Annotated in this window: 233 protein-coding genes, 2 tRNA genes and 3 pseudogenes (2 of these 238 only partly in view); 112 read left to right on the forward strand and 126 right to left on the reverse strand. The window is 64.2% G+C overall.

Features of this window, described 5'->3' with window-relative positions:
• The 3 genes from AC1RUK_RS16715 to AC1RUK_RS16725 all read left to right on the forward strand — a co-directional run.
• A protein-coding gene (locus tag AC1RUK_RS16715) for an IS110 family RNA-guided transposase (RefSeq protein WP_481834735.1) crosses the window boundary here: on the forward strand, positions 1 to 516 show its 3' portion. The gene continues 507 nt to the left of window position 1, outside the view; 516 of the gene's 1023 nt are visible here — the last part of the coding sequence; its start codon lies off the left edge, out of view; its stop codon occupies positions 514 to 516.
• Between the two features lie 595 nt (positions 517 to 1111).
• Positions 1112 to 3244 carry an adenylate/guanylate cyclase domain-containing protein gene (locus AC1RUK_RS16720; protein WP_481839479.1) on the forward strand — a complete coding sequence of 711 codons (2133 nt, stop codon included), beginning with the start codon at positions 1112 to 1114 and terminating at the stop codon, positions 3242 to 3244.
• A 558-nt stretch (positions 3245 to 3802) separates the two neighbouring features.
• Positions 3803 to 4453, forward strand: coding sequence for a glutathione S-transferase family protein (locus AC1RUK_RS16725; protein ID WP_481840313.1), 651 nt, complete (start codon positions 3803 to 3805; stop codon positions 4451 to 4453).
• Positions 4454 to 4552: 99 nt separating this feature from the next.
• Here AC1RUK_RS16725 and AC1RUK_RS16730 read toward each other — a convergent pair whose 3' ends face one another.
• The 6 genes from AC1RUK_RS16730 to AC1RUK_RS16755 all read right to left on the reverse strand — a co-directional run bounded on the left by AC1RUK_RS16730 (position 4553) and on the right by AC1RUK_RS16755 (position 10729).
• The gene (locus tag AC1RUK_RS16730; RefSeq protein ID WP_481839477.1) at positions 4553 to 6439 is read right to left on the reverse strand and encodes a bifunctional sugar phosphate isomerase/epimerase/4-hydroxyphenylpyruvate dioxygenase family protein; all 1887 of its coding nucleotides are present in this window, start codon (positions 6437 to 6439) and stop codon (positions 4553 to 4555) included.
• Between the two features lie 2 nt (positions 6440 to 6441).
• Complete coding sequence (locus AC1RUK_RS16735; protein ID WP_481834734.1) at positions 6442 to 6891, reverse strand: type II 3-dehydroquinate dehydratase; 450 nt, start codon at positions 6889 to 6891, stop codon at positions 6442 to 6444.
• A 20-nt stretch (positions 6892 to 6911) separates the two neighbouring features.
• Entirely contained in the window at positions 6912 to 8213 is a 1302-nt protein-coding gene (locus AC1RUK_RS16740; protein WP_481834733.1) for a TRAP transporter large permease, read from the reverse strand.
• Entirely contained in the window at positions 8210 to 8728 is a 519-nt protein-coding gene (locus AC1RUK_RS16745; RefSeq protein WP_481834732.1) for a TRAP transporter small permease, read from the reverse strand. Before AC1RUK_RS16745 ends, AC1RUK_RS16740 begins: the two co-directional genes overlap by 4 nt.
• A 78-nt stretch (positions 8729 to 8806) precedes the next feature.
• Positions 8807 to 9793, reverse strand: coding sequence for a TRAP transporter substrate-binding protein DctP (gene dctP / locus AC1RUK_RS16750; RefSeq protein WP_436174064.1), 987 nt, complete (start codon positions 9791 to 9793; stop codon positions 8807 to 8809).
• A gap of 12 nt (positions 9794 to 9805) precedes the next feature.
• Positions 9806 to 10729 carry a shikimate dehydrogenase gene (locus tag AC1RUK_RS16755; RefSeq protein ID WP_481834731.1) on the reverse strand — a complete coding sequence of 308 codons (924 nt, stop codon included), beginning with the start codon at positions 10727 to 10729 and terminating at the stop codon, positions 9806 to 9808.
• A gap of 133 nt (positions 10730 to 10862) precedes the next feature.
• Here AC1RUK_RS16755 and AC1RUK_RS16760 point away from each other — a divergent pair, with 133 nt between their 5' ends.
• Positions 10863 to 11567 (forward strand): TetR/AcrR family transcriptional regulator, encoded by a 705-nt coding sequence (locus tag AC1RUK_RS16760; protein WP_436174062.1) that lies wholly within the window; start codon positions 10863 to 10865, stop codon positions 11565 to 11567.
• Between the two features lie 46 nt (positions 11568 to 11613).
• Here AC1RUK_RS16760 and AC1RUK_RS16765 read toward each other — a convergent pair whose 3' ends face one another.
• The 4 genes from AC1RUK_RS16765 to AC1RUK_RS16780 form a co-directional block, all read right to left on the reverse strand.
• Positions 11614 to 13236 carry an ABC-F family ATP-binding cassette domain-containing protein gene (locus AC1RUK_RS16765; RefSeq protein WP_481834730.1) on the reverse strand — a complete coding sequence of 541 codons (1623 nt, stop codon included), beginning with the start codon at positions 13234 to 13236 and terminating at the stop codon, positions 11614 to 11616.
• A 163-nt stretch (positions 13237 to 13399) separates the two neighbouring features.
• A complete protein-coding gene (locus AC1RUK_RS16770; protein ID WP_481834729.1) occupies positions 13400 to 14143 on the reverse strand; it encodes a 2OG-Fe(II) oxygenase in 744 nt (247 codons plus the stop codon).
• 146 nt (positions 14144 to 14289) lie between these two features.
• The gene (locus AC1RUK_RS16775) at positions 14290 to 14814 is read right to left on the reverse strand and encodes a carboxymuconolactone decarboxylase family protein (protein ID WP_481834728.1); all 525 of its coding nucleotides are present in this window, start codon (positions 14812 to 14814) and stop codon (positions 14290 to 14292) included.
• 46 nt (positions 14815 to 14860) lie between these two features.
• Positions 14861 to 15292, reverse strand: coding sequence for an OsmC family protein (locus AC1RUK_RS16780; RefSeq protein ID WP_481834727.1), 432 nt, complete (start codon positions 15290 to 15292; stop codon positions 14861 to 14863).
• Between the two features lie 170 nt (positions 15293 to 15462).
• On the opposite strand from AC1RUK_RS16780, the gene AC1RUK_RS16785 reads away from it, so the two are divergent.
• Both AC1RUK_RS16785 and AC1RUK_RS16790 read left to right on the forward strand, forming a co-directional pair.
• On the forward strand, positions 15463 to 16131 hold the full coding sequence (locus AC1RUK_RS16785) for a phytochelatin synthase family protein (protein ID WP_481834726.1): 669 nt from the start codon (positions 15463 to 15465) through the stop codon (positions 16129 to 16131).
• Between the two features lie 153 nt (positions 16132 to 16284).
• The gene (locus tag AC1RUK_RS16790) at positions 16285 to 16623 is read left to right on the forward strand and encodes a hypothetical protein (RefSeq protein ID WP_481834725.1); all 339 of its coding nucleotides are present in this window, start codon (positions 16285 to 16287) and stop codon (positions 16621 to 16623) included.
• Positions 16624 to 16735: 112 nt separating this feature from the next.
• Here AC1RUK_RS16790 and AC1RUK_RS16795 read toward each other — a convergent pair whose 3' ends face one another.
• Both AC1RUK_RS16795 and AC1RUK_RS16800 read right to left on the reverse strand, forming a co-directional pair.
• Positions 16736 to 18229 (reverse strand): AMP-binding protein, encoded by a 1494-nt coding sequence (locus AC1RUK_RS16795; RefSeq protein WP_481834724.1) that lies wholly within the window; start codon positions 18227 to 18229, stop codon positions 16736 to 16738.
• 34 nt (positions 18230 to 18263) lie between these two features.
• Positions 18264 to 19079 (reverse strand): p-hydroxycinnamoyl CoA hydratase/lyase, encoded by an 816-nt coding sequence (locus tag AC1RUK_RS16800; protein WP_481834723.1) that lies wholly within the window; start codon positions 19077 to 19079, stop codon positions 18264 to 18266.
• 225 nt (positions 19080 to 19304) lie between these two features.
• On the opposite strand from AC1RUK_RS16800, the gene AC1RUK_RS16805 reads away from it, so the two are divergent.
• From AC1RUK_RS16805 to AC1RUK_RS16840, 8 genes are all read left to right on the forward strand, one after another.
• Positions 19305 to 19733: a MarR family winged helix-turn-helix transcriptional regulator gene (locus AC1RUK_RS16805; RefSeq protein ID WP_481840063.1), complete on the forward strand. Its 429-nt coding sequence runs from the start codon at positions 19305 to 19307 to the stop codon at positions 19731 to 19733.
• Between the two features lie 228 nt (positions 19734 to 19961).
• Positions 19962 to 20687 (forward strand): 3-keto-5-aminohexanoate cleavage protein, encoded by a 726-nt coding sequence (locus AC1RUK_RS16810; RefSeq protein WP_481834721.1) that lies wholly within the window; start codon positions 19962 to 19964, stop codon positions 20685 to 20687.
• Between the two features lie 191 nt (positions 20688 to 20878).
• Complete coding sequence (locus AC1RUK_RS16815; RefSeq protein WP_481834720.1) at positions 20879 to 21388, forward strand: Lrp/AsnC family transcriptional regulator; 510 nt, start codon at positions 20879 to 20881, stop codon at positions 21386 to 21388.
• Positions 21385 to 22548: a saccharopine dehydrogenase family protein gene (locus AC1RUK_RS16820; RefSeq protein WP_481834719.1), complete on the forward strand. Its 1164-nt coding sequence runs from the start codon at positions 21385 to 21387 to the stop codon at positions 22546 to 22548. The genes AC1RUK_RS16815 and AC1RUK_RS16820 overlap by 4 nt, the downstream gene beginning before the upstream one ends.
• Before the next feature lie 104 nt (positions 22549 to 22652).
• A complete protein-coding gene (locus tag AC1RUK_RS16825; RefSeq protein ID WP_481834718.1) occupies positions 22653 to 23441 on the forward strand; it encodes an ABC transporter substrate-binding protein in 789 nt (262 codons plus the stop codon).
• A 100-nt stretch (positions 23442 to 23541) separates the two neighbouring features.
• Positions 23542 to 24219 (forward strand): amino acid ABC transporter permease, encoded by a 678-nt coding sequence (locus AC1RUK_RS16830; protein WP_436174047.1) that lies wholly within the window; start codon positions 23542 to 23544, stop codon positions 24217 to 24219.
• Positions 24216 to 24890 (forward strand): amino acid ABC transporter permease, encoded by a 675-nt coding sequence (locus AC1RUK_RS16835; protein ID WP_481834717.1) that lies wholly within the window; start codon positions 24216 to 24218, stop codon positions 24888 to 24890. Before AC1RUK_RS16830 ends, AC1RUK_RS16835 begins: the two co-directional genes overlap by 4 nt.
• A gap of 29 nt (positions 24891 to 24919) precedes the next feature.
• Positions 24920 to 25648 carry an amino acid ABC transporter ATP-binding protein gene (locus AC1RUK_RS16840; protein ID WP_481834716.1) on the forward strand — a complete coding sequence of 243 codons (729 nt, stop codon included), beginning with the start codon at positions 24920 to 24922 and terminating at the stop codon, positions 25646 to 25648.
• 128 nt (positions 25649 to 25776) lie between these two features.
• On the opposite strand, the gene AC1RUK_RS16845 is transcribed toward AC1RUK_RS16840, so the two are convergent.
• Complete coding sequence (locus AC1RUK_RS16845; RefSeq protein WP_481834715.1) at positions 25777 to 26415, reverse strand: TetR/AcrR family transcriptional regulator; 639 nt, start codon at positions 26413 to 26415, stop codon at positions 25777 to 25779.
• Between the two features lie 170 nt (positions 26416 to 26585).
• Here AC1RUK_RS16845 and AC1RUK_RS16850 point away from each other — a divergent pair, with 170 nt between their 5' ends.
• A complete protein-coding gene (locus AC1RUK_RS16850) occupies positions 26586 to 27308 on the forward strand; it encodes a hypothetical protein (protein ID WP_481834714.1) in 723 nt (240 codons plus the stop codon).
• A 144-nt stretch (positions 27309 to 27452) separates the two neighbouring features.
• Here AC1RUK_RS16850 and AC1RUK_RS16855 read toward each other — a convergent pair whose 3' ends face one another.
• From AC1RUK_RS16855 to AC1RUK_RS16875, 5 genes are all read right to left on the reverse strand, one after another.
• The gene (locus AC1RUK_RS16855) at positions 27453 to 27854 is read right to left on the reverse strand and encodes a GFA family protein (protein ID WP_481834713.1); all 402 of its coding nucleotides are present in this window, start codon (positions 27852 to 27854) and stop codon (positions 27453 to 27455) included.
• Positions 27855 to 28043: 189 nt separating this feature from the next.
• Positions 28044 to 29036, reverse strand: a complete 993-nt coding sequence (gene add, locus AC1RUK_RS16860) for an adenosine deaminase (protein WP_481834712.1) — start codon at positions 29034 to 29036, stop codon at positions 28044 to 28046.
• Positions 29037 to 29063: 27 nt separating this feature from the next.
• Positions 29064 to 29186 (reverse strand): hypothetical protein, encoded by a 123-nt coding sequence (locus AC1RUK_RS16865; protein ID WP_481834711.1) that lies wholly within the window; start codon positions 29184 to 29186, stop codon positions 29064 to 29066.
• Between the two features lie 36 nt (positions 29187 to 29222).
• Positions 29223 to 30281 (reverse strand): Gfo/Idh/MocA family protein, encoded by a 1059-nt coding sequence (locus AC1RUK_RS16870; protein WP_481834710.1) that lies wholly within the window; start codon positions 30279 to 30281, stop codon positions 29223 to 29225.
• A gap of 65 nt (positions 30282 to 30346) precedes the next feature.
• A complete protein-coding gene (locus AC1RUK_RS16875; protein WP_481834709.1) occupies positions 30347 to 31132 on the reverse strand; it encodes a ThuA domain-containing protein in 786 nt (261 codons plus the stop codon).
• Positions 31133 to 31286: 154 nt separating this feature from the next.
• Between AC1RUK_RS16875 and AC1RUK_RS16880 the strand changes: the two genes are divergently transcribed.
• Complete coding sequence (locus AC1RUK_RS16880) at positions 31287 to 32042, forward strand: bestrophin-like domain (RefSeq protein ID WP_481834708.1); 756 nt, start codon at positions 31287 to 31289, stop codon at positions 32040 to 32042.
• A 7-nt stretch (positions 32043 to 32049) separates the two neighbouring features.
• Here the strand turns inward: AC1RUK_RS16880 and AC1RUK_RS16885 are convergent, their stop codons facing one another.
• Positions 32050 to 33618 (reverse strand): DUF2778 domain-containing protein, encoded by a 1569-nt coding sequence (locus AC1RUK_RS16885; RefSeq protein WP_481840064.1) that lies wholly within the window; start codon positions 33616 to 33618, stop codon positions 32050 to 32052.
• A gap of 503 nt (positions 33619 to 34121) precedes the next feature.
• Here AC1RUK_RS16885 and AC1RUK_RS16890 point away from each other — a divergent pair.
• The 4 genes from AC1RUK_RS16890 (at position 34122) to AC1RUK_RS16905 (ending at position 36737) form a co-directional block, all read left to right on the forward strand.
• Complete coding sequence (locus tag AC1RUK_RS16890) at positions 34122 to 35642, forward strand: multicopper oxidase family protein (protein ID WP_481834706.1); 1521 nt, start codon at positions 34122 to 34124, stop codon at positions 35640 to 35642.
• A 26-nt stretch (positions 35643 to 35668) separates the two neighbouring features.
• A complete protein-coding gene (locus AC1RUK_RS16895; protein WP_481834705.1) occupies positions 35669 to 36190 on the forward strand; it encodes a cytochrome c in 522 nt (173 codons plus the stop codon).
• Between the two features lie 90 nt (positions 36191 to 36280).
• Positions 36281 to 36427 carry a hypothetical protein gene (locus AC1RUK_RS16900; protein ID WP_481834704.1) on the forward strand — a complete coding sequence of 49 codons (147 nt, stop codon included), beginning with the start codon at positions 36281 to 36283 and terminating at the stop codon, positions 36425 to 36427.
• A gap of 88 nt (positions 36428 to 36515) precedes the next feature.
• Positions 36516 to 36737 carry a dihydrofolate reductase family protein gene (locus AC1RUK_RS16905; protein WP_481834703.1) on the forward strand — a complete coding sequence of 74 codons (222 nt, stop codon included), beginning with the start codon at positions 36516 to 36518 and terminating at the stop codon, positions 36735 to 36737.
• A gap of 13 nt (positions 36738 to 36750) precedes the next feature.
• Here AC1RUK_RS16905 and AC1RUK_RS16910 read toward each other — a convergent pair whose 3' ends face one another.
• The 5 genes from AC1RUK_RS16910 to AC1RUK_RS16930 form a co-directional block, all read right to left on the reverse strand.
• Positions 36751 to 37647, reverse strand: a complete 897-nt coding sequence (locus AC1RUK_RS16910) for a dihydrodipicolinate synthase family protein (protein WP_481834702.1) — start codon at positions 37645 to 37647, stop codon at positions 36751 to 36753.
• 131 nt (positions 37648 to 37778) lie between these two features.
• A complete protein-coding gene (locus tag AC1RUK_RS16915) occupies positions 37779 to 39848 on the reverse strand; it encodes an ABC transporter ATP-binding protein (RefSeq protein WP_481840065.1) in 2070 nt (689 codons plus the stop codon).
• Complete coding sequence (gene opp4C, locus AC1RUK_RS16920) at positions 39845 to 40750, reverse strand: oligopeptide ABC transporter permease (RefSeq protein ID WP_481834700.1); 906 nt, start codon at positions 40748 to 40750, stop codon at positions 39845 to 39847. The genes AC1RUK_RS16915 and opp4C overlap by 4 nt, the downstream gene beginning before the upstream one ends.
• A complete protein-coding gene (locus tag AC1RUK_RS16925; protein WP_481834699.1) occupies positions 40743 to 41699 on the reverse strand; it encodes an ABC transporter permease in 957 nt (318 codons plus the stop codon). The genes opp4C and AC1RUK_RS16925 overlap by 8 nt, the downstream gene beginning before the upstream one ends.
• Before the next feature lie 94 nt (positions 41700 to 41793).
• A complete protein-coding gene (locus AC1RUK_RS16930; protein WP_481834698.1) occupies positions 41794 to 43392 on the reverse strand; it encodes an ABC transporter substrate-binding protein in 1599 nt (532 codons plus the stop codon).
• 216 nt (positions 43393 to 43608) lie between these two features.
• On the opposite strand from AC1RUK_RS16930, the gene nanR reads away from it, so the two are divergent.
• Positions 43609 to 44292, forward strand: coding sequence for a transcriptional regulator NanR (gene nanR / locus AC1RUK_RS16935; RefSeq protein WP_481834697.1), 684 nt, complete (start codon positions 43609 to 43611; stop codon positions 44290 to 44292).
• A 192-nt stretch (positions 44293 to 44484) separates the two neighbouring features.
• Here nanR and AC1RUK_RS16940 read toward each other — a convergent pair whose 3' ends face one another.
• Complete coding sequence (locus AC1RUK_RS16940) at positions 44485 to 45375, reverse strand: ankyrin repeat domain-containing protein (RefSeq protein WP_481834696.1); 891 nt, start codon at positions 45373 to 45375, stop codon at positions 44485 to 44487.
• A gap of 537 nt (positions 45376 to 45912) precedes the next feature.
• Here AC1RUK_RS16940 and AC1RUK_RS16945 point away from each other — a divergent pair.
• Both AC1RUK_RS16945 and AC1RUK_RS16950 read left to right on the forward strand, forming a co-directional pair.
• Positions 45913 to 47166, forward strand: a complete 1254-nt coding sequence (locus tag AC1RUK_RS16945; RefSeq protein ID WP_481834695.1) for a GGDEF domain-containing protein — start codon at positions 45913 to 45915, stop codon at positions 47164 to 47166.
• 67 nt (positions 47167 to 47233) lie between these two features.
• Positions 47234 to 47938 carry an SOS response-associated peptidase gene (locus tag AC1RUK_RS16950; protein WP_481834694.1) on the forward strand — a complete coding sequence of 235 codons (705 nt, stop codon included), beginning with the start codon at positions 47234 to 47236 and terminating at the stop codon, positions 47936 to 47938.
• Positions 47939 to 47973: 35 nt separating this feature from the next.
• Here AC1RUK_RS16950 and AC1RUK_RS16955 read toward each other — a convergent pair whose 3' ends face one another.
• The 3 genes from AC1RUK_RS16955 to AC1RUK_RS16965 form a co-directional block, all read right to left on the reverse strand.
• Entirely contained in the window at positions 47974 to 48975 is a 1002-nt protein-coding gene (locus AC1RUK_RS16955; RefSeq protein ID WP_481834693.1) for an NADP-dependent oxidoreductase, read from the reverse strand.
• Between the two features lie 85 nt (positions 48976 to 49060).
• A complete protein-coding gene (locus tag AC1RUK_RS16960) occupies positions 49061 to 49927 on the reverse strand; it encodes an alpha/beta fold hydrolase (RefSeq protein ID WP_481834692.1) in 867 nt (288 codons plus the stop codon).
• 80 nt (positions 49928 to 50007) lie between these two features.
• The gene (locus AC1RUK_RS16965; protein WP_481834691.1) at positions 50008 to 50823 is read right to left on the reverse strand and encodes an oxidoreductase; all 816 of its coding nucleotides are present in this window, start codon (positions 50821 to 50823) and stop codon (positions 50008 to 50010) included.
• A 107-nt stretch (positions 50824 to 50930) separates the two neighbouring features.
• Here AC1RUK_RS16965 and AC1RUK_RS16970 point away from each other — a divergent pair, with 107 nt between their 5' ends.
• Both AC1RUK_RS16970 and AC1RUK_RS16975 read left to right on the forward strand, forming a co-directional pair.
• Complete coding sequence (locus AC1RUK_RS16970; protein WP_481834690.1) at positions 50931 to 51518, forward strand: TetR/AcrR family transcriptional regulator; 588 nt, start codon at positions 50931 to 50933, stop codon at positions 51516 to 51518.
• A gap of 100 nt (positions 51519 to 51618) precedes the next feature.
• Positions 51619 to 52494 carry an MBL fold metallo-hydrolase gene (locus AC1RUK_RS16975; RefSeq protein WP_481834689.1) on the forward strand — a complete coding sequence of 292 codons (876 nt, stop codon included), beginning with the start codon at positions 51619 to 51621 and terminating at the stop codon, positions 52492 to 52494.
• 78 nt (positions 52495 to 52572) lie between these two features.
• Here the strand turns inward: AC1RUK_RS16975 and AC1RUK_RS16980 are convergent, their stop codons facing one another.
• Positions 52573 to 52893, reverse strand: a complete 321-nt coding sequence (locus AC1RUK_RS16980; protein ID WP_436174019.1) for a hypothetical protein — start codon at positions 52891 to 52893, stop codon at positions 52573 to 52575.
• A gap of 101 nt (positions 52894 to 52994) precedes the next feature.
• Here AC1RUK_RS16980 and AC1RUK_RS16985 point away from each other — a divergent pair, with 101 nt between their 5' ends.
• Both AC1RUK_RS16985 and AC1RUK_RS16990 read left to right on the forward strand, forming a co-directional pair.
• On the forward strand, positions 52995 to 53171 hold the full coding sequence (locus AC1RUK_RS16985; RefSeq protein WP_481834688.1) for a hypothetical protein: 177 nt from the start codon (positions 52995 to 52997) through the stop codon (positions 53169 to 53171).
• Positions 53168 to 53377: a hypothetical protein gene (locus AC1RUK_RS16990; RefSeq protein WP_436174017.1), complete on the forward strand. Its 210-nt coding sequence runs from the start codon at positions 53168 to 53170 to the stop codon at positions 53375 to 53377. Before AC1RUK_RS16985 ends, AC1RUK_RS16990 begins: the two co-directional genes overlap by 4 nt.
• An 85-nt stretch (positions 53378 to 53462) precedes the next feature.
• Here AC1RUK_RS16990 and AC1RUK_RS16995 read toward each other — a convergent pair whose 3' ends face one another.
• From AC1RUK_RS16995 to AC1RUK_RS17005, 3 genes are all read right to left on the reverse strand, one after another.
• Positions 53463 to 54902, reverse strand: coding sequence for an FAD-binding oxidoreductase (locus AC1RUK_RS16995; RefSeq protein WP_481834687.1), 1440 nt, complete (start codon positions 54900 to 54902; stop codon positions 53463 to 53465).
• A gap of 93 nt (positions 54903 to 54995) precedes the next feature.
• A complete protein-coding gene (locus AC1RUK_RS17000; protein WP_192181417.1) occupies positions 54996 to 55928 on the reverse strand; it encodes a dimethylarginine dimethylaminohydrolase family protein in 933 nt (310 codons plus the stop codon).
• Between the two features lie 37 nt (positions 55929 to 55965).
• Complete coding sequence (locus AC1RUK_RS17005; protein ID WP_481834686.1) at positions 55966 to 57561, reverse strand: zinc-binding metallopeptidase family protein; 1596 nt, start codon at positions 57559 to 57561, stop codon at positions 55966 to 55968.
• An 82-nt stretch (positions 57562 to 57643) separates the two neighbouring features.
• On the opposite strand from AC1RUK_RS17005, the gene AC1RUK_RS17010 reads away from it, so the two are divergent.
• The 5 genes from AC1RUK_RS17010 (at position 57644) to AC1RUK_RS17030 (ending at position 62589) form a co-directional block, all read left to right on the forward strand.
• Complete coding sequence (locus AC1RUK_RS17010; RefSeq protein WP_481834685.1) at positions 57644 to 58531, forward strand: LysR substrate-binding domain-containing protein; 888 nt, start codon at positions 57644 to 57646, stop codon at positions 58529 to 58531.
• Between the two features lie 105 nt (positions 58532 to 58636).
• A complete protein-coding gene (locus AC1RUK_RS17015; protein WP_481834684.1) occupies positions 58637 to 59728 on the forward strand; it encodes an ABC transporter ATP-binding protein in 1092 nt (363 codons plus the stop codon).
• An 82-nt stretch (positions 59729 to 59810) separates the two neighbouring features.
• The gene (locus tag AC1RUK_RS17020; RefSeq protein WP_481840066.1) at positions 59811 to 60923 is read left to right on the forward strand and encodes an ABC transporter substrate-binding protein; all 1113 of its coding nucleotides are present in this window, start codon (positions 59811 to 59813) and stop codon (positions 60921 to 60923) included.
• A gap of 23 nt (positions 60924 to 60946) precedes the next feature.
• Complete coding sequence (locus tag AC1RUK_RS17025; RefSeq protein WP_481834683.1) at positions 60947 to 61780, forward strand: ABC transporter permease; 834 nt, start codon at positions 60947 to 60949, stop codon at positions 61778 to 61780.
• Between the two features lie 2 nt (positions 61781 to 61782).
• Entirely contained in the window at positions 61783 to 62589 is an 807-nt protein-coding gene (locus AC1RUK_RS17030; protein WP_481834682.1) for an ABC transporter permease, read from the forward strand.
• Between the two features lie 138 nt (positions 62590 to 62727).
• On the opposite strand, the gene AC1RUK_RS17035 is transcribed toward AC1RUK_RS17030, so the two are convergent.
• The gene (locus AC1RUK_RS17035) at positions 62728 to 63087 is read right to left on the reverse strand and encodes an ArsR/SmtB family transcription factor (RefSeq protein WP_481834681.1); all 360 of its coding nucleotides are present in this window, start codon (positions 63085 to 63087) and stop codon (positions 62728 to 62730) included.
• 436 nt (positions 63088 to 63523) lie between these two features.
• Between AC1RUK_RS17035 and AC1RUK_RS17040 the strand changes: the two genes are divergently transcribed.
• From AC1RUK_RS17040 to AC1RUK_RS17050, 3 genes are all read left to right on the forward strand, one after another.
• Complete coding sequence (locus AC1RUK_RS17040) at positions 63524 to 63769, forward strand: DUF982 domain-containing protein (RefSeq protein ID WP_192181410.1); 246 nt, start codon at positions 63524 to 63526, stop codon at positions 63767 to 63769.
• A gap of 170 nt (positions 63770 to 63939) precedes the next feature.
• Positions 63940 to 64068 (forward strand): hypothetical protein, encoded by a 129-nt coding sequence (locus AC1RUK_RS17045; RefSeq protein ID WP_481834680.1) that lies wholly within the window; start codon positions 63940 to 63942, stop codon positions 64066 to 64068.
• A gap of 8 nt (positions 64069 to 64076) precedes the next feature.
• Positions 64077 to 64352 carry a PilZ domain-containing protein gene (locus AC1RUK_RS17050; RefSeq protein ID WP_481840067.1) on the forward strand — a complete coding sequence of 92 codons (276 nt, stop codon included), beginning with the start codon at positions 64077 to 64079 and terminating at the stop codon, positions 64350 to 64352.
• A gap of 327 nt (positions 64353 to 64679) precedes the next feature.
• On the opposite strand, the gene AC1RUK_RS17055 is transcribed toward AC1RUK_RS17050, so the two are convergent.
• Positions 64680 to 64756 (reverse strand) — tRNA-Arg (locus tag AC1RUK_RS17055).
• Positions 64757 to 64813: 57 nt separating this feature from the next.
• Positions 64814 to 65119 (reverse strand): ETC complex I subunit, encoded by a 306-nt coding sequence (locus AC1RUK_RS17060; RefSeq protein WP_120016729.1) that lies wholly within the window; start codon positions 65117 to 65119, stop codon positions 64814 to 64816.
• Between the two features lie 319 nt (positions 65120 to 65438).
• Between AC1RUK_RS17060 and AC1RUK_RS17065 the strand changes: the two genes are divergently transcribed.
• The 4 genes from AC1RUK_RS17065 to AC1RUK_RS17080 all read left to right on the forward strand — a co-directional run bounded on the left by AC1RUK_RS17065 (position 65439) and on the right by AC1RUK_RS17080 (position 67880).
• The gene (locus AC1RUK_RS17065; protein WP_481839476.1) at positions 65439 to 66653 is read left to right on the forward strand and encodes a flavin-containing monooxygenase; all 1215 of its coding nucleotides are present in this window, start codon (positions 65439 to 65441) and stop codon (positions 66651 to 66653) included.
• A 218-nt stretch (positions 66654 to 66871) separates the two neighbouring features.
• Positions 66872 to 67171, forward strand: coding sequence for a hypothetical protein (locus AC1RUK_RS17070; RefSeq protein WP_481834678.1), 300 nt, complete (start codon positions 66872 to 66874; stop codon positions 67169 to 67171).
• Between the two features lie 202 nt (positions 67172 to 67373).
• A tRNA-Pro gene (locus AC1RUK_RS17075) sits at positions 67374 to 67450 on the forward strand.
• 232 nt (positions 67451 to 67682) lie between these two features.
• Positions 67683 to 67880 carry a hypothetical protein gene (locus AC1RUK_RS17080; RefSeq protein WP_436174003.1) on the forward strand — a complete coding sequence of 66 codons (198 nt, stop codon included), beginning with the start codon at positions 67683 to 67685 and terminating at the stop codon, positions 67878 to 67880.
• A gap of 125 nt (positions 67881 to 68005) precedes the next feature.
• On the opposite strand, the gene AC1RUK_RS17085 is transcribed toward AC1RUK_RS17080, so the two are convergent.
• Complete coding sequence (locus AC1RUK_RS17085) at positions 68006 to 68830, reverse strand: alpha/beta fold hydrolase (RefSeq protein ID WP_436174002.1); 825 nt, start codon at positions 68828 to 68830, stop codon at positions 68006 to 68008.
• A 121-nt stretch (positions 68831 to 68951) separates the two neighbouring features.
• Between AC1RUK_RS17085 and AC1RUK_RS17090 the strand changes: the two genes are divergently transcribed.
• The gene (locus AC1RUK_RS17090; protein ID WP_481834677.1) at positions 68952 to 69962 is read left to right on the forward strand and encodes a GlxA family transcriptional regulator; all 1011 of its coding nucleotides are present in this window, start codon (positions 68952 to 68954) and stop codon (positions 69960 to 69962) included.
• Positions 69963 to 70037: 75 nt separating this feature from the next.
• Positions 70038 to 70499: a hypothetical protein gene (locus AC1RUK_RS17095; protein ID WP_481834676.1), complete on the forward strand. Its 462-nt coding sequence runs from the start codon at positions 70038 to 70040 to the stop codon at positions 70497 to 70499.
• Positions 70500 to 70694: 195 nt separating this feature from the next.
• Here AC1RUK_RS17095 and hdaA read toward each other — a convergent pair whose 3' ends face one another.
• The 3 genes from hdaA to AC1RUK_RS17110 are packed head-to-tail and all read right to left on the reverse strand — an operon-like array spanning position 70695 to position 73130.
• Positions 70695 to 71399, reverse strand: a complete 705-nt coding sequence (hdaA, locus tag AC1RUK_RS17100) for a DnaA regulatory inactivator HdaA (protein WP_481834675.1) — start codon at positions 71397 to 71399, stop codon at positions 70695 to 70697.
• A 5-nt stretch (positions 71400 to 71404) separates the two neighbouring features.
• Positions 71405 to 72601 carry an AI-2E family transporter gene (locus AC1RUK_RS17105; protein WP_481834674.1) on the reverse strand — a complete coding sequence of 399 codons (1197 nt, stop codon included), beginning with the start codon at positions 72599 to 72601 and terminating at the stop codon, positions 71405 to 71407.
• The gene (locus AC1RUK_RS17110; RefSeq protein ID WP_481839475.1) at positions 72573 to 73130 is read right to left on the reverse strand and encodes a CDP-alcohol phosphatidyltransferase family protein; all 558 of its coding nucleotides are present in this window, start codon (positions 73128 to 73130) and stop codon (positions 72573 to 72575) included. Before AC1RUK_RS17110 ends, AC1RUK_RS17105 begins: the two co-directional genes overlap by 29 nt.
• Before the next feature lie 201 nt (positions 73131 to 73331).
• On the opposite strand from AC1RUK_RS17110, the gene AC1RUK_RS17115 reads away from it, so the two are divergent.
• From AC1RUK_RS17115 to AC1RUK_RS17130, 4 genes are all read left to right on the forward strand, one after another.
• The gene (locus AC1RUK_RS17115; RefSeq protein ID WP_481834673.1) at positions 73332 to 73964 is read left to right on the forward strand and encodes a hypothetical protein; all 633 of its coding nucleotides are present in this window, start codon (positions 73332 to 73334) and stop codon (positions 73962 to 73964) included.
• Between the two features lie 157 nt (positions 73965 to 74121).
• Positions 74122 to 75186, forward strand: a complete 1065-nt coding sequence (purM, locus tag AC1RUK_RS17120; RefSeq protein ID WP_481834672.1) for a phosphoribosylformylglycinamidine cyclo-ligase — start codon at positions 74122 to 74124, stop codon at positions 75184 to 75186.
• Complete coding sequence (gene purN / locus AC1RUK_RS17125; RefSeq protein WP_481834671.1) at positions 75183 to 75890, forward strand: phosphoribosylglycinamide formyltransferase; 708 nt, start codon at positions 75183 to 75185, stop codon at positions 75888 to 75890. The genes purM and purN overlap by 4 nt, the downstream gene beginning before the upstream one ends.
• 11 nt (positions 75891 to 75901) lie before the next feature.
• Positions 75902 to 76438, forward strand: coding sequence for a SixA phosphatase family protein (locus tag AC1RUK_RS17130; RefSeq protein ID WP_481834670.1), 537 nt, complete (start codon positions 75902 to 75904; stop codon positions 76436 to 76438).
• Positions 76439 to 76517: 79 nt separating this feature from the next.
• Here the strand turns inward: AC1RUK_RS17130 and AC1RUK_RS17135 are convergent, their stop codons facing one another.
• Both AC1RUK_RS17135 and AC1RUK_RS17140 read right to left on the reverse strand, forming a co-directional pair.
• On the reverse strand, positions 76518 to 76697 hold the full coding sequence (locus AC1RUK_RS17135) for a DUF680 domain-containing protein (protein WP_481839474.1): 180 nt from the start codon (positions 76695 to 76697) through the stop codon (positions 76518 to 76520).
• Positions 76698 to 76716: 19 nt separating this feature from the next.
• The gene (locus tag AC1RUK_RS17140; RefSeq protein ID WP_481834669.1) at positions 76717 to 76950 is read right to left on the reverse strand and encodes a DUF680 domain-containing protein; all 234 of its coding nucleotides are present in this window, start codon (positions 76948 to 76950) and stop codon (positions 76717 to 76719) included.
• Between the two features lie 454 nt (positions 76951 to 77404).
• Between AC1RUK_RS17140 and AC1RUK_RS17145 the strand changes: the two genes are divergently transcribed.
• Entirely contained in the window at positions 77405 to 78073 is a 669-nt protein-coding gene (locus AC1RUK_RS17145) for a response regulator (protein WP_481834668.1), read from the forward strand.
• The gene (locus tag AC1RUK_RS17150; protein ID WP_481834667.1) at positions 78063 to 79415 is read left to right on the forward strand and encodes a sensor histidine kinase; all 1353 of its coding nucleotides are present in this window, start codon (positions 78063 to 78065) and stop codon (positions 79413 to 79415) included. Before AC1RUK_RS17145 ends, AC1RUK_RS17150 begins: the two co-directional genes overlap by 11 nt.
• A gap of 4 nt (positions 79416 to 79419) precedes the next feature.
• Here the strand turns inward: AC1RUK_RS17150 and AC1RUK_RS17155 are convergent, their stop codons facing one another.
• The 7 genes from AC1RUK_RS17155 to AC1RUK_RS17185 form a co-directional block, all read right to left on the reverse strand.
• A complete protein-coding gene (locus AC1RUK_RS17155; protein WP_481834666.1) occupies positions 79420 to 80298 on the reverse strand; it encodes an ABC transporter permease in 879 nt (292 codons plus the stop codon).
• Between the two features lie 14 nt (positions 80299 to 80312).
• The gene (locus tag AC1RUK_RS17160; RefSeq protein WP_481834665.1) at positions 80313 to 81167 is read right to left on the reverse strand and encodes an ABC transporter ATP-binding protein; all 855 of its coding nucleotides are present in this window, start codon (positions 81165 to 81167) and stop codon (positions 80313 to 80315) included.
• Between the two features lie 118 nt (positions 81168 to 81285).
• Positions 81286 to 82236, reverse strand: coding sequence for an ABC transporter substrate-binding protein (locus AC1RUK_RS17165; RefSeq protein WP_481839473.1), 951 nt, complete (start codon positions 82234 to 82236; stop codon positions 81286 to 81288).
• A gap of 238 nt (positions 82237 to 82474) precedes the next feature.
• Positions 82475 to 83248 (reverse strand): 4-hydroxy-tetrahydrodipicolinate reductase, encoded by a 774-nt coding sequence (dapB, locus tag AC1RUK_RS17170; RefSeq protein ID WP_481834664.1) that lies wholly within the window; start codon positions 83246 to 83248, stop codon positions 82475 to 82477.
• 62 nt (positions 83249 to 83310) lie between these two features.
• Positions 83311 to 84120, reverse strand: coding sequence for an agmatinase family protein (locus AC1RUK_RS17175; RefSeq protein ID WP_481834663.1), 810 nt, complete (start codon positions 84118 to 84120; stop codon positions 83311 to 83313).
• Positions 84121 to 84222: 102 nt separating this feature from the next.
• On the reverse strand, positions 84223 to 86343 hold the full coding sequence (locus AC1RUK_RS17180) for a molybdopterin-containing oxidoreductase family protein (protein ID WP_481834662.1): 2121 nt from the start codon (positions 86341 to 86343) through the stop codon (positions 84223 to 84225).
• Positions 86344 to 86405: 62 nt separating this feature from the next.
• On the reverse strand, positions 86406 to 88283 hold the full coding sequence (locus AC1RUK_RS17185) for an ABC-F family ATP-binding cassette domain-containing protein (RefSeq protein ID WP_481834661.1): 1878 nt from the start codon (positions 88281 to 88283) through the stop codon (positions 86406 to 86408).
• 345 nt (positions 88284 to 88628) lie between these two features.
• On the opposite strand from AC1RUK_RS17185, the gene AC1RUK_RS17190 reads away from it, so the two are divergent.
• Complete coding sequence (locus tag AC1RUK_RS17190) at positions 88629 to 88829, forward strand: hypothetical protein (protein WP_481834660.1); 201 nt, start codon at positions 88629 to 88631, stop codon at positions 88827 to 88829.
• Between the two features lie 130 nt (positions 88830 to 88959).
• Here the strand turns inward: AC1RUK_RS17190 and AC1RUK_RS17195 are convergent, their stop codons facing one another.
• From AC1RUK_RS17195 to AC1RUK_RS17210, 4 genes are all read right to left on the reverse strand, one after another.
• Positions 88960 to 89406 carry a Ros/MucR family transcriptional regulator gene (locus tag AC1RUK_RS17195; RefSeq protein WP_481834659.1) on the reverse strand — a complete coding sequence of 149 codons (447 nt, stop codon included), beginning with the start codon at positions 89404 to 89406 and terminating at the stop codon, positions 88960 to 88962.
• Positions 89407 to 89572: 166 nt separating this feature from the next.
• Positions 89573 to 89776 carry a hypothetical protein gene (locus AC1RUK_RS17200; RefSeq protein WP_006201563.1) on the reverse strand — a complete coding sequence of 68 codons (204 nt, stop codon included), beginning with the start codon at positions 89774 to 89776 and terminating at the stop codon, positions 89573 to 89575.
• On the reverse strand, positions 89769 to 90716 hold the full coding sequence (locus AC1RUK_RS17205) for a DMT family transporter (RefSeq protein WP_481834658.1): 948 nt from the start codon (positions 90714 to 90716) through the stop codon (positions 89769 to 89771). The genes AC1RUK_RS17200 and AC1RUK_RS17205 overlap by 8 nt, the downstream gene beginning before the upstream one ends.
• Positions 90717 to 90774: 58 nt before the next feature.
• Complete coding sequence (locus tag AC1RUK_RS17210; protein WP_481834657.1) at positions 90775 to 91608, reverse strand: hypothetical protein; 834 nt, start codon at positions 91606 to 91608, stop codon at positions 90775 to 90777.
• A 111-nt stretch (positions 91609 to 91719) separates the two neighbouring features.
• Here AC1RUK_RS17210 and AC1RUK_RS17215 point away from each other — a divergent pair, with 111 nt between their 5' ends.
• Positions 91720 to 92673: a LysR substrate-binding domain-containing protein gene (locus AC1RUK_RS17215; RefSeq protein WP_481834656.1), complete on the forward strand. Its 954-nt coding sequence runs from the start codon at positions 91720 to 91722 to the stop codon at positions 92671 to 92673.
• Positions 92674 to 93032: 359 nt separating this feature from the next.
• Here the strand turns inward: AC1RUK_RS17215 and AC1RUK_RS17220 are convergent, their stop codons facing one another.
• On the reverse strand, positions 93033 to 93206 hold the full coding sequence (locus AC1RUK_RS17220; RefSeq protein WP_481834655.1) for a hypothetical protein: 174 nt from the start codon (positions 93204 to 93206) through the stop codon (positions 93033 to 93035).
• Positions 93207 to 93344: 138 nt separating this feature from the next.
• On the opposite strand from AC1RUK_RS17220, the gene AC1RUK_RS17225 reads away from it, so the two are divergent.
• Positions 93345 to 93512, forward strand: a complete 168-nt coding sequence (locus tag AC1RUK_RS17225; RefSeq protein ID WP_481834654.1) for a hypothetical protein — start codon at positions 93345 to 93347, stop codon at positions 93510 to 93512.
• A 29-nt stretch (positions 93513 to 93541) separates the two neighbouring features.
• Here the strand turns inward: AC1RUK_RS17225 and AC1RUK_RS17230 are convergent, their stop codons facing one another.
• Positions 93542 to 93919 (reverse strand): hypothetical protein, encoded by a 378-nt coding sequence (locus AC1RUK_RS17230; RefSeq protein ID WP_481834653.1) that lies wholly within the window; start codon positions 93917 to 93919, stop codon positions 93542 to 93544.
• Positions 93920 to 94123: 204 nt separating this feature from the next.
• Between AC1RUK_RS17230 and AC1RUK_RS17235 the strand changes: the two genes are divergently transcribed.
• From AC1RUK_RS17235 to AC1RUK_RS17255, 5 genes are all read left to right on the forward strand, one after another.
• The gene (locus tag AC1RUK_RS17235; protein WP_481834652.1) at positions 94124 to 96202 is read left to right on the forward strand and encodes an ATP-dependent helicase; all 2079 of its coding nucleotides are present in this window, start codon (positions 94124 to 94126) and stop codon (positions 96200 to 96202) included.
• A 131-nt stretch (positions 96203 to 96333) separates the two neighbouring features.
• Positions 96334 to 96573 carry a hypothetical protein gene (locus AC1RUK_RS17240; protein ID WP_481834651.1) on the forward strand — a complete coding sequence of 80 codons (240 nt, stop codon included), beginning with the start codon at positions 96334 to 96336 and terminating at the stop codon, positions 96571 to 96573.
• Between the two features lie 144 nt (positions 96574 to 96717).
• Positions 96718 to 97059, forward strand: coding sequence for a hypothetical protein (locus AC1RUK_RS17245; RefSeq protein WP_481834650.1), 342 nt, complete (start codon positions 96718 to 96720; stop codon positions 97057 to 97059).
• A gap of 45 nt (positions 97060 to 97104) precedes the next feature.
• Positions 97105 to 97290 carry a hypothetical protein gene (locus tag AC1RUK_RS17250; RefSeq protein ID WP_436175884.1) on the forward strand — a complete coding sequence of 62 codons (186 nt, stop codon included), beginning with the start codon at positions 97105 to 97107 and terminating at the stop codon, positions 97288 to 97290.
• A 293-nt stretch (positions 97291 to 97583) separates the two neighbouring features.
• Positions 97584 to 97886 carry a DUF982 domain-containing protein gene (locus AC1RUK_RS17255; protein WP_006201573.1) on the forward strand — a complete coding sequence of 101 codons (303 nt, stop codon included), beginning with the start codon at positions 97584 to 97586 and terminating at the stop codon, positions 97884 to 97886.
• Positions 97887 to 97940: 54 nt separating this feature from the next.
• Here AC1RUK_RS17255 and AC1RUK_RS17260 read toward each other — a convergent pair whose 3' ends face one another.
• The 3 genes from AC1RUK_RS17260 to AC1RUK_RS17270 all read right to left on the reverse strand — a co-directional run bounded on the left by AC1RUK_RS17260 (position 97941) and on the right by AC1RUK_RS17270 (position 100265).
• Positions 97941 to 98729 carry a GGDEF domain-containing protein gene (locus tag AC1RUK_RS17260; RefSeq protein ID WP_481834649.1) on the reverse strand — a complete coding sequence of 263 codons (789 nt, stop codon included), beginning with the start codon at positions 98727 to 98729 and terminating at the stop codon, positions 97941 to 97943.
• Between the two features lie 201 nt (positions 98730 to 98930).
• Complete coding sequence (locus tag AC1RUK_RS17265; protein ID WP_481834648.1) at positions 98931 to 99524, reverse strand: hypothetical protein; 594 nt, start codon at positions 99522 to 99524, stop codon at positions 98931 to 98933.
• 228 nt (positions 99525 to 99752) lie between these two features.
• Positions 99753 to 100265 (reverse strand): DinB family protein, encoded by a 513-nt coding sequence (locus AC1RUK_RS17270; protein ID WP_481834647.1) that lies wholly within the window; start codon positions 100263 to 100265, stop codon positions 99753 to 99755.
• Positions 100266 to 100324: 59 nt separating this feature from the next.
• Here AC1RUK_RS17270 and AC1RUK_RS17275 point away from each other — a divergent pair, with 59 nt between their 5' ends.
• Positions 100325 to 101014: a glutathione S-transferase family protein gene (locus AC1RUK_RS17275; protein ID WP_481834646.1), complete on the forward strand. Its 690-nt coding sequence runs from the start codon at positions 100325 to 100327 to the stop codon at positions 101012 to 101014.
• Positions 101015 to 101141: 127 nt separating this feature from the next.
• Positions 101142 to 101777 (forward strand): 5,6-dimethylbenzimidazole synthase, encoded by a 636-nt coding sequence (gene bluB, locus AC1RUK_RS17280; protein WP_481834645.1) that lies wholly within the window; start codon positions 101142 to 101144, stop codon positions 101775 to 101777.
• Positions 101778 to 101783: 6 nt separating this feature from the next.
• On the opposite strand, the gene AC1RUK_RS17285 is transcribed toward bluB, so the two are convergent.
• A complete protein-coding gene (locus tag AC1RUK_RS17285) occupies positions 101784 to 101984 on the reverse strand; it encodes a hypothetical protein (RefSeq protein WP_436175878.1) in 201 nt (66 codons plus the stop codon).
• A 181-nt stretch (positions 101985 to 102165) separates the two neighbouring features.
• On the opposite strand from AC1RUK_RS17285, the gene ndk reads away from it, so the two are divergent.
• A complete protein-coding gene (gene ndk, locus AC1RUK_RS17290; protein ID WP_481834644.1) occupies positions 102166 to 102588 on the forward strand; it encodes a nucleoside-diphosphate kinase in 423 nt (140 codons plus the stop codon).
• Positions 102589 to 102703: 115 nt separating this feature from the next.
• Here the strand turns inward: ndk and AC1RUK_RS17295 are convergent, their stop codons facing one another.
• The 6 genes from AC1RUK_RS17295 to AC1RUK_RS17320 form a co-directional block, all read right to left on the reverse strand.
• Positions 102704 to 103462: a YbaY family lipoprotein gene (locus AC1RUK_RS17295; protein WP_481834643.1), complete on the reverse strand. Its 759-nt coding sequence runs from the start codon at positions 103460 to 103462 to the stop codon at positions 102704 to 102706.
• Between the two features lie 79 nt (positions 103463 to 103541).
• On the reverse strand, positions 103542 to 104021 hold the full coding sequence (locus tag AC1RUK_RS17300) for a molybdenum cofactor biosynthesis protein MoaE (protein ID WP_481834642.1): 480 nt from the start codon (positions 104019 to 104021) through the stop codon (positions 103542 to 103544).
• Between the two features lie 3 nt (positions 104022 to 104024).
• The gene (gene moaD, locus AC1RUK_RS17305; RefSeq protein ID WP_436175870.1) at positions 104025 to 104282 is read right to left on the reverse strand and encodes a molybdopterin converting factor subunit 1; all 258 of its coding nucleotides are present in this window, start codon (positions 104280 to 104282) and stop codon (positions 104025 to 104027) included.
• 1 nt (position 104283) lies between these two features.
• Complete coding sequence (gene pgsA / locus AC1RUK_RS17310) at positions 104284 to 104880, reverse strand: CDP-diacylglycerol--glycerol-3-phosphate 3-phosphatidyltransferase (protein WP_436175869.1); 597 nt, start codon at positions 104878 to 104880, stop codon at positions 104284 to 104286.
• Between the two features lie 147 nt (positions 104881 to 105027).
• A complete protein-coding gene (uvrC, locus tag AC1RUK_RS17315; protein WP_481834641.1) occupies positions 105028 to 107100 on the reverse strand; it encodes an excinuclease ABC subunit UvrC in 2073 nt (690 codons plus the stop codon).
• Positions 107097 to 107861: an SDR family oxidoreductase gene (locus tag AC1RUK_RS17320; protein WP_481834640.1), complete on the reverse strand. Its 765-nt coding sequence runs from the start codon at positions 107859 to 107861 to the stop codon at positions 107097 to 107099. Before AC1RUK_RS17320 ends, uvrC begins: the two co-directional genes overlap by 4 nt.
• Positions 107862 to 108272: 411 nt before the next feature.
• On the opposite strand from AC1RUK_RS17320, the gene AC1RUK_RS17325 reads away from it, so the two are divergent.
• The 6 genes from AC1RUK_RS17325 to AC1RUK_RS17350 all read left to right on the forward strand — a co-directional run bounded on the left by AC1RUK_RS17325 (position 108273) and on the right by AC1RUK_RS17350 (position 114658).
• Positions 108273 to 108932 (forward strand): outer membrane protein, encoded by a 660-nt coding sequence (locus AC1RUK_RS17325; RefSeq protein ID WP_481834639.1) that lies wholly within the window; start codon positions 108273 to 108275, stop codon positions 108930 to 108932.
• Between the two features lie 431 nt (positions 108933 to 109363).
• On the forward strand, positions 109364 to 110293 hold the full coding sequence (locus AC1RUK_RS17330; RefSeq protein WP_481834638.1) for a sugar ABC transporter substrate-binding protein: 930 nt from the start codon (positions 109364 to 109366) through the stop codon (positions 110291 to 110293).
• 48 nt (positions 110294 to 110341) lie between these two features.
• Positions 110342 to 111409, forward strand: coding sequence for an ABC transporter permease (locus AC1RUK_RS17335; protein ID WP_481834637.1), 1068 nt, complete (start codon positions 110342 to 110344; stop codon positions 111407 to 111409).
• A 5-nt stretch (positions 111410 to 111414) separates the two neighbouring features.
• Positions 111415 to 112209, forward strand: coding sequence for an ATP-binding cassette domain-containing protein (locus tag AC1RUK_RS17340; RefSeq protein WP_481834636.1), 795 nt, complete (start codon positions 111415 to 111417; stop codon positions 112207 to 112209).
• Positions 112206 to 113165, forward strand: a complete 960-nt coding sequence (locus tag AC1RUK_RS17345) for a cyclase family protein (protein ID WP_481834635.1) — start codon at positions 112206 to 112208, stop codon at positions 113163 to 113165. Before AC1RUK_RS17340 ends, AC1RUK_RS17345 begins: the two co-directional genes overlap by 4 nt.
• 14 nt (positions 113166 to 113179) lie before the next feature.
• Positions 113180 to 114658: an amidase gene (locus AC1RUK_RS17350; RefSeq protein WP_481834634.1), complete on the forward strand. Its 1479-nt coding sequence runs from the start codon at positions 113180 to 113182 to the stop codon at positions 114656 to 114658.
• A 76-nt stretch (positions 114659 to 114734) separates the two neighbouring features.
• Here AC1RUK_RS17350 and AC1RUK_RS17355 read toward each other — a convergent pair whose 3' ends face one another.
• The 4 genes from AC1RUK_RS17355 to AC1RUK_RS17370 all read right to left on the reverse strand — a co-directional run bounded on the left by AC1RUK_RS17355 (position 114735) and on the right by AC1RUK_RS17370 (position 117772).
• On the reverse strand, positions 114735 to 116006 hold the full coding sequence (locus AC1RUK_RS17355; RefSeq protein ID WP_481834633.1) for an ROK family protein: 1272 nt from the start codon (positions 116004 to 116006) through the stop codon (positions 114735 to 114737).
• A 122-nt stretch (positions 116007 to 116128) separates the two neighbouring features.
• Positions 116129 to 116551, reverse strand: coding sequence for a GFA family protein (locus AC1RUK_RS17360; RefSeq protein ID WP_481834632.1), 423 nt, complete (start codon positions 116549 to 116551; stop codon positions 116129 to 116131).
• Positions 116552 to 116628: 77 nt separating this feature from the next.
• Positions 116629 to 117006, reverse strand: a complete 378-nt coding sequence (locus AC1RUK_RS17365; protein ID WP_481834631.1) for a TfoX/Sxy family protein — start codon at positions 117004 to 117006, stop codon at positions 116629 to 116631.
• A 169-nt stretch (positions 117007 to 117175) separates the two neighbouring features.
• Positions 117176 to 117772 (reverse strand): glutathione S-transferase family protein, encoded by a 597-nt coding sequence (locus tag AC1RUK_RS17370; protein ID WP_436175857.1) that lies wholly within the window; start codon positions 117770 to 117772, stop codon positions 117176 to 117178.
• Between the two features lie 394 nt (positions 117773 to 118166).
• Here AC1RUK_RS17370 and AC1RUK_RS17375 point away from each other — a divergent pair, with 394 nt between their 5' ends.
• A complete protein-coding gene (locus AC1RUK_RS17375; RefSeq protein WP_481834630.1) occupies positions 118167 to 118670 on the forward strand; it encodes a hypothetical protein in 504 nt (167 codons plus the stop codon).
• A 453-nt stretch (positions 118671 to 119123) separates the two neighbouring features.
• On the opposite strand, the gene AC1RUK_RS17380 is transcribed toward AC1RUK_RS17375, so the two are convergent.
• Positions 119124 to 119405 carry a DinB family protein gene (locus AC1RUK_RS17380; RefSeq protein WP_481834629.1) on the reverse strand — a complete coding sequence of 94 codons (282 nt, stop codon included), beginning with the start codon at positions 119403 to 119405 and terminating at the stop codon, positions 119124 to 119126.
• Positions 119406 to 119734: 329 nt separating this feature from the next.
• On the opposite strand from AC1RUK_RS17380, the gene AC1RUK_RS17385 reads away from it, so the two are divergent.
• A complete protein-coding gene (locus tag AC1RUK_RS17385) occupies positions 119735 to 120334 on the forward strand; it encodes a TetR/AcrR family transcriptional regulator (RefSeq protein WP_481839472.1) in 600 nt (199 codons plus the stop codon).
• Between the two features lie 72 nt (positions 120335 to 120406).
• Here AC1RUK_RS17385 and AC1RUK_RS17390 read toward each other — a convergent pair whose 3' ends face one another.
• From AC1RUK_RS17390 to AC1RUK_RS17410, 5 genes are all read right to left on the reverse strand, one after another.
• The gene (locus AC1RUK_RS17390; protein WP_481834628.1) at positions 120407 to 121021 is read right to left on the reverse strand and encodes a LysE family translocator; all 615 of its coding nucleotides are present in this window, start codon (positions 121019 to 121021) and stop codon (positions 120407 to 120409) included.
• Positions 121022 to 121200: 179 nt separating this feature from the next.
• Positions 121201 to 121653, reverse strand: a complete 453-nt coding sequence (locus AC1RUK_RS17395) for a hypothetical protein (RefSeq protein ID WP_481834627.1) — start codon at positions 121651 to 121653, stop codon at positions 121201 to 121203.
• A gap of 138 nt (positions 121654 to 121791) precedes the next feature.
• Entirely contained in the window at positions 121792 to 122646 is an 855-nt protein-coding gene (locus AC1RUK_RS17400) for a 23S rRNA (adenine(2030)-N(6))-methyltransferase RlmJ (RefSeq protein WP_481834626.1), read from the reverse strand.
• Positions 122643 to 123260: a hypothetical protein gene (locus AC1RUK_RS17405; protein WP_481834625.1), complete on the reverse strand. Its 618-nt coding sequence runs from the start codon at positions 123258 to 123260 to the stop codon at positions 122643 to 122645. The genes AC1RUK_RS17400 and AC1RUK_RS17405 overlap by 4 nt, the downstream gene beginning before the upstream one ends.
• A gap of 8 nt (positions 123261 to 123268) precedes the next feature.
• Positions 123269 to 123928 carry a TetR/AcrR family transcriptional regulator gene (locus AC1RUK_RS17410; protein WP_481834624.1) on the reverse strand — a complete coding sequence of 220 codons (660 nt, stop codon included), beginning with the start codon at positions 123926 to 123928 and terminating at the stop codon, positions 123269 to 123271.
• An 85-nt stretch (positions 123929 to 124013) separates the two neighbouring features.
• On the opposite strand from AC1RUK_RS17410, the gene AC1RUK_RS17415 reads away from it, so the two are divergent.
• The 3 genes from AC1RUK_RS17415 (at position 124014) to galE (ending at position 127653) form a co-directional block, all read left to right on the forward strand.
• Complete coding sequence (locus AC1RUK_RS17415) at positions 124014 to 124484, forward strand: carboxymuconolactone decarboxylase family protein (RefSeq protein ID WP_481834623.1); 471 nt, start codon at positions 124014 to 124016, stop codon at positions 124482 to 124484.
• A 1145-nt stretch (positions 124485 to 125629) separates the two neighbouring features.
• Entirely contained in the window at positions 125630 to 126670 is a 1041-nt protein-coding gene (locus tag AC1RUK_RS17420) for a UDP-glucuronic acid decarboxylase family protein (RefSeq protein WP_481834622.1), read from the forward strand.
• Positions 126667 to 127653 carry a UDP-glucose 4-epimerase GalE gene (gene galE, locus AC1RUK_RS17425; RefSeq protein ID WP_481834621.1) on the forward strand — a complete coding sequence of 329 codons (987 nt, stop codon included), beginning with the start codon at positions 126667 to 126669 and terminating at the stop codon, positions 127651 to 127653. Before AC1RUK_RS17420 ends, galE begins: the two co-directional genes overlap by 4 nt.
• A 201-nt stretch (positions 127654 to 127854) precedes the next feature.
• Here the strand turns inward: galE and AC1RUK_RS17430 are convergent, their stop codons facing one another.
• Complete coding sequence (locus AC1RUK_RS17430) at positions 127855 to 128427, reverse strand: DUF995 domain-containing protein (protein ID WP_481834620.1); 573 nt, start codon at positions 128425 to 128427, stop codon at positions 127855 to 127857.
• Between the two features lie 442 nt (positions 128428 to 128869).
• Here AC1RUK_RS17430 and AC1RUK_RS17435 point away from each other — a divergent pair, with 442 nt between their 5' ends.
• From AC1RUK_RS17435 to AC1RUK_RS17445, 3 genes are read left to right on the forward strand one after another with little or no spacing between them, the layout of a single operon-like run.
• Positions 128870 to 129796, forward strand: coding sequence for a lysylphosphatidylglycerol synthase domain-containing protein (locus AC1RUK_RS17435; protein ID WP_481834619.1), 927 nt, complete (start codon positions 128870 to 128872; stop codon positions 129794 to 129796).
• Positions 129793 to 130842 (forward strand): glycosyltransferase family 2 protein, encoded by a 1050-nt coding sequence (locus AC1RUK_RS17440; RefSeq protein WP_481834618.1) that lies wholly within the window; start codon positions 129793 to 129795, stop codon positions 130840 to 130842. The genes AC1RUK_RS17435 and AC1RUK_RS17440 overlap by 4 nt, the downstream gene beginning before the upstream one ends.
• Positions 130843 to 130871: 29 nt before the next feature.
• The gene (locus AC1RUK_RS17445) at positions 130872 to 131894 is read left to right on the forward strand and encodes an NAD-dependent epimerase/dehydratase family protein (protein ID WP_481834617.1); all 1023 of its coding nucleotides are present in this window, start codon (positions 130872 to 130874) and stop codon (positions 131892 to 131894) included.
• A gap of 54 nt (positions 131895 to 131948) precedes the next feature.
• On the opposite strand, the gene AC1RUK_RS17450 is transcribed toward AC1RUK_RS17445, so the two are convergent.
• Positions 131949 to 132365, reverse strand: coding sequence for a hypothetical protein (locus AC1RUK_RS17450; RefSeq protein WP_481834616.1), 417 nt, complete (start codon positions 132363 to 132365; stop codon positions 131949 to 131951).
• A gap of 336 nt (positions 132366 to 132701) precedes the next feature.
• Positions 132702 to 134582 (reverse strand): glycosyltransferase family 2 protein, encoded by a 1881-nt coding sequence (locus AC1RUK_RS17455; RefSeq protein WP_481834615.1) that lies wholly within the window; start codon positions 134580 to 134582, stop codon positions 132702 to 132704.
• Positions 134583 to 135200: 618 nt separating this feature from the next.
• Between AC1RUK_RS17455 and AC1RUK_RS17460 the strand changes: the two genes are divergently transcribed.
• Together AC1RUK_RS17460 and AC1RUK_RS17465 are read left to right on the forward strand one after the other, a co-directional pair.
• The gene (locus AC1RUK_RS17460) at positions 135201 to 136130 is read left to right on the forward strand and encodes a glycoside hydrolase family 26 protein (protein WP_481834614.1); all 930 of its coding nucleotides are present in this window, start codon (positions 135201 to 135203) and stop codon (positions 136128 to 136130) included.
• Positions 136131 to 136260: 130 nt separating this feature from the next.
• The gene (locus tag AC1RUK_RS17465) at positions 136261 to 136764 is read left to right on the forward strand and encodes a DUF995 domain-containing protein (protein WP_481834613.1); all 504 of its coding nucleotides are present in this window, start codon (positions 136261 to 136263) and stop codon (positions 136762 to 136764) included.
• A 26-nt stretch (positions 136765 to 136790) separates the two neighbouring features.
• Here AC1RUK_RS17465 and AC1RUK_RS17470 read toward each other — a convergent pair.
• From AC1RUK_RS17470 to AC1RUK_RS17505, 8 genes and pseudogenes are all read right to left on the reverse strand, one after another.
• Positions 136791 to 138005: pseudogene (locus AC1RUK_RS17470) on the reverse strand (MFS transporter).
• On the reverse strand, positions 138002 to 139402 hold the full coding sequence (locus AC1RUK_RS17475; protein WP_481834612.1) for an NAD(P)-binding protein: 1401 nt from the start codon (positions 139400 to 139402) through the stop codon (positions 138002 to 138004). The pseudogene AC1RUK_RS17470 and the gene AC1RUK_RS17475 overlap by 4 nt, the downstream one beginning before the upstream one ends.
• 48 nt (positions 139403 to 139450) lie before the next feature.
• Positions 139451 to 139771: an ArsR/SmtB family transcription factor gene (locus AC1RUK_RS17480; protein ID WP_120016752.1), complete on the reverse strand. Its 321-nt coding sequence runs from the start codon at positions 139769 to 139771 to the stop codon at positions 139451 to 139453.
• A gap of 66 nt (positions 139772 to 139837) precedes the next feature.
• Complete coding sequence (arsC, locus tag AC1RUK_RS17485) at positions 139838 to 140260, reverse strand: arsenate reductase (glutaredoxin) (RefSeq protein ID WP_481834611.1); 423 nt, start codon at positions 140258 to 140260, stop codon at positions 139838 to 139840.
• Positions 140257 to 140946 carry an aquaporin gene (locus AC1RUK_RS17490; protein ID WP_436175834.1) on the reverse strand — a complete coding sequence of 230 codons (690 nt, stop codon included), beginning with the start codon at positions 140944 to 140946 and terminating at the stop codon, positions 140257 to 140259. Before AC1RUK_RS17490 ends, arsC begins: the two co-directional genes overlap by 4 nt.
• A 2-nt stretch (positions 140947 to 140948) precedes the next feature.
• Complete coding sequence (locus AC1RUK_RS17495; protein ID WP_436175833.1) at positions 140949 to 141458, reverse strand: arsenate reductase ArsC; 510 nt, start codon at positions 141456 to 141458, stop codon at positions 140949 to 140951.
• A gap of 93 nt (positions 141459 to 141551) precedes the next feature.
• Positions 141552 to 141884, reverse strand: coding sequence for an ArsR/SmtB family transcription factor (locus tag AC1RUK_RS17500; protein ID WP_481834610.1), 333 nt, complete (start codon positions 141882 to 141884; stop codon positions 141552 to 141554).
• Between the two features lie 106 nt (positions 141885 to 141990).
• The gene (locus tag AC1RUK_RS17505; protein WP_481834609.1) at positions 141991 to 142359 is read right to left on the reverse strand and encodes an antibiotic biosynthesis monooxygenase family protein; all 369 of its coding nucleotides are present in this window, start codon (positions 142357 to 142359) and stop codon (positions 141991 to 141993) included.
• A 97-nt stretch (positions 142360 to 142456) separates the two neighbouring features.
• Between AC1RUK_RS17505 and AC1RUK_RS17510 the strand changes: the two genes are divergently transcribed.
• Both AC1RUK_RS17510 and AC1RUK_RS17515 read left to right on the forward strand, forming a co-directional pair.
• Positions 142457 to 142933, forward strand: coding sequence for a MarR family winged helix-turn-helix transcriptional regulator (locus AC1RUK_RS17510; protein ID WP_481834608.1), 477 nt, complete (start codon positions 142457 to 142459; stop codon positions 142931 to 142933).
• On the forward strand, positions 142914 to 143438 hold the full coding sequence (locus AC1RUK_RS17515; protein ID WP_481834607.1) for a cytochrome b: 525 nt from the start codon (positions 142914 to 142916) through the stop codon (positions 143436 to 143438). Before AC1RUK_RS17510 ends, AC1RUK_RS17515 begins: the two co-directional genes overlap by 20 nt.
• A gap of 59 nt (positions 143439 to 143497) precedes the next feature.
• Here the strand turns inward: AC1RUK_RS17515 and AC1RUK_RS17520 are convergent, their stop codons facing one another.
• The 5 genes from AC1RUK_RS17520 to AC1RUK_RS17540 all read right to left on the reverse strand — a co-directional run bounded on the left by AC1RUK_RS17520 (position 143498) and on the right by AC1RUK_RS17540 (position 148475).
• Complete coding sequence (locus AC1RUK_RS17520; RefSeq protein ID WP_481834606.1) at positions 143498 to 144394, reverse strand: aminoglycoside phosphotransferase family protein; 897 nt, start codon at positions 144392 to 144394, stop codon at positions 143498 to 143500.
• A gap of 53 nt (positions 144395 to 144447) precedes the next feature.
• On the reverse strand, positions 144448 to 145275 hold the full coding sequence (locus AC1RUK_RS17525; RefSeq protein ID WP_481839471.1) for a carbohydrate ABC transporter permease: 828 nt from the start codon (positions 145273 to 145275) through the stop codon (positions 144448 to 144450).
• A gap of 8 nt (positions 145276 to 145283) precedes the next feature.
• Complete coding sequence (locus tag AC1RUK_RS17530; protein WP_481839470.1) at positions 145284 to 146219, reverse strand: carbohydrate ABC transporter permease; 936 nt, start codon at positions 146217 to 146219, stop codon at positions 145284 to 145286.
• Positions 146219 to 147487, reverse strand: a complete 1269-nt coding sequence (locus AC1RUK_RS17535) for an ABC transporter substrate-binding protein (RefSeq protein WP_481834605.1) — start codon at positions 147485 to 147487, stop codon at positions 146219 to 146221. Before AC1RUK_RS17535 ends, AC1RUK_RS17530 begins: the two co-directional genes overlap by 1 nt.
• 157 nt (positions 147488 to 147644) lie before the next feature.
• Complete coding sequence (locus AC1RUK_RS17540; RefSeq protein WP_481834604.1) at positions 147645 to 148475, reverse strand: AraC family transcriptional regulator; 831 nt, start codon at positions 148473 to 148475, stop codon at positions 147645 to 147647.
• 103 nt (positions 148476 to 148578) lie between these two features.
• Between AC1RUK_RS17540 and AC1RUK_RS17545 the strand changes: the two genes are divergently transcribed.
• The gene (locus AC1RUK_RS17545) at positions 148579 to 149754 is read left to right on the forward strand and encodes an amidohydrolase (RefSeq protein ID WP_481834603.1); all 1176 of its coding nucleotides are present in this window, start codon (positions 148579 to 148581) and stop codon (positions 149752 to 149754) included.
• 100 nt (positions 149755 to 149854) lie between these two features.
• Positions 149855 to 151012, forward strand: coding sequence for an ATP-grasp domain-containing protein (locus AC1RUK_RS17550; RefSeq protein ID WP_481834602.1), 1158 nt, complete (start codon positions 149855 to 149857; stop codon positions 151010 to 151012).
• A gap of 193 nt (positions 151013 to 151205) precedes the next feature.
• On the opposite strand, the gene AC1RUK_RS17555 is transcribed toward AC1RUK_RS17550, so the two are convergent.
• The 10 genes and pseudogenes from AC1RUK_RS17555 to AC1RUK_RS17600 all read right to left on the reverse strand — a co-directional run.
• Complete coding sequence (locus tag AC1RUK_RS17555) at positions 151206 to 151535, reverse strand: helix-turn-helix domain-containing protein (protein ID WP_481834601.1); 330 nt, start codon at positions 151533 to 151535, stop codon at positions 151206 to 151208.
• Positions 151532 to 151828 (reverse strand): type II toxin-antitoxin system RelE/ParE family toxin, encoded by a 297-nt coding sequence (locus AC1RUK_RS17560; RefSeq protein WP_481834600.1) that lies wholly within the window; start codon positions 151826 to 151828, stop codon positions 151532 to 151534. Before AC1RUK_RS17560 ends, AC1RUK_RS17555 begins: the two co-directional genes overlap by 4 nt.
• A gap of 168 nt (positions 151829 to 151996) precedes the next feature.
• Positions 151997 to 153001, reverse strand: coding sequence for a Rieske 2Fe-2S domain-containing protein (locus AC1RUK_RS17565; protein ID WP_481834599.1), 1005 nt, complete (start codon positions 152999 to 153001; stop codon positions 151997 to 151999).
• The gene (locus tag AC1RUK_RS17570; RefSeq protein ID WP_481834598.1) at positions 152998 to 154146 is read right to left on the reverse strand and encodes a GNAT family N-acetyltransferase; all 1149 of its coding nucleotides are present in this window, start codon (positions 154144 to 154146) and stop codon (positions 152998 to 153000) included. The genes AC1RUK_RS17565 and AC1RUK_RS17570 overlap by 4 nt, the downstream gene beginning before the upstream one ends.
• Complete coding sequence (locus AC1RUK_RS17575; protein WP_481834597.1) at positions 154143 to 155393, reverse strand: F390 synthetase-related protein; 1251 nt, start codon at positions 155391 to 155393, stop codon at positions 154143 to 154145. Before AC1RUK_RS17575 ends, AC1RUK_RS17570 begins: the two co-directional genes overlap by 4 nt.
• Positions 155390 to 156214, reverse strand: coding sequence for an MBL fold metallo-hydrolase (locus AC1RUK_RS17580; protein WP_481834596.1), 825 nt, complete (start codon positions 156212 to 156214; stop codon positions 155390 to 155392). The genes AC1RUK_RS17575 and AC1RUK_RS17580 overlap by 4 nt, the downstream gene beginning before the upstream one ends.
• A complete protein-coding gene (locus AC1RUK_RS17585; RefSeq protein WP_481834595.1) occupies positions 156211 to 157197 on the reverse strand; it encodes an NAD-dependent epimerase/dehydratase family protein in 987 nt (328 codons plus the stop codon). Before AC1RUK_RS17585 ends, AC1RUK_RS17580 begins: the two co-directional genes overlap by 4 nt.
• Before the next feature lie 2 nt (positions 157198 to 157199).
• Positions 157200 to 158189: a 3-oxoacyl-ACP synthase III family protein gene (locus AC1RUK_RS17590; protein ID WP_481840068.1), complete on the reverse strand. Its 990-nt coding sequence runs from the start codon at positions 158187 to 158189 to the stop codon at positions 157200 to 157202.
• 125 nt (positions 158190 to 158314) lie between these two features.
• The gene (locus AC1RUK_RS17595; RefSeq protein WP_481840069.1) at positions 158315 to 158707 is read right to left on the reverse strand and encodes a rhodanese-like domain-containing protein; all 393 of its coding nucleotides are present in this window, start codon (positions 158705 to 158707) and stop codon (positions 158315 to 158317) included.
• Between the two features lie 91 nt (positions 158708 to 158798).
• Positions 158799 to 158981, reverse strand: a pseudogene (locus AC1RUK_RS17600) (ArsR/SmtB family transcription factor); the annotation flags it as partial.
• A gap of 102 nt (positions 158982 to 159083) precedes the next feature.
• On the opposite strand from AC1RUK_RS17600, the gene AC1RUK_RS17605 reads away from it, so the two are divergent.
• Both AC1RUK_RS17605 and AC1RUK_RS17610 read left to right on the forward strand, forming a co-directional pair.
• Complete coding sequence (locus AC1RUK_RS17605) at positions 159084 to 159815, forward strand: MBL fold metallo-hydrolase (RefSeq protein WP_481834592.1); 732 nt, start codon at positions 159084 to 159086, stop codon at positions 159813 to 159815.
• 8 nt (positions 159816 to 159823) lie between these two features.
• Positions 159824 to 161062 (forward strand): MFS transporter, encoded by a 1239-nt coding sequence (locus AC1RUK_RS17610; RefSeq protein WP_481834591.1) that lies wholly within the window; start codon positions 159824 to 159826, stop codon positions 161060 to 161062.
• Between the two features lie 147 nt (positions 161063 to 161209).
• On the opposite strand, the gene AC1RUK_RS17615 is transcribed toward AC1RUK_RS17610, so the two are convergent.
• Complete coding sequence (locus AC1RUK_RS17615) at positions 161210 to 161659, reverse strand: DNA polymerase III subunit chi (protein WP_481834590.1); 450 nt, start codon at positions 161657 to 161659, stop codon at positions 161210 to 161212.
• Between the two features lie 19 nt (positions 161660 to 161678).
• The gene (locus AC1RUK_RS17620) at positions 161679 to 163184 is read right to left on the reverse strand and encodes a leucyl aminopeptidase (protein ID WP_481834589.1); all 1506 of its coding nucleotides are present in this window, start codon (positions 163182 to 163184) and stop codon (positions 161679 to 161681) included.
• 3 nt (positions 163185 to 163187) lie between these two features.
• Here AC1RUK_RS17620 and AC1RUK_RS17625 point away from each other — a divergent pair, with 3 nt between their 5' ends.
• The 7 genes from AC1RUK_RS17625 (at position 163188) to rsmA (ending at position 171407) form a co-directional block, all read left to right on the forward strand.
• Entirely contained in the window at positions 163188 to 163550 is a 363-nt protein-coding gene (locus AC1RUK_RS17625; RefSeq protein ID WP_481834588.1) for a hypothetical protein, read from the forward strand.
• Positions 163537 to 164739, forward strand: coding sequence for an LPS export ABC transporter permease LptF (gene lptF, locus AC1RUK_RS17630; RefSeq protein ID WP_481834587.1), 1203 nt, complete (start codon positions 163537 to 163539; stop codon positions 164737 to 164739). Before AC1RUK_RS17625 ends, lptF begins: the two co-directional genes overlap by 14 nt.
• Before the next feature lie 33 nt (positions 164740 to 164772).
• Complete coding sequence (gene lptG / locus AC1RUK_RS17635; protein ID WP_481840070.1) at positions 164773 to 165855, forward strand: LPS export ABC transporter permease LptG; 1083 nt, start codon at positions 164773 to 164775, stop codon at positions 165853 to 165855.
• On the forward strand, positions 165855 to 168275 hold the full coding sequence (locus AC1RUK_RS17640) for an LPS-assembly protein LptD (RefSeq protein WP_481840071.1): 2421 nt from the start codon (positions 165855 to 165857) through the stop codon (positions 168273 to 168275). The genes lptG and AC1RUK_RS17640 overlap by 1 nt, the downstream gene beginning before the upstream one ends.
• A 249-nt stretch (positions 168276 to 168524) precedes the next feature.
• Positions 168525 to 169457, forward strand: a complete 933-nt coding sequence (locus AC1RUK_RS17645) for a SurA N-terminal domain-containing protein (protein ID WP_436175807.1) — start codon at positions 168525 to 168527, stop codon at positions 169455 to 169457.
• A 74-nt stretch (positions 169458 to 169531) separates the two neighbouring features.
• Positions 169532 to 170560 (forward strand): 4-hydroxythreonine-4-phosphate dehydrogenase PdxA, encoded by a 1029-nt coding sequence (gene pdxA, locus AC1RUK_RS17650; RefSeq protein ID WP_481834584.1) that lies wholly within the window; start codon positions 169532 to 169534, stop codon positions 170558 to 170560.
• Between the two features lie 10 nt (positions 170561 to 170570).
• Positions 170571 to 171407 (forward strand): 16S rRNA (adenine(1518)-N(6)/adenine(1519)-N(6))-dimethyltransferase RsmA, encoded by an 837-nt coding sequence (rsmA, locus tag AC1RUK_RS17655; RefSeq protein WP_481834583.1) that lies wholly within the window; start codon positions 170571 to 170573, stop codon positions 171405 to 171407.
• Positions 171408 to 171455: 48 nt separating this feature from the next.
• Here the strand turns inward: rsmA and gmk are convergent, their stop codons facing one another.
• The 7 genes from gmk to fabD form a co-directional block, all read right to left on the reverse strand.
• Positions 171456 to 172112 (reverse strand): guanylate kinase, encoded by a 657-nt coding sequence (gene gmk, locus AC1RUK_RS17660; RefSeq protein WP_481840072.1) that lies wholly within the window; start codon positions 172110 to 172112, stop codon positions 171456 to 171458.
• 5 nt (positions 172113 to 172117) lie between these two features.
• Positions 172118 to 173008, reverse strand: coding sequence for a YicC/YloC family endoribonuclease (locus tag AC1RUK_RS17665; RefSeq protein ID WP_481834582.1), 891 nt, complete (start codon positions 173006 to 173008; stop codon positions 172118 to 172120).
• Between the two features lie 174 nt (positions 173009 to 173182).
• Positions 173183 to 174415: an endolytic transglycosylase MltG gene (mltG, locus tag AC1RUK_RS17670; RefSeq protein ID WP_481834581.1), complete on the reverse strand. Its 1233-nt coding sequence runs from the start codon at positions 174413 to 174415 to the stop codon at positions 173183 to 173185.
• A gap of 102 nt (positions 174416 to 174517) precedes the next feature.
• Positions 174518 to 175780, reverse strand: coding sequence for a beta-ketoacyl-ACP synthase II (gene fabF, locus AC1RUK_RS17675; protein ID WP_481834580.1), 1263 nt, complete (start codon positions 175778 to 175780; stop codon positions 174518 to 174520).
• Between the two features lie 34 nt (positions 175781 to 175814).
• The gene (locus AC1RUK_RS17680) at positions 175815 to 176051 is read right to left on the reverse strand and encodes an acyl carrier protein (protein WP_006203723.1); all 237 of its coding nucleotides are present in this window, start codon (positions 176049 to 176051) and stop codon (positions 175815 to 175817) included.
• A gap of 202 nt (positions 176052 to 176253) precedes the next feature.
• Positions 176254 to 176991 (reverse strand): 3-oxoacyl-[acyl-carrier-protein] reductase, encoded by a 738-nt coding sequence (fabG, locus tag AC1RUK_RS17685; RefSeq protein WP_481840073.1) that lies wholly within the window; start codon positions 176989 to 176991, stop codon positions 176254 to 176256.
• Between the two features lie 61 nt (positions 176992 to 177052).
• Positions 177053 to 177994 (reverse strand): ACP S-malonyltransferase, encoded by a 942-nt coding sequence (gene fabD, locus AC1RUK_RS17690; RefSeq protein WP_481834579.1) that lies wholly within the window; start codon positions 177992 to 177994, stop codon positions 177053 to 177055.
• A gap of 277 nt (positions 177995 to 178271) precedes the next feature.
• On the opposite strand from fabD, the gene AC1RUK_RS17695 reads away from it, so the two are divergent.
• The 15 genes from AC1RUK_RS17695 to AC1RUK_RS17765 all read left to right on the forward strand — a co-directional run bounded on the left by AC1RUK_RS17695 (position 178272) and on the right by AC1RUK_RS17765 (position 192928).
• Entirely contained in the window at positions 178272 to 180197 is a 1926-nt protein-coding gene (locus AC1RUK_RS17695) for an LTA synthase family protein (RefSeq protein WP_481834578.1), read from the forward strand.
• Positions 180198 to 180341: 144 nt separating this feature from the next.
• Positions 180342 to 180560 (forward strand): hypothetical protein, encoded by a 219-nt coding sequence (locus AC1RUK_RS17700; protein WP_436175797.1) that lies wholly within the window; start codon positions 180342 to 180344, stop codon positions 180558 to 180560.
• Positions 180561 to 180873: 313 nt separating this feature from the next.
• Positions 180874 to 181374, forward strand: coding sequence for a 30S ribosomal protein S6 (rpsF, locus tag AC1RUK_RS17705; protein ID WP_023672722.1), 501 nt, complete (start codon positions 180874 to 180876; stop codon positions 181372 to 181374).
• Entirely contained in the window at positions 181374 to 181622 is a 249-nt protein-coding gene (gene rpsR / locus AC1RUK_RS17710; RefSeq protein WP_006203718.1) for a 30S ribosomal protein S18, read from the forward strand. The genes rpsF and rpsR overlap by 1 nt, the downstream gene beginning before the upstream one ends.
• A 264-nt stretch (positions 181623 to 181886) precedes the next feature.
• Positions 181887 to 182471: a 50S ribosomal protein L9 gene (gene rplI / locus AC1RUK_RS17715; RefSeq protein ID WP_481834577.1), complete on the forward strand. Its 585-nt coding sequence runs from the start codon at positions 181887 to 181889 to the stop codon at positions 182469 to 182471.
• A 396-nt stretch (positions 182472 to 182867) separates the two neighbouring features.
• Positions 182868 to 184157: a cyclopropane fatty acid synthase gene (locus tag AC1RUK_RS17720; protein ID WP_481834576.1), complete on the forward strand. Its 1290-nt coding sequence runs from the start codon at positions 182868 to 182870 to the stop codon at positions 184155 to 184157.
• Positions 184158 to 184230: 73 nt separating this feature from the next.
• Positions 184231 to 184554 (forward strand): YnfA family protein, encoded by a 324-nt coding sequence (locus tag AC1RUK_RS17725; RefSeq protein ID WP_481834575.1) that lies wholly within the window; start codon positions 184231 to 184233, stop codon positions 184552 to 184554.
• A 3-nt stretch (positions 184555 to 184557) separates the two neighbouring features.
• Positions 184558 to 185520 carry a small ribosomal subunit Rsm22 family protein gene (locus tag AC1RUK_RS17730; RefSeq protein ID WP_481834574.1) on the forward strand — a complete coding sequence of 321 codons (963 nt, stop codon included), beginning with the start codon at positions 184558 to 184560 and terminating at the stop codon, positions 185518 to 185520.
• 235 nt (positions 185521 to 185755) lie between these two features.
• Positions 185756 to 187246, forward strand: coding sequence for a replicative DNA helicase (locus AC1RUK_RS17735; protein WP_436171796.1), 1491 nt, complete (start codon positions 185756 to 185758; stop codon positions 187244 to 187246).
• A gap of 116 nt (positions 187247 to 187362) precedes the next feature.
• Positions 187363 to 188781, forward strand: coding sequence for a DNA repair protein RadA (gene radA, locus AC1RUK_RS17740; RefSeq protein WP_436171795.1), 1419 nt, complete (start codon positions 187363 to 187365; stop codon positions 188779 to 188781).
• Between the two features lie 41 nt (positions 188782 to 188822).
• Positions 188823 to 189500, forward strand: coding sequence for a CvpA family protein (locus AC1RUK_RS17745; protein WP_436171794.1), 678 nt, complete (start codon positions 188823 to 188825; stop codon positions 189498 to 189500).
• 110 nt (positions 189501 to 189610) lie between these two features.
• Positions 189611 to 191080: an amidophosphoribosyltransferase gene (gene purF, locus AC1RUK_RS17750; protein WP_436171793.1), complete on the forward strand. Its 1470-nt coding sequence runs from the start codon at positions 189611 to 189613 to the stop codon at positions 191078 to 191080.
• A 21-nt stretch (positions 191081 to 191101) separates the two neighbouring features.
• Complete coding sequence (locus AC1RUK_RS17755) at positions 191102 to 191857, forward strand: SDR family NAD(P)-dependent oxidoreductase (protein WP_436171792.1); 756 nt, start codon at positions 191102 to 191104, stop codon at positions 191855 to 191857.
• 85 nt (positions 191858 to 191942) lie between these two features.
• Entirely contained in the window at positions 191943 to 192572 is a 630-nt protein-coding gene (locus AC1RUK_RS17760; RefSeq protein ID WP_436171791.1) for a hypothetical protein, read from the forward strand.
• A 134-nt stretch (positions 192573 to 192706) separates the two neighbouring features.
• A complete protein-coding gene (locus tag AC1RUK_RS17765; protein WP_006202291.1) occupies positions 192707 to 192928 on the forward strand; it encodes a hypothetical protein in 222 nt (73 codons plus the stop codon).
• Positions 192929 to 193180: 252 nt separating this feature from the next.
• On the opposite strand, the gene AC1RUK_RS17770 is transcribed toward AC1RUK_RS17765, so the two are convergent.
• Positions 193181 to 193687, reverse strand: a complete 507-nt coding sequence (locus AC1RUK_RS17770) for an OsmC family protein (RefSeq protein WP_436171790.1) — start codon at positions 193685 to 193687, stop codon at positions 193181 to 193183.
• 296 nt (positions 193688 to 193983) lie between these two features.
• Between AC1RUK_RS17770 and AC1RUK_RS17775 the strand changes: the two genes are divergently transcribed.
• The 3 genes from AC1RUK_RS17775 (at position 193984) to AC1RUK_RS17785 (ending at position 197513) form a co-directional block, all read left to right on the forward strand.
• Positions 193984 to 195495 carry a S10 family peptidase gene (locus AC1RUK_RS17775; protein ID WP_481840074.1) on the forward strand — a complete coding sequence of 504 codons (1512 nt, stop codon included), beginning with the start codon at positions 193984 to 193986 and terminating at the stop codon, positions 195493 to 195495.
• A 148-nt stretch (positions 195496 to 195643) separates the two neighbouring features.
• Complete coding sequence (locus tag AC1RUK_RS17780; protein ID WP_436171788.1) at positions 195644 to 196531, forward strand: DMT family transporter; 888 nt, start codon at positions 195644 to 195646, stop codon at positions 196529 to 196531.
• 94 nt (positions 196532 to 196625) lie between these two features.
• Positions 196626 to 197513, forward strand: coding sequence for a DMT family transporter (locus AC1RUK_RS17785; protein ID WP_481834572.1), 888 nt, complete (start codon positions 196626 to 196628; stop codon positions 197511 to 197513).
• Between the two features lie 130 nt (positions 197514 to 197643).
• Here AC1RUK_RS17785 and AC1RUK_RS17790 read toward each other — a convergent pair whose 3' ends face one another.
• A complete protein-coding gene (locus tag AC1RUK_RS17790; protein ID WP_481834571.1) occupies positions 197644 to 198522 on the reverse strand; it encodes a LysR substrate-binding domain-containing protein in 879 nt (292 codons plus the stop codon).
• A 113-nt stretch (positions 198523 to 198635) separates the two neighbouring features.
• Between AC1RUK_RS17790 and AC1RUK_RS17795 the strand changes: the two are divergent.
• Positions 198636 to 199042 (forward strand): annotated as a pseudogene (locus AC1RUK_RS17795) (tautomerase family protein).
• 143 nt (positions 199043 to 199185) lie between these two features.
• Complete coding sequence (locus AC1RUK_RS17800; protein ID WP_481834570.1) at positions 199186 to 201408, forward strand: AMP-binding protein; 2223 nt, start codon at positions 199186 to 199188, stop codon at positions 201406 to 201408.
• Positions 201409 to 201521: 113 nt separating this feature from the next.
• Here AC1RUK_RS17800 and pssA read toward each other — a convergent pair whose 3' ends face one another.
• Both pssA and AC1RUK_RS17810 read right to left on the reverse strand, forming a co-directional pair.
• Positions 201522 to 202337, reverse strand: a complete 816-nt coding sequence (gene pssA, locus AC1RUK_RS17805; protein ID WP_436171783.1) for a CDP-diacylglycerol--serine O-phosphatidyltransferase — start codon at positions 202335 to 202337, stop codon at positions 201522 to 201524.
• A 3-nt stretch (positions 202338 to 202340) separates the two neighbouring features.
• Complete coding sequence (locus AC1RUK_RS17810; protein WP_481834569.1) at positions 202341 to 203039, reverse strand: phosphatidylserine decarboxylase; 699 nt, start codon at positions 203037 to 203039, stop codon at positions 202341 to 202343.
• Between the two features lie 231 nt (positions 203040 to 203270).
• On the opposite strand from AC1RUK_RS17810, the gene AC1RUK_RS17815 reads away from it, so the two are divergent.
• Positions 203271 to 204146 (forward strand): SMP-30/gluconolactonase/LRE family protein, encoded by an 876-nt coding sequence (locus AC1RUK_RS17815; RefSeq protein WP_481840075.1) that lies wholly within the window; start codon positions 203271 to 203273, stop codon positions 204144 to 204146.
• An 85-nt stretch (positions 204147 to 204231) separates the two neighbouring features.
• Here AC1RUK_RS17815 and AC1RUK_RS17820 read toward each other — a convergent pair whose 3' ends face one another.
• Complete coding sequence (locus AC1RUK_RS17820; RefSeq protein ID WP_481834567.1) at positions 204232 to 204579, reverse strand: antibiotic biosynthesis monooxygenase family protein; 348 nt, start codon at positions 204577 to 204579, stop codon at positions 204232 to 204234.
• 279 nt (positions 204580 to 204858) lie between these two features.
• On the opposite strand from AC1RUK_RS17820, the gene AC1RUK_RS17825 reads away from it, so the two are divergent.
• Positions 204859 to 205581 carry a lysozyme inhibitor LprI family protein gene (locus AC1RUK_RS17825; protein ID WP_481834566.1) on the forward strand — a complete coding sequence of 241 codons (723 nt, stop codon included), beginning with the start codon at positions 204859 to 204861 and terminating at the stop codon, positions 205579 to 205581.
• Between the two features lie 3 nt (positions 205582 to 205584).
• Here AC1RUK_RS17825 and AC1RUK_RS17830 read toward each other — a convergent pair whose 3' ends face one another.
• The 3 genes from AC1RUK_RS17830 to AC1RUK_RS17840 form a co-directional block, all read right to left on the reverse strand.
• Positions 205585 to 207465: an ABCB family ABC transporter ATP-binding protein/permease gene (locus tag AC1RUK_RS17830; protein ID WP_481834565.1), complete on the reverse strand. Its 1881-nt coding sequence runs from the start codon at positions 207463 to 207465 to the stop codon at positions 205585 to 205587.
• A gap of 20 nt (positions 207466 to 207485) precedes the next feature.
• Positions 207486 to 207830, reverse strand: a complete 345-nt coding sequence (locus AC1RUK_RS17835) for an ArsR/SmtB family transcription factor (RefSeq protein WP_481834564.1) — start codon at positions 207828 to 207830, stop codon at positions 207486 to 207488.
• Positions 207831 to 207940: 110 nt separating this feature from the next.
• The gene (locus tag AC1RUK_RS17840; RefSeq protein WP_436171777.1) at positions 207941 to 209518 is read right to left on the reverse strand and encodes a LysM peptidoglycan-binding domain-containing protein; all 1578 of its coding nucleotides are present in this window, start codon (positions 209516 to 209518) and stop codon (positions 207941 to 207943) included.
• A 111-nt stretch (positions 209519 to 209629) separates the two neighbouring features.
• On the opposite strand from AC1RUK_RS17840, the gene AC1RUK_RS17845 reads away from it, so the two are divergent.
• A complete protein-coding gene (locus AC1RUK_RS17845; RefSeq protein WP_120016576.1) occupies positions 209630 to 210241 on the forward strand; it encodes an LOG family protein in 612 nt (203 codons plus the stop codon).
• Between the two features lie 65 nt (positions 210242 to 210306).
• Here AC1RUK_RS17845 and AC1RUK_RS17850 read toward each other — a convergent pair whose 3' ends face one another.
• The gene (locus tag AC1RUK_RS17850) at positions 210307 to 211191 is read right to left on the reverse strand and encodes a LysR substrate-binding domain-containing protein (RefSeq protein ID WP_481834563.1); all 885 of its coding nucleotides are present in this window, start codon (positions 211189 to 211191) and stop codon (positions 210307 to 210309) included.
• A gap of 117 nt (positions 211192 to 211308) precedes the next feature.
• Between AC1RUK_RS17850 and AC1RUK_RS17855 the strand changes: the two genes are divergently transcribed.
• Positions 211309 to 211599 (forward strand): muconolactone Delta-isomerase family protein, encoded by a 291-nt coding sequence (locus AC1RUK_RS17855; RefSeq protein ID WP_006202272.1) that lies wholly within the window; start codon positions 211309 to 211311, stop codon positions 211597 to 211599.
• A 148-nt stretch (positions 211600 to 211747) separates the two neighbouring features.
• Positions 211748 to 212746, forward strand: coding sequence for a transporter (locus AC1RUK_RS17860; RefSeq protein WP_481834562.1), 999 nt, complete (start codon positions 211748 to 211750; stop codon positions 212744 to 212746).
• Between the two features lie 12 nt (positions 212747 to 212758).
• Here the strand turns inward: AC1RUK_RS17860 and AC1RUK_RS17865 are convergent, their stop codons facing one another.
• From AC1RUK_RS17865 to cysS, 8 genes are all read right to left on the reverse strand, one after another.
• Positions 212759 to 213445 carry a glutathione S-transferase family protein gene (locus AC1RUK_RS17865; RefSeq protein WP_481834561.1) on the reverse strand — a complete coding sequence of 229 codons (687 nt, stop codon included), beginning with the start codon at positions 213443 to 213445 and terminating at the stop codon, positions 212759 to 212761.
• Positions 213446 to 213461: 16 nt separating this feature from the next.
• Entirely contained in the window at positions 213462 to 214391 is a 930-nt protein-coding gene (rarD, locus tag AC1RUK_RS17870) for an EamA family transporter RarD (protein WP_481834560.1), read from the reverse strand.
• Positions 214392 to 214538: 147 nt separating this feature from the next.
• Positions 214539 to 216161 carry a citramalate synthase gene (gene cimA, locus AC1RUK_RS17875; protein WP_481834559.1) on the reverse strand — a complete coding sequence of 541 codons (1623 nt, stop codon included), beginning with the start codon at positions 216159 to 216161 and terminating at the stop codon, positions 214539 to 214541.
• The gene (gene pip, locus AC1RUK_RS17880) at positions 216158 to 217108 is read right to left on the reverse strand and encodes a prolyl aminopeptidase (RefSeq protein WP_481834558.1); all 951 of its coding nucleotides are present in this window, start codon (positions 217106 to 217108) and stop codon (positions 216158 to 216160) included. Before pip ends, cimA begins: the two co-directional genes overlap by 4 nt.
• The gene (locus AC1RUK_RS17885; RefSeq protein ID WP_481834557.1) at positions 217105 to 217581 is read right to left on the reverse strand and encodes a GFA family protein; all 477 of its coding nucleotides are present in this window, start codon (positions 217579 to 217581) and stop codon (positions 217105 to 217107) included. The genes pip and AC1RUK_RS17885 overlap by 4 nt, the downstream gene beginning before the upstream one ends.
• Positions 217578 to 218069 (reverse strand): GFA family protein, encoded by a 492-nt coding sequence (locus AC1RUK_RS17890; RefSeq protein ID WP_481839469.1) that lies wholly within the window; start codon positions 218067 to 218069, stop codon positions 217578 to 217580. The genes AC1RUK_RS17885 and AC1RUK_RS17890 overlap by 4 nt, the downstream gene beginning before the upstream one ends.
• 9 nt (positions 218070 to 218078) lie before the next feature.
• Positions 218079 to 218465, reverse strand: coding sequence for a VOC family protein (locus AC1RUK_RS17895; RefSeq protein WP_436171768.1), 387 nt, complete (start codon positions 218463 to 218465; stop codon positions 218079 to 218081).
• Positions 218462 to 219557, reverse strand: partial view of a cysteine--tRNA ligase gene (gene cysS, locus AC1RUK_RS17900; protein WP_481834556.1) — the 3' portion only. 353 nt of this gene lie beyond the right edge of the window; 1096 of the gene's 1449 nt are visible here — the last part of the coding sequence; its start codon lies beyond the right edge, outside the window — the gene reads right to left on this strand; the stop codon is at positions 218462 to 218464. The genes AC1RUK_RS17895 and cysS overlap by 4 nt, the downstream gene beginning before the upstream one ends.

The following is a 219557-nucleotide window of genomic DNA, read 5'->3' on the forward strand; positions in this document are numbered from 1 at the left end:
GACCCGAGGGTGCCAGCTGACGCACGGCTCTGCCTGCAGATGCTTGAGGCGCAGCTCATGGTCGTGAAGGCGCAGATACTCGAGAATGATCGAAGGGTCCGGGCGAGTGCGAGAGAGACCGAGCTTGGTCGCAGGTTGATGGAGATACCAGGCGTGGGCCCGTTGCTGGCGAGTGCGTTCGTGGCGACCGTCGCCGATGCGCACGCTTTCAAGTCGGGGCGCTGCCTCTCGGCCTGGATCGGGCTCGTGCCGAAGCAAAACTCAAGCGGGGGCAAGGAGAAGCTCGGCAGCATCTCCAAAGCCGGCAATCGTTACTTGCGCCAGATGCTCGTGGTCGGCGCGATGGCGGTCATCCGTTATGCCGAGCGGAACGGGACTAGGCGGCCATGGCTCGTGCAGCTGATGACCCGGCGAACGGCCAAGGTTGCAGCGGTTGCGCTCGCCAACAAGACCGCCCGGATGGTCTGGGCGTTGATGACAAGTGGCGAGCGCTACAGGGAGCCAGTCATCGCATAGAACGAGACAAGGCGAGCGAACGCCGACGAGGTTGGAAAGGGCGGACAGGAGCTGATGCACAAAGCCGGTTGATACCGCCGGATCAGGAGAACCCAATTGGGCCGTGCACCTTCGAGTGCGAGCTTTCGATCGGGACCTGAGCCGCGCGAATGGCATTATGGCCAGCGGCATATGAAGAGCCGCACCTGCAGGTCGGATACATGGCCGCACCAACCAGCAACTGCAGAGCGCTCAAATAGAACCCTTGCCAACGGAGAGCCGTCCATACACGGCCCAAAGGCTGCCAGGCCGCAATGCGCCTCATGTCGGCCGCTGAGAGCAGTTTGGCCACTTCCTGAAAGCCGACGTTCCAAGCGACCACGCTGACAGCCGCGGTTGTGCCGTCTGCGGACACTGGCAAATCGCCGACTTGGAGATCAGCCTCACTATCATCGGACCGCTGCCATGATGAACTCGAACCAGAAATCAGCGTCGGCCTAACGCCACGCCACTCACCCTGTGCAATTGCGGTCGCCTTTACGCTTCGACGGATGCCGTCTACTATTCAGCCGAAGGCAGGGTCGTAGACATGGACCGCAAGCTTGCTGCCATTCTCATGTCTTCTCCAGGTGTGACCGGCTCATCCCGCCCCGCGGGCTGGGGCTTGGCCGCAAAGCTGTTTACAACCCTCGTCCTTCTTGGCGCGATCGCGGTCTTGGTGACCGGGGCGCTCGGTTACTTCCGCGCCCGCGACGCTCTCGAAAAAGCAGTCTTCGACCAACTCACGGCCGCCCGTCAGACCAAGACGCGCCAGGTTGAAAACTACTTCCGCACGATCCAGGCGGAGCTGCGCCTGCTTGCCACTTCCAAGATGGTAGTCGATGCGACACGCGAGTTCCGGATCGCGGTCGACCAGCTCGACCGGGCAGGCGCGCCGCCTGAACTGCGGCAGAAGGTCGGCGATTGGTACGCTGAGAACTTCATCCCCGGAATGACGCGCACCCTGGGCAGGGAACCAGCCCTGTCGGACTACCTGCCGGTCGGTGGTGCCCCCTACTATCTGCAGTATCACTACATTGTGGAAAATCCCAACCCGGCGGAGCGGCGCAAGCTTCTCGACGACGCCGGCGACCGAAGCGAATACTCCAGGCTGCATGCCATATATCATCCATTGATGCGCGCTGCGGCTACCACGGTCGGCTTTTTCGATTTCATGATTGCCGATCCCAAATCAGGTCGCCTGATCTATACGGTCGAGAAGGAGCTGGATTTCACCACGTCTCTTCAGTTCGGTCCGTACCGCCGCACCAACGTCGCGGCCGCCGTCGCCCGCTGTTCGCAGATCGCAGACCCGTCAGCCATCTGCCTCGAAGATTTCGCCTCCTATGCGCCATCAGGCGGCGCACCGATCGCCTTCATGGCAGCACCGGTGATCGCCCAGGGCGTCGTCATCGGCGTGCTGGTCGCGCAATTGTCGAATGATGAGATCGACAACGTTGTCACCGGCGATCGCCGCTGGCGGCAGGAAGGGTTCGGCGACACGGGTGAGGCCTATCTCGTCGGACCCGATTATCTGGTGCGCTCTGGCCCGCGGGCGTTCTACGAGAACCGGGAAAACTACTTCGCCGACCTCAAATCCGTCGGCGCTTCGGACGAGGAGATCGCCGCCATTCAGCGTTACCGGACACCAGTGCTGCATCAGCGCATCGACACCAAGGCCACCCGTGCCGCGCTCGCCGGTGTCGAGGGCACGGGCGAGATCATCGGATACCGTGGCGTCCCGACGCTCGCTTCATGGGGACCGCTCGCGATTTCCGATGTCAAGTGGGCTCTCGTCACCAAGATCGACAGCGCCGAGGCCTTCGCACCGATCGCCGAACTTCGCCGGGATCTGCTGCTCGTCGGGGGACTGGCGCTGCTCGTGGTGGCCGCCACCGCCGCCTGGCTTTCGCGCGCGCTGCTCGGACCGCTCCGCGATCTCACTGCCGGGGTGAAACGCTTCTCTGCTGGCGACTATGCGGTCAGCGTGCCGGTCCGCACGCGCGACGAGATTGGCGAGCTCTGCTCAGCCTTCAATGGCATGGTTGAGGATCTGCACCAAAAGAATGTCGTGATCGAGAACAAGAACCGCGAGAACGAGCAGCTGCTGCTCAACGTCCTGCCGGCACCGATCGCCAACCGGCTGCGCAGTGGCGAGGAGGGGATCGCCGACGGCTTCGCCGAGGTCACGGTCGCCTTCGCAGACCTGGTCGGGTTCACGGCGCTGACATCGGAGATGCCGCCGCACGATGTCGTGACGTTTCTCAACGGACTCTTCACGCGCTTTGACGTTGCCGCCAATGATCTCGGTATCGAGAAGATCAAGACGGTGGGCGACGCCTATATGGCGGTGTGCGGCCTACCCGTGCCGGTGGCCAACCACGCCGAGCGCATGGTCCGCATGGCCATCCGCATGGTCCACATTACCCGCGAGCACGCGATGGAACACAACGTCTCGATGAAGCTCAGGGTTGGCGTCAACAGCGGGCCAGTGGTCGCCGGCGTCATTGGGAAGAGCAAGTACATCTATGATTTATGGGGTGACACAGTGAACCTGGCGAGCCGCATGGAGTCTGGCGGAATTCCCGACTCTGTTCAGGTGACGCGCCCCGTCTACGAACAGCTCAAGGACCAATTCGTCTTCGAGCCGCGCGGCGCTATCGAAGTCAAAGGCAAGGGAAAAGTGGAAGCCTGGGTATTGAGATTTTAGTCGCGTGGTACCCCCGATGCCGGCTGGCCCCTCCACCTATCCGCCGTCAACGGCTTTCGCCGCGGGCGCGACTGGCCACCTTCACGCGGTTCGAAGGTCGCGACGAAGTGCATCGGGCCGAAGAGATCAACGCCCCCTATGTGCTCTTCTGATGTCCGCTTCTGCTCTGACACCGGCCATTGCTACCGTGGCGTCCAACGTCCCGGTATGGCGCAAAGCTGTCCATACTTGGCTGGACGCAAAGGTCGGCTTTCTAGCCCAATTTTCACGAAAGCGGATCTTCCGCTTCCGGCCCAAGTCCGGCCGTTCTAAATAGCCGCTTCGCGCCATTTTGAGACCTTCGCCGACGGAAGGGTTTCAGGTCGTTCTCCGGCAAGGCCACGCGCAGAAGATTCGGACTGCGAATCCCATGGCCAAAGAAAACGCGGTCAGTTGTCGGGAGACGCGCCGGTCGTTCGTCCTCTGGATGCAAAGCGCAAGAACCGGATACCCAACCATCAGAAAGATCGTCGCAATCACGCACATCGACAGCGTCATGCAATCACCCGGAGCTTTCCAATGACCCCCACCATCACAGCCTTTGAACGGTCGCCCGACCGCGGCAGGGGACAGGCACGTGACATGCGCGTTCGCTGGGCGCTCGAAGAAGTGGGGCAAGCTTACGATGTTCGTCTTGTTTCGTTCAGCGCGATGAAGGAACCCGCGCATCGTGCGCTTCAGCCTTTCGGGCAGATCCCGACCTATGAAGAAGGTGATCTTGCTCTGTTCAACTCGGGGGCGATCGTGTTCCATATCGCGGAGCGCAATGCGGGCCTGCTGCCGGACGATTCGAAGGCCCGGGCGCGCGCGATCACATGGATGTTTGCCGCTGTCAGCTCGCTGGAGCCGCCGATCGTTGATCGGGAAACCGCCATCCTCCAGGAGCGCGACGAGGCCTGGCACAGGCAGCGCCTGCCCATGGTCGAGGATCGCATCCGTGGCCGGCTGGGCGAACTCTCCGATCGCCTTGGCGATGCCGACTGGCTCGACGGTGCGTTCAGCGCCGGTGACCTTCTGATGGTGATGGTGCTGCGCAGGTTGAACCGATCGGCTCTTCTGGACGAATATCCCAACCTCTCCGCCTATGTCGCCCGCGGCGAAGCGCGGCCGGCCTTCAAGCGCGCTTTCGATGCGCAATTGGCGGTTTTCACCGCCGCATCGACCGGCTGATCGGGTCTGTCCTGGTCACTTGAGCCATCGACGCGAATGTGCGGCTCTAGCCAGCGTTGCCCAAAGTGGACATTTCGCGTTTCTGTCGCGTCGTGGCAGTCAGACCCTTGGCATACCTTTTGGCCGCAGTGTTCGCTTCTGGGCGGCAATGCGGAACGGAGCATTGGCTGCCCCGTAGCCTCGATAGCCGCGACGCTCGACGATCTCGAAGAAGAAACCTTCGCCATAGGTCTGGCTGTAGAGCTGGAAATAGTCGCCGCCCTCATCGCGATCGAAGAGGATGTTTCGATTCCGCAACCGGTTGGTGAATTCCGGGTCGAGGCCGTGGCGCGCTTCGAGATCGTCGTAGTAGTTCGGTGAAATTTCCAGCGCATTGAAGCCGAGGTCGGCCAGGCGGGCGGCGGTTTGGAAAATATCGCGGCTGGCGAAGGCCAGATGCTGCATGCCGGAGCCGAAGCTCTCGGCGACAAAATGGCCGGCCAGCGTCCTGCGGTTCTCCGCACCGTTCAAGGTAAGCCGAAGCCGGCCACCATCGTCGCTCTCCACGACCTGGCTGCGCACGACGCCGGCCGGATCGATCACATCCACCATGGGCAATTTTCTCGTCCTGAAGATCGATGTGTAAAAAAGCAGCCAGGTCAGCATCTCCTCATAGTTCATCGATTGAGCGAGGTGGTCGATTGCCATCAGCCCGGCATCGTCGCCTGCGTCGGCGACCGGCTCGAATTCAATCTCCCAGACTTTTGCCAACTCGCTCTTGCCGTCGATGAAGTAGATCACACCGCCTCCGACCCCGCGTATTGCCGGTATCGCCAGCTCATCAGGGCCATGGCGCTGTTCAAAGGGCTCGGCGCCCAATGCGCGAGCGCGGGCCACAGTTGCGGCCGCATCGTCGACTTTCAATCCGAACGCATAGGCAGAAGCGCCGTGAACGAGATACGAGGAGTGCGCCAGCCCTTCTTTTTCGGTGTTGACGACAATGTTGATATCGCCCTGGCGAAGCCGCACCACATCCTTGTTCTTATGGCGGCCGACCAGCGAGAACCCCATGGCGCGCAGCAACAGCACCAACTCTTCAGCCTCGGTCTCGTTTGCGGCGAACTCGACGAATTCGATGCCGCTGACCGCGACACGTTCCGGCAAGGCAGGCACGTCGATCGCGATGTCCGGCTCGGCGCGTGCAACCTGGTCCATTAGGTATATCAGGGACCTGTGGCCATCGACCGCGATAGACCTGGGCGATCCACCGCGGAACTGGTCGTTGAATATTTCGAGCGACAACGGCCCGTCGTAGCCGGTTGCCGCGACCGCTCGCATGAAGTCGACCACGGGCAGATCACCTTCACCCGGCATGTTCCGGAAATGGCGGCTCCAGTACAGCAGGTCCATATCAATCAGCGGAGCGTCGGCAAGCTGGACGATGAAGATGCGATCGCCTGGGATGGCGCGGATCGTCTCGACATCCACCCGCCGAGCCAGGGTGTGGAAGGAGTCAAGGATCAGTCCGATGTTGGGATGGTTCGCCCGCCTGACAATCTCCCATGCGTCGCGATGGTCGCTGATATGCCTCCCCCAGGCCAGCGCCTCGTAGCCGACGCGAAGGCCGCGCCGTCCTGCCCGTTCGCCGAGTTCGCGGAAATCGTCGGCGGCACGGTCGATCCCGCCTACCGCCAGCGGCGAGACGTTGGAACACACGAGCATCAGGTCCGTGCCGAGTTCTTGCATGAGGTCGAACTTGCGCTCCGCTCGATCGAAGGCGCGCGAACGTTGCTGTTCGGGCATTCCTTCGAAATCGCGGAAGGGCTGGAACAGTGTGATCTCCAGGCCATGATCCCTGATCATCCGCCCGACTTCGGCAGGGCTGCCGTCGAAGGCAAGAAAGTCATTCTCGAATATTTCCACCCCATCGAAGCCGGCCGCAGCGATGGCCGCGAGCTTCTCAAGCAAATTGCCGCTGATCGACACGGTGGCGATGGAGGTCTTCAAGGTCATGACACCTTCGATGCCGCCGCTTGCAGATCCAAGACCGCACGAACCGCGACAGGATAGCCGCGCGGGCCTAGCCCTGCGATGACCGCCGTCGCGACCTTCGACACGTAGGAATGGTGATAGTGAGCCTCACGTCTGTGAATGTTCGAGATGTGAAGCTCGACGATCGGGCCGGAGAACATTTTTAGAGCGTCGAGGATCGCAATCGACGTGAAGGAGAGACCGGCCGGGTTGATGACGATCCCGGCTCCCTCGTCGATCGCTTCGTGGATCCAGTCGATGATCTGACCTTCGCTGTTCGACTGATGGAAGCGAACGGGCGTGACGCCAGCCGCATCCCGGCAGAAGGCTTCGATTTCGGCCAGCGTTGTCGTGCCGTAGATTTCCGGTTCGCGCTTGCCGAGCCGGTTCAAGTTCGGGCCGTTGATCACGTAGATGGACTTCGCCATGACGGCTCCTTTGTCTTCGATCAGCCCTGGTAACCCAGCAGCCGGGGCAGCCAGAGCACGAGCTCCGGGAAAAAAGTGATGAGAGCCAGCGAAGCGATCATCGCCCACAGGAACGGAAGCACGTCGCGGACGATGTCCTTCAGCGGTACTTCGGCGATCCTCGTCATGATGAACAGCAGCAAACCGTATGGCGGCGTCACCAGGCCGAGCATGATGTTGACCACCACCATGACGCCGAAATGCACCATGTCGATGCCGAGGGCGCGCGCTGTCGGGATGAGGACGGGCACGATCACGAGGAGAATCGTGGTGCCTTCAAGTACGCAGCCGAGCAGCAGGAGCAGGATATTGACCAGGATCAAGAAGCCGATGGGCGAAAGATCCCAGCTAGTGAGAATGGCCTTGATCGATTCCGGGATGTTCTCGACGGTGACCACATAATTGAAGACCAGGGCGCCGGCGATCAGCATTCCGATCGAGGCCGAGGTGCGCGCGCTGGCCAGCACGGAACGGTAGAAATCGGCGAAACTCACACTGCGGTAGAGCACGACAGAGATGACCAGAGCATAGGCCGCGGCCACGGCCGCCGCTTCGGTCGGCGTGGTAGCGCCGGTGTAAATGCCGCCGAGCAGGACGACCGGCATCATGAGCGAGGGGAAGGCACGCCAGGTAATGCCCGGCAGTTCGCGCAGCGGTGTCGGCGCTTCGACCGGAAAGTTGTTGCGCTGCGCCTGGTATGCCACGATCCCCATCTGCGCCGCCGCCATCAGCAGGCCGGGGATGACGCCGCCGAGGAACAGGTAGCCGATCGAGGCATCGGACACGAGCGCATAGATGACCATGGGGATCGACGGCGGGATGATCGGCCCGATGACTGAGGTCACAGCCGTCAGCGCCGCTGCGTAGCTCGGCGTGTACTTGCCGTCCTTGGTCATCATCATCTGCATCATCTTGCCGGTGCCGGCAGCATCGGCGATGGCCGATCCCGACATGCCCGCAAAAATGATGCTCTGGACGACGTTGACGTAGGCAAGCCCGCCCCGGAACCGACCGACCACGGCATCGCAGAAGCGCAGCAGGCGCTCCGTCATCGAGCCGATGTTCATCAGCTCCGCAGCCAGGATGAACAGTGGCACGGCGAGGATGATGTAGTTGTTGTACATCCCGTTCAGCAACTGCTCGGCCGCCGTCCCCATATCGAGCCCTGTCAGCAGCAGATAGAGGATCGAGCCGGCGATCATGGAGTGCCCGATCGGCAGCCCGAGAAAGGCAAGCAAGGTGATCGCGACGACCGAGATCGAGAACGGGCTGGCGAAATTCATACGCCCGACCCCGCCTTGGTGGGATCGAACTCCTTTGGCGCCTTGCCGAACACGGCCTGCCAGGACAGCCAGAGGTAGCGGACAATGATAGCCAAGACGAAGATGACGTAGATCGAGAACAGCCAGTCGAAGCGGATCTTCAGGTAGGCGGTCTTTTCGACCTTCATGAACGTCACGTAGTCGAGCACGGCAGGAAACGAAATCGCATAAAGCGCAATCAGCGATGTAGCCGCGATGAGGAACATGATGCGGCGAACACGCGGTGGGGCCGATGCGTAAAAGAGATCGAAGCGGATTTCCTCCTCCTCGCGCACAACGAAGGCTGCACCCCACAGCACCAGCCAGATCCACAGGATCACGCTGATTTCGTTGGTCCAGCCGATCGGCATGTTGAGCAGGTAGCGAAAGACGATCTGCAGCAGGAATGCCGCGAACATGGCCGCCAGCATGACGGCCAGGACGTTTTCGGCGCGCCGGTACAGCCAGCGGCCGAGGTTTCGGAGCGAAGGGTTCACGAGGGCTTCTCCGCCTGTGAAAGCCATAAATGGAATGGAGGAGGTGCGATGGACAGCAATGCCCGCCGCACCTGCGGCCTAGAGCGCGTTGATCTTGTCGACCATGCCGGCCGGCCAGTCCTTGGCGAGGTCCGACGACAGGTATTTCTCCTGAGCGTATTTGCGGAACGCAGCGATGTCGGGCTCGTAGAGCTTGAGGCCCTTGCCCTTGAACAGCTCGACCAGCTCCTTCTCGCGCGCCAGGTGTTTTTGCGTGCTGAATTCGATGGCGGCGTCGGCGGCGGCCTGGAACTTCGCCTGCTTGTCGGCGCCCATGTCATCCCACACCTTCTTCGACACGGTCAGCAGATCGAAGCCGACCAGGTGCGATGTCAGCACGATCTGCGACATGACCTCATAGAATTTCATGTTCTCGACATTCGGCAGCGGATTGTCCTGGCCGTCGATCGCACCGGTCTGCAGCCCGGTGTAGACCTCGGCGTAAGCCATCGCGACGGGATTGGCTCCGAGAGCGGCGCCGAGGAACTGCCAGGCGTCGCCACCGGGCATGCGCAGCTTGATGCCTGCCATGTCGGCCGGCGTGGTTATCTTCTTGTCCGGCTTGAGGCCGATCTGCCGGGCGCCGAAATAAGTCGGCCCGAGCACGCGCACGCCAAGCTGGTCCTCGGTCATCTTCTTCATCTCTGCGCCGAGATCGCCGGCGAAGAAGGTTTTCAGATGCGCGGCGTCGCGAAACAAATAGGCGGCTGTGACAATCGACCATGCCGGGATCTGCTTGGAGATATCCTGCGGTGCGATGTTGCCCATCTCAAGATTGCCGCGCTGCAGGGCGACGAGCTCGGTACCCTGCTTGAACAGATTGCCGCCGTAGTAACCCTCAAAGACGAAGTCGTCCTTGATCGCGTCGGCGAACATTTTCATCATGTCGGCGCGGATGTCCTGCTCGGAGAAAACGGCCGAGAAGCGCAGTTTCGGCTTGTCCTGGGCGAGTGCCGGAAAGGCTGCGGTCGTGGCGAGCAGGCCGGCCCCGACCAGGAGTTCGCGGCGTGTTGCATTGAAAGTCATGTTCTTTCCTCCCTATTGGCTATTGTCCAAATCTGTGGCGGCTGGCCCACGGCCCCTCCCAAAGGCGGCAAACGCCGCCTTCATCCGTTCAACATCGGGCGCAAGCCCGGTGAAAAGCTCAAAAGCCCGCACCGCCTGGAACACGGCCATGCCCTCGCCACTGAGCGTGCGGCAGCCCTGTTGCCGTGCCGTCCTGAGCAGTTCCGTTTCGAGCGGCAGGTAGACGATGTCGGCCACCCAGCACTCCGGTCGCAATAGTTCTGCGGCGATCGGCATGCCGGGCAACTTTGCCATGCCGACCGGTGTCGCGTTGACGATGCCGTCTGCGCGACCCGAGGCCGCAGCGAGGTCGGTTACCACCTCCACCTTTTGGGTGCCGCCGGCCGACCTAAGCCGGGACGCCAGCGCTTCGGCCCGATCAGTCTGCACGTCGGTTACAAGCAGCGTCTCGACGCCGCTTTCCAACAAAGCCTGGGCCACCGCTGCGCCGGCGCCGCCGGCTCCCAGCAGCAGTACCTCGCGAAGCTTCTGTCCGGCCAGCCCGTGGCGGAAACTCTCCTTGAATCCCCACTTGTCGGTGTTGTGGCCGATGCGTCGGCCGCCCCGGAACACCACGGTGTTGACCGAGCCAAGCATCTCGGCCGCCTCGGAAAGTTCGTCGAGCAGCGGGATGATTTCCTGTTTGTAGGGGAACGTGACGTTGAAGCCAGTGAAGCCGAAGTGCTCGGCAAAGGTGATGAGATCGGCCAAAGGAGGCGCAGTCTCGCCCATCGTTTCTGTATCGAGCAGCGTATAAACGCAGGAGAGCCCCTGGGCGCGGCCTTCCGCCTCGTGCATCGCGGGCGTCCTGGAAAGCTGAATTCCACGCCCGAGCAAGCCGACCAATACGCGGCGCGAGCCGGGAGATGTTTCCCGGTTCTCGACAGTGGTGGCCAATAGGGCCAAACGATCCTCCCAATCGAACTGGGCACACTTTGTACCAGTTAGTTAATTGCGTCAACAGCTTTGTACCATTCGGTTAATTTGCTAGGCTATGCTATGTGCCGATCCACGGTTGCGAGAAGCGGACATGAATGACGACATGATGCTGAACGAGAAGGCGGCGGCAGGCGGCCGCAGCGGGTGGAAGCAGGATCCCGCCGGCGTTCAAAAGAACATACTGGCGGTGGCGATGACCGAGTTTGCCGCAAATGGTCTGTCCGGTGCGCGCATCGACGAGATCGCAGCTAAGACGCACACGTCAAAGCGGATGATTTACTACTATTTCGGCGACAAGGAACGGCTCTACGGCCGGGTCCTCGAGGAAGCCTACCGGCAGGTTCGAACCGGCGAGGAGGCGTTGGAGCTTGATCACCTGCCGCCGGTCGAGGCACTCAAGCGGCTCGCCGAGTTCACATTCGATCATCACAGCCGCCATCCGGATTTCATCAGGATCGTGATGATCGAAAACATCCATCATGGCCTGTATCTCGAACAGTCTAAGCTGATCGGACTGTTGAATGCAGGGGCTATTCAAAAGCTCGAGGCGATTTGCCAGCGCGGGCGCGCGGATGGTCTTTTCCGGGAAGACGTGTCGCCCCTCGAACTGCATTGGCACATCAGCGCGTCGAGCTTCTTCAACGTCTCCAACCGGGCCACCTTCTCGCGCATTTTTGGCAGCACACTCTACACCGTGGACGGGCAGCGCTCACTGCGAGATCATCTGGTGGAAATGGTCGTCGGCCTCGCGCTGAAACCCGAGCGCATGAAAGGGCGCGCTCATGCGCGTCCCTGACCGCTGTGCTTTCCCTGAGAGGCTGGTTGGGGCAATAGCCCTCCCCCTAGCTCCTCAGCCCCGGCGCTTCCTGCCCGGTGCGCTCGACATATTCCGTATAGCCGCCGCCATAGGTGTGGATGCCTTTGGGTGTCAGTTCGAGCACGCGGTTGGAAAGCGCCGCCAGGAAGTGGCGGTCGTGCGAGACGAACAGCATCGTGCCTTCATACTGCGACAGCGCGGTGATCAGCATCTCCTTGGTGGCGATGTCGAGGTGGTTGGTCGGCTCGTCCAGCACCAGCAGATTGGGCGGATCGAACAGCATCAGCGCCATCACCAGCCGGGCCTTTTCGCCGCCCGAAAGCACGCGGCATTTCTTCTCGATCTCGTCGCCGGAAAAGCCGAAGCAGCCGGCAAGCGCGCGCAGCGGCGCCTGGCCGGCTTGCGGGAACGCGTCCTCCAGCGTCTGGAAGACGGTGCGCTCGCCCTCCAGCACTTCCATGGCGTGCTGGGCGAAATATCCCATCTTGACGCTCGGCCCACGTGCCACCGTGCCCGCATCCGGATCGGACGCGCCGGCGACCAGCTTCAACAGCGTCGACTTGCCGGCGCCGTTGACGCCCATGATGCACCAGCGCTCGCGGCGGCGGACCTGGAAGTCCAGCCCCTCATAGATGGTGCGGCTGCCGTAGCCTTTGTGCACGTTCTTCAACGTCACCACGTCCTCGCCGCAGCGCGGTGCCGGCTGGAATTCGAAATTGACGATCTGGCGGCGCTTGGGCGGCTCGACGCGGTCGATCTTGTCCAGCTTCTTCACCCGGCTCTGCACCTGCGCGGCATGCGAAGCGCGCGCCTTGAAGCGTTCGATGAAAGCGATCTCCTTGGCCAGCATCGCCTGCTGGCGTTCGAACTGCGCCTGTTGCTGCTTGTCGGCGATCGCGCGCTGCTGCTGGTAGAATTCGTAGTTGCCGGAATAGGCGGTGAGCGAGCCGGCGTCGATCTCCACCACCTTGTTGACGATGCGGTTCATAAACTCGCGGTCGTGCGAGGTCATCAGCAGCGCGCCGTCATAACCCTTGAGGAACTGCTCCAGCCAGATCAGGCTTTCAAGGTCGAGATGGTTGCTCGGCTCGTCGAGCAGCATGACATCGGGGCGCATCAGAAGGATGCGGGCCAGCGCCACGCGCATCTTCCAGCCGCCCGACAGCTTGCCGACGTCGCCGTCCATCATCTCCTGGGAAAAGCCGAGGCCATCCAACACCTCGCGCGCGCGGCCGTCCAGCGCATAGCCGTCGAGTTCCTCGAAACGGTGCTGCGCCTCGCCATATTTTTCTATGATCTCATCCATCCGGTCGGCCTGGTCGGGATCGGCCATGGCCGCCTCGAGTTCCGCCATTTCGGCCGCCACGTCGCTGACCGGCCCGGCGCCGTTCATCACTTCGGCCACCGCGCTGTGGCCTGCCATGTCGCCAACATCCTGGCTGAAGTAACCAATAGTGACGCCGCGATCGACTTGCACCTGGCCCTCGTCGGGCTGTTCCTCGCCATTGATCATGCGGAACAAAGTCGTCTTGCCGGCGCCGTTGGGGCCGACAAGGCCAACCTTCTCGCCCTTCTGCAGCGCGGCCGAAGCCTCGATGAAGACGATCTGCCGGCCGTTCTGCTTGCCGATGCTTTCGAGACGAATCATGGGGTGTTCCGGGAGGCCGATGCGAGGTTGAGGGATTTGCCCGGGGCCATACGCGAATGAGGGGAGTAAGGGAATAGGGCAGTACGGCAGTAGGGGAACAAGGAAGGGGCGATCCCTACTGCCCTACTGCCCTACTGCCCTACTGCCCTACTGCCCTACTGCCCTACTTCGCGTCGTGGAAGATAATCCCCATCGTGTGCCGCATCCCCGAACGCAGGCGGCTGACGCCGTGCCTGAGATTGACGCGATAATGGCCCTTGGTGCCTTGCACCGGGCGGTTGTGGACGGTGAAGATCACCGCATCGCCTTGGGTAAGCGGCACCACTTCGGCGCGGCTCTGCATGCGTGGGCGCTGCGCGGTCAGCACGAACTCGCCACCGGTGAAATCCCTGCCCGGCTCCGATAGCAGGATCGCCACCTGCAGCGGAAAGGCGAGATCGCCATAGAGGTCCTGGTGCAGGCAGTTGAAGTCGCCGGGGACATATTGCAGCAAAAGCGGCGTCGGCCGCGTCTGACCGTTGTCGTGGCATTGCTTCAGGAAGGCTGCGTGGTCTGCGGGATAGCGCTGGGCCAGCCCCAAGCGCTCGTTCCAATCGTTGGCGACCTCGGCCAGGCGCGGATAGAGCGCGGTGCGCAAGGCGCCGATCAGGTCAGGTAAAGGGTAACTGAAATAGCGGTACTCACCCTTGCCGAAGCCGTGGCGTGCCATGTGCACATGACTGCGGAAGTGCCCTTCCTGCGGATAGAGCGCCGCGATCTCGGCGCATTCCTCGGGCGAGAGCAGCTTTTCCATGACGGCGCAGCCATGGTTGTTCAGCTCGCTGGCCAGTTCGTACCAATCCTGATCGCGGACGCGCGCCTCCGCCGAACGTGTCGCGCGTTTCGCGCTTATCGAATGGATGGTCATGGGTTTCGCTCACGATCGTCTGCCTGCCGCGAAGATGGGGCGGACGGCGGGTGCCAGCCACCCGTTTCCTGCGGAAGTGACGGTGGTGACGCTGCCAATCTCCCCGCTTGCGGGGGAGATTGGCTCTCCTTCGCCCTCGCCAACCTTCACCGCTTGCGATACCCCTCCAGCTCCGGATCGAGATCGACCCGTACTGCGTTGGTGAACACGCAGGTCGCCACCATGATGCCGGCGAAGGCGACGAGATTGACCAGCGTCGGCTCATCGTAGCGTGCCTTCAGCCCGGCCCAGATAGCATCGGAAACCGTGTTGGCTTCGGTGGCGATCGCCGTGCCGAAGTCGATCAGCAGTGCTTCGTCGGTCGTGGGTTCGATGCCCTCTGGGTCGAGCCCTGAGTCGATCAGCGCGCGGCGGAAGAAGGTGACGGGGATCTCGGCCCGGGAGGCCTCGGAAATCGCCAGCGACAGCAGCCAGATCGCGCGATCGCCGAGCGTGGGTCTGAGCAGGTCGCGCAAGGTGAACCATTCGGCATAGATACGGTGGGCGGCCGGCGAGTGCAGTTGGATGCGCTTCATGTTGGTCATGCGGCCGCGCAGGCGAAGCTCCTCGTCATGCGCGGCGCGGATTTCTTCAGATGCCGTGGCGTAGGCGATCGGCCGGATCATGGCCATGGGATTTGTCCTTGGGTTGGTGGCGGCCCTTTGAGGAACCGAGCCTTCAGAAGCTCCCGCCAAGCGTGGCATGCAGTTCCGGCGGCGTGCGCAGCGTGTTGCTCACCGTGCAGATCGTCTCGGCGTCCTCGACAATCCGCTGCCTCGTCGCTTCATCGAGGTCGCCCGAAATGTCGAGCGTGATCGAAATCCGGCCGACGCGGGAAGGGTCGCCCTCCGCCTTTTCGCCTGACACATCGGCGCGCACCTCGCCAAGGCTGGCGGCGACGCCGAGCCGCGTGGCGGCGATGCGAGCGCTCAGCACCATGCAGGTAGCCAAAGAGGCGTAGAGCAGGTCGAGCGGATTGAAGCCCGGCGCGCTGACCGCGGTCACGACATCGACCATGCCGCCGGTCGGCGTGGTGACGACCGGCAGGCCGCCTTGCGGCAGGACGGCCAGTGCGCCGGTGACGCGGGTCCTCACCTTGAGTTCACTCATTTCGGATCCTTTCACTGGCTGTCCGGGAACGGGGGCCGCCGCCGTGGCGCGCGCCCCGCGCTGTTGCCGCTATATGGTACGCCCAAGGACGACGCTGCAAATATCGACGGATGTCTCCGATTTCGCTACGCTGTGACATCTTCTGCATAGCCCTGTTTCGAGGTTCGGCAATGAAGCGCAGTCTCGCCTTTGGTTTGATTGCAATTGCCGGCCTTGGCCTGCTCGGCGGCAGCGCACTGTTGCTTGTCGGTCAGACCGCGGTTTCGCCGGACGCAATCCAGTCGTCGGTTATCCGTACCCCTGCGCTGATCGACAGCGCCTGGAAGTTGCCGGTGGCGGCCACGTTCAACGCCGGCCTTGACTGGCAATCGAACGGCTCGCGGTGCGGTCCGGCCAGCGTCGCAAACACATTCCGCTCCATCGGCGAGGAGGAGACAAGCGAGGCCGAAGTCCTCGAGGGCACGGGAAAGTGCTGGACAGGCTTTTGCATCATCGGGCTCACGCTGGACGAGGTTGCCGAGGTCGCCCGAACGAAGACCAGCCGGAAAGTCTCCGTGCTGCGGGACCTGAGCGCCGACGAATTCCGCGAGCACATGAAGCGGGCCAACGACCCCGGCCGCCGCTACATCATCAACTTCACCCGCGAGAAGATCTTCGGCGCCGGCAGCGGCCATTTTTCCCCGATCGGTGGCTATCTGGAGGCCGAGGACATGGTTTTCGTCCTCGATGTCAACGAGCGCTACAAGCCCTGGCTGGTCGAGCGTGAACGCCTGTTCTCGGCCATGGACACTATCGACAGCGATGGCGACAAGAAGCGCGGCTTGCTGCTGATCGAGTGACAACGAGAGCGACGCCTGGGGTATCCAGGGCATAAAAAATTGCCCGATTTCAAGCCGAATAAGCGCGAAGGTGCAGCTTCCCTATGTGGGCTCATTCACACGGCCGCAAGGCGCCGACTGCTATATTGGCCTCTTCGCACAATGGAGGCTCAGATGAGGTTCGTCGCAGTGCAGGAGCCGCCTGACACCTGGGCGGTGTTTGACACGACCGTCGACGAGCCCACCGACTACTCTGGTCGCGTCCTTTTTGGTTTGACGTTGAGTGAGGCGCAATGGTTCGCCGCTATAGCAAATGATGAAGTTTCATGGCGGGAAAGCAACCCATCGGGTGCGCACCAGCGCCTGGTCGGCTGCTCATCTGCCAGTTTGCTTGCCGGCGCTGGTTCAGGCTCTTACGGCCTTTGGCAAGACAGGCAGCGCGCCTGGCCGCTTCCCGCCTCCTGCTTGTGGGACAGGGAAGACGTCTCCCCGCAGCCACCGATTTGCAACTAGAGCAATTTCAGGAAAAGTGTGAAACGGTTTTCCGTTCGGAATTGCGTCAAAACAAAGAGATAGAGCGGTTCCGCGTTTCCGTGAAATGATGAACCGCTCCAGGGGATCGCGGTCAGCGCTTCCACTCGCGCAGGATGTGCTTCTGGATCTTGCCGGACGCGGTGCGCGGCAGGGTTTCGGTGAGCAGATATTCCTTCGGCACCTTGTAGCGGGCGATGCGGGCTGCGCAGTGGTCGGCCAGCGCGGCCGGGTCGGGAACGCAGCCAGGCTTTGCCACGACGAAGGCGCGCCCGACCTCGCCCCAGCGTTCGTCGGCGATGCCGATGACGGCCGCTTCGGCGATGTCGGGATGGTCGAGCAGCACGATCTCGACTTCGGCCGGGTAGACGTTCTCGCCGCCCGAGATGAACATGTCCTTGCGGCGGTCGACCAGGGTGACGAAGCCGTCTTCGTCGCGGCGCGCGATGTCGCCGGTGCGCAGCCAGCCGTCTGCGGTGAAGGCCTGCGCCGTCTCCTGCGGCCGGTTCCAGTAGCCCGGCGTGATGCTGGGGCCGCTGAGCCAGATCTCGCCAGCCTCGCCCACGGCAACGTCGCGCCCGCCATCGTCGACGACACGCAGCGAGACCGACTGCCCCGTCAGGCCGGACGAGCCAGCCTTGCGGGCGATCTGGTCCACCTCCGGAGGCATGCAGAGCACGGTGCCGGCCTCGGTCATGCCGTAGCCGTCTGCCATGCGGATGCCCTGCGCCAGCCACCAGCCGATCTCGGCGGCGGGGTTCGGCGCGCCGCCGGTGAAGATCGCGGTCAGCGATGTCCAGCGCGCCGGCTCGAAATCGGCGCCATCGCGCAGCATCTTTGCCATTTGCGGCACGCAGAAATAGTGGGTGACGCCGAGCGCGGGATCGGCAAGGCGCCGGTTGGTGAGGCCGGGATCGAAGCCCGGCGCAATCAGCACCGTGCCGCCCTGCAGCAGCGTAGGACGCAGGCAGGTGATGAGGCCGATGACATGGAACATCGGCGCGTCGCATAGGAAGACGCTGGCATGGCCGACGCGGCCGAGCACGCCGAAATTGACCGCGGTGGCGAAGGCATTGGCCTCGGTGAGGATGACGCCTTTCGGCCGGCCCGACGTGCCCGACGTGTAGAGGATGATCGATGGGCGGTCGGCGGCCGGCAAGGCGCGGCGTGGCGCCGGCGCCTGCTGCTCCACTGTGGCCTGGAAATGCTCGGCATCGAGTACAGCACAGCCGGGCGGCAGCGCAATGTCGAGTTCGATATCATGGAGCAGAATGGCAGGATCGCAGTCGGCCAGGATCGCCTGCCGCTCGGGCGCAGCGAGACGCCAGTTGACCGGCACGAAGATGGCGCCCAGCCGCATGGCAGCCTGCTGCAGGATGAGGAGATCGGCGCTGTTGCGGGCAAACGTGACGATCCGGTGGCCCGGCTCGATGCCGTAACCATCGAGAACGGAAATGGCGCGTTGAATGGCCTCGTCGAGCGCCGCATAGGTCCAGCGCCGACCGGAGGCCAGGTCGACGCAGGCGAGGCGCTCGGGCTGAGTTCTTGCATGCAAGGCTACGGGGTCAGATGTCGTCCAGGCCGGCATTCGCAACTCCTCCCAGATTGCGTCGTCTATCGGCTCATCTCGCCTTGTCGTAGGCGCCGAGGCCGGGCTTGTAGCTCTTTTCGTCGATGAACTGGCGGATGCCTTCCTTGCGGCCCTGACTGTCGAAGGAATTGGCCGCCTCCTGCGCGCGCACCAGATAGTCCTCGGCATTGTCGTAAGTCATCTCGGCAACGCGGCGGATGGCATCCTTGGTCGCCTTCAAGGCAACGGGGTTCTTCTTCAGCAAGGTGCGGGCGACCTCGGCGACGCGCGCCTTCAGGCCTTCCAGCGGCAGGCTTTCATTGACCAGCTTCCAGGCCGCCGCCTTCCGGCCGTCGATGAGCTCGCCGGTCAGCGCATGATACATGGCATCGCGCATCGAGAGCAGGTCGACCACCACCTTGGTGGCGCCGCCGCCGGGCAGGATGCCCCAGTTGATCTCCGAAAGCGCGAACTGCGCCTCGTCGGCGGCGAAGGCGAGGTCGCAAGCGAATAGCGGGCCGTAGCCGCCGCCAAAACACCAGCCATTGACCATGGCGATGGTCGGCACGCGGTACCAGCGCAGGCGCCGCCACCAGCCATACGCCTCCGCCTGCGCCTTGCGCACGGCACCGAGGCCCCTGGCTTCGGTCTCGCGAAAATATTCCTTCAGGTCCATGCCCGCCGACCAGGCATTGCCTTTGCCGGACAGCACGAGCACGCCGACATCGTCGCGGAATTCGAGCTGATCGAGAACCTCCATCATGCGCCGGTTGAGCGCCGGGTTCATGCAGTTGCGCTTTTCGGGGCGGTTGAAGCGCACCCAGGCGATGCCGTCCTCGATGTCGAATGCAACGGTTTCTTCGCTCATGGCAACTCCCCTTCTGCTGCTTTCCGGGAGGCAGGCGCTGCATGGCGCTTCTCCCCTACCCTGCGTCCTGTCGGTCAGTTGACCTCAATCCGTCGACGGACATCGCTATGTAACATAGCAACTATATTCGCTATGTCGCATAGTCTTTTTCGCTTGACAAGGTCCTCATCCGCGACGATCGATGAAAGCATGGCAGAGACAAAGCTTCGCGCCGGCGATCCCGATTTGGCCGAGACCGCGCTCGACGCGCAGATCGGTTACAATCTGCGGCGCGCCTCAGCCCTGGCGCTCAACGATTTCACGGTCGAGATGGCGAGTGATGCGCTACGCCCGGTGACCTACGGCATGCTGGCGCTGATCGACGAAAGGTCCGGCATCAGCGCCGCCGAGCTCTGCCGCCGGCTCGGCATGAAAAGCGCCAACATGGCACCGCTGCTGGCCGAACTCGAAGAGCGCGGCCTGGTCGAGCGCGACGACCACGCGCAGGACAAACGCGTGCGCATGCTGGCCCTGACCAAGGCCGCGAAAAAAGCCATGCCGGCGTGGCGGCTCAAGGTGCTTCGCCATGAGGACCGGTTTCTGCACAAGCTGACAGCCAAGGAACGGGCGACGCTGCTGCGGCTGTTGCGGCTCATCTGGACGGATGAGGACTAAGCCTGCGTCAGCGATCGGCCGATACCTTCATCTATGGCCAAGGATGATTCCTCGCCCATAGTCCCTCCTGGCGCCAGGAAAGCCGTGATGGAACAACGGTATAGCGGCGTGTCCTGCGCGACTGATTCAGCCACGGCGCCTCCCCTGTCAGGAATGATTAGCCGCCCGATTCCGGTTTTCGCCGGCCTCGGCTAGACTGGCGGCAACCGCAACCGGGTTGCTTTTCCGATGATCGTCCAGACCTGCATCAATGGCGCGCGTGGCGCCGATTTTCATCCGCAGCTGCCGCTCGACGCGCGCGCCATGGCGCGCGACGGTGCTGCTTCGGTGGCGGCCGGTGCGGCTGAGTTGCATGTGCACGCGCGCGGACCGGACGGACGGGAAAGCCTGGCGCCGGCGGCGATGGACGCGACGGTGCTCGCGCTTCGCAACGCCTGCCCGGGAACGCTGATCGGCGTCTCCACCGGCGCCTGGATCGAGAACGACGACCTGCGCACGCTGGTGGCCATCGCCGGCTGGCGCGAATTGCCGGACTATGCCTCGGTCAATCTCAGCGAGACGGCGGCGCCGCTGGTGATGGAGAGCCTGCGCCAGCGCGGCATCGGCATTGAGGCCGGGCTGGCGTCGATCGCCGACGCCGAACGCCTCGTCAGCCTCGACCATGGCGGGCGGGTGCTGCGCATCCTGATCGAGATTTCCGAGCAGACGCTGGACGAGGCGTTTGCGGTCGCCGATGGCATCGAGGCGGTGCTGGAGCGCGCCGGCATTCGCCGCAGCATCCTGCTGCATGGCGAGAACACGACCGTCTGGCCCTTCGTCGAGCGGGCCGCGGCGCGCAACTGGTCGACGCGTGTCGGGCTGGAAGACGGCAAGGAACTGCCGGACGGAACGGTGGCCTCCGGCAATGCCGCGCTGACGGCTGCGGCAGTGGCGATCTTTCGCGGCGACCGGTAGTCGCTGATCCATCCAGCCTGCTCCGAAACGATGCTTCGCGCGGCGATGCGGCCTGGTCGGGCGTCGGGTGTATCCGGCCTTGTTGACAACCGCCAGAACCGCTATTGCTGTTTTAAAACATTATCCCTATGATATTTTCATATTAGAAAGAAAACGTGCCATCATTCTTCTCTTTTATGAAAGTCTGAACATTGCGGGAACACCTCGACCAGACCGACCGCCGACTGGTCAAATTGCTGTCGCAGGATGCCCAGCCCGGCATCAATCGGCTCGCTGAAACGATGGCGGTCTCGGTGCCGACGGTGCGCACGCGGCTGCGCAACCTGCTCGACCGCAACCTGCTCAAGATCGTCGGGCTGCTCAACCTGACCGAGCGCCCCGAATTGATCTCGGCTATTGTCGGCATCAATGCGCAGGGGCGCGGCCGCGCCCGCGAATTGGCGCAGCGCATCTCGGAACTGCCTTTCGTCAACTCGGCCTCCGTCGTCACCGGGCGCTTCGACATCATCGTCGACGTGACCGTGGCCGGCGATGTCGCCGACCTCTACCGCATCACCAGCGAGCTGATCCCCGGCGCGGGCATTCCGGGCGAAGTCGTGCGCAGCGAGACTTTCGTCGTCATGGCTTCCTGCAACAAATGGGTCAGCCTGCCGGAAGGCTGCTGGTCGGAAGAAACGCCGGTGCGCAAGGAGCCGGCATGAAGATCGCGGTTCTCGGCGGCCTCGGCCTGCAAGGCCGGGCGGCTATCGCCGATCTCGTCGCCAGCGACGATGTCGAAGGAGTCGTCTGCGTCGACACCGCCTCTGACGGCCCTGCCCGGCTTGAGGGCCTGACCGACCTTTCGCGCGTGCGTTTCGTCGTGCCCGAGGGTGCGATCGGCCCGGCACTCGTCAATGTGCTTGCCGATGTCGATGCGGTCATCGATCTGTTGCCACAGCCGCTGATGCGCGAGGCGGTGCTGGCGGCGATCGCGACGCGCACGCCGCTGGTCACCACCAATTACGGCAAGGCCATCGCCGATCTCGCACCGGCGGCGGAAAAAGCCGGCGTTTCGATCATGACCGAATGCGGGCTCGACCCCGGTATCGACCTTGTGCTTTACGCGCGCGCCGCCCGACAATTCGACAGCATCACGTCGATCGATTCCTATTGCGGCGGCATCCCCGAGCCAAAGGCGATGGCCAAGCCGCTTTGCTACAAGGTGAGCTGGAACTTCGACATGGTTCTGGTCAGCCAAAACCGCGACAGCGTGATGATCGAGGACGGCGAGCGGGTCGCGGTGCCGGCCGGTCGGCAGCACGACAATCGCTTCATCCACGAGATCGAGGTCGCGGGCCTGGGCCGGCTGGAAGCCTTCCCCAATGGCGACGCCCTGCATTACGTCGAGATGCTGGCCGCGGCCAAGGGGCTGCAGCGCTCAGGCCGCTACACGCTGCGATGGCCGGGATGGTCGGCGTTCTGGGCGCCGCTGAAGGAGCTCGGCTTCCTCTCCGAAGACAAGGTGCCTGGTACCGGCGCCAGCCCGCGCGAATTTCTCGGCCGGCTGCTCGGCCCGCAACTGCAGTACGGCATCGACGAGAAGGATTTGTGCGTGATGCGCAACGTCTTTTCCGGCAGCGAAGGCGGCCGCCGCAAGACGGTGACATCGGAGCTGATCATCGAACGCGACCTCGCCTCCGGCCTGTTCGGCATGAGCCTCGGCGTCGGCTACCCCGCAAGCATCGTGGCGCAGATGCTGGCGCGGGGCGAAATCGCCACGCCCGGCCTGCTCAACCCGCTGCTGCATGTGCCGGAGGGCCGCTTCTTCGACGAATTGGCCAAGCGCGGCATCCGGGTGACCGAAACGGTCAACTGGGACTGAGGAGACAGATTTTCGGACGGTGGTCGCCGCCGGCAAACGGCGCTGCCGCTCAAAAAGCACCCCGAAGGGTGAAAATAACAAACGACAACAAGGAGGAATGCCACATGAAGATTGCCAGGCTTTTCATCGCCGGACTTGCGCTCGCCGGCCTCACCGCCGCTGCAAATGCTGGAACGCTCGACGACATCACCAAGCGCGGCGAACTGCGCGTCGCGGTGCAGACGCAGGGACCGCCCTTCTCACTGGTCGGCGCCAATGGCGAACGCACCGGCAGTTCGGTCGAACTTGCCGAACTGATGGCCAAGGAAATGGGCGTGAAGATCACCTTCCTCGATTTCGACTGGGACGGGCTGATCCCGGCGCTGCTCTCGGGCAAGGCCGATCTTCTGGTCGCCGACATGACGCCAACCTTGGCGCGGGGCATGAAGGTCGCCTTCACCAAACCTTATATGTATACGGGCAGCACCGTCTTCACCAAGGCCGACAGCAAGTTCAAGACCACCGAGGACTGCAAGGCCAAAGGCACCAAGATCGCCGTGCTGCTTGGCGCCACCGGCGAGAAGGAGGCCAAGACCGCCTTCCCCGACGCCGACATCAAGAGCTACAAGGGCGGCGGCCCGCTGCTGCTCGACGCCGTCAACAATGGCCAGGCCGATTGCGGCGTCAACGACGTCTCGGCGGTCAAGGGTCAGTCGACAGCCTATCCGGCCGGCAGCTTCACCATCATGCCGGACCTCCTGTCGAAGGAGCCGCTTGCGTTCGCCACACGCTATGACGAGCCGGACCTGCTGGTCTGGATGAACCTGTTCCTCGATCAGGTCAGCGTCGACGGTCGCCTGCAGAAGAACCTCGACTACTGGGTCAATTCCGACGCCTGGAAGAAAGACCACTAAGCAGCGATAGATCCGAGCGGCTTCGCGCGCCCCGGCGGCGCGAACCGCTCGGAGTTCGCTTTGTCCGCCGCTTCGTTCGTCTCGGGGACTCCGTTCAGCGATGCTCGAAAATTTCAGCTTCCGCACCATCGTCGAATATCTGCCTCTGTTCGGGCAGGGCCTCGTCACGACCGTGTGGCTGTCGGCGCTGTCCTTTGCCGGGGCGCTTGCCATCGGCATCGTGCTCGCTGCCATGAACCTGCAGCGCGGCTGGCTGTTTCGCGTTCCGGCCAAGGCCTATATCGACGCGGTGCGCGCCACGCCTTTGCTGGCGCAGCTCTATTTCCTCTATTTCGGCCTGCCTCGCCTTGGCTTCGTGCTGCCCGAGCTTGTTGTCGGCATCCTCGCGCTGTCGTTGAACAGTGGCGCCTATGTCGCCGAGATCATCCGCGCTGGCATCCTGTCGATCCCGCGCGGCCAGGTGGAAGCCGGCGTCGCCTCGGGGATGACCTATGTCCAGCGCATGCGCCTGGTCATCCTGCCGCAAGCGTTCAAGGTGACAATCCCGCCGCTGCTCGGCCAGGCGATCGTGCTGGTCAAGGATTCGGCGCTGCTGTCGCTGATCTCGGTTTCCGAACTGACGCGCGCCGGCCAGTTGCTCGCTTCCGACCGTTTCATGCCGGCGGAAGGTTTTATCACCATCGCCGCCTTCTACCTGCTGCTCTATTACGGCCTCAAGGGACTGGCGACGCTCTCCGGTCGCTGGCTCGGCTTGCAGCCGGCAAGGAGCAGCACATGATCTGGCAGCAGCTGCAAAGCCTCGTCGGAAGCTACCCCCTCGCGCTGCGCGGCCTCGGCATGACCGTGGTGCTATCGCTGATCAGCCTGGTGCTGGGCACGCTGCTCGGCTTTGGACTCGGCATCTTGCGAACCGGCGGCAACCGGCTGATCAGTGCGGCGATCGGCGCCTGGGTCGACCTGATCCGCGGTACGCCGTTCCTGGTGCAGATCTTCCTGATCTTCTTCATCCTGCCGGAATTCGGCATCGAGCTCGACGCCTTTACCGCCGGCATCATCGCGCTGACCAATCTGGCGGCCTGCTTCATCTGTGAGATCGTCGCCGCCGGCATCCGCTCGGTGCCGACCGGCCAGGTTGAGGCCGCACTGGCATCCGGCCTGTCGCGCTGGCAGCGGATGCGCCAGGTGGTGCTGCCGCAGGCGATGCGCATCGTGCTGCCGCCGCTGGTCGGGCAATATGTGCTGCTTATCAAGGATTCCTCTGTTGTTTCGGCCATCGGGCTGACCGACCTGACCCGCGTCGGCTGGCTGGTGGTGCAGCGCGTGCCGAACGGCCTCCTGGTGTTCTTCCTCGTCGGCCTCGGCTATTTCATGGTCTGCTACCCGCTGATCATGCTGGCCCGCCGGCTGGAACGCCGCATGGGTGCGGCACATGGCGAGGTGCAGTTGTGACGTCGAGCCCCAGAAAAAATGGTACCGGCATGATCGAGTTTCGCGGCGTCAACAAATGGTTCGGCGCGCTCAACGTGCTTCGGGATATCACGCTCAGCGTCGAGCCGCGCGAGGTCGTCGTCGTCTGCGGCCCGAGCGGCTCGGGCAAGAGCACCTTGATCCGCTGCATCAACGGGCTGGAGACGATCAAGGACGGCGATCTCGTGGTCGACGGCCAGCGCCTCGGCGACCCCGCCACCAACATGACGCGGCTGCGCACCGAGATCGGTTTCGTCTTCCAGTCGTTCAACCTCTATCCACACAAGACAGCGCTGGAGAACGTGACGCTTGCGCCGATTCATGTGCGCAAGATTCCTCGCACTGAAGCCGAGCAGGCCGGGCGCGAGCTGCTGGCCAAGGTCGGCCTTGCCGACAAGGTCGATGCCTATCCGGCGCAACTCTCCGGCGGCCAGCAGCAGCGCGTGGCGATCGCCCGCTGCCTCGGCATGCGCCCCAAGATCATGCTGTTCGACGAGCCGACATCGGCGCTTGATCCCGAGATGATCTCGGAAGTGCTCGAAGTCATGGTCGCGGTGGCCGAGGAAGGCATGACCATGATGGTGGTGACACACGAGATGGGCTTTGCCCGCAAGGTCGCGCAGCGCGTGGTGTTCATGGATGCCGGCGCCATCGTCGAAAGCGGCACGCCGGAGGCGTTTTTCTCGCAGCCCAAGACCGACCGCAGCCGCGCCTTCCTCAGCAAGATCCTGCGGCATTAGGGTCCGGACTCAAACAGCTGGCTGCTGCCGCCATGGCCGAGATGGATAGGGAATGTTGCCGATCGGCTCTTCGATGGGAACGAGCAAGTAGCGCCCTTCCGGGCATTGCCAGCGGCGCTTGATCCCCATTAGGGCCTGTCGTTTCCAATGAGTGTCACGAAGTGCTTTAATACGTTCTGCGCAGTTCGCTCCGCAGAATGTCCAGCCACTGCCCACTGCGCAAAGTGTCCGTCAATGCACATGCGTGCGAGCCCGTAGACGAGCGCCCTCGCGGCTATCTGGGTCTCTGCTATGTCGTTTGACCCGAGCATGTTTCGTCGCTGCGCTTCTGCCATCGACCCTTCCATCAGCGAACGCACCGCTTCGTTATCGTGACGCAGCGACTCCGAACTGTCCCAATCAATAAGACTCCGTGTCGAGATGATCTGGAAATGGGTGGGATTTCGAATTGCCCAGCGCAAATAGGCGATTCCAACAGCGGCAAAGCGCTCGATCGGGTCGTCCGTCGCAACGTTCTCGACTGCATTCGTAATCTCCGATCGGAATCGGCTCATCGCCTGCTCTGCGACAGCCGTCATCAATGCGGTCTTATTGCTGAAATGACGGAAGGGTGCGCCAGGGGAAACGCCGGCCCGCTTTGCAGCTTCGCGCACGCTCACATTGTCGGGGCCACCCTCCTCCACAAGTTGAACGGCGGCATCGATCAGCGCGTCCCGCAAATTGCCATGGTGGTAACTAGCGCGGCGAGGCGTCTTGGCTTTTGGCATCTCGTTCCCTTCGTTCCGTAGAGCTGCATCCCGCCTCTATACCATGCTGCCGCGAATTATGTAATCACTGTTTACAATCGCGACAAGAGGATGTAAGCAGTGATTACAGATGGGACGGAATAGGCCTGCGGTCTTCGCGGCTGCCAAATTCCCAGATGGAGGAAACGAACATGCTCGCCAGAAACGCCGAACCCCGCCGTCAGCAATTCACGTCGTCCCAGGGTGCAGCCGAAGAACCTCTGCACAAGGAGAGTTTCGCGACTGTTCCGTCGAGCGCAGCTGTGCCCGGCGTCACGCTCTATCGGCTTGCCGCCGTCGCCGGGGTGGGAAGCGCGCTTATTCTTCTGGTCAACGCGGCTAAACGCAGCTCGCTCATCGCGACCACCGATCTGACGCAACTTCTCGCGCCCGTCGCCGAGATATTGGCGCTTGGTCTTGTCGTAGGCTTGTTTCTTGCGTTTGGTCGGCGCGTGGGCCTGCTCGGCACTATCGCGTTTGTCATCAACTTCGTTGCACTGGCAAGTCTGGTAGGTGTGGAAGTGGTGATCAATCTCGTATTTTCGAAACTTCCGCTGACAACCATCATCGACCTGCGAGCCGGGCCGCTCGGACTGGCTCTGGTCGTCAGTTCGGTTCTTTTTCTGCTTGGGACGCTCGCGTTTGTAATCTCTCTTGTCGTTGCAAGAGGTGTACCGCGCATTCCACTCGCGCTCTATTTCATTGGCGTGGTGCCTATCGCGCTCCGTGCGTTCGTGCCGGAGTGGGCTCTTGACCTTGGCCTGATGACGCTTGCGGCAGCGATCGCCTGGCTGGCCGGATGGCTGTGGATACGCGCGAGCACTATCGAAGAATTCAGGCCGGAAAGCGTGACGACCTCAACCGCTCAGAATTGATGCACCTATCGCCCCACAGTTGCTGTCGCGGCGGCATCGGGTCAGGGCTTCTCGTTCATGTTCACAGAGGTAGCGTCCGCAACGGATCGAACTCGGTCGTTCAGAGTGATTGGGTTTGACCATAAGCGGACCCGGCCGGCGGCTTCATCCGAACGTCGCCAGAGGCTCCGTGCGGATCTCGACCCACTCGCAGCGCCGGCTGTCGTGATAGAAGGACTGGAAGGGCGGCGGGAAGGATGGGTCGGCGAAGGCGCCGACGGGGATGGCGATCACGCCGGGCTGGACATCGATCCGGTAGTGCACCGTGGTTCCGCAATCCGGGCAGAAATTATAGGTGACGCGGCCGCCGGCTTCGCCGATGCGCGTGAACTCGGCCGAGCGTCCCTGGACCGATACGCCATCCTCGGCAAAGCGGACATTGAAGCTGAAGGCGCTGCCGCTGCGCCGCTTGCAGTCGAGGCAATGGCAGACCGAGATGCGCACCGGTTCGCCCACGCAAGTGGCTGACAGCTGGCCACAAGAACATTCCGCGCGACGCGTGACCATGGCTGGCTCCTTTCTGCTCCGCTCGTCTCTCACCCGAGAGCAACGCGAGATCAAGGACCTTATGGGGTTCGTCGGCGTGGCGGAAGGGACGCCTCGCCGTTCAGCTTCGCCTCATCAAGGAGCTTCGGCGCCTGGCGCATCCGGCGCAACGAGACACGGATCGACACTGGTCCCTCTCAGGCAGACTTGTCAGGCCTGCCAGGCATCCAAATCCGCCAGGATTCGCGCCTTCACCGCAGGATCGGCATAGCTTGCGCGTACCGATGTCGCGGCAAGCTGCCGGATGGTTTCGCTGTCCCAGGCGAAGGCCTCGGCGCAGGCGGCATAGGATGCTTCGAGAGTCGTGTCGAGCAGCGTCGGATCATCGGTGTTGATCGAGACCGGAACACCGGCCTTGCGCAGGGCGTCGATCGGATGTTCGGCAAGCGACGGATACATGCCGAGCGCCACGTTGGAGATCGGACAGATGCCCAACGGAATTTGCTTCTGCGCCAGCAAGTCGACAAGCTCCGGATCCTCGATCGCCCGCACCCCGTGGTCGATGCGGTCGGCGCCAAGCAGTTCGATTGCGTCGCGGACACCTTCCGGGCCGCTCGACTCACCCGCATGAACGGTTCGCCGCAGGCCCACTGCCGCAGCACGGCGAAACGCCTCGGCAAAGCGCGGGCCGGTGCGGCCGGCAGCCGCCTCGTTGCCGTCGATCGACAGCGCGACGACGCGCGGATGCCTGATCCCGCTCAGCAGCTCCACCAACCCGATCGCTTCCGCCGCCGACTGGGTGCGAAGCAGGCTGACGCAAAGCCCAACCGGCGGGTGTCCGTCCTGCTCGGCGGCCGCGAAACCCGCATCGAACGCGTCGATCATCCCGGGGATGTCTTTGTGCCAATGCGGCCAGTGCGTCGGGTTGACGATGACGTCGGCATAACGCACGCCGCTTCTGCCCATGCGCTGCGCAAACTTGTAGGCCGTGGTGGCCAGTTGTTCGCGCGTCCGGAACGTCCCGCACAACCAGTCGAGCATTTCGAGGAAGCTCTTCAGATCGTGCGCCTCGAAGAGCCTGTCGCGTGGCGCGCGCAGCGGAATGCCGGCCTCCTCGCAATTCCTGATCACATCGCCGGCCTCGAAGCAGCCCTCGACGTGGATGTGCACTTCGGCTTTCGGCAGTCCGATGTAGTCGGTCAATGACGCCTCCCATGTTCGCAGGCGCCATCAAATCATGAAACGGCCGGTCCCCATTTCAAGAAATGATTGAAAGAATTGCGTCCGGCGCCCGGCAATGCGGCGCTGGCTGGATTCGTTGGGAAAGTGCGGGCAGCCCTCGATGACATCCAATCTCCCCCCTAGCGGGGGAGATCGGCGGTTTCGGCCTCACTGCGTGTCCGCGTGGGCCCTGAGCTCCGCCCTTTTTTCGTCCGACACCACCGCAAGGTCCAGCACCTTCTGCAATTCGGCGGCGTGGTGGAAGGACGGCTCGGGCTGGACGCCGCTCAGCACCGCGTCGACGAAGCGCTGGTAGTTGGTCGGCACCGTGCCGGCATCGAGCACCTGCCATTTGGCAGCCTCGATGTTGGCGCCGACGCATGCCTTGAGCTCCGAGCCTTCGAGATTGTGCACGACTTCGAGGCCGCCCTTGTCGCCATAGATGCGCAGCCTCAGTTCGTTGAAGTGGCCGGTCGCCCAGCGGCTGGCATGCACGACGCCGAAGGCGCCATTGGCGAAATCCAGCGTCATGGCGAAGCTGTCATTTGCGTCGAGCCCGTATTCGCCGATGCGGTTGCCGGGCGCCTTGTCGAAGGCCCTGAGGCGGCAGAAAACATGGTCGATGTCGAGGGCGGCACCGTAACTGGCGAAATCGAGGATGTGGATGCCGACATCGCCGAGCACGCCGTTGGAGCCGTGGTCGCGGGACAGGCGCCACAGCCATTTCGGGTCGGTGCGCCAGTCGCCCCAATGCTTCGACACCAGCCAACTCTGCAGATAGGACGCCTCGACATGCCTGACCGTACCGATCTCGCCTGCAAGCACCATTGCGCGTGCCTTCTGCAGTGCTGCGACATTGCGATAGGTCAGGTTGACCATGTTGACGATGCCGGCGGCTTCGGCGGCGTCCGCCATCTCGTTCGCCTTGCCGAAATTCTCGGCCAGCGGCTTTTCGCACAGCACCGGCTTGCCGGCGGCGATCAGCGCCATGGTGGTCGGATGATGGATGCGGTCCGGCGTGACATTGGCGACCGCGTCGAAGGCGCCCCATTTCAGCGCTTCCTCCAGCGACGCGAAGCGGTTGGGGATGCCGAAGCTGTCGGCGAATTCGCCGACGCGGGCCGCGTCGACATCGACGGCGGCGACGATTTCGACGCCCTTTATCTTGCCGAACTGCCGGGCATGCTCCTGCGCCATCCAGCCGGTGCCGAGTATCAGAAGTCGCATTTTTGCTCCTCCGAGCGAATTGCCTAAGGGTGAAATTGAGGGATGCAAGCCGGCGGGAGAACCGCTCAGCGGAAGCCGGCCTCGCCTGCCGCGTGCAGCTTGCCGCCGCGCTCGACGATCGGCTCCAGCGCCTTGTCGACCGGCACGTTCGGCGCATCGAGGATGGCCGGCTTCGCACCTTGCGGGTTGTGCGCCCATTTCACGGCGTTGCGCAGCACCTTCTGGACGGTGGCATCGTGATAGGTCGGATAGGTCTCGTGGCCCGGCCGGAAATAGAAGATGTTGCCGGCGCCGCGCCTGTAGGTCAGCCCCGAGCGGAACACCTCGCCACCTTGGAACCAGGAGATGAACACTGTCTCCAGCGGCTCCGGCACGGCGAACTGCTCGCCATACATCTCTTCGTTCTCGAGCTCGAAATATTCGCCGGCGCCCGCGGCGATCGGGTGGCTCGGGCTGGTGACCCAGAGCCGCTCGCGCTCGCCGGCCTCGCGCCATTTCAGCGTGCAGGGCGTGCCCATCAGCCGCTTGAAGATCTTGGAGAAATGGCCGGAATGCAGAATGATCAGCCCCATGCCTTCGAAGACCCGGCGCGCCACGCGCTCGACCACCTCGTCGGCGACCGCGCCATGATCCTTGTGGCCCCACCAGACCAGCACGTCGGTCTCGGCCAGGCGCGCTGCCGGCAGGCCGTGCTCGGGCTGCTCCAGCGTCGCGGTCGAGGCGGAAATGCCTGTGTCCGTGTTCAGCGCCTTGGCGATGGTGGCGTGCATGCCTTCGGGATAGATCGAGGCGACCACCTCATTGGTGCGCTCATGGATATTCTCGCCCCAGACGACAGCGCGTATTGTCATGACATCCTCTTGATGGTGTGAAGCCGGAGCCGCCCCGGTCATACATAGTGCCTTCGGCTGGCATTGAAAGCGCTTTTCGCGCAACGCCGTAACCGCCAGTCCTGCCAAAATGATTCAGCGCGACATTTGCCTAATGTCGTGCACAATATCAGCCATGAGGGAGGGTCTGATTGGATTGGGGATATTCATCTGCCTGGCCGGTGCTTCGCTGACCAGCCTGATGATCTATGAGAGATTTCCGAGCCACCATCGCCAGGACGACACGAGCGCCGTTGTCCGGCATGCCGCCAATCTGTTCGTGGTGATGTCGTCGCTGGTGCTCGGCCTGATGATCAACTCGGCCAAGAACACGTTCGAATCCATCGACCACAACGTCCACGCCTTCGCAACGGAACTGATCCTGCTCGACCGCTCGCTCAGGCAATACGGACCCGAGACCGATGCGGCGCGCCAGTCGCTCGCCGCCTATGCGCAGCGGGTAGTCGATGCCACCTCCCCCAGCCAGCAGACTCCGGCCGTCGCCAACCGGCTGTCCGAGCTGCTGCTCAACCAGGTCGGCGACATGCTGGCGGCACTGACACCGCCGGAGGCCAGGCATGCGGCCCTGCTGCAGAATGCGACCCAGCAGCTGCAGAAAGTAATCGAGCAACGCTGGGTGCTTATCGAACAGTCGGAAGGTGCGATCCCCGCGCCGCTGATCGCGCTGCTCGTCGCGTGGCTGACGCTGATCTTCGCGAGCTTCGGCTTCCGGTCGCCGCGCAACGCCACCGTCGTCGGCACCTTCATCGTGTCGGCAGCACTTGTCGCCTCGGCACTCTATCTGATCCTGGACATGGACCTGCCGTTTTCGGGCCCGATCCAAATTTCGCCGGCGCCGCTGCAGCGGGCACTGGCGGAAATGACGCAATGATGTCCAGCTAGCCCTGGCGGCCTTCCTGGGCGACCTGCGTCAAGGGCTTGGACATGCGCGGCACCACGACAAGGCGCTTGATCTTGCCCTTCTTGAAGGCAGCGAGGAAGCGGCCATAGTCCTTGAAGGCCACGCAGCCGCTGGATTGGGCTGGGGCGTTGCGCAGCAGATAGGTATGGGCGAGCAGGCCGTTGCGGTTATATTTGTTCCTGCCGCTGGTCGGCGTCAGCCGGATGGCCTCGACGCCGTGGAAGCGCGATTCGCGCATCGACAGATTGTAGGTGTCGGGCGGCGTCGGGCCGGAATTCTTGCGGCTGGAGAAGCGCGGTTGGTCGACCATGGCGCCCTTCCCCGAATGCGCCTCGAGCTTGGAGCCATCGGGCATGTAGACCGTCGCCGCCGAGATGTCGTAGACGGCAACGCCATTGCCCATGCTGGGCCGGCTGGTGAACAAATTGCCGAACACGCCGCCTGCGCCGCGCTCGGGCATGTCAGGCTTGGCATAGGCCAGCATTTCGCCGTCCTGAGCCTTCGACCGCTTGGCTGGCTTGGCCGGCTTGCCCTGGCTGGCTTGCACGACCTGGTTGGCTTGCACGCCCGGCAGGACCCCGTGCTCGGCGCTGCGTGGCGACATGGCCGGCGCGCGGGGTGCCTCGGCCGCCGGCACATCCGCGGCCTTGGCCGACTGGGTCCTGGTGGGCTTTGTAGCCTGCGCCTTTGGGACTTGAGCCTTTGGCGCCTCGGTCTCTGTCTTGGAGGCACGAGCCTTGGGGGACTCGATCCTGGGAGATTGGGCCGGTTGGTCGATCTCCGCCTGCGGCCGGCCAGTCGGCAACGGAATTGCGTCCGGCATCTCGTCCTGTGGCGGCAGCGAGGCTACCTGAACCTCGGCCTGCTGCGTGTCAGGCGCTGCCAGCGCAACGGACGGCGGCGGCGACAACATATCGGCGGCCTCCGGCATGGCATTGGCCAGCGCAAGGGCCAGGCGCGACGAGCGTTCTATCTCCGCCACTTGCGGCCCGAAGCGCGCTGACACCGGGCCGTTCTGGTCAGGCAGGCGAACAACGGGCTCGGCGAAGCGGGCATCGGATGGCAGGCTCGCCAGCATAAACGGCCCGTTTTGCGCGCGGGCAAAGGCGGCAGCGAGCTTTTGCGGCGACAGTTTTGCCCTCGCCACCACGCCGTCGAAGCGGTCGCCGGGCAGAGTGGCAAGCGCGACGGCATTCGGTGTCTTCGGCGCGCTCCTGTCCGGCTTTGCCGCCGGCTGCAGCCGCGCCATCTTACCGTCATGGGCGAAGCTGGAAGCCGCGCGTAGGCAGCCGGCATCGCACTGGCCGAGCAGGGAAGCCGGCCGGCCGTTGGCGGAAAACTGCGGTGCCCAGGCGAGCGTCCGGCGCGGATCGGCAAGCGCAATGGTTCTTGGCGCAAGCAGGCTTTGCGGCAGTCCGTTGGAAGCGGCGGTGAGCGAGGTGCCGACGGAATCGAGGCCGGCCATGGTCGCCACCGACCACAGAGCGATCACCGCGCCGACGGCGGGAACCGCGACCCAGCGCAGGCCGGGCTTCTTCGAAGTCAATCCACGATCAGGATTGTCACCCCGGTCTTTCAAACGCACAAACGCCATACAACCACTCTCAATCGGCTTGCCGGCTTGCGAGCCTGGCATCCGTCTCGATTACAGTTCGCCTGGTGCCCCCTGCACCTTCCTGCGTCTGTTGCCGATTGAATCAAAAGATGGACAAAGTTGGTTAACCAATCCCTCCATCGGTCGCCGATTGCACGGCGGTCGATACGAAAAAAGAGCCCTCCACAGTCTCCGCTATGGTAAAAATGCTCTCCCTCACCTGCCTTGCTGCCCGTTTTTGCTGATCGAGTCAAGAAACCCCGGCATGAGCGGCCGCGCGGAACAGCCATTCGGATCGATCATATTAGATTTCACTAATGAAATATTGGGTGTGATGCCTTGCCGGTGCGTCCTGGCGCGCGCGGCCCGCGCTTGACCTTCCAGCCACTGGAACCCTTAGCGTGATGAAACGGTGTCAGGCGACGTCCCTTCCCATCGAGATCCAGGAGCGAAAAATGCATCGACGAGGTTTTTTGGCGGCAGGCCTGGCGACGGTTCTGGCGAGCCCGCGCGCGCTGGCGCAGATGAAGTTAGACGACATGTCGAGCATGGACTCGATGCCCGGCATGAGTGGTCACGCCGGCCATGACATGGGCGCCATGTCGCAAGGTGCGACCATGCTGCCCGAGGGCAAGGCGCTGCGCGAATTGCCGCTGTTGGCCAACGAGAGCGGACGTCCCGGGCTGTTCAAGGCGAGGCTGACGGCCGAGCCCGCTGTCACGCGTTTTGCCGAGGGACAGGACACGCCGATCCTTGCCTATAACGGCCAGAGCCCGGGCCCGCTGATCGAGGCATTCGAGGGCGACCGTGTCGAGATCACCTTCGCCAACCGCATCGGGGAGGAATCCAGCACCATCCACTGGCACGGCATGCCGGTGCCTGCCGACCAGGACGGCAACCCGATGGACCCGGTAGCAGCGGGCACTGACCGCATCTACGCCTTCGACCTGCCGGAAGGCAGCGCCGGCTCCTACTGGTACCACCCGCACCCGCATGGCAAGACGGCCGAGCAGGTCTATCGCGGCCTCGCTGGCGCCTTCGTGGTCAAGTCCAAGGGCGATCCCGTTCCGGCCGATTATGGCGATACGGTTCTGGTGCTGACCGACCTTCGCCTCGCCGCCGACGGCTCGATGCCCGACAACACCATGAGCGACCTGATGAACGGCCGCGTCGGCGACCATGTGCTGGTCAACGGCCAGAAGAACCCGCGGCTTTCGGTGGCGAAGGGCGCCAGGCGGCGCTTGCGGCTCTACAACGCCACCAATGCGCGCTTCCTCAAGCTCGCCTTCGATGGCGCGCCGATGACGATCATCGGAACGGATGGCGGCCTCCTGGAGAGGCCGGCGGCGGCCGACGAGATCCTGCTCAGCCCGGCCGAGCGCATCGAGTTGGTCGTCTCCTTCGACAAGCCCGGTCCCACCACCTTGTACACGCTGGGCTACGATCGCGGCTGGATGGGCCCCGGCCGCCCGGCCGATGCGGGACTGACGCTGCTCACGGTCGATGTCTCCGAGACGCCGGCGCAAGCGGTCCCGCCGCTGCCCGAGAGGCTGCGGCCGATCGCGCCGCTCCCAGCCCCTGCCCTCAGCCGGCGCCTGGTCTTGACAGAGACCATGGCGATGAACGCCACCGGCATGGAGATGGGCTTCCTGATCAACGGCAGGGCCTTCGACATGGCCCGCGTCGACATTGTCGCCAAGGCCGGTGAGACCGAGCTCTGGGAGATCGTCAACCAGGCCGACATGGACCACCCGTTCCATGTCCACGGCACGCAGTTCCAGGTGTTCGAGCGCGAGCGCGACGGCATCACCTCCAAGCCGTCCTATCTTGCCTGGAAGGACACTGTGAATGTGGCGCGCGGCGAGACGGTGCGGCTCCTGCTGCGCCAGGAGCGGCGGGGACTGCGTATGTATCACTGCCACATCCTCGAGCATGAGCAGCTCGGCATGATGGGCGTACTCGACGTGCAGGCATGAGGTCCAGCGCGGCGTCTGGAGTGGCCGTGTTGGCGCTCGCGCTCGCCTCACCGGTTGCCGGGGCGGAAAGTGCCATCGTCGCCGCGCGTCAAGCCTCGATGAAGGAGATGGCGGCGGCGGCGAAAACCGTTGCCGAGATGTTCGACGGCAAGCGCGCCTATGACGCCGCCGGCTTCCGGGCGGCGGCCGCAGCGCTCAGCGCCCGCACCGGCCCTGCCCTGCTTGCCGAATTTCCCGAGGGCACTCTGGGGGCGCCATCGGGCGCCAAGCTGGAGATCGAGCAGGCGCGGCCGGAATTCGAGGCGCTCGCCCGCCATATCGGCCGACTTGCCGCAGCACTCGCCGCCAAGGCCGACAAGGCGCCGGCCGAAATCAGCGGCGAGATGCGGATGGGGGCAGGCTTGCCGATGGATGGCGGCAGCCTGCTCGGCAAGCGGCCGAATGCGGCGGAAGCCGATCCGGCCAAGCTGCCGGCGGAGCATCTGTTGCATCTCATCCTGCAGGATTGTTCGGGCTGCCATTCGAAATTCCGGCGAAAGATCGAGTAAGGGCAAGTGGGTTGGTCGGCCGACGGCCGTTTGCCAAAAATTAAGCTGTTGAGCAGAAGCTAATATGCTTCACCTGTCGACCACGAGCCAATGACCAAGAACCTCAACAACCCCGAGCCCAATACTCCCGCGAACGGGACAAGGTCGTCGACCGTCGGCAAGGTGGCACCGGCGCTGTTCCCGCTGGCGGTCGTGGCGCTCTGCTATCTCGTGGGCAAGCAGTTCTTCGGGTTCTGAGGGACGCACTATAGCCCCAGGATGAATGCCGTAACACCGGCCGGAGTTCGTAGCGCCGAAGAATCATACCGCTCCGCAGCGATCCTTCGTGCTCCCCTCTCTGTCCCGCCAGATCGGCGTCGGCGGCGCCGAACTTGCCGCACATCTGGCACGATCGAGCCTCATCGACGAGTACCGGCTCTACATGCATCCGGTCGTGCTCGGCGGCGGCAAGCCGTACTTCCACGCCGGCCTGTCGCTTAAGCTGACGCCGCTTGGCACCGAAAGCCTTTCCCAGGGCGTGACTCTGCTGCGTTACGCACCAGGCTGACCGCAGACCCCCTTCAAGCCAGCCATTCGCGGATCGCCGGGCGGGCGAGGACCTCGCGCATGTGGCCTTCGGCGTCGGCGACAGCAGGTGCCATCGGGGGGCGGGTCGGGCCGCAATCGACGCCGATGACGCGGAAGGCGGCCTTCATGCCGGGCAGCACGCCGGTTTCCATCAGCGCCTCGACGAAATCCTGCGACACCATCTGCAGGGTTCGCGCACGGGTGAGGTCGCCGGCGCGCACCGCCTGGTCCACCGCGACGTAGAGCCGCCCGAGCAGATTGTAGGTGGTGCCGATGCCGCCCTCCGTGCCCAGCATGCCGGCGGCGGCGTAGATTTCGTCGAAGCCGTAGTAGAACAGCTTTTGCGGCTGCCGCTTGCGCAGCAGCGAATATTTGAACAGGTCGGTGGAAGTGTATTTGATGCCGATAACATTGCCGAGATCGAGCAGCCGCACCAACAGCGCCAGCGGCAGCGGCCGGCCGGTGCGCAAGGGGATCTCGTAGACGATCAGCGGCAAGCCGGTCGCCGCCGCCAGCGCCTTGTAGTAGCCAAACACCTCCTCGTCGGAGAACGGGTAGGAATGCGGCGGCAGCGCCGACAGCGCTTGGTAGCCCAGCTTCTCGGCCTGCCGCGCCAGGCGAATGGAATCGCGCAGATTGGGCATGCCGACATGGGCTATCAGCGTGGCGCCGCTTGGCTTGGCGTTCTCGGCGACCAGCTCCTGCTGGGCCAACAATTCGTCCACCGTCAGCAGGCCCGATTCACCGCTGCTGCCGCCGACATAGAGCCCGGCCAGCCCTTGGCGCAGCACATAGTCGTTGATGTTGCGCTGGCGCTGCGGGTCGAACTCGCCCGCGTCGCTGAGGCCGGTCATCAAGGCGGCATACATGCCCGCCAACTCTCTGGTCATTCTGGGATCCTCGGTGCTTTCAGGACTGTGTCGGGGAGATCGGAGCCTGATCCAGTGATTCCGGATCTGGCTCTATCGTCTTGTTTCGGCGTGGTCCTTTCCGGCAGCCGGCTTCGGTTCGCAGACATCGCCTAGGCCTCCCCGGCATGGTGGCAGGTGACGATGTGCTGCGCGGCGCCGGATGAGTCGAAATCGCGCGGCTCGGGCGCCACCCGGGCGCAGCTCTCGCTCGCCTTCGGGCAGCGCGGATGGAAATGGCAGCCGGACGGCGGCTTCGACGGATCGGGCACGCCGCCGCCAAGCACGATGCGACGGCGCGTGCCGCCGGCCTTCGGATCGGGCACCGGGATCGCCGACAAAAGCGCGCGCGTATAGGGATGCAGCGGGTTGCCGAACACCGCCGCCGTTGAGCCGGTCTCGACGATGCGGCCGAGATACATGACCGCGACGCGGTCGCTGAGATAGCGGATCATCGACAGATCGTGACCGATGAACAGGTAGGTCAGGCCAAGCCGCGCCTTCAAATCGTCGAGCAGGTTGACGATCTGCGCTTGAATGGAGACGTCGAGCGCCGAGATCGGCTCGTCGGCGATGATGAATTTAGGGCTTCCGGCGAGCGCGCGGGCGATGCCGACGCGCTGGCGCTGGCCGCCGGAGAGCTCGAACGGGTAGCGGTCGCGCAGCGCCTCGCGCAGACCGACCAGCGCCAGCAGCTCGCTGACGCGCGCCTCGCGCGAGGCGCGGGTGCCGATCTTCTGGGCGCGCAGGCCTTCGCCGATGATGCGCCCGACGGTCATGCGCGGATTGAGCGAGCCGAATGGATTCTGGAACACCATCTGCATATCGCGGCGGCGTTCTTTCGCCCGCTCGCCCGACGCATCGGCATAGTCCTTGCCCTCGAACCGGATTTCGCCCTCGCTCGGACGTTCGAGTCCGAGCACGGCACGACCGGTCGTCGACTTGCCGCAGCCGCTTTCGCCGACCAGCGCCAGCGTCTCGCCGCGCATCACCTCGAAGCTGACGCCATCGACGGCGCGCACCGCGCCGACCTGGCGGCGGAGCACGCCGCGGCGGATCGGGAAATGCACTTTGAGGCCAGAGACGGCGAGCAGCGGCTCATTTGGCGCGGCGCCGGATTCCCGTGCGGTCGCCATGACTGCTTCCGGCGCGCGCGGCAAGCCTTGCAGCTCGCGCCAACGCCAGCAGGCGGCGGCGTGAGCTTGTACGACCGGCTCCAACACCGGCTTTGCCTCGCGGCAGCGGGCGACGGCATGGTCGCAGCGCGGCGCGAAGGCGCAGAAGGTCGGTGGTAGCGTAACGTTGGGCGGCGCGCCCTTGATCGGCACCAGCCGGGTGTTTGCCGCCGTCAGCGACGGGATCGAGTTGAGCAGGCCAATCGTATAGGGATGGGTGGGTGCTGAAAACAGCCGCTCCACCGGTGCCGTCTCGACGAGGCTGCCGGCATACATCACCGCCACACGCTCGACGAGGCCGGCGACCAGGCTGAGGTCATGGCTGATCCAGATGATCGCCATGCCGAGCTCTTTCTGCAGGCGGGCGACCAGCTCGACGATCTGCGCCTGGATGGTGACGTCGAGCGCCGTCGTCGGCTCGTCGGCGATCAGGATCGAGGGCTTGCAGACCAGCGCCATGGCAATGCCGATGCGCTGCAATTGCCCGCCCGAGAACTGGTGTGGAAAGGCCTGCATGCGCTGCGCCGCGTTGGCGATGCCGACGAGGTCCAGCATGTCGAGTGCCTGGCGCTCGGCTTGCTTTTCGCTAAGCCCCTGGTGCTCGCGTAGCGCCTCGGTCAGTTGCAGGCCGATGGTCAGCACCGGGTTCAGCGACGACATCGGGTCCTGGAAGATCATGGCGATGTCGCGGCCGCGTATCTGGCGCAGCTCGCTGTCTGGCATGGCGAGAAGATCGCGGCCACGGAAAAGCGCGCGTCCCGAGGTGACGCGGCCCGGCGGCTTGCGGATCAGCCCCATCAGCGTCTGCACGGTGACCGACTTGCCGGAGCCGCTCTCGCCGACGATCGCCAGCAACTCGCCCTCGGCGAGCTGGAAGGAGACGTCGTTGACGGCATAGACCGCGCGGCCCTCGGGGCCGAAGGCGACGCTCAGCCCTTGCACGTCGAGCAATGGCCCCTGCCCGGTCGCTTCCACCTTGTCACGCGCAAGCGTATCGGCGTGCATCATTTGCCGCCTCCGCCGATGATGTGCTGCGGGTCGAGCGCATCGCGCAGGCCGTCGCCGACGAAGTTGATGCTGAGCACGGCAATGGCGATCATGGCGCCGGGCGGGATCCACATCCAGGGCTGGCTCTCCAGGATCGACAGCGTGCGCGCATCGCGCAGCATGTTGCCCCAGCTGGCGGCCGGCGCCTGCGCGCCGAGGCCGAGGAAGGAGAGCGAGGCTTCGAGCAGGATGACGGTCGCGACGTCTAGCGTGATCGCGACCAGGATCGGGCTCAGCACATTGGGCAGGATGTGTTCGAGGATGATGACCTGGGGCGAGGTGCCGAGCGAGCGCGCGGCGAGGATGAATTCCTGGTTGCGCAGCGAAAGAATCTCGCCGCGCGTCAGCCGGGCGATGGAGGGCCAACTGAGCAGGCCGATGACCAGCATGGTGTTGACGATGCTGGGGCCGACCACGGCGACGAAGGCAATGATGATGACCAGGCGCGGAAAGGTCAGCACCATGTCGATCAGCCCCATCAGGAAGAGATCGACCTTGCCGCCGAAATAGCCGGCGACGGCGCCGACGAAGATGCCGATTGCCGCCGAGATCGCCACCGCGATAAAGCCCACCGACAGCGAGATGCGGCCGCCATGGAGGATGCGGGCGAAGATGTCGCGCCCGGTGCCGTCGGTGCCGAGCCAATGCACGCCGGCGGGCGGCTGGTTGCGACCCCTGAGGTCGATGTCGTTCGGCCCGTAGTGGGCGATCAGCGGCGCAAAAATGCAGGCGAGCACGATGATGGCGAGCACCACCAGCCCGACCGTCGCCAGCCGGTGGTGCAGGAAGCGGCGCGCCGCCTCGCCCCACAGGCCGCGCGAGGCGCCGGCGGCAATGCCGGTATCAAGGGCGGCCTCAGTCATAGCTCACCCTCGGGTCGAGCACGCTGTAGGCAAGGTCGGTCGCAAGGTTGGCCAGCATGACGATGATAGCGGTGATCAGCACGTAGCCCATGATCACCGGACTGTCCCGGTTGACCACCGCGTCGATGAACATCAGGCCGATGCCCGGCCACTGGAAGATGGTTTCGATCACCACAGAACCGCCAAAGAGCGTCGGCAGAGCGAGGCCGACGACCGTGACCAGCGGGATCAGCGCGTTGCGCAGGCCGTGGCGCAGCACGATGGTGCTGGGCCGCAGCCCCTTGGCCCTGGCGGTGCGCATATAGCTCTGGTTCAGCACTTCGAGCATGCCGGCGCGGGCATAGCGCATGAAGATCGCGGCGCGGAACAGGGCGAGTGCCGCCGCCGGCAGGATCAGGTGCCTGAGGTTGTCGGCCAGCGAGAAACTGTCGCCCGCGGTCGAGATGCCCGACGAGGGCAGCCAGCGCAATTCCAGCGCAAAGACATAGACCAAGAGCAGGCCCATGAAGAAGTCCGGAATCGACACGCCGACGAAGCCGCCCAGCGTCAGCGAATAGTCGGTCAGCCGGTATTGCCGGAGCGCCGAGATGACGCCGAGCGTGGTGCCGATGACGAAGGCCGCAAGCAGCGCCACGCCCATCAGTTCCAGCGTCATCGGCAGGCGTTCGCTGATGATCGCGGCGACGCTGCGGCCATTGACGAAGGAGCGGCCGAGATTGCCGTGCAGGATCTGGCCGATCCAGTCGAGGTATTGGATGTAGAGCGGTTGGTCGAGGCCGAGCTCGCCGCGCCGCATGGCGATCAGCTCCTCGCTCGACGGCGCCTCGGCGGTGATCATCGCCAGCACCGCATCGCCTGGCATGGCATGGGCGATGGCGAAGACGATGATCGTGACGCCGAACAGCACCGGCACGCCGAGCAGGAGCTTGCGCAAGAGGTAGCTGAGCACGGCCTCTCCTATGCCAAGGGCGAGTTTTGAAAGCGGGGAATCATGGGGCTCCGCTGGGCCGGAGCCCCATGGCAGTCGAGCATGCTCGGTGGTGCTACTTGGCCACTTCCCACTTCTCGACTTCGTTGTAGACGGCGTGGTTGAAGATCACGAGCGGCTGCTCCTTGAAGTGCTGGGCAAGGCCGACGATGCGGTTGTTGAAGGCGAGCGGGCGCACCTCGTTCCACAGCCAGGCCTTGGGCAATTCCTTGTTGAGAATGCGCGAGGCTTCCTGGTACGCCTCGGCGCGTACCTCATGATCCGCCGATTCCAGACCCTTGTTGAACAATTCGTCGAGCTTCTGATTGCAGTAGCCGAAGCCCAGCGGCTTGGCGCCGCAGACGACCAGCGGCGAGCCGAGCGAGGGATCGAGCCCCATGCCGTTGGCGAAAAAGCCCATCTGGAAAGTGCCGTCGGCATAGACCTGGTTGATGGCCGCCGGATCGAGCAGGCGCGGCTGGATGTTGACGCCGACGGCGGCCAGATAGCTCTGGATGGCGGTGACGGTATCGACGTTCATCTGGTCGGAATAGTAGTAGATGAAATCGACCGGCTGGCTGCCGTCCCAGCCGGCTTCGGCAAGCAGTTGCTTGGCCTTGTCGGGATTGTAGTCATAGGGCTCGAGGTCCTTGGCGCGGGCCCAGTCCTGTGGGAACAGCGTGTTCGACAATTCGCCGGCGCCCTGCTTGACCGTCTCGATGATCGCCTTGCGGTCGATGGCGTAGAGCATCGCCTGGCGCACCCTGACATCGGCGAAGCGCTTGTCGGCGAGGTTGAACTGCAGATAGGTCGGCAGGCCGGCGGAAAATTTCGGCAGCACCGTCAGATAGTCGAGCTTCTGCAGCCGCGCGAGTTCGGAGATCGGCACGCCGCCGCCCTCATAGGACATGGCGTCGACCTCCTTCGTCTCCAGCGCGGCGATGATCGGCGGCACGTCCTTGTAGATCTGGTAGATGATGCGGTCGAGCTTGGGCGCACCGAGGAAATAGTCGGGGTTGCGGTCGACCTCGACATACTGGTCGCTCTCGTATTTCTTCCAGATGAACGGGCCGGTGCCGACGCGGTTGACCCAGAAGGCATTGCCCTTGATGTCCTGCGGCGCGACCTTGCCCAGAATGTGTTCGGGAAAGATGCTGATGGCGATAAGCTGCAACTGGACCCAGAGCGGCTTGGCGCTGTCGAGCTCGACCTGGACGGTCATGTCGTCGAGTGCTTTCACCCCGGCAACCGAGGAGGCGGAGCCATCCTGAAACGCCTTGTATCCGGCCACCGCGCCAAGCTTTTGCGACCAGGGCGAGCCGACCTTCGGATTGGCGTAGAGGTTGAGGCTGAACACCACGTCCTTGGCGGTGAAGGGCGTGCCGTCATGCCATTTGACGCCGTGGCGCAGGTTGAAGATGTAGGTCTTGCCGCCATCCGGCGACTTCCAGCTTTCGGCCAGCATCGGCTGCACGTCGTCGCCGGTCCATTTGATGTGGACGAGGCCCTGCAGCACCGTCTCGTCGAGCCTGTGGCCGCAGGTGGTGTGCAACGTGCCCATCTCGATGCAGCCGGTGCGCATGGCCGAACGGAACGTGCCGCCATCCGCCTTGGCGAAGCCGGCGGCAAACATCATGGCCAGCGCCGGCACAAGCCTCATCAACATTCGTCTCATGGAATTCTCCTCCCGTTGTTTTCCGGCGGCCGAAATTGGGGGCATGCCCCTGCTCCGGGCCTGCTCCCGCGCCAGGCTTCGCCTGTCGCACCGGCCACCGCGCCATCAGCCAGCGGCGACCTTCTCCAACCCTTCGGTCGTGCAAGTCCTCACTTGCGACGACTGGTATAATAGCTTAAAAGGTAGACCATGCACAATATGCCGGTACGAAAAAAATTGTCGGACGAGGTTCGCCTGCGCCTGGAGGAGATGATCCGCGACGAGGTCTATCCGGTCGGCGGCTCGCTGCCGTCCGAGCGCGAGCTGATGACGATGTTCGATGTCGGCCGCCCCTCGGTGCGCGAGGCGCTGTTTGCGCTGGAGAAGATGGGGCTGGTGCGCATCAACAGCGGCGAGAAGCCCAAGGTGACGCGGCCGACGCCGCGCAGCATGCTGGAGCAGCTGACCGGGACGGCGCATCTGTTGATGGACCAGCCCGACGGTATCGGCCATTTCGAGCAGTTGCGCCTGTTCCTCGAAGTCTCGATCGCGCGCCATGCCGCTGAGGTGGCGACGCCGGAGCAGATTGCTGCGCTGGCCGCGGCGCTGGCCGACAACGAGCGTGCCATTCCCCGCGCCCGCGCCTTCGCCGTCACCGACGTCGCCTTCCACCGCGTGCTGACCGAGATCCCCGGCAATCCGATCTTCCTCGCCGCGCATGAGGCGCTGGTCGAATGGCTGATCAACCAGCGCATCCACATGGCCAACACCGAGGTCGAGAACCGCAGGAGTTTCGCCGGCCACAAGGCGGTGTTCGAGGCGATCGAGCGCCACGACCCGGAAGCCGCGGGCCGCGCCATGCGCGAGCATCTGGAAAACGCCCGGCGCAAGTTCAATGCCGGCGCGTCGAAACAGGACTAGAGCGGTTCGCCGTTTCACGGAAACGCAGAACCGCTCTATCTCATTGTTTTGACGCAATTCCGGACGGAAAACCGCTACGCACTTTTCCTGGAATTGCTCTTGGGCGTGTACTCATAAACGACGGCCAGTCGATGAACGTTCTCGGCATAAGACGCCGGCCCGTAGCAGTAGTTGCGCCAAGAGATCATCGATTCAGGGCAGCGGGATCGGCTTGTCACTGAGCGTGCGCAAGTACGCGATCAGGTTGACCCGTTCGGTCTCGTCCGGAACACCAGGCGTCTCCATCTTAACGCCCGGCGTGGTGAGCATGGGCCCGAAGAGATATCTGTTCAGGTCCTCGTACGTCCACACGCCTTCCCAGCCGAGCAAAGCGTCGGAGTAACGCATCTTTGCCATGGATGCCTTGTCGCGGCCGACGACGCTCCACAAGTTCGGTCCCGCTTTGATCCCTCCCTGTGGCCCGGCAGTGTGGCAACGGTCACACGCGCGGGTAAAGTAGGTTCGGCCTTTCTCGACATCGGCAGAAGCCAACTTCATTGAGATCGGGGCTGGTGTTGGCAAGACGACGCCGTGCGACAAGAGATAGTCGGCAACGTCGCGTTGCCCCCTGCTTTTTGCCAGATGGAGCGGTGTCTTGCCGTCCATTGTCTTCGCATTCACGTCCGCGCCGGCCTCGACCAGTGCCTTCACGCAGTCGAAACAATCGAGAGTGACGGCGACATGAAGGGCGAATTCGCCGCCACGGTCGGAATTTGGATCTGCACCCCGCTCCAGCAACAGCTTTAACAGACCGATCTTGCCTGTCCCCACAGCCGCCATCAGCGGGGGCCCCCCAGTTGTCTGGGCGTTGACGTCCGCACCACGTTCTATGAGCAGTTTTGCCGCTTCGATGTGGCCCATCCAGACCGCAAAATAGAGCGGCGTTGCGGTTCCATCACTTTCGTCTATGCCGGCGCCTGCGTCGAGCGCCGCCGTGATCGCCGCGACATCGCCGTTCATGGCTGCATCGTGAATGGCGGCGGCATGCGATACAATCGGGATGTGTGCAAGCAGTAGTGGAATGAAAAGCAAGGACACGCGCATTTGGCATCTCCAAGGCAAATCGGAGGACGCGGCACGATTTCAAGGCGGCAAAGTTTACCTTAAATCCTTGCTTGTGACCACGCCCGTCGATGGCTCAATGAATGGTGGCAGCCCTTGAAAGAATGAAAGGAAGACCGGCCATGTCCCTACTGGCCGTCTGGCAACGGCCCGTAGGGTCCCATCCGGGTGAGCGCATGTTGCTTCGGGTTTATGAGTCCACGACCTGATGGTGCATTGGTCCTAGGCTACCAGGGCCATTGGTCGATATTGCCCTTATATTAGCTTCAGCGCATGTTCATGTCAGCCGGCGAGGTCGCAGAAGCCGGTCAGGCCCGGCGGCCAACCCATACATCCCCCCGGCAGCCGGGCCACCGACCTCGCCCGTGCGGGTCTCCCGTAAACGCCGGCCGACAACCAGCCAAGCCATTCCAAGACGGTCTGCGCGGCATGCAGCGGCTTCGACAGCCTCCTTTACCGAATGTTCAGCAACGTTTCGCATGTTCGCGCCGGGGGCGATGACGTGCGAGGCAGACGCCAATGCATCGAAACCTTGTCGACGCGCCGCCCTTGGCAATGGACGAAGACAGCATCGAGGCCGGACGGCTCGGCGCGCTCGAGCGCTTCGACGTCATGGACACGCCTCGCGAGGAGGCCTTCGACCGCATCACCCGGCTGATCCGCAACATCTTCGACCTGCCGATCGCCATCGTTTCGATGATCGACGGGCACAGGCAGTGGTACAAGGCCTATGAAGGTCTTGAAAACCGCGAGGTCGGCCGCGACGAGACGTTCTGCAAATACACCTTGCAGGAGCTGACGCCGTTGGTCGTCCCCGACGCGCGGCAGGATCAGCGCTTCGCACAAAACCCGCTTGTCACCGGCAATCCGCATATCCGTTTCTATGCCGGCGTTCCGCTGCGCACCGGCGACGGCCACGCCATCGGAACGGTGTGCGCCATCGGCTACGAGCCGCGCCAGTTCAATGCCCGGGAAACGGCGATCCTTTGCGATCTGTCGCAGCTGGCCATGGATACGCTCGAACTGCGCCAGCTTGCCGCCGTAGACGGCCTGACGGGCACGCTGTCGCGCCGCGCGTTCAAGGAACAGGCGGCACATGCCGTGGGTCTGGCCCGGCGCCACAAGCACGAGCTGGCATGCATCACCCTCGATCTCGACCACTTCAAGACGATCAACGACCGCTACGGCCATGCCGCCGGCGACAAGGTTTTGACCGCCATGGCGAAGGCTTGCCGGCAGCATCTTCGCGGCAGCGACCTGTTCGGCCGCCTGGGCGGGGAGGAATTCGCGCTTCTGCTGCCGCATACCAATCGCAAAGGCATGGCCGAGGTGGCGGAAAAACTGCGCGGGGCCATCGGCCAGGCCGACATCAGGCACGGCGCATCGAAAATCCCCGTCACCGCCAGCTTCGGCATGGCGGCGCTGGATGCGCGAACCCAGGACATCGACCAGTTGCTGGCCAATGCCGACACCGCGCTCTATGAAGCCAAGGCAGCCGGTCGCAACAGATGCATTGCCTTTCGCGCGCCGGACGATTTGGCCAAGGGACCGCGCCGGCGGGTGCTGAAGGCCGGCCGCATCCTGTTCAACAACCGGATGTCGTCCATCGACTGCACGGTAAAGACCTTTGCCGACGACGCCGCGGGGCTGGATGTGATCAGTTCGATCGGCGTGCCGGAGACGTTCAACCTGGTCATCCGCTCGGATGCCTTCGAGACGCGCTGCCGCATCGTCGCGCAGACCGAGCGGCACATCGAAGTCGAGTTCTGCTGAGGCGGCGCCATCGAGCAAGTCGCGGAGCCTGGTTGCGAAGCCGGGGCAATTCCGCAATTCTGCCTATATGTGCAACCTCTACAATATCACCACCTCGCAAGAGGCCATCCGCCAGTGGACCCGCGCACTACGTGACATCGCAGGCAACCTCGAGCCCTCGATCGACATCTATCCCAACCAGTTTGCGCCGGTGGTGCGCAACGCGGCCGACGGATCGCGCGAGCTTGCCAATCTGCGCTGGGGCATGCCGACGCCGCCGGAGCGCATGCGCGGCAATGCCGATTCCGGCACCACCAATATCCGCAACCCGCAATATGGCCACTGGCAACCCTTTCTCGGCGTCGAGAACCGCTGCGTCGTGCCGGTGACCAGCTTTGCCGAACCGAGCCCGACGCCCGGTCAAAAAGACCCGGAGACAGGCGTCCAGAAGAACTACTGGTTCGCGCTCGGCGAAGAGCGCCCGCTGTTCTTCTTCGCCGGCCTGTGGACGCCCTGGCAGGGCGTGCGCAAGGTCAAGGAAGGCCCCGGCGAGCACGAACTCTACGGCTTCCTGACCACGAAGCCGAACGCGCTGATCGCGCCGATCCACGAGAAGGCGATGCCGGTGGTCCTGACCTCGCCGGATGAGACGGAGATTTGGCTCAGCGCGCCGTGGTCCGAAGCGAGAAAGCTGCAGCGCACCGCGCCTGACGATGCACTGGTGATCGTCGAGAAGCCGGCGACGCAGGTCAAATTTCCGGCGCAGCCACCGGCGCAAGGTTCGCTGTTCTAGGGCCAACCAGAAGCAGGAACCGAGCAAGCAAGTTGCTACCTGACTTTGACCACGACCTTGCCCTTGGCACGTCCTGTCTCGACGTATGCCAGAGCCTCATTGGTCGCCTCAAATGGAAAGACCCGATCCACAATCGGGCGGATCACTCCGGCTTCGATGAGGGACGTGATCTTGCTCAGCTGATCGCCCTGCGCCCACATGAAAAGGAACGAAAACTGCACGCCGCGACGCTTGGCTTTGGTCCGAATGCCGCGGCTGAGGAGACGCAGCAATAGCCTCAGCACTCCGTTCAGACCCTGCTTCCTGGCAAATTCCGGATCAGGGGGACCGGAGATGGAGATGAGCTTCCCGCCGGATTTCAGCACACTCAGGGATTTCTCAAGCGTTTTGGCGTCCTGACTGTTCAAGACGACGTCGTAGCCCGACAGAATTTTCTCGAAGTCATCTTTTCTGTAGTCGACGACGACATCGGCGCCGAGACCTTTGACCAGATCGGCGCTTGCCGAGCTCGCGGTTGTCGCAACGATCGCGCCGAGGTGCTTTGCCAGCTGGATGGCGAATGTTCCCACGCCACCAGAGCCCGCCTGGATGAAGACTTTCTGGCCCTTCTTCAGATTGGCTTTGTCGACCAGAACCTGCCAGGCAGTCAGCCCGACCAGGGGAATCGAGGCCGCCTCTTCCATGCTGAGGTTCTTGGGCTTCAGGGCCACGTCGGCTTCATTGATGGCGATGGATTCGGCGAATGTCCCTATCCGGCCATCGCGCGGCCGCGCGTAGACCTCGTCACCGGGCTTGAATTTGCGGACTTTTGATCCAACCCGAACCACCATTCCGGCCACATCGTGGCCCAGGATGAAGGGGCGGCGATAGGGTAGGATGAGTTTGAATTCGCCGGTTCTGATCTTGGAGTCCAGCAGGTTCACCGCTGCAGCATGGACCTCGACCAGGACATCGTGGTCTTGAATCTCCGGCGCCGGCATGTCGGCCAACCGCAGAATGCCCTTCTTGTTATACTTATCGACAACGAATGCCTTCATGGCAGTTACTTTCTAAAAATGTCTTTTGATGTACAGGCACGAAGCCCAGCGTTCTCAGCTGAAAAGCCGCCCGGTGGGAAAGGCGTCAGGCCTCGAGGAAAGACAGGGCTTTGGGGACGAAATCGGCGTGATTCTGGAAGACCCCGCCATGCCCGGCATCCGGGTAGATCACCAGCTGCGCCCCGGGGATGCGCCGGGCGAGATCGTGGGTATTGCTGCTCGGCACCATCTTGTCCTGATCCCCATTCGCAACCAAAGTGGGAATGCGGATGGCGCTCAGGTCTTGCGGCGCCTGCAGTCCATAGGCCTTGATCGCCTTGAGTTGCGCGCCGAACGCGCGCAGCGAGATCGCCTTGTCCCGGTTATTCTGGCGCTCTTTCAACCGCTCCAGAAATGCGTTTGCGGCACGGCGGCCATTCGGCGTCATTGTGAAGAAGAGATAGTATTTCGGATCCCGAAAAGTCAGCCAGCCCTTGATCATGTCCACAATCGTCAGCGGCGTCACCTTGTCGATGCCTTCGCCACCGGCCGGCCCCGTGCCGGCAAGGATGAGTTTGCGCACAAGCTTGGGCTCCGTCAGCACAATCTCCTGCGCCACGAAGCCGCCGAGCGAAAAGCCGAAGAGATCGACTTCCTCGAACCCAAGCGCCCGGACAAAGGCGACCGCGTCCCGCGCCATCCCGGAAATGGTCGACGGCGTTTTGCCGCCCGAGGCACCGACGCCGCGATTGTCGAAGGCAATCACCCGCCGGGTCGCAGCGAGGCCGTCGACGATGCGTGGATCAAAGTTGTCCAGCTGAGCGCCCAGATGGTTGAGCAGGATCACCGGTACGCCCGTCCGGGGCCCGAGTTCCCGGTAAACAAATGCCGTGCCGCCGACATCGACAGAGCGCGTTGGCGCGTCCTGGAACAATGCCCGTGAACGGGGCGGCCGATTGAATGAATGTGTCATGCCTGGCACTTCCGTCCTGTAGGGCGTGACCAATTGTGTTGTGGTTGCGTGTCGCATGTGCGTGGAATCCTTCGTGCTGTTCAGACCGGCAAGCGGAACTGCTTGCGCAAGCTCTTGTCGAATATCTCTGCGGGGGCGAAGCGGCGCAGCATGCTGACCAGCCGTGCTGCCTTGCCGGCGGTATAGCGTCGTCGCGGACGGGCATCGGTCGCCGCCTTGACGACCACTTCCGCCACCACTTCCGGCCGATCGGCTTTGGGCATCACATCGCGAAGCAAGGCGTCGACCCCAGCGCGAGCCCGATCGTATTCCTTCAACACGGAATCCGGCTCAATGCCGTTCTGGTCGAAGACGGTACGGACGAATGCCGGCTCGATGACGGAGACGCGGACGTTGAAGGCACGAACCTCGTGATCGAGCGATTCCGAATAACCTTCGAGCGCGTGCTTGGCCGCCGAGTAATGAGCTGAGTATGGCGCGGGTACCAATCCCAGAATCGAGCCGATGTTGATGATGCGCCCTTGGCCGCGCCGCCGCATCGACGGCAACACCGCATTGGTCATGCGGATGACGCCGAACAGATTGACGTCGAACAGGGCCTGTACCTGGGCGACCGAGGATTCCTCGGCGCCTCCAAGCATGCCTACACCGGCGTTGTTGACCAGCAGGTCGATCCGGCCGGTCCGCAAGAGCACGGCCGAGACAAGCGCGTTGATGGAGCCATCATCAGTCACGTCGCACACCAGCATGGTCACGCCATCCGGGCCAATGTTGGCCTTGCGGCGGCTTGTCCCGAAGACGGTGAACCCTGCTCGCGCCAAGGCCTCGGCGCTGGCGCGGCCGATGCCCGATGAGGCTCCGGTCACGATCGCGGTTTTTCCAGAATTCGCATTCATTTTCGATGCTCCAAGCTCACGGGCTCTAGCTTATTTCTGTTGATTGGATTATGGTTATAATATCAGATTATGATAATAATGCAATAGCAAATCTGGAAGGTGAGACCATGCGCTACGAAAAGGGTCGAAAGGACGCGTCACGCGGGCGGATCATGGAGGTCGCCACTGAGCGTTTCCGGTGTGACGGCATCGCGGCGTCCGGGCTCGCAAAAATCATGAGCGACGCCGGGATGACGAACGGGGCCTTCTATCCCCACTTTCCGTCCAAGGCGGCGCTTGTCCGTGAAACGGTGGCGGCGGCTCTGGAGGATCAATCCGACCAGATACGGGAAGCATTGGCCTCCGGCGGTCTGACAATGGCGATAGACGCGTATCTGTCGGCGGCACACCGGGACAATCCCGGCAAGGGCTGCGCCTCTGCCGCGTTGCTGCCGGAAATCGCGCGTGAGCCACCCGAAACGCGTCAGCTCTATACCGAGCGTTTGCTGACCCTGGTGCGCCAGGTGTCGGCGGATTTGCCGCCGCAAACCCCTGATCCGGACAGCGTTGCGTTCGGCATCTTTGCCACCCTCATTGGCGCCCTTCAGTTGGCCCGCGCCGTGGAGGGGACGGAATTGTCGGATCGTATCCTTGCGGCAGGAGCGGATGCCGCTCGGACGCTGATGCAGCACCGGGGGGATGAAAAGGCATCCTAGAGCTTCCGTGGGTGCACCGCATCCAGCGCGATGTCTGACGCCAGATGGCCGCAAATGTTATACTATCGATCCGTTCCTTGATCGAAGAAGGATCGCACCGATGGATGCTTGGAGAATCGGGAATATCTGGGTAACCAGAATTCTGGAGATGTGCGACCCTCTGGGGACGCCGTCGGAATGGTTCCCCGACTGCACCGACAAAGCACTCGAGCCGCACCTTCATTGGCTCGCGCCCCGATTGATATCGCCGGCAACAGGCCGGCTTATTCTTCCCATCCAGAGTTTTCTGGTTCGTACCGAGCACCACACCATTCTGGTCGACGGTTGCGTCGGCAACGACAAGACGTGCGCATACTTCCCGCATTGGCATCGCCGCAATGACGGCACCTTTTTGGAGCGCCTGGCGAATGCAGGTGTTGCTCCCGAGCAGATCGACTATGTGCTGTGCACTCATCTTCATATCGACCATTGCGGCTGGAACACACGATTGGTGGACGGGCGTTGGATACCGACATTCCCCAACGCCCGCTACATCATGGCGCGGCGCGAGTTCGAGGCCGCACAGGCGGCATCCGGCGACGCCGACGAACGGACCTATGAGGACAATGTGCTGCCAATCGTCGAGGCTGGTCGGGCTGTGTTTGTCGATATGGACTATGAACTCGACCGCGAAGTGTGGCTGGAGCCAACTCCGGGCCACACCCCGGGGCACGTAGCCATCGGCCTGAGATCTCAGGGCGTAGGAGCAGTGTTTTCCGGCGATCTCATGCATTGGCCGATGCAGTGCATTTACCCCGACTGGAACTTTCGGTACGACACGGACCCTGATCAGGCACGTCGGACGCGGTGGGCATTCCTGGAAGCTTGCTCGGACAATGGCCGCATCGTCATGACGTCGCATTTTCCCTTGCCGTCGGTGGGAACCATCTCGCGACGCCGCTCATCATTCTGGTTCGACGATTATCAGCCGCGGTAATCGCCGAGGCCCACGCCAACCCGAGCGGCGCGGGCGATGTGTTATTGACGAGGGAAACGGGGGCGTTGTCCGCCTTTCTCATTCCTCATCCTTCCACACCACACGCCGCACCACCCTTATCTCGGCCAGCCGCCGCACGCGGATGCCGACGCGCTCCCGCGCGGTGAGGTGCCGGGCTTCGGCACGAACGAATTGCTTGTTGCGGCATTTTTCGCAAAGCATGTGGCCGTCGATCAGGTCGATGTCGACATCGCCGAACAGCCTGATCAGATCGGACGGCTCGTACCAGCGCTTGATGTTGCAGTGACCGCAGCGGATGAGGATGAGATCGCCTCTCTCGTGCGATTTGCCGAGCGTCCAGGCATTGCCGCGCTTTCGTCTTCCGTCTGTATCAGGCATTGCTAAAAATAGGAACTCATTCCTGACAAAGTCAATTCGACCTTGACATTTTTGTTCTCTTTTTGTTCACTGTGAATACCGGGTTCAAGGAGGTGTTTGACATGGACCAGATCGTGACATTGGACAGCCGCCAGGAGGCGGCATTGCAGGCAACCGCTGACAATTTCATTGCGCATTACAAGGGCGATGCGGTGAAGGCCCTGAAGGAAATGATCGTGCTCAACGGACATTTGCAGCAGCGCCTCGATGCGCTCTCAGCGCCGAGGCGGCGGCAATGAGCATCCTGCATCTCGACCCCGACGCCGAGGCCGAGCTTCACGCCGAAGCGGAAAGGCTGATCGCCCGCTACGACAGCCCGCTCGAAACGGTGAAAGCGCTGATGATCTACAATTGCGAGTTGGAGACACAAATCCTCGCGCTTGCCCACCGTCATCCGGAACTGGTGACGTTGAGCTACGACGACACGCCGGCGATGATCGGCTGACGGCTGCCGCACCGCCACGCCACCATGCAATCGCGTTGGCGGGACGGCGCGGCTGCTCGCGCCGTCCGCGGACGGATGCCTGGCCTCAGGCGGCGCGCAGACCTTCCTTCGGACGCAGGTTCTGGTTCATGCGGAACAGGTTCTGCGGGTCGTAGCGCTGCTTGATCTCCAGCAGCCGGCGATAGTTGCCGCCATAGGCCGCTTCGACCCGGTCGATCTCGTCCTCCGGCATGAAGTTCACATAGGCCGTGCCGGCGGCATAGGGCCTTGCTGCTTCATAGATACCGCGGGCCCAGTCGATGCAGGCCTTGTCCATTGCCGGTTCGCGCCAGCGGGCGTGAACGTTCATGACGAAATGCGAGCTGCGCTGCGGGAACGCCGTTTCATCTGCCCTGACGCGGCCCGCCGCTCCGCCGACATGGCCGAAGAATATTTCGCATTCGGGACCCGGAAGCCGGGATATGGCCGCCGTGGTGACCTCGATCGCGCTGTCGGAAAGCTCGGTGAAGTCATGGCTCTTCCAGTAGTTGCGGGCGCCGGGCGTAAGCAGCGGGTCGAAGGCCTGCTGCCAGCCGATGAACGGATTGGGGCCGACGACGTCGGCGATCGGCGTGCCGATGGCGCGAAGCGTCTGCGTCGCCTTTTCGCCGGCCTGGATGTCGCCGCAATAGCACATGGCCAGCACCAGTACCTCCTTGCCGTGCCATTCCTCCGGCAGGAAGGGCAGCGGCGGCGCCTGCCGCATGACCACCCAGCAGGTCAGTTCGTCGGGCGCGGTTTCGAGCGCCTTGCGATATTCGCGCAGCACCTTGTCGGCATCGGCGAACGGATGGACGACAAGCCCCGACAGCACTTGCGGCCCGAACTGGTGGAGCTGGAACTCGAACGCCGTGACGACGCCGAAATTGCCGCCGCCACCGCGCAGCGCCCAGAACAGGTCGGGATTTTCGCTGTGATTGGCGCGCAGCAGCTTGCCGTCGGCGGTGACCACGTCGGCGGAGACGAGATTGTCGATGGTCAGCCCGAATTTGCGGGTGATCCAGCCGAAGCCGCCGCCCAGCGTCAGGCCCGCAATGCCGGTGGTCGAGTTGATGCCGGTCGGCACCGCCAGTCCGAAGGCCTGTGTTTCCCGGTCGACATCGGCAAGCGTGGCACCGGGTCCGACCCAGGCCCGCCGTGCCGCGACATCAACTCGCACCGACTTCATCATAGACAGATCAATCATCAGGCCGCCATCGCAGACGGCGCTGCCGGCGATGTTGTGGCCGCCGCCGCGCACGGAGACCAGAAGTCCGTTTTCCCTGGCGAAATTTACGGCAGCGACGACGTCGGAGGCGCCGACGCAACAGACGATCAGGCCTGGCCGCCGGTCGACCATCGCATTCCAGATGCTGCGGGCGTCGTCGTAGGCGGCGTCGCCTTCCCGCAGCACCGTGCCGCGTATCTGTGCCGAAAGTGCTTCGAGGGCCGCGGTATCGATTGTCGTCTTGCCGCGTTCAAGCGTGGTGAGGCTCATGCCCGTCATGGTTTCCTCCCGTTTTTTGCTGGTGAGCGCCCCTCCCTGATTTTTTAGTGTGCTCTTATGTTAGCCGTCGCGCAAGTTATGGCGGACCACCCGTCAGGCCGGCTCACGCTTCAGCGCCTGCGCCATGCAGTGGATGCCGCCGCCGGTCTTGGAGATTTCGCTCATGTCGATCGCCGCCACCTCGAAGCCGCGCGCCCTGAGTTGGCCGATCAGCGTCTGGCTGGAGGTCGGCGCGATCACCCTGTCCTTGCCGAGCGACATGAAGTTGCAGCCGAGTGCCATCGTGTCCTGGAAGGGCACGTCGATGATCTCGTGGCCCTTGCCCTTCAGCCAGTCGACGATGCCGGGCTCGGTGCAGGCGAGGCAGACCGCCGTCAGCTTCTCGGCGATCGGCACCACCATCAGGTCGATATGGACGTAGTATTCGTCGATAAAGGCGATGCGGGTTTCCCAGCCTTCCTTGTCGAACCAGGCCTGCACCTGGCGGGCGCCCTCTTCCTGCGTGCGGGCGCCGCCGCAGCCGATCAGCACGACGCCCTCCTCGATGACGTTGAAGTCGCCGCCCTCGAAGGTGCCGGCGGTGACCATGTCATAGATCGGGATGCCGAGCTTTTCATAGGTGCGGATCGCGGCATAATTCTCGCCGCGCCGCCACCAGTTGGCCATGGCAGTGATGAAGGCGCCGTAAGGCGTCATGACGCTGGAATCGCGCGAATAGACCTGCATCGGCAGTTCCGGCGTCGGCTCGTGCCAGTGGATGTTGACGCCGAAATGCTCATAGGCGGCGACCAGGTCCTTGTGCTGCGCCTGCGCGATCTGGACGTTGCAGGGCGCCTCACGCAGATGCTTGCGCGACAACGAGCTGGTCGAGAGATGGCGCAGGAAATTCGGCGAGCCGAGCAGCACGTCGGTCAGGACGTCGGTCTCGTTGGCGAAGCCCCAGGCAGTCAGCGGCTTGGTGCCGCCGGCCGGGTTGCGGCGCTGCAGCGAGAACGGTTCGGCAACGATGCGGTCATGGACGGTCATGGGGTTCTCCTCGTGAGATTGATTTTGCGTTGGTTGGTCATGGAGTGCCTGCGGCCGGTATCCACCAGTCGCGCCCGCGCGGCGTGGTGACATATTCCGGCCAGCGGAAGTTGACCGGCGGATCGTAGTCGCAGAGCGGCGCGAGCCAGTTCGCGCCGCCGATGCCGCCGCCGGTGCGGCTGATGAATTCGTCCATCGCCGCGTCGCGGGCGGCCTTGTCTTCGAGCAGGCGAAGGGCCGATAGTGCGATGGTCTTCGCCGCACAAATGACCATCGGGTCGATGGTGGCCGAAATGCCGCCCAGCGCATTCATCACCCAGGACGGATAGGGGTAGCCGGTCTCCGAGCGCAGCGCCGGCCGGGCAACATAGAAACGCGCCGTCGGCGCATGCCAGCTCATGTCAGTGTAATCATCGGAGGTCGAGTTCACCTGCGAGGGCGGCAGGTCGCGTCGCAGGATGGCTTCCGCCACCTGCGGCTCGATCAGCCGCTCCAGCTCGTCGATGAACGGCTTATCGCTCGCCATGCGCCCGGCATTGACCTGTATCTCGCGCGCGACCGCCTTGGCGTCCTCGTCCCAGCGCGGCGGACCGACCGCCGACAGCGCCTCATAGGCAATGCCAGCCATGGCGTGGTTGGCGAGCCCCGGCCGTGACTTCGACACAAAATGCCGCTCGTAGCGGCAGCCGCTCATCGTGGCTGCCGCCTCGGCGTTGCGGTCGAGCACGGCGGTGACCTGCTCGGCCATCTCGATCGTCGGGACGCGGATCATGTACTGGATCTCGGCCAACCCCGCCGGCAGGTTGTCGGCGGTCGCCTGCCCGGCGGTCAGGATCGCTTCGCTGATCGACCAGCCGCCCTGGTGCGGCAGCATGGAATCGCGCAGCGCCTTCGAGGCCATGTACATCATCATCAGCGCGTCGTTGGCGCCGGGCGCCCTGATCGCGGAATGCGACTGCGGGATGGGCGCAGCGCCGTCGGCCGGCCTCGCCCAGCGCTCCGGCTGGTCGCAGATGAAGCGGTAGATCATCGCGTAGGCGGCGCCGCAATGCGTGTCCCAGCGCGCCGTGTTGCAGAGCGGCAGCATGTAGAAAGGGTGGAAGGAGATCATGCCGGCGAGACCGTCATAATAGCCCTTCGCCGCATGGATCGGCTTCGATCCCCTCACCTTTTCCGCCGGCTCGCCGGTGAAGCGCAGCGTGCCTGGAATGTCGTGTTGCTGCATCGCCGCCTTGGTGGCCAGCAACCCGCCGAGGCTGGCAATGCCCAGCCCCGAATGCGGATCGGTATGGCCGCCGGCCTCGCGGCCGAGACCCGGGCGCGGCCGCTGCACCGTCGCCGCGTCCTGGCAATTGCCGGGCACGGCGTCATATTCGGCATACATGCCGATGGTGGGCCCAGCACCGTTCGTCCAATGGGCGCAAAAAGCGGTCGGCATGCCGCCCGAGCCTGCCTCGACCGAAAAGCCCTCGCGCCTCAGCCGATCGACATACCAGGCGGCCGACTGGTACTCGCGCCAGGCGGTCTCGCCGAAGTCGAAGATGGTGCGCGTCCACACCGACAGCAGCGGCTGGATGCCGTCGATGCAGGCAAGCGCGGTCGCTTGCGCCGAGGTCGTCACCAGTTTCTCCATCCGTCAAAGAAAGCAGTGAAGCGGCTTTCCAAAAAGTGATATGTTTTCCCGGCTCATGCAAATTCGGTTCACCTGAGGTTTCTTGAGGATACCCTCCACCCAGGCGCTGCGCGCCCTCGACAGCTTCGCCCGCCATGGCAGCGTTTGGCGCGCCGCCGACGAATTGCACGTGACCCGCAGCGCCGTCAGCCACCAGTTGCGGCTGCTCGAGCGAGACCTCGGCTTCGACCTTTTGGAGCGCATTGGCAAGGGCGTGGCGCTGACGCCGCGCGGCCAGCGCTATGCCAGCGACGTGCGCAAGGCGCTCACCGTGCTCGGCGACGCGGTGACGCGCCATGCCGGCACCGGGGTCGGCGGCTCGTTCAGCGTCTCCTGCACGCCGGGCTTCGCTTCGCTGTTCTTATGCACCCATATCGGCGAGTTCCGGCAGATGTATCCGGATGTGGCGTTGCACATACTGACGCCGCGGCGTCTCGACGATGTCAGCAATCCGGACGCCGACGCCTTCATCGCCTTCGGCGTTGGCAACTGGCCGAACCGGGCGGCCGAACTGTTATGCGAGATCTCGTTCACGCCGCTGTGCAGCCCGACGCTGCTCAACAAGGTCGGCGGTTTCTCCAAGCCCGCCGACGTGCTGCGCGCCAATCTGCTGCATCTCGGCGACACCGAGGACTGGGCGCGCTGGCTGGCGCTGTCCAAGGTCGAGAACCCCGACACCGAGGGCGGCATCTTCTTCTCCGACATGAACCTGGTCTTCTCGGCCGCGATCGCCGGCCAGGGCATCGCCATGGGCGACGAATTGACCAGTCGCCGGGCGCTCAGCGAAGGACGGCTGGTGCGCCCCTTCGACATCGCGATCAAATCGCCGCGCTCGTATTTTTTGGTTTCGGAGCACGCGAAAGCGAGCCATCCGGTGCTGGAGGCATTTGGGGGATGGCTGAAGTCGAAGCTGTCGGAGAACCGACTCTAAACCCACGATAGATGAATCAAATTTGCCGATCAGGCGAAAACTATTCGGTTGCGGTGAGGCCGCGCCCTGCCCTACGATTTCAATCGGAGTGAGGATAAAGGCAGGATGCAGCAACCCGGCCGGGCCGCAGAGATCAAGGCAATCGGGATCGGCAAGAGCTTTGGCTCGTTCCGGGCGCTGGACAATCTGACGCTCGATATCGGCCGCGGCGAGTTTTTGACGCTGCTCGGGCCCTCCGGCTCTGGCAAGACCACCTTCCTGATGATCCTGGCCGGCTTCGTAAAGCCGAGCGACGGCCGCCTCTACAGCGACGGCGTCGACATCACCGAGCGGCCGGCCGAGCAGCGCGCCGCCGGCATGGTATTCCAGGGCTATGCGCTGTTCCCGCATATGTCGGTCGAGGCCAACATCGCCTTCCCGCTCAAGGTGCGCAAGAAATCGGCCGCCGAGATCAAGCGCCGTGTCGGCGAGATGATCGAGCGCGTCGGGCTGAAGGGCCACGAGACGAAACTGCCGGCGCAGCTTTCCGGCGGCCAGCAGCAGCGCGTGGCGCTCGCCCGCGCGCTGGTGTTCGAACCGGGCGTGCTTCTGCTCGACGAGCCGTTTTCGGCGCTGGACAAGAGCCTGCGCGGCCAGATGCAGGCCGAGATGAAGCGGCTGCACCAGGAGACCGGCACCACCTTCGTCTTCGTCACCCACGACCAGAGCGAAGCACTGGCGCTGTCGTCGCGTGTCGCCATCTTCAACCACGGCAAACTGCTGCAGGTCGGCGCGCCCGACGAGGTCTACGACCGGCCGGCCAACCGCTTCGTCGCCGAGTTCCTCGGCGAGATCAACATGCTGCCGCTGAAGGGCGTGCGCAGCGCCGAAAATGGCACTGTCGGGCTCTGCGAAGACCGCGCTGTCAGCCTGCGCGGCAATCCGGGCACCGTCGGCGGCAACGCCATTCTGGCGATCCGGCCCGAGCACATGTCGATCGCGCGCGAGGCGGCTGTGGGCGAGAACGGCATTGCCGCCACGGCAATAGCCGCCACCTATCTGGGCGCTGCGACCAAACTGGACCTCACCACGCGCCAAGGTTCACGAGTGACGGTCTCGGTGCCGAACGAGGTTGCGGCCGCCGCACTCAGCAAGGGCAACTCGGTCTGGCTGACCTGGCCGGCCGAAAAAGGTTTCCTCCTTCCGGATGGAGGATGACGTCAAGGTGGCGAAGCCTCGAGTGATGATTCCGGGATTCGCACTAACTACTGCAACGACCAACGAAAAAAGGGGAACTGACATGAACAACTCCAAGAGAAATGCTATCGAATCCCTCTCCGCCAGGGCAACACGCGGCGAGATCTCGCGCCGGCAGTTCACGCAACTGGCCGCGCTGGTGCTGGCCGGCACGCCGATGCTGCTGCGCTCGACCGGCGCCTTTGCGCAGGCCAAGGAACTCGTGCTGGTGAACTGGGGCGGCGACGCTATCACCGCCTATGACGCCGCCTATGGCCAGGCCTTCACCAAGGAAACCGGCATCACCGTCAAGATGGACGGCTCGGGCCCGACCGAAGGCGCCATCGCCGCGCAGTTCAAGAGCGGCGCGCCGACCTGGGACCTCGTCGACGTCGACCCGTTCTCGGCCATCACGCTCGGCGCCCAGGGCGCTCTCGAGCCGATCGACTATGCCATCGTCGACAAGAAGAAGATGCGCGAGGGTTTTGGCTGGGAATACGCCGCCTCGACCTATTTCTTCTCCTATGTCATCGCCTACGATTCCGAGAAATACGGCAGCAACGCGCCGACCGGCATGGCCGATTTCTTCGACGTCAAGAAATTCCCCGGCAAGCGCTCGCTCTACAAATGGGGCGTGTCGAGCTGGGAAGCCGCACTGCTGGCCGACGGCATCGCGCCGGCTTCGCTCTACCCGCTCGACTTGAAGCGCGCGCATGACAAGATCGCCGCCTTCAAGGAGAACGTCGTCGCCTATTGGGGCGGCGGCGCCGAGAGCCAGAGCGTGCTGCTCAACGGCGAAGCCTCGATGGCCATCGTGTGGTCGACACGCGCCTCGCTGATCGAGCAGGACTCGGGCGGCAAGATCAAGTTCATCTGGGACCAGGGCCTGATCTCGCCTGGCGCGCTGGCCGTGCTGAAGGGCAATCCCGGCGGCAAGGAAGCGGCGATGAAGTTCATCGCCAGCGCCCAGGACCCGGCAAAGCAGCTCGTCATGTTCGACAAGCTCGGACAGGGCCCGGCCAACCCGGCCGCCGACGCACTGATCCCCGCCGACAAGAAGCGCATCAATCCGGTCGACCCCGAGAACATGAAGAAGCAGATCGCGCTCGACATGGACTGGTACGCCAAGAACTACGGTCCGGCGCTCGACGAATACACCAAGATCATCTCGGCCTGACCGCGCCGGGATCATCCGACGACATGAGAGGCACCCTCTCCGACAGGATGGGCGCGGCGCTGTTGATGGCGCCGCTGCTCCTGTTTCTTGTGCTCGCCTACGCCTGGCCGTTCCTTGGCGTGGTCAAGTGGAGCGTCACGCTGCCGACGCCGGGGCTCGGGCAATATGGCGCTCTGGCCACCGACCCGCTGGTGCAGTCGGTGTTCATCCGCACGCTGCGCATCGCCCTGATCGTCACTTTGGTGTCGGTGACGGCGGCCTATGCCATCACCGTCGTCTGGGTGCGCGGCAGCCCGGCGCAGCGGATCGTCGCCGAGTTCTGCATTCTCGTCCCCTTCTGGATCTCGGTGCTGACGCGCGCCTTCGGCTGGGTGGCGCTGCTGTCCAACCGCGGCCTGATCAACAGCTGGCTGCAATCGATCGGCTTCATCTCCGAGCCGCTGGCGCTGGTGCGCAATGAATTCGGCGTCATTGTCGGCATGACGCATTTCCTTATCCCCTTCGCGGTGTTTCCGCTGGCCTCCGCCATGCGCAGCCTGGACGACCGCGTGCTTTTGGCGGCGCGCGGGCTCGGCTCCAGCCGCATGCGCACCTTCTGGTCGGTGTTCGTGCCGATGACGCGCTCCGGCATCATCGGCTCGGCGCTGATCGTCTTCGTGTTCTCGCTGGGCTTCTTCGTCACGCCGGCGATCCTCGGCGGCGGCCGCAGCGTGATGATCGCCGAGCTGATCTACCTGCGCATCTTCCAGAGCCCGGACTGGGGCCTGGGCGCGGCAATCAGCGTCGTGCTGGTGCTGTTCGTCGGCGCGCTAATGGCGCTGCTCTTCCGCTACGTGCGGCCGAAGCAGCTGGTGTAGCCATGCCGACCTATCGCCCCGGACCCGTCTCGCTGATCCTCGCCGCGCTGGTGGCGCTGTTCCTGCTGTTGCCGCTGCTGGCCGTCATTCCGGTGTCGCTGACGCCGAGCCGAATGCTGGCAATGCCGACGGGGGAATTGTCGCTGCGCCACTACCGGGCGCTGATCGAGGATCCGCGCTGGATCGACGCCATCCTGCTCTCGATCCGCATCGGCATCGTCAGCAGCGCGATCTCGACGGTGCTGGCGCTCTGCTTCAGCCTCGGTGTGTGGATGTTCCAGCCGCGCTTCACCGCCGCACTCGTCGGCTTCGTGCTGTTGCCGATGGTGGTGCCGCCGGTGGTCTCGGCGATCACGCTCTACTTCCTGCTGACCTCGATCTCAGGCTTCAGCTCGTTCTTCGGCTACGACACTTGGCTGGGCGTTGCCATGGCGCATTCGGTGATGACTGTGCCTTTCGCCACGGTGCTGATCCTGGTCTCGCTCAGCCAGCTCGACCGGCGCATCGACCTTGCCGCGCGTGGCCTTGGCGCCAGCGTGTGGGAGCGCGCCACGCGCATCATCATGCCCAACATCAAGTTCGGCATCGTCACCGCCGCACTTCTGTCCTTCGTACTGTCCTGGGAAGAGATCGGCGTGACGCTGTTCATCACCTCGGTCAACGCGATCACGCTGCCGAGGCTGATGTGGATGGGCCTGCGCGACAACATCGACCCGGCGATCGCGGCCCTTTCGGTGATCCTGATCATCATCACGGTATTGGTGCTGGCGGTGCGCAGCGTCGTTGCCAGGCAGCGCACGGGGCAGTGATGCCGCGCCGCGCCAGCGACAATCGGGTGTTTCGGTGCCGACAACCGACCCAACGCCGTCCACCCTGACCACCAGCTACGGGCCTTAAGGCCGCGTCGCCGGGCACGGCCGTGCCCGGCCGATACCGGCGCCCCGCCCTCAGGCTGCCTGCGACCGGCGCTGCCTTTCGGTGACGTACTGCTGGTGGCGGCCCGCGAGCGGCTTCTCCTTTGCCAGCAAGCCGTCCAGCAAAGCAAGCAGTTCGCGCGCGGCGGCCGACTTGCAGGAATAGTAGACCATCTGCCGGTCGCGGCGGGTTTCGACGATGCCGAACCTCCGCAACTTGGCAAGATGCTGCGAGAGCGCGGACTGGCTGAGCTCGACTTTGTCGGCGAGAACGCCGACCGACAATTCGCCCTCAGCCAGATAGTTCATGATCAAAAGCCGCTTGCCGTTGCCCATCACGGACAGGAAGGCGGCCGCTGTTTCGGCGTTGGAAGTAAGTTCCTTCGAGACCATTTATTTCCCCATATGCCTTGCTCTTCCGAACGCCATGGGGGCAATGGCATCAGACATCCAGAGCATTGCCTGAGCTGGCCATCCCCCACTTTTACGGGACGGGGCTCTGCTTCTCGTTTGACCATGATCCTTCTCGAAACAGGTTGCCACCATTCGGGATCATGGCCGGGACAGCATGCGCGATTTTGTGCGTTACGCAAGCCGGCGCAGATTCGATATTTTTGAATCCGCGCCGCCAACAAGTACCAGCGTCGCGCTCTTTCAGCAAGAATATAACGAGTTCTTCAAGCCGCATTTACAGTGCGCCGCATGTTTCGCGACAGCCACAAGGGAGAGATCAGCGGCAACCGGCAGTTCACGCCCAGTTGAGACGCGGTGATGAAACCTAGTGCCGCATTCTGCGTTTTGGTGGATCATAACAGCAAGGGTTTTACCCATGACCCAGGGATGGTTTTCGAGGCCGGTTGCGGTTTCGGTGGGCATCGCGGGCTCGATCCGGCACATTTCCAATGCCCAGCAGGCAGTCGAATTGCTGACAGGCCAATGGCGCGACGCCGGGAGTGCGCAACACGGCTCGGCGCTGCGCGCCTGCCGCCGTGCCATGAGCGGCGATCTTCCGGCCGATGCGGCCATGGATGCGTTTGTCGGCGCAGCCCGTGAGGCGCATGTGCTGGTAGAGTAGGCCGAGCAAGCCCGATTGCCGCGTTCAGGCCGTCGCACGCTGTCGTTGGTTCTGCCTGCCGACCAGAACGGTGGCCGGGGCCGGAAGGTTTCCGGAATCGTTTTAGCGACCGCTAACGGAATGGAAACAGCTCTACGATATTAATTGAAATTCAATTTGCATGAGGTCCGATGCGTGAGCATGCCTGCTACGGTCCGGGACTGAGCGGTCGCGTGAAGCATCATCGAGGCGAGGAAGACTTGGGGCTGGAAGACATAGAGCTGGAAAACCGGGGGCTGCAGGATTTCCGGGAGAAGTGAGGTATCGAATGGACCCGTCCGCCCCCCGCAAAGAGCGGCGCCTTCATGCACGAGAGATTGTGCTGAAGGAAGCGACCATCACAACGGAGGACGCCGAGATAGGCTGCTCCGTTAGAAATCAGCACGAAAATGGAGCTGAGTTGCGCGTCGCTCCCGGCGTGAAAATACCGGATCGCTTTGTGCTTCATGTACAAGCCGACGACGCCACCTATCGCGCCGTTGTTCGGTGGAGGAGAGGCGAGCAACTCGGGGTGCAGCTCTATGGCGGCTCTCCGAACGTTTGACCGATCAGGCGCCTCTGTAGCTACCGCCCTCACCTGCCGTTCACCGGCCAAAGTAGACCGATACCGCTCGCTGAACCAAGCCACTCGGGGCGCGTTCCCTCCTGCAAGCCAAGGAGGACATCATGCCACGAGGAGCGCTACTCTGGCTCATCGGGATTCCGATACCGGTCATCATCATCCTGTGGCTTTTGGATTATCTGCATTAGATTCAGGAGATGCTGGCCTGACCTGAATCTCTGCCTCAGCCACGTGAACCTACCGGCTTCCGGGCCTGTGCTGGCCGAGTTGGAACTTGCTCGCCGCGCAAACGCTAAGCCATTGAAATGTTGGCGATCCCGACAGGATTCGAACCTGTGACCATCGGCTTAGAAGGCCGGTGCTCTATCCAGCTGAGCTACGGGACCGCTGGCCGGCCGCGCCGGCTGATGTCTTCACGCCCGGGCGTTGCCCGGCAATGCCGGTCAGTGCGTCCAAGGCGTCCTGCGGTCATAGCGGAAATTCTCCGCGTAGGAAATCTGCCGGCGCTTGGGTTCCTTCGGTTCCTCGACGCGGAAGGCGAGCCCTTCGCGCTCGGCGTAGGCCACCGCCTCTTCCCTGGTGTCGAAGGTCAGCCTGATCTGGCTCAGCATGTCGCCGGAAGTGGTGTAGCCCATCAGCGGGTCGATCTTCTTGCGCTGCGCGGGATCGAATTCCAGCACCCAATGTCCGGTCTTGGCCTTGCCGGATTGCATCGCGGTTTTGGCTGGGCTGAAAATGCGCGCGGACATGACCACCTCGTTGCTCCCTGGGGCCGACCCTCCAGGTACTCCTGAATCGGCGCCTGCCCTCGAAAAACCCGATTCAGGGTCTCGGGGTCGTGCGCCAACCCGTCATTACTGTGCAATGGCGCCGGCGGCAAGGCCGACAGGTTTTGCAGTCAGACGGCGGGTCTTTGACCGCGCGGACGACGGTCTTTCGACCGCGTCTAGACGACGGTCTGCGACCGCGCGGACGACGGTCTTTCGACCGCGTCTAGTTGGCGCGGCGCCGCATGCGGCATATGTCGGATACACTGGTGTGCCAATCACGGTTATGACAATGACGGACATGGTGGCGGAAACCTTGCGGACCGGCGAACCGGCAATCTTCGACGGCGCGATCGTGATCGGCGGCGGCGCGGCCGGGCTCGCCGCCGCGCACGCGCTGATCAGGGCCGGCGTGGCGGTGCAGGTGCTGGAGCGCGAGAACCGGTTGGCCGAGCCCTGGCACCGGCGGCACGAGAACCTGCATCTCAACACGCATCGCGACCTTTCTGCGCTGCCGGGTGTCACCTACCCCGCCGGCACGCCCGGATTTCCGCACCGAACCGCCGTCATCCGCCACCTCAACCAATTCGCCGAGACGCACCGGCTGCCGGTCACGTTCGGCGTCGCCGTCGACGAGATCGTGTCCGGCGGCGACCACTGGATCGTGCAGACCAGCGCCGGTCCCCGGCGCGCGCGCCATGTCGTCGTCGCCACCGGGCGCGACCGCCAGCCTTTCATTCCGCAGTGGAAAGGCATGAAGGACTTTGCCGGACGGATTGTCCATTCGGCGGATTTCGGCTCGGCCAGGGATTATAACGGCAAGACGGTGCTCGTGGTCGGCGCCGGCAATTCGGGCTTCGACGCGCTCAATCACCTCGCCGGGGCGAACCCCGGTCAGATGTGGCTGTCGGCGCGCAACGGCCCGGCGCTGCTGCCCAAGCGCATCGGCCGCAAGATCGCCGTGCACCGGTTTTCGCCGCTGCTGGCGCGCCTGCCGGTGTGGCTCGCCGACGCCGTGATCGCGGCCACGCAGCGGCTCGTTCTCGGCGACCTCAGCAAATTCGGCCTGCCTGCGTCGCCTTCGGGCGGCGCCAGCCGCCTGGCCGGCGACTACACGGCGATCGCCGCCGACGACGGCGCCGCCGCCGCCATCAAGGCAGGCAGGATCATCGTCGTGCCGCAGCTGCGCGAATTCACGCCGGACGGCGTCATTCTCGACAATGGCCAGACGATCGCGCCCGACATCGTCATTGCCGCCACCGGCTACCGTACCGGGCTGGAGACGATGATCGGCAAGCTCGGCGTGCTCGACGGCAAGGGGGTGCCGCTGTTCAACGGTTCCGACAGCGATCCGAAACTGCCCGGCCTCTGGTTCACCGGCATGCGGCCGAGCATCCGCGGCTGTTTTTCCAATGCCCGCATCCAGGGCGACGCGCTCGCCCGCAAGATCGCCCGGCGGACGCGCAAAGCAATTCCAGGAAAAGTGCGCAACGGCTTTCCGTCCGGAATTACGTAAAAACAAAGAGTTAGAGCGGATGCCGGCACAATCGATGCGTCGCGTCGACGATGGCCAACCCGCGATTTATTCCTGCAAGAACGCCTGGCGCGCGTAACAAAGCCAACTCCTCCAGCGAATACCAAGAGTCGCCCTGCCATCCCGGCAGCGAACTGCGACAAGTGCCCGCCAGGCAAGACCGTTTCGCGCCTTGATCCGCCGGCGGCCAGGAGGAAAACATGCAGCTTCTCAAATCCGCACTCTGCCTTATCGCCCTTTCCGCGACACCGGCTCTGGCCGATGACGCCATGGGCATGATGAAAATGATGAAAGGCGGCGAGGTCGTCGCCATCATGCCGGACGGACATATGGGCACGATGATGATGAAGCCCGACGACAAGATGATGGGCGACATGATGAAGATGGCCAAGCCGCTCGATCATTGCGTCATGATAATGACCGGCGACGACGGCAAGACCTACGTCGTCGACACCTCGACGCCAGAGGCCATGAAGGCCTGCGAGAAGATGGCGATGTAGCATCGCCGGCCAGGCCGGTGCCGATCCGCCGTCATGTGGGCGCATGGCGGCGCACGGCCATCCGCTCGGAGCCGGCAATCCCGTCTCTGGCGTCCAGGGAGGCGATCGCGGCGGCTTTTCGCGCCACTGCCGCACTTTGCGCGGTTTCATCGCTCAAGGGGGTTGCGCGGCAAGGCCCGGAACCTTATACGCCGCAGCAACTCGGAGTGTAGCGCAGCCTGGTAGCGCATCTGGTTTGGGACCAGAGGGTCGGGAGTTCGAATCTCTCCACTCCGACCATTTCCCTACATGAACGATACGATCCCGGCAGTGACGACTGTTCTGTCGCCTCGGCTGCCATGCCTGCCGTTCGATCCCCACGCGGTTTCCTGCAACCGCCGTTGGAGCGCGATTTCAGAATGTATCGTTTTAGCACAATTCCCAATTGCTGGACTTGCGCCGGCCGTCGGTGGTTAAATTTTTGCGTCTGACCAAGGAGGGGACAGGGTCGTAGAACGGGAGGAGACAGTGCATGGAATATGAGTTCGAGAGACGCAGTCAAGCTGACGACCAGCCGTATGAAGTTACCTCTTTCGCCAAAAAATATGGCCTGACGATCCCAGCCGCGGACGCGGTTCTTTTCGCCAAAGGCCCGTCTCGCACGGCATGCGACGCCGCCGCACTGGCCTTCCTCTGCGCGATCGCCGCCAGAAAACAATCGGCGCGCTAGCTTCCATGAATTCGACAGCGAGGCGCGGCGAAGGTCTTTCTCGCCGCGCATGACCGCCAAAGCGGCCATTTGTCTCCAAAGGCGGCTCGCGTCGTGGCCGCCACGCCTGCATCGGCAATGCCGCGTCAGCTCTGGATGAAGGCCAGCAGGTCCGGGTTGATGATCTCCGGATGCGTGGTGCACATGCCATGCGACAGGCCCTCATAGACCTTCAGCGTGCCTTGCTTGACCAGCTTTGCCGCCAGCAGGGCCGAATCCTCGATTGGCACGATCTGGTCGTCGCCGCCATGCATGATCAGCACGGGCACGTCGAGCTTCCTGAGATCGTCGGTGAAGTCGGTCTCGGAGAAAGCCTTGATGCAGTCGTAGTGGGCCTTGGCGCCGCCCATCATGCCTTGGCGCCACCAATTGTCGATGACCCCTTGCGAGACCTTGGCGCCGTCGCGGTTGAAGCCGTAGAACGGACCCGCCGGAACATCCCTGAAGAACTGGGCGCGGTTGGCGACAAGAGCTGCGCGAAAGCCGTCGAAGACCTCTATCGGCAGGCCGCCCGGGTTGCTGTCGGACTTGACCATGATGGGCGGCACCGCACCGATCAGCACCGCCTTGGCGACGCGGCCGCCGCCGTGGCGGGCAACGTAGCGCGCCACCTCGCCACCGCCGGTCGAATGGCCGATATGGACGGCATGCTTGAGATCGAGATGCTCGGCAAGTGCTGCGACGTCGGCGGCATAGGTGTCCATGTCGTTGCCGGTCGCGGTCTGCGAGGAACGGCCATGGCCGCGCCGGTCATGGGCGATGACGCGAAAACCCTTGTCGAGGAAGAACAGCATCTGGTTGTCCCAGTCGTCGGAACTGAGCGGCCAGCCGTGATGGAAAACGACTGGCTGGCCGGTGCCCCAATCCTTGTAGAATATCTCGGTACCGTCGCTGGTGGTGAATGTGCTCATCGTCCTGCTCCTGAAGTTGGATGGTTGTCGGGGAAGGTTCGCTCCTTCTGTAGACAAGCTAGTGAAGCTCGGCCATGGTGAGGATTGGCAAAACAGACATTGAACGAGGCAAAACTGACAGATGGCCGCTGTGCGTGATCCGATCGAAATCGGACTCGTCGTCTATCCCGGCGCGCAGCAGGCGGCCGTGCTTGGGCTCACCGATCTTTTCATGCTTGCCGACCAGCTGGCGCAGGCGCGGTCGACACAGGCGCCGCGGCTTCGCGTCAGCCATTGGCAATTGCAGGACGATGCCATCATCCGTAGCTTCGACAGCGGGCCGAAGGGCAGCGAGCCCAGGCCCGACAACGGGCCGGCCATGGCCATCCTGCCGCCGACCCTCGGCGATCCGATCGCACGCGAGGCGGCGGCACCCTATGCCGAGTGGCTGAGAGCCCGCCACGCAGCAGGCGCGACGCTGGGCTCGGTCTGCGCCGGTGCCTTCGTGCTTGCCGAAACCGGCCTGCTGTCCAGCCGCGCTGCCACGACGCACTGGGCCTATAGCGAGGCGCTGGCCAAACGCTTTCCCGATATCCTGCTCGACGCTGACAGGCTGGTCATCGACGATGGCGACATCATCACCGCCGGCGGCTACATGGCCTGGACCGATCTCGGCCTCAAGCTGGTCGACAGGATGCTTGGCCCGGCAGTCATGATGGCGACGGCGCGCTTTATGCTGGTCTACCCGCCGGGACGCGAGCAGCGTTTCTACAGCCCCTTCGCGCCGCGGCTGAGCCATGGCGACGAGGCGATCCTCAAGGTGCAGCACTGGCTGCAGGCAAGGGGCGCGCGCGATGTCACGCTCGGCTCTATGGCCGAGCAGGCCGGGCTGGAGGAGCGAACCTTCCTGCGCCGCTTCCGCAGCGCCACCGGCCTCAAGCCAACCGAATATTGCCAGCACCTGCGGGTCGGCAAGGCGCGCGACATGCTGGAAATGACGACGCGATCCGTCGACCAGATCGCCTGGGACGTCGGCTATGACGACCCCGGCTCGTTTCGAAAAGTGTTCGCCAGGATAACGGGGCTGGTGCCGGGAGATTACAGGCGGCGCTTCGGCGTGGAGCGAGCCGGGCAGGCCGGCGAGGAGGGCTGAGGCCTTGACGTGGCGCTTGACGTCAAGTCATCTTCAAGGACTGCCGGGGTGGCGGTTTGGGGCTACGCAAGTAGAATGGGCGCTTCCTATCCTGGTGAAGGAGCAACAGCTGAGCAGATCCTGAAACTCGCTAGCGAGTTCAGACTGGCCGCGAACCACTTGTTTGAAAATCGACGCAAGGGCAATGCGCTTTCATTGGTGCCATGTCGTTTCGCCGCGCTTCACGCAATCGAACTCTACCTGAATGCCCATCTGCTGCTGACTGGTTCTGATCACAAGTCGGTGCGCGGCTTGCAGCATGATTTTGCCGAACGCACCTCGAGAGCGGCCGCCTCGGGACTTTCCCTGCGAAAACGCACGGCACACCACCTGACCAATCTTACGGGGAGCCGGGAGTATCTGGTGACGCGATATGGTCCGGAGATGGCCACCACCCTGTCGCAGATCAACAGGCTGATGGCGACCTTGAACGAAATTGCCACGAAAGTGGAGGACCGCTTGGGAATTAGGATCGATACGCCCATTCGGGCGACATAAGAAGGCAAGCTCGCCGGGCGAGGACCCCAACCGCCACAACTCCCGGCGAGCCTACAACCTGATTTGGAACGCAATCAGGACCGGGGGTTAAGCCGGCAAACTGGTGCTGCAAGATGGATGCCAGTGATTTGATCCCGAAATGGGACAGCGGCGACCGCCTTCTCCTCCTGAGAAGGGAAGCTTTTCGTCAGGCGCCTAAATCTCGAACTCGCCCTGCCCTTCGTCCATGGCGCTGACGGTCTCGGCGGCGAGCGCGCGGGTGATCGGCGTCTTGCGCTCCAGGGCTATGCGGTCGAGCCGTTCGACGACGCGCATGGCGGTGGCCAGCGAGCGCTCGATGCGGCGCACCAAATATTGCACGACATGCGGCTCGACCTCGACCTGGCGGTCGGCGAACAGCTTTGTGATGACGCCCGCGAGCAGGAGGTCGTCGGGCTCGTGGATCTCGACCGTTGCCGCCGCCTTCAGCCGCGAGACAAGATCAGGAAGCGCCACACCCCAGGCCAGTGGAAAACGCCGCGCTGTCAACAGCAGGGTCGAGCCGGCGCCGCGCACGGCGTTGATGAGGTGGAACAGGCCCGCCTCATCAATCCGTGCCTTGTCGACATCGTCGATCAGCGCCGGCCTGTCGCCGAGGCCGGCGATGCGGTCTTCGATGCGGTTTGCCTCGATCGCCACTGCCTTGGCCCGCGCGTGCCAAATCGAGGCCAGATGCGTCTTGCCCGAGCCTGCCGGGCCGGCCAGCACCACCACCGGCGACGGCCAATCCGGCCAGCGGTCGACCAGCGCTGCGGCCTGGCTGTTGGTGCCGGAGACGACGAGCTCGTCGCGCGAATAGCCGGTGCCGTGGCCGAGATCGAGCGGCAGCTGGCGCGGCGGGTCGGTTTTCTGGTCAGCCATCAGGCTCAGCCACGCGGTTCCTTGCGGCGGTTGGCCGGCAGCGGCGGGACGGGTTCGGTGGCATGGCCCTTGTAGAGCGGCGATTCGAGATAGCGGGCAATGGCAAAGCGCACCAGCACGGCCACGGCGGCCGAGGCCGGCACGGCGATCAACAGGCCGACGAAGCCGAACAGCGCGCCGAAGGCAAACAGCGCGAACATCAGCCACACCGGATGCAGGCCGACGCTTTTGCCGACCAGCCGCGGCTGCAAAATGTTGCCCTCGATGAACTGGCCGACGAAGAACACGGCGGCCACCGCCACAACCATCATCCAGTCCGGCAAGAACTGGACGAAGGCGACCCCGACGGCCAGCACCAGCCCGGTCAGCGAGCCGACATAGGGTATGAAGGAGATCAGCCCGGCAAACAGGCCGATCAGGATGCCGAAATTGAGCCCGGTCAGCGTCAGGCCGGTGGCGTACATGGCGCCCAGCACAAGGCAGAGCGTGCCTTGGCCGCGCACGAAGCCGGCGGTGGCGGTGTTGATGTCCCTGGCGATCGCCCTGACCGTCTGGACATAGTCGCGCGGCACCCAGCTGTCGACGATCGCCACCATGCGGTCCCAGTCGAGCAGCATGTAGAAAGCGACCACGGGCGTGACCACGAACAGGCTGACCACCGAGACCAGCGCCACGCCCGAACTCCAGATCGAGGTGAAGACGGTGCTCAACAAACCGAAGCCGGAGGTGAGCAGCGAGTTCAGCCCGTCACGCAGGCTATTGGCGTTGACGCCGAATTTCTGTTCCAGCCATATCGGGTCGAAGCTGGTGATCAGTCCCTGCAGGCGGGTCAGGTATTCCGGCAGCTTGCCGGCGAAATCGGCCATCTGCGTGGCCAGCACCGGCACAAGGATGACGAAGGCCAGCACCAGGACGACGATGAAGGCAATGAGGATAACCACCGTCGCCATCAGCCTGGAGAGGCCGAGCCGTTGCAGCCGGTCGGCGACGGGATCGAGGAAATAGGCCAACACCATGCCGGCGACGAACGGCAGCAGGATGCTGGAGAAGACGTAGAGGAACAGCGCCGGCAGCACGGCCGTGGCCAGCCAGAAGAAGATCTGGCGGCGGAACGCAAGAGACGCAGCTTCGCCGGCCGCCGCGACCTCGGCGGCCGCTTCGATCGATCCTTGATCAGGTGCCCGGTGTGGAGCCTTCGCCATAGCCGCTCATATGCCTCAGCCAGCCCACGAGATAGGCCGCGGCCGAAGCCACGGTCAAGACCCCGGACAGCAATATGAGCGCGGGCCTCAGCGGGTCGAGATGGATGTCGAAGGCAAGCTCGCCCAGCACCACCGCCGCCAGCACGATCTGGATGGCGGTGTTGGCCTTCGACACGAAGAGCGGCTTCATCTCGACCGGGTGCGCCATCACGGTCGACAAAAGCACCGCGCAGATGATCAGCGCATCGCGCGACACCATGGTGACGACCAGCCACAGCGGCAGCTCGCCGATGAAGCCCATGACCACGAACACCGAAACCAGCAGCACCTTGTCGGCCATCGGGTCGAGATAGGCACCGAGCTCGGAATGCTGGTTGTAGCGGCGGGCGATGAAACCGTCGACGCCATCGGAAATGCCGGCGACGAGGAAGCCGGCAAACGCCCAGCCCCAGTGCGCCTGCAACATGGCCAGCACCACGGCGGGCACCAGCAGAAAGCGCATGATCGTGATCATGTTGGGGATGGTCAAACGCATGTCCCGTCGCTTCTGTTTTGCTGATTGATGATGGAGATGAAGGGTGGGTGCAAGCACCAATGGCGAAACGCGTTCCGTCCAAGGGTTTGTCGAGGTGCACCTGACTGCGACGGTGTTGGGGGAATAAGGGCACGCAGCGGATGGACTCTTCAGCGACCAGCAAGGCACCATGGCACTACAATGAGGAGTCGAACCTTGTCCTTGCCCGTTGGCGAAGCGCGTCAGTATCTTGATACGGCCATGAGGGAACGAGGCTTTCGCCGCATCCGGAAAGGTGTCTTCGAAGTCGACCGGAGCGACGGCATCAGCCTGATTCTCGAAGAGGCCTTCACTGGAGGCGATGGCGATGTTCATGTGAACATGCTCGTTTATCTGGACTTTCTCACTGTCCGGCCATTGCTTGAAAGGCTGTACGGCAAAAAATGGATCTGGACTGGACTGGCGCAGTTTTTTCCCGAGACGATTTTCAACAATGAGCTAAAATCTTACGCTCGCTATTTCAGTCATCTTGACCGAGCGAGCATCGACACGTTGTTAGGGAAGTATGTTGAGCTGGCGCTGCGCATCAGGGCCGAGAACCCGGACATCGCCGCTTACGTCGCCGGAAACAGCGAGCCGCTCGACATGCCTTACAAACTCACCCAACCCTCCGCAGCCGATATCTTGGCGCTGATCGCCTGCGAAATCGAACTTGGGCACTATGACCGGGTGAAGCGTGCCGTGCACTGGTTTCGAACCGACAATGGCGGGATAGCGCTGAGTGAGTATGGCAAGGCACTGCTCGATCGCGTCGACATGGTGCTGAGGGAACGTGAGGGGCGTCCGTAAGGGCGAGGCGGCAAGGGCCAAGCTCTCCACGCTTTTATCGGGGAGCAACCCCCTCCATAACACCGTCATCCTTGCGAGGCGGGGCCGTTCATGCGAAGAGCCCGCAAGTGAGTGAAAACAGCGATGGGCAAGCGCAACAGATGAGCAAGCGCCGGAAATGAGCAAGCGCAAGAACGGGCTCACCTATGCCGAGGCGGGCGTCGACATCGATGCCGGCAATCTGATGGTCGAGAAGATCAAGCCGCTGGTGCGCGCGACGCGCCGGCCGGGCGCCGATGGCGAGATCGGCGGTTTTGGCGGCTTGTTCGACCTCAAGGCCGCCGGCTTCACCGATCCGGTGCTGGTCGCCGCCAATGACGGCGTCGGCACCAAGCTGAAGATCGCCATCGACGCCGGCAAGCACGACACGATCGGCATCGACCTCGTCGCCATGTGCGTCAACGACATCGTCGTGCAGGGCGCGGAGCCGCTGTTCTTCCTCGACTATTTCGCCACCGGCAAGCTCGATCCCGACCAGGGTGCCGCGATTGTCGGCGGCATTGCCGAGGGCTGCCGCCAGGCCGGCTGCGCGCTGATCGGCGGCGAGACGGCCGAGATGCCCGGCATGTATCACGGCAACGACTACGACCTTGCCGGCTTTGCCGTGGGTGCCGCCGAACGCGGCCAGTTGCTGCCGACCGACGACATCGTCGAGGGCGACGTGCTTCTAGGCCTCGCCTCCTCCGGCCTGCACTCCAACGGCTTTTCGCTGGTGCGCCGCATCGTCGGCGTGAGCGGTCTTGCCTGGAGCGACCCGGCGCCGTTCAACGACGAGTCGACGCTGGCCGAGGCGCTGCTCGAGCCGACGCGCATCTACGTCAAGTCGATCCTCAAAGCGATCCGCAACACGCATGGCATCAAGGCGCTGGCGCACATCACCGGCGGCGGCTTCCCGGAAAACATCCCGCGCGTGCTGCCGAAGGATTTCTCCGCCGAACTCGACCTCGAGGCCATCGAGGTGCCGGCGGTGTTCTCGTGGCTGGCCAAGACCGGCGGCGTCGCGCCGGAAGAGATGATGCGCACCTTCAATTGCGGCATCGGCATGATCCTCGCCGTCGCCTCCGGCCAGGCGGCGCAGGTCGCCGCCGTGCTGCAGGAGGCCGGCGAGACGGTGACGCCGATCGGCCGCATCGTGCCGCGCCGCGACGCCGGCGTCATCTATCGGGGCTCGATCGGCCTATGAACAAGAAACGCACCGTGGTGCTGATTTCGGGGCGCGGCTCCAACATGACGGCGCTGATCGCCGCGGCGGCGGACCCGGCCTATCCGGCCGAGATCGTCGGCGTCATTTCCGACCGGGCCAACGCGGCCGGGCTTGCCATCGCGCAGGCGCGGGGCATCCCGACGAAGGTCATCGTACGCGCCGACTATGCCAGCAAGGAAGCGCATGACGGGGCGATCGACGCCGCGCTCGTGGGCTTCGGCGCCGAGATCGTGGCGCTCGCCGGCTACATGCGCATCCTCGGCGCCCGCTTCGTCGAGAAATGGCTGGGGCGGATGGTCAACATCCACCCTGCCCTGCTGCCGGCCTTCAAGGGGCTGGACACCCATGCCCGGGCGCTCCGTGCCGGCATGCGCATCCATGGCTGCACGGTGCATTTCGTCACGCTCGACATGGATGACGGCCCGATCATCGCCCAGGCGGCGGTGCCGGTCATGGTCGGCGACAATGAGGACACGCTGGCCGCACGGGTGCTCAAGGCCGAGCACCGGCTCTATCCGCTGGCGTTGGGACTGGTCGCCGAAGGCAAGGCGCGCATGGAGAAGGGCCACACCGTGCTCGCCCACTTCGCCGACGACGCGGAGAACGGCACCTCGGTGGTGATGGCGCCGGACCCGCTGCGCGAAGAGCGCGATCTTGAGCAACTGGCGCGGATCACGCCGTAAGAGAGGCTGGCATGGCGACAACCAGGCAACTAACCAGGCACCTGCTTGTACTTCGCCACGCCAAGTCGAGCTGGGACGACCCCAAGCTCACCGATTTCGACCGGCCACTCGGACCGCGCGGGCTGAAGACTGCGCCTCTGATGGGGCGCGAGCTGGCCAGGCGCGGATGGCTGCCGGATCTGGCGCTGGTGTCGTCGGCGCTGCGCACCCGCGACACATGGCGGCTGGTCTCGGCGGAACTGCCAAAAAAAGTGCCGGCCGATTTTGCCCTGGCGCTCTACGAAGCCGCAGCCGCGGACATTCTGGCCAAGGTGCGGCAGGCAAAGTCGAAGGCAGGCAGCCTTCTGGTGATCGGTCACAATCCCGGGCTGGAAGAGTTCGCACGCCAGCTTGCCGGCGACGGATCGGATGCCGGGGCGCTGAAAAGGCTCGAAGAGAAATTCCCGACCGCGGCGCTGGCCCGTTTTGACGTCGATGGCGACTGGGCGGATCTCACCTTCGGCAGTGGCCGGCTGACGCATTGCCTCAGGCCGAAGGAATTGGGCTAGCCGCGCTTCGTTGCAGAACAGCGACAGAGAGCGGCGGGACAAGCCCGCCGCCTTGAGGTCTTTTCGCGGATCGAACCGATCAGCGATTGCCGAACAGGTTGCGGTCGGCGCCCTGGGTCAGCGGCCTCTGGACCGACGCGTCCGTCGTCCTGATCGAAGCCGTCACGGTGCTGTCGACCACAGCAGTCGCCGGCTGGTTGGCGTTGGCCGAGCCATAATTTTCGCTGCCAGCGAAAGCGGCGCCGGTGGCAACGAGGATGGCGGGATCGGGTCCGCGCTTAGCGGCCCCAGATGCCCTGGCCGGATTCCGGCTGGACCGAATCGGGCGTCAACTTGAAGCCGTTGTGCTCGACCGGCTTGCGGATCGAAGCCGTGAAGCTGTGGTCCAGATTGTCGGCAGGCGCGGTAACGGCCGGCTGGTTGACGTTGTTCGAACCATAGTGGTCGCTGCCCGCGAAGGCGCTGCCCGTGGCAACGAGGATGGCGGCGGCGGCAAGAGCGATCTTGGTCATTTCAGGTACTCCGGTAGTTCACTGTTCTGTCCGTCAAGTGGCGTGCCTTGGGAGGAATTCGCGTCGCTCGGACCACCCCCAGATGGGTCTGTGGTACTGCCATTTCCAGTCACGAAGATGTGCCCGAAAAACCTCAGGAACGGCGCTTGAAATCCGGCCGGAGGCTTCCCCCGCCATAATCTTATCAAGCGATATCATATGGTTAGGCGAATACACCTCGTTCCGGCGACAAGATTTTCCGAGCCGGCGTTCACACTGTCGTGCACGTTTATGGCAATTGACAGGAGTTGCGCCGCCCAAAGGCCAGTGACAATGTTTGCCAGCTTGGAGTTTGCCTTGCGGGCGGATCGATATTATCCGTTGTCACGGGCATCCAATCGGACGCTGCCTGGCCGCGTTCGTCGGAAACACCCGATGAGACCCGGCGGGCAGCATTCCTGAACAGCGATAGAAAATGCGGCTGCTGCTTGTCGAAGACAATCGCGAACTGGCCGATTGGCTGGGCAAGACCTTGCGCCAGGCGAACTATGTCGTCGATGTCGTGCATGACGGCGAGGATGTCGAGCATGCTTTGGCCGCAGGCGACCATGCGCTTGTCATTCTCGACCTGGCACTGCCGCGCATGGGCGGGCTGGAGGTGCTGCGCATGCTCAGGGGGCGCGGCAACCGGGTGCCGATCATCGTACTGACCGCCAACGCCAGCCTCGACGGCCGTGTCAAGGGCCTCAACGAAGGCGCCGACGACTATCTGGCCAAGCCGTTCCAGGTCGAGGAGCTGGAGGCACGCATCCGCGTGCAGCTGCGCCGCGTCAACGATCGGACAGCACCTGTCGTTGCCTGCGGCGATCTCGTCTTCGACACCAACACGCGGCTGTTTTCGGTGGCCGGCGACACGCTGGCGCTGACGCCGCGCGAGCATGCGGTGCTGGAGCAATTGATGGTCAAGGCCAGGCGCACGGTGAGCAAGGCGGCGCTGTCGTCGGCGATCTTCGATTTCGAGACAGACGCCGACCCCAGCGCCATCGAGATCTATGTGCATAGGCTGCGCAAGAAGCTCGAAGGATCGCGGGTCCAGATCGCCACCTTGCGTGGCCTCGGTTACCTGCTGCGCGATGCCAGTTAGAAGCCTCCGCCTGCAGCTGCTGGCCTGGGTGGTGCTGCCGCTCGCCGGGCTCGCCACCATCAATTTGTGGACCAGCCACCGCAGCGCGCTGGCGACCGCGGACCTGGTCACGGATCGCATGCTGGTAGGGTCGGCACGCGCGATTGCCGAGCAGGTCGCCATCGTCGACGGCGTTCTCGACGCCACGGTGCCGCCAGCGGCGATCGAGATGTTCGACACCGGCGACCGCGACAGCGTCTATTATCATGTCGAGACCGCCGGCGGACGGCTGCTGACCGGCTATCCCGACCTGCCCGTTGCGCCGGGGCGCCCCAGCATGGAAGCCGCCTATCGCGACCACACGCTGCGGCTGCTGACGTTCAGCCATGCGGTGGTCGGCGCCGGCTCGGACTCGCCGATATCCGTCACCGTCGGCGTCACGCTGGCCGGACACGACACGATGGTACAGCATTTGTGGTTCAGCGCCTTCGCCCAGCAGCTGGCGCTGGTGGCGATTGCCGGCGTCTTCGTGCTGCTCGGCCTAAGCCGCGGCCTGGCGCCGCTGATCAGGCTGCGCGACGCTGTGCGCTCGCCAAGCCGCAGCGATCTCGACCCGATCGAAGTCACTGGCGCGCAGAGCGAGATCCGGCCACTGATCGATGCGCTCAACGTCTATATGGAGCGGGTGCGGGCACAGATGGCGGCGCAGCGCCGCTTCATCGCGAATGCCGCGCATCAGCTGCGCACGCCGCTGGCGCTGTTGTCGACGCAGGCGAGCTACGCGCTGCGCGAAAGTGCCGTCGAGGCGCGCCAGGAGGCGCTGGTGGCGCTGCAAGCCAGCTCTGGCCGGCTGGCGCGGCTGGCCGAACAGCTGCTCACCCTGTCGCGGGCCGAGCCCGGCAGCCGGCGGCCGCGCGCCGACCGCGTCGACCTGACCGAGGCCGCCCGCCATGTTCTGGAGACGCAGGCGCCGGCGGCGCTCGCGCGCAACATCGACCTCGGTCTTGACGAAACCGGGCCGGTGACGGTGGTCGGTGACGGCACCATGCTGCGCGAGATGATCGTCAACCTGGTCGACAATGCGTTGCGCTACACGCCGGCCGGCGGCACCGTCACGGTCAAGCTGGCCGCCATCGATGTCGAAGCCGTGCTGACGGTGGCCGACGACGGACCGGGCATACCCGCTGAAGAACGCGACCATGTCTTCGAGCGCTTCTACCGCATCGCCGGCGCCACCGAGGAAGGCAGCGGACTTGGCTTGGCCATCGTGCGCGAGGTGGCCGAAAATGCCGGCGGCCGCGTCACCCTTGCGGACGGCGCGGCCGGCGGCCTGGTGGTCGAGGTGCGGCTGCCTCTGGCCTGATCGATCAGGTACCCTGCTCGTTGAACGGAGCAGGCCGCCATTTGACGACGTAGTTCTCGAAGCGGGTAATGATGAATTCCACCACCAGCGCCATCACCGCCAGGATGATCATGGCGGCAAACACGCCGTTGGCATTGAAGGCGCCCTGCGCCGTCGAGATCAGCAGGCCCATGCCTTGCTTGGCGCCGAGGAATTCGCCGACCACGGCACCGACAAGCGCGAAGCCGAAGCTGACATGGAGACTCGCCAAGATCCAGCTCATCGCCGAGGGGATGATGACAGTGCGGGTGATCTGGAACGGCGAGGCGCCTAATATCTGGGCGTTGGCGATCATTGCCCGGTCGGCCTCGCGCACGCCCTGGAAGGCATTGGCGAAGACGACGAAGAACACCATCACCACCGCCAGCGCCACCTTGGAAGCCATGCCGAGGCCAAGCGCGATGATGAACACCGAGCCGAGCACGACGCGCGGCACCGAGTTGGCGATCTTGATGTAGATCGAAAAGACATCGGCGAGCAGCCGGTTGCGGCCAAGGATGATGCCGGCGGCGATGCCGCCAAGGGCACCGATGACGAAGCCGAGGAAGGTCTCCTCCAGCGTCACATAGATCTGCAGCCATAGCGGACCTTGCGAAGTGCCTTCGGTGATCCACGACCAGACCTGCTGCCAGATGCCGGACGGGCTGGCGAAGAAGAACGGATCGATGAAATTGTAATCGGCGCCGAGTTCCCACAGGCCGAGGAAGACGACGAGGATAGCCAGGCGCAGGCCGATGACCAGCGCATGGCGGCGGCGCAGCCGCGCCCTCGCCCGGCTTTCGGCAACGGCGATGGAGGCGTCGCGCGTGGCGGCATGGTCGGCGATGGAAGAGATGGCGGTCATGGCGGTGTCTCCTCTCAATGGCCGGTCCGCAAGGTGCGGCTCTGGCCGAGCTGCACTTCCTCGCGCAAATCGTTCCAGATCACCTTGGCGATCTCGATGAATTTCGGATCGTAGCGGATGTCGGCCATGACGCGCGGGCGCGGCAGGTCGATGCGGTAGACGCTCTTGACCGTGCCCGGCCCCGCCGTCAGCACATAGACCTTGTCGGCCAGCGCCACCGCCTCCTCGAGGTCGTGGGTGACGAAGACGACCGAGGATTTCTGCTCCGACCACAGGCCCAGCAGCTCGTCCTGCATGGCCGTGCGGGTCTGCATGTCGAGCGCGCTGAACGGCTCGTCCATCAAAAGGATCTTGGGCTGGTTGATGAAGGTCTGGGCGAGCGCAACGCGCTTGCGCATGCCGCCGGAGAGCTGGTGCGGATAGTGCTTTTCGAAGCGCCCGAGGCCGACGCGGCCGATCCAGTCGCGCGCCCGCTCATAGGCCTGCGCCGTGGCCATGCCACGATAGAGCGGCCCGGCGGCGACATTGTCGATGACGCTGCGCCACGGAAACAGCGCATCGGCCTGGAAGACGAAGCCGATGTCGCGGCTGATCTCGGTGACGGGGCTGCCCATGACGCGGACATTGCCCGTCGTCGGACGCAACAGGCCGGTGACGAGATTGAGCGTCGTCGACTTGCCGCAGCCGGTCGGCCCGACGACGCAGGCGAACTCGCCGCGCGCCACCGTCATGGTGAAGTCGCGGATCGCCGTCATCATGTGGCCGTCAGGCGTGACGAAGCGTAGCGTCACGTCGTCGATGGCGATCGCCGCATCGGCCGGCGGCGCGGCCTGAGACAACCTCTCGGCCGCCATGGGTTGCAGTTGCATGGCACACTCCTGTCGCGATGGGGCAAGCGAGCCCACAGCGCAGCCGCGGGTCTCCTGGTGGTTCTGGCAATGGGCTGCGCCGCCGGTTTGATTCAAGCGAACGGCGCAAGCCCTTGTTCTACTTGGCGGCGTCGACGAATGCCGTCGTATAGGTCTTCGACAGGTCGATCTGCTTGCCCTGCAGGCTCTTGGAGAATGTCGAAAGAACCTTGAGCACGGTCGGCGGGCCGTCGGCCGGCATGCGGCCGTCGGGCGTGAACATCGCCTTGCCGCCGGCCAGCCCCTGTACGTAGAGGTCCCTGTTGCCGGCGTAATAGTCCTTCGGCATCTTGTCGGCGATCTCCTCGGCCGAATGGGTGGCGATGAATTTCATCGTCTTGACGAAGGCATTGGCGAGCTTCTGTGCCTCGTCCTTGTGGTCCTCGAGCCAGGCGGACTGGACGTAGAAGGACGCCGCCGGATAGGGGCCGCCGAGCGCTTCCTTGGTCTTTTCCGGCGTGCGCATGTCGACCAGAACGCTGGCCTCGCCGGTCTTCAGCAATTGGGCAATGGTCGGTTCGGTGGTCATGCCGGCCTGGATCTGATCCTGCTTGACTGCAGCGATGAAGGTGTTGCCGGCGCCGACCGGCAGCAGCGTGTAGTCGCCGGGCTTCAGCCCGTTGCGAACGGCAAGATACTGGCTCAGGAAATCGGTCGAGGAGCCAAGACCGGTGACGCCGAGCGTGGCGCCCTTGAAGTCGGCCGGCGACTTGATCTCGGGGTGCTTGGCGGACACCAGCTCGACCTCACCCGGCGCCTGGCTGAACTGGACGATCGACTGGATGTACTTGCCCTTCGACTGCAGGTCGACAGTGTGGTCGTAGAAACCGACAACGCCCTGCACGGCGCCGGCCAGCAACTCATTTTCGGCCTCGACGCCGGCGCGCGAATTGACCAGCTCGACATCGAGCCCCTGATCCTTGAAGTAGCCGAGCTGCTGGGTGAGCACGGCCGGTAGGTAGATCTGCTTTTCCATGCCGCCAACGATGATGGTGATCTTGTCGGCGGCCGATGCCGCCGTGGCACCCATGGCGGCGATGGCAAGCGTCAGCGCTGCTGAACGCAAGGCGCACTTCGAGATAAAACCGGTCACAAAACTTCCTCCACCTAGGCGGCGCGCCAAAAGGCTGCGCCGCATTTCCTCCTCGCCGGCCACCAGGACCGGTCACGCGGTGAACACCGCGGCACCGTCATGGCATGCCCAAGCTTTCAGCTGGCTTTCAGCCGTTTGATGACGGTAACTAGTCGAAATCAGCCAGAATTGCTCGTCACGAGGCGTTGAACCCCAGGACGTCGCGCATGTCGTATTCACCGGGCGAGCGTCCGGCCACCCAGAGGGCGGCGGCGATGGCGCCGCGCGCGAACATGACGCGGTCGCCGGCCGAATGCGACAGGGTGACCATCTCTCCCTCGGCGCAGAAGCTGACACTGTGCTCGCCGACGATGCCGCCGCCGCGCATCACCGCGAAGCCGATCTCGCCGGGTGGACGCGGCCCGGTAATGCCGTCGCGAGCACGGCGCGCCACGCCGTCGCGTTCGGTGCCGCGTCCCCTGGCAGCGGCCTCGCCCAGCATCAGCGCCGTGCCCGACGGCGCGTCGACCTTGGAGCGATGATGCGCCTCGAATATCTCGACATCCCAATCCTCGGGATCGAGTGCGCTTGCCGTCTGCTCGACCAGTCCAGTCAGCAAGTTGAGCCCGAGAGAGTAACTGCCGGAGCGAACGATGGCGACGGTTTTGGCAGCAGCGGCTATGGCGGCGAGCTCCCGGTCGTCGAAGCCGGTCGAGCCGATCACCAGAGCCGGCCCGCCACGAGCGGCGCAGGTTTCGGCCAATGCCACGGACGCTGCAGGCGTGGTGAAGTCGACGATGACATCGGCTGATACAAGCGCCTCGTCGCGGCTGACCAGCCCCGCGCCGGTAATGCCTGGCCGATGGAAGCAAGCGGCCAGCGCCAGCCGCGGATCAGCCTCGACAGCTTCCACCATCTGGCGGCCCATGCGGCCGAGCGCACCGGCGACGGCTATCCTGAGGGGTGGCATGGCGTTTCCTGTTGAAATGCGAGTCGGAACAATCGTCTAGCACGCCGCCTTGCCAAATTGATTCAGCCCGCAGTCGCGCTGTTGGTCTTCAGCATCATGCCGGCGATCTCCTTCACCAGCTTGGCGGCGACCAGCGCCGTCAGGTTGGAGACATCCTGGCTTGAATTGTATTCGACGACATCGGCAGCAACGATTCGTTGGTCGATGCCCTGGATGAGGCTGATCACCTGCCGGGTCGACAGCCCACCGGGCTCGCGGTGCGAGACGCCGGGCGCAAAGGCCGGATCGAGGCCGTCGAGGTCCACCGAGAGGTAGACGGGCGTTTTGAGGTCGAGCCGCAAGCCCTCGTTGAAATGGCGCGCCTCGACCACCTCGACGCCGAACCGCCTGACCTGGTCGCGAAGGTCGTCATTGAGGGTGCGCAGGCCGATCTGGATCAGCCGGTCGGCCAACCGCTCCTCCATGATGCGGGCGAAGGACGAGGTGTGCGAGCGCAAATTGTCCTGATAGGCAGGATAGATGTCGGGGTGGGCGTCGATCTGGACGATCGTCAGGCTGGGGTGGCGGCGACGCACGGCGCGAAGAATTGGCCAGGCGATGGCATGGTCGCCGCCGAGGCTGATCAGGGGACTGCCGGCATCCAGCGCGCGGCCGACCTCGCTTTCGATTCGCTCCCACGGGTCGCCGGCGCCTGTAAAGTCGATGTCGCCATGGTCGACGAAGCAATCCGTCAAATCGAAGCCCGTTTCGCTCCACGAGCTGTGGGCGTCGCTGTGCAATTCGCGCCTGATCAGTGCCGGCGCTGCCGCCGCGCCGCGCAGATAGGACGAATTCTCGTCATGCGGTATTCCCAGAAGCGAAATCCCGGTCATGGCATCCTCCCTCGTCTCAGCTGAGGGAAGCCTCTATAGACGCGGGAGCTGGCAGCCGCGACGGCAGGCACTTGGGCCAGATGCCAAATCTGGAAGCCACCGCTAGGCGCCCAGCTCTTCCGCCTTGCGTAGCCAGACCTTGTTGTCGTGCAGCGCCGCACCGCCATAGGGCGCCGGAGCATCGGCGCCGGTCAGCACATTGATGCCTTCGCCGCGCTCATGCGCGCTGTTCGGCCAGATGCCTTCTGCGATCACCACGCCACGCTTGATGCCGTCGAAGCGTTTGGCGTGCAGCACCAGCTCGCCACGCTGGTTGCCGACCTCGACGCGGTCGCCATCAGCTAGTCCGAGAGCGGCCGCGTCGTCGGGATGCAGCAGCAGTTCCGGCCTGCCCTCCTTGGCCTTCGACACCGGCGTCTCGGCGAAGGTCGAGTTGAGAAAATTGCGCGCCGGCGATGTCGTCAGCCGGAACGGGTGCGCTTCATCCGCCACCTCGATCAGGTCGACATGATCAGGGAATTCCGGCAGCCGTTCCACCGGCCCGAACAGGCCCATGCTTTTCGGCGGCCGGTTGGGAGCGGCCTGCCCGGTCCAGTCGGCGTGGAAGCGGAATTTTCCATCCGGATGGCCAAAACCATTGATGAAATGCGCGGCCTCGAAGTCCGGCTGCAGGTCGACCCACTTTTGCGCCTTCAGGCTGTCGAAGCTGCCCAGACCACGCTTGCCGAGAATGATGTCGATATGCTGCCTTTCTGTCAGGCCGAAGCCCGGCCGGTCGGCGACGCCGAGGCGTTTGCCAAGTTCCTCGATGACGAAGTGGTTGGTGCGAGGCCCTTCCGGCGGATCGATCAGCTTCGGGCCGAGCGTGATGTGCTGGTTGCCGCCGCCCTTGTAGACGTCGTCATGCTCCAGAAACATCGTTGCCGGCAGCACGACATCGGCAAGTTTTGCCGTATCGGTCATGAACTGCTCGTGCACGCAAGTGAAGAGATCCCCGCGCAGGAAGCCTTGCTTCACCAGCCGCTGCTCGGGCGCGACATTCACCGGATTTGTGTTCTGAATCAGCAGCGCCGTCACCGGCGGACCGCCATAGAGCGCGTCTGCCGCTCCGGTCAGCACAGGGCCGATGCGCGAATGGTCGAGATGGCGGACGTTGGGGTCGCGCATCGCGGTGCCTTCGAGCACATCCTGGTTCAGCTTGAAGATGCCGGAATTGGAATGGAAGGCGCCGCCACCCTCATACTGCCAGCAGCCGGTGACGGCGGCGATGCAGGAAGCGGCATGCATATTGACCGCGCCGTTGCGCTGGCGCGCAAAGCCGTAGCCGAGGCGAAAGTAAGTCTTCTTGGTCGTGCCGACGAGACGGGCGAAGACCTCGATCTCGGCCACGGTCAGACCGGTGATCGAAGCCGCCCATTCCGGCGTGCGCTCCTTTAGATGCTCTTCCAGCCCACGCGGATCGTCGGTGTATTTTTCCAGATAGGCGCGGTCGGCCATGCCATCCCGGAACAGCACATGCATAACCGCGCAGGCCAGCGCGCCATCGGTGCCGGGCTTCAGCACAAGGCCGAGATCGGCCTGCTTCATCGTCGCGTTCTCGTAGACGTCGATGACGACGATCTTCGCCCCGCGTTCCTTGCGCGCCTTGATGGCGTGGGTCATGACGTTGACCTGGGTGACCACGGCATTGGTGCCCCAGATCACCACGCAGTCCGACTTCGCCATCTCGCGCGGGTCTGGACCGCGCAAGGCGCCTGCCCCCATCATCCAGCCGGTCCATGCCAGGTTGGTGCAGATCGAGCCGAAGAAGCCCGAGTATTTCTTGGCATGGCGCAGCCGGTCGATGCCGTCGCGCTGCACCAGCCCCATCGTGCCGGCATAGTAATAGGGCCAGACCGTCTGCGAGCCGTGTTTTTCCTCAGCCGCGATGAACTTCTCCGCGACGAGATCGAGTGCGGCTTCCCAACTGGATTCCTTCCAGGCGCCCTCGCCCTTGCCGCCGGCGCGCACCAGCGGCTTCAGCAGGCGGTCGGGATGGTGGACGCGGTCGGCATAGCGCGCAACCTTGGCGCAGATCACGCCTGATGTGTAGCTGTTGGCCTTGGCGCCATGGACGCGGCCGATGCGCTTTTCGTCGAGCAGTTCGACCTCGAGCGCGCAGGTCGACGGGCAATCATGCGGACAGGCCGAATGGCCGATGCGGAGCTTGGCATGCTGGTTCATGGGGCCAAACTAGCCGGTTGCGAGGGCGGCGTGTAGGGCCAGATGAGGCCTTCCCTTCTCCCCTACTCCGCCGTGCCTTCCTCGTATTCCGCCGACATGGTCAGCCATTTTTCCTCGTGACCGGCCAGTGTCTGGGCGAGCTGGGAGCGTTCCTTGGCGAGCCTGGTCGCGGTCGAGGGATCCTTCTCGTAGATCGCCGGATTGGCGAGCTCGTCCTCGATCAGGTCCATGCGCTTGCGGATGCGGTCCATCAGCGCTTCGGTGGCACGGATTTCCTTGGCCAGCGGCTCAAAGGCGGCGCGCCGCGCCGCCGCATCGCGGCGGCGGTCGGCCTTTGACGCCTTGTCCGCCTCGCGCTTGCCGCGGCGGTCACCCGAAACACCGGTCACCAGCGTCTTATAATCCTCCAGATCGCCGTCATACGGGTTGACCGCGCCGTCCTTGACCAGCCACAGCCGGTCGGCCGTTGCTTCCAAAAGATGCCGGTCGTGCGAGATCAGGATGACGGCGCCGGGAAACTCGTTCAGCGCATGGATCAGCGATTCGCGGCTGTCGATGTCGAGGTGGTTGGTCGGCTCGTCGAGGATGAACAGGTTCGGCCCCTCGAAGGCCGACAGGCCCATCAGGAGCCGCGCCTTTTCGCCGCCCGACAGGTCCTTGGCGGCGGTGTTCATCTTTTCGGTGGTGAGACCGAACTGAGCAACGCGGCCGCGCACCTTCGATTCCGGCGCCTCCGGCATCAGCCGGCGGACATGCTCATAGGCGTTCTCCTCCGGCCTGAGATCGTCGAGCTGGTGCTGGGCGAAGATCGCCACTTTCAGCCCAGGCGCCACCGTCATGGTGCCGGTCTCCTGCTTCAAGCGGCCGGACAAAAGCTTGGCGAAGGTCGACTTGCCGTTGCCGTTGGCGCCGAGCAGCGCGATGCGGTCGTCGGCGTCGATGCGCAGCGTCATCTTCTTCAGGATCGGCTGGCCCTCGGTGTAGCCGACATTGACGCCGTTCAGCGCGATGATCGGCGAAGCCACAGTCTTGACCGGCTCGGGGAAGGAGAACGGCCGCACCGTGTCGTTCACGATTGCCGCAATCGGCTTCATCTTCTCCAGCGCCTTGATGCGCGACTGCGCCTGCCTGGCCTTGGAAGCCTTGGCACGGAAGCGCTCGACGAAGGACTCCATGTGCTTGCGCGCAGCTTCCTGCTTGACGCGGCCCTTCTCCTGCAATTCGCGCTGCTCGGTGTATTGGCGCTCGAACTGGTCGTAGCCGCCGCGCCAGAAGGTCAGCCTCTTCTGGTCGAGATGGACAATCGAGTTGACGGCGCGGTTGAGCAGGTCGCGGTCGTGGGAAATCAAAAGCACGGTGTGCGGATATTTGGAGACGTAGTTCTCCAGCCACAGCGTGCCTTCAAGGTCGAGGTAGTTGGTCGGCTCGTCGAGCAGCAACAGATCGGGCTCGGAAAACAGCACGGCTGCGAGCGCCACGCGCATGCGCCAGCCGCCGGAGAAGGACGAGGCCGGGCGGCGCTGCGCGGCATCGTCGAAGCCAAGGCCGGCCAGGATGGTGGCCGCGCGAGATTCGGCTGAATGCGCGTCGATATCGGCCAACCGCATGTGGATGTCGGCGATGCGGTGCGGATCGGTCGCCGTCTTCTCCTCTTCGAGCAGCGCCTGGCGCTCGACATCGGCCTTGAGCACGATCTCGATCAGCGGCTCCTCGGTGCCCGGCGCTTCCTGCGCCACCTGGCCGATGCGGGTGCTCTTCGGCAGGCTGATCGAACCGGTCTCGGAGGGGAAATCGCCGGTGATGGCCTTGAACAGCGTCGTCTTGCCGGTGCCGTTGCGGCCGACGAGGCCGGCCTTGGTGCCGGCCGGCAAGGTCAGCGAGGCATGGTCGAGAAGCAGGCGTCCGGCCATGCGGAGCGAAAGGTCGTTGATAACAAGCATGGCCGCGCTTTTGCACGGGAGGGCGGCGCTTCGCAAGAGCTTGCGGCTGGGTTGGTCGAATAGGCCTCGTTGTCGACGTCTGACGGCCAGACTACTTCACCTCAATCGGCCGACCTTCGTTGCCGAGCAAAAAATCGATGCAGCAGACAACTTGAAGTTCATCCTCAACATATACTAGTGCGGCGCGTGCGCCTTGGATGCGCAAAGACCAGAAAAACTTTTGCTCCGGCCACGATATTTTTTCGAAGAATTGATTTCAATTTTTGCGCCGATGCTGTGACCTTGTCATTGCGCCTCGATTCGACTTGGGCGCCAAGAAGAATTTTACCTGGTCAGGAGCCCACCATGGACGAGGCAGCGAACGATCTGCGCGCGCTCAGATATGTCGCCGCTATAACCCGGAAATTGGCGAAGATGCTTTCACGGACGCGCTACCACATGCTGGTCTATTTTCTCGAGATGACGGCGGTCGAAGCCGACAATCTGGCGAACGCGCAAGATCCGAAACGCAAGGGCGCTCAGGCGCCGCCGGAACCCAGAAACTGATAGGGCAACGTTAGAGCACGTCAAAGCGCGTCGCTCTGAAACGGATTCACGCGACGCGCTTCAAGTCTTTGTTTATTGCATGTCGCCCAAACTGCCGCGCACTTTGGGCGACATATCGTGCAGTCCGCGATCAGCTCTTGGCCTTGCGCTTCGCCACCTTGGCCGGCGCGGCCGCGGCAGGCTTGCGGCCGAGACCGGAAGACTTCGCCAGCGCCGAGCGGGTGGCGGAATAGCTGGGCGCGACCATCGGATAGTCGGGCGCAAGGCCCCATTTGGCGCGGTACTCGTCCGGCGTCAGCCCGTGGTCGGTGCTCAGGTGTCGCTTCAGCGACTTGAACTTCTTTCCATCCTCGAGGCAGACGATGTAGTCCGGAAATACCGAACGCTTCGGATTGACGGCCGGCGTCAGCGCCGCGCTCTCCTTGACGGCGCTGGCGCCAGCCAGCTTTCGCACCGAGGCGCTGACGCTGGCGATCAGGTCCGGCAGGCCGGCGGCCGGAAGCGGATTGTTGCCGACATAGGCCGAGACAATGTCGGCAGTGAGTTCGATTGCTGTCCTGTCATCGATATTGTTCAATTTTTTTCCCTCTGCTGGCGATCAAGTCGCCAGCTCTGTTGGATACATCTTTCGATGTATCGATTTCACCCCGTTCCCCAACGGACCGTTAAAAATCAGTAACCCATGCAGAATCGATACAGCTGGATATTTTAATGGCCGCCTACGGCGGTGCAAATTAGAAAATCTAATACTTGGAAGCGGTCGACTTTGAGTGTACGGAATCGGACAAAATCTCGAGAATACGCTTCCAGCGGGCGCAACGACCGAAATCTTTCTGCTCAATCGCCTTTTCTGCCTTCATTGCGGCATAGAGCGGCGCTTCGGCGCCGAACTCCCTGACCAGCCAGTGCGCTTCCTGTCTAGCGCGGCGTTCATCCTCGTCAAGCATGGTTTTCGGCCTCCGAGCCTTCGATGCCAACCGCAATGCAACTGCCGATGACGAGGACGGCGCCGGCGATGGCCGTGATCGTCAGCCTTTCACCCGAAAACGTCAGCAGAAGGGTCGAGGCGATCGGCGTGAGATAGGCGACGACCGCGACCTTGCCGCCCTGGTCGAGCTTCAGCGCCCGCGACCAGAAATAGTAGCCGAGGCCCATCGGACCGGCGCCGAGATAGAGCCCGGCAAGCAGGTATGGGCCGATGTCCCAGGCGACACCGTCGTGGACACACCACAGGAATGTCAGCGCCACGCCGACCAGCGCCGAAGGCAGCAGCAGGCGGTCCGGCGACGTGGCAAGGCGGCCGACGACGATCGAATAGAAGGCCATGCACAGCGCCGACCCGAAGGCGGCGAGATAGCCGGCGAGATTGCCCTGGAACCACGACTGTTCGCGACCGCCCGAAATCACCAGCGCAACGCCGACGAAGCCGAGCGCAGCTGTGATGCCGAGCAGCGCCGGACGGCGCGGCCTGTCGAGGACGATGATCGCCGCCGCGACCATCAGCGGCCAGGTGTAGGCGACGAGATTGGCCTCGATGACCGGCATCGAGGCGAAGGCGACATATTGCAGGACCATGGTGCCGACAAGGCCGATGATGCCGACGGCGAACGGCACCAGAGCAGCACTCACCCCCGCCCCGCCATCTTGCGGCATCCGTCGCCTGCCGCCATCCCGGCCGATCATCCGGATCAAGGCAAAGACCAGGGCGGCGCCAACAAATTGCAGGAACTGCACCTGTGACACCGAATGGCTTGCGAGCAGGGATTTGCCGACCAGCGCGTTGGTCGCCCACAGCGCGACCGCGCCGGCGGCAAAGACCAGCGCGGATCTCGAACCCGACCCGCCCAGGGCGGACCGGGACGGGAGTGTATGCTCCTGTTTGACCATGATCGGTTCCGAAATCGAAGGTCAGCTCAGCAAAAACCGGTTCCCGCCCATGGCCTGCTTACCATGATTCCCTTGCTCCGCCCGGCACAGCCGCGTCGAGCGGCTGTGGAACCGGACGTTCCTCCTCGTGGCGGCGGTAGGCCGGCAGCTGGTTGGTCCACACATCCTCGGCAAGCTCGTTGACCCATTCGCGGTCCTGGTCGTTGTCGGCAGCGAGGTAGAACATGCGGTTGTCGTCAACATAAGGCTTGGACACCGAGCGCTGGTTGAGCACCAGCGTGACGCGCTCGCCGAGCTGGATGGGTGCTGTGCGGTGGAGCACGCCGAGAAACTGGCCAAGTGTGGCGTAGTTCATCTTGTGGTCGATGCGCATGACGCGGTTGCGCGGGATCTCGCGGCCGGATTCCAGGATGGCGCGGCCGGTCTCTGAATCGTCGCAATAGATTTCGAGATGGCCGCCGACCAGCGGATCGCTGATCGACAGCGGAATGAGTTCAGTGACCGGAACGCCGTCGCAATGCCAATCGACGGCGCCATCCCTGGGATTCATGAAGGTAACGGTCGAGCCAACGATCGACAGCGGATAGGGTTCGAGCTTGGTGCCCATCATATCGGAAAGCCGCTCCAGGCGCAGCTTGTCGTGCAGCAATTCCTTGATTTCGGGAATGAAGCGGTCGGCGCCGGTGATGAAGGTGAGGTCGAGGTGCTTGTGCACGGCGTGGCTGGCCTTGAGCTTCAGCGCGGCCTCCTCGATGGCGGCAAGCAGCGCCGTGTCATAGCCGTGACGATACTGCGCGACGCCGAAACTAGACACGTTCCAGGCCGTCTCGTGGCCGATGATGGCTTCACGGCTCATCGCATAGCGCAATTCCGGGATGGTATGTGCGTTCATTGTACTTCTCCAGGATTGGGGACAACACTTGAACGACAGTCAATTAAATTAGCACCCCCTGTAAAATTAGGAATGCTGGTGCTACCCTAAGCCCAGCTTAAGGTCGAAACCGTGCGTCTGCTCAGTCAGGTCAACCTCAATTCGCTCAAAATCGTGGAAAGCGCCGCGAGGCACAGGAATTTCACGCGCGCAGGCGAAGAGCAGTTCATCACCGCCTCGGCGGTCAGCCAGCGCGTCAAGAGCCTCGAGGACCAGCTGCGCTTCAAGATCTTCCAGCGCGGCGGCAATGCCGTGTCGCTGACGCCTGAGGGCGAGACCTATGTGTCGCGCGTGCGCGAAGCGCTGGAGCGGATCGTGGCGGCAAGCATGGAGGCGACCGGGCAGTCGCAGGCGCATGTGCTGAAGATTTCGGTGCTGCCGACCTTCGCGGCACGCTGGCTGTTTCCGCGCCTGCCGTCGTTCCAGCAGCAATATCCCGATATCGAGATGCGGGTCTCGACCTCGTATGCCACGCATGAGTTGGCGGCGTCCGATTTCGATCTCGAAATCCGCTATGGCGACGGCCACTTCCCCGATCTGAAGGCAGATCTTCTGTTCAAGGAAGATTTGACGCCGGTATGCAGCCGCAAGCTGTTCCACGAAATTCTCGGCGACAAGCCCTTGTCCAAGGTGACGCCGGAAGATCTGCAGCATTTCACGCTGCTGCATTCCGACACCTGCACCCAGAACTGGCAGTCGTGGCTGGGCTTTGCCGGCGCCAGCTTCGTGCTCGGCGAGACGAAAAGCATCTATTTCGATTCCTGCATGATGTCCTACGAGGCGGCCAATGCCGGCATGGGTTTTGCCGTGGCTAACCGCGCCTATATGGCGAGCGACATCCGCGCCGAGCGGCTGGTGGCGCCGTTTGCGGTTCACCATCCCAACACCGCCGGCTGGTATTTCGTCAGCCCCGACATGGCGCTGGCGGCACGCAAGGTGGTGCTGTTCAAGCAATGGGTGATGGCCGAGGCAGCGCTGACGCAGCGCCAGCTCGACATCGAGATGAGCGGCGAACGCCAGCAGTGAGGGCGGCTCACCAGAACCGCCGAACGAACATCAAAGCAAATACATCAATTCGATTGCCTGCTGGCGTATGTTCAGGTTTGCAACTCGCACAGTCCAAGCCAGCCACTGAATTTCGAGACGTTTCCTCGAGTAACCCATTTACGCGATGCACGTTTGCAACAGCCCGACGGCCGTACGCATTCGTACAATGACGCAACGGCAAGACTCAGCTATCTTCCTTGTGCGGCGGGCCTGATTTCCCGCTTGGCCGGCGCTTTCAGCTTCCTCCCAAGCAGCGCCGGCCTTCTTCTGTGGCCAGCGTGATTTCCCGCCCGATGTCCTGATCGGGCCACACGCCCTTGCCCTGAGAGGCATCATCGTTACTGCGCAGGCGGCGTGCCGGGCTGATCGCCACCCGTCGTCGACTTCGGCACCGGGTTCTTGTCGACCTGCGTGTTCTGGTCCACGGGCGCCTTGGTCGGCGGGATGTTGTTGTCGCAAGCAGCGAGTGCGAGCCCTGCCGCCAGGGCCAGCAGCATCGGAAGCTTCTTCATGACAACCTCCTCTCGTCCGCCCCCTTTCATCAGGGGCAAACGATGCGGTGCCGGTTTGGTTGCACGGCAAGCCGGGCCGCAGGGAGGGCGGAACAAAATGCTCTCCCCCCGGTTGGTCCGCCGAAGGAGGATTTGATCATGATCCGTCTGCTGATTGTTGGCCTGTTCGCCTATGCGACCTATCGCTTCACCAAAAAGGTCATCGCCGACGTGCCGGATGATTTCGATCCGTTGCCGATGCCTGGCGACGAGCGCCGTGCGCTGCGGCGCCAGTCGGCAGCGATGGGCGTGGAGCCGAGGCGGTAGAGCACCAGTCGCGGGCCGGTACCTCAACTTCAGTCGTCGAGCCAATAGGGTCGAAAACAGCCAAATTGGCGCGGCAGACTGAGTCGCCGTTTGGCATCGAATTCTACCTGGACCATCGGGGATTTGTTCGCTGTCACGTCAATCTTGATCACGTGACCCTCACCGACCATCACCAGTTTCATTTCCTGAAAGTGCCGTTCAAAGCCACTTTCGATTGCACTTCGAGAGTACCGCCACCCATTGAGGCAAGCTCGACTCAGGATGTCGGAATACGACCGGGCGCTGACCATTCTCACCGCCTCTTCTGAAACCTGCCTGTCATGCAGCAGGTCTTGGGACAGACCTGGGTCCGAAGTCAAAACTAACGACACCACCGCCATGACTTGGCGTGCATTTTGATTGCCCATGATTTTCACTTAACGAGAAATATACTTATTATCTTTTTGCCAACCAAAAATAAGTCGATAACTTTCAACTTATAACAAGAATTTCTCGCCCTTTAAACTAGAGAATAACATAGCAGGAGAGAAGCTGGCACTAGCTCATTTGATTACGGCGACCGACCTCGGCCGACCCGTTGCGAACAAAGCGGAAACGATGCTTGATGGGCGATGAACCTCGCTGCCGGTGATTCGACCTTCCAGCCTGCATATCTCGCCAAGCTGAACGACCAGCAGCGGCTGGCGGTCGAGCATGGCGAAGGCATGGTTGCCGCGCCGCTGCTGGTGATCGCGGGGGCCGGATCCGGCAAGACCAACACGCTGGCGCATCGCGTCGCGCATCTGATCGTCAAAGGCGCCGACCCGCGCCGCATCCTGCTGATGACGTTTTCACGCCGCGCCGCCGCCGAGATGGCCAAGCGGGTCGAGCGCATCGCCGGCGAGGTGCTGGGCCGCGATGCCTCGGTCATCACCGACGCGCTGACCTGGGCAGGCACTTTCCACGGCATCGGTGCGCGGCTCTTGCGCGACTATGCGCTGGAGATCGGCCTCGACCCGGCCTTCACCATCCACGACCGCGAGGATGCCGCCGACCTGATGAACCTCGCCCGCCACGAGCTCGGGTTCTCCAAGACGGAAAGCCGTTTTCCGACCAAGGGCACCTGCCTCGCCATCTATTCGCGCGCCGTCAATGCGCAGGCACCGCTCGGCGAGGTGCTGGGTTCGGCGTTTCCGTGGTGCGCGGGGTGGGCAGAGCAGCTGAAGGCGCTGTTTTCCGCCTATGTCGAGGCCAAGCAGGCGCAGAACGTTCTCGATTACGACGACCTGCTGCTCTACTGGGCGCAGATGGCGGCCGAGCCGGAGATCGCGGCGCATCTCAGTGCGCGCTTCGACCATGTGCTGGTCGACGAATACCAGGACACCAACCGCCTGCAGGCCTCGATCCTGACGGCGCTGAAGCCGGACGGATCGGGGCTGACGGTGGTCGGCGACGACGCGCAGTCGATCTATTCCTTCCGTGCCGCCGAAGTGCGCAACATCCTCGATTTCCCAAAACAGTTCGCTCAAGCAGCCGCGATCGTCACGCTGGAGCGCAACTACCGCTCGACCGAGACCATCCTCGCCGCCGCCAATGCGGTGATCTCCCAAGCATCGGAGCGCTTCACCAAGAACCTGTGGACCGAGCGCAAATCCTCGCAGAAGCCGAAACTGGTCAGCGTGCGCGACGAGGCCGAGCAGGCCAACTATGTCTGCCAGGCGATCCTGGCCGAGCGCGAGGGCGGCACGGTGCTGAAATCGCAAGCGGTGCTGTTTCGCGCCTCGCACCACAGCGGGCCGCTGGAGATCGAGCTGACGCGCCGCAACATCCCCTTTGTCAAGTTCGGCGGGCTGAAATTCCTCGACGCCGCCCATGTCAAGGACATGCTGGCGATGCTGCGCTTTGCCGAGAACCCGCGCGACCGCGTCGCCGGGTTTCGCGTGCTGCAGCTTCTACCCGGCATCGGCCCCTCGGCCGCCTCGCAGATCGTCGAGACCATGGCGACGTCGCTCGACGAGGCGATGGGGCTTGCCCGCTACCGGCCGCCGCAGCGCGCGGCGGAAGACTGGCCGGCCTTCATCGCGCTCTATTCCGGCTTGCGGGCCGGCGCGAAATGGCCAGCCGATCTCGAACAGGTCCGGCTCTGGTACGAGCCGCATCTGGAGCGCATCCATGAGGACGCGACGACGCGGCGGGCCGACCTTCTGCAGCTCGAGCAGATCGCATCCGGCTACGCCTCGCGCGAGCGCTTCCTTACCGAGCTGACGCTCGATCCGCCGGACGCGACCAGCGACCAGGCCGGGCCGCCGCATCGCGACGAGGACTATCTCATCCTGTCGACCATCCACTCGGCCAAGGGCCAGGAGTGGAAGAACGTCTTCGTGCTCAATTCCGTCGACGGCTGCATTCCGGCCGATCTCGGCGTCGGCACAAAGGAGGATATCGAGGAGGAGCGCCGCCTGCTCTATGTGGCGATGACGCGGGCCAGGGATAGCCTGCACCTAGTCATGCCGCAGCGCTTCTTCGTCCATGGCCAGGCGGCGCGTGGCGACCGCCACGTCTATGCCTCGCGCACCCGCTTCATCCCTGCCTCGATCCTCGCCGCCTTCGAACAGACGGCGTGGGCGAGCGTCCAGGCCAAGGACGATCCGCGCCGCCAGCCGCAGGTGCGCGTCGACCTCGGCGCGCGCATGCGCGGCATGTGGAAATAGGCCGCCGCCAGCCGCCGTCTGTCCCCGTGCCGGCAACCAAAGACCGCGCCTTGCGTTGATCCGCGTTCAGGCGGAGCACGACGATGGACCCTGTGGCGGCGGCAATGATCCTGCTTTCATGCAGCCCGGACATGGTTTTCTGCCGTCCGGCTCAGATACAGCCCGTCGTCTATCCGGACATGGCCGCGTGCACCGTCGCCCTGCCCGGCAGGCTGCAAGGCACCGGCATGATCGGCCAGTGCCGGCCGGTCGACTCGGCGACACTGACGCCGGGGCAGAGGGTTGCCACGGTTCGCGTCACCCGAGGGACAGGCCCCGATGCCGTTTCCACCGACTACCTCGTCCTCCACGCCCCCGACGAGACTGACTGATCCGACCGCCGCCGTCGCGACAAACAGCTCCTCGATCAATGCCCTTTCTTGACATGCGTCAGGGACTTTAGCGGTTGATCGCGATGGAACCATCGGCCGACGGATGGATTTCGGTTAGCAAAGCCTAATGCAAAGGAGGCCGAGATGAGAAAGCTGATCCTCGCAACCATGCTCGCCATGGCCGCGCTGGCACCGGTGACTGCTCCGGTGCAGGCGGCAAGCCTGACGATCACCGCCGATGACGGCTGGGGCCGCGATCGTGACAGTTACCAATGGCGCCGCCATCACGACCGCCAGTTCGCCATGCGCGACTACGACGACCGGCGTTACTGGCGCCATCACCGCCACCACCGCGACTGCGGCGTGAGAGTGCACAAGCGCTGGCATCACGACCGCCTGGTCATCAAGAGGGTCTGGAGTTGTGGCTTGCACAGAGGCTGGACTGAGACCGGTTGGCACCGCTCGCGCCGTGACCTCGGCGCGTAGCGGACGCCTGAAAGCTGCATTGCCATCCGCCAAAGGGAGGCAGGGATGCGTTTCGTACCATCCGCCATGAGTTGGCGGCAGAGATTGGGGCAACTGGCCGGGAGGCTGTTCGTCAATGTCGTTGCCGCCCTTATCGCCGGCATCGCCATCCTTTTCCTGCTGCTGTCGGCGCATTTTGAGGGGCCGCCACTCGCTCCGGGCCACATGACGACGACCGCTTTCGCTCCATAGGCCCAGGAACTATCCCTTCTCACACCTGTAGCAGCGCCTCGACCAGCACCGAAACCCCGGCCAGGACTGCCTGCGGCTTGGACAATAGAGGTCGTAGCCGGGAAAGGGCGGGCACCAGTCGGCTAGCACGCGCACCAGGGGAACGCTGACGCATCGATCGGCGCCTTACTGCCTTACTGCCCTCAAAAAATCCCTCACCGTGGAACCTGTTGCCGCCAGCCGCGTTCTCTGGCGTTCGACCCCAACCGGAAGAGCGGCGGCCGCCGCCTTTTCGCCCAACCCGAGAGGCCAGAATGCACGACAGGATGTTCTTCACCCCGGTCGCCGTCACCGTTGGCGCCGGCCACAAGCGCATGATTGCGTCGCTGTTCGACATGCACGAATTCCTGACCGAATTCCCGCCGTCGCGGCGCCGCCTGAGCTATGGCGCAGCGGTGAAGGCCTGCGAAGCGGCACGTGCCGGCGATATTTCCACCGAGGCGGCGCGCGATGCGCTGATCACCTTTGCGGTGACCGCCGGTGTCCTCTGGCCGGCCGCCCAGCCCGCCGTCTCGGTCAAGCCGGTCGCGCGCGGTTTTGGCGGCTACGCCGCCTGATATCGGGACGCTTTCCTGCCGGCGTCAGCCGGAACGCTGCCGGAGGATTGTTGTTCAATGGACTGTCGCGGCGTCGCCGACCGCCGGGCCGCGCAGCCCGGTCGTTTCGAAGCTGACCTGGTCGCGGCCGTTCGACTTGGCCTTGTAGAGGTGCTCGTCGGCCACCCGGAACATGTCGGCATAGGTGGTTGGGCCGCTGAAGGCGATGCCGCCTATGCTTACCGAAAGCGGGCAAGGCCGCCCGCCAGGGGCGAATTCCACCTCGCGGATCCGCCGCCTTATGCCCTCGGCGACCAGCCAGGACTGAGACGAGTCGGCGCCGGGAAGAAAGACCGCGAATTCCTCGCCGCCAATGCGGCCGACAATGTCGGCGCCGCGCAGCTGGTCCTGGATCGTCCTGGCGATCAGCTTCAGCGCCTGATCCCCGCAATCGTGGCCGAGACGATCGTTGATGGTCTTGAAATGATCGGCGTCGACGATCAGGAACGCGCCGGCATTGACGACCGCCTGGCTGCGGGCCTGATCGAGATAGGCTTCAACGAGCATCGAGAAGGCGCCGCGGTTGAACACCGCCGTCAGGCTGTCGGTGGCCGCGACGATGCTCAGTTCCTTCTGGGCGATGGCCAGCTGGCGCATCTTGTACATCAGGAAGAAGAAGAACGAACCCGCCAGCACCAGCGGCAGGAACAGGTCGGTCAACTGCGCGTGCCACAGCGCTTCGGGCGACAGATGGGGGAAATTGAAGGAATCGACGAAGAAGGCAGCGCCAATGCAGATCGCCGTGCCGACGACCGTCACCACTACAATCCTGCCCCAGCTTGTCGGGGACAAATCGATCCTCATGCCATTGCTCCCGCTGCGTCATATTATCCTGAAGAGGGAAGGCAAATGAAGTCCTAAGATCGGAGTTGCAATCCGAACATGGTTAAACTTTTCCCCGCAAAGACACTAATGTTCGACGCGCTAATATTTATTGGAAGGCCCGCCATCTGAATGGCGGGCCTTCCGACTGCCGAAGGTTGTCGTCAACGCGTGGCAGGCGAGCTACCGGCGCGCGATCAGCAGGCAAAGCTGCCGCAGCTCGCGGTCATAGGTGCCTTCGCTGCTCAGTACGTCGACGCAACGCTTCTTCAACCGCGTCAGCTGACTGGTCGACATCTGGGCGACGGCGCCGGGCAGACCCAGTGTGCCGGGAGTTGCCGGAGTGCCGGGGGCGCCGGGAATGCCAGGCGTTCCAACCCCGGTGCCGACGCCGACATTGGCGCTCGTGCCGCCGAGCGTCGTTCCCAGCGCTCCATTGACCCCATTGCCGGTGCCCAGGGACGCATTGGTCCCTATGCCGTTGGTCCCGCCCAGGGACGCCGTAGCCGCGGCACCGCCACCACCAATGGTGCCATTGGCATTGGCGGCACCCGAGCCACCGAGCGAAGCGTTGGCGCTGGTGCTGCTGCCGCCGAAGGAAGCGTCTGCGTTGGCCCCATTGGCGCCGCCCACATTGCCGTTGGCTGAATTGCCGCCGATGGAAACGCCGCCAAGGCCACCAAGGCCAACCTCGGCCGCATTTGCAGGAGCGGCGAGAATAACGATAATCGCTCCACTTGCAAAAGTTCCAGCGATTTTCCGAACGATACTAGGCATGACACTCTCCTTTTGTTGCCATCCAGTTCCTGCACCGCAATTTCTTGGAACAAATCCGTTATATTGCTCATGCAGCAAGGGCTACGCTTGGAGATGCACTTCAGTTTCATCGCTCTTTCTGTTTCAACGAATCCTGGTTTTTGAATATTTCATTAATGCGCTAAAACAAAGCATGCTTTATTCTAAAAATTTAGAAGTTCCTAATATGCCACATACCCGATCCCGAACTCAGGCGTAGGCACGGCCTTCCTCGCTGCGCTGGAACAGCATCAGGTCGAGCGGCACGGAGGGCCGCCCGAGCACGGTCAGGATCATATGGGCCTGGCCGCGGTGATGGGTCTGGTGGTTGAAGAAATGATCCAGCGCCGGCGCCAGCCGCTGCGAGACGGTGCGCATATCGGTAAGCGTCATGTAGGAGAAGCGGCCGGCAAGCGCCTTGTCGCTCATGCCACCGACCCAGTCGACGATCCTCTTGTCTTCCGCCTCGCGCGCCAACCCAAGGACAGGCAGAGCGCGGTGAAGAATCTTGTCGGTCCTCGAAGGTGCATCGCCCTCGCCGGTGAAGCGCTTCATCCAGACACGGTCGACGGCCAGCAGATGGTTGAGCGTGCCCGACATCGAGCCGAAGAAGGCGCCGACATCCCTTTCGAATTCTTCGTCCAGGAGATCGGCGGCCGCCTCGTAGATGCGTCCATTGGCCCATTGATTGTAGGCCGCGAACATCATGAAATGCTGTTTCATCTTTCCGGCCTCGCTCGCATCGAATTCGGCCTACCTAAACCCTTGGAAGATTCGCGCCAATGACCATTCTGTTCTATGAGCTCGTCGGACGCGACACCGCCCGCCCGTTCAGCCCACATTGCTGGAAGATCGCGATGGCGCTCGCCCACAAGGGGCTCACCAGTTCCAGCATGCCGACGCGCTTCCTCGAAGTGCCTGCTGTCGAAGGCGGCGTGTCGAAGACCGTGCCGGTGATCCGCGACGGCGATAAGGTGGTCGCCGATTCCTTCAGCATCGCGCTCTATCTCGACGAGGCTTATCCCGACCGCCCAACACTGTTTGGCGGCGAAGGCGGCAAGGCGATGGCGCGCTTCATCGAGCGCTGGTCGCAACTCACCATCCATCCCTACATCACGACGGCGGCGCTGATGGACCTGCATGCCATGCAGGACAACGACAACGCGGCCTATTTCCGCGCCAGCCGCGAACAGCGCCTGGGCAAGCGGCTGGAAGAGGTGATGGCTGCCCGCGGCGCAGGCCTTGCCGGCTTTCGCGCCTCGCTGGAGCCATTGCGCTCGATGCTCGGATACCAGCCATTCATCGGGGGCGCTTCGCCGCTCTTTGCCGACTACATCGTCTTCGGCGCGCTGCAATGGGCACGCATCGCCTCGCCCTACCGGCTGCTGGAGGACAGCGACGCCGTGGCGCAATGGTTCGAACGCTGTCTCGATCTGCATCAAGGCCTGGGCCGCACGGTCGCGGCGGCGTAGCCGACTCCGAAATGCGACAAAGCGGACACGCGAGCGTCGCTTCGCGCGCCTCATCGCCACCCTGATCGGGGCACAGAAGAGCAAATCCGGCGCGGCCGGGCGGCTACAGCAAAGGCAACGCGGCGCGATGACGTCAGGCCCAGATTTTCCCGACGACTTTCGCACCGGGCTGGAGACGCTGCTGCGCTGGCGCCGGGATGTGCGGCGGTTCAAGCCGACGCCGCTTGCCGAAGGCACGCTGGAGCGGCTTCTGGAACTTGCCAGCATCGCGCCGTCCGTCGGGCTCAGCCAGCCCTGGCGCTTTGTCGTCGTCGAAAACCCGGAGCGACGCGACGCCGTGAAACGCTGCTTCGAGCGCTGCAATGCCGAGGCGCTCGCATGCTTTTCGGGCGAGCGCGCCGCGCTCTACGCGCGCCTGAAGCTCGCCGGGCTTGCCGAGGCGCCCTGCCAGTTCGCGGTCTTCGCCGACCGCACAACGGGGCAAGGCCATGGGCTTGGACGCCTGACCATGCCGGCGACAATCGACTATTCGGCGGTGATGGCGGTGCACACGCTGTGGCTGGTGGCGCGCGCGGAAGGCATCGGCGTCGGCTGGGTCTCGATCCTCGATCCAGCCGAGATGACCGATATCCTCGACACGCCGCCGGAATGGACGTTGATCGGCTATTTCTGTGTCGGCTATCCGAGCGAGGAGGACTGCGTGCCGACGCTGCAGCGCGAGGGCTGGGAGCAGCGGCGGCCGCCGGTGGTGATCAGGCGGTAGCGCCGGCTACCTCGCTTCATCTTCCAGGACCAGTCTGACGCAGATTGGATCGCCCTCCTCCATAGGCGCGCATTGCCATTCCGGGCCAAAGCCGAAATCCTGCTTCAACTGGGGCAGGAACAGCAGGACCAGGGTGATGACGGTGAAAAGAACGGCCACGAAGAGGATGCCAGTGATGTCGCCGCGTTTGAGGTAAGGCCAGTTCATCGCCTTCGGCTCCGCTGCCGCGATGCTCCAGGACTTGGCGCGCCCGGGGCCCGTGCAGCCGTCTAATTATCCCGCAAACTTCCGGCCTTGGCCAGAAGCCGCCTCCCCTTGGCAAGGACCGAAGCGGCTTGTATAGAGCCCGCCACTCCAATTCCCATTCTCAAAAAGCAAGGACGACCCAATGGCGATCGAACGCACCTTCTCCATGATCAAGCCGGACGCGACGCGGCGCAATCTCACCGGCGCCATCACGCAGATGCTGGAAGACGCCGGCCTGCGCATCATCGCTTCGCGCCGGGTGTGGATGAGCCGCCGCGAGGCGGAAGGCTTTTATGCCGTGCACAAGGAGCGTCCGTTCTTCGGCGAGCTGGTGGAGTTCATGTCCTCGGCGCCGACCATCGTTCAGGTGCTGGAAGGCGAAAACGCGATTGCCAAGAACCGCGAAGTGATGGGCGCCACCAACCCGGCCAACGCCGTCGAAGGCACCATCCGCAAGGTGCACGCGCTGTCGATCGGCGAGAATTCCGTGCACGGTTCGGACGCGCCGGAGACCGCCGCGCAGGAGATCAAGTACTGGTTCTCGGACACCGAGATCGTCGGCTGAGCCGACGGACCCGGTTGCAGTCAAAAGGCCGGCGTTTCGCCGGCCTTTTTTTCACCCAGCCCCAGCATCGCTCAGAGGAGGGTGCTGCCTCGGCAGCGCAAAGATCGTCCGACGGTCAGCTCGCGGCGTTGAAGCGCAGGATGTCCTTGCCGTCCTTGTCGGTGATGGTGAGCTTGCCGGCATCGACATGGTAGGACGCCGCCCTGGCCAGCGCCTCGAACAGCGCCTTCTCCTCGGCCATGACTTCAGGCGCGCAGGCCTTGAAGGTCGAGCCGATCTCGCTGATGGCGATCGTCGAACCATCGACCTTCGCGGTGGCGAAATAGGCGTTGCAGGGGCCGCTGCCGCCAGCCTTGCCGGCCTCGCTGATTCTGAACGTCGCCTGCGGCTCCGCAATCACGCCGATGCCGTCGATATATTCGACCAGCCAGCTCTGGCCGAGCAGCGCTGCCGCCGCGTCCGGCGCCACCATCTTCAGCATGATCGTCTGCGGCGCATCGCTCAGCGGATCGACTTGATGGCGCGTATCGGAGATGAACATCAGCCTGTCCTCGATGGTGATGCGCGCCTGCAGCGCATAGGTCATGTTGGGGCGGATCACCTGGGGATCGAAGCTGATCTCGAACTTGATCGGCACCTGGCCGGCCGGCGCCACCTTGCGCTCGCCGATGATCGCCGCCGGCGCATCGGCCAGCGACACGTCGGCAAGCTGGACGGACAGCACGGCATTGGGCGGCAGCGCGATGCGCTCGCGATACATCACCTCGCCCTTCAGGGTCTTTTCGGCGGCATTGGACATCTCCGGCACCGCCAGCATGCCGACGACCAGCGGCACGAAACCGAAGATGAAGAATTCGGCGATCCTGTCCAGCATGACCTTCTCCCTTGCCCAGGCTGACCGATGGCAACAGATTGGCCAAAGGATTGCGGTCAATGAATGGCTGCGGGAGAGTTTATTTGGACGGCGTCTTCCAGCGGCTGGCCGCCTTGTCGTCGATCTCCTTGGCGTCGACCCAGCCGCCCGCGGAGCCGTCGGCATGGTGCTCCTTCTTCCAGAACGGCGCGCGCGATTTCAGGTAGTCCATCAAAAAGTTCGCCGCCTCGAATGCCGCGTGGCGATGCGCGGAAGCCGTCACCACCAGCACGATGTTTTCGCCGGGAGCGACCTTGCCGTGGCGATGGATGACGGTGAGGCCTTGCAGCGGCCAGCGTTCGATTGCCTCGCCAGCGATGCGAGTGATCTCGGCATCGGCCATCCCAGGATAATGTTCGAGCTCGAGGGCCGACAGCCTGCCCTGCTCGTCGCGGCAGAGGCCGGAGAACGTCACCACCGCCCCGATGTCGGCGCGGCCTTCGGTCAGCCTGGCGATCTCGGCGGCGACGTCGAAATCCTGCGCCTGGATGCGCACGACAGGCACCACCGCGCCGGACATGGTTCAGCCCCCGGTCATCGGCGGGAACAGCGCAATCTCGCGCGCGCCGGCGATCTTCTCGCGGTGCTCGACATGTTCCTGGTTGATGGCGACGCGGATCACGTCTGGATATTGCAACGCGTGCTCGTATTCCTCGCCGCGCGACTTCAGCCAGCGCAGAAGGTCGGCGACCGTCTCGATGCCGGCGGGCAATTCGACATCCTCTTCCGGCTTGCCGATCCGTTCGCGCACCCAGGCGAAATAGATGAGCTTCGTGGACATCTCACTCGTCCATGATGTGCTTTAAGCCGGCGCGGAAATAATCGTAGCCGGTGTAGAGCGTAACGAGCGCCGCGATCCACAGCAGCACCAGCCCGGTCTGGGTGGTCAGCGGGAAAATCTTGTCGCCGGCAGGTCCCGCGAGCAGGAAGGCGATGGCGACCATCTGGATGGTGGTCTTCCATTTGGCCAGTTGCGTTACCGGCACCGAGACCTTCAGCGCGGCCAGATATTCGCGCAGGCCCGAGACCAGGATCTCACGGCACAGGATGATGATCGCCGCCCATAGCGACCAGCCAGCGATGCCAGCATGGCGGTCGGTGTCGGCGGCCAAGAGCAGCAGACAGGTGGCGACCAGCAGTTTGTCAGCGATCGGGTCGAGCATCTTGCCGATGTTGGAGGTCTGCTGCCAGGCGCGTGCAAAATAGCCGTCGAAGTAATCGGTGATCGAAGCGAGCAGGAAAATGGCCAGAGCCAACCAGCGGGCGAAGTCGCTCGACTTCAGATGGCCCTCAAGGAAAAAGCACAGCACGACCAGCGGCACCGCGAGGATGCGGGCGTAGGTGAGCATGTTGGGCAGGTTGAACGCGCGCTGGGCCATATTTTTGGGACTCTTTCTGCCTGCGTACTCAAATCAGAAGCGAATGTGGGGGGTCAACAGAACAATTTCGATTGGCCAGTCGAAAAGACCTGGGGGCGTATCAAAACTCAGGTCAGGCCGACATCACCTGAACAGCGATACACCTCGTCAACTCTCGTGGAAATGATTGTAGACGAGCTTGGCCACCTGCTCGGAAATGCCGTCGACCTTGACCAGATCCTCCACCGCCGCGCGGCTGACGGCCTTGGCGGTGCCGAAATGCAGGAGCAGCGCCCGCTTGCGGCCGGGGCCGATGCCGCTGATTTCGTCGAGCGGGCTCTTGACCATCTCCTTCTTGCGCCGCGCACGGTGCGAGCCGATGGCGAAGCGGTGGACCTCGTCGCGCAGGCGCTGGACGAAATAGAGCACGGGATCGCGAACGGGCAACGAAAACGAGTCCCTCCCCTTGACGAAGAAGCGCTCGCGGCCGGCGTCGCGGTCCTGGCCCTTGGCGATGCCGATGGCCACGACGCGCTCCTCGATGCCCAGATCGGACAGGATCTTGCGCACCGCACTCATCTGGCCCTGGCCGCCGTCGATCAGGATGACGTCGGGCCAGGCCGGGAAGCCGCCATTGCCCTCGATGTCGTCTTCCGTCTCGCCCTCGGCCTCGGTGCTTGGCGGCGCATCGCCATGCTCCTTCAGCAGCCGCGAGAAACGCCGCTCCATCACCTCGCGCATCATGCCGAAGTCGTCGCCCGGCGTGATCTCGGTCGAGCGGATGTTGAATTTCCGGTACTGGTTCTTCACGAACCCTTCCGGCCCGGCGACGACCATGGCGCCGACGGCGTTGGTGCCCATGATGTGCGAATTGTCGTAGACCTCGATGCGCACCGGCGGCTTGGCCATGCCGAAAGTCTCGGCAAAACCGGTGAGCAGCCTGCCTTGAGTCGAGGTTTCGGCCAGCCGGCGGCCGAGCGCCTCGCGCGCATTCTGCAGCGCGTTGTCGGTCAGGTCCTTCTTCTCGCCGCGCTGCGGTACCGCGATTGACACCTTGCGGCCTGCGCGGGTGGAGAGCGCTTCCGCCAGGAGCTCCTGCTCTTCAACGCCATGCGATAGCAGGATGGCGCGTGGCGTCGGCTTGTCGTCATAGAACTGCGCCAGGAACGAGCCCAGTACCTCGGCCGCTTCCAACGCCGGATCGGCCTTGGGGAAATAGGCGCGGTTGCCCCAGTTCTGGCCGGTGCGGAAGAAGAACACCTGGATGCAGACCTGGCCGCCTTCCTGATGGATGGCGAAGACGTCGGCCTCCTCGACCGTCTGCGGGTTGATGCCCTGGTGGCTCTGCACATGCGACAGTGCGGCGAGCCGGTCGCGATAGATGGCGGCGCGCTCGAAATCGAGGTCGGCAGAGGCCTGCTGCATGGCGGCGGAGATTTCCGTCTTCACCTTCTGGCTGCGGCCGGACAGAAAATCCTTCGCCTCGCTGACCAGGTCGGCATAGTCGCCATGCGATATCTCGCCGGTGCACGGGCCGGCGCAACGCTTGATCTGGTAGAGCAGGCAAGGCCTTGTGCGGTTTTCGTAGAAGGAGTTGGTGCAGCTTCTGAGCAGGAAGGCGCGCTGCAGCGAATTGATGGTGCGCCCGACGGCGCCGGCCGAGGCGAAGGGGCCGAAATAGTCGCCTTTGCGCGAGCGCGCGCCGCGATGCTTGTAGATGCCGGGCGAGACATGATCGCCGGTCAGCAGGATATAGGGAAACGACTTGTCGTCGCGCATCAGCACATTGAAGCGCGGCCGCAAGCGCTTGATCAGATTGGCTTCGAGAAGCAGCGCCTCGATCTCGGTGCGGGTGACGACGAACTCCATCGTCGCCGTCTCGCGCACCATGCGGCCGATGCGGCTGGTGTGGAACCGCCCCTGCGCGTAGTTGGTCACCCGCTTCTTCAGGCTGCGCGCCTTGCCGACATAGAGCACGTCGCCGGCCGCATTCATCATGCGGTAGACGCCGGGCGCATTGGGCAGCCGCTTGACCAAGGTCTGGATGACCTCGGCGCCGACCATGCCATCGGCATCGCCGGCATGCGGCGTCCAGTCTATTGCCGTGAAGCCGACGTCGGGTGCGGCCGAAATGGCTTCCGGCTCGACGATTTCTTCCGCGGCCTCGTCCTCGAGGTCAATGTCGGGCGGCAGATCGTCGGCGGCACCGTTTCGCTTGTGTTTGTGGTCTGCGGGACTCATTCCACCATGCCTGTCACATCGGGCGTCTGCCATGCAAGATGCTGGCCGCCATCGAGCGCGATCATCTGGCCGGTGATCGAGCGCGCCGCCCAGAGATAGCGGATGGTGGCGCCGAATTCGGGCAATTCAGGGCCACGCTTCAGGATCAGCCCGTCGACCTGCGCGGCAAAATCGCTGTCTTCCTGGCGCGCGTTCTTCAGCGTCGGTCCGGGGCCGATGGCGTTGACGCGGATGCGCGGCCCCAGCGCCTGCGCCATCATCTCGGTCTGCCTCCACAGCGTCGACTTCGATAGTGCATAGGAAAAGTACCGCGGCGTCGGTCGCCAGACGCGCTGGTCGATGATGTTGACGATCAGCCCCTCCTCCCCCTGCGGCAGCGCGCGGGCGAAGTTCTGCGCCAGAAGTGCCGGGGCCTTCACGTGGATGGCGAAGTGGCGGTCCCAAACGGCCCAGTCGAAATCCTCGATGCTATCGTCGACGAACAGGGAGGCGTTGTTGACCAGGAGCGTGACCGGGCCGAGCGCTGCCTCGGCGCGTCCCACGAGGTCGCCGACCGCGTCCATGTCGGTGAGATCGGCGCCGACCACGGTGGCGCGGCCGCCGTCGTCCCGGATCCGCGCGGCAAGCGCCTCGGCTGCGGCCAGCGAGCGGTTGGCGTGGATGGCGACGGCGAAACCGTGCCTGGCGAGATCCTCGACGATCGCCTTGCCGATCCGTTTTCCCCCGCCTGTAACCAGCGCCGTTCCGGCGGCTTCGCTCATCCTGTCAATCCTCAATCGCGGTCTCGATTCCGGCCGCCGGCAAATTATGACGCGCCCAGGGGTTAAATGCCGTTTCCACCTGGGGCAGGATTGTGGCAAGCGGCCCGATCGGCATTTCGGCTCCGGCCGAGACTCGGCCAACCGGACCGCAATATAGGGCGCTGGACTCCTTGCACCAAGCCGAGTGCGGTGCAGCATGCCAAGCGTGCTGACATCTCGCTGTTGCGAAGATGCAACGTCAAGGTTCAGCCTCATTCGCGCCGGGGAATGACCCAAGTTCAGGTTCGCTTCAGCCGCATTTCGACACGACATTTGGAACATACGAACGCCAGATCCGTTTCACCCCCCGGACGGGTCGATGGCGATCGTGAAAAACAAGCCTGTGTCCTGTGGCTTAAGGAGTAAAGAACAATGCAAGCCAATCTCAAATTCGCACGGCCGCTGGCTGTCGCACTCGGGCTCTTCGCCCTCAGTGGAACCGCCTATGCGGCGGACGTGGTCTCGGAAGAGCCGCCGGCACCGGCCGCCCCGGTTGCCGAACTTCCGGTCGCTTCCTGGGCCGGCCCCTATGCCGGTATCAGCGCCGGCTATGGCTTTAGTGGCCATGCCGATGCCCGTGACGCCGGCGTCGACGTGAAGACCAAGGGCTTCGTCGGCGGCGTCTTCGGCGGCTATCAGTGGCAGCAGGAGAACTTCGTCTACGGCGCTGAAGCCGATCTCGGCTACAACGGCGTCAAGGGCGACAGCGACGGCATCGACGCCAAGGGCGGCTTCGAAGGCTCGCTGCGTGCCCGCCTCGGCTATTCCGTGACCCCGGAGATCCTGCTCTACGGCACCGGCGGTCTCGCCGGCAGGAACCAGAAGATCACGGATAGCGTCACCGGCACCGACGACAGCAATGCGATGTTCGGCTGGACCGCCGGCGTCGGCACCGACATCAAGATCACTGACAACGTGTTCGGCCGCGTCGAGTACCGCTACACCGACTACGGCGACAAGGACTTCGGCTCTCTTGGCAACGTCAAGGTCAAGGACAACCGCGTCACCTTCGGCGTCGGTATGAAGTTCTGATTGTCGTTCAAGCCACGACACGAAAAGCCGGGCCTCGCGCCCGGCTTTTTTGTGCCTGGCGCAGCCTCGTTCCTAACCTTCTCCCCTTGTGGGAGAAGGGTGGATCGGCGCGCAGCGCCGAAACGGATGAGGGGTGCTGGAAGAAACGCGGCTTTGAAAGATCGAGCAATTTTAAGCGTTTAGTTCTCCAGCGCGGCGATCCTTCCAACACCCCTCATCCGACCGAGCTTCGCTCGGCCACCTTCTCCCACAAGGGGAGAAGGGGAAGCCCGCAATTTGCCGTTGCGTCACTCTGCGGCTTATGCCTATAGTTAGTACGTGGCTCGCACGAACAAACATTCCTAATCTGTGGCGACCCGCACTCAAGGCCCGTAGGGCTCCGTGCGGTCGAGATGCGAGCCGGAACACTCGGTCAAACAGGGGATAGGAACGTGAACCGCTTTCAGAAACTTTCGGCCGCGGCGCTGGTCGCGGCATGCCTCGCGCCGGCTGCCCACGCCGACGACAAGCTGACGATCGGAATCGTCACCTTTTCGACCTCCGACGTCGACACCAACCAGATGGTCGACACAATGAGCAAGGAGGCCCAGTCCAAGGGTTGGACGGTGGAAACACTCAACGCCAATGGCGATCCCTCGCAGGCGATCACCAGCATCAAGCAGCTGGCGACCAAGAAGGTGAACGCCATCATCGTCACCGTCTTCGATTCGACCGGCCTGGCCGCCGGTCTGCAGGCGGCGGCGGATGCGAAGATCCCGGTGCTTTCGGCAGGCGGCGGCATGGCCGACGGCATCGCGCTTTCAGCCAGCACGGGCGCCGCGCCACCGCTCATCGACCTGATGCTGAAGGATGTCGGCGACACCGGCACCCTGCTCGACCTCACCTATCACCCCGGCATCCCGTGCCGCGAGCGCGCCGATGCCTTCGATGCGGCGGTCAAGGCCAAGCCGGGGCTCAAGGCGACCTCGCATGAGATCAGCATCCCGGGTGCCGCTGAATCCTCGCAGGCCGCGACCAGCGCCTGGCTCGCCGCCAATGCCGATGCCAAAGGGCCGTTCGCAATCTTCAATTGCTATGACGACAACGCCATGGGTGCCATTGCGGCGCTGAAGCAGAACGGCCGCAGCGACGTGAAGGTCTATTCCTTCAACGCCACCGCGCCCGCCGTGCAGGCGGTCAAGGACGGCACGATGACCGCCACGCTCGGCGTCGATTTGACCTCGGCCGGCAAGATGCTTGTCGAGCAGATCCCCGACATTCTTGCAGCCGGCGACAAGTGGCAGCCGAAATCCTTCGTGCCGGGCTACACGCTCGTCACCAAGGACAATGTCGACCAGTTCATGAAGGACAATCCGCAGTAAGCTCTGCAGAATGACGGCCCGGCCGGCCCGGCCGTACCGGAGCCCTTCATGAGAGCCGCCATGCCCGCCGATCACTCCCTGCCTGAAACCTCCGCCGCGGCGGAGGCCCCTCGCCCATTGCCGTCGGCGGAGGCGAAGTCCCGTCCGGTCGTCGCCGGTGATCGGCGCGCGGGACTGATGCGCCTGCTCGGCACCTACGGCACCATCATCGTGCTCGGCTCGATGCTGTTGATCTTCTCGGTCCTGCAGCCGGGAACCTTTGCGACGATCGGCAATTTCCGCAACATCATCAACGACATGGCGATCGGCACCATTGTTGCGGCCGGTCTCACCGTGCCGCTGGTGGCCGGCGATTTCGACCTCAGCATCGGCTACGTCGCGAGCTTCTGCGGGCTGCTCGTGGTCGGGCTGTTGAGCTACAGCGGCCTGTCGATCCCGCTCGCCATCATGCTTGTCGTCGGCCTCGGCACGCTGATCGGCATCGTCAACGGCATCGTCGTTTCCAAGATCGGCGTGAATGCCTTCATCGCAACCCTCGGCACCGGCACCATCGTCGTCGGGCTGAATTACGCCTATTCAGGCGGCATTCCGCTGCAGCTCACGCAGAGCCGGGAATTCACCAACATCGCCATCGGCCGCATCGCCGGCGTGCCGCATCTGGTCATCATCATGGCCGTGGTGCTGGCGCTGCTGTGGGTGATCCTCAACCGAACGGTGCAGGGCCAGCACATCAAGGCGATCGGGGTGAGCCCGGAATCGGCGCGGCGCGCCGGCGTCGCCGTCGACCGCAGCCGCATCGTCGCCTTCGCCATCGCCAGCACCTGTGCCGCGATCGGCGGCGTGCTGATGGCCTCCAATCTCGGCTCCGGACAGGTGACGGCGGGCGACAGCTTCATGCTGACCTCGTTCTCGGCCGCCTTCCTCGGCTCGGCAGCACTCAGGGAAGGCCAGTTCCACATTCTGGGCACGCTGATCGGCGTGCTGACGGTCGCCGTCGGCAACAATGGGCTGGCCATGATCGGTGCGCCGATCTTCACCCAGTTCCTGTTCACCGGCTCGCTGCTGGTCGTCGCCGTAGCGCTCGGCGGCATCGGCCGCCGCTACGGACGGGGGTGAGCGAGATGGCACAGGCAACGCTGCTTTCGCTCCGCCACATCTGCCGCAGCTTCGGCGGCATCCAGGCGCTCGACAATGTCTCGCTCGACATCGCCAGGGGCGACATCATCGGCCTGGTCGGCGACAATGGCGCCGGCAAGTCGACGCTGATCAAGATCCTGGCCGGTGCGCATGATCCGACCTCCGGCGAGGTGATCCTCGAAGGGCGGCCGCAGAAACTGTCGCCACCGGCCGAGGCGCAACGGCTCGGCATCGAGACGGTCTATCAGGACCTGTCGCTGATCGGCACCTTCACCGCGGCCGAGAACTTCTTCCTCGGCCGCGAGCTGGCGCTTGGCCGCGGCCCGGCGCTGCTGCGCTGGATCCGCCGCAAATCGATGGGGGACACCGCCGTGCGCGGCCTCGAGCAACTCAACATCGACATTCCCGGCGTGCGCAGCAAGCCGGTCGACCGCATGTCCGGCGGGCAGCGCCAGCTGGTGGCGATCGCGCGCGGCGCCTTCTGGGGCCACAAATTGCTGCTGCTCGACGAGCCGACCGCCGCACTTGGCGTGCGCGAATCGCGCGAGGTGCTCGACCTGATCAGGCGGCTCGGCGCCCAGGGGCTGACCATCGTCATGGTCACCCACAATCTCGATCACCTCTGGCAGGTGTGCAACCGCGTGGTGGTGATGCGCCGCGGCCGCAAGGTTGCCGACCTCGCCAGCGCCGCCACTAATATGGAAGACGTCGTCGCCTACATCACTGGCGCCAGGGAGGCGATGACGCCCCGCTCTGCCATCGCGGCGGCTGGCGCATGAGCGCGACCGACACGATGACGCTACGCCGGCTGCTCGCCGACGCGCCCAACCGTTGGGGCCACTGGGGCGCCGACGACGAGATCGGCGCGCTCAACTATCTGACCGCCGAGCAGGTCATGTACGGACTGGCAACGGTGCGGTATGGCCGCACCTTCACCCTCGGCGTGCCGATTGCCACCCATGAGGGCGATGCGGTGTTTCCCGGCCGCTGGCCAGCCAAGCATTTTATGGTCGCCGACAAGGCCGGCTTCGAGAACGGCCACTGGCACCCGCTGCCTGGCGGACTGGAATTCGCCGACGACTATGTCACCGGCTTCGCGCAAGCCGGCACGCATTGCGACGCGCTCGGCCATATGTGGTTCGACGACACGCTGTGGAACGGCTTTCCGGCATCGAGCACCAATGGCGGCATGACCAGGGCCGGTATCATGCCGATCGCCGAACGCGGCATCGTCGGCCGCGGCGTGCTGCTCGACATTGCCCGCTTCCGCGGCAAGCCGGCGCTGGCGCGCGCCGAGACGTTCACGCATCTGGACCTGATGGAGTGCGCGCGGGCGCAAGGCGTCGACATCCTGCCGCGCAGCATCCTGCTTGTCCGCACCGGCTGGGTCGGCGCACTGGCGGCGGGTAGTCAGACGGTTGGTGAAAACTATTGGGAGCCTGGCCTGACCTTCAGCCTCGACCTGGTGCGCTGGTTCGACGAGATGCAGATCCCCAGCCTGGTCACCGACACGCTGGCCAACGAGACCACTTACGAACCCGAAACCGGCCTGATGCTGGTGCTGCACGCGGCGCTGATGCGCAACCTTGGCGTCGTCTTCACCGAGATGGCGTCGCTCGACGCTTTGGCCGCCGACTGCGCCGCCGACCGCCGCTACGAAGGTTTTTACTGCGCGAGCCCGGCCAAGGTCAGCAAGGGCACCGGCGGATCGGCAAATCCAGTGTTCATCAAATAGACGGAAATGGCTTCATGACTTCTGCAGAAACGCAGCTTTGCTTCCTGCCGGCCACGGAACTGGCCGAGCGCATCCGCCGCCGCGACCTGTCGCCTGTCGAAGTGACCGAGGCGTATCTGCGCCGCATCGAAGCGCGCAACCCGTTGGTCAACGCCTACACGCTGGTGCTCGGCGACGAGGCGATGGACGCCGCGCGCGTCGCCGAAAAGGCGGTGATGGCCGGCGGCCCGCTCGGTCCCCTGCATGGCGTGCCGGTCGGTATCAAGGATCTCGATGACGTCGCCGGCGTGCCGACATCGATGGCCTCGCTTGCGGTCAAGAACCGGGTGCCGAAGACCAGTGCGGTGGCGGTCGAGCGCCTGCTCGGTGCCGGCGCCATCGTGCTCGGCAAGACCAACACGCCGGAGTTCGGCCACAAGGGCATCACCGACAATCTGCGCTTCGGTCCGACCAGCACGCCATGGGCGATCGGCTACAATTCCGGCGGCTCCTCTGGCGGCAGTGCGGCGGCGGTGGCAGACGGCATGGCGGCGCTGGGGCAAGGCACGGATGGCGGCGGCTCGGTGCGCATCCCCGCCTCGTTCAGCGGCTGCGTCGGCTTCAAGCCGTCCTTCGGCCGCATCCCTTCGGTGACGCGTCCCGACGGCTTCCTGTGGGGGCATCCGCTGGTCCATATCGGACCGCTGACGCGCACGGTGGCCGATGCCGCGCTGATGGCCAAGGTGATGGCCGGTCCGCACAGCCGCGACCCGCTCAGCCTGCCCGATGACGGCGTCGACTATGTCGGCGCCGTGCAGGCGCCGGCGCGAAAGCTGCGCGTCGCCTACAGCCCGCGCCTCGGCAATTTTCCGGTCGACCGCCAGGTCGCCGCCATCATTGCCGGCGCGGTCGAGGCGATGCGGCAGAATGGCATCGCGGTCGATGAGGTCGAGCTCGACTTCAAGGCCGACCACAAGGAACTGGCGGCACTCTGGGTGCGCACGATCTCGATCCACTATGCTGCGATCGCCGTCTACTGGAAGCAGGAAGGCATCGACCTGATGGGCGAACACGCCGCGGCGCTGACGCCGCAATTCCTGGCCATGCTGGAGGGCGCCTACAAGGTGTCGGCGGTCGAGCACGCGCTCGACGACCTTCTGCGCACCGGCGTCAGCGACGGGCTGGAGGACGTGTTCGAGACGCATGACCTGATCGTCTCGCCGACGCTCGCGGTTCCACCGGTGAAGAACGCAACCGATGGCAACACGATCGGCCCGACCTCGATCAATGGCGAGGCGGTCGACCCGCTGATCGGCTGGTGCATGACCTACCCGATCAACTACACCGGCCATCCGGCGATCTCGGTGCCGGCCGGGCTGACGGAGGAGGGCCTGCCAGTCGGCATGCAGATCATCGGGCGGCGGCATGCCGACGAAAGCGTGCTCGCCATGGCGGCGCGCTTCGAGCGCATGCGGCCCTGGTTCCAGAGTTTTCCTGGGCTGGTGGGGCGGTAGGCGGGGCGAAACAGCCAATCTCCCCCGCAAGGGGGGAATTTGGCTCTCATTCCGGCTTTCGACAATCTTCACAGACCTAAATCGGCAGCTGCAGCAGCTCCGAAATCACCAGCCCCGCTGCACCCAGCAGCGCCGCGCCATCGCCTGCATCGCCGGCGATGAATTCGATCGCACCGCCCGGCCGCGCCGGCACCATGGCGCGGACGTGGGTGGCGATGGCTTCGAGCAGGCGGTCGCCGCCGAGCACGACATCGCCGTGCAGGATGAAGATATTGGGTGCCACCGTCTGCTGCAGGTTGGCGATGCCGACGGCGACGTTACGGGCGTAGCGATCGAGCAGTTTTTCGGCGCCCGGCACCTGGCGCGCCGCCATGTCGGTGAGACGGCCGGAATCGATCAGTTCGGGTTCGGGCAGACCTGCACCGGCTGCCTCGCGCCGCAGCCAGCTCAGCGTCGCGATCGTGTCCCAGCAGCCGCGCCGGCCGCAGCGGCAGAGCTCGCCGTCGAGCTGTACGAAGGTGTGGCCGAGCTCGCCGCCGGCACCCGCCGTGCCGCGATAGAGATGGCCGTCGAAATAGAGCGCGCCGCCCAGCACCTCGCCGGTGTAGACGACGGCGAATTGCCTGACGCCGCGCCCGGCGCCGAACCAGCGGTCGCCGAGCAGCAGGGCGCGGGGATGGTGGTCGAGCTTGACCGGCAGGCCGAAGCGGCGACCGAGCTCATCGGCGAGCGGATAGCGGTCAAGCGCCGGCGCGAGATTGACGGTGACGATCGATCCGCGATCGGTGTCGACCATGCCGCCGACACCGACGCCGATGCCGAAGGGCGTTCGCCGCGCCTTGGCCAGCGTGTCGCCGACGCATTCGGCGATGGTCTCGATGATAGGCCCGACCGGCCCCCGACCATCGGGCAGCGCCATCTTGCGCTCCGCCTCGATCTTGCCGTCGAGCGTAGAGACGCAGGCATGAACCGCGTCCGGCATCAACAGCACGCCGCAGATCGGGCGGGCATTGGGCGAGAACCACAGCGGCCGCGCCGGCTTGCCGCCGCCGGGATTGGCGGGGATCGGATCGCTCTCGATCAGCACCTGGTCGTCGATCAGCGGCTGCACGATACCGGAGATGGTGGTGCGGTTGACGCCGGCAAGCCGCGCCAGTTCGGCACGGCTGGTCGGACCGAGATCGAACAGCGCCTGCAGCACGCGGCCGCGATTGGTCGAGCCGACCATAGAGGACGACAGCAGCGCCTTGCGCGGGCGCCCTGCCCGCTCCGCGCCCGCTGTATCGCCGGGCGGCGTGAACATGGCGTTGCGCCCGCCATTTGGGCTGTCGTCGTCGGTTATGTTCATTGCAAGGGTTTCACGCCGCCATTCTCAAAAACCTTTCTAGCCCAAGAGCTTGCCGGTTTCGAGAACTTTGTACGAGCGGGCAACAAACTTGTCCGTTCAGGCAGGTGCGCGTTCGCTCCACCTCAGGGCGTATCGGCAGAATCCGACGGAGCTTGCTGAAAACCCTGATGAGCGGGAAGCGACTGCAGCCGGTCGAGCCATTTCACCCGCGAGCGCATGATGACCTGCGCGTCCGGTTGGTATTCGCCCGGATCGGTCATCGTGGCGGCGTGGACGTGAATCTCCGAAGGCCATTTCCGGGAACGGAAATAGAGCCTTGTGCCGCAGAACGGGCAAAATCCCCGAAACGTTCCGGGGCTGCTCTCATAGTGCACGATCTCGCCGGTCCAGTTCAGATGCTCCGGCTTCGTGCCCAGGAAGGCTGTGACGGGGGACGACGTGGCGCGCTGGCAATCGGCGCAGTGACAGACCAGATTGCGCGTCAAGTCTCCGGAGTAGGTCCAGGCAACGGCCCCGCACATGCAATTTCCTGTAAGATAGACCATCGCACCCTCCCCTCGCCGTGCGCCCCAGCTCGGCAACTTTGACTCGACTGAACTCAGAATGCCGCTGCGCCACCCGGTCAGGCGCGCTTCTTTGCGACCTTGGCCGGTTTCGATTTTGGTGGAAGCGTGCCGACGAATGCCAGCGCGAGATCGACCCAGCCGCCAAGATCGGCTTTTGTCGCGGTGCCTTCCGGCGCGACATGGACGTAGCCCTCCATCGAGCGTCCGCCCATCTCCATGACCCGCGCATGCGGGCGCGCGACCGCCGCTTCATGCGCGGCCTTGCCGACGCGAACCAGCAGTCCGCGCTTCGAGGTTCCGACGAGCATGTTGCCGTTGACGAGAACGCAGGTGCCGCCGAACATCTTCTGCTCGGTAAAGTCGCGTCCGGCAAGAGCGGCGCGCAGACGGTCAAGCATGGGGTCTACTGTGCTGTCGCTGGCTGATTTCGGCATGCTCACCGCCCCTGTGCGATTTGCAGGGCGACAGCCAAGCACGAGTCCGGCGGCGGTTCAATATGGAAGTGGAGCGCGGCGGAGTTGCCGATCTCCCCCCTCGTGGGGGAGATTGGCCGTCGCTTCTGCTTTCGCCAATTGCCAACGTCAGTGGCGCCTTCCGTCGCCCTCAGCCCGGAACCGCCGGCTTCAGTTCCGGGAATTTCTCGTCAAAACGCGCCGCCCAGCGGGTCAGCCGGCCGCGGCCCTTTTCCCATTTGCCGGCAAAGCGCAGCGCGAGGTAGCCGAGGCAGGCGCGCAGCGCCATCTGGCCGGCAGTGATCTTCTTCGGCAGTTTTGGCGGGTTGGCGTTGAGCAGGTCGAGCGCCGCGGTGATCTTTGCCCACTGGCGATCGAGCCAGGGTTGGTAGACCATCTCCTCCGGCCGCGTGCGCCGCTCATAGACCATCGACAGCGCACAATCGCAGATGCCGTCGGCCATGGCCTCCAGCACTTCGGCCTCGAGCCGTTTGTCCGGGTTGCGCGGAAACAGCGCGTTCTTCGACAGGCGGTTGAGATGCTGGGTAATCGCCCGGCTGTCATGGATCGAGCGGCCGTCGTCGAGCACCAGCACCGGGATCTTGCCGAGCGGATTGGCTGATATCAGCTCGGCCGGCTTGTCCTCGGTCTTTACAGGCACGAGATCGACGGCGATGTCGGCATAGAGTGCCGCCATGCGCACCTTGGAGCTATAGGGGGACGTGGACGCGTAGAGCAGCTTCGGCATGATCGGTTCCCTGTTTGCGGACCGGCACTGTTGACCGGGCACCCTCGCCCACGCAACAGCCAGGACGAAGAAATCCTGCCGCCAGGCATCGGCGCTGCCTTCGGCGAGCAAGAGCACCTGGGCGTCTACACGGAAGTGTTAGTGGTGAAGGTCGCGGGCTGGATCTCGCGTTTGCCGACTATGCCGCCAGCCGCGATCCCGCGCTTGAAAAGGCTCTCGCCATGGCGAGGTAGACCGGGCTTCTTGCCCATCTTTCACGGCAACAAAAAAGCCCCACCGGACTTCGCCGTGTGGCGAAGTCCTGGGAGCTGCGAAAGATATCTACGTCCGCCCCTCTTTTCGTGCGCCTCAACACCGGTGCGGAGAGCGCGGCGCATCCAAGGCACCCGCCCTCATGTCCCGGTACTGTCCCCGGCGCGCGAAGAAACGCGATTACTTCTTCGCGGCCTTCGCAGGCGCCTTCTTGGCAGGCGCGGCCTTCTTCACCGGTGCCGAAGACTTCGCTGCAGCTGCCTTGACCGGAGCCTTGGCCGGTGCTGCTTTCTTCGCCGCAGGTTTCGCCACAGCCTTTGCAGCCGGCTTCTTGGCAGGTGCTGCCTTCTTCGCCGGTGCAACCTTGGCCTTGGCCGGTGCTGCCTTCTTCACTGCGGGTTTCGCCGCGGCCTTTGCAGCCGGCTTCTTAGCCGGTGCTGCTTTTGCCTTGGGCGCTGCCGCCTTCGGCTTGGCAGCGGGTGCTGCTTTCTTCACTGCAGTCGCGGCCTTCGCCGCTGCTGCTTTTACTGGTGCTTTCTTTGCCGGTGCCTTGGATGCCGGCGCTTTGGATGACTGCTTAGCCATGCGATGCCCCTTGCGTTGTTGCCGATGGCCGTTAGTGACCCGGCGTGTCATGCTTATCTGACTCGCGCGTGTCTAGCCAGCGAAGCATTACAGTGATTTTATCAGATTAAATTTCGGTTACGACCACAATGCGATCGTGCTGATCGTCGAAGAATTTCGCCAGGCATCTTTGATCTCGCAACGAAGTTCTGTGACGGAAATTCTTCGCGCTCTATCTTGGTCGATCTTGTCGACGCGCTCAGGATTTTTCGCGCGGGTTCGACCGCGGACATCGACTGCGCGTTGCGAAGATCATGAAGAGTTTTCGGATCGCTCGCTTCGTCTTGTCCCGTGCGACGAAGGAGGGTGAAGACGATAGCAACACGACAGGCGCGCCGTCGCATCATCTTGCGGCATTTGACAAGAAGTGAGCTTTTAGCTCGCTTTTTTCTGGAGATCATGGTGCCGACGTCAGAGTCTCGTTTGTGCCGACATCGTCAGACCGTAAACTTTTGCAATATCAGTCGCTTAGCGGCTAACGTAACGCCTGCAACCGCCGCGAAGGCTCGGTCTGGTGGAGATGAACGGCGAACGTATCCCATGGCGGCGTGATGGAAACCTGCGAGAGCATGCGCCCGACTTCGCCGCGATGGTAGCCGCCATGGATGATGACATGGGTCAGCATCTCCTGGCGCGACATCAATCCCTTGTCGCCGTCGGTGAAGACGAACGGCACGGGCTCGGACAGATAGTCCGGCGAGACGGTTTCCAGATAGTCCAGATACCAGCGGTCCGATGCCGCGACATCGGCGCGCACCGATCAAGCGACGGCGTTTCTTCGGTGTTGTCGGCGACGTAGCCGTGGCGTGCGCCGGTGAGATGCGCCGCGAAGATTTTTGACACGACGTGGCTGTGATTGAGGAGACGGATCGCGACGAGGCGCTCCTTGGCGTGCGCATGTGAGTCGAGGCTCGCGAGTTTCTCCAGCGACTCATCATTGGCCCAGGCCTGATAGGTGAAGAGGCTGCGAAGCAAGGCCAGGGCGCTCATGGTCGGTTCCCTTGTTTGGAAATGTGAGTATGTTGTTTATATTCTGGCGAAGATGGAGCAGGCATGTCTACTCGCATTGCAAAGCCGCGCTCGCGCATGCGCAAGGAGCCGAGCCAGGCGCGTTCCAGGGCAACCGTCGAGGCGATCATCGAGGCGGGTGCTCGCGTTCTGAGCGATCTCGGATGGGCCGGCTTCACCACCAACAAAGTGGCCGAGACGGCGGGCGCCAGCATCGGCTCGCTCTACCAGTATTTCCCCGACAAGCTCTCGCTGGTCGAGGCGATCCGGCGCCGCCACTTCGATCAGGTGCTCGCGGTTATCAGCGATGCGGCAGCGGACGAGAAACCGCTCCGGCAATTCGCGCGCGAACTCACGCGCGGCATGATCGCGGCGCACAGCATCCATCCGACGCTGCACCAGGTGCTGCTCGACGAAGCGCCGGGCGATCGCGGCTCTAGGGCAGCGCATGCCGCTTTCCAGTCGCGCTATCTCGAACGCTACGCGGCTGCCGTGGCGCAGTATCGCAGACGCACGAAAGACACTGAGACCGTGGCGCGCGTGCTTTCCTCCGCGGTCGAGGGCGTGATCCACAATGCGGCGCGACGCGGCATGCTGGAGGCGCCGGAATTGCAGAAGCAGCTCGTTGAGCTGATCTGCGCTTACCTGTCCGGACAGCACAGAACCGCGCCGCGATAAGATGGGGAAGTCACGCCCTAGGATTGCCAGCCGCAAAGATCATGAGATGTTGCCCAACTCGGGATCATGCTCTCAGCGCGTGGCGACCACGGCGACGCCAGCACCGATCATCACGCCGCCCGCCGCGCGGTTCACGCGGCGCACGATCCTGGGCGTGCGCAACAGGTTGCGGGCGCGGGTGGCAAGGATGACGTGGCCGCCGATCACCACTGCCTCGACGGCCAGGATCACCACCATCAGCATGCCGAGATGACCGGATGTGAGCGACGCGCCGACAACGTTGGGCAGCAGTGCGACGTAGAACAGCGGCATCTTGGGATTGCCGAGGTTGAGGGCGATGCCCGTGGCAAAGATCGTCAACAACCCGCGCCCGCCCGAAACGGGCTGCAGTTCCGGCACCACGGGGACCGCAGTCCACAGCCTGACGCCCATCCAGATCAGGTAGGCCGCTCCACCATAGCGAAGCACTGTCATGACGACCGCCATCTTGGCGGCGATGACCGACAGGCCGAAGGCGGCGAGCATCAGAAAGAGGAGGATGCCGACCACCGTTCCGGCGCCATAGGCAATGCCCGATGCAGCGCCGCCGGAGATCGTGCGGGCGACGATCGTCATATTGTCGGGGCCGGGACTGGCGTCGAACACGAAGAAGGCGGCCGCAAAGGCAGAGAGGGTCGCAAGATCCATGAAAATCCCGAAAGTGATTGTTGCTCTCGGGCGTTCAGACTAGCCGATTTGCCTGCCGGCGATAGAAGGAAAAATTAGGATCTTCGCGACAGGGCTGCTGCCGGCAACATGCAACACCGAAGCGCTGCGACCTATTTCTGGCCGCAGGCGCGAAAATGTCCTGGAACGGAAAGCTGCGTTCAGCGCAGGACGCGGCAGCGGCCGTTGTAGACCATCCAGCGGTCGAAGCCCGCGACGCAGAATTCGACATTGTCACCGATCGAGGCAAAACCTTGCCCTTCCTCGATCAGGTACCAGATGGTGCGGTCGCGGCCGTCCGACAGGGCGACCGTGGCGCCGCAATAACGGCGGCCGATCGGCCATTGTTCGCTGGCCGGCAGATAGCGGTGCTGGTGGATACGGCGGAAATCGGTGATGGCGACATCCGGCAAATGCGGCACGTGGTGCACCTGGTAGGAAAAGCGGCTGGTGATCTTGTTCAACACCCAGGCCTGCCCGCACACACCGCTATCCTCGTCGGAATAGACGGAAAGATCGGCGGCATGCGCCGCCTGGGTGAAGCCGAGCGAGGTGGCGAGCGGCGTGCAAAGCGAAATCAGGGCGGCAAGGGCGGATTTGGCGAAGCGAGTCATGACAGCCTCTCAAGTTCGATTGCGCGCACTGTGCGGAATCGCCGGTCAGCGGTCAAGCGGTTGCGATGATGATGGTTTCCAGCTTCAAACTCGCCATCCGCCGGAGGTGGGTTCGCAAGGCGGATGCTGCTGTCGCCTTTACCCCGCCTCCCCCGCCAGCCACCGCAGCGACCAGTCCGCCGGGCGCCCGACCGCGAGCAATCTGTGCAGGGCCGGCAGCAGGAGGCGCAACTCGCCCTCAAGCGTGAAGGGTGGGTTGACCACCACCATGCCGCTGCCGTCGAGACTGGGCTCCGACGAGGCCGGCCTGATCTCGAATTCTATGTCGAGCAGCTTGGGGATGCCCGTCTGCTTGAGCGCCTTCCTGAAGGCGATGACCGCCTTGCGCTCCTTGATCGGGTACCACAGCGCATAGATGCCGCCCGGCCAGCGCTTGTGGGCCTTGACCAGCCCGTCGACCAGACGGTCGAATTCGCCCGCCTCTTCGAATGGCGGGTCGATCAGCACCAGGCCGCGCTTTTCCTTCGGCGGCAGTTGCGCGCCGAGCGCCAGCCAGCCGTCGAGTTCGATTACCCTCGCCTGGAAGTCGCCGGCAAAGACCGCTTTGAGCCGGTTCGCATCGTCGGGATGCAGTTCGATCGCCGTCAGCCGGTCCTGCTTGCGCAGCAGATGCCTGGCGATCAGCGGCGAGCCCGGATATTTCTTCAAGCCGCCGTCGGGGTTGAGCGCGCGAACCACTTCCAGATAGGGCGCCAGAAGGGCGGCCGCCTGGGCGCCGAGTGCACCGTCGACCAGCCGGCCGATGCCGCCCTGCCATTCGCCGGTTTTCTGAGCTTCGGCCGACGACAAATCGTAGCGGCCGATGCCGGCATGGGTGTCGATGACGCGGAACGCCTTGTCCTTCTGCTTGAGATATTCGAGCAGGCGCGTCAGCACGACATGCTTGACGACATCGGCGAAGTTGCCGGCGTGATAGGCATGGCGGTAGTTCACTTCGAGCCCCTGCCCCAGCGCGGCGGCGGTGGTTGCGAGTTCGGGTTTTCCGGCCGGCCGCCACCACGGCCAAAGACCATCGCCAGCACCAGCCCGATCAGGCCGGCCGCCATCAGCGAGAAGCCGACCGGCCGCGCCCTTTGGTCGATCTCGCCGGTGCCGGCGCGCAGCACGAGGTCGACCGCGCGCATCGGAATGTTCTCGGCATCGCCAAGGCCGACGGTGAACAGATAGGCGCCGGGGCTGACCGTCTCGATCACGCCCGCCTCGTCGCGAAAGATCTTGTCCGGCGATTGCGGGCTGGGCTGGCGCGGGTTGTCGGAGCGGTTGAACTGCAGCGTCGAGGCGAGCGCCGTGCGGCCGCCGGCTGCGGCGGTCAGCGTCAGCACGGTGCGCTGCTGCGAGACGATGCGCTCGGCCCGGGCGGTCAGGTCGACCAGCACCCTGACCGGTGCGTCGCTTGCGGCAAGCGGCACCGTCACCGGCCTGAACCGGCCCTTCTCAAAGACCCGCCAGGTGCCGATCTCATGACCGGAGAAGTTGCTCATCGCCCAGGGATAGGCGACGCCGATCGCGGCTCCGGCGAGCAGGATCAGAACAAACAGAAAGCGCATGCGCCCGGCTACCTCGAATTGGCGCCGCCAAGGGCGCGCTCCATCTCGTCGAGCAGCATATCGAGACCGAGATCGAATGTCCGGTCGAATTCGGCGGCGCCGAAATAGCGGCCGGCGGCAGCAACATTCGGGAAATCCCGCGCAAGCTGCTCGTCGCTGACGGTGGTGACCGCCGACGGGCCCTTGGCATAGCCGGCGGTCTCGTCGAGGATCGCGCCCATCAGATAATAGCCGACGGTGCGGAACAGCCGCGCGCTCAGTTCGGGACCGAAGCCTCCGGCCTCGAACAGGCCGAGGATGCCACTCAACCATGCAAGGCAAGCCGGCGAATTCATGCGGTAGGTGACGAGGAACGGCGCGAAGGCCGGGTGCTCGCTGCCGATGCGGCGGAAGTCGTGCATGGCGATGTGCATCCTCTGCCGCCAGGGCAGACCGGCGTCGGGCATTTCGAGCGAGCCGATCAGCCGGTCGACCAGGGCTTCGTGCAGATGCGCCTGCGAGGGGAAGTGATGATAGATGCTCATCGCCTCGCAGCCGAGTTCGGCCGCCAGATTGCGCATCGAAAAGCCGGCAAGGCCCTCCCTCTCGATCACCTGGAAAGCCGCATCCTCGATCATCTCGCGGGACAGCCGCCCGCGTGGTCGCTTTTTTTTGATCGAAGAGTCCATGGCGTCGCTTGACAACTTACACTGTAAGGCTCATTTTCCGCATTACCTTACATCGTAAGGCTAACAAACACCAGAGGAGAAAACCATGTCTGCCTATCGTATTCCTTCATCCGCGCATTCCTTCATCCGCCGTGCATCCTTGCTCGCCGCTGCAGCCTGCGCCTTAGCGCTCGCCCAGGTGCCTGCCCAGGCCGACGACTATGACGCTGCCATCAAGGACATCCAGTCGACCATGGGCGGCGTGCCAAGCTTTGTGAAGCAGTTCCCGAAAGCCGGTCTGCCCGGCGCATGGGCGGAGGTCAAGGCTATCCAGCTCAGCGACAAGACGGCACTGCCACCGAAGGTCAAGTCGCTGATCTCACTCGCCGTGGCAGCGCAGATCCCGTGCAGCTACTGCATCTGGTCGGACACGCAGGACGCCAAGCGCGCCGGCGCCACCGACGAGGAAATCCAGGAAGCCGTGGCCATGGCCGCGCTGACCCGCCACTGGAGCACTGTCTTCAACGGCATGCAGGTCGATTTCGAGACTTTCAAGAAGGAAATGGGCGGGGAATAATTCCCGCCGGCAAGAAGGAAATGGGCGGGGAAGATCGCCGTCACCAGGAAACGTCAGGCATGGCCCACCATCGGCGGGCCATGCCTGTTTTCGTGACGGCCGGGTCGCGCAGAAAAGTCGCGCAAACGTTGCATTGCGGCTAAACAGCTATCGCTAAAATAAGGCGCCTCGGCATAATGGGGTGTATCAGCGCCTGCCCTGTGATTCGGGTATGGCCCCGCATGCGATTTTAATGAGGGGATATTTGATGCGCGAAGTTCATGGGCAGCACCAAGGCCGTCACTGCAGGTCAAATTTCGATAGCATAAATGGATTTGTGTACAGGGTGCTCGTCTTGGGCAGCCTGCTGGCGACATCCGGATGCCAATACTTTATGTCGGGCGGATTGTTTTCGTTCAATTCATCCCAGACCGGAAGCGCAGCTCTGGTCAGCGTGAAGCCATATCCTAAAATTCAAAACAGACCCGTCGCTCGCCCGATCAGCAAAGTGCGCATGAACCCCTACCTCGGAGCCGCCGCGCATATTTGCAGCCCGAGCGGTTTCGGGCAGCAATCGCATTGCTTCATGAGGGTCCAGAGCCAGACCCCGGCCGAGAATATTTAAAATTTTATCATTACCCAAGGAGATCGCGGGCCGCCGCAGGCGTGTCTTCTTCCAGACGTGGTAGTCGGCAAACCTTTGACTTCCGCTCGCGAAATTTCAGGCGCTCCTTTGCAATCCTGGCAAATGAGGACCAACCACTTTCGCCTTCCAGGTCCCTGCCAGTGCGATGCTTGGACCGAGGGAGAGACGTTCGCCCTCGCCCATGATTAACCACTCACCAACGAATACGGTTAATGAATCTCTAATTTAGTTGACTAGTTTGTCCACAGGTATATTTTTATATGCGTTGGGTGTGCAATTTGGGCGAGCAATCCGCGATGGTGGCAACCAGACGCGTGGTCGCGATTCAGGGGTATTGAATGCTGAGCGGCAGCCAATAAGCCGTACGGCACGATCTCCGCAACCTCAGACTATTTACGCACATCACTGATGGCGATTCCGCGCGAGCGGAGGTTTTCGCCACGTTCTCTGGGACGTGGCCGGGCGAAGCTTTGTCCCGGCCTCGGGGTTGGTAGCGTTTGCGGTGCGTAAGGGGGATGCAATGAATAAGGTGATCAAGGTTCTGAAGCCCGGTGTGGGGACCGGCCGACGGGGCGGCAGTTTCAATCGCGGCCGCGCCCTGGTGGCCGGAGGCGCAGGATTTCTGGGTTCGCATCTGTGCGAGCGGCTGCTGCGCGATGGCTACGAAGTCATCGCGGTGGACAATTTCCACACCGGCAAGCGATACAATCTCAACGTCCTGCAGCGCGATCCGGGCTTCCTGTGCATCGAGCATGACATCATCGATACGCTGCCGCTCGACCTCCCGGTCGACGAAATCTACAACCTCGCCTGCCCGGCTTCGCCGCCGCATTACCAGGCCGACCCGATCCACACGTTCAAGACGAGCGTGCTCGGCTCGCTGAACCTCCTGGAACTCGCCCGGCGGCACAACGCCAAGATATTCCAGGCTTCCACGTCCGAGGTCTATGGCGACCCGCTGGTGCATCCGCAGCCCGAAGGCTATTTCGGCAACGTCAACACGCACGGCCCACGATCCTGCTACGACGAAGGCAAGCGCTCGGCCGAAACCCTGTTCTTCGACTATTCGCGAACCTACGGCATCGATGTGCGCGTCGCGCGCATCTTCAACACCTATGGCCGCCGCATGCAGCCCGATGACGGCCGCGTGGTGTCGAACTTCATCGTCCAGGCGTTGCGCGCCGAGGACCTGACCGTCTACGGGAGCGGCCTGCAGACGCGATCGTTCTGCTATGCGGACGATCTGATCGAAGGCTTCATCCGGCTGATGAATGCCCCCAATGCGCCCGCGCATCCGGTCAATCTCGGCAATCCGGTCGAATTCACCGTCATGGAACTGGCCAGGCTGGTCATCGACTACACGAATTCCCGCTCGAGGATCGTGCACCGGCCGCTGCCGGTCGACGATCCCAGGCAGCGCAAGCCCGACATTTCGTTCGCCAGGCAGCATCTCGGCTGGGAGCCGCAGGTCAGCCTGAGCCAGGGCCTGGCGCACACGGTGGAGTATTTCGACGCCCTGCTCTACGGCAGCCGGCCGGTCAAAGAGGCCGCAATGTCATGACACGCCGCCCCATATTGGTGACCGGTGGGGCCGGCTTCATCGGCAGCCACACCTGCAAGCTGCTATCGGCTGCCGGCTACCTGCCCGTTGTCTACGACGATCTCAGCCGCGGCAATGAGAAATCCGTCGCCTGGGGGCCGCTCGTCGTCGGCGACATCCGCGACGGCGAAGCGCTGCGCGAGGCGATCGCGACCTACCGGCCGAAGGCGATCATCCACTTCGCGGCGCTCGCCTATGTCGGCGAGTCGGTCCGCGAGCCGGCCGAATATTATTCGACCAATGTGGCCGGCACCATCGCCGTGCTCGACGCGGCGCGCGCGGGCTCGATTGAGAACGTCATCTTCTCGAGCAGCTGCGCGACCTATGGCGTGCCCGAAGCATTGCCGGTGCGCGAGACATCGTCGCAAAATCCGATCAGCCCCTACGGCCGGACCAAGCTGATGGGCGAGCAGATCATCGGCGACTACGCGGCGGCCTACGGGATGAAATACGCGATCCTGCGCTATTTCAACGCCTGCGGAGCAGACCCCGACGGCGAACTCGGCGAGTGGCACACGCCCGAGACCCACCTCGTTCCCAGGGTGCTGATGGCCGCATCCGGGATGATCGACGAGATCGAGGTTTTCGGCACAGACTACGACACGTCGGACGGCACCTGCGTGCGCGACTACATCCATGTCAGCGATCTCGCCCGCGCCCATCTCAAGGCGCTGATGCATCTCGAGGCCGGCGGCGAAAACCTGTCGGTCAATCTCGGCACCGGCCGGGGCGTGTCGATCAAGGAGATCCTGCAGGCGGTCAGCCGCATGACCTCGAAATCGGTTCCGGCCGTCTACAGGACCAGACGCCCCGGCGATCCGGCCGAGCTCTATGCCGACCCGGTCAACGCACGCGTACATCTGGGCTTCGTGCCGGAACTTTCCGACATCGACACGATCGTCAGGACGGCCGCGCCCTTCTTCGGGCTGGAGGCAGTCCAATGATGTCACTGCAATGGTTTTTCCCGGTGCTTGCCACGGCCTTGTGGGCCGCATGGCACGTGAAATGCGCCGGTCGGAAATACCAGCCCGCAAGGCTGGTTGTCGCCCCTGTTTGTAGCTTGTCGGGGCGTGGGCTCGCTGGGCTGGAGTGAGGGCTTTAGTCTCAGCGAGCCTGCTTGATCCAATGCCTTGTTCCTGCCGGGGCTAGCTCTTGGAATCGACCAGTTTGCGGGTCTCTTCGAACTGCGCGCCCTTGGTGTCGCCTGACTCGAATTTCTTGTACTCGTCGGCCGCATCTTCCGGAGAGTGCTTGAAGCTGTACCAATCCCCATCCGGGTCCTTGCGTTGCTCGATGTTGTCGCCGTTGATGCGGTGGCTGTAGCAGGTGCGGCCCACCTTGGCGGTATAAGTCTTGGACCGCCAGGCGACCTCCATGCACATCTTGCCGGTTTTGGTGACCAGCCACCTGCCTTCGGCGATGGAAGCCTGGTCCTGTCCGGACGTCCAGGCCTGAAGACGCCTGTTGTCCTTGGCGAAGTAGGCCGCGCCGTTCTTCCAGATCCAGGTGCGGTCCTGGTAAAGAACTTGCAACTCATAGGCGGACGGAACAGTGGCCGAGGCATCTGCCTCCGCAGGCGCTTTGTCCTTGGCTGCCGCATTCGCGGTTCCGAGAAGCGCAATCTGACAGCAGATGGCCAGGAGGGGCGCAAGGGATGCGGCAAGGCGACGAGGTTGCGCCCCAGATCCCCTTTTGGTTGTCATGGCGAGCGATCGCATTTCGGTATTCGCTTCTCAATGGTGTGGGGTTGGCCGAATATTTCCTGGAAGAGCCCGGGGATTGCAAGGCACTGCCGTTACTACCTGCACGCTATTAATCGCCGCGCGAAGAACGATGTCAACCTTCCCGGGAAGGCTGGTTGCGAATGTGGCGAACTCTCGTGACAGACTGCAAAATCAAGGATTTGCGGTGCATGCCAATACTGCCGACGCCCCGTCGGCATGACCCATATCCGTCGACGACCAAGTTGGTGGATTCGCGTAGTCCGGTGATCTATAAGACCGCCACACTTCAACGCGGCCGAAAACGTCGAGGCTCATGGTTGCTTCCGCGGATCTGCCCGCGCACTCAACAAACGAGCAGTGCGGGTTACGGGTGCAGCAAAACAATGGGTCCGGCGCCGCCGAGCACAATAGGCCCGCGCAAGTGGCGGAGAATTGGTTGAAAAGAATAGTCTCGATTGTCATGACGCTGGCGCTGCTGGCCTGGCTCGCCAGCGACTCGCGCTGGAAGATGGTCGGCGATGCCTTCGCCAGTATCACACCCGGCGCATTCGCGGCTGTCGCGCTGGCGCTGTTCGTCACCTATGTGCTGCGGGCGCTGCGCGTCTGCGACGAGTTCCGCGACGAGGTGAACGGCCGTTTCGGCGCCTGCCTGCGCGTCATCCTGATCCACAATGCGATGATCAATGTCGTGCCCTTCCGCGGCGGCGAGACCGCCTTTCCGCTGCTGTTGCGGCAGGTCTTCGGCATACCGCTCATGCGCGCCAGCGCCTCGCTGCTGTGGTTCAGGCTGCAGGACGCCTTCGTCGTTGGCGTGCTCGCCTGCCTGGTGTGGCCGGGCCTCTATCCCGCGCTGAGGGCGGCGGGGATCGCGGCGCTGATCGCGGCCGCCTGGTATCTGCCGCGATGGGCGCGCGCGCCGCATGACTGGGCGGCACGCGGCAGGATCGTTGCGAAGTTCGGCATGCTGCGCGACATTTTCACCGAGGCGACTGGACGGTCGCGCTACGGCTGGTGGTGGACGGTCGCCAACTGGGCGCTGAAGCTTGCCGTGCAGGGTTGGCTGCTGGCCATGCTGCTGGGCACGTCTCTCCAGACCGCCTTCCCCGGGGCCGTCGGCGCCGAGGCCGCAGCCATTCTGCCAGTCCAAGGCGTCGCCGGCTTCGGCACCTATGAGGCGGGAGCGGCGGCGGCGCTGCTCTATTCCGGCATTGCCATCAAGAGTGGCCTGCAGGCGGCGCTGGCACTGCATCTGTTCATCTTCTGCTCGGCGATCGCGACGGGCGCGATCGCCTGGCTGTTTCCCTCGAAATCGACTGTGCCGGGAAACCCGGCCGTCGGCTCTGCAAGGAAGTCATCGCCATGAACGTATTGCCCATCCCTGCTTCGGGACTGCCCGAGGGCGCGGTCATGCCGGAGCACACGCTGTCGATCGTCGTTCCCATGTACAACGAGGCCGAAAACGTCGAGCCGCTGCTGGCGCGGATTCACCAGGCGATGGAACATTACGGCCGGCCGTGGGAGGTCGTGCTGGTCGACGACGGCAGCACCGACGCCACAGTGAGCGAGATCAGGCGCCTGGCGGCGCATTATGGCCCGCATGTGCATGCGGTCGAGCTGATGCGCAACTACAAGCAGACGGCGGCGATGCAGGCCGGCATGGACGCGGCGCGCGGCGACGTCATCGCCACGATCGACGGCGACCTGCAGAACGACCCCTTCGACATCCCGCGCATGGTCTACCGGCTGCTGACCGAGGATCTCGACCTGGTGGTCGGCTGGCGCAAGGACCGCCAGGAAGGGCTTTTGATGCGCAGGCTGCCTTCGCGCATCGCCAACTCGCTGATCGCGCGCGTCACCGGCGTGCGTCTCAAGGACTATGGCTGCAGCCTTAAGGTCTATCGCGGCAACGTCATCCGCAGCGTCAAGCTCTATGGCGAGATGCACCGCTTCATCCCGGCCTGGCTCGCCACGGTGACGACGCCGCGGCGCATCGCGCAGGAAGTGGTGACGCACCACGCCCGCATCCACGGCCAGTCCAAATACGGCATTTCGCGCACCTTCAGGGTCGTGCTCGATCTGGTCTTCATGTATTTCTTCATGCGCTATCGCACCCGGCCCGGGCATTTCTTCGGCGGCATCGGCATCGTGCTGGGCGCGCTGGGCGCGCTGATCCTTGCCTATCTGTTCGGTCTGAAGCTGTTTTTCGGCCAGGACATCGGAACCCGCCCGATGCTGTTCACCGGCTTCTTCCTGCTTATCGCCGGGGTGCAAATGGTGACGTCGGGCGTGCTGGCGGAAATGCTGGCGCGCGTCTATCACGAGGCGAACGGGTCGTCGGCCTATGTCGCACGGCCACGACCGGTGCCCGGTGAAAATAACGGCGACGGCTGGTATCGCCCCAGCCGGTGACCTGATCGCAAAGCTCTCTGGGGGGTTCTATGTCCATAGTTGTGACCGGTGCCGCGGGCTTCATCGGCAGTCATGTCTGCCAGCGGCTTCTGGACCGCGGCGACGAGGTCGTCGGCGTCGACAACATGAACGCCTATTACGATCCGGCGCTGAAAGTGGCGCGGCTCGCCCGGCTTTCCGGCAGGCCGGGATTTTCGTTCCACGAGCTGGACATTGCCGAACCGGGCGTCCTGGCCGCGGTGCTGGGCAAGCGGCCGGTGCGCAAGATCGTGCATCTGGCGGCGCAAGCGGGCGTGCGCTATTCGCTCGAAAATCCGCGCGCCTATATCCACGCCAACATCGCCGGCCATCTGGAAATTCTCGAGCTCTGCCGGGCATCACCTGATATCGAGCACCTCGTCTATGCGTCGTCGAGTTCGGTCTATGGCGGCAACACCAAGGTGCCGTTTTCGGAGAGTGACCGCGTCGACGACCCGGTGTCGATCTACGCCGCCACCAAGAAGGCCGACGAGCTGATGAGCTCGACCTATTCGCATCTGTTCGGCCTGCCGCAGACCGGCCTGCGCTTTTTCACCGTCTACGGCCCGTGGGGCCGGCCCGACATGGCGAGTTGGATCTTCACCGAGGCGATGCTTGCTGGCAAGCCGATCCGCGTCTTCAACCACGGCGAGATGTGGCGCGACTTCACCTTCATCGACGACATCGTCGACGGCGTCGTCGCCGTGCTCGACAAGCCGCCGACAGACGGCGCTGGGCACGCCAATGGCGGCCCCAGGCACGCCAGTGGCGACCCTAAACATGCCCTCTACAATATCGGCAACAGCCAGCCGGTCCATCTCGGCCGCTTCATCGACACGCTGGAAAGCCTGCTCGGCGTCAAGGCGATACGCCACAACGAGCCCATGCAGGCCGGCGAGGTTGAAAAGACCTATGCCGACACCAGCGCGCTGGAGCGGGATTTCGGCTTCAAGCCGAAGGTGTCGGTCGAGGAAGGTTTGCGGAAATTCGTCGACTGGTATCGCCAGGAATGGCGGCCGGAGGGCAAGAGGTAGCGGGCAGAGCCTGCGCCAACCCCTTGCCCCCGGCTCGCGCCCCCCGGCTGAAGATCAGTAACGTGAACGGCAGCTCGAGCGCTGGCCGAAGCCGCTCGGGCCACAGATCCAGGGTGAGCGGCCCAGGAGCGGGCCGCTGCTGCCCAGACTGTAGGAAACCTTCAGCGCTTTCGGCTTGCCGATGCGCTGCGGCCGGACAAAGGCCGCATAGGCCCGTTCGCTCGTGCGCGTCACGCTGGTCATCCGCGTCACCGGCTTGCGGTAAAGGGCCTTCTTCTTGACGGGATGGACCTTCTTGACGCTATCGATCTTTTTGCCGAACCCTTGGTCCACGGTCCGCCCGCTGATCGAGCCGGTCTTGGTCGTGTCCGTGGTCTGGCAGCCTGACACCATCGTGACCAACGCGATGGCAGCAAAAGCATAGGTATATTTTCTGCCCGTATTGGCCAGACTTTCCATAAACTTGTTCATCGCCTGTCCCCTGCCCCGGAAGTTAACTCGGTGGTGCGCGGCGGATATACTTTGTATTCGTTGTTTTCCGCGCCTCGCGAAATGGCCATTTGCCACTCACATCGTGCCCGCATATTAGGGGAGACTTGTTAAAATTCGTGCAAACAGCATGATGAACACAGCCTTTCGCCGTTCGTTCGGATATGATGGAAAATTCAATCAGTCGGATCGAGATGCGGGCGGAGCGACCCCTCGTCATGCGACACGTCGACAGACGACGCATCGTGCCGGCCGCGAACGGCGGCCGGTGCTCAGGCTGGCAGGATCGAAGCTGCTGTTGCCGGATCTAGGCCACGCTCAGCGCAGCGTTTCCCAGCCCGGATCGAGGTAGAAATTGCGGGTTCCGATGTTGCCCTGGCCGGCGCCGGAAACCGGATAGGCCACCCTGACGATGCGCAGGCTGCCGGCGCCCTGCTGCAGCCCGTAGACACCTTCCAGGCCACGATCGTAAAAGCCCACGGCCGGCACGGTCAGGGCCAGCACGGCGAGCGACGCCTGCAAGGCAAATTTGGCGGCATTGGCGCGCAACGGGATCTTGTTCTCGATGACGTGCCTGACGACGATGACCACCACCAGAAGCCCGTAGAGGAAGGCGTTGAAGGCGGCGAACCAATAGAAGCCGGTGGCATCGAAGGGGTGGTCGACGAGCAGGACGGGCAGCGCCGCGCCGATCGCCAGCGCCACGTAGGGAACAAAGACACGGACCGGCAGAAGATGCTTGGGACCGTTGCCCTTGGGCGTGACGCGGAAATCCACGAACGACTTGGTCAGATAGTCGCGCAGCGACGACAGCGTGCCGGCCAGCACCCACGGCCAGCGCGCGAAGAACAGGAACAGCGTGCCTTCCCAACTGATCGTCTTGGCCGTGATCGGACGCGACACGCCGAACGCCTTCAGCATCATCACCAGGCCGACCAGGGCGACCGCGTTCGGCACATAGTAGAACAGGAAGTCGAGATACATGACATTGGCGAAGTTACGCCCGGTGAACAGCGCGTACATCGGCATGACGTACATCAGCAACGCAAAGACGGCGAACAGCGGATACCAGAGCTGGCAAAACAGGAACTGGAACCTCAGCCGCGGCGACAGCTTGTGCAGGTAGCTCGGCGAGTATTCGAGCAGGATCGTCATCAGGCTGCGCGACCACTGGAATTCCTGGGTGACGAGGTCGGCGAAGGTCTGCGGCCCGTCGCCATGCGCGATGGCGTCGAGCGCGTGCACGCCGCGCCATCCGGCCGCGTTGATCAGCATCGAGGTGGAGTGATCCTCGGCCAGTTCCGGACCGAGACCGCCCGCCTGCTTCAGCGCCTTGGTCCGCACCGCATAGTGGGAGCCGATGCAAAGCGGCGCCCCGCCGCCGGTATGGCCGGACTGCAAGGGGCCGTGGAACATCCCTTCCGGAAACAGCCGGCCGCGCGCCGCCCAGCTTTCGTCGGCATTGTTGTCGCAGATGCTGGGCGCCGAGACGTAGCCGACCGCCGGATCGGCGAAGGGATAGAGGATCTCCCTGAGATAGGTCGGCGTCGGCACATGGTCGGCGTCCATCTGGGCGACGAAGTGGTAACGCTCATAGCCATAGTGGTCGTAGAAGAACGCCAGATTGCCTTCCTTGCAGCGGGTCCGGCGCGGCCATGTCTTGCGGTGGTAGTCTTGCCTGCCGCGTCGCGTCGAAATCATCACGCCTCGGGCGTCGCACCAGGCAACCGTCTCCTCGGAGGGGTCCTCGTCGGCCAGCCAGGTGTCATGCGGATAGTCCTGCGCAAGCATCGCTTCCAGCGTGCGCGCGACCACGGCGAAGGGTTCGGACGGGGCCTTGGTCACCACCATGGCGACTCGCGAACGCTTCGGGATGCTGTTGAGCTTGGATGGTTTTCTCGATGCGTACACGTTGAGGAGGAAGTACATCGGCATCAAGGTCAGCCAGCCCAGCACGAGCGTCGCGAAGGTGAATGGCCCGATGTGTTCGATATGGTCCGGCTGCAGCCACCAGATCCAGAAAAAGCCGAGGCTGAGAAACCAGAAAGCCAGGCCGAGCCGCAGGACCCGTTGCTGGACGGGAGACAGGACAGGGACCAGGAAAGGCCCCTTCTGCGCCGCCTCGGCACGTGCGGTCACCGGCCGGCCAGCCGACCTCGTTTTGCCGGCGATAACGCCAGCACGCGCGGAAACACTCATACAACTACCCGCCGCCAGTTTGGACAGCCGCTAGACAGCGCCCGACCAATCAATCCCCGTCGACAGAATCAGCTTGCTCTAATGGAGAGTCAACAAAATTCAGTGTCCGTTAACCACGCTTCTTGAGGACTGGTTAACCTAACGCCTTGAATTGGAGAGGTTTTGGGACGCTGTCACCGACAGCCGGCCTGGATTCCCGAGCTGCGGAAATCACCTGGCCGGAATTCCGGCACGGCAATTTTCTCGTTCACAAAGCAAGGCCTGGGAGCGGTGGCGTTAACCATCCCGGAGGCAACAAGGTTAAGTAAACGTTAATGGCGCTTGACTCTCGGACGGCATAGGCTCTTATATTAGAGTTGGGATAATGTATCGGAATGTTGGCGCGAATTTGTGAGTATCGCGGCGAACTTTCTCTTCGGGGGCTTCCATCGTACCGGCGTCTCGAGAGATCACTTTGATGGACGGCGCTTGCGCATGGCACACCGGTCCACAGTCGCTCTGAAATCCCACAGATCACGCCGATAGGCCCGATGGATTGGGTTTGTCGTATCGATGCTGTCGATACGATGTGGCGAAGCTTCAAGGTCAGCTGGACGTTGAAGCTATGGGAGGTTGGGTATGAAATACTCCACAGCAACTGCATTTGTGTCAGCACTCATCCTTGGGGGAAGCCTCGCCTTCCCGGTGGTCGCGGGCTCACCGGAGGCCGCGGGCGCCGGGACGGACCCGATGAAGACGAGCAGTGCTGCTTCGTCTTTCGGCTCCTATGACCCCTATGGCGATTTCAGCGCCGACAAGAGCGCCAGCATCGAGGAGTTGTTCCTGCCTTGGGAGGACGTCGATCTGGCAACCCTTCCGCTGGCCGACGCCTATGCGCTGCAGCGCGGCCGTTCGCTCCTGATCACCATCGAGCCGTGGACCTGGTCGAAGGACTGGCGCATCACCCCGCCCCAACTGCGCGACGGCATATTGAGCGGCAAGTATGACGCCAACATGCATGCGATCTGCAGCCTGGTGGGACAGATGAAGAGTCCGGTGACCATTCGCTGGGCGCAGGAAATGGAAGACACGAACGGCCGCTTCACCTGGGCCAACTGGGCACCGAAGGACTGGATCGCCGCCTACAAGCGCGAAGTCGATGTCTGCCGCAAGGTCGCTCCCGCGGCGAAATACATGTGGTCGCCCAAGGGCGTGGAAGGCCTGGAGAAGTACTATCCGGGCGACAACTATGTCGACGTGGTCGGCCTGTCGGTGTTCGGCCTGCAGAAGAAGGACAATGACGAGGCCGGCCGCGACCGCACCTTCGCCGAATCGCTGAAGCCCGGCTATGACCGCGTCGCGGGTTTCAACAAGCCGATCGTGGTGGCGGAACTCGGCTATGTCGGCAAGCAGGACTACGTCACGAAGTGGCAGGAAGACTCCCGCAAGTCCTATGCGGAGTTCCCGGCGCTGACTTCGGTCGTCTACTTCAACCAGAAGGAAGTGTGGCCGTGGCTGGGTGGCTATGGTCTGCCCGACTGGAGGGTGACCCAGAACGTCCTGCCGTAGACCTATCATGCCGATCCATCCCGATGCGATCGGGATGGATCTCCATCTTTTTGTTTAAACGTGATCGATCCCGCACTACGGTTCGGGATGACGGTCGAGGCGTGTCGTGATCAGCGTGTGGAGTAGTTCCGTGAAACGAATACTGGTAAATTGCCTCGGAGCGGCGCTGGCCTGCTCCGTTCTTGTTCTTGCCTTCCAGGTCCCGGCGGTAGCCAAACCGGCGACGAAAATCGCCGAAAAGGCGCAAAAGGCCGCCGTCGTTCCCGACGCGGGCGTCTACCAGATCTACCAGAACCATTCGTGGCTGTGGGGCAATCACGGCGCTGCGTTCTTTGCCGTGAAGCAGCGGCAGTTCAACGCCTGGTCGACGGAAGGCGGCAAGCCGAGCTTTGGCGATGGCATCTGGTTCCTCCCCGGCAGCGGCAAGCTCTGCTTCCGGGCGAAATGGCATGGGTCCTGGGGGGCGAAGGGCTCGACGACCTGCTTCGAGCACCGCCAGGCCGGCAAGGTGATCTACCAGCGCAGGTCTCCGAACGGCGAGTGGTACGAATTCAGAAGCGCCCGCGGCAAATCGGACGTTAAATATGGCGACCGCGTCAGCCGGAAGCTAAAACGCATCAAGGCGCGGCTGTAGCGGCGCGGGACTGCCGGCAGTGTTGGCTACCCCGGCTGCAGCAGAATGCCCCTGTTGCGACCCAATAACCAGCGCAGGCCGCATGCCAGCACGACATTGAACACGGCAAGGGCGCCAAGTACGGCAAGCGTGCCTTGCGCTCCCGTCCATTGCATCAGCACCGCGCCCATCGACGGCGCGGCCGCCTGGGCGATCAGACTCGGCATGGCCAGGCGGCCCATCAATTTCGCGTAGCCCGACGGACCGAACAAAGCGAGCGGCAAGGTGCCGCGCGCGATCGATTCAAGGCCAATGCCGGCGCCGTAGAAGCCGAGCGCCACTGGCACGGCCGGCATGCCGGTCCACAGCGCCAAGACGCCTATGGCGACAAAACTCGCCGAGGCAAGCTTGGTCCAGATCGGATGATGGTAGCGCGCGATCATCATCTCGATGCCGCGCGCCGTCACTTGGAACGGGCCGACCAAGGCTCCGAGCCCGACGGCGACGGCAAGCGCCAGGCCGCCGGCTTGCAAAATCGACAACAGGTGAACCGAGAGCGTCGAGGAAATCACCGCTGCAAGCGTGATGGTGGTGGCGAGCAAAGCCATGACCGGGAAGGATGGATTGCCTGCCGGAACGGATGAGGCGTTTCGATCCATCTCGGATACGGCGCTGCGTTGCGGCACCCGACGTGGAAGCAGCGTGAGATAAAGCGGCAGAGCGATGAGGAACTGTACGGCGGCATAGGCAAGGCAGGTGCCGCGCCAGCCGATCTCTGCCATCAGGAAGGCGGAAATCGGCCAGCAGACGGTGCTGGCGAAACCGCCGAACAGGGTCAGCGTCGTGATGGCGGAACGCGCGCTGTGGCCATACTAGCGACCAAGCGTCGCGAAGGCCGCGTCGTAGAGCCCTGCCCCCATGCCGAGCCCGATCACCAGCCAGGCGGCGATAAAGGCGGCAAGCGAAGGTGCCGCCGCCAGGCCGATCTGGCCGGCGCCGATACAGACGGCGCTGAAAGCGAGCACATTGCGGCCGCCATAACGCTCGATCGAGGAGCCGACACGCGGCGAGATCAAGCCGGCGACCAGAAGCCCGAGTGACAGGCCGCCAACCACCCAGGCCAGCGACCAACCGGTCTCCGCGGCCACCTTCGGCGCAATGACCGCCGGCAGGTAGTAGGAAGAGCCCCACGCCATGATCTGCGTCAGCCCGAGCACGGTGATGATCGTGCCGCGGCTGCGCATGCCCGACGGAATGCTCATGCGGCGACGCCGCAGCCGCAGCCACTCTTGCCGGCGGCCTTCGCCTCGACATCGGCGACGCAGCACGCATCCGCCTCTTGTGGCGCCGGGCCACCGCAGCAGCCCGTTGACGCCGCATCGATTTTCGACACCTGCAGCGAGCCCGGCACCACGCAGACGCCGGTCTCGGGCAGGACCAGTCGCACCGTATCGGCGGACGCGATGTCGCCTGCCAATGCGGCCGCGACCGAGCGGACCTGTTCGTAGCCGGTCAGCAGCAGGAAAGTCGGCGCCCGACCATAGCTCTTGATGCCGACCGTGTAGAAACCTGCCTCGGGATGGCTGAGTTCGCGGTGTCCGTGCGGGGGCACGTCGCCGCAGGAATGCTCGTTGGGATCGATGAGCGGCCCTAGCGCCTTGACGCTTTCCAGCCACGGATCGAGATCGAGCCGAAGCTCCCTTGTCAGCGTGAGGTCGGGCCGCTGCCCGGTGGCGGCGATGATGCGATCGACCGGGCCGATCCGCTGCAAGCCGTCTTCTGTCTCGCCCTCGACGATCAGGCGACCGCCTTCGTCGCGAATGGCCACCGTGGCAAAACCAGTGACCAGCGTGACGCGGCCGCTTTCGGCAAGTTCGCGCGCATCGGCGCCAAGCTCGCCACGCGCCGGCAACTGGTCGGCGTCGCCGCCGCCATAGATGCGCACCAGGTCGATGCCGCGAGCCGTCCAGATGGACGCCGTCCCAGGTTCGGCATCCGCCAGCCTGGCAAGATCGAGCAAGGCATTGGCCGCCGAATGGCCGGAACCAGCCACCAGCGTGGTGCGGCCGGCGTAAACGCTGCGGTCGCGGCCGAGAATATCGGGAATGCCGTAAGCGATGCGATCGGCGAATTCCATCTCGCCCTCGGCCGCGAGGCCGCCGGCACCGAGCGGGTTCGGCGTCTGCCATGTGCCCGAAGCATCGATGACGGCGCGGGCACCGTCACGCCTGGTGCCCTTGGCGGTTTCGACCACCAGCATGAAGGGCCGCGTCTCGCGCCCCCTGCTCTGCACCTTGTCGGCGCCCCAGCGCGAGATGCCGACAATTCGAGCGCCGGTTTCGATCACCGGCGCCATCTGCGGGAGTTTCGCGAGCGGATCGAGATAGAGATCGACAAGCTCGTTGGCGGTGGGAAACGCCTCGGGATCGGGCATGTTCCAGCCATGCTCTTCCAGCAATTCCCGCGCCGCCCGATCGACACAAAAGCGCCAGGGCGTAAAAATCCTGACATGGCCCCAATCGCGAAGGTTGGTGGCAACGTCGCCGCCGGCCTCGTACAGCTTCACTGGCAGGCCCTGGCGAAGCAGGTGGACGGCTGCCGCCAGGCCGACAGGGCCGGCACCGATGACTGCTACCGGGAGATCGCTATGCTTGTTCATTTCGCTACCTTCCATAATTCCGGGATTATCGAAATATGAGGCAAAAAATTATGCCGCCGCTTCTCCCGCGGCGGGATTGCTGGCGGCATCGGCGCAGCATTCGTCGGCGAGGAAGCCGATCAGATCCCGCATGATCGGATAGTTGGCGCGGCAGATCAGCGTCGTCGCCTGCCGCTCCTGCGTGACCAGACCGGTCAGGATGAGCCGGTGCAAATGATGTGACAGCGTCGAGGCGGCGATGCCCAGACTTTCCTGCAGAGTGCCGACCGGCCTGCCTGCCTCGCCGGCCCGGACCAGGATGCGGTAGAGTTTCAACCGCGTCGGGTTGCCCAGCGCTTCCAGCTGTTTTGCCGCTTGTTCGAGTTTCATGGAAATATCGTACGCCCAGCCCCAGCCAGTCGTCAACTGAATTTCGAAAAAACTCGAAATAAGCTCTCAGACAACCCGCTTGCCGTCGGCGCCGATCACCACTTCGCCGTCTTCCTTGGTGAAAGGGCCGATGTCGGGATTGGGCAGGATGTCGAGGACCGCTTCCGACGGCCGCGCCAGCATGGTGCCGAGCGGAGTCACCACGATCGGCCGGTTGATCAGGATCGGATGCTCAAGCATGAAATCGATGATCTCGTCGTCGCTCCATTTGGCATCGCCAAGATTGAGCTCGGCATAGGGCGTGCCGCTCTCGCGCAACAGCTGGCGCGGCGTCATCGCCATGGCAGCAATCAATTCGATGAGCTTTTCACGCGACGGCGGGTTCTTCAGATACTCGATCACTTCCGGCTCCTCGCCGGACTGGCGGATGATGGCCAGCGTGTTGCGCGAGGTGCCGCATTGAGGATTGTGATAGATGGTGACGGTCATTCGGCGGGTCTCATCTCTGGCAAGGGTTTTGGTTTGGCAAGCAGCCAGCCGGCGAGTGCCATTGCCAGCAGCGCGCCGACAAGCTCGGCGACTATGAAGGCCGGGACATCGAGCGGCCTGATGCCGGCAAAAGTGTTGGAGAAGGCGCGCGCGATGGCGACCGCCGGATTGGCGAAGGAGGTCGAAGCGGTGAACCAGTAGGCTGCGGTGATGTAGAGACCGACCAGCCACGGGATCGACTCCGGACGGGCGCGCAGGCCGGCGAGGATGGTGAAGACCAGGCCGAAACTTGCGACCAGTTCGGCGATCCACTGCCCCGCGCCGCTTCGCACCGTGGCGGACAGTTCGACCAGAGGCAGGCCGAACATGGCGTGCGCGATCAGCGTGCCTGCAATGCCGCCCGCGATCTGGGCCAGGACATAGGCCAACGCCGCCCTGGTCTCGATTTCCCGCCTCAACCCAAACACCAGCGTCACCGCCGGGTTGAAATGGGCGCCGGAGACCGGCCCGAGAATGGTGATCAGCACCACCAGAATGGCGCCGGTCGGGATGGTGTTGCCAAGCAGGGCCAGCGCCACATCGTCGGTGAGCCGGTCGGCCATGATGCCCGAACCGATGACGGCGGCGACCAGCATCGCGGTGCCGAGGGCTTCGGCGACGAGACGACGCGGAAGATCAAAGATCATGCTCAGCCGGCCCTTGGGAGATCACGGCCGATCTCATCCAGCCGCTTCTGCAAGGCCAATTTGTCGACGGTGCTCATCGGCAGGCTGACGAAGATCGAGATACGGTTGTTGAGCATGCGGTAGGCTTCGGCGAAGGCCAGATGCCTTTCCGCATCGGTGCCCTCGACTTCGGCCGGGTCGGGCACGCCCCAATGCGCGGTCATCGGCTGGCCCGGCCAGACCGGACAGGATTCATTGGCGGCGTTGTCGCAGACGGTGAAGACGAAATTCATCTCTGGCGCACCGGGTACCGCAAATTCTTGCCAATCCTTCGAACGGGCAAAGGAGGTGTCGTGGTTGAGCGTCTTCAAGAGCTGCAGCGTGAATGGATGGACCTCGCCCTTGGGATGTGACCCGGCGGAATAGGCCTTGAACCTGCCGGCGCCGACCCGGTTGAGGATCGCCTCGGCGAGGATCGATCGCGCCGAATTGCCGGTGCAGAGAAACAAGACGTTGTAGATCTGATCGCTCATCAATTCCTCCCTATCTTCTTGTCCGACCATGATCTTTTCCGAAAACCGGTTCCCACTTTCCGCTTATGCGGTCCTTCGGTTCGGGATCATGGTCTAGCATTTGCAGGTCACAGCCTGGATGACCGGCTGGCAGAGCTCCGGCGCGCCGTTGCAGCAATCCTCCATCAGGTAGGCGAGCAGGTTGCGAAAGCCGGTCATGTCGGTGATATAGCGGATGGTGCGGCCCTCACGCTCGGCACTGACCAGCCCGGCATGGTCGAGCACCTTCAGATGCGCCGACATGGTGTTCTGGACGATGTCGAGCCGCGAAGCGATGTCGCCGGCGGGCAAGCCGCCTGCCCCGGCGCGCACCAGCAGCCGGAAGACTTCCAGGCGCGTGTCCTGGCCAAGCGCTGCCAATGCGCGAAGAGCTGCTTCCTTGTCCATCCATTGCATCCATAAATCCGGATTTACGGATGCCTAGCGCGACCATATGACAGCTGGATGACAGACAGGCGGGGAAACCGGCACCGCAGCAACTCGTCCGTTCTTGCTATGCCACGCAGATGCCCGGCACCGCGACCTTCTGGAACAGATGCGGGGACGCGACCGCTGAGGACGGATAGGCGGAGATCTTGGCTCTGAACTGCGGGTGCGTGAAGGCGGCGCGGAAGGCGGCGGTCGATTCCCACACGGCACAATTCAGATAGGTGGGGCTGTCGCCGATCGCGCGGTGAAGCTGGGTCGAGATGAAGCCCGGCTGCTGCTTCATGAAGGCAGCATCATCCTGCCAGACCTGGAGGAAGGTCTGCTCGTCGGCCTTGTCGAGCGTGAAAAGGTTGACCAGCACGACGGAGCTGGCGTCGATCGCGACCTGACGGTCGATGGGGAAGGCAGGATCCATTGGGCGCATGTTGGTCATGATAAGGCTCCATCTAATTGGTGTTATGGTGTCACTCTGTTATGATGCATACATACCAACTTGACACTATGATGTCAAACACGATATAGGATGACAAATGAGCGACCCCCTTCGAACTCCGGCCGGTGACGCCTTGAACGATCTCGTTCTCGACCTGTTCAGGCTCAACAGCCGAATGCTCGCCGCCGGAGACAGGCTGGTCGCCGGCCTTGGCCTGACCAGCGCCCGCTGGCAGGTCCTCGGCGCCATCGTCATCGCCGAGCGGCCGCAGCCGGTCGCCTGGCTGGCGCGCGATCTCGGCGCCAATCGCCAGAACGTGCAGCGGATCGTCAACGACCTGCACAAGGAAGGGCTCGTCGCATTCGCGGCCAACCCGCATCACCAGCGGGCGCAACTCGTCGTTCTGACCGACGAGGGAAGACAGGCCTTCGACGCCGCCATGCGCCTGCAGGCTCCCTGGGTGAACAGGCTCGCCGACGGGCTCGTGGTCAAGGATCTCAACACCATGCACGCCGTGATCACGGCGCTGCGCCGGAAACTCGAAGGAGACATGGATGCGGAAGAGCAGAGCTGACCGCTACGGCACGGTAGCGGTGTCCATTCACTGGCTGAGCGCCATCCTGATCCTGGCCCTGCTCGGCTCCGGCTTCCGGGCCGCCAATGCGATGGATGCAGCTGTGAAGGCCGACCTCCTTCGTTTCCACATTCCCGTGGCGATCGTGGTCTTGCTGCTGACGGCATTCCGCATTGTCTGGTGGTGGCGCTTCGATCTGCGACCGCTTCCCGTCGAGGGATCGCCAGCCTGGCAGGAACGCATCGCACGCTTTGTGCATGTCGCTTTCTACATCATCATTCTCGGCATGGCCGCCAGCGGCATCGGCATGATGGTCCTGAGTGGTGCTGCCCCGGTGATCTTCGGCCAGAGCAGCGCGACGTTGCCGAACTTCGCCGACTATCCGCCGCGCGCGCCGCATGGCTTAGGCGCCTTTGTGCTTGTGGCGCTGCTGGTGTTCCATGCCGGCGCGGCCCTCTACCACCAGCTCATCCGGCGTGACGGGCTGCTCCGGCGCATGTGGTAAGGCGCGTAAGCCTGATCGCCGCGAAAGTTCTCATCCTGAGGTGACGACACCGTACCGGCCTATCGACGATAAACTCGCCGATGGTCGGCCAGCACTTCGTCGATGACGGCCCAGGACTTCGCCGCCTCGCGCTGGTTGCCGTCATGTCCGCAAGCGGTGATCAGGGCCTTCCACAGGGCCCAGCCGCGGCCGCGCGCCCAGGTTTCCGCGTCGAGGGCAAGCGCATCGCGGAAGGCTTGCCGGCTCTCCCCGGAAAACTCGGTCCAGGCGATCGCCAGGTCGCAAGCAGGATCGCCGACGGCCGAGCTGCCGAAATCGATGACGCCGCAGAGTTTTCCGTCCTCGACCAGCAAATTGCCGGAGGCGACGTCGCCATGGACCCAGACCGGCGGGCGCTGCCACTCGGAGCCAAGCGCGCTTGCCCAAACCTCTTGCGCGGTATCCGTGTCGATGCGCCCAGTCAGCGCCGACAGTGCGGCGCGGGTCTCGGCGGCGTAGACCGCAAGCCGGCCGCCGCGATGGAAATTATGCTGGCCGGCCGGCGGGCCGCCAGTGGCATCGATGCGGTAGAGGGCGAGCAGAAAATCGGCCAGCGAGCGGGCGAACTGGGTGGGATCGGCAATCCGGCCCTTCGCGGCCGGCCTGCCGCGCAGCCAGCCATAGACCGACCAGGGCCAGGGATAGCCCTGCCCCGGCGCACCCTTGGCCAGCGGCACCGGGATCGGCAGGGGTAAATGCGGCGCGAGCCGGGGCAGCCAGCGCTGCTCCTTCTCGACCTGCGCGACATAGGACGCGGCGCTCGGCAGGCGCACCGATTTGTCGTCGCCGAGGCAAAAGGTGCGGTTGTCCCAGCCGCCCGGCTCGACCGGTTCCACCGGCAAGTCCGCCCAGTTCGGGAACTGCGCCTCAATCAGGCGGCGAACGAGGGTGACGTCTATTGGTGCGGTGATATCCATTCACCTTTCTTCCTGTCTTCAATCCTGGAAGGTGGCGCGATGGCTCGTCCACCTCACCCCTTCACCCCACCCGCGGTGAGGCCGGAGATGATCTTGCGCTGGAAGATCAGCACGAGGATGACGAGCGGCACGGTGACGATCACCGACGCGGCCATGATGTTGCCCCAGGGGATCTCGAACTGCGAACTCCCGGACAGCAATGCAATCGCCACCGGCACGGTCCGCTGTTCGTTGCTGGAGGTGAAGGTGAGCGCGAAGAGGAATTCGTTCCAGGCGCCGATGAAAGCGAGCAGCCCGGTGGTGACCAGCGCCGGCCACATCAGCGGCAGGAAAACGCGGGTGATGATGATCCAGGGCGTTGCGCCGTCGAGGATCGCCGCCTCCTCGATCTCGAGCGGCAGGTCGCGAACGAAGGCGGTGAGCACCCACACAGTGAACGGCAAAGTGAAGATCATGTAGGAAAAGACCAGCGCCAAGGGCGAGTTGTAGAGGCCAAGCGTGCGGATCAGTTCGAACAGGCCGGCAAGCAGCGCCACTGGCGGGAACATGGAGACGGAGAGGATGGCGAAAAGGAGAAGCGAACGGCCGCGGAAGCGGATGCGCGCCAGCGAGTAGGCGGCGGTGACGCCGAGGAAAAGCGAAATGACGACGACGGCGCCGGAGACGACCAGCGAATTCAGGAGATTGCGCGGGAAGGTCCCGTCGGTGAGGACGGTCCGGTAATTGGCGACGCTGATCATCTTCGGCCAATAGTCGACCTCGAACAGCGCAGTCCCCGATTTCAGGCTGGTGACGACCGCGTAATAGAACGGGAACACCGCGACAATGACGATGACCGCGACGAGCAGGTAGAAGGCGGCACGGCTGACGATCCGCATGATCCACATCATCAATAGTCCCTCTCGAGCCTGACCCGGCCGAGCCACAGCACGAGCATGGTCAGCAAGGCGAGGATGAGAAAGAGCAGCGTCGATGCGGCGGAGCCGTAGGCGAATTTGTCGAACTCGAACAGGTTCTCGCGAGCAAACACCGACATCGATTTGGTGTGCGCATTGTTTGGCGTCAGCACATAGATCAGGTCGAAGATGCGCAGCGCGTCGAGGCCGCGGAAGATCACCGCCACCATCAGCGCCGGCCGGATGAGCGGCAAGGTCACCTTCCAGAACACCCGCCAGGGGCTCACGCCATCGATCCGGGCGACCTCGTAGATCTCGCGCGGCAGCATCTGCAGCGCGGCGAGGATGAGAAGCGCCATGAACGGCGTCGTCTTCCAGATATCGACGATGAGGACGGCGACCATCGCCGTATCGGCGCTGGCGGTCCAGGCGATCTTGGTGCTGATCAGGCCGAGGTTCAGCAGCACATCGTTGATGATGCCGAACTGGTCGTTGAGCATCCACTGCCACATCTTCGCCGAGACGATCGTCGGGATCGCCCAAGGGACGAGGACAGCGGCGCGCACGAAGCCGCGGCCAGGGAATTCGGCATTGAGCACCAGCGCGACGATCATGCCGAAGATGGTCTCGCAGGTCACCGAGATCAGAGCGAAGCGCACCGTGTTCCAGACGGCGCGCCACCAGGCAGGATCGACGAGCAGGCCGTCATAAAGCACCCGGCCGCTCGGCATGGCGAGCACCGAGAAAAAATTGGCAAAGCCAATCCAACGGCCGGCCTCGAGGTCGGTCAGCGAGGTGTCGGTGAAGCTGAAATAGATGGTGCGCAGAAGCGGCCAGCCGGCGACAGCGGCGAGCACGACGAGCATCGGCGCAAGGAACAGCCACGCCGAGCGCACGCGCTGGCGCATCAGCCGCGAGCGTGCCTGCATCACCAGGCGGCGCCCTTGAGCTTCGTCAGCGTCACTTCGAGATCGGCGAGGTTATCGGCAGCCGTGCCTTCGCCGGAGAGCGTCTTGTGCACGGTGGTCCAGAACGCGTTGGACACCTCGTTGTACCTGACCTTGGCCTCATTCGAGGGACGCGGCACAGCGTTGAGGAAGACGTCCTTCCAGCGCGGGATGACCGGTTGCTCCCTGGCGATGTCGGCATCGTCGTAGAGCGCCTGGATGGTCGGCAGATAGGACGCCTTCAGCGCGCGGTACTTCTGCATTTCAGGTGAGGCGACCCATTTGACCAGCTCGATCGCTGCATCCGGGTTCTTCGAATATTTGGAGACGGCGAGGTTCCAGCCGCCGAGTGTCGCCGCAGAGCGGGCGCCCTCGCCCGACCCGGGCGGCAGCGTGGTCACGTCGAACTTGCCCTTGATGGGCGAGCCTTCGCTCTCGCCCAGCGAATAGGCGTAGGGCCAGTTGCGCATGAAGACCGCGTTGCCGGTCTGCCAGACGCCGCGCGACTCTTCCTCCTGGTAGGCGAGAACGCCCGGAGGCGCGATGGTGCCCACCCAGCCCTTGGCCATGTCGAGGGCGGCGGCCGCCTTCGGATTGTTGATCGAGACCGTGCCGTCCGGCTCGATGATCTGCCCGCCGCCGTTCGACATCACCCATTCGAGCGCGTCGCAGGTCAGCCCCTCATAGGCGTTGCCCTGGAAGACGAAACCCCAAATGTCCTTGTGGCCGGCCTCCCGTTCCTTGTCCATGACCAGCTTGGCGGTGGCGGCAAGCTCGCTCCAGCTTCCCGGCAGCTTGGCGCCATACTTATCGAGCAGGTCCTTGCGGTAGTAGAGCGCCGGCGCGTCGGTGAATATCGGCAGCGCCACAAGCTTGCCGTCGACTGTCTGCGACTGGATGATCGACGGGAAATGAGCCGCAACGACATCCTTGGTCGCAGCGGTCAGGTCGACGAGTTGGCTGGCCAGTTGCGGCGCCCAGATGACGTCGGTCTGATAGACGTCGATGTCGCTGTTGTGGGCGGCAAGCCAGAGCCTGTATTGGCCGAACTGGTCCGTGGTCGAGGTCGGCATCGGAATGATGGTGACCTTGTTGCCGCTTTTCTTCTCGTACTGGTCGAGGATTCCGCGAAGCACTTTCAGGCCGTTGCCGGTGTCGCCCGAGACGATGGAGAGGTCGACGGCCCGGGCCGGGCTGGCAGCGAGCACAGCAGCAACGGCAAACGCAAGCAGTGCGTGAAAGAACTTCATGGCGGCGGGTCTCCTCCTCTGGCGGCCGGCGGAAACGGACGGGCCATGCCTGACCGTGCCGGCTGCTCACGACGCGCCCCGCCCTCCCCGCATTGAACTGCCCAGATGCGTGTTGGGTTCCCTACATTGGCTGGTTCATTTTCGACTTGTGGTTGCCTTACGCAGCGGCGCGCCAGGCACCCGGCGACAGGCCCTTGATGGTCTTGAACACTCTTGTGAGATGGCTCTGGTCGGCAAAGCCGGTCGCGACCGCGATTTCGGCAAGCGGCATGTCGGTCCGCATCAGTGCTGACGCGGCGCGGATGCGGCGGTCGCGCAGATATTGTCCCGGCGTCATGGCAGCAGTGCGGTGAAAATCCCGGATGACCTGGAAGCGGCTGACGCCGGCGGCGCTGGCCAGGCGCGCAAGGTCGAAGCCGGCGGCGAGATCGGACTCGATCAGCTGGCCATAGAGCCGGAAGCGCCTGACCGCCTCGCCGCCATCGGATGCATGAACGCTGCCCTTGCCGTCGCCGAAGCGGCTGACGAGCTCGCGCAGCACCACCAGCATCGCTGCTTCCTGCTCAAGCGCCTGCCCAGCCAGACAGTGCGCGCGCACGAAGGCTCGCGCCAGGTCGGGCGCCTGCAAAATCCCCTCGGCGAACATCGGCGATCCCCGCAGTCCAAGGTCGTCGGCAATCTCGCCCATCAGGGCGGCATCGGGATAGCAGGTGCGGTAGGCCCAGCCGGAGGCGCAGCCCTTTTCGCCGTCATGCGGCTCTTCCGGATTGACGGCGATGATCGAGCCCGCCGGCGCCAGATGGTTGCGGCGGCCAATCCTCAGCTTTTCGACGCCGGCGACGACGACACCGACGACATAGGTCGGGTGGGTGTGCAGCGCATAGGCGTGGTCGCGGTAGCGGGCTGCGAGCATTTCGAGATCGCCGAGGCCGGCATGCCGCGTCAGCCGCGCGGCTTCGCGTTCTTTCTGTTCGCTGGCATCGCTCATGGCGCCCAGCCTTCTCGAAAGCACGCGGCCCGTCAATCCCGTTCAAGACCGGAAGCCAGAGAGCCGGGTATCCAGGCGACACAGGACGACGCGGAGAGCGACAATGCGGGAGAACGACAGGGTAGCGGCGATCGTGCCGGAGGCGATCGGCTGGCGGCGGCACATCCATGCCAATCCGGAACTGGGCTTTGCCGAGCACGAGACGATGGCCTTCGTCGCGGGAAAGCTCAGAGAATTCGGCCTTGCCGTTCATACCGATGTCAGCGCCACCGCTGTCGTCGCCACACTGACCAGAGGCACAAGCCGCCGGTCGATCGCGCTGCGCGCCGAGCTTGACGCCTTGCCGATCAAGGAAGCCGCCGGTATCGATTATGCCTCGCGCAAGGACGGCGTCATGCATGCCTGCGGCCATGACGGCCATATGGCGATGCTGCTCGGTGCCGCAAAGCTGCTTGCCGAGAGCGGCAGTTTCGACGGCACGGTGGTGTTCGTCTTCCAACCGGCCGAAGAGGTGCTGGGCGGCGGAAAGAAGATGATCGAGGACGGGCTGCTCCGCCGCTTTCCGGTCGAACAGGTGTTTGCGGTCCACAACTGGCCGGGCTTTCCGGAAGGCCATGTCGGCGTGCGCGCCGGACCGCAGATGGCGGCGGTCGACGATTTCGAGATCGCCTTTCGCGGCAGCGGCTGTCACGCGGCGATGCCGCATCTGGGCGACGACCCGGTGCTGGCCGCCGCGAGCTTCGTCACGGCCATTCAGCGCCTGGTCAGCCGCAGTGTCGATCCGCTGTCGCCGGCCGTGTTGTCGGTGACGCAAATCCATGGCGGCCGCTTCAACAATTTCGTGCCAGGCGAGGTGAAGGTCGAGGGTACCTGCCGCTTCTACGACCAGGCTCTCTCCGATCATTGCGCCGCCGAGATCGAGCGCGTGGCGCAGGCCTGCGCGGCAATGCACGGGGCGAGCGCCGCGCTCACCTACAAGCGCGGCTATCCTCCGGTGGTGAATCCGCTTGGTGGCGCGGCGCTTGCGGCGCAAGCCGGCGCCGACACAGTCGGCGCGGATCGTGTCGTTACCGAGTTCCAGCCGAGCATGGGCTGCGAGGATTTTGCCTATTTGCTGCAAGGCGTTGGCGACGGCGCCTATGCCTGGATCGGCGCCGGCGATGTCGGCCCGGCCGAAGGACTGCATGGCGACCGCTTCGTCTTCAACGACGCCATCATCCCGATCGGCATCCGCTTCTTCCTCAACGTCGTCGAGCGCGCGCTGCCCCCTGGCGGATGACAATTTCGCGGGCTGGCTTGAACCGGCGAGCCCCCGTTGCCAAGCGCTCGGATTTCGAGCAAGCCTCGCGGCCACCGTAACGATTGCGAACAGCCTGCCGATGCCGGGGCCCGATAACACCATACTCGTCACCGGGGCCCGCGCGCCGGTGGCGCTGCATCTGGCTCGCCTGCTGCATGGCGCCGGACGCCGGGTGATCCTCGCCGACAGCCCGGCCCACCCGATCGCCGCTGCCAGCACCGCCTGCGCGCGCTACCGCTGCCTGCCGCCTCCGCGCTTCGAGCCAGCGGCCTACGCCGAGGCGGTCGAGGCGCTGGTGCGGGCCGAAGGCGTCGAGTTGGTCATCCCGACCTGCGAGGAGGTGTTTTACCTCGCCCTAACCTGGCGCGAGCGTGCCATCCCTGCCCGCCTGTTCGCGCCAGGTATCGACCGGCTTGCCCAGGTGCATGACAAGCACGCTTTCATCCGCCTGGCCGAGAGCCTCGGCCTGGCCGTGCCGGAAACGACGCTGCTGCAATCGACCGCCGATCTGGAGGCGGTGCGCGGCCGCTCGCGCGAACTGGTGTTCAAGCCGGTCTGGTCGCGCTTCGCCAGCCAGGTGTTGCTTTGCCCCTCGCCCGGCGCGCTCGACGCCATCCGTCCGTCGCCATCGGCGCCCTGGGTGGCGCAGCGTTTCGTGTCCGGCGACGAGATCAGCGCCTATGCGGTGGCGCGCGACGGTGCCCTCAAGGCTTTCTCGCTCTACCGCTCGCTCTATCGCGCCGGCAAGGGCGCCGGCATCTACTTCGAGCCGGTCGAGGACCAAGCCGCGCGGCATCTGGTCGAGCGCATCGTCTCGGCTACAGGCTGGAACGGGCAGATCTCCTTCGACCTGATGCGCGAGGCGGATGGCCGCGTGCTGCCGCTGGAGTGCAATCCGCGCGCCGTCAGCGGCCTGCATTTCTTCTGCGATCCGACGCGCTTCGCCGACGCCGTGCTCGGCGACGGCGCGGAAGTGAAGCCCGATGTCGCCGCGCCGCAGACGGTGCGGCTGGCGATGTGGATCTACGGCCTGCCGGCGGCCTTGCGTTCCGGTGGGCTTCGTGGCTTCCGCCAGGCGATGCGCGAGGCCGACGACTTGCTCGACTGGCCTGACGATCCCGCGCCGAAGAAGGCGCAGTGGCGGGCGCTGGCCGAGATCGCCGGCATGGCATGGCGCGAGCGCATCAGCCTGCAGGCCGCCTCGACCCGCGATATGGAATGGAACGGGCCGGCATAGGGTGGCCAAACTGACTCAAAGCCTGCTCTATCCTTTTGATTGGATCTCATTTTTCGGTTCTTGCGAACATGCGAGAGCCATCGCTACATCAATGCCGGTCTCTCCACCGTAGGCGCCGCCTTTGATCTCAGCGGCATGAAGCTCATGCGGGCAGCCCATGGCCCAGAAACGCCGGCGGCCGAGACGTGCAAACTTACCGGGTCATGGCACGGGGACGCTCGCGAGCCTGATCATCATTGGCGCCAAGGGCCCGCTCGACGGCCTTGGGATCCTTCTCGATGACGGTTAGATAGGCGCGCAGCGCGCCATCTGGCGAGGACCGGCCCTGCTCCCAATCGCGCAGCCGCGCAAGGCCAAAGCCGAAGCGGGCAGCAAAATCCTCCTGGTTCAGATGAAGCGTCTTGCGGATGGCGCGAACGTCCATCTTTTCTGGAACATGGATCACGCCGCGACTCGTATCGCCTTCGGCGATCGCGATGGCGTCGTCCAGACCGGCCTTGATCTTGTCGAACGCGGTTTTCATTTCACTTTACCTTTCTTGCTGTACGTATCGGCCAACACCTTCACGAGCTTTGCCAATTCGTTCCGCTCGGCTTTCGTCAAATTGTCTTTCTCACCCTTGCCGAACATGGTGAGCAGGAACACCGGAATGTCGTTGCCGCCGAAGATATAGACGATCCGGTAGCCACCGCTTTTGCCCTTGCCGCGGCCGGCAAGGCGGAATTTCCGACAGCCGCCTGTGCCTTGCATGACCTCCCCGATATCGGGATAAGCGGCGACCACGTCGACGGCGTCGTTGCGTTCGTCCTCGGTCATACCGGCGCCTTTTGCCGCTGCGATGTAGGCGCTGGTCTCGATGACTGCATGCATACTTTTTACTACGGAATTTCCGCAGTTACGTCAATCCAAAAACTACGGACATTCCGCAGTCGACAGGATCGCAGCACCGGCTTGATTGCGGCCCATAGACGGCCGGCCGACGCCTCAAAGCTCGATCTGGTGGACGCGCGGCTTGGCCGCGGATGCCGGCATCTCCCCGTCCATGATGGCGGCGATGTCACGGCGCAGGAAATCCAGTGGGCCGATAGCCGGGCGCGCCGGCGGCTCGAAGCGGGCATTGTCGCTCGCCGATTTCAGCACGCGGCGATCCTGCTTGAGGGCGATGTTGAACAGCGGCTTGAAGGCCAGCGCCTTGACCTCGCCCAGCCATCCCTGGCGCGGGCCGATCAGCCAGCCGACACCCTCGACGGTGCGCTCGTCGGCCTGGCGCAAATGGAAGGTCGTCGCCAGCGCCAGCCCGCCCTTGCCCCAATATTCCAGTTCGGCGATGCCGGGGTGGCGGAAGCGGCCGATGGTTTTCGTCCGCTCGCCCTCCAGCAGCCGGCTGATCAGCCCCTGCTGACGCTCCTCGCCGGTGTAGCAGGCCTCGACCCAGCCCTCGCCGCCAGTGATCTCGACCCGGACCAGATGACGCTTCGAACTCAGGCCGCGCAGCAGGCCCTTGTGGGTGAAGTGGGTGTGGGTGGCGTCGAGGATGTTCTCGGCCGCGTCGATGACGGTCGATTGCGTCGACGAGCGCACCCGCCGCACGACGATGTCCCTGCCCTGCATGCAGTGGAGATAGGGTTCGCTTTCCGGCGTGCCCGACGACACGAAGACGATGCCGTCGCGTTCGATGGCGCTAAAGCTGCGCACCCGGTAGTGCGGCATCTCGCCGATATGGCCGGGAATGGCGGTGCAACGTCCCTCGCCATTGTAGCGCCAGCCGTGATAGGGGCATTCGATCTCGCCACCGACCACCTTGCCAGTCGACAGTTCGACCAGCCGGTGCGGGCAGCGGTCGAAAAGCGCTGCAATGCCCTGCGCCGAGCGGAACAGCACCAGCGGCGCGCCGTCGAACAGGATGCGCCTGGGCTTGCTCCTGATGTCGGCCGACAGCGCCATCGCCTGCCAATGGTCTTTGCGCTTCTGGTTCGGGCGCTCGCTCACAGTTCGAACCTCCTGAGCAGGGGGATGCCGATCCGCGCCAGCACGGTTTCCATGATGCGGATCGCCGCGCGGCGGCGGCGCGGCAGATGGCCGGCATAGACGGCGTTGTATTCGATCGCCGGCACGGCGCCGCGACGGCGTTTGAAGTCGGCGGCACCGGCGCTCATGTTGAAGAAAAGGCCGCGCGCCGTAGCATGGTCCTGCGCCATCGCCATCACCATGCGGTAGAGGCCTTCCTCGATCGGCAGGCCGGTGTCGTAGCCGACGATCGGCTGGGTCAGCGTGCGGCCGTTCTCGAACAGGCCGGTGACGGCGACGAGCTCGCCGCCAGGCCGGCGCAGGCCTGCCAGGCTGAGGATGCGGCGGCGATGCATCTGCGCGATATAGCGGGCGGTGTAATGCGGATTGAGCGGCGTGTATTTGTCGAGATAGAGCATGCGGTAGAGCTCTTCGCTGCGCGCATAGTCGGCCTCGCCGAAATCAGCGTCGCCGACGATCTCGAAGGATGTCGTGCGCAGCCTTTTGCGGTCGCGCTTCATGTCGTTGGTCATGGCCGGTGCCGCACTGCGATCGGCGAAGATGTAGATCTGGCGCGCCGCCAGCATGCGAAAACCTTCGGCCTTCAGCGCCGCGATGGTGGCGGGGTCGGCGATCTCGTTCAGCGAGCGGATGACGATGGCGCGGTCGGGAAACCGCGAAGGAAGGTTGGCGCGTAGTGCTACGACCGCGGCGCGGTCGAGCATGGGCACCGGATTGGTCGAATAGAGCCAGTTGTTGACCTGCGCCTGATGGTCGAGGCCGCTCATCCTGACCAGCGGCGCGCAGGCACCGATCAATGCCCTGAGCGCCCGCCGTAGCAAAGGATGCGCGACGAAGTTTCGTGTTTCGTCGACGGCGTAATCGATATAGGCGCTGGACGGGCAACAGATGTAGCAGTTCGGCGCCTCGCTCGCGTCGTTCAGCGTCAGCGGGAAGGTGCGGCCGGCGATCTCCAGCGTCTCGACCGACACCGTCAGATTGGCAACGAGATCATGCACCGGAATGTCGTTGAAAAGATCGACGAATGCCCGGACCTTGGCAGGGCTGTTCTCGACCCGGTCCGCCTGCTGAAGCGGTCTTTCCAAAAGGGTGGACGGCTTACTCACGGCGCCACCCGGCATTCGACGCGCCGCAGCTTGCGGGCGGTCTCCAGCGGCAGCGGCACGCGCAGGAGAGCGACCGCCGCGGCAGACTTTCGCGCCTTAAGCAGCGCGCGCACCGCGTCATGCGCGGCAGCGGCGGCTTCGTCATCGAGATCAGGCGCGAGCCTGAGTTCGATCGCATCGGGCGCGGTCTGGATCAGGCGGAAATCATCGATGCGGCGGTCGGCCTTCAGCACGGCGTTGCGCAGGATATCGGGCGTCAGAAGGATCGGCCCATCCACCGAAGCGAGCCGGAAGACGTCGTCCATGCGGCCGACGATCTCGTCGACGGTGCGCAGCGGCGAGCCGCAGCGGCATGGCGCCTCGGAGAGCCGCAACAGGTCGTTCATCCTGTATCGCGCCATGATCTGGGTCTGGCGGCGGAAGGCGGTGACCAGAGGCGTGACCAGACCGTCGCCGGCCGGCTCGAATTCGAAGAAGATCGAGTCTTCCGCAAGATGCAGCCCGCCTTGCCGGCAGGTCACCGCGAACAGCCCTTCCGTTGCCATGTAGATCTGGTCGAGCGGCAACCGGAAGGAGGCTTCGATAACAGGACGGTCGACCGGATCCAGCGTCTCGGCAGCGGAGAAGATGCGTTGTGGCGAGAGCCGGAATCCGGTGGCCGCAAAATGCCGGAGCATCTTGGGCGCCGCGATGATCACCGTCGGCGCGAAATCCTCGAGTGCGGCGCGCCAATGTTCGGGCCCGAGCGTCAGGTCGAAGAAGCGCAACTCGATACGCCGGGATTTGCGCGCGCTGTCGTAGAGGCCGGTGTTCTGCGGCAGGATGACGGCGACGCGCATGCCGCGCCAGAGCAGGTCGGGCGCTGCCTTGGCGAGGATCGTGCCCAGCCAGCGATATTTCTCCGCCTCCGAAATGACGAACAGGCCGCGATTGCCTGATGTTCCAGTGCTGGCGCCGACCGTCAGGTCGCCAAGGCGGCCGTCAGCGGAAGCGGCGGCCCAGGCATCACGGGCCGACACGCCGCCAATGTTGAAGCGCTCGAAATTCGCCATAAGCAGCGCCTTGTCGGTCACCGCAAGATCGCCGAGGTGATGCGGTGCCTTGCCATAGAAGGGCGCCAGCGGCAGGTCGCGGTCGAGCCAGCGGCGCAAGGTGCGCGCCTGCCAGCGCTCGAATGCGGGACGGCTCTTGCGCGACACCCATCGGGTGACGGCAAACGACCAGAGCGCTTCGGCGAGTCCGTTCATCCGCCCTCGCCGCCCAGGTCATATTGCGTCGGCGCCGGATCATGGCAGAACATGATCTCGCCACCGGCCGCCGCAAAGCGGCGCAGCATGGCGCTGGTCGGCTCGATGGCGGCAAAATCCTCGGCCAGCAGGCTTGCCGGAAAACCCGGCGTGCGTTCCTCCTTCAATGCGCGGAGCAACCACTGCACATCGACGGCGTAGAGCAGCGGACGCCCCATATTGGGGAAGAGCAGGCCGAACTGGCCGTCGGCATGGCCGGGAAGGTCGACCGCCACAACGCTGCCGTCGCCGAACAGATCGACACCGCCGGGCACGCCGTCATGGGGTGCTACCTGCTGCTTTGACGACAGTCCGTCGAGTCGGCTTTCGAAATCCGCCGGAAACAGTTCGGGGAATACGCCATGGCGCAGATTCTGACCGGCTGTCCGCGCCTTCAGCCGCGCCCAGGCGGCGTCGCTGGCGATGAAGCGAGCGTTGGGGAACAGCGACAGGCCGGAAATGTGGTCGACATGAAAATGGGTGACGATGACGGCGCTGATGTCGCCGGGCGCAAGGCCGAAGCGCGCCAGCACCGGCTGCACCTGTTCGGCCGTATTGAGCTCTGGCTTCAACAGCGCGCCGTAAAGGCGCAGCATCGTGCCGCGTCCCGGCCCGGTGACCGCCTCGGGCGTGTAGCCGGTGTCGATCAGCATCGGCCCGGCGACAGGATGCAGGATCAGCCCGTAGCGCACACGCAGCCGCACGCTCTTCCAGCTGCCGCCGCGCAGGATCAGCCGTTCGGCCGCACTCACCCAGGCGCTGTTGGCAAAGACGATCCTCACGCCAGGCCTCCGCCAATGAATGTGCGGTCGAGCCCTGCCTCGAAGGACGTTTTTGGCGCCCAGCCGAGCACGCGTTTCGCCTTCGAGAGGTCGAGGCTCTGGGCATAGGCGAACAGGCCGAGGCCATAGCGCGTCACCGCCGGTTCGGGACGACCGGGAAGCCTCAACGCGACCGCCTCCATCGCACCCGCCGCCAGCATCGCCGGCCACAGCGGCATCTTGCGCCAGCGCGCCGCAAAACCGGCCCGCGCGCAGGCCGCGTCGGCGATGCGGCGCACCGGCAGCACCTCGCCGCCGGAGACGTTGAAGATTTGGCCTTCGGCCTCGCCCGGCGCCAACAAGGCCGCCAGCACCGCGTCGACGACATCACCGACATAAGTGAGATCGATGCGCGCCCGGCCGTCGCGGAACAGCGGCAGCGGGCGGCGTTTTGCGGCCTTGAGCAGGCGCGGCAGCAAAGCGCGGTCGCCGGCGCCGTAGATGCCGCGCGGTCTCAGCACCACCGGGTGGATCGCGGGCGCTGCCAACACGAACCTCTCTGCCTCGCGCTTGGTGCGGGCATAGTGGTTGACCGGGTCGGGCAAGGCCGCGCCTTCGGCGAGATCAAGCTGGTCGCGAAAGGCGAAGCACACCGAAGGGCTGGAGATGTGGACGAAGCGTCCGATGCCTTGCCGCGTCGCGAAATCGATGAGGTTGCGGGTCGCCGTGACATTGGCCGCCTCGAAATCCGCGAGCCGGCCGAACGGCGCCGAGAGTGCGGCGCAATGAACGATCCGGTCGACCTTGCCGAGTCGCGGATCGAGTTTCGTGTCGAACGGCGCCGACAGATCATGGCGGCTGATTTGATGGCCCTCTGCCTCCAGCATGGCACAACGCGCCGCGTCGCGGCCGAGGCCAAGCACCGGGATGCCGGATGCCGCCAGCCGCGCCATGAGATGAGCGCCGAGGAAGCCGCTGGCGCCGCTGACGAGCACATGTCCCATGCTCATGCTTCCAGTGCCATGCCGCCGAAGGACACGCCTGCCGACGTGCCCAGGAACAGCAGCTTCGCGCCTGCTTCGACCCGGCCTTGCCGTCGCGCGACATCGAGCGCGAAGGGAATGGAGGCGGCGATCTGGTTGCCGTAGCGCGCCGAGATGTCGACGAGCTTTTCCGGCGCAAAGCCGGCCTGGCGCGCCATGTGGGCGAGCGCGAACGGACTTGCCTGATGCGGCACGACGAGGTCGACATCCTCATGCCGCCAGCCGGCGCGCTCAAGCAATTCGGTGACGAAGCCGTTGAAATGGCGTGAAGTGACGCGGAACAATTCCTTGCCGTCCATGTGGAACAGGCTGTGGCGGGCAAACTCTTCCGGCTGGCGATGGAAGTCGAAACGGGTGCCACCGGAGCCGATGCCGCAGGCCTCCCAGGCCGAGGGGTAGGTGCGCATCAGGTTTGCCGCCACCCTGCCCTCGCCGGGCTCCGCCCGCCTCAGTACCGCGGCCGCGGCGCCATCGCCGAAGAGCGCGGCGACCTCCGGCTGCTCTTGCCAGGGTAAGGCTCGTGAGGCGACCTCGGAAGAAAACACCAGCGCCGTCCTACATTGCCCGGCCTCGATCAGGCGGGCAGCGGTCTCGAAAGCGGTGAGAAAACCGAGGCAGGTGCTGTTGACGTCGAAGGCGGCGGCAGAGCCATCCGCCAGGCCGAGGCGCTGCATGACCAAAGGCGCCGTCGACGGCAGCGGCTGGTAAGGCACGCCGCAGCCGCCGATGATGAGATCGACGGTGCTGGCTTCGATCTCGGCATCAGCGAGCGCCAGACGAGATGCCGCGCAAGCGAGATCGACCTGCAATTCAGCCTCGCAGACATAGCGCTCGATGACGCCCGTGGCGGCTTCGAGCGTGCCGGGGCCGAGGCCAAGCTTTTCCTCGAGCGTACGTGACGTCACGCAGTTAGCCGGCACCGCCCCGCCGGTCCCGATGATCCTGACCCGCATTCTCAACCCGCCGAATGAGTTCGCGTCTATCTAACCCATAATCCGGATTGCGTGTGATGGTAATGATGTGTCTCGAAATGCCGCTTGGCTCCGGCGCATAACGCTCCGTCGACCGAGGTGCCGGATCAGGCGGCCACCTCAACCGGCATTCCGGCGGCCCTCCACTCGGGCATGCCATCCGCGAGCCGGCGCGCGGCATAGCCGTGACTGCGAAGTGCCGCCACCGCCTCGAAGGACATCACACACCATGGACCGCGGCAGTAGGCGACGACTTCCCTGTCCTTGCCGAGTTCGGCAAGCCGGGCCGGCAGATCGCCAAGCGGAACGTTGATTGCGCCTGGCACATGGCCGAGCGCAAACTCGTCCGGCGGGCGGACATCGATCACGGTCACCAGCCCGTCGCGCATGCGCATGGCCAGTTCCTGGCGCGTGACCGGCTCCATGTCGTCGCGGGCTTCGAAATAGCCGCGCACGATGCGGTCGACTTCCGCCAGATGGCGCTCGGCGACGGTGCGCACCGAGGCGAATGCCGCCAGCCCGCTGTCGTCCACGAGTTCGGTAGTTGACGAACTTGCCGTCGCGCTCGGCCGACAACAGCCCGGCGCGGCGAAGGGTCTGGAGGTGCTGGGAAACATTGGCGATCGGCAGGCCGAGCTTCATTGCCAGCGCTTCGACGCTGCGCGGGCCTTGCGCCAGGTGCTCGATCAACTCGAGCCGCTGCGGATGGCCGAGCGCCTTGGCGACGATCGCGAACTGCTCATAGAGCTTCTGTTTCGGATTGCGGATTGACATCGACTTCCAGGTCACGATAAATCATTCAATGGAATTATTGAATGACAGTCTCCCGTCGAGCTGTCAAGCTTTCGCCCCTCACGGGCGCGCCGGAGCGTGGCGATGATACTGAGACAATTCCTTCATTCGCAGCCGGTCGGCGCGTCCTACCTGTTTGGCTGCGGCGGCAAGGCGGCCGCGGCGGTCGTCGATCCGATCGGCGACATCGCCCCCTATCTCGAGGCGGCGCAGGCGACCGGAATGCGCATCCTCTACGTCATCGACACCCACATCCACGCCGACCATATTTCGGCGGGCCGCGCACTCGCCGCGGCCTCCGGCGCCGACTACGTGCTGTTCGAGGGCGCGCAAGCCGCCTTTCCGTTCCGGGCGGTCAAGGATGGCGATGTCCTCGAACTCGGCAACGTGACCGCAACGGTCATGCACACGCCCGGCCATACGCCGGAGCACATAACGCTGCTGGTGACCGACCGCACCCGGGCGCCGGAACCGTGGTTCGCGCTGACCGGCCACACGCTGATGGTGGGCGACGTCGGCCGCACCGAACTCGCCTCCAGCGCCGAGGACGGCGCCAGGGCGCTGTTTGCCAGCGTCGGGCGGCTGAAACAACTGCCCGATCATATCGAGGTGCTGCCCGGAGCCTTTTCGGGCTCGGTCTGCGGACGGTCGCTGAGTGGCAAGCCGACGTCGACGATCGGCTTCGAAAAGCGATTCAACAAGGCATTCCGCATCGAAGACGAGGCCGCGTTCGTCCAGGCCATGACCGCCGATATTCCACCGCCGCCGCCCGACGCTGCCAGCAACCGCGCCTCGAACGCTGGCGCTGCGCGGTGACGGCGGCCGTGGCCGCATCCTCCATCGCACTCGGTCTCAAGGCAAACTGGCGGCAATTCGCCCTGCTGGTGCTGATCAATGCCTTCGTCGGCGGCATGGTGGGCATCGAACGAACCGTGGTGCCGCTGATCGGCTCCAAGGAGTTCGGCATCACCTCGACGACGCTGGTGGTTTCCTTCATCGTCAGCTTCGGCGTGGTGAAGGCCTTCGCCAACCTGGTCTCCGGCCAGCTTGCCGACAGCTGGGGCCGCAAGCGCGTGCTGGTGCTCGGCTGGATGTTCGGCCTTCCCGTGCCGTTCATGATCCTGTGGGCTCCGAGCTGGAGCTGGATCATTGCCGCCAACGCCCTGCTCGGCGTCAGCCAAGGGCTGGCCTGGTCGATGACGGTGTTGATGAAGGTCGACCTCGTCGGGCCGAAGGGGCGCGGACTGGCGGTCGGCCTGAATGAGTTCGCCGGCTATTTCGCCGTCGGCATCACCGCTTTCCTGACCGGCTATCTGGCCGGGCAATATGGCCTTCGCCCGGTCCCCATCTATCTCGGGATCGGCTACGCGATCGTCGGAACCGCGCTGTCGATCCTGCTGGTGCGGGACACGCGCGGACATGTCCAGCTGGAGGCGGCAAACGCCGCGAAGGCGGCCTCTCCCCTCACCTTTCGCGAGATCTTCGCCTTGACCTCGTTCCGCGATCCGAACCTGTTCGCGGCCTCGCAGGCGGGGCTGATCAACAATCTCAACGACGGCATGAGCTGGGGCATCTTCCCGCTGTTTTTCGCCGCGAACGGCCTCGGCGTGGAACGGATCGGAATTCTCAAAGCCGTCTATCCGGGCGCATGGGGAGTGCTTCAAGTCGCCACCGGACCGCTCAGCGACAAATGGGGCCGCAAGGGCCTGATCGTGGCGGGCATGTGGGTTCAGGCGGCAGCCTTGCTGCTGACCGCCCTCACCCGCGACTTCCGCTGGTGGCTGACGGCAAGCCTGCTGCTTGGGCTCGGCACCGCGATGGTCTATCCGAGCCTGATCGCGGCCGTGTCCGATGCGTCCCACCCCTCGTGGCGGGCGCGCTCGCTCAGCGTCTATCGCTTCTGGCGCGACCTCGGCTACGCGATCGGCGCGCTTTCGGCAGGCCTTGTCGCCGACTTCTTCGGCTTCGCCTGGGCGATCGGATCGGTCGCGGCGCTGACATTTGTCTCAGGCGTTATCGTTGCCCTGATGATGCAAGCGCCGGACAAAGCGCCAAACCGGTAGGGCGTGGTCCGACAGGCCGGCTCGCTGCCTGCCTTCGCGTCCGCCGCTAGAGCGGTTCATCGTTTCACGGAAACGCAGAACCGCTCTAGCTGTTTGTTTGACGCAATTCCGGACGGAAAACCGTTTCACACTTTTCCTGGAATTGCTCTAAGCCTTGCGCTCCCAGCGGCGGTCCGATGTCTGCTGCCAGTAGGTCACCGTGTGGCCGGCATCCTTCATCGTCTTCCAGTGGCTACGCGCGGCCTCGAGCTGCGCCGTGTCATGGCCGTCGAACAGGAAGACGGCGCGCTCGTAGCCGCCGAGATCCGCAGGTGCGGCGCCATCGACGAGGAAGCGTATCTGCGCCTGGTTCCGATTCTCCTGCCCGGTGGTGAGCAGGATCGGCTGCTCGGCCGGATAGGCCTCGCGGTCGGTCGCATGCGCCAGGAAGGAATCGTCGCGAAAGATCCACAGATGCTGGTCGAGCGCATCGCGCCGCTCCTCGGTGCCGGTCTGCACCACGGCGCGCCAGCCGCGGTCGACGCTGCGCTCGAGCAGCCCCGGCAGCGCCTCCTCCAGCGTCGATTCGGTCAGGTGGTAGAACAGGACATCGGCCATGGCTTTGCCTTGAAAGGCTTCATCCCTCGTAGTGGTCGCGCACCAGCCTGTCGAGCAGCCGGACGCCGAAGCCGGAGCCCCAGGACTGGTTGATCTCGCTCGGCGGCGAGCCCATCGCGGTGCCAGCGATATCGAGATGCGCCCAAGGCGTTTCCTTGACGAAGCGCTGCAGGAACTGCGCGGCGATGATGGCGCCGCCGTAGCGGCCGCCGATGTTCTTCATGTCGGCGTTCTTGGAATCGATCAGCTTGTCGTATTCGGACCCCAGCGGCATGCGCCACAGCCGCTCCTGCGTCGCCTGCCCGGCATTGGCCAGCCTCTCGGCCAGTTCGTCATTGTTGGAGAACAGGCCGGCATAGTGCTGGCCGAGCGCCACCATGATGGCGCCGGTCAGCGTCGCCAGATTGACCATGAAGGCCGGCTTGAAACGGTCGTTGCAGTACCAGAGCGCATCCGCCAGCACGAGGCGGCCTTCGGCGTCGGTGTTCAGCACCTCGATGGTCTGGCCCGACATCGAGGTGACGATGTCGCCTGGGCGCTGGGCGTGGCCGTCGACCGCGTTCTCGACCAGGCCGATAACGCCGACGACATTGGCCTTGGCCTTGCGCGCGGCCAGCGCATGCATCAACCCAGTGACGGCGGCAGCACCGCCCATGTCGCCCTTCATGTCCTCCATGCCGGAAGCCGGCTTCATCGAGTTGCCGCCGGTGTCGAAGGTGACGCCCTTGCCGACAAAGGCGACGGGGGTGGCCTTGGCCTTGCCGCCGTTCCACTGCAGGACGGCCATGCGGGCGCCGCGCGGCGAGCCTTGAGCGACGCCGAGCAGCGAGCCCATGCCGAGCTTCTTCATTTCCTTCTCGGTCAGGATCTCGACGGTGACGCCGAGCGCCTCGAGTTCCTTGGCGCGGGCGGCGAATTCCACCGGGCCCAAAGCATTGGCCGGCTCGTTGACCAGGTCACGCGCCAGAAGCACGCCGTCGATCACCGCCACCTCGTCGGCGAAGGCCTTTTTCGCCGCGGAAGGATCGGCGCAATGGATGGTCACCTTGGCCGGCTTCCTGGGCCGGCCGTTGTCCTTGTCCTTCTTCGTCTTGTACTTGTCGAAGGCATAGCTGCGCAAAAGGATGCCGGCCGCCACGCTCGCCGCTTGCCTGCCGCCGGCCTGGGCGCCAGGAACGTCGAGCACGACGGCGACCTCGGCTGCCTTGCGCAGCGACGCGGCGATCGTGCCGCCGAGTCTCAGCCATGCATGATCATCGAGGCTGGAGGCCTTGCCGGCGCCGACCGCCACCAGACGGTCGAGTGCTGTTCCTTCCGGCGCGAACACCTCGACGACGCTGCCGAACTTGCCGGAGAAATCCGCCGCCGGCAACGCCCGCGCAAGCGTGCCGGCCGGGTCGCAGGCCTTGGCGGCCTCGCTGACGCCGCCATCGTCCGCCGCCAGCACGAAGACGCTGCCCTTCCTCGACGTTGCGGTCTGGGGCGCGGCGAATTTGGCGAAGGCGATCGTAGGTGTCGAATTCATCAGGTGCTGCTTTCAGGGATGCTGGGTGCCGGACACCGGCTTTCAAGAGTGCGCGACATTTGGTCGTTTTACGGCATTTGGCAAGACTTTGGCCGAAATCGCAGCCTATATGCGCGCCTCGACCATTATCGGATTCGTCGCGGCATGACCCCGCTCCCTTGTCGCAACCTATTGTTAACCATCAATGTTTTGCATTTTTTATCCATTGGCGCCGACACTCCGGCCGCCGGGGCGAGTGATGTGGGACGAAAAACCGGATCGAGCCGCCAATGGAGCCAGTTGTGCAGGCGTCGCCGGATGACTACCTTGTCCGCGGGCATGATGCCGTTCGGCAAAATCGAGAAAAGCCTTCATGAAGGTCGTTGAACGCTACATCATGCGTCGGACATCGGCGGTCTTCCTGGCTGCGCTGACCTGGACGCTGGCGATCGTGTGGACGACGCAGGTGCTGGCCAAGATCGACCTCGTCACCGACAGCGGCCAGTCGGCGCTGACATTCTTCGAGGTCGCCGCGCTGATCATCCCGTCGATCATCCCGATCGTCGTGCCGTTCGCGCTGGTGGTGGCGGTCGCCCAGACGCTCAGCGTCATGAACACCGATTCGGAACTGGCGGTGATCAATGCCGCCGGTGCGTCGCGCTGGACCATCGCGCGGCCGATCCTGTTGCTGGCGCTGGCGGCAAGCGTCTTTTCCTTCGTCGTCGACAATGGCGTCGACCCCTATGCCAGGCAGAAGAACCGGCAGCTGGTGGCGGCTTCGCGCGCCGACCTGGTGTCGCTGATCATCCAGGAAGGCACGTTCCGCAAGATCGACGACGGCCTGTTCCTGCAGGTCGGCGAACGGCTGCCCGACAACAGACTGGGCGGCATCTTCGTCGCCGATTCGCGCGAGGAAGGCGCCAACCTGATCTATTACGCCAAGAGCGGCAGCATCGTCGAAAAGGGCGACGAGAAGGTGCTGATGATGAATGACGGCGTCATCCATCGCAAGACGCTGACCGGCGACCTCTCGGTCATCCGCTTCACCTCCTACGCGTTCGACCTCTCGGCCTTCATGTCGGCCGCCAACGAAATCACGCTTCTGCCGAAGGACCGAACGACCCAGTACCTGCTCAACCCGAGCCCGAACGACAAGATGTTCCAGCGCAACCCGGGTGGCTACTCGGCCGAACTCGAGCAGCGCTTTTCCGAATGGTCCTACTCGCTGGTGTTCGCGCTGATCGCGCTGGCGGTGGCGGGCGACGCGCGTTCGCATCGCGAGGCGCGCATCCACCCGCTGATCACCGCAATCGTCATTGCACTGTTCGTGCGCTGGCTTGGTTTCTTCGCCGCCGGCAAGGCCGACAAGGTTCCGCAATACGCCTATATGGTCTTCGGCGTGCCGATCGTGGCCTCGGCGATCGCCGGCTGGTTCATCCTCTCCTCCAGGACCATGGAACTGCCGGACGCCTGGGCGGACTGGATGACCAACCTCGCCGGCCGCGCCAGCGAAAACTGGACGGCCCTCAAGCTGCGCTTCGCCAAGCGCGGCGCCTCCGGCCAGGGAGCCGGCTGATGGGCCGGACACGCTAATGGGCTGGACACGCTAATGGGCTGGACTCTGGGCCGCTATTTCTTCTTCCGCTACGTGTCGATCACGGTGTGGTTCTTCCTCGGCCTTTTGGCGCTGGTGTTCCTGATCGACTTCACCGAGCTGTCCGGCCGCACCACCGGCCTGCCGGGCTTCACCTATGGCACGGCGTTCGCCATTTCGGCGCTCAGGATGCCGATGATCATGCTGCAGACGGTGCCGTTCGTCGGCCTGTTCTCGGCGATGGCGACGCTGGTGTCGCTCAACCGCAAATACGAGCTGGTCATTGCCCGCTCGGCCGGCGTCTCGGCCTGGCAGTTCCTGTTGCCGTGCTGCATCGGGGCACTGATGGTCGGCATGCTGTCGGTCGGCGTGCTCAACCCGGTGGCGGCACATGCCTTCTCCTGGTCCGAGCAGATGGAAAGCCAGCTGCGCGCCGGCAAATCCAACACCGTTTCGGCCAACTCGGCGCCGTGGATCCGGCAGAAGACCGGTTCCGGCGACACCATCATCGGCGCCCGCGCCATCCTCAACCAGGGCCTGGAGATGGCGGATACCGTCTTCTTCGTGCTCGATCAGCAAGGCAACATCGTCGAGCGCAAGGACGCGGCGCGTGCCTTCCTGCGCGACGGCTATTGGGAATTGCAGGACGTCAAGGTGTTCAAGGACGGCACCATCCGTTCCGAAGCGACCGACCGGGTGGACACCAATCTCAAGCCGGAATTCGTGCAGGAACGGCTGGCCCGCCCGGAAACGATCCCCTTCTACGACCTGCCGGGCAAGATCGAGGTTGCCCGTTCCTTCGGCCTCAAGGCAAATGCCTTCGCCATGCAGTTTGATTCGCTGGTGGCGTTGCCGTTCCTTCTCGTCGCCATGACGCTGATTGCGGCAACAGTATCAATGCGATTTGCAAGGATGGGGCAGTCGGCGACGATGATTCTGGGTGGCGTCCTCGCCGGCTTTCTGCTTTATGTCGTTTCGGTATTGGTCAAGGCATTCGGCGTCGCGGGATTCGTGCCCACAGCCGTGGCTGCATGGGTTCCGGTGGTCGTGGCTATGTTCTTCGGGGTGACGTTCCTGCTGTACAAGGAAGACGGCTAGTGAGGGGGGCGGTTTTGCGCAGCCATAGGCAGGCCGGTTTGGCACGCCTTTATGGGGCGAGCGCCTTGGCATGCCTGTTCGCCTGCGCGTTCCCGCTGGCCCCTGCGCTGGCGCAGGACGTCACGGACGTGGCGACGAACGTTCCTTCCGGCTCGCAGATGCTGCTTGCCGCCGATACGCTTGTCTACAACAACGACGATCAGACCGTGACCGCGGTCGGCGCCGTGCAGATCGACTATGGCGGCAACAAGCTCGTCGCCCAGCGCGTCGTGTACAACCGCAACACCAAGCGCATGGTCGCCAGCGGCGCCGTCGAGATCATCAACAGCGACGGCACCAAGATCAATTCCGAGCATATCGACATCACCGACGATTTCGCCGACGGCTTCGTCAACGCGTTGCGTGTCGAAACCCCGGAAAAGGCCTATTTCGCCGCCGAAAGCGCGGAACGCATGGGCGGCGTGCTGACGACCTTCCACAATGGCGTCTACACGGCCTGCGAACCCTGCGAGGACAAGCCGGACAAGGCGCCGACCTGGCGCGTCAAGGCGCGCAAGATCATCTGGAACGGCGAGAAGAAGACGGTTCGCTTCGAGAACGCGAATTTCGAGTTCTTCGGCTTTCCGCTTGCCTATCTGCCGGCGTTCGAGATCGCCGACCCGACGGTCAAGCGCAAGAGCGGCTTCCTGATCCCCGGCATCAACTACAAGACCGACCTCGGCTTCGGCGTCAAAGTCCCCTATTATTTCGCACTGTCGCCGACTTACGACCTCACCGTCGCCGGGACCGGCTACACCAAGCAGGGCTTCCTCGGCGAGGCCGAGTGGCGCCAGCGCTTCAACAATGGCCAGTACACGCTGAAGATGGCCGGCATCCGGCAGGAGAACCCGGAAGAGTTCATCAACAGCAGCGGCTACAATGTCGATTCAGGTGCTGCCGGCGATCCGAACAAGTTCCGCGGCATGATGGGCACCAAGGGCCAGTTCGCCATCAATCCACGCTGGAATTTCGGCTGGGATGTGCTGCTGCAGAGCGACAAGAATTTTTCGCGCACCTATGCCATCGACGGCTATAGCGACGTCACGCACCAGTCGATGATCTACCTGACCGGCCTCGACGGCCGCAATTACTTCGATGTGCGCGCCATGCGCATCGAGGTCCAGGAGAACACGCTGTCCAGCGATCCGTCCGCGCGCGCCGCCCAGCAGCCATGGGTGCTGCCGTCGCTCGACTATGCCTATATCCCCGACATGTCTGTCGCCGGCGGGCAATTGTCGCTCAACGTCAATGCCCGGGTCATCAGCCGCGACCGGCTGGATGAAGCCTTCGAAACTGCCTATGACGACAGCACGCCTGTCGAGCGGGTGCCCGGCATCGAAGGCCAGTCGAGCCGCCTCACCGCCGAAGCCGAATGGAAGCGCACCTTCACCACCGATGGCGGCCTGCAGCTGACGCCGCTGCTGGCGCTGCGCGGTGACGCCGGCTATGTCAACGCGACCTCGAACTCGCTCGCCGCCATCAACGAGATGGCGACGAATCTCGGCGTCGACGACAACATGCGCACCTCGCTGTCGCGCTACATGGCGACCGCCGGGCTCGAAATGCGCTGGCCGGTGCTGTTCTCGATGCCGAGTTCCAGCCATGTCGTCGAGCCGATGGCGCAGGTGTTCGTGCGCCCGAACGAGCAATATGTCGGCGGTCTCGCGGTGCCCAACGAGGACGCCCAGAGCTTCGTCTTCGACGCCTCGACGCTGTTCGAGCGCGACAAGTTCTCCGGCTATGACCGCGTGGAAGGCGGCACGCGCGCCAATGTCGGTTTCCGCTATTCCGGTGCCTACGAGAATGGCTGGAGCACCAACGCGATCTTCGGCCAGTCCTATCAAATGGCGGGCGAGAACTCCTTCACAGCTCCCGACCTGGTCAATGTCGGTGCCTATTCCGGACTGGACAAGCCGACCTCCGACTATGTCGGCCTGATCGGCTTCAACAGCCCGAGCGGCTTCTCCGGCTCGCTCAGCGGCCGCTTCGACGAACAGAGCTTCGACGTCCGGCGCGCCGAGGTGAAGGCCGCCTATTCCGGCCTGCCGGTTTCGCTCAGCGCCAAATATGCCTTCATCCAGGCGCAGCCCCTATACGGCTTCACCACCGATCGCCACGAGGTCACGCTCGGCGCCTCGACGCATCTTGCCGAGAACTGGCGCGTCTTCGGCACCGGCACCTACGACTTGGAGCAAAGCGTTCTGGTCAATGACGGCGTCGGTTTTGCCTATAACGATTCCTGTTTCACCTATTTGATGACGTTCTCCGAATCGCGCGACACTGTCACCAGGGAAGTGTCGCAGAATGTCGGCTTCAACCTGTCGTTCCGCACGCTCGGCGATTTTGGCTCGACACAGACCTCGATCGACTCAATCCAGTAAGCAGACGGGCCAGTAAGCAGACGGGCCAGTAGCAGACGGGCCGGTAGCAGACGGGCCGGTAGCAGACGGGTTTTGGGTTGCGACATCGTTTCGCCGTATAGAGCGGGCACGGGTTTCGATCACAGCGCATGACCCCGAAAATCGAGATCGATTTTCGGAAAGGATCATGCGCAGAATTAAGATGCTACAGCGTCCTTTGCGCGTCCGAGGAACGCGCGGCGCTGTAGGGAGCGGGATGGAATATTTGGGATGCTTTCGATGAGGAAATATCTGTTTTCGGCAGGATTCGCGCTGCTGATCGCGGCAACCTCGATCTCGATCACGGTCATGACGCCGCCGGCTTTCGCCAGCGAGATCAAGTACGTCGTCAACAACGTGCCGATCACCTCCGGCGACATCGCGCACCGGGCCGCGTTCCTGCGCCTGCAGCGCAAGAAGGGCGATGCCGCCCAGGAAATGATCGACCAGACGCTGCGCATGGCCGAAGTCAAGCGCCTCGGCATCAAGGTCACCGACGAGCAGGTCGACGCCGCCTACCAGCGCTTCGCCACGAACAACAAGATGCAGCTCAAGCAGCTCGACGGCGTCATGGCGCAGTCGGGTGTCAGCAAGGAGCATTTCAAGGAGTTCATCCGCGCCCAGATGGCCTGGAACCAGGCACTCAGCGCCCGTTACCGCTCGGGTGACGGCGGCTCCGTGACCGAACAAGACGCGGTCAGGCGCATGCTCGACAAGGGCGGCTCCAAGCCGACCGCCATGGAATACATGCTGCAGCAGGTCATCTTCGTGGTGCCGGCGTCGGAACGCGGCGCAACGCTTGGCAAGCGCAAGCGCGAGGCCGATGCCATGCGCGCCCGCTTCAACGGCTGCAACACCACGCGCGAATTCGCCAAGGGCCTGATCGACGTCACCGTTCGCGACCTCGGCCGGGTGCTGGCGCCGCAATTGCCGGCGGAATGGGCCGACCAGATCAAGGCCACCAAGGTCGGCGGCGCCACCGCCACGCGCGAGACGGAGCGTGGCGTCGAGTTCATCGGCATCTGCTCGTCGCGCGAGGTGTCAGACGACAAGGCCGCGCAGATGGTGTTCCAGAGCGAAGGCAACAACGACAAGAACGCCGACGATCTCAGCAACAAATACGTCGAGGAGCTGCGGAAGAAAGCCCGCATCGTCGAGCGCTAGGCCGTGGTCGGACAAAAAGACAGGGCCCTGCCCTCTCTCGGTCTGGACGGGTCGGCCGGCGAAGCAGCATAGACATGCGCCGAACAGATGCCCCGCTGGCCTTGAGCGTCGGCGATCCGTCCGGTGTCGGCCCGGAAATCGCCATCGCCGCATGGCAGGCTGGCGACAGCGCCGGCGTGCCGCCCTTTTATCTCCTTGCCGATCCGGCGCTGATTACTGCGCGGGCGCGCCAGATCGGCGCCAGCGTGGCGATCGCGGAAACCATACCGGAACAAGCAGCGCGGATCTTTCACCGCGTCCTGCCGGTTGTGCCGCTCGACGCCGCGCAGATCGACAGGCCCGGCAGGCCCGACAAGGCCAACGCCGCCGGCACCATCGAGGCCATCGACCGCGCCGTGGCCGACTGCCTCGGCGGCCACGCCGCGGCGGTCGTCACCTGTCCGATCGCCAAGAAGCCGCTCTACGATGCCGGCTTCCGCTTTCCCGGCCACACCGAATATCTGGCGCATCTGGCCACGCTCCACACCGGCGCCGAGGTGACGCCGGTGATGCTGATTGCCGGTCCCGAACTGCGCACCGTTCCGGTCACCATCCATATCCCGCTCTCGGAAGTGCCGAAGGCGCTGACGACGGAGCTGATCGTCGCCACGGCCCGCATCACCGCCGCCGACCTCGAAAGCCGCTTCGGCATCGCCAGGCCGAGGCTGGCGATAGCCGGCCTCAACCCGCATGCCGGCGAAGGCGGCTCGATGGGACTGGAGGACCTGCGCATCATCCGTCCGGCGGTCGACCAGTTGAGGGCGGAAGGCATCGACGCCTTCGGGCCGCTGCCGGCCGATACGCTGTTCCATGCCCATGCCCGCGCCGGCTATGACGTGGCGCTGTGCATGTATCACGACCAGGCACTGATCCCGGCCAAGGCGCTGGCCTTCGACGAGGCGGTCAACGTCACGCTCGGCCTGCCCTTCATCCGCACCTCGCCCGACCACGGCACGGCCTTCGACATCGCCGGCCAGGGCATTGCGCGCGCCGACAGCCTGATCGCGGCGCTGCGGCTTGCCCGCCGGCTTGCCGACAGCGGGGCGGAAGCAGCGGCCGCATGAGCATGTCTGCATGAGCATCGACGGGCTGCCGCCGCTGCGCGAGGTGATCGAGCGCCATGGGTTGCAGGCGAAGAAGGCGCTCGGCCAGAATTTCCTGCTCGACCTCAACCTGACAGGCAAGATCGCGCGCGCCGCCGGCGACCTTACCGAGACCACGGTGATCGAGGTCGGCCCCGGCCCAGGCGGGCTGACGCGGGCGCTGCTTTTCAGCGGCGCCAGGCGGGTCGTCGCCATCGAGCGCGACGAGCGCTGCCTCGAGGCGCTGGCGGAGGTCTCGAACCACTATCCCGGACGGCTCGAGATCATCGCCGGCGATGCGCTGAAGACGGATTTTTCCGCTCTTGCCGAGGGTGCCTCGGAAGGCGGCCCGGTGAAGATCGTCGCCAACCTGCCCTACAATATCGGCACCGAACTGTTGATCCGCTGGCTGACGGTGACCGTATGGCCGCCCTTCTATGCTTCGATGACGCTGATGTTCCAGCGCGAGGTGGCGGAGCGCATTGTCGCCAGCCCCGGCAGCGACGCCTATGGCCGGCTCGGCGTGCTGGCCGGCTGGCGCACCGAGGCAAGGATCGCCTTCGACGTGCCGCCGCAGGCGTTCACGCCGCCACCCAAGGTCACGTCCTCGGTGGTGCATCTGGTGCCGCGCGCCAGCCCCTTGCCCACTGACGTGAAGAAGCTCGGCCGCTTCACCGAGGCCGCCTTCGGCCAGCGGCGCAAGATGCTGAGGCAGAGCGTGAAAAGCCTCGGCGGCGAAGCCCTCCTGATGCGCGCGGGCATCGACCCGACGCGGCGCGCCGAGACGCTCAGCGTCGAGGAATTCGTGCGGCTGACGAATGCGGTTTGAGAAGCTGCCGATCTCCCCCACAAGGGGGGAGATTGACGCTCCACCGCCTCACTCCGTCTTCTCGTCCAGCAACCCCGAGACGAAGTCGAACAGGCCTGGCCGGCGGTCGCGCCTCAGCCGCTCGGCGATGACGATGCCGCGCACTTCGGCGAAGGCGCGGTCGAGATCGTCGTTGACGATGACGAAATCATATTCCTTCCAGTGCTCGATCTCGTTGCGGGCGTTCTTCAGCCGGGTCTCGATCACCAATTCCTGGTCCTCGGCGCGGCGCTTCAGCCGCGCCTTCAACTCCTTCATCGACGGCGGCAGGATGAAGATCGAGACGATGTCGGCGCGCATCTTCTCCTTGAGCTGCTGGGCGCCCTGCCAATCGATGTCGAACAGCATGTCACGGCCTTGCGCCAGCGCCAGCTCCGCCGGCTCGCGCGGCGTCGCGTAGCAATTGCCGTGCACCTCGGCCCATTCGAGCAGCGCATCGGAATCGCGCAGCCGTTCGAACTCGCGCATGGTGCGGAAGTGATAGTGGACGCCCTCGATCTCGCTGCCGCGGCGCGGCCTGGTGGTGACCGAGACCGACAGTTCGAGGCTTGAATCGCTTTCCAGAAGATTGCGCGCGATCGTCGACTTGCCGGCGCCGGACGGCGACGACAGCACCAGCATCAGCCCGCGGCGGCGGATACGGGAACCCAAATCCCTGGCGACCATTCGGGCTACTCCAGATTCTGGACCTGTTCGCGAAACTGATCGACGACCGCCTTCAGGTCGAGCCCGATGGCGGTCACCGCGGCGGCATTCGACTTGGAACACAGCGTATTCGATTCGCGGTTGAATTCCTGCGCCAGAAAATCGAGCTTGCGGCCGATGGCGCCGCCATTGGCGAGCAGCACCCGTCCCGACGCGACATGTGTCTTCAGCCGGTCGATCTCCTCGCGTATGTCGGCCTTGGTGGCGAGGAAGGCAGCTTCCTGATGCAGCCGGCTGGCGTCGAGATTGGCGGAGGCATCCATCAGCAGGCGGACCTGCTCGGCAATACGCTCGCGGATCGCCGCCGGTTCGCGCGACGGATCTGCCTCGGCCCTCAGCGTCAGCGCCTCGATGGCATCGATGTGGCCGCCGAGCAGCGAACGAAGTGCATCGCCCTCGCTCTGGCGCGCCTGCTCCAGCCCGGCGAGCGCCACGTCCAGCGCCGACAGGATCGCCGCATCGAGCGCGGTCCGCGCCTCCTCGGTCTCTATGGCTTCCGGGAAATCCAGCACGCCACGCAGCGCTAGCAGCCCATCGGCCGTCGCAGGGGCCACGCCGAACTGCTCCTGCAGCCGCTTGGCCAGTCCCGCCAGATCCTTCAGGAAGTCTTCGTTGACCACCGGCTGGGTTTGCGCACCGGCGGCCCGGCCGACGGTCAGCGTCGCCTGGAAGTTGCCGCGCGAAAATCGCTTCTGCGTCGTCTGCCTGACGGCCGGTTCCAGCCGCTCGAAGCCTTGCGGCAGCCGCAGCCTGACCTCGACGCTCTTGCCGTTGACCGACTTGACCTCCCAGGCGATCGAGGTGCCCTGGTGTTCGGCGACCGCGCGCGCAAAACCGGTCATGCTCTGCAAATTCATGATGCCCGTACGCCCCTTGGCGCGTGATCCCGGAACTCATTCCCGATCAAACCACGCGCGGCTACAAAATGCCGAAACGTCCAATGCCTTCAAGCCGGCGCCGCACGCTTTCTTCAAATATCAGCGCATCGCTTGCGTTAAACCCGCAAGGGACGATTTCAAAACCACCCGGCGCTACTGGGCGGCCCCCGCATCGCCACCGGCGTCGCCGCTACCGCCAGCATCGGCGGGGGCATCGGTCTGGCCCTCCACCTTGGCGGCTCCATCCTTGGCGGCGTCGTCGGCCTGCTTCTTCTGCAGTGCCCGGTAGCGGGCGACGTTCTGGTTGTGCTCTTCCAGCGTCGAGGCAAAGACGTGGCCGCCGGTGCCATCGGCGACGAAATAGAGGTCGTCGGTCTTCGACGGATTGGCAACCGCCTCGAGGGCTGCACGGCCCGGATTGGCGATCGGGGTCGGCGGCAGGCCGTTGATCAGATAGGTGTTGTAGGGCGTCTGCTTGTCGATGTCCGACTGGTAGATCGGGCGGTCGGCGGGTTTGCCCTTGCCGCCGAACAGGCCGTAGATGATCGTCGGATCGGACTGCAGACGCATGCCCTTGGCCAGCCGGTTGAGGAAGACGGCGGCCACGCGCGAGCGCTCGTCGCCCTTGCCCGTCTCCTTTTCGACGATCGAGGCCAGCGTGACGAAGTCCTCGATATTGGCCAAAGGCAGATCAGGCGCGCGCCGCTGCCAGACCTCCTCGACCAGCTTCTTCTGGTCGGCCAGCAGCTTGTCGACAATCTGTTGGCGCGAGTAGCCGCGCGTAAAGCGCAACGTGTCCGTAGCAAGACTGCCCTCGGACGGCTCGGTCGCGGGCATGTCGCCGGTCAGCGCATCCTGGTCGGCGATGCGCTGCAGCGCCTGCTCGACCGTCAACCCCTCCGGGATGGTCAGCGAATACAGCACCGACTTGCCGCTCTTCAAAAGCTCCATGATGTCGCGCATCGAAGCCCGGGGCTTGATCTCGTACTCGCCGGGCTTGAGCACCGAATCATTGCCATAGGCGCGCACGCCGAGGCGGAAGATGCGGGCGTCGCTGATCAGCTCGCGCCGCTCGAGCTGGTCAGCAATGTCCTGGACGGGCGTGTTCGGCTTGACCAGGAAGGTGTCGCCGGCGGCCGACGGACCGGGCTCGTTGAACGCCTGCTTGCCGAAATAGAGCGCGGCGCCAGCGGCCAGAACCATCAGCATCACCATCGAGATGACGAAGTTCATGAACACGACGACCTGGCTGCGCGAGGCGCGCGAGCGCTTCGGAGGCGGCGTGCCGGCCTCGGGCCGCAAGGCCTCGGCGGCCGTCTTCGGCACGATCGGACTGGATGCGGCCTGCTGCTGTCCGAATTCTCCGCCGCCCGAATTTGTGTTCATAGCGCCCTACCATCTGTCATTTCGACGAATCCCCTGGGGCAGAGTAGGGGCGAATATGGCAAAAATGACGACAGGGTGCGGGGACGCCTGCCGGCCGGCCGTTCAGCCATTGTAGCTTTGGAAGACGAGCGAGGCGTTGGTGCCGCCAAAACCGAAGGAATTGGACAGCGCCACGTCGATCTGTCTGGAACGCGGCGTGTTCGGCACCAGGTCGATCGCCGTCTCGCGTTCCGGGTTGTCGAGATTGATGGTGGCCGGCGCGATGTTGTCGCGGATGGCGAGGATCGAAAAGATCGCCTCAGCCGCACCCGCTGCACCCAGCAGATGGCCGATCGACGACTTGGTCGACGACATCGAGATCTTCGACGCCGCGTTGCCGACCAGCCGCTCGACCGCGCCGAGCTCGATCGTGTCGGCCATGGTCGAGGTGCCGTGCGCGTTGATGTAGTCGACGTCGGCAGGCGACAGCTTGGCCCGGTTCAGCGCCGCCGTCATGCAGCGGAAGGCGCCGTCGCCATCCTCGGCGGGCGCGGTGATGTGGTGGGCGTCGCCGGTCAAGCCGTAGCCGGTGACCTCGGCATAGATTTTCGCGCCGCGCGCCTTGGCGTGTTCGAGCTCTTCGAGAACGACGACGCCGGCGCCCTCGCCCATGACGAAGCCATCGCGGTCGCGGTCATAGGGACGGGAGGCTTTTTCCGGCGTCTCGTTGCGCTCGGTCGACAGCGCCCGGCAGGCGGCGAAGCCGGCAAGCGAAAGCCGGGTCACCGGCGCCTCGGCGCCACCGGCCAGCATCACATCGGCATCGCCGAAGATGATCAGCCGGGCAGCATCGCCGATGGCATGCGCGCCGGTCGAGCAGGCGGTAACGACGGCGTGGTTGGGGCCCTTCAGCCCGTGCCGGATCGACACCTGGCCCGACACAAGGTTGATGATGTTTCCCGGAATGAAGAACGGGCTTATGCGGCGCGGCCCGCGCTCGTGCAGGATCAGCGCGTTCTCGGCTATGCCCTCGAGGCCGCCGATGCCGGAGCCGATCATGACGCCCGTGGCGCAGCGCGCCTGCTCGGTCTGGGGCTCCCAGCCGGAATCCTTCAGCGCTTCGTCGGCGGCCGCGATCCCGTACAGGATGAAGTCGCCGATCTTGCGAAGTTCCTTCGGCTCGAGCACGGCTTCGGGATTGAGCGTGCCGTTGGAGCCGTCACCGCGCGGAATGACGTGGGCGATCTTGCAGGCAAGATCCTCCACTTCGAACTCGGTGACGCGCTTGGCAGCGCTGCGGCCGGTCAGCAGTTCCTTCCAGCTATGCTCGAAGCCCATGCCGAACGGCGAAACCAGGCCAAGGCCCGTGACGACGACACGCCTCATCGCAGGTCCTCCCCGGTAATGCCTGCGAAAAGCCTCAGGCCGAGGCCTTGTCGATGTACTTCACGGCATCGCCGACGGTCAGGATGGTCTCGGCCGCATCGTCCGGGATCTCGACGCCGAATTCTTCTTCGAAGGCCATGACGAGTTCGACCGTGTCGAGGCTGTCAGCGCCCAGATCGTCGATGAAGCTGGCCTGCTCCGTCACCTTGTCGGCGTCGACGCCAAGATGCTCGATGACGATCTTCTTGACGCGCTCTGCGGTGTCACTCATTTGGGGCATCCTCGTCTTTTGGTTGTCTGTCTTCGTTAGCGGGCGGAATGCCGCTAATCAAGCTGAAAGATGGTCCTGCCGGAAACACAACAAACAGGACCGGTTTTTGCCCGAACCGCCGGGTTGCGGGCCGCATTACACGAAAAATGGCCGAGGTCCAAGCCGAAATGGGCCTTTTCACAACCCGCCGGACCTTGGTCCGTCAGATCATGGCCATGCCGCCATTCACATGAATGGTTTGGCCGGTCACATAGGCCGCTTCATTGGAGGCGAGATAGGCGACCGCAGAGGCGACCTCGGCGCTGGTGCCCATGCGCCGGGTCGGGATCGCCGCCATGATCGTCTCCTTCTGCTTGTCGTTGAGCTTGTCGGTCATGGCCAATTCGATGAAGCCCGGAGCGACGCAGTTGACGGTGATGTTGCGGGTGGCGATCTCCTGCGCCAGCGACTTGGAAAAGCCGATCATGCCGGCCTTCGAAGCGCAGTAGTTGGCCTGGCCGGGATTGCCTGTGACCCCGACCACCGAGGTGATGTTGACGATGCGGCCATGCCGGCGGCGCATCATCGGATGGGTGAGTTCGCGGGTCAGCCGGAAGGCAGCGGTGAGGTTGACCTCCAGCACCGCATCCCAGTCGGCATCCGACATGCGCACGAACAGGCCGTCCTTGGTGATGCCGGCATTGTTGACGAGGATGTCGACACCTTCGAGATCGGCCTCGGCCTTCTGGCCGAGCGCCTTGACCTCGTCGCGGTCGGACAGGTTGGCCGGAAACAGTTTGACCCGGTCACCGAGCTCAGCGGCCAGCGCCTCCAGCTTTTCGACGCGGGTACCATGCAGGCCGACGATGGCGCCCTGCGCATGCAGCACGCGGGCGATCGCTTCGCCAATGCCTCCGGTTGCGCCGGTGACGAGCGCCTTTCGGCCGGTCAGTTCGAACATTTTTGTCTCCTGAATCTCAGAGGACACCCTTTCACATGGGTGGGGTCAAATCGCCAGTGGATTATGCAAGCGTCGCCAGCGCCGCCTCGACGTCTGCCGCCGTGCCGACGGCGGCGGTGGCGACATCGCGGTTGATGCGTCGCGCCAGTCCCGACAGCACCTTGCCGGCGCCGACTTCGTAGAGCGTCGCAACGCCATTGGCGCCGAACCATTCCACCGTTTCGCGCCAGCGCACGCGGCCGGTCACCTGTTCGACCAGGCGGCCCGCGATCTCGTCGGGGTCGCTGGTCGGCGTGACTGTGACGTTGGAAACGACCGGTACCACCGGCGCGTTCTTCGCCACGCTGGCCAGCGCCTCGCGCATGATTTCGGCCGCCGGCGCCATCAGCGCGGAATGGAAGGGCGCCGAGACCTGCAGCATCAGCGCCCGCTTGGCGCCCTTTTCGGTGCAGAGTTTCGCCGCCAGCTCGACCGCGGCCCTGGCGCCTGAAATGACCAGCTGGCCGCCGCCATTGTCGTTGGCGACCTGGCAAACCGAGCCTTGAGCGGCTTCAGTGCAGGCGGCTTCGACATCTGCCTGTTCCAGCCCGATGATGGCCGCCATGGCGCCCTCGCCGGCCGGCACCGCCGCCTGCATGGCGTTGCCGCGCACGCGAAGCAGCCGCGCCGCATCGGCGACCGAAACGAAGCCGGCGGCGGCAAGGGCGGAATATTCGCCCAGCGAATGTCCGGCGACGTAAGACACCTTGTCCTTCAGCGAAAAGCCCCTCGCCTCCAGCGCCCGGATCGCGGCCAGCGACACCGCCATCAGCGCCGGCTGGGCGTTGGCGGTCAGCGTCAGCGTCTCTTCCGGACCCTCCCAGATCAGTTTCGACAGTTTTTCGCCGAGCGCGTCGTCGACCTCCTCGAAGACCTTGCGCGCCTCGGGAAAGGCATCCGCCAGGTCCTTGCCCATGCCGACAGCCTGGCTGCCCTGTCCCGGAAAGGTGAATGCGACGGCCATTTGGGCTTCTCCAGAGGCTGGTTTTCCCTGCCTGTGACGCAAGGCGGACGGCCAAGTCAAGCCCGCGGGCAGCGTTTCAGCCTTCGTTGCGGCCGGGAAAACCGACCGAGTCCCTGTTCCGAAAGCCTTTTTGGCGATCACACCTGATGAAAACCGCTCACGAATCGTTTGCTGGCTCTTCTTATTTTCGCCACAGCCGCTAGCTTTTGCATGACAGTTCTATGACAGATCAGTGACGCGAGTGGGAAAGACGCGTTGCGTGGCCGGGGGAAGTGAAGTGGCAAGGATCAGGAAAGGCGTGACCAAACCCGCGCCGCAGTTTCTGGAAGGCGATCCGTCCACCGGCTATCTGCCGGGGCGGAAGTGGCCCGTCGTCCGCTATGGCCTGATCAGCCTGCTCGTCTCCGCCATACTGGTTTTTGCCATCGAATGGATCGTGCGCGGCGACTTTTACGGCACGGTCGGATTCTTCCTGCAACCCTTCAAACCGGGTTGGACCACCATCATCGTGTTCGCGCTGGTGCTGATCGGCCTTGACGCCGTGCTCGGCCGCAGCCACCAGAGCCTGATGATCGTGGCGCCGCTGACGCTGGCGCTGGCCTTTGTCGGCCACCAGAAGTCGCACTATCTCGGCGACCCGCTCTATCCGACCGATTTTCTGTATTCACGCCAGATCATGTCGCTGATGCCACTTTTGGTGCGCGAGCGGCCGATGACTGCTCTCGCCATCGCGATCGGCATCGTCGGCGGCCTGTCGCTGCTCGTCTATGGCTGGCGGCAGTGGCGGCGCCGGGTGCCGGTCCTCAGCCGCAAGGGGCGCCTTGCCAGGCTGACGCTGACCGTGCCGCTGCTTGCCTTCTTCGTCTCGATCATGGATTACGCCACCTTCTCGTGGACCCGCGACCGGCTGCAGATCATCCCGATCATGTGGGACCAGAAGGAAAACTACGCCTCCAACGGTTTCGCGCTGGCCTTCGCGCTCAACGTGCCGATGGCGCAAGTCTCGGCGCCGGCGGGCTATTCCGACAAGGCGATCGCGGCGATCGACAGGCCCGGGGTGACGACATCGGTGCCGGCCGACAAGCCCGACATCATCATCGTGATGAGCGAATCCTTCTGGGATTCGACCAAGCTGCCCGGTGTCACCATCACGCCGGATCCGATCCCCAATGTGCGGGCGCTGCGCTCGGGCTACATGTTCTCGCCCGAATTCGGCGGCATGACCGCAAACATCGAGTTCGAGGCGCTGACCGGCTTTTCCAACGCCTTCCTGCCGGCCGGCTCCATCCCCTACCAGCAATATGTGCGCTCGCCGACGCCCTCGCTGGCCACCTTCCTGAAGAGTGAAGGCTACAGGGCGCGCGCCATTCACCCCGGCACCAACTGGTTCTGGAACCGCGGCGCGGTCTATGCCGATTTCGGCTTCACCGACTTCCGCTCGGAGGAGACGCTGCCGCCGATGCAGAAGCGCGGGCCGCTGGCCTCCGACGCGGCGATGACCGACGAGATCATACGCGAAGCCGACGCCAGCGAAGACCCGGTCTTCCTCTTCGCCGTCAGCCTGCAGAACCACGGTCCCTACGAGCCGTATCGTTATTACAATCCGACCCACAAGGTGCAGGCGCCGATCAGCACATGGGCGCGGGAATCGCTGCTCAGCTTCGCCGAAGGCTCCGCCGATGCGGACCGCGGCCTCGAGCGCCTGATCGAATGGGCGAGGAAACGCGAGCGGCCGACGGTGATCGCCTTCTTCGGCGACCATCTGCCGCCGCTCGGACCGGTCTATGTCGAGACCGGCTTCATGAAGGACAATGTCGCACCGCGCAAGGAACCGGCCGACCAGATGCTGGAGCATCACCAGACGCCGCTGATCATCTGGTCGAACCGCACCGGCCCGGCCGAGGACATGGGCGCGGTCAGCCCGGCCTTCCTGCCCTACCACATCCTGACCACGGCGGGCATCACGCACCCCTATTATACCGGCTTCCTCGGCGCACTGCGCGAACGCTACCGCGTCGTCGACCGCAACCTGCTCTTGACGCCGGCCGGCGAGGCGACGCCCGACTGGGCGCGGCAGAAGAAGATCGACCCGGCGATCAACGATTTCCGCCTGCTGCAATACGACATGATGTTCGGCAAGCGCCGGGCAGCACCCGACTTCTTCCCCGAGACGGTGGACAAGGCGGTCGCCCACACCAGTTGAGCCTGGTGTTCTTCGACCCTGCGACGCCAAGGACGGCGGTAGTGTCTCAGTTTTGAGATTTGCCCTACCGTCAATCGGCATCGACCTGTCGCATGGCGAGCCGAACTCCTGTATGCTTAGCCGAAAGAGGTGGAGGCTTCTTTCATGAAACGACACCTGACCGACGAGGAAAAGGCGCGCGTTCGCGACAGGCTGACGGCAGTCGAGGGCGCCAGGTACCCGGACCATATCGTTTCAGTCATGGTGAACAGCGAGACCGACGACAACGGCAATCCAGTATGGTCGGTCGTTAAATCATATGACGATAGGGAGGCTGCCTACGGGCACAGCGTGCTTATCAAGTGGCCGGGATGCACCTGGTAACGCTCTCTGGCCGACTATCTGATTTGGATTTCAGACTAAGACACTGCCCGCCCTTGCCTTCCCCGGGAATTGCTGTATAGACGCCCGCAATCTGCCGGTCCTTGCTGGGGGCTGAACGGAGGGCCGTTGCTTTTCTCGAAAAGCGGTGTGTGAAGCCAGAAGCGCTTCCGCCTCCCGTGTCTCCGCTCTCGACCGTCTCGAAATGCTCCTTTCTTCCCGCCCCCCCTTTTACCGGGGATCAGCGGTCAGAGAAGTTGCAGAGGCTTTTGCCGCGAGGGTCCGGGAGAGAAACGAAGAAAGGCACTGATACACTATGGCTCTCTACGAACATGTGTTTCTTGCCCGGCAGGACCTCTCGCAGCAGCAGGTCGATGCGCTTGTCGAACAGTACAAGGGCGTCATCTCCGCCAATGGCGGGTCCGTCGGCCGGGTCGAGAACTGGGGACTGAAGTCCCTCACCTACCGGGTCAACAAGAACCGGAAGGCATACTACACGCTTATGGACCTCAACTGCCCGCCGGCAGCGCTCAACGAGATGGAGCGCCAGATGGGCCTGTCCGAGGACGTGCTGCGTTTCCTGACCGTCAAGGTCGAGGCGCATGAGGAAGGCCCGTCGGCCATGATGCAGAAGCGCGAAGAGCGCTCGGAACGCGGCGGCTTCGGCGACCGTGACCGTGGCGATCGTGGCCCGCGCTCGTTCGGCGACCGCGATCGCGGCGACCGTGGCGACCGTCCGCCGCGCTCGTTCGGCGACGCCGGTGGCGATCGTGGTCCGCGCCGTCCGCGCGAAGGTGTTGAAGGGGGTGCAGAATAATGGTCGACATCAATCAGATCCCGACCCGGCGCCCGTTCCACCGCCGCCGCAAGACCTGCCCGTTCTCCGGCGCCAACGCGCCAAAGATCGATTACAAGGACGTGCGCCTCTTGCAGCGCTACATTTCCGAGCGCGGCAAGATCGTGCCGTCGCGCATCACCGCCGTCAGCCAGAAGAAGCAGCGCGAACTCGCCAAGGCGATCAAGCGCGCCCGCTTCCTCGGCCTGCTGCCCTACGTGGTTCGCTAAGGCCTTTTAGTTTGACCATGATCTTGTCCGAAAACCGGTATCCACTTTTCGGGATCATGGTCTAGCCAGCGGGCGGCTAGCCGCCCGCTTTTTTCCCCACGGCGACGGGCGCCGCAGGGTTCGATCCAAAATCCCGAGTTGAGGTGAAAAGCCTCTAACTGCCGCGACAGGCAGGACAGCGACACCGGCGGTAACCGCCCCTTTTGCTTCCTGACCTGTTCCAGAGAATTCGGCGTCTACGCCTAACCTTAAAGGAACAAAACCATGGAAGTCATTCTTCTCGAACGCGTTTCCCGCCTCGGCCAGATGGGCGATACCGTCAAGGTCAAGGACGGCTTTGCCCGCAATTTCCTGCTGCCGCAGGGCAAGGCGCTGCGCGCCAACGAAGCCAACAAGAAGAAGTTCGAGGGCCAGCGCGCCCAGCTCGAAGCCCGTAACCTCGAGCGCAAGTCGGAAGCCGCGCAGGTTGCCGAGAAGCTCGACGGCAAGAGCTTCATCGCCGTGCGTTCGGCCGGCGAGACCGGCCAGCTGTACGGTTCGGTGTCGACCCGCGACATCGCCGACCTGCTGACGACCGAGGGCTTCTCGGTCAACCGCAACCAGATCCAGCTCAACCAGCCGATCAAGACCATCGGTGTGACCAATGTGGCGATCGCGCTGCATCCGGAAGTCGAGGTCACGATCACGCTCAACATCGCCCGCACGGCCGACGAAGCCGAGCGCCAGGCCAAGGGCGAGACGCTGACCACCGCCGAAGCCATTTATGGCGAAGACATCAACGACAATGCACGGCCGGAGAACTTCTTCGACCCGAACGCCGAGTTCGAAGGCGGCGAAGAGAACGCCTGATCTATAAGATACGAGCGCGTCCTGTGGGCGCGCCTGGGTGTGTTGAGATTCAGGTCAGACCGCGCCGAGAATGGTGGGGTCCGAGAACCGGAGCGGAGCGTACATTGAGTACGCGAGCACCGGAGGCGCAGGAAACCGCCATTCGCAGGCCGGTCTCACCTGAATATCAGCACACCCATTCTGGACCAACGCCCGGGCCTCTGACCCGGGCTTTTTTGTGCCAAATGGAACTTTTCGAGCCCCTATATCTTGTTGCAGATTATAGCGTCGTGCGCCCTTTGGACGGGGAAAGGACGCTGTAGAAACTTTGTTTGGCGCATGATCCTTTCCGAGATCGGTGTCGATTTTCGGGGTCATGCGCGAACAGCCTGTCTGACCGTGAGGGGACATTTGGTCATGAATATTCTGTTGAAGCGCGTTTTCGACGGTCTAGTGCGGACCGGCAATCTCAAGGTAACCGGCCCCAAGGGTTTAGCCGTGGTTTTCGGCGACGGCAGCGGCGAGCCGGTCCACATGCACATCAAGACCAGGCATGCCGAACGCGCCATCACCTTCGATCCGATGCTGGCGGTGCCGGAAGCCTACATGGACGGAGAGCTCGACATTCTCGAGGGCGGCGTGCTCGGCGTGATGCGCATCGCCTTCCAGAACATGGGCAGCGGCGGCATCGACGCCACCTGGTCGAAGGCGATCGAGGGCCTGCGCCATGCCTTCCGCCGGCTGCAGCAGATCAACACCGCCTCGCGCGCGCGGCGCAACGTGCAGCGCCACTATGATCTCTCGGGCGACCTCTACCGGCTCTTCCTCGACGAGGACATGCAATATTCCTGCGCCTATTTCGAGCAGCCCGACATGACGCTCGACGAGGCGCAGGCCGCCAAGAAGCGCCACATCGCCGCCAAGCTCAGGCTGAAGGCCGGCCAGACGGTGCTCGATATCGGTTCCGGCTGGGGCGGGCTCGGGCTTTATCTTGCGAAATCCTTCGACGTCGATGTGCAAGGTGTCACCCTGTCGACCGAACAGCACGGGGTCGCAACCGACCGCGCCCATGCGCAAGGGCTCCAGGACCGCGTCCATTTCGACCTGATAGACTATCGCGAACTCAACGAGCGCTTCGACCGCATCGTCTCGGTCGGCATGTTCGAACATGTCGGCGTCAACCACTACCGCACCTTCTTCGAAAAGTCGGCGACGCTTTTGAAGCCGGACGGCGTCATGCTGCTGCACACGATCGGCCGCTCCGGCGTGCCGTGGGCGACCAGCGCCTTCGTCCGCAAATACATCTTCCCAGGCGGCTACGTCCCGGCACTTTCCGAGGTCATGCCGGCGATCGAGAAGTCCGGCCTCGTCGTCACCGACGTCGAGATGCTCAGGCTGCACTATGCCGACACGCTGAAGCATTGGGGCCAGCGCTTCGCCGCCAACCGCGACAAGGCCAAGGCTATCTATGACGAGCGTTTCTGCCGCATGTGGGAGTTCTATCTGGCCGCCTCGGAAGCCGCTTTCCGCTGGCAGGACCTGGTGATCTTCCAGATCCAGCTCGCCAAGATGAACGACACGCTGCCGATGACGCGCGACTATATGGGCAAATGCGAGAAGGCACTGGAAATGCGCGACATGGGGCACCGGCAGGAGGCGCCCGTCGCCAAGCCCACCCGCCGCCGCAAGGTTGCGGACGGCGAGTAGCGCGCCGGCGACCCTTGGTCTTGCCATAGCCCTCTCAAGCATGAAAAAGGTCTCGTTATCGCGAGACCTTTTCATGACCTACCTCATCTACATCTCTGCCGCGCTTGCCGAGATCGCCGGCTGCTTTTCGTTCTGGGCGTGGTGGCGGCTGGAGAGATCACCGCTGTGGCTGGCGCCCGGCCTCGTCTCGCTGGCGCTGTTCGGCTTCCTGTTGGCGCTGGTCGACACCAACGCCGCCGGCCGCGCCTATGCCGCTTATGGCGGCATCTACATCGCGGCGTCGCTCGGCTGGCTGTGGCTGGTGGAGGGGATGCGCCCCGACCGCTGGGATCTTGGCGGTGCCGCGCTTTGCATCATCGGCGCCTCGGTCATTCTTCTGGCGCCGAGGGGAGCCTGAGCCGTGGAACTGCCCGCCCCGCTGCGGCAAGGCGTCGAGCGCCTGCTCGACAAGGTGCCGCTGCCTGTCTTGAAGCAAGCGGCAAGGACGCTGTCCGACCGCTACCGGGCCGAACTGCGCGACGGCCGGTTGCACATGGCCGAGGAGATGGCGGTCAGGGCCTATCTGGCGACGCGGCTGCCGGCGACCTACGCCGCCGTGCGTGCCAGCCTCGACGCGCTGGCAGATGCCCGCCCCGACTTCGCGCCGAAGAGCCTGCTCGATGTCGGTGCCGGCCCTGGCACGGTGCTTTGGGCCACCACCGACCTCTGGCCCGATCTCGAAGCGGCGGTACTGCTGGAAGCCAGTGCCGCGGTGCGCAAGGTTGGCGAGACGCTCGCCGTCGACGCGATCACCGCCAAGACTGCATGGATCGCCGGCGACGTCACCATCGACCTTGCCGACCTCAAACCGGCCGATCTGGTCAGCTGTGCCTATGTACTGGACGAGATCACGCCGGCATCGCTGCCGAAGCTCGTCAACAGGCTCTGGCAACTGACCGCCGACACGCTGCTGATCGTCGAGCCGGGCACGCCGGCCGGCTGGCAGCGCATTCTTGCCGTGCGCCAGCAGTTGATCGAGACGGGCGCACATGTCCTGGCACCATGCCCGCATGAGGCGCCCTGCCCGCTTGCCCAGCCCGACTGGTGTCATTTTTCGCGCCGCGTCGCCCGCTCGCGCCTGCACCGGCTGGCCAAGGACGCCGACGTGCCGTGGGAAGACGAGAAATTCATCTATGTCGCCGCTTCTCGGCAGCCAGCCCCCACCCGCCCCGCACGAGTGATCGCGCCGCCGAAATCCGGCTCAGGCAAGGTGTTGCTGAAGCTTTGCGAACCGGACGGCAGCGCCGGCGAGAAGCTCTTCACCAAGCGCGACGGCGAGGCGTTCAAGGTGGCGCGGCGGCTGGACTGGGGCGATGCCGTCTAGCGGTTGCGTTCGTCCGCAGGTTGATTTTGTTCCTTATTTGTTCTACTATATGCAGAATCACCACCTTGCCGAGTCAACCGGAATCGGAGCACGAGAATTCTGTCCTGTGGACGGTGTGCTTCTCCTGTGAACAGTGGGCATCAAAGCTGGTTGGACAGGTACTGTTGCAGATAAGTCAGCACCGGCTTTTGTCCGTTCTGATATCGAGAATGCGGGATCGAAATTCGGGGACATCATGGCTGAGGCAGCACGCAAATTCGGCGTCGCGGAAACACCGCTTTATCGCGAAGCACCGAACAACATCGAGGCCGAGCAGGCGCTGCTCGGGGCCATCCTCGTCAACAACGATGCCTTCTACCGCGTCTCCGATTTCCTGAAAGCCGGGCATTTCTACGAGCCGCTGCACAGGAAAATCTTCGAGGTCGCAGCCGAACTCATCCGCATGGGCAAGGTGGCGACGCCGATCACGCTAAAAACCTTCCTGCCGGCCGACGAAAAGGTCGGCGACATGACGGTGGCGCAATATGTCGTGCGGCTTGCCGTCGAGGCCGTCACCGTCGTCAACGCCACCGACTATGGCCGCGCCATCTATGACTTGGCCACGCGCCGCGCGCTGATCACCGTCGGCGAGGACATGGTCAACATCGCCTATGACGCGCCGGTCGACATGTCGCCCTCCGAGCAGATCGAGGACGCCGAGCGGCGCCTGTTCGAGCTGGCCGAGACCGGCCGCTACGATGGCGGCTTCGAAAGCTTCACCGACGCGGTCAAGACCGCTGTCGACATGGCCAATGCCGCCTATATGCGCGACGGGCACCTGTCGGGCGTCGCCACAGGTCTGCGCGACCTCGACCGCCGCATGGGCGGCCTGCAGCCGTCCGACCTGATCATCATCGCCGGCCGCCCAGGCATGGGCAAGACGTCCTTGGCCACCAACATGGCCTTCAACATCGCCGAGGCCTATGTGCCGGCGCAGCAGGCCGACGGTTCGTTCAAGGCCGCCAATGGCGGCGTCGTCGGCTTCTTCTCGCTGGAAATGTCGTCGGAGCAGCTCGCCACCCGCATCATCTCCGAGCAAACCGAGATTCCGTCGTCAAAAATCCGCCGCGGCGAGATTTCCGAGATGGATTTCGAGAAGCTGGTCGCCTGCTCGCAGACCATGCAGAAGATTCCGCTGTTCATCGACCAGACCGGCGGCATTTCCATTGCCCAGTTGTCCGCCCGCGCACGGCGCCTGAAACGCCAGCGCGGCCTCGACCTCATCGTCATCGACTATATCCAGCTGATGCAGGGATCGAGCGCCAAATCCTCGCAGAACCGCGTGCAGGAAATCACCGAGATCACCACCGGCCTGAAGGCGCTCGCCAAGGAGCTCAGCGTGCCGATCATCGCGCTGTCGCAGCTGTCGCGTCAGGTCGAAAGCCGCGACGACAAGCGCCCGCAACTGTCGGATTTGCGCGAATCCGGCTCGATCGAGCAGGACGCCGACGTGGTGATGTTCGTGTATCGCGAGGAGTACTACCTGAAGAACCGCGAGCCGAAGCCCGGCACCGACGAATACGTCAAGTGGGAAAACGAGATGAACGAGATGCGCGGCAAGGCCGAAGTCATCGTCGCCAAGCAGCGTCACGGCCCGACAGGTTCGGTCAGCCTCGCCTTCCAGGGCGAGTTCACCCGCTTCTCCGACCTTGCCGAGGAGCATCATCTGCCGGATCGGTTTGAGTAGGCGCTTGGTAGAAGTCGTACCAAACCGCAGCGCTCTACGGCGCCCCCCTCTGTCCTGCCGGACAGAGGGGGGCGCGAAGGATCACGGCGCTCGCCAATTGGCGAAAAGGTAAGAGCGTGGCCAAATCGCGCGTCCAGTTCATCTGCCAGAATTGCGGCTCGGTGCATCAGCGCTGGGCCGGCAAGTGCGATGCTTGCGGCGAATGGAACACGCTCGTCGAGGAAGGCACGGCCGGCGGCATCGGTTCCGGCCCGGCCAACACGCGCAATGCCCGCAAGGGCCGCGCCGTGGTGCTGACCAGCCTGTCCGGCGACATCGAGGACGCGCCGCGCATCGTCTCCGGCATCGGCGAGCTCGACCGCGCCACCGGCGGCGGTTTTGTCCGCGGCTCGGCCCTTCTAGTTGGCGGCGATCCCGGCATCGGCAAGTCGACGCTGCTCACCCAGGCGGCGGCGGCGCTGGCGTCAAAAGGCCACCGCATCGTCTATGTCTCGGGCGAGGAAGCTGTCGCCCAGATCAGGCTGCGCGCCCAGCGGCTTGGCGTCGCCGACACGCCGGTCGAGCTTGCCGCCGAGACCAATGTCGAGGACATCCTGGCGACGATCGCCGACGGCAAGCGGCCGGACCTGGTGATCCTCGATTCGATCCAGACGCTGTGGACCGACATGGCCGATTCGGCGCCGGGCACCGTCACCCAGGTGCGCGCCGCCGCCCAGGCGATGATCCGCTATGCGAAATCCACAGGGGCGGCGATCGTGCTCGTCGGCCATGTCACCAAGGAAGGCCAGATCGCCGGACCGCGCGTCGTCGAGCACATGGTCGACGCCGTGCTCTATTTCGAGGGCGAAGGCGGCCATCATTACCGCATCCTGCGCACGGTGAAGAACCGTTTTGGGCCGACCGACGAGATCGGCGTCTTCGAAATGTCGGACAAGGGCCTGCGCGAGGTCGCCAATCCGTCGGAGCTGTTCCTCGGCGAACGCCATGCGAAATCGCCGGGGGCCGCGGTTTTCGCCGGCATGGAAGGCACGCGTCCGGTGCTGGTCGAGATCCAGGCGCTGGTGGCGCCCTCCTCGCTGGGCACGCCGCGCCGCGCCGTCGTCGGCTGGGACGGTGCGCGTCTGTCGATGGTGCTGGCCGTGCTGGAGGCGCATTGCGGGGTGCGCTTCGGCACGCACGATGTCTATCTCAACGTCGCCGGCGGCTACCGGATTTCGGAGCCCGCCGCCGATCTCGCGGTGGCGGCAGCACTGGTTTCGTCGCTCACCGGTCTTGCCCTTCCGGCCGATTGCGTCTATTTCGGCGAAATCAGCCTGTCGGGCGCGGTGAGGCCGGTTGCGCATGCGCAGCAGCGCCTCAGGGAGGCCGAAAAGCTGGGTTTCGGGAGCGCGGTTCTGCCCTTGGGCAGCGAGGAACTTGTTGGTGGTAATGGGGCCGGGGGGATCGGGGCCAGCGCTTTCCAGCCCACCGAGCTTGCCGATCTCGTGGCGCGCATAGCCGGCTCACGGCGCAGCCGCGCCGACGAGGAAGAGTGACGCGGCTCGTCGAGCCGTGAAAAAAGACAGGGGCGAAGGACATGCCGATTACGCTGCTTGACGGAATTCTCGTCGGCTTCACCCTGGTCTCCGCGATGCTGGCCATGGTTCGCGGCTTCTCCCGCGAGGTGCTGTCAGTGGTTTCCTGGGCTGCGGCGGCGGCAGCGGCCTTCTTCTTCTACAAGCCGGTTCTGCCTTACGTTCAGCCCTATCTGGACAATGAAAAGATCGCCATGGCGGCGGCGGCCGGCATCGTCTTCGTCATCGCGCTGATCGTCGTTTCCGTCATCACCATGAAGCTCGCCGACTGGATCATCGATTCCAGGATCGGCGCGCTCGACCGCACGCTGGGTTTCCTCTACGGCGCGGCGCGCGGCATCCTGGTGGTCGCGGTGGCGCTTTTGTTCTTCAATTGGCTGGCCGGCGCCAAGGCTCCGGCCTGGGTCGCCAACGCCAAGTCGCGGCCGCTGCTGGAACAGATCGGCGCCAAGCTGGAAAGCCTGCTGCCCGAGGATCCGGAAAACACCATCCTGAAGAAGCTGAACCCGAATCAGCCGGCGGCACCCGAGGCCGGCACAGAGGCCCCCGCCGCGCCGACAACGGAAGCACCGGCAACCGGCGACGATGCCCCGGCGCCCGACGACAGCGAAAGCGATGCGCCGGCCGACAATGCACCGGCCCAGCCCGCCAATCCTGCGCCCGCGGCGCCGGCAAACTGATACCTGGCCAACGAGGGCCAGGCCTGACGATGATGTGAAACGCCGCGGCATGCGTTGCTTTCGACGCGCTATCGCCTTATATGGCGATTTTAGCGGAGCTTGAGCCCCACATGGCAGACGCAGACGACGTGCTTTCCGCCGAGGCCGACGACCATTTCCACGACGAATGCGGCGTGTTCGGCATATTCGGCCGGCAGGATGCCGCGGCCATCGTCACGCTCGGCCTGCACGCGCTGCAGCATCGCGGCCAGGAAGCCGCCGGCATCGTCTCCTATGACGGCAGCCAGTTCCACGTCGAACGCCATGTCGGCCTGATCGGCGACACTTTCACCAAGCAGCGCGTCATCGACAGCCTGCAAGGCAACCGCGCCATCGGCCACACCCGCTATGCCACGACCGGCGGCGCCGGCCTGCGCAACATCCAGCCCTTCTTCGCTGAACTTGCCGATGGCGGTTTCGCCGTCGCCCACAATGGCAATCTGACCAACGCGATGACCGTGCAGCGCGCGCTGCAGAAGCAGGGCGCGATCTTCTCGTCGACCTCCGACACCGAGACGCTCTTGCATCTGGTCGCCACCAGCAAGGAGCGCGATCTCAACTCGCGCTTCATCGACGCGGTGCGCCAGGTCGAAGGCGCCTTCTCGCTGGTGGCGATGACGGCCAAGAAGATGATCGGCTGCCGCGACCCGCTAGGCATCCGCCCGCTGGTGCTGGGCGACCTCGACGGCGCCTGGATCCTCGCTTCCGAAACCTGCGCGCTCGACATCATCGGCGCCCGCTTCGTGCGCGACCTGAAGGCCGGCGAGATGGTCGTCGTCACCGCCAAGGGCATCGAGAGCCTGTTCCCGTTCGAGCAGCAGAAGACCCGCTTCTGTATCTTCGAATATGTCTATTTCGCGCGGCCGGACTCGTCGGTCGAGGGCCGCAACGTCTATGAGGTTCGCAAGCGCATCGGCGCGGAACTCGCGCAGGAAAGCCCCGTCGATGCCGACATCATCGTGCCGGTGCCGGATTCCGGCACCCCGGCGGCGATCGGCTTTTCCCAGGCCGCCGGCATTCCCTTCGAACTCGGCATCATCCGCAACCACTATGTCGGCCGCACCTTCATCCAGCCCGGCGATTCGATCCGCCACATGGGTGTGAAGCTGAAGCACAACGCAAACCGCCGCATGATCGAGGGCAAGCGCGTGGTGCTGGTCGACGACAGTATCGTGCGCGGCACCACCAGCCAGAAGATCGTGCAGATGGTGCGCGATGCCGGCGCCAAGGAAGTGCATATGCGCATCGCCTCGCCGCCGACCAGCGCGTCGTGCTTCTACGGCGTCGATACGCCGGAGAAGTCGAAGCTCTTGGCCTCGCGCATGTCCATCCAGGAGATGGCCGAATTCATCCGTGTCGATTCGCTCGGTTTCCTGTCGATCGACGGCCTCTACCGCGCCGTCGGCGAGGCCGGCCGCGACAATGAGCAGCCGCAATTCTGCGACGCCTGCTTCACCGGCCAGTACCCGACCCGCCTGCTCGACTTCGAAGGCCACGACAATGTGCGCACGCTGTCGCTGCTGGCGACGAGCGGGGCGTAGGCACCTCACGGAAGTTATCGCATGAGCCTCGACCTCTCCGGCCGCACCGCCGTTGTCACCGGCGCCTCGCGCGGCATCGGCTATTTCATCGCCAAGGAGCTTGCCGCCGCCGGTGCGCATGTGATTGCGGTGGCGCGGACCGTCGGCGGACTGGAAGAGCTTGACGACCAGATCAAGGCCGAACGCGCCAAAACCGGCAAGGGCGAAGCGACGCTGGTGCCGCTCGACCTCGCCGACATGGCCGGCATCGACCGGCTGGGCGGCGCCATCCATGAGCGCTGGGGCAAGCTCGACATCCTCGTCGCCAATGCCGGCGTGCTCGGCGTCATTTCGCCGATCGGCCATGTCGAGGCAAAAACCTTCGAGAAGGTGATGACCATCAATGTCACTTCGACCTGGCGGCTGATCCGCTCGGTCGACCCGCTGCTTCGGCTTTCCGATGCCGGACGCGCCATCATCCTGTCTTCCAACGCGGCACACTCGGCGCGCGCCTTCTGGGCACCCTATGCGGCCTCCAAGGCTGCGGTCGAGACGATGATGCGCTCCTGGGCGCATGAGACGCAGAGCCTGCCGTTGAGGGTCAACGCCGCCGACCCCGGCGCCACCCGCACCGCGATGCGCGCGCAGGCGGTGCCCGGCGAGGATCCGGAGACACTGCCGCATCCGTCCGAGATCGCAAAACGCATCGTGCCGCTGGCCAGCCCGACGCTCACCGAGACCGGGCTGATCTTCCAGGCCAAGCACAACCGCTTCGTCGCCTACCGGCAGCCGGAATAAACAGGCATTTCAGGCGGAAGAATTCCGCGCTCGGCGACGTTCTTCGAATGTAAAACATTCGAAACCCGAAGCACGGAGGACCACCATGCGCAGATTGCTTCTCGCCACCGCCGCCACCTTCGTTGCAGCAGCTGGCGTCGCCTATTCACAAGGCGCGACGATGAGTTTCTTCGTCACCAGCGTCGGCTCCGGCAAGGGCGCCGACCTTGGCGGCCTCAAGGGCGCCGATGCGCATTGCGCCTCGCTGGCCGAGGCCGCCGGTGTCACCGGCAAGACCTGGGCGGCCTATCTCTCGACCAGCGATGCCGATGCGCGCGACCGCATCGGCAAGGGTCCATGGGTCAACGCCAAGGGCGTCAAGATCGCCGACGATGTCGCCTCGCTGCACAGCGACGCCAATGCCATCAGCAAGGAGACGGCGCTCAATGAAAAGGGCGAAGTGGTCAACGGCCGCGGCGACAAGCCGAACCGGCATGATGTGCTGACCGGCTCGAAGCCAGACGGCACCAAGATCGCCGACCAGACCTGCGGCGACTGGACGATGAGCGGCGCGGAAGGCGTGGCGATGGTCGGCCACCACGACCGCACCGGGCTCGACGATTCGGCGGCCGCCAAGTCGTGGAATTCCTCGCATGCCTCGCGCGGCGGCTGCAGCCAGGAGGCGCTGCAAGGCACCGGCGGCGATGGGCTTTATTACTGCTTTGCAGTGAACTGAGCGGCTCTCGCGACGGACTGACATCACGCGGCTGTGATGCCGGGCGGAGCGCCGCGCACGACGCGCGCTTCCGCCACCCGGTCGGAGTTGCTAGGATCGCGGCGACTCCCACAACAGCAAAGCGAGGAAATTCCATGGCTGCTCCCAGCGTCGCACTTGTTTGGTATCTGGTGATCGCCGGCCCGCAAGGCGGCATGGTGGTGCTGCCCAGCACCTTCGACACCCGCGACCAGTGCACCAACGCAATCACCGAATACCAGAAGCAACCGACGCCGGCCGGCTGGGCGGTGAACTGCGTGCCGAGCGCCTCGCCGTTCACCGACGAAGGCGACGCGGAGGAACCGGCGGCGCAGTAGAGATGAGCGTGATCTCCCCCCTCGTGGGGGAGATGTCCGGCAGGACAGAGGGGGGCGCGAAGGATCGCCGACCTTCACTTAATCTATCTGTTGCGAAGCGATTTGGTTTGACTGAACAGGGCTGAGACGCTGGCGGGACAGCGCCCCCCTCTGCCTTGCCAGGCGTTCGTCGTTCGGAAAGCCAAGCAATTGGCTTTCCGTCCGCTTCGCGGACCACTCATCAACCCCCGCAAGGGGGGGAGATTGGCAGCGTCAGCGCCGCGCTGAAACCGCCAGCTCCGGCTTGTTGCTGATGGTCTGGAACACCACGCAGTAGCGCTCGGTCAGCTTCAGCAGCGCATCGATGCGCTCCTGCGGTTCATCCGTGTCGAGATTGAAATTGAGCCGGATGGCGCGGAAGCCGACCGGCGCATCCCTGGCCACGCCGAGCGTGCCGCGAAAGTCGAGGTCGCCTTCAGCCTCGACGGTTGCACTGCCAAGCCTGAATTCCAGCGCGGTGGCCACCGCCTTCAGCGTCACGCCGGCGCAAGCCACCAGCGCCTCCAGCAGCATGTCGCCCGAGCACAGTTCGAGCCCGGAGCCGCCGGTGGCCGGATGCAGGCCGGCGATGGCCAGCGCCCTGCCCGTCTCCACCTTGCAGGCGATCGACTGGTCGTCGACCGAACCCTTGGCCCGAAGCGTGATCAGCGCCCGCGAGGCATCGTCGCGATAGGCCTCTTTCAACGGCGCCTGCATGGCCTTGAGTGCGGTGGCGTCCATTTTCGTTTCCTTTCCGACAGTCTTTCGTGCTTGATAGCACTGTCTGCCGCTGCATGTGCAAGATCGATATCGCGGAGTTGGAGAAGGCGCTCAGGCAGGATTGAGGGTCTAGCCAGCAGTCCCAATAGCCGTCGGACAGCTCCCGCCTCGTTCCCCAACGGTTGCGATTGGCGAAAACAGAACATGACATCCAATCTCCCCCTTGCGGGGGAGACTAGCAGCTTCATTGACGGCATTTCCTTTGACATCGCTCGCCCCGGACATACCTATGCGACAGTCGTTCTCGCGGAGGCGTCATGCGTGCCAAGCTGAAACTCATTCCCGCCATCCTGCTGATGCTTGCCGCCTTCGCCCAACCAGTCCTCGCTGAAACAGCGGAGCGGCCGGCGCCTACAGGCGGCGTTCTGTCGCTGCTGCCATCGCCGCAGACCACCAGCCATTCGATCACGCTTGCCGGGCGCAAGCTGGACTATCAGTCGAAGGCCGGCACGCTGTCGCTGCTTTCCGGCAAGGGCGACGTCACGGCGGAGATCTTCTATGTCGCCTACACGCTGCGGCCGCAGGAGAACGCCGCGAAGCAACCGCAGCGGCCCATCACCTTCGTGTTCAACGGCGGCCCGGGAGCGGCGTCCGCCTATCTGCATCTCGGCGCGCTCGGCCCGCGCATCATCGCGACCGGTGCCAACGGCGAGTTCCTGCGCTCGCCGCAAAAACTCATCGACAATCCGGACAGCTGGCTCGACATGACCGACCTCGTCTTCGTCGATCCGGTCGGAACCGGATACAGCCGCGAGGCACCGGGCCAGGACACGCACGACTTCTGGGGCGTCAACCAGGATGCCAGTTCGATAGGCGCTTTCATCCGGCTCTTTCTTGCACAGAACGGCCGCACCGGATCGCCGCTCTTCCTCGCCGGGGAAAGCTATGGCGGGTTCCGCGCGGCGCTGCTCGCCAGGACCCTGCAGGAGGATATCGGCATCAGCCCGAACGGCATCGTGCTGATCTCGCCGGCGCTGGAATTCATGCTTGTCCAGCCGGACGAATTCGAGCCGCTGCACTGGGCGCTCGAACTCCCTTCGCTCGCGGCGGTGCGCCTGCGCGCCGAAGGCGTCAGCGGCGATGCGCTGCGGGAGAAGCTCGCCGAAGTCGAGCATTATGCGATGGGCGACTACCTTACGGCTTTGGCCAGCGGGCTGGAGCAGGGCGGGCGGCTGGCGAGCCAGCGCGTGGCGGAGGTAACCGGACTGCCGCTCGAACTCGTCCAGCGCAATTTCGCCCGTATCCCGACCGGGCTGTTCGCAAGGGAGTTTGCCCGCACCAGCGGCAAGGTGCTCAGCCCCTATGACGGCACGATCGCGACGGCCGACATCGCGCCCGAGAGCGCCCGCATCGCCGGCCCGGACCCGGTGCTCGACCGCAGCGTGCCGGTGCTGACCTCGGCCTTCGTCGCCTATGCCCGCGACGAGCTGAACTTTCGCACCGATGTCAGCTACCGGCTGCTCAACGACGAGATCAGCCACAATTGGGACTACGGCACCTCACGGCAAGGCTATGTGGGCGTGATGGACGATCTGCAGCGGGCGCGATCGCTGAACCCTGCGCTCGGCGTCGTCATCGTCAACGGCTACACCGACCTGGTCACGCCCTATCTCGGCTCGCGCTACCTGGTGAACCAGATCCCGTCGCTCGCCAATGCGAAACCGATTCGCCTCGATGTCGTCGAGGGCGGGCACATGATGTATTTCAAGCCTGACGGACGGCGCGCGCTGAAGGAAGCCGCTTCGGAGCTTTATCAGGCGACGCAGTGAGCGTTGCGACAGCGCGGTTCGCCAAGGAACCCCTGCCCCAACGCAAGCCCGCCGCTGGCGTAGCGCCGCGCTGGGTCTCGCCCGTATAGCCTGCGGCGTGGAGCTTGATTGGGCAGGCTTCCTTCTCGACAGCCGCCGGACCCGTCGCATGGCCGATATCGCCATTCTGGAAACCCGCGAAAGGGTGCTTGCCGGCATCCTGTTCACCGGCGGCGCCTATTTCCTGTTTTCGACGCAGGACGCTGCGATCAAATTGCTCGTCGTCGGCATCAGCGTCTGGCAGATCATGTTCTTCCGCAGCATCACCGTGCTCGCCGGCTGCGCGGTGATCGGCGGGCGGCGCGTGTTCGCCGACACAGCGCGCTCGCCCATCGTGCGGCCGATGCTGGTGCGCAGCGCCTTCACGCTTGCCGCCTGGCTTTGTTATTACAACGCCGCCCGTACTCTTCAGCTGGCCGAGCTCACCACCGTCTACTATGCCGCCCCGATCATCGTCACCGTGCTGTCGGTGTTCATGCTCGGCGAAAAGGTGCCGCTGCTGCGCTGGGTGGCGGTGCTGATCGGTTTTGCCGGGGTGTTCGTCGCTTGCGACCCCACCCATCTCGGCCTGTCCGTGCCGATCCTTCTGGTGCTGGCCGCCGCGCTGCTGTGGGGCATTGCCGTGGTGCTGCTGCGCAAGACCGCCATGCAGGAGCGAACGATGATCCAGCTCATCCTCAACAACTTCTACTTCCTGGTGTTTTCGACCGTGCCGGCGCTCATCTTGTGGCAGATGCCCGATGGCGGCCAACTGCTGCTTCTCATCAGCGTCGGCGCGCTCGGCGGCGTCGCGCAGTACCTGCTGTTCGAAGGCATGAAGCGGGCGCCGGTGTCCATCGTGGCGCCGTTCGAATACACGTCGCTGGTCTGGGCCTTCGCGCTCGGTTTCGCCATCTGGGGCGACGTGCCGCGCCGCGAAGTGTTTTTGGGGGCCGCGCTGATCATCGGTGCCGGCCTGCTGATCGTCGGCAACGAGCACTTTCGCAAGCGGCTGTAGGACATGGCGCAGATATGTGGGCAAAAGATCGCTGCTGACAGGATGGTGTCAGCATGAGACGGCGTAGTCTCCTGAAATGACAGAGGCTCTGAGCATGCCACCCACCGACACCGCCGCCGAGCGCACGCTCGGCATCATGCTGGTGTCGGCGTCGGCGGCCTTCTTCGCGCTGACCGGGGTTCTCACCAAATCGATCCATGCCGACCCGTTGACCATCACCTGCTGGCGCGGCTTTGTCGGCTCGATCCTGATCACCTTTTATGTGCTGTGGCGGCGGCGGCGCTCGGGCGGACGCGAGAGCCTCAGGCTCGGCTGGCGCGGCTGGCTGCTGGCGGTCGAAGGGGCGCTTGCCAGCATCGCCTTCATCGCCGCCTTCAAATTCACCTATGTCGCCAATGTCGCCATCATCTATGCCACGGCGCCTTTCATCACCGCGCTGCTTGCCTTCATCCTGGTGCGCGAGCCGTTCCGCATGCAAACGTTGGCCGCCGCCGCGGTGTCGCTGTGCGGCGTGGCGATCATGGTCGGGTCCGGCTTCGGCACCGGCCATCTGCTTGGCGACGGCCTGGCGCTGCTGATGACCGCCGGCGGCGCGCTCTACATGATCATGGTACGCGCCTTCCGCGACACGCCGGTGGTCTGGGCTGGCGCGGTTTCGGCCTTCCTTCTGTTCCTGCTCGGCTGGTTCGTCACCGATCCGTTGGCCGTTTCGGCCCGGGATTCCATGCTGCTCGCCACGTTCGGCGCCACCTTCGCGATGGCCTCGATCCTATGGACGGAGGGCTCGCGGCTGATCCCGGCGCCCGAATCCGGCCTGCTGGGGTCGGCCGAAATGCCGTTCGCGATCCTGTTTGCCTTCCTGTTCCTGGCCGAGATTCCGCCGGCCGCCAGCATGATCGGCGGTGCCATCGTGCTGTGCGCCGTGTTTGCCCATGCCGGCCGCGACTGGGTGCTGGCCAGGCGGAGCGCAGCCGATGGCTAAAATATTTTCGCAGTCACGGAACCATCATTCAACTCGGGCATTGTTGGTGCGACGGGTCACCCCCAAGTCCCCCCAAACCCCTCGACCCGTCCTACTTAAAGCCGATCGTAAGGTCGGCTTTTTCTTGGGATCAACCGATACTGCCTGTCAGAGCGAGATTGCCGCTCAGAAGTGCCGCCAGATCCCGCGCCGGCAGATCCCGCGCCGGCAGATCAGCACCCTGGCGCAACCGGATGGCGAATTCGGCTGATGGAACCGGCGGCAGGCCAAGGGCCCGCGGCGCTTCGACGATGCCGGAATGAGCAAAGCGCGCGGTGCGCAAGGTCAGCGCGATGCCGGCATTGACCGCCGTGCGCAGGCCGGCGAGGCTGGCGCTGCCGGCGGCGATGCGGTAGCGGCGGCCGGCCGCATCGAGTGCCGCAAGGGCTGCTTCGCGAAAGCCGCAATGCGGATCGAGCAGCGCCAGGGGTATCTCTTCTTGCCGCGCGGCCAGCCCTTTTTGCGAGCACAGCCAGAGCATCGGCTCGCGGAGCACGCCGATTTCGTCCGGCGCCTGGGCCTGGCGCATGGTGATGGCCAGATCGAGCAGACCGGCCTGCAGCGACTGCGCAAGTTCGGCGGAGCGGCCGACGCGCAGCTCGATCCTGACCCGCGGATGGCTGCCCGCGAAGGCCCGCAGCAGTTCCGGCAGGCCGCTGTCGGCGAAATCCTGTGTGGTGCCGATGGCGACGCGGCCATCGGCGCGCGCGCCCTTCAGCGCCAGCCAGGCTTCGGTGTGGACGGCGAGGATGCGCCTGGCATGGCCGACAAGGTCCTCGCCGGCCGGCGTCAGGCCGCGCCCCCGCCCCTGCGCGAGAAGCAGCGGCTCGCCGACGATCTCCTCCAGCCGCTGCATCTGTGCCGTCACCGCCGAGGGCGAACGGCCGACGACAGACGCCGCCTGCCCCAGCGAGCCACCATCGACGAAGGCGAGAAAGGTTTTGAGAAGATCGGGGTCGAGTGTCTGCATCGTTCGATATTATCGAATCATAACTTGAAAACAATTCGATCTTTTTGATGCGATGATCGTGGCATGGTTTTTCCAACGGCGAACAGACGCCGCAGCAACCCAGGAGAAAAACAATGCCGATCATCACTGTCAGCGTCACCGGCAAGCCCGACGCCAAACTGTCCGCGGCAATCGCCAAGAAGGTCACAGAACTGACGGCCACGCATCTGCGCAAGGACCCGACCATCACCGCGGTCGCCATCTCCTATCTCGACCCGCAGCACTGGTTCGCCGGCGGCAAGTCGCTGGCCGAGCATGGCGCCAACACCTTCTGGCTCGACATCAAGGTGGTCGACGGCACCAACACCAAGCTCGAGCTGGAGCCTATCTCCAGGCGGTGTTCGCCGCTTTCGACCACCTGCTGGGCCAAGTGCATGAGGAAAGCTACGCCTTCGTGCACGAAGTGCCGGCCGCCGCCTATGGTTTCGGCGGCAAGACGCAGGAGTTTCGGTTCATTAGCGGCAGGTTGAAGGCGGCCTAGGCACCTCTTCCCCTTGTCCCCTTACAAGGGGAGAAGGTCAGGGGCACTCAGTCCACATTGACGCCGCCCCCACTTCCGCTAGGCTCTGCCCCGAAGCGGCCGCCAAAGAGCCGCGACCTGGAGGACGTTGGGAGAGACGCGGCATGGTCCTGACATTGGCGCTGCTTGCGGGCCTCGTTGTGGCCTGGCTGCTGATCGGCGTGGTGGAGAAATTCCGCCTTGGCCTGCGTTTTACCCAGGCACTGCTCTTTGTGCCGTTCAAGCTCGCCTACCGGGTCGCCGACGAGCGCATCAGAATCGCCCGCAATGCGCCGGCGCCGGTGATCTATGTGGTCTCGCACCAGTCGCGCTTCGAGCCGGCGCTGATGCTGTCGCTGCTGCCGGACGACACGCTGCACATCCTCGACGAAGCCTCGGCCAGATCGCCCTGGCTGGAGCCGTGGCGCGAGCTTGGCCGCACCATCGCCTTCAACGCCGAACATGTCTTCGTCAGCCGGCGGCTGGTGCGGGTATTGAAGGGCAAGGGGCGGCTTGCCGTCTATCTACCCGATGCGGTCGAACCCGACGTCAAGGCGTTCCGGCTGTTTCGCGCCATCACGCGCATCGCCATGCAGGCCGATGCCAGGATCGTGCCTATCTTCGTCGCCGGCGCTCGCGATCTGCCGGTGTCGCTGACGCCGGCGGACAGAGCGCCGCGCCACTGGTTTCCACGGCTGTCGATCAGTGTGCTGGAGCCGATGACGATCGCCGAACTCGTGGCACGCAATCCCGACCAGGCCTCGAATACCAATGCGCTGTTCGACCGCGTCGCCGAGGCGCGGCTGTTCGGCAGCAATCTCGATCGCGGCCTGTTCCTGGCGATGCGCGACGCCGCGGACCGCGTCGGCGCCTCGCATCCGATCATCGAGGACGTCATCTCGGGCGCGATGAGCTACCGCAAGATGTTCATCGGCGCGCGCGTGCTCGGCCGCCGTTTCGAAGCGGTGACGGCGCCGGGCGAAGCTGTCGGTCTGCTGCTGCCCAACGCCAATGGCGTGGTGCTGTCCTTCGTCGGGCTTTTGTCGGCCGGCCGGGTGGCGGCGATGATCAACTACACCGCCGGACCGGCCAGCGTCACCGCCGCCGTGCGCACCGCCGTCATCCGCACTGTCGTCTCCTCGCGCGCCTTCATCGAGAAGGCCGGCATCGCCGACATTGTCGAGGCGGTCGAGGCGGGCGGCGCCAGGTTGCTGTGGCTGGAGGATGTGCGCGAAAGCGTGACGGCGCTGGACAAGCTGGCCGCAGCAGCACTGTGGCGCTTTCCGCTGCAGCCGCAGGATGCGGCAAAGCCGGCGGTGATCCTGTTCACCTCAGGCTCGGAAGGCACGCCCAAGGCCGTGGTGCTGTCGCACCGCAACCTCCACGCCAACGCCATGCAGGCCGAGGCCCGCATCACCATCTCGCCGTCGGACATCCTGCTCAACGTTCTGCCGGTGTTCCACTCCTTCGGGCTGACGGGCGGCACCATCCTGCCCTTGGTCACCGGGGTGAAACTGTTCCTCTATCCCTCGCCGCTGCACTACAAGATCATCCCCGAGATCGCCCGCAAGGTGAAGCCGACCATCATGTTCGGCACCGACACCTTTCTCGCCAATTATGCCCGTACCGCCAAGGACGGTGATTTCTCCAGCCTGCGCTTCGTCGTCGCCGGGGCCGAGGCGGTTAAGCCGGAGACGCGCCGCGTCTACCGCGAGCGCTTCCAGGCGGCGATAATCGAAGGCTTCGGGCTGACGGAAGCCGCCCCGGTCGTTGCCGTCAACACCGCCATCCATGGTCGCGACGGCACGGTCGGACGGCTGCTGCCGGCGATGCGCATGAAGCTCGAACCGGTCGAGGGTATCGACGATGCCGGCCGTCTCTGGCTCGATGGGCCGAACCTGATGATGGGCTACATGACCGCTGATCGTCCCGGCGAGTTGCAGCCGCTGGACGGCTGGCACGACACTGGCGATATCGTCTCGGTCGACCGCGACGGCTTCATCACCATTCGCGGCCGCGCCAAGCGCTTCGCCAAGATTGCCGGCGAGATGGTGTCGCTGGGCGCGGTCGAGATGCTGGTGCAGTCGCTGTGGCCGGAGGAGCGCCACGCGGCGGTGGCAGTGCCCGACAAAAGGCGCGGCGAGCGCATCGTGCTGGTCACCACCGCCGACGACGCAGACCCGGAGGAATTGCGCGCCTTCGGCAGGAAGGCGGGCGCGGCCGAGCTGATGGTGCCCAACGATATCGTCAAGGTCGAGGAGATCCCGGTTCTGGGCTCCGGCAAGACCGACTATGTCTCGACCCGCAAGCTGGTGATCGACCGGCTTGGGCTGAGTGCTGCGGCGTAGCGCAAGGAGCTGGAAGCCTTTCACCGCCGCGGGACAGCGCCCCCCTCTGTCCTGCCGGACAGAGAGGGGCGCGAAGGATCGCCACCGACGAAGATGAGCGTTTCCGAGGAAATTCAGCCGATATCCGAAGGCGGAACCTTCTCGCCCTCACGCTTGGCGCGCCTGGAATAGGCGCGCACGCTGAATGGCAGGAAGGCAAGGTAGCCGGCGACCGATGCGGTCAGCGTGTACCAGGGATAGGTCATCAGCAGCAGGACGTAGAGCACGACGGCGAGGATGACCGGCAGCACCTTGTCGCCCGGTACCTTGATGCTCTTGCCGGAATAGACCGGCAGCCGGCTGACCAGCAGGAAGGCGACCAGGACGGTGAAGCCGGTGGCAACAAGGGCGACGGGACGGCTGGGCTCGATACCGAGGCGCAGGAAGGACAGATAGAGCGGCAGCATCACCAGCACGGCGCCCGCCGGCGCCGGCACGCCGACGAAATATTCGGTCTGCCAGATCGGTCGGTCGGTCTCCTCGTCGAGCACGTTGAAGCGGGCAAGCCTCAAGCCGCAGGCGATGGTGAACAGAAGCGCTGCGATCCAGCCGAACGAACCAGCGCGATCGAGCATGAAGGCATAGAGGACGAGCGCCGGTGCTACGCCGAAATTGACGATGTCGGCCAGCGAATCCATCTGGGCGCCGAATTTCGACGTCGCTTTCAGCATGCGCGCCAGGCGGCCGTCTATGCCGTCGAGGAAGGCGGCGAGCAGCACCATCACCACCGCCGGCTCAAAGCGGCCTTCGAAGCCGAAGCGGATACCGGACAGGCCAGCGCAAATAGCAAGCACTGTGACCAGATTGGGCAGCACCATGCGCATCGGGATCTCGCGGATGCGCGGGCCGCCACTGCCATGCGCCTCGAACTTCTTAAACGGCGCGCCCACAGCTTACGAAATCCTGACGAGCGGCGTTGCGGCAGCGCCGCCGAATTCGGCCAATACGGTTTCACCGCCGACAGCCGTCTGGCCGACGGCGACGCGCGGCGTCGCGGCAACCGGCAGGAACACGTCGACGCGCGAGCCGAAGCGGATCAGCCCGAACCGCTCGCCAATGGCGATCGAGCCGCCGGTCTCGGCCCAGCAGACGATGCGCCGCGCCACCAGGCCGGCGATCTGCACGGCGGCGACCGTGCCATTGGGGCTGTCGATGACGATGCCGTTGCGCTCGTTCTCGGTGCTCGCCTTGTCGAGTTCGGCGTTGAGGAATTTTCCGGGCCGGTGCTCGATTTTTGTGATGCGGCCGCGCACCGGGGCGCGGTTCACATGGCAGGAAAACACGTTCATGAACACCGAGATGCGGGTCATTTCGCCGCTGCCCAGGCCAAGCTCGCGCGGCGGAACGGCCGGGCCGACCGCCGAGATGATGCCGTCGGCCGGGCTGACCACCAGCCGGTCGTCGACCGGCGTAACGCGCTCGGGATCGCGAAAGAAATAGACGCACCAGGCGGTCAGGATCAGGCCGATCCAGAACAGGATGGAGGAGAAATAGCCGAGGAAAAGCGTGCCCGCACCGAACGCGGCGATGAACGGATAGCCTTCGCGATGGATCGGAACGAACGCATTCTTGATCGTGTCGACGAGGCTCATGGGATGGGGGCAACCCTTGTTTCAGGTCCGGCCTCAATAGCCGAAAGGCCCCGCCGTCGCAACGCAACAATGGGGGAGGCTTGGAGCCGGCCGCAGACGCGTTTCAGCCGGCTGAGAAAAACCATCGCTGCCGTCGGGACCAGCCATGCTCGCTCGTCCTTGGAGAAACGGCGCTTGCATCGACACGTCCAAGGAGGCGAACGCCGCCGAAACCAGACCGTGGAGTCCACAATGCCCTCACAGACATCAGCTTCCAACCAGGCGCGTTTGGTGATGAGCGGCCTTGCCTTCGGCAAGTCGCCGCGCTGGCATGACGGGCGGCTCTGGGTCTGCAACTGGGGTACTGGCGAAATCCTCGCCATCGATACCGAAGGCAACAGCAAGGTCGTGCTCAAAATACCGGCCATCCTGCCCTACTCCATCGACTGGCTGCCGGACGGACGGCTGCTCGTTGTCTCGGGCCGCGAAGGCCTAGTGCTCAGGCAGGAAGCAGATAGCGCGCTTGTCACCCATGCCGATCTCAGGCCGCTGTCGAAGAGCCCTTGGAACGAGATCGTCGTCGACGGGCGCGGCAACATCTATGTCAATGGCGGCGGCCCGGCGCCGGCTCCGGGCGAGCATTTCGGTCCGGGCACCATCGTGCTGATCACGCCGGACGGCTCGGTCCGCCAGGTAGCCGAGGGCATCGCCTTCGCCAACGGCATGGTAGTGACCCCTGACAACAAGACGCTGATCGTCGCCGAATCGCACGCCAACCGGCTGACCGCCTTCGACATTACTGGCGATGGCAGTCTTGCCAACCGGCGGGTGTGGGCCGATCTCGGCAACGGCTTTCCCGACGGCATCTCACTCGATGCCGAGGGCGCCGTCTGGTATGCCGACGTGCCCAACCGGCATTGCGTGCGGGTGCTCGAAGGCGGCGCGGTGCTGCAGACCGTCGGCACCGATCGCGGCTGCTTCGCCTGCATGCTCGGCGGCGCCGACGGAACGACGCTGTTCATCACCGCCGCCGAATGGCGCGGCTTCGAACACATGATCAGCGATGCCCGCACCGGCCAGGTGCTGAGCGTCGCGGCGCCGATACCTGGGGCGGGCTGGCCTTCCTAGAGCGGATCAGTGTCTGAACCGCCCTAACTTTGTCTTTGCGCAATTCCGGATGGAAAACCGCTGCGCACTTTTCCTGGAATTGCTCCTACATTTCGGGCAGGCGCTGATAGTTGGCGATATCGGCCCTGACGCCGAGCCGGGCGATCGTCTCCTGGGGGTTGAAGCCGGCCCGCTCGTGCGCCGCCTTGACGATCGGCACGACGTTGTCGACGGCCGCCTGGTTTTCCCATTCGACGATGGTGACGAGGTTGAATTCGCCCGGCCCCGAGAATTGCTCGAGCAGGAAATCCTGCACGAAGCCCTGCTGCAGGCGCAGCAATTCATGCGTCGCCCTGACCTTGCGCAGTATCTCCTCGCGAGCCTCGGTCGGGACGACGAACTTGTCGACCCTGAACACGGCTTCATTGCCAAGCAGTTGATTCAACTGATCCATTTCCCTTGTCTCCGATCTTTTGCTTGACCATGATCTTTTCCGAAAACCGGCTTCCACTTTTTTGGGATCATGGTCGGAACAGGCGCTCCAGACACCTTCGATCGGAGGTCTACGATCTCAACTTAAGTTGAGGTCAAGCGGAAAATCGACGAACCTGCCCGACGTCTCTTGATCCATGCAGAGCCGCTTTCGGATCGTTCATCGATCGCCGACATGCGCAAGTGACGATCTTCACTGTTTGTGCGAATTGTTGTCGTCGGGAAATTCGGGGGCGATGCCTTGATAAGGAAGCGACTGTTCAAGACGTCGACCGCCATTGCGGTTCTGACCTTTCTGGTCGCGTCGCATGGCAGCGCAAGCGCGCAAAGGAAGCCCTCCTTCGACTGCGCCAAGGCAAGCAGCGTGGCCGAGAAAACCATTTGCGCCGACCCTGCGCTGGCGGAGGCAGATGCGGCGGTGGCGCAGAGCTACGCTGCCGCATTGAAGGCGCTGGAGGCTCATGCAGGCAAGGCATTGCGGGACGACCAGCGCGACTTTACGCAGTATCGGGACAGGATCGCCGGGTTCAACGAGAACACGCCGAAGGACAAGCAGAATTTCGACCTCGGCGAATTCCTGCGCGACCGTGCCAGCTTTCTTGCCAGCATCAGGGCGCCGGCACCCGGAACTCTTGTCGGGACGTGGAGCAATGTCGAAGGCTCCGTCGAGATCAAGGCGGCCGGCGCCGGCAAGCTCGACATATCGGCTGATGTCGCCGATCCCGTCTCGGGAAGCAGGGCCTGCGAAATCAGCGGTGAGGTGCCGGCCCGCAAGCAGTTGCGGCTCGTCGACACCGGTGACGACGACAAGCCGACCGGCTTCCTCTTCACCTTTCAGCGTGACGGAGAGGTTCTCGCCGTCGAGCAGAGCGGAAGCGGCAAGGACGGCGTCACGGAACCGCCGAGCTGCGGTGCCAACGGCCATGTCGACGGGATTTTCTTCCTGACTGACAGACAGCAATAGCCGTCAGCCCACCTCGGACGTGCGCCTACGCACAATCACACCCAGCTCGTCGCTCTCCCTGGCAATGCGCAGCCGCTCCTCGGCTTCGGTCGCTTCGCGCTGGCGGTCCCACATCGAGGCGTAGAGGCCGTGCTTGAGCATCAGGGCGGCATGGGTACCGCGCTCGGCGATCTGGCCGTCCTTGAGCACGATGATCTCGTCGGCGGTGATCACTGTCGACAGCCGGTGGGCAATGACGATTGTGGTGCGGCCCTGGCTGACGAGGTCGAGCGCGGCCTGGATCTCCTGTTCGGTGTGGCTGTCGAGCGCCGAAGTCGCCTCGTCGAGCATCAGGATCGGCGGCGCCTTCAAAATGGTGCGGGCGATCGCCACGCGCTGCTTCTCGCCGCCTGACAGTTTCAGCCCGCGCTCGCCGACCATCGAGCGGTAGCCGTCCGGAAGCCGCTCGATGAACGGTCCGATCTGGGCGAGTTCGGCCGCCTTGCGCACCTCCTCCTCGCTGGCGCCGACACGGCCGTAGCGGATGTTGTAGGCGATCGTGTCGTTGAACAGCACGGTGTCCTGCGGCACCATGCCGATCGCCGCGCGCAGGCTTTCCTGCGTCACGTCCCTGACATCCTGGCCGTCGATCAGCACCTGGCCGGACTGGATGTCATAGAAGCGGAACAGGAGCCGCGAGATGGTCGACTTGCCGGCGCCCGACGGGCCGACGATGGCGACAGTCTTGCCGGCCGGCACCTCGAAGGAGACGCCCTTCAGGATCTTGCGGTTCGGATCATACGAAAAATGCACATCGCGGAATTCGACCTTGCCGGCCGGGACGGCGAGCGCCTTTGCATCGGGCTTGTCGACAATCTCCTGCGGCACGTCGAGCAGGTCGAACATCTGCTCGATGTCGGTCAGCCCCTGGCGGATTTCGCGATAGATGAAGCCGATGAAGTTGAGCGGCACCGAAAGCTGCATCAGCATGGCGTTGATGAAGACGAAGTCGCCGACCGACTGCGTGCCGCGCTGCACCTCCAGCGCCGACATGCACATGACGATGACGGTGCCGATGCCATAGATGACGCCCTGGCCGAAGTTCAGCCAGCCGAGCGAGGTCCAGATCCGGGTCGCCGATATCTCATAGCGCGCCATCGAGCGATCGAAGCGCTCGGCTTCCATGGCTTCGTTGTTGAAATATTTGACCGTCTCGAAATTGAGCAGCGAATCGATCGCCTTGGTGTTGGCGTCGGTGTCGCTGTCGTTCATGTCGCGGCGGATCGAGATGCGCCAGTCGCTGGCCCTGACCGTGAACCAGACGTAAATCGAGACGGTGACAGCGACAACGAAGACATATTTCCAGCCATAGGTGTAGGCGAAGATGATGGTGGTGAGCGCGAATTCGAGGATGGTCGGCGCCGTGTTCAGCATGATGAAGCGCACGATCGTCTCGATGCCCTTGGTGCCGCGCTCGATGATGCGCGACAGGCCGCCGGTGCGCCGCTCGAGATGGAAGCGCAGCGACAGCTGATGCATGTGGACGAAGGTGCGGAAGGCGAGCTGGCGCACCGCATGTTGGCCGACCCGGGCAAACAGCGCATCGCGCAGCTGATTGAAACCGAGCTGCACCAGCCTGAGCACATTGTAGGCGACGACCAGCATCACCGGGGCCAGCAGGAAAGCCGGCAGCGGCGGCGCCGATTTGGCGTCGCCGGCCAGCGCGTCGGTCGCCCATTTGAAGAAATAGGGCCCGGCGACCAGCGTCAGCTTGGCGACGACCAGCAGAAGCGTCGCCCAGGTGACCCGCGCCCTGAGGTCGGCGCGGTCGGCCGGCCACATATAGGGCCACAGATTGCGCAAGGTGCTGAAGGTCGAGGAGTCGGAGACGGTTTTTTCGGCCATTCTTTCTTGCCTTCTTATTTTTAGCCGCCGGAACAGCAGGAATCGACCAGTGCCGCGAGCGACGCCGACACATCGGCGAGTGCGGCGTGGTCAACTTCATAACGCGAACGCTGGCGATCGGGCTCGAAGCGCACAAGGCCGGCTTCGACCAGTATCTTCAAATGCTGGGACACGGTGGATTGCGCCAGGTCGAGATGGTCGACGACCTCGCGGCAGCAGCAGGAGCGGCTGGCCGAAAGGCGCTTGAGGATCTCGATGCGCGCCGGATGCGAAAGCGCGGCAAACCGGGCCGCGACAATGCGGCTGTCGGGGGTGCAGGTGGGTAGCGCGCTCGTCGCGCGGTCTGGTGCGGGGGATTCGGCCATCGTTCATCGGCGATAGACGATGAACGATGATGGGGCAAGCTATGCCGATGGGTAGGTCGGCAGAACTGCCTATCTCCCCCCTCGTGGGGGAGATGTCCGGCAGGACCGCCTTAATTCGCCTTGGCCGGGGGTGCCGTCATCTGGTCGCCCATTGCCTTGAGGTCGGCGTCCTCGCCTTCCTTCGACTTTTGCGGGACCTTGAACACCTGTCCCGGCCAGATGCGGTCGGGATCGCGGATCTGGTCCTGATTGGCGAGATAGATGGTCGAATAGCGCACGCCACGGCCATAGACGCGCCGCGAGATCCGCCACAGCGTATCGTTGCGGCGGATGATGACGGAGCCGTCGGCAGGTTCGAGCTTGGGCGCCACCGTCTCGGGCACGGCGGGCGTCGCCGCCGCCACCTCGGCGGGAGCCTCGGCCGCGGGTGCCGCGGGGGCTGTCGCGTCAGCGGCTGCAGGCGGCGTGGCCGGCTCCGTTGCAGGTGCAGGTTCGGCTGCCGGCGCGGCCGGTGCTTCGGTCACGGTTCCCGGCGCGGCAGGCTTTGGCTCGGCAGGCTTGGTTTCGGCTGGCTTGGTTTCGGCTGGGGCGACGGCGGCGACCGACTCGCCCGGCTCGCGTTCGAACGGCACGGCGGCGCGGGCCACCACCTTGACCCCGTCGGCGTCGAGGCCATCGACATGGATGGTGTAGCTGCCGACCGGAATGTCGCGCATCGCCTCGACCAGGAAATGGCCGTCGGGCGAGGTCAGCGCGTCGCCGAGCAGGATGTCGTTGGCATAGGCGCGCACCTTGCGGCCGGGATCGGCGACGCCGGCGACGAAGATTTTGTTGCCGTCGATCTCGACGGCCTCAACGACGATCTTGGGCTCGGCAACCGATGCGGCGGGCGGCGCCGCAGGCGCTGCGGGCGCCGGTGCGGCTTCAACAGTGGCAGGCGCGGCCGGCGCTGGCGCTGCCGCAGCAGGCGCTTCGGACGCCGGTGCCGGGGTCGCCGGCGCGGCCACCTGGTCTCCGGTGGCGGGTGCGGCGGGCTTGGTGTCGGGCGCAGGGACGGTGAGCAGCTCGGACGGCTTGCCGGGCTCCTCGACCATGGCCAGCACCTGGCCGGCGGGATTCTGCGGGATCGAGACGACGGCGGTCTGCGCCGAGGCGGTCACGACGTCACCGGTCGTCGAGCGCAGCGTGATCGTATAGTCGCCGGGCTTCAGCGGATCGTCGAGGACGATGGCAAAGGCGCCATCGGCACCGGCGACCGTCGAGCCGAGGACCGTCGCACCGTTGAGGATCTCGACCTTGGAATTGGGCGCCGCGTTGCCGGCGACGACGATCGAGCCGTTGCCTTCGACACGCACGACATCGAAGGTCGGGGCGATCGGCCCGGCGGCGGCGGGAGCCGCAGGCGCTGCGGCCGGCGCCGCCGGAGCCTCTGCCGCGGGCGCCGCCGGAGCAGCGGGTGCTGCGGCGTCGGTGGCAGGTGCCGGTGCCGCTGGCAACCGGCCTTCGGTGCCCGGATCGGCCGGTTTTGTTTCCGCCGGCTTGGTGTCGGCCGGCGCAAGTGCTGCGATCTCCGCCGGCGGTGTGTGATTGAGATACGGGTCGAGCGCGCCCGAAACATAGGCGGTTCCTGCGGCCGCTACGGTCCCACCCGCTGCGAACAGAAACGCCTTCAGAGGATTAATTGCCATAAGTCCTGCCCCTTAGCCACCTAACGCCGGTCTAGCCTGTTTTGGTGAGTCCGACAAGAAAAAGCCCGCCCGGGCTTGACCCCGTCTGCCGTCCCTATCACCAATCATCACATGAACACAATTCGATCCGTCTGCGTCTATTGCGGCTCGTCTCCGGGCCGCGATGAAACCTATGCCAAGGCCGGACATCTGCTCGGCCGCTCGCTCGCCAGGTCCGGCCTGCGGCTGATCTATGGCGGCGGCACCAAAGGCATCATGGGCGCCGTCGCCGAAGGCGCGCTCAAGGCCGGTGGCAAGGTGACGGGCATCATTCCGCGCTTCCTGATCAACAGGGAAGCAACCGAAACCGCGCTTGACCGGCTCGACGAGCTCGTGATCACCGACAACATGCACGAGCGCAAGCACAGGATGTTCGAAAAATCCGACGCCTTTGTGGCACTGCCGGGCGGCATCGGCACGGTCGAGGAAATCGTCGAGATCATGACCTGGGGCCAGCTCGGCCATCACCGCAAGCCGATCGTGTTCGCCAACATCAAGGGGTTCTGGGATCCGATGCTTTCGCTGCTCGACCATATGTCGGCGGAAGGCTTCATCCACACGGCGCAGCGGGTCAAGCCGCTGGTGGTCGAGGATCCCGAAGCGATCGTCGCCGCCATCATGGTGGCGGGATCCTCGGTCGATGCACCGACCGAGGGTGTGCAGTCGGTGATTGATAAGATGTAGGGGAGTAAGGGAGTAGGGCAGTAAGGCAGTATGTGAACTGGTAAGGACCACTTTGCCCTACTGCCCTACTGCCCTACCGCCTTCCTTAAATCCGCAATCACCACGCGCTTGTCCTGGCGTCGCCAGGCGAGATGGATCGAGACGGTGCGCTCGAACCAGGGCAGGTCACGAAACACGATCCCGGAGGGTGCTGCGCTTTGCAGGCTGGCCTGCACCGTCGCCAGGCCGAGCCCGGCGCTGACCAGGCCGAGCGAGGTCAGCGGATCGGCCGTCTCGTAGGCGATTTCGGGCATGAAGCCCGCCTTGGCGCAGGCGGCCAGGAACTGGCCGCGGTTGGTGTCGTCCGGCTGGCGCACCACGGTGATCCAGGTGCGGCCGTCGAGATGATGCGATAGGATATCGGCGACATCGGCAAGCGGATCGCCTTGCGGCATCGCCAGCACAAGCGGTTCGCGCCTGACGAGCAACGAGGCAATGTCGGGATCATCATCGGCCGGCGGCGAATAGACGAGGCCGAGGTCGAGCGTGCGCCCGCGCAGTCCATCGATCTGTGCGGCCGAGCGCTGGCTCATCAATCGCAGATGGAAGTCGGGCCTGTCGCGGCGAAACTGCCTGAGCATGCCGGCGACCAGCCCGGCATGCACCGCGCCCTCGACATAGCCGATGGCGAGACGGCCGGCGGCACCGCTCGCGAGATCGCGGCCAAGCTCCTCCAGGCGCCGCGCATTGGCCAGCAGCGCGCGGGCCTCGGCAAGGAAGGCCTGTCCCTCCGCATTGAGATGAACCCGCTGCTTTGCCCGTTCGAACAGGACGACACCCAGTTGCGCCTCGAGCTGCATGATCTGCCGGCTCAGGGGCGACTGCGAAATATGCAGCAGTTCGGCGGCGCGGCCGACATTGCCGGCCTCGGCCACGGCGACGAAATAGCGAAGCTGGCGCAGGTCGAACATTTTTTCCCCTGAAGCTAGTCCTTTCAGGTCTCAACTTTAGCCTAATCAGTCTTGGACTGTCTGGCCAGTGGCGGCGACACTGTCGCCATCCCAAACCGGAACCCACAGGAGACCCCCATGCAGTTCTTTGCCCTTCTCACCCGCAACACCGAAAAGTTCAGCGACGCCGATTTCGCGCCGCTGCTGCCCGGCGAAGCCGAGCAACGCCGCACGCTCTACGCCGAAGGTGCGGTGCGCCAGGTGTGGAACCGCGGCGACATTCCGGGCAGCGGCATGATGTTCGAGGCCGGCAGCGACGCCGACGTGCGCGGCCATCTCGCCACCTTGCCGCTGGTCAGGGCCGGCATGATGGACATTGCCGCGGTGGTGCCGCTCAACCCCTATCCCGGCTTCGGACCGAAGCGCTGAGCGGCATCAAACGGCGTGGCCGGCGGCGCTCGCCAGACTGTGATCGGCTGTCAAGAAACCGTCACACGAAACCGGGCTGCCGCATGCTAGGAATTTCGCAGCCTGCCCGTGCCGGCTGTCTTGGAAACCTGCATTTGGCGAAGCGACCATGAATATCGCTCTCAACCCGGAAGGCAGCGACCTGTCTCCCTACCTGCCCGACGAGCACGGGCTGTTCTTCGTCTATCATTTCACCGCCGATGGCGTGCGAACGAAGGATGCGGCGCAAGCGCACTGGACCTGGCGCAGCTACCAGCTGTCCGACTTGCGCGCGCGCCAGGAGATCGCCAGCGAGGAAGCCTTGCCGGCGCCGGTGCGCGAGGCATTCCTGACCTCGAACCATGGCTGCCACATCGACCTCGAGGACGACTGGCTCTATGGCGACCTGCCGGATCTGCGCCACGACTATTCGGCGGAGGCGCGCGGCCTCGGCCATTTCCGCTTCGCCCTCAACGACACGATGCTGATCGGCGCCCGTAAGCAGCCATTGGAGTCGGTCGACAATATCCGCAAGGCTGTCGAGAGCGGATCGCGCAAGTTCCGCTCGCCTGCCGAACTGATCGAGGCTGTCGTTGGCCAGTCGTTCGACGGCATGGCGGCCGAACTCGCTGTGCTAGGTGACAATCTCGACGGCATAGAAGATCGCATTGTCCGCGATGCGTGGCACAGCGAGCGGCAGGCGCTGGTCGATGCGCGCCGGCAACTGGTGGTGATCCACCGGCAGATGGCGACGCTGACCAGCCTGTTTCGACATCTCGACCATTCGCATCGCAACGATTTGCCTGACACGATCAACGACATGGCCGCACGGCTCTCCCACCGGGCACACACGCTCTATCACGACGGCGAACAATTGCAGGCCCGCACCCGGCTGCTGCAGGACGAGCTGATGGCCAAGCTGACGATGCAGTCGAATCAGCTGCTCTACATACTGTCTGTCATGACGGCGGTGCTTTTGCCGATGACCATCATTTCGGGCCTGTTCGGCATGAATGTCGGCGGCCTGCCGCTGGTCGACACGCCGATGGGATTCTGGGTTGTGACGGCAGTGGCGCTGTTTGTCGCCGCGGCCGTCTATCTCTTCGTCAGGCGGCTTGGGCGGATGTAGCGCACCGTCCTGCTACGCCGTCGCCCGCAGATCCCTTGTGATGGTGCCGGCGGCGCGGACTTCCGCCTCATGGTCGGGCTCGCGCCATGTCTCAACAAGGCCTGCTTCATACCATTCACGCATCGCCGGCAGGTCGAGCAACCGCGCCGGATAGTCAGCAGCCGCGCCCTCGAAAGACAGGCCGTAGGACTGCGCCCGAAACGCCACCGGCGCAAAGAAGGCATCGACTGCGGTGAAATGGTCGCCGGCCAGGAACGGCCCGCCGAAGCGGGCAAGGCCGTCATTCCACAGATCGCCAAGGCGGAAAAGGTCGTGCTTCAGCGCATCGGACATCGCAAACGGCTCGACGCGCAGGCCGCAACTCATCGGGCATAGATTGCGCAGCGCAGTAAAGCTCGAATGCATCTCGGCGGCGGCCGAGCGCGCCCAGGCGCGCGCCTTGGCTTCGACCGGCCAGACGCCATGATGGCGCTCGGCGAGATATTCGACGATGGCCAGCGAATCCCAGACCGCCCAGCCCTCGTCGACCAGGCACGGCACCCGGCCGCTGGGTGAGAACGGCCGGAACAGATCCCAACTCGAGCCGGTCGGGAATGGCGTCAGCCACTCCTCGAACGGGATGTCGAGGCTGCGCATCAGCACCCACGGCCGCAACGACCATGACGAATAGTTCTTGTTGGCGATATGCAGAACGTACATCGGAAACCCCTTGCCCCTACCGAACCGCCGGTGCCGCCGGCCGGATCTCGCGGCCGCGGAACATCGACCAGCTATACATCGCCAGCGCCGTCCAGATCAGCGCGAAGGCTACCGCCTGGGTGCCGCCAAACGGCTCGCCGAAGGCCAGTATGGCGATCAGGAACACCATGGTCGGCGCGATGTACTGCATGATGCCGATGGTGGAGAGGCGCAGCAGCCTGGCGCCGAAGGCGAACAGCAGCAGCGGCACGGCCGTCACCGGGCCGCAGCCGACGAGCAGCGCCGTGTCGTTGGCGGTGCTGGAGACGAAATGGTCCTGCCCGGTGGCGATCAGGTAGGCGATGTAGCAGAGCGCTGGCACCGAAAGCAGCAGCACTTCGAGCAGAAAGCCCTGGCTGGGGCCGATCGGCAACGTCTTGCGGAAGAAGCCGTAGGCAGCGAAGGAGAAGGCTAGCGCCAGCGACACCCAGGGCAGCTTGCCGCCCTCGATGGTCAGCACCGTGACCGCGACCGCGGCCAGCACCACCGCCGCGATCTGCAGCCGGTCCAGCCGCTCGCCCAGCATTACCGCGCCGACCACGACCACCACCAGCGGGTTGATGTAATAGCCGAGCGCGGTCTCGACGGTGCGGTCGACGGCGATCGCCCAGACATAGATGCCCCAGTTGACCGAGATCAGCGTCGCCGTCAGCGCCGCCATGGCGATGCTGCGCGGCGAACGGATCGCCGCCTTGAAATCGGCGGTGCGACCAGCCCAGACCAGAACGGCCGCGGCGATCGGCACCGACCAGACGATGCGGTGGGCGATGACCTCGATGAGCGGCAGATGCGCCACCGCCTTCATGTAGAAGGGCAGCGTCCCCCACAGGAGATAGGCGCCCAGCGCAAGCATAAAGCCGCGGCGGGCCTTGGCGTCTTCATCGAGGTGAGCTGTTTCGGTTGCCATGGCCCAACGCTATGCGCCAGCGGGCTTGCCAAGACCATCGCAAATTTCTGATGGATCAATGGACTTCCGCTGATGGTTCAAAGGCTGGCAGCTCTACTCCGCAGAACCTGGGTTCCTCGCCCCACGAAGTGGGGAGAGGAAGGGCGCTCACTCCGCCGCTACCAGCCCCGCCATGTCGCGGTTCTTCATCAGCTTGTAGACGATCGAATCCATCAGAGCCTGGAAGGAGGCGTCGATGATGTTTTCCGAGACGCCCACCGTCCACCAGCGGACGCCGCTCGCATCATGCGATTCGATCAGCACGCGGGTGATCGCCTCGGTGCCGCCGTTGAGGATACGCACCTTGAAGTCGGCTAGTTCGAGATCGGCGATCTCGTTCTGGTACTTGCCGAGATCCTTGCGCAGCGCGATGTCGAGCGCGTTGACCGGGCCATGGCCTTCGGCCACCGACATCTTCTCCTCGCCGTCGACCATCACTTTGACGATCGCTTCCGAGACCGTCTTCAGCTGGCCGTTGGCGTCGAAGCGGCGCTCGACCATGCAGCGGAACGAGGTGACGTTGAAGAACTCCGGCAGGCCGTGCAGCATCTTGCGCGCCAGGAGCTCGAAGGAGGCGTCGGCGCCTTCGTAGGCATAGCCTTCGGCCTCGCGTTCCTTGACCACCGATATCAGCGCGTCGAGCCGGTGATCGTCGCGCGGCACGTCGATGCCGCGCCGCTTCAGCTCGGCGAGGAAATTGGCCTTGCCGCCCTGGTCCGAGACCATGACGCGGCGACGGTTGCCGACCGCCTCCGGCGGCACGTGCTCGTAGGTCGCCGGCTCCTTGGCCAGCGCGGAGGCATGGATGCCGGCCTTGGTGGCGAAGGCCGACGCCCCGACATAGGGCGCCTGTGCTTCCGGGGCTCGGTTCAGGAGTTCATCGAAGGCGCGGGACAGGCGGGAAATGCCGGTCAGCGCCTCGGCCGAGATGCCTGTTTCGAAGCGGTCGGCGAAGGCCGGCTTCAGCGCCAGCGTCGGCACGATGGAGATCAGATTGGCGTTGCCGCAGCGCTCGCCGATGCCGTTCAGCGTGCCCTGGATCTGACGCACGCCGGCCTCGACGGCGGCCAGGGAATTCGCCACCGCCTGGCCGGTGTCGTCATGGGCATGGATGCCGAGATGATCGCCAGGGATTCCGGATGCAATCACCTTCTCGACGATGGCGTGCACTTCCGAGGGTTGCGTGCCGCCATTGGTGTCGCACAGCACCACCCAGCGGGCGCCGGCGTCGTAGGCGGTCTTGGCGCATGCCAGCGCATAGTCGGCATTGGCCTTGAAACCGTCGAAGAAATGCTCGCAATCGACCATGGCTTCCTTGGCCGCACCGGTCGCCGCTTCAACGGAAGCCTTGATGGATTCGAGGTTCTCCTCGTTGGTGCAGCCGAGCGCGACGCGGACATGATAGTCCCAGCTCTTGGCGACGAAGCAGATGGCATCGGACTTCGACTGCACGAGTGCTGCAAGACCAGGGTCGTTGGACGCCGACACCCCTGCCCGCTTGGTCATGCCGAAGGCGACGAATTTTGCGCTTCGCGTGCGCTTCTGCTGGAAGAAGGCCGTGTCGGTCGGGTTGGCGCCGGGATAGCCGCCCTCGACATAGTCGATGCCGAACTCGTCGAGCAGCTTGGCGATGGCGATCTTGTCCTCGACGGAGAAATCGATGCCCGGCGTCTGCTGGCCATCGCGCAGGGTGGTGTCGAAGAGGTAGAGGCGCTCGCGAGCCATGGTCATTTCCCCACAAACCGGTCGGTCGCCCGGATCAGCCGGTCGAGGATGCCCGGCTCCGAATAGGCGTGGCCAGCACCCTCGATCAGATGGAAATCCGCCTTCGGCCAAGCCTTGTGCAGCGCCCAGGCATAGCGCGCCGGGCACGGCATGTCGTAGCGGCCGTGGACGATGGTGCCGGGGATGTCCTTCAGCTTCCACGCGTCACGCAGCAACTGCCCCTCCTCCAGCCAGCCGGCATGGACGAAGTAATGGTTCTCGATGCGGGCGAAGGCGACGGCGTAGTCGTCCTCGCCAAACTTGCCGCTGGTCTCCGGCTCCGGCAACAGCGTGATCGTCTCGCCTTCCCACAGGCTCCAGGCAAGGGCGGCCTCGACCTGCGCCTTGCGATCGCTACCGACCAGCCGCTTGCGGTAGGCTGCCATCATGTCGCCGCGCTCGGCCTCGGGGATCGGCGCCAAAAAACGCCCCCACTTGTCGGGGAACATTTCCGAGACGCCGAACTGATAATACCATTCGAGTTCGGCACGGGTCAGCGTGTAGATGCCGCGCACCACGAGTTCGCTGACCCTTTCAGGGTGCGTCTCGGCATAGGCGAGCGCCAGTGTCGAACCCCAGGAGCCGCCGAACACCAGCCATTTGTCGAACCCACACATTTCACGCAGGCGCTCGATATCGGCGACCAGGTGCCAGGTGGTGTTGGCATCCAGCGAAGCATTGGGCGTCGATTTTCCACAGCCGCGCTGGTCGAACAGGACGACGTCGTAAAGTTTCGGATCGAACAGCCGCCGGTGTTTTGGCGATATGGTGCCGCCCGGGCCGCCATGCAGGAACACCGCCGGCTTGGCGCCCCTGGTGCCGGAGCGCTCCCAATAGACCTGATGGCCGTCGCCGACATCGAGCATGCCGGACTCGTAGGCCTCGATCTCCAGATAGAGGGTACGCAAACTCATAGTTTCAGGCCCTGCTGCGGCCAGTTGGCCGTCTCGTGGTCCGGATGCTGGAAGGAGATGATCTGCTCCTGCCTTGCGTAATAGTCGGGGTCGTCGTGCACCGGCGCCTCGAAGATCTTTTCCACCCAGGGCAGCCGTGCCGCGTAGTTGACCTGAATCTGCGGCGCGAGATCCGAGCGATCGTCGAAGGCGCCGATGGCGATCTCCAGCCCGCCCGGTTGGCAGTAGGTCAGCGGCGTGCCCCAGCGAGCACAGAAGCCGCGGTCGATGTTGACCGACGACTGGAAGTAGCTCGGCTCCTCGCGCACCCATTCGACGCCGTCCTTGGGCGCTGTCACCAGCGCGCCGAAGAAGGAGCCGAACTGCTTCTGGCACATGCGGCAATGGCAGATGGACGGGCGCCCAAGCGCCCCCTTGATGCGGAAACGCACGGCACCGCATTGGCAGCCGCCTGTTCGAACGGTCTCGGTCATGATCTTTCCTTCGGCGGCCATTGTTCGGTGTCGTGGTCGGGATGCTGGTAGGAGACAAGCTCGGCCAGATAGGGGGCGGACGAGATGTCGGCCGAGGTATCCTCGCCCGGCAATCGCGGGATGGCATCGACATAGGGCAACTTTGCCTCGATGCCCCACTGGATGGTCGGCGCGATGCCGGCCGGATCATCGAAGGCGGCAATCGCCAGCGCCATGCCGTCGGGCGCCTCGAAGGTCAGCGGCGTGCCGCAATCGGCGCAGAAGCCACGCCAGGCGGCATTGGACGAGCGGAAGCGCTTGGGTTCGCCGCGCGTCCAGTCCACCTTGGCGCCGCGCACCGAAACCAGCGGCAGATAGAAATTGCCGCTCGCCTTCTGACACATACGGCAATGGCAGATCGAGGCGTCGCCGAGCGCGCCCTCGACGCGGAAGCGCACCGCGCCGCACTGGCAGCCGCCCGCGTAGACCGGCCGGTTGTCGAGGCTCATCATGGCCCGTCACTCCGGATCATGGCAGACGGCCTCAACATTGTTGCCGTCGGGATCGAAGACGAAGGCGCCGTAATAGTTCGGGTGATAGTGCGGGCGCAGGCCCGGCCCGCCATTGTCACGGCCGCCGGCGGCAAGGGCCGCGGCATGGAAGGCATCGACCTCGGCGCGGCTGCGCGCGGTGAAGGCGACATGCTGGCGGTCCCTCGGTCTGTCCTTGCCGGTGCTCAGCCAGAACACCGGCCGATCCCGGCCATAGCCGCCGACCTTGGCGCCGCCGGTGTATTCTTCGGGAACCATGTAGAGCAGCGAGGCGCCAAGCGGTGCCATCGCCTTGTCGTAGAACGCTTTCGAGGCGTCGAAATCGGAAACGGTGATGCCGAGATGGTCGATCATCTTTTTACCTCCCAAGTGGTGATGCGCTCGCCGGTGATCGGATCCTTGCTATCCTTCAACTGCACGCCTTGCGCCAAAAGCTCGTCGCGGATGCGGTCGGCTTCGGCCCAGTTCTTGGCGCCGATCAGTTCCAGGCGTTTGGCTATAGCTTTGGCGATCGCGGCCTCGTCCACCTTGGCCGTACCGACATCGAAGCCGAGGAAGGCAAGGGCGGCCTTCAGCGAAGCGGCGGCGGCGTTGTCGCCACCGCCGGCATCCAGCGCCTCGCTGGCAAGCTGCGTCAGCCGCTGGAAGGCGGCATAGGTGGCTAGATCGTCCGACAGCGCTTCCACGACTTCGGCCGGCAGTTGCAGCGCCGCTGTCGGCGCCAGGTCCGCCGCCCGCTTCCATTTGCGCAGCGTATTTTCCGCCTCCTCCAGCTTGCGCACCGAAAAGTCGATCGGCTCGCGGTAATGCGTCATCAGCATTGCCAGCCGCAGCACCTCGCCCGGCCATTTGCGACCGCCGAAGGTCTCGATCTCCAAAAGTTCGTGGATCGAGTAAAAATTGCCGAGGCTCTTCGACATCTTCTGCCCCTCGACCTGCAGGAAGCCGTTGTGCATCCAGATGTTGGCCATGACATCGGTGCCGTGGGCGCAGCGCGACTGGGCGATCTCGTTCTCGTGGTGCGGGAAGATCAGGTCGAGGCCGCCGCCATGGATGTCGAAGACTTCGCCGAGATAGGCGGCCGACATGGCCGAGCATTCGATGTGCCAGCCCGGCCGGCCCCTGCCCCATGGGCTGTCCCAGCCCGGCTCTTCCGGCGAGGACAGTTTCCACAGCACGAAGTCGCCGGGGTTCTTCTTGTGCGCGTCGACGGCGATGCGGGCGCCGGCCTGCTGCTCGTCGAGATTGCGTTTCGACAACTGGCCATAGTCGGGCATCGAGGCGGTGTCGAACAGCACCTCGCCCGCCGCGACATAGGCATGGCCACGCTCGATCAGACGCAAGATCAGCGTGATCATGTCGGCCTTGCCGTCGGCACGCGGCTCGACGAATTCGGTGGCGCGCGGCTCGACCGTCGGCTCCAGGCAGCCGAGCGTCGCCACATCC

It is taken from the genome of Mesorhizobium monacense (genome assembly GCF_056781675.1).

Bases quoted from the DNA above. Each gene is read 5' to 3' on its own strand.
- AC1RUK_RS16720 (WP_481839479.1), top strand. From the start codon at position 1,112: ATGTCTTCTCCAGGTGTGACCGGCTCATCCCGCCCCGCGGGCTGGGGC.
- AC1RUK_RS16725 (WP_481840313.1), top strand. From the start codon at position 3,803: ATGACCCCCACCATCACAGCCTTTGAACGGTCGCCCGACCGCGGCAGG.
- AC1RUK_RS16735 (WP_481834734.1), bottom strand. From the start codon at position 6,891: ATGGCGAAGTCCATCTACGTGATCAACGGCCCGAACTTGAACCGGCTC.
- AC1RUK_RS16740 (WP_481834733.1), bottom strand. From the start codon at position 8,213: ATGAATTTCGCCAGCCCGTTCTCGATCTCGGTCGTCGCGATCACCTTG.
- dctP (WP_436174064.1), bottom strand. From the start codon at position 9,793: ATGACTTTCAATGCAACACGCCGCGAACTCCTGGTCGGGGCCGGCCTG.
- AC1RUK_RS16760 (WP_436174062.1), top strand. From the start codon at position 10,863: ATGAATGACGACATGATGCTGAACGAGAAGGCGGCGGCAGGCGGCCGC.
- AC1RUK_RS16765 (WP_481834730.1), bottom strand. From the start codon at position 13,236: ATGATTCGTCTCGAAAGCATCGGCAAGCAGAACGGCCGGCAGATCGTC.
- AC1RUK_RS16770 (WP_481834729.1), bottom strand. From the start codon at position 14,143: ATGACCATCCATTCGATAAGCGCGAAACGCGCGACACGTTCGGCGGAG.
- AC1RUK_RS16775 (WP_481834728.1), bottom strand. From the start codon at position 14,814: ATGGCCATGATCCGGCCGATCGCCTACGCCACGGCATCTGAAGAAATC.
- AC1RUK_RS16780 (WP_481834727.1), bottom strand. From the start codon at position 15,292: ATGAGTGAACTCAAGGTGAGGACCCGCGTCACCGGCGCACTGGCCGTC.
- AC1RUK_RS16785 (WP_481834726.1), top strand. From the start codon at position 15,463: ATGAAGCGCAGTCTCGCCTTTGGTTTGATTGCAATTGCCGGCCTTGGC.
- AC1RUK_RS16790 (WP_481834725.1), top strand. From the start codon at position 16,285: ATGAGGTTCGTCGCAGTGCAGGAGCCGCCTGACACCTGGGCGGTGTTT.
- AC1RUK_RS16795 (WP_481834724.1), bottom strand. From the start codon at position 18,229: ATGCCGGCCTGGACGACATCTGACCCCGTAGCCTTGCATGCAAGAACT.
- AC1RUK_RS16800 (WP_481834723.1), bottom strand. From the start codon at position 19,079: ATGAGCGAAGAAACCGTTGCATTCGACATCGAGGACGGCATCGCCTGG.
- AC1RUK_RS16810 (WP_481834721.1), top strand. From the start codon at position 19,962: ATGATCGTCCAGACCTGCATCAATGGCGCGCGTGGCGCCGATTTTCAT.
- AC1RUK_RS16820 (WP_481834719.1), top strand. From the start codon at position 21,385: ATGAAGATCGCGGTTCTCGGCGGCCTCGGCCTGCAAGGCCGGGCGGCT.
- AC1RUK_RS16825 (WP_481834718.1), top strand. From the start codon at position 22,653: ATGAAGATTGCCAGGCTTTTCATCGCCGGACTTGCGCTCGCCGGCCTC.
- AC1RUK_RS16830 (WP_436174047.1), top strand. From the start codon at position 23,542: ATGCTCGAAAATTTCAGCTTCCGCACCATCGTCGAATATCTGCCTCTG.
- AC1RUK_RS16835 (WP_481834717.1), top strand. From the start codon at position 24,216: ATGATCTGGCAGCAGCTGCAAAGCCTCGTCGGAAGCTACCCCCTCGCG.
- AC1RUK_RS16840 (WP_481834716.1), top strand. From the start codon at position 24,920: ATGATCGAGTTTCGCGGCGTCAACAAATGGTTCGGCGCGCTCAACGTG.
- AC1RUK_RS16845 (WP_481834715.1), bottom strand. From the start codon at position 26,415: ATGCCAAAAGCCAAGACGCCTCGCCGCGCTAGTTACCACCATGGCAAT.
- AC1RUK_RS16850 (WP_481834714.1), top strand. From the start codon at position 26,586: ATGCTCGCCAGAAACGCCGAACCCCGCCGTCAGCAATTCACGTCGTCC.
- AC1RUK_RS16855 (WP_481834713.1), bottom strand. From the start codon at position 27,854: ATGGTCACGCGTCGCGCGGAATGTTCTTGTGGCCAGCTGTCAGCCACT.
- AC1RUK_RS16870 (WP_481834710.1), bottom strand. From the start codon at position 30,281: ATGCGACTTCTGATACTCGGCACCGGCTGGATGGCGCAGGAGCATGCC.
- AC1RUK_RS16875 (WP_481834709.1), bottom strand. From the start codon at position 31,132: ATGACAATACGCGCTGTCGTCTGGGGCGAGAATATCCATGAGCGCACC.
- AC1RUK_RS16880 (WP_481834708.1), top strand. From the start codon at position 31,287: ATGAGGGAGGGTCTGATTGGATTGGGGATATTCATCTGCCTGGCCGGT.
- AC1RUK_RS16890 (WP_481834706.1), top strand. From the start codon at position 34,122: ATGCATCGACGAGGTTTTTTGGCGGCAGGCCTGGCGACGGTTCTGGCG.
- AC1RUK_RS16900 (WP_481834704.1), top strand. From the start codon at position 36,281: ATGACCAAGAACCTCAACAACCCCGAGCCCAATACTCCCGCGAACGGG.
- AC1RUK_RS16910 (WP_481834702.1), bottom strand. From the start codon at position 37,647: ATGACCAGAGAGTTGGCGGGCATGTATGCCGCCTTGATGACCGGCCTC.
- AC1RUK_RS16915 (WP_481840065.1), bottom strand. From the start codon at position 39,848: ATGATGCACGCCGATACGCTTGCGCGTGACAAGGTGGAAGCGACCGGG.
- opp4C (WP_481834700.1), bottom strand. From the start codon at position 40,750: ATGACTGAGGCCGCCCTTGATACCGGCATTGCCGCCGGCGCCTCGCGC.
- AC1RUK_RS16930 (WP_481834698.1), bottom strand. From the start codon at position 43,392: ATGAGACGAATGTTGATGAGGCTTGTGCCGGCGCTGGCCATGATGTTT.
- AC1RUK_RS16940 (WP_481834696.1), bottom strand. From the start codon at position 45,375: ATGCGCGTGTCCTTGCTTTTCATTCCACTACTGCTTGCACACATCCCG.
- AC1RUK_RS16945 (WP_481834695.1), top strand. From the start codon at position 45,913: ATGCATCGAAACCTTGTCGACGCGCCGCCCTTGGCAATGGACGAAGAC.
- AC1RUK_RS16950 (WP_481834694.1), top strand. From the start codon at position 47,234: ATGTGCAACCTCTACAATATCACCACCTCGCAAGAGGCCATCCGCCAG.
- AC1RUK_RS16955 (WP_481834693.1), bottom strand. From the start codon at position 48,975: ATGAAGGCATTCGTTGTCGATAAGTATAACAAGAAGGGCATTCTGCGG.
- AC1RUK_RS16960 (WP_481834692.1), bottom strand. From the start codon at position 49,927: ATGACACATTCATTCAATCGGCCGCCCCGTTCACGGGCATTGTTCCAG.
- AC1RUK_RS16965 (WP_481834691.1), bottom strand. From the start codon at position 50,823: ATGAATGCGAATTCTGGAAAAACCGCGATCGTGACCGGAGCCTCATCG.
- AC1RUK_RS16970 (WP_481834690.1), top strand. From the start codon at position 50,931: ATGCGCTACGAAAAGGGTCGAAAGGACGCGTCACGCGGGCGGATCATG.
- AC1RUK_RS16975 (WP_481834689.1), top strand. From the start codon at position 51,619: ATGGATGCTTGGAGAATCGGGAATATCTGGGTAACCAGAATTCTGGAG.
- AC1RUK_RS16980 (WP_436174019.1), bottom strand. From the start codon at position 52,893: ATGCCTGATACAGACGGAAGACGAAAGCGCGGCAATGCCTGGACGCTC.
- AC1RUK_RS16985 (WP_481834688.1), top strand. From the start codon at position 52,995: ATGGACCAGATCGTGACATTGGACAGCCGCCAGGAGGCGGCATTGCAG.
- AC1RUK_RS16990 (WP_436174017.1), top strand. From the start codon at position 53,168: ATGAGCATCCTGCATCTCGACCCCGACGCCGAGGCCGAGCTTCACGCC.
- AC1RUK_RS16995 (WP_481834687.1), bottom strand. From the start codon at position 54,902: ATGACGGGCATGAGCCTCACCACGCTTGAACGCGGCAAGACGACAATC.
- AC1RUK_RS17000 (WP_192181417.1), bottom strand. From the start codon at position 55,928: ATGACCGTCCATGACCGCATCGTTGCCGAACCGTTCTCGCTGCAGCGC.
- AC1RUK_RS17005 (WP_481834686.1), bottom strand. From the start codon at position 57,561: ATGGAGAAACTGGTGACGACCTCGGCGCAAGCGACCGCGCTTGCCTGC.
- AC1RUK_RS17015 (WP_481834684.1), top strand. From the start codon at position 58,637: ATGCAGCAACCCGGCCGGGCCGCAGAGATCAAGGCAATCGGGATCGGC.
- AC1RUK_RS17020 (WP_481840066.1), top strand. From the start codon at position 59,811: ATGAACAACTCCAAGAGAAATGCTATCGAATCCCTCTCCGCCAGGGCA.
- AC1RUK_RS17025 (WP_481834683.1), top strand. From the start codon at position 60,947: ATGAGAGGCACCCTCTCCGACAGGATGGGCGCGGCGCTGTTGATGGCG.
- AC1RUK_RS17030 (WP_481834682.1), top strand. From the start codon at position 61,783: ATGCCGACCTATCGCCCCGGACCCGTCTCGCTGATCCTCGCCGCGCTG.
- AC1RUK_RS17035 (WP_481834681.1), bottom strand. From the start codon at position 63,087: ATGGTCTCGAAGGAACTTACTTCCAACGCCGAAACAGCGGCCGCCTTC.
- AC1RUK_RS17040 (WP_192181410.1), top strand. From the start codon at position 63,524: ATGACCCAGGGATGGTTTTCGAGGCCGGTTGCGGTTTCGGTGGGCATC.
- AC1RUK_RS17045 (WP_481834680.1), top strand. From the start codon at position 63,940: ATGCGTGAGCATGCCTGCTACGGTCCGGGACTGAGCGGTCGCGTGAAG.
- AC1RUK_RS17050 (WP_481840067.1), top strand. From the start codon at position 64,077: ATGGACCCGTCCGCCCCCCGCAAAGAGCGGCGCCTTCATGCACGAGAG.
- AC1RUK_RS17060 (WP_120016729.1), bottom strand. From the start codon at position 65,119: ATGTCCGCGCGCATTTTCAGCCCAGCCAAAACCGCGATGCAATCCGGC.
- AC1RUK_RS17065 (WP_481839476.1), top strand. From the start codon at position 65,439: ATGGTGGCGGAAACCTTGCGGACCGGCGAACCGGCAATCTTCGACGGC.
- AC1RUK_RS17070 (WP_481834678.1), top strand. From the start codon at position 66,872: ATGCAGCTTCTCAAATCCGCACTCTGCCTTATCGCCCTTTCCGCGACA.
- AC1RUK_RS17080 (WP_436174003.1), top strand. From the start codon at position 67,683: ATGGAATATGAGTTCGAGAGACGCAGTCAAGCTGACGACCAGCCGTAT.
- AC1RUK_RS17085 (WP_436174002.1), bottom strand. From the start codon at position 68,830: ATGAGCACATTCACCACCAGCGACGGTACCGAGATATTCTACAAGGAT.
- AC1RUK_RS17090 (WP_481834677.1), top strand. From the start codon at position 68,952: ATGGCCGCTGTGCGTGATCCGATCGAAATCGGACTCGTCGTCTATCCC.
- AC1RUK_RS17095 (WP_481834676.1), top strand. From the start codon at position 70,038: ATGGGCGCTTCCTATCCTGGTGAAGGAGCAACAGCTGAGCAGATCCTG.
- hdaA (WP_481834675.1), bottom strand. From the start codon at position 71,399: ATGGCTGACCAGAAAACCGACCCGCCGCGCCAGCTGCCGCTCGATCTC.
- AC1RUK_RS17105 (WP_481834674.1), bottom strand. From the start codon at position 72,601: ATGGCGAAGGCTCCACACCGGGCACCTGATCAAGGATCGATCGAAGCG.
- purM (WP_481834672.1), top strand. From the start codon at position 74,122: ATGAGCAAGCGCAAGAACGGGCTCACCTATGCCGAGGCGGGCGTCGAC.
- purN (WP_481834671.1), top strand. From the start codon at position 75,183: ATGAACAAGAAACGCACCGTGGTGCTGATTTCGGGGCGCGGCTCCAAC.
- AC1RUK_RS17130 (WP_481834670.1), top strand. From the start codon at position 75,902: ATGGCGACAACCAGGCAACTAACCAGGCACCTGCTTGTACTTCGCCAC.
- AC1RUK_RS17140 (WP_481834669.1), bottom strand. From the start codon at position 76,950: ATGACCAAGATCGCTCTTGCCGCCGCCGCCATCCTCGTTGCCACGGGC.
- AC1RUK_RS17145 (WP_481834668.1), top strand. From the start codon at position 77,405: ATGCGGCTGCTGCTTGTCGAAGACAATCGCGAACTGGCCGATTGGCTG.
- AC1RUK_RS17150 (WP_481834667.1), top strand. From the start codon at position 78,063: ATGCCAGTTAGAAGCCTCCGCCTGCAGCTGCTGGCCTGGGTGGTGCTG.
- AC1RUK_RS17155 (WP_481834666.1), bottom strand. From the start codon at position 80,298: ATGACCGCCATCTCTTCCATCGCCGACCATGCCGCCACGCGCGACGCC.
- AC1RUK_RS17160 (WP_481834665.1), bottom strand. From the start codon at position 81,167: ATGCAACTGCAACCCATGGCGGCCGAGAGGTTGTCTCAGGCCGCGCCG.
- AC1RUK_RS17165 (WP_481839473.1), bottom strand. From the start codon at position 82,236: ATGGGTGCCACGGCGGCATCGGCCGCCGACAAGATCACCATCATCGTT.
- dapB (WP_481834664.1), bottom strand. From the start codon at position 83,248: ATGCCACCCCTCAGGATAGCCGTCGCCGGTGCGCTCGGCCGCATGGGC.
- AC1RUK_RS17175 (WP_481834663.1), bottom strand. From the start codon at position 84,120: ATGACCGGGATTTCGCTTCTGGGAATACCGCATGACGAGAATTCGTCC.
- AC1RUK_RS17180 (WP_481834662.1), bottom strand. From the start codon at position 86,343: ATGAACCAGCATGCCAAGCTCCGCATCGGCCATTCGGCCTGTCCGCAT.
- AC1RUK_RS17185 (WP_481834661.1), bottom strand. From the start codon at position 88,283: ATGCTTGTTATCAACGACCTTTCGCTCCGCATGGCCGGACGCCTGCTT.
- AC1RUK_RS17190 (WP_481834660.1), top strand. From the start codon at position 88,629: ATGGACGAGGCAGCGAACGATCTGCGCGCGCTCAGATATGTCGCCGCT.
- AC1RUK_RS17200 (WP_006201563.1), bottom strand. From the start codon at position 89,776: ATGCTTGACGAGGATGAACGCCGCGCTAGACAGGAAGCGCACTGGCTG.
- AC1RUK_RS17205 (WP_481834658.1), bottom strand. From the start codon at position 90,716: ATGGTCAAACAGGAGCATACACTCCCGTCCCGGTCCGCCCTGGGCGGG.
- AC1RUK_RS17210 (WP_481834657.1), bottom strand. From the start codon at position 91,608: ATGAACGCACATACCATCCCGGAATTGCGCTATGCGATGAGCCGTGAA.
- AC1RUK_RS17220 (WP_481834655.1), bottom strand. From the start codon at position 93,206: ATGAAGAAGCTTCCGATGCTGCTGGCCCTGGCGGCAGGGCTCGCACTC.
- AC1RUK_RS17225 (WP_481834654.1), top strand. From the start codon at position 93,345: ATGATCCGTCTGCTGATTGTTGGCCTGTTCGCCTATGCGACCTATCGC.
- AC1RUK_RS17230 (WP_481834653.1), bottom strand. From the start codon at position 93,919: ATGGGCAATCAAAATGCACGCCAAGTCATGGCGGTGGTGTCGTTAGTT.
- AC1RUK_RS17235 (WP_481834652.1), top strand. From the start codon at position 94,124: ATGAACCTCGCTGCCGGTGATTCGACCTTCCAGCCTGCATATCTCGCC.
- AC1RUK_RS17240 (WP_481834651.1), top strand. From the start codon at position 96,334: ATGGTTTTCTGCCGTCCGGCTCAGATACAGCCCGTCGTCTATCCGGAC.
- AC1RUK_RS17245 (WP_481834650.1), top strand. From the start codon at position 96,718: ATGAGAAAGCTGATCCTCGCAACCATGCTCGCCATGGCCGCGCTGGCA.
- AC1RUK_RS17250 (WP_436175884.1), top strand. From the start codon at position 97,105: ATGCGTTTCGTACCATCCGCCATGAGTTGGCGGCAGAGATTGGGGCAA.
- AC1RUK_RS17255 (WP_006201573.1), top strand. From the start codon at position 97,584: ATGCACGACAGGATGTTCTTCACCCCGGTCGCCGTCACCGTTGGCGCC.
- AC1RUK_RS17260 (WP_481834649.1), bottom strand. From the start codon at position 98,729: ATGAGGATCGATTTGTCCCCGACAAGCTGGGGCAGGATTGTAGTGGTG.
- AC1RUK_RS17265 (WP_481834648.1), bottom strand. From the start codon at position 99,524: ATGCCTAGTATCGTTCGGAAAATCGCTGGAACTTTTGCAAGTGGAGCG.
- AC1RUK_RS17270 (WP_481834647.1), bottom strand. From the start codon at position 100,265: ATGAAACAGCATTTCATGATGTTCGCGGCCTACAATCAATGGGCCAAT.
- AC1RUK_RS17275 (WP_481834646.1), top strand. From the start codon at position 100,325: ATGACCATTCTGTTCTATGAGCTCGTCGGACGCGACACCGCCCGCCCG.
- bluB (WP_481834645.1), top strand. From the start codon at position 101,142: ATGACGTCAGGCCCAGATTTTCCCGACGACTTTCGCACCGGGCTGGAG.
- AC1RUK_RS17285 (WP_436175878.1), bottom strand. From the start codon at position 101,984: ATGAACTGGCCTTACCTCAAACGCGGCGACATCACTGGCATCCTCTTC.
- ndk (WP_481834644.1), top strand. From the start codon at position 102,166: ATGGCGATCGAACGCACCTTCTCCATGATCAAGCCGGACGCGACGCGG.
- AC1RUK_RS17295 (WP_481834643.1), bottom strand. From the start codon at position 103,462: ATGCTGGACAGGATCGCCGAATTCTTCATCTTCGGTTTCGTGCCGCTG.
- AC1RUK_RS17300 (WP_481834642.1), bottom strand. From the start codon at position 104,021: ATGTCCGGCGCGGTGGTGCCTGTCGTGCGCATCCAGGCGCAGGATTTC.
- moaD (WP_436175870.1), bottom strand. From the start codon at position 104,282: ATGTCCACGAAGCTCATCTATTTCGCCTGGGTGCGCGAACGGATCGGC.
- pgsA (WP_436175869.1), bottom strand. From the start codon at position 104,880: ATGGCCCAGCGCGCGTTCAACCTGCCCAACATGCTCACCTACGCCCGC.
- uvrC (WP_481834641.1), bottom strand. From the start codon at position 107,100: ATGAGTCCCGCAGACCACAAACACAAGCGAAACGGTGCCGCCGACGAT.
- AC1RUK_RS17320 (WP_481834640.1), bottom strand. From the start codon at position 107,861: ATGAGCGAAGCCGCCGGAACGGCGCTGGTTACAGGCGGGGGAAAACGG.
- AC1RUK_RS17325 (WP_481834639.1), top strand. From the start codon at position 108,273: ATGCAAGCCAATCTCAAATTCGCACGGCCGCTGGCTGTCGCACTCGGG.
- AC1RUK_RS17335 (WP_481834637.1), top strand. From the start codon at position 110,342: ATGAGAGCCGCCATGCCCGCCGATCACTCCCTGCCTGAAACCTCCGCC.
- AC1RUK_RS17340 (WP_481834636.1), top strand. From the start codon at position 111,415: ATGGCACAGGCAACGCTGCTTTCGCTCCGCCACATCTGCCGCAGCTTC.
- AC1RUK_RS17345 (WP_481834635.1), top strand. From the start codon at position 112,206: ATGAGCGCGACCGACACGATGACGCTACGCCGGCTGCTCGCCGACGCG.
- AC1RUK_RS17350 (WP_481834634.1), top strand. From the start codon at position 113,180: ATGACTTCTGCAGAAACGCAGCTTTGCTTCCTGCCGGCCACGGAACTG.
- AC1RUK_RS17355 (WP_481834633.1), bottom strand. From the start codon at position 116,006: ATGAACATAACCGACGACGACAGCCCAAATGGCGGGCGCAACGCCATG.
- AC1RUK_RS17360 (WP_481834632.1), bottom strand. From the start codon at position 116,551: ATGGTCTATCTTACAGGAAATTGCATGTGCGGGGCCGTTGCCTGGACC.
- AC1RUK_RS17365 (WP_481834631.1), bottom strand. From the start codon at position 117,006: ATGCCGAAATCAGCCAGCGACAGCACAGTAGACCCCATGCTTGACCGT.
- AC1RUK_RS17370 (WP_436175857.1), bottom strand. From the start codon at position 117,772: ATGCCGAAGCTGCTCTACGCGTCCACGTCCCCCTATAGCTCCAAGGTG.
- AC1RUK_RS17375 (WP_481834630.1), top strand. From the start codon at position 118,167: ATGTCCCGGTACTGTCCCCGGCGCGCGAAGAAACGCGATTACTTCTTC.
- AC1RUK_RS17385 (WP_481839472.1), top strand. From the start codon at position 119,735: ATGCGCAAGGAGCCGAGCCAGGCGCGTTCCAGGGCAACCGTCGAGGCG.
- AC1RUK_RS17390 (WP_481834628.1), bottom strand. From the start codon at position 121,021: ATGGATCTTGCGACCCTCTCTGCCTTTGCGGCCGCCTTCTTCGTGTTC.
- AC1RUK_RS17395 (WP_481834627.1), bottom strand. From the start codon at position 121,653: ATGACTCGCTTCGCCAAATCCGCCCTTGCCGCCCTGATTTCGCTTTGC.
- AC1RUK_RS17405 (WP_481834625.1), bottom strand. From the start codon at position 123,260: ATGCGCTTTCTGTTTGTTCTGATCCTGCTCGCCGGAGCCGCGATCGGC.
- AC1RUK_RS17410 (WP_481834624.1), bottom strand. From the start codon at position 123,928: ATGGACTCTTCGATCAAAAAAAAGCGACCACGCGGGCGGCTGTCCCGC.
- AC1RUK_RS17415 (WP_481834623.1), top strand. From the start codon at position 124,014: ATGTCTGCCTATCGTATTCCTTCATCCGCGCATTCCTTCATCCGCCGT.
- AC1RUK_RS17420 (WP_481834622.1), top strand. From the start codon at position 125,630: ATGAATAAGGTGATCAAGGTTCTGAAGCCCGGTGTGGGGACCGGCCGA.
- galE (WP_481834621.1), top strand. From the start codon at position 126,667: ATGACACGCCGCCCCATATTGGTGACCGGTGGGGCCGGCTTCATCGGC.
- AC1RUK_RS17430 (WP_481834620.1), bottom strand. From the start codon at position 128,427: ATGCGATCGCTCGCCATGACAACCAAAAGGGGATCTGGGGCGCAACCT.
- AC1RUK_RS17440 (WP_481834618.1), top strand. From the start codon at position 129,793: ATGAACGTATTGCCCATCCCTGCTTCGGGACTGCCCGAGGGCGCGGTC.
- AC1RUK_RS17445 (WP_481834617.1), top strand. From the start codon at position 130,872: ATGTCCATAGTTGTGACCGGTGCCGCGGGCTTCATCGGCAGTCATGTC.
- AC1RUK_RS17450 (WP_481834616.1), bottom strand. From the start codon at position 132,365: ATGAACAAGTTTATGGAAAGTCTGGCCAATACGGGCAGAAAATATACC.
- AC1RUK_RS17455 (WP_481834615.1), bottom strand. From the start codon at position 134,582: ATGAGTGTTTCCGCGCGTGCTGGCGTTATCGCCGGCAAAACGAGGTCG.
- AC1RUK_RS17460 (WP_481834614.1), top strand. From the start codon at position 135,201: ATGAAATACTCCACAGCAACTGCATTTGTGTCAGCACTCATCCTTGGG.
- AC1RUK_RS17475 (WP_481834612.1), bottom strand. From the start codon at position 139,402: ATGAACAAGCATAGCGATCTCCCGGTAGCAGTCATCGGTGCCGGCCCT.
- AC1RUK_RS17480 (WP_120016752.1), bottom strand. From the start codon at position 139,771: ATGAAACTCGAACAAGCGGCAAAACAGCTGGAAGCGCTGGGCAACCCG.
- arsC (WP_481834611.1), bottom strand. From the start codon at position 140,260: ATGACCGTCACCATCTATCACAATCCTCAATGCGGCACCTCGCGCAAC.
- AC1RUK_RS17490 (WP_436175834.1), bottom strand. From the start codon at position 140,946: ATGATCTTTGATCTTCCGCGTCGTCTCGTCGCCGAAGCCCTCGGCACC.
- AC1RUK_RS17495 (WP_436175833.1), bottom strand. From the start codon at position 141,458: ATGAGCGATCAGATCTACAACGTCTTGTTTCTCTGCACCGGCAATTCG.
- AC1RUK_RS17500 (WP_481834610.1), bottom strand. From the start codon at position 141,884: ATGGACAAGGAAGCAGCTCTTCGCGCATTGGCAGCGCTTGGCCAGGAC.
- AC1RUK_RS17505 (WP_481834609.1), bottom strand. From the start codon at position 142,359: ATGACCAACATGCGCCCAATGGATCCTGCCTTCCCCATCGACCGTCAG.
- AC1RUK_RS17510 (WP_481834608.1), top strand. From the start codon at position 142,457: ATGAGCGACCCCCTTCGAACTCCGGCCGGTGACGCCTTGAACGATCTC.
- AC1RUK_RS17515 (WP_481834607.1), top strand. From the start codon at position 142,914: ATGCGGAAGAGCAGAGCTGACCGCTACGGCACGGTAGCGGTGTCCATT.
- AC1RUK_RS17520 (WP_481834606.1), bottom strand. From the start codon at position 144,394: ATGGATATCACCGCACCAATAGACGTCACCCTCGTTCGCCGCCTGATT.
- AC1RUK_RS17530 (WP_481839470.1), bottom strand. From the start codon at position 146,219: ATGCAGGCACGCTCGCGGCTGATGCGCCAGCGCGTGCGCTCGGCGTGG.
- AC1RUK_RS17535 (WP_481834605.1), bottom strand. From the start codon at position 147,487: ATGAAGTTCTTTCACGCACTGCTTGCGTTTGCCGTTGCTGCTGTGCTC.
- AC1RUK_RS17540 (WP_481834604.1), bottom strand. From the start codon at position 148,475: ATGAGCGATGCCAGCGAACAGAAAGAACGCGAAGCCGCGCGGCTGACG.
- AC1RUK_RS17545 (WP_481834603.1), top strand. From the start codon at position 148,579: ATGCGGGAGAACGACAGGGTAGCGGCGATCGTGCCGGAGGCGATCGGC.
- AC1RUK_RS17550 (WP_481834602.1), top strand. From the start codon at position 149,855: ATGCCGGGGCCCGATAACACCATACTCGTCACCGGGGCCCGCGCGCCG.
- AC1RUK_RS17555 (WP_481834601.1), bottom strand. From the start codon at position 151,535: ATGAAAACCGCGTTCGACAAGATCAAGGCCGGTCTGGACGACGCCATC.
- AC1RUK_RS17560 (WP_481834600.1), bottom strand. From the start codon at position 151,828: ATGACCGAGGACGAACGCAACGACGCCGTCGACGTGGTCGCCGCTTAT.
- AC1RUK_RS17575 (WP_481834597.1), bottom strand. From the start codon at position 155,393: ATGAACGGACTCGCCGAAGCGCTCTGGTCGTTTGCCGTCACCCGATGG.
- AC1RUK_RS17585 (WP_481834595.1), bottom strand. From the start codon at position 157,197: ATGGGACATGTGCTCGTCAGCGGCGCCAGCGGCTTCCTCGGCGCTCAT.
- AC1RUK_RS17590 (WP_481840068.1), bottom strand. From the start codon at position 158,189: ATGCGGGTCAGGATCATCGGGACCGGCGGGGCGGTGCCGGCTAACTGC.
- AC1RUK_RS17605 (WP_481834592.1), top strand. From the start codon at position 159,084: ATGATACTGAGACAATTCCTTCATTCGCAGCCGGTCGGCGCGTCCTAC.
- AC1RUK_RS17615 (WP_481834590.1), bottom strand. From the start codon at position 161,659: ATGGCCGATGTCCTGTTCTACCACCTGACCGAATCGACGCTGGAGGAG.
- AC1RUK_RS17620 (WP_481834589.1), bottom strand. From the start codon at position 163,184: ATGAATTCGACACCTACGATCGCCTTCGCCAAATTCGCCGCGCCCCAG.
- lptF (WP_481834587.1), top strand. From the start codon at position 163,537: ATGAAGGTCGTTGAACGCTACATCATGCGTCGGACATCGGCGGTCTTC.
- lptG (WP_481840070.1), top strand. From the start codon at position 164,773: ATGGGCTGGACTCTGGGCCGCTATTTCTTCTTCCGCTACGTGTCGATC.
- AC1RUK_RS17645 (WP_436175807.1), top strand. From the start codon at position 168,525: ATGCTTTCGATGAGGAAATATCTGTTTTCGGCAGGATTCGCGCTGCTG.
- pdxA (WP_481834584.1), top strand. From the start codon at position 169,532: ATGCGCCGAACAGATGCCCCGCTGGCCTTGAGCGTCGGCGATCCGTCC.
- rsmA (WP_481834583.1), top strand. From the start codon at position 170,571: ATGAGCATCGACGGGCTGCCGCCGCTGCGCGAGGTGATCGAGCGCCAT.
- gmk (WP_481840072.1), bottom strand. From the start codon at position 172,112: ATGGTCGCCAGGGATTTGGGTTCCCGTATCCGCCGCCGCGGGCTGATG.
- AC1RUK_RS17665 (WP_481834582.1), bottom strand. From the start codon at position 173,008: ATGAATTTGCAGAGCATGACCGGTTTTGCGCGCGCGGTCGCCGAACAC.
- mltG (WP_481834581.1), bottom strand. From the start codon at position 174,415: ATGAACACAAATTCGGGCGGCGGAGAATTCGGACAGCAGCAGGCCGCA.
- fabF (WP_481834580.1), bottom strand. From the start codon at position 175,780: ATGAGGCGTGTCGTCGTCACGGGCCTTGGCCTGGTTTCGCCGTTCGGC.
- AC1RUK_RS17680 (WP_006203723.1), bottom strand. From the start codon at position 176,051: ATGAGTGACACCGCAGAGCGCGTCAAGAAGATCGTCATCGAGCATCTT.
- fabG (WP_481840073.1), bottom strand. From the start codon at position 176,991: ATGTTCGAACTGACCGGCCGAAAGGCGCTCGTCACCGGCGCAACCGGA.
- fabD (WP_481834579.1), bottom strand. From the start codon at position 177,994: ATGGCCGTCGCATTCACCTTTCCGGGACAGGGCAGCCAGGCTGTCGGC.
- AC1RUK_RS17700 (WP_436175797.1), top strand. From the start codon at position 180,342: ATGAAACGACACCTGACCGACGAGGAAAAGGCGCGCGTTCGCGACAGG.
- rpsF (WP_023672722.1), top strand. From the start codon at position 180,874: ATGGCTCTCTACGAACATGTGTTTCTTGCCCGGCAGGACCTCTCGCAG.
- rpsR (WP_006203718.1), top strand. From the start codon at position 181,374: ATGGTCGACATCAATCAGATCCCGACCCGGCGCCCGTTCCACCGCCGC.
- rplI (WP_481834577.1), top strand. From the start codon at position 181,887: ATGGAAGTCATTCTTCTCGAACGCGTTTCCCGCCTCGGCCAGATGGGC.
- AC1RUK_RS17720 (WP_481834576.1), top strand. From the start codon at position 182,868: ATGAATATTCTGTTGAAGCGCGTTTTCGACGGTCTAGTGCGGACCGGC.
- AC1RUK_RS17725 (WP_481834575.1), top strand. From the start codon at position 184,231: ATGACCTACCTCATCTACATCTCTGCCGCGCTTGCCGAGATCGCCGGC.
- AC1RUK_RS17735 (WP_436171796.1), top strand. From the start codon at position 185,756: ATGGCTGAGGCAGCACGCAAATTCGGCGTCGCGGAAACACCGCTTTAT.
- AC1RUK_RS17745 (WP_436171794.1), top strand. From the start codon at position 188,823: ATGCCGATTACGCTGCTTGACGGAATTCTCGTCGGCTTCACCCTGGTC.
- purF (WP_436171793.1), top strand. From the start codon at position 189,611: ATGGCAGACGCAGACGACGTGCTTTCCGCCGAGGCCGACGACCATTTC.
- AC1RUK_RS17755 (WP_436171792.1), top strand. From the start codon at position 191,102: ATGAGCCTCGACCTCTCCGGCCGCACCGCCGTTGTCACCGGCGCCTCG.
- AC1RUK_RS17760 (WP_436171791.1), top strand. From the start codon at position 191,943: ATGCGCAGATTGCTTCTCGCCACCGCCGCCACCTTCGTTGCAGCAGCT.
- AC1RUK_RS17765 (WP_006202291.1), top strand. From the start codon at position 192,707: ATGGCTGCTCCCAGCGTCGCACTTGTTTGGTATCTGGTGATCGCCGGC.
- AC1RUK_RS17770 (WP_436171790.1), bottom strand. From the start codon at position 193,687: ATGGACGCCACCGCACTCAAGGCCATGCAGGCGCCGTTGAAAGAGGCC.
- AC1RUK_RS17775 (WP_481840074.1), top strand. From the start codon at position 193,984: ATGCGTGCCAAGCTGAAACTCATTCCCGCCATCCTGCTGATGCTTGCC.
- AC1RUK_RS17780 (WP_436171788.1), top strand. From the start codon at position 195,644: ATGGCCGATATCGCCATTCTGGAAACCCGCGAAAGGGTGCTTGCCGGC.
- AC1RUK_RS17785 (WP_481834572.1), top strand. From the start codon at position 196,626: ATGCCACCCACCGACACCGCCGCCGAGCGCACGCTCGGCATCATGCTG.
- AC1RUK_RS17790 (WP_481834571.1), bottom strand. From the start codon at position 198,522: ATGCAGACACTCGACCCCGATCTTCTCAAAACCTTTCTCGCCTTCGTC.
- AC1RUK_RS17800 (WP_481834570.1), top strand. From the start codon at position 199,186: ATGGTCCTGACATTGGCGCTGCTTGCGGGCCTCGTTGTGGCCTGGCTG.
- AC1RUK_RS17810 (WP_481834569.1), bottom strand. From the start codon at position 203,039: ATGAGCCTCGTCGACACGATCAAGAATGCGTTCGTTCCGATCCATCGC.
- AC1RUK_RS17815 (WP_481840075.1), top strand. From the start codon at position 203,271: ATGCCCTCACAGACATCAGCTTCCAACCAGGCGCGTTTGGTGATGAGC.
- AC1RUK_RS17820 (WP_481834567.1), bottom strand. From the start codon at position 204,579: ATGGATCAGTTGAATCAACTGCTTGGCAATGAAGCCGTGTTCAGGGTC.
- AC1RUK_RS17830 (WP_481834565.1), bottom strand. From the start codon at position 207,465: ATGGCCGAAAAAACCGTCTCCGACTCCTCGACCTTCAGCACCTTGCGC.
- AC1RUK_RS17835 (WP_481834564.1), bottom strand. From the start codon at position 207,830: ATGGCCGAATCCCCCGCACCAGACCGCGCGACGAGCGCGCTACCCACC.
- AC1RUK_RS17840 (WP_436171777.1), bottom strand. From the start codon at position 209,518: ATGGCAATTAATCCTCTGAAGGCGTTTCTGTTCGCAGCGGGTGGGACC.
- AC1RUK_RS17845 (WP_120016576.1), top strand. From the start codon at position 209,630: ATGAACACAATTCGATCCGTCTGCGTCTATTGCGGCTCGTCTCCGGGC.
- AC1RUK_RS17850 (WP_481834563.1), bottom strand. From the start codon at position 211,191: ATGTTCGACCTGCGCCAGCTTCGCTATTTCGTCGCCGTGGCCGAGGCC.
- AC1RUK_RS17855 (WP_006202272.1), top strand. From the start codon at position 211,309: ATGCAGTTCTTTGCCCTTCTCACCCGCAACACCGAAAAGTTCAGCGAC.
- AC1RUK_RS17860 (WP_481834562.1), top strand. From the start codon at position 211,748: ATGAATATCGCTCTCAACCCGGAAGGCAGCGACCTGTCTCCCTACCTG.
- AC1RUK_RS17865 (WP_481834561.1), bottom strand. From the start codon at position 213,445: ATGTACGTTCTGCATATCGCCAACAAGAACTATTCGTCATGGTCGTTG.
- rarD (WP_481834560.1), bottom strand. From the start codon at position 214,391: ATGGCAACCGAAACAGCTCACCTCGATGAAGACGCCAAGGCCCGCCGC.
- cimA (WP_481834559.1), bottom strand. From the start codon at position 216,161: ATGACCATGGCTCGCGAGCGCCTCTACCTCTTCGACACCACCCTGCGC.
- pip (WP_481834558.1), bottom strand. From the start codon at position 217,108: ATGAGTTTGCGTACCCTCTATCTGGAGATCGAGGCCTACGAGTCCGGC.
- AC1RUK_RS17885 (WP_481834557.1), bottom strand. From the start codon at position 217,581: ATGACCGAGACCGTTCGAACAGGCGGCTGCCAATGCGGTGCCGTGCGT.
- AC1RUK_RS17890 (WP_481839469.1), bottom strand. From the start codon at position 218,069: ATGAGCCTCGACAACCGGCCGGTCTACGCGGGCGGCTGCCAGTGCGGC.
- AC1RUK_RS17895 (WP_436171768.1), bottom strand. From the start codon at position 218,465: ATGATCGACCATCTCGGCATCACCGTTTCCGATTTCGACGCCTCGAAA.